The sequence below is a fragment of the Streptomyces cinereoruber genome (assembly GCF_009299385.1).
In the GTDB taxonomy this organism is placed as follows: Bacteria; Actinomycetota; Actinomycetes; order Streptomycetales; family Streptomycetaceae; genus Streptomyces; species Streptomyces bikiniensis.
Genome location: NZ_CP023693.1, coordinates 7,163,299 through 7,386,500 on the forward strand (window position 1 = coordinate 7,163,299; position 223,202 = coordinate 7,386,500).

220 protein-coding genes, 1 tRNA gene, 3 pseudogenes and 2 riboswitches (2 of these 226 only partly in view) are annotated in these 223,202 nt (G+C 74.1%); of the genes and pseudogenes, 112 read left to right on the top strand and 112 right to left on the bottom strand.

Annotation, left to right across the window (positions count from 1 at the left end; translation table 11 throughout):
• Together CP977_RS32150 and CP977_RS32155 are read left to right on the top strand one after the other, a co-directional pair.
• A protein-coding gene (locus CP977_RS32150) for an MMPL family transporter (RefSeq protein WP_167309015.1) crosses the window boundary here: on the top strand, positions 1–555 show its end. 1,668 nt of this gene lie to the left of the window's left edge; the window shows 555 of its 2,223 coding nt (coding positions 1,669–2,223); its start codon lies off the left edge, out of view; it ends in the stop codon at positions 553–555.
• Positions 556–850: 295 nt separating this feature from the next.
• Positions 851–1,819 (top strand): NAD(P)H-quinone oxidoreductase, encoded by a 969-nt coding sequence (locus CP977_RS32155; protein WP_152371337.1) that lies wholly within the window; start codon positions 851–853, stop codon positions 1,817–1,819.
• A gap of 211 nt (positions 1,820–2,030) precedes the next feature.
• On the opposite strand, the gene CP977_RS32160 is transcribed toward CP977_RS32155, so the two are convergent.
• Positions 2,031–2,918 carry a bile acid:sodium symporter family protein gene (locus CP977_RS32160; RefSeq protein ID WP_152371338.1) on the bottom strand — a complete coding sequence of 296 codons (888 nt, stop codon included), beginning with the start codon at positions 2,916–2,918 and terminating at the stop codon, positions 2,031–2,033.
• Positions 2,919–3,229: 311 nt separating this feature from the next.
• Here CP977_RS32160 and CP977_RS32165 point away from each other — a divergent pair, with 311 nt between their 5' ends.
• The 4 genes from CP977_RS32165 to CP977_RS32180 all read left to right on the top strand — a co-directional run bounded on the left by CP977_RS32165 (position 3,230) and on the right by CP977_RS32180 (position 8,706).
• Positions 3,230–4,315, top strand: coding sequence for an NAD-dependent epimerase/dehydratase family protein (locus CP977_RS32165; RefSeq protein WP_062760043.1), 1,086 nt, complete (start codon positions 3,230–3,232; stop codon positions 4,313–4,315).
• 44 nt (positions 4,316–4,359) lie between these two features.
• Positions 4,360–4,647 carry a hypothetical protein gene (locus CP977_RS32170; protein ID WP_062760044.1) on the top strand — a complete coding sequence of 96 codons (288 nt, stop codon included), beginning with the start codon at positions 4,360–4,362 and terminating at the stop codon, positions 4,645–4,647.
• 246 nt (positions 4,648–4,893) lie between these two features.
• Positions 4,894–7,167 carry a catalase gene (locus CP977_RS32175; protein WP_152371339.1) on the top strand — a complete coding sequence of 758 codons (2,274 nt, stop codon included), beginning with the start codon at positions 4,894–4,896 and terminating at the stop codon, positions 7,165–7,167.
• A gap of 327 nt (positions 7,168–7,494) precedes the next feature.
• Positions 7,495–8,706 (top strand): S8 family peptidase, encoded by a 1,212-nt coding sequence (locus tag CP977_RS32180; RefSeq protein ID WP_062760046.1) that lies wholly within the window; start codon positions 7,495–7,497, stop codon positions 8,704–8,706.
• A 72-nt stretch (positions 8,707–8,778) separates the two neighbouring features.
• On the opposite strand, the gene CP977_RS32185 is transcribed toward CP977_RS32180, so the two are convergent.
• Together CP977_RS32185 and CP977_RS34295 are read right to left on the bottom strand one after the other, a co-directional pair.
• Positions 8,779–9,879, bottom strand: coding sequence for an SRPBCC family protein (locus tag CP977_RS32185; RefSeq protein WP_152371340.1), 1,101 nt, complete (start codon positions 9,877–9,879; stop codon positions 8,779–8,781).
• 3 nt (positions 9,880–9,882) lie between these two features.
• A complete protein-coding gene (locus tag CP977_RS34295; protein WP_167309016.1) occupies positions 9,883–10,746 on the bottom strand; it encodes a histone protein in 864 nt (287 codons plus the stop codon).
• 204 nt (positions 10,747–10,950) lie between these two features.
• Between CP977_RS34295 and CP977_RS32200 the strand changes: the two genes are divergently transcribed.
• From CP977_RS32200 to CP977_RS32235, 8 genes are all read left to right on the top strand, one after another.
• Positions 10,951–11,319 (top strand): gas vesicle protein GvpO, encoded by a 369-nt coding sequence (locus CP977_RS32200; protein ID WP_152371341.1) that lies wholly within the window; start codon positions 10,951–10,953, stop codon positions 11,317–11,319.
• Between the two features lie 28 nt (positions 11,320–11,347).
• Entirely contained in the window at positions 11,348–11,815 is a 468-nt protein-coding gene (locus CP977_RS32205; protein WP_062760050.1) for a gas vesicle structural protein GvpA, read from the top strand.
• A gap of 3 nt (positions 11,816–11,818) precedes the next feature.
• Complete coding sequence (locus CP977_RS32210) at positions 11,819–12,535, top strand: GvpL/GvpF family gas vesicle protein (protein WP_062760051.1); 717 nt, start codon at positions 11,819–11,821, stop codon at positions 12,533–12,535.
• A gap of 64 nt (positions 12,536–12,599) precedes the next feature.
• Positions 12,600–12,848: a gas vesicle protein GvpG gene (locus tag CP977_RS32215; RefSeq protein WP_062760052.1), complete on the top strand. Its 249-nt coding sequence runs from the start codon at positions 12,600–12,602 to the stop codon at positions 12,846–12,848.
• A gap of 18 nt (positions 12,849–12,866) precedes the next feature.
• Positions 12,867–13,367: a gas vesicle protein gene (locus CP977_RS34530; protein WP_229991440.1), complete on the top strand. Its 501-nt coding sequence runs from the start codon at positions 12,867–12,869 to the stop codon at positions 13,365–13,367.
• Entirely contained in the window at positions 13,364–14,230 is an 867-nt protein-coding gene (locus CP977_RS32225; protein WP_063915271.1) for a GvpL/GvpF family gas vesicle protein, read from the top strand. Before CP977_RS34530 ends, CP977_RS32225 begins: the two co-directional genes overlap by 4 nt.
• A complete protein-coding gene (locus tag CP977_RS35020) occupies positions 14,227–14,544 on the top strand; it encodes a gas vesicle protein (RefSeq protein WP_229991441.1) in 318 nt (105 codons plus the stop codon). The genes CP977_RS32225 and CP977_RS35020 overlap by 4 nt, the downstream gene beginning before the upstream one ends.
• Entirely contained in the window at positions 14,541–14,975 is a 435-nt protein-coding gene (locus tag CP977_RS32235; protein ID WP_372460763.1) for a gas vesicle protein K, read from the top strand. The genes CP977_RS35020 and CP977_RS32235 overlap by 4 nt, the downstream gene beginning before the upstream one ends.
• A gap of 52 nt (positions 14,976–15,027) precedes the next feature.
• Here the strand turns inward: CP977_RS32235 and CP977_RS32240 are convergent, their stop codons facing one another.
• The 6 genes from CP977_RS32240 to CP977_RS32265 form a co-directional block, all read right to left on the bottom strand.
• A complete protein-coding gene (locus CP977_RS32240; protein ID WP_152371342.1) occupies positions 15,028–15,927 on the bottom strand; it encodes an SAM-dependent methyltransferase in 900 nt (299 codons plus the stop codon).
• Complete coding sequence (locus CP977_RS32245; RefSeq protein ID WP_079131518.1) at positions 15,894–16,553, bottom strand: cysteine hydrolase family protein; 660 nt, start codon at positions 16,551–16,553, stop codon at positions 15,894–15,896. The genes CP977_RS32240 and CP977_RS32245 overlap by 34 nt, the downstream gene beginning before the upstream one ends.
• The gene (locus tag CP977_RS32250; RefSeq protein ID WP_062760055.1) at positions 16,550–17,695 is read right to left on the bottom strand and encodes an isocitrate/isopropylmalate family dehydrogenase; all 1,146 of its coding nucleotides are present in this window, start codon (positions 17,693–17,695) and stop codon (positions 16,550–16,552) included. The genes CP977_RS32245 and CP977_RS32250 overlap by 4 nt, the downstream gene beginning before the upstream one ends.
• A complete protein-coding gene (locus CP977_RS35590) occupies positions 17,692–18,228 on the bottom strand; it encodes an EF-hand domain-containing protein (protein WP_152371343.1) in 537 nt (178 codons plus the stop codon). Before CP977_RS35590 ends, CP977_RS32250 begins: the two co-directional genes overlap by 4 nt.
• Positions 18,229–18,532: 304 nt before the next feature.
• Positions 18,533–19,315, bottom strand: coding sequence for a PepSY domain-containing protein (locus CP977_RS32260; RefSeq protein ID WP_062760057.1), 783 nt, complete (start codon positions 19,313–19,315; stop codon positions 18,533–18,535).
• A 126-nt stretch (positions 19,316–19,441) separates the two neighbouring features.
• Positions 19,442–19,963 (bottom strand): DUF6328 family protein, encoded by a 522-nt coding sequence (locus CP977_RS32265; protein ID WP_062760058.1) that lies wholly within the window; start codon positions 19,961–19,963, stop codon positions 19,442–19,444.
• A gap of 252 nt (positions 19,964–20,215) precedes the next feature.
• Here CP977_RS32265 and CP977_RS32270 point away from each other — a divergent pair, with 252 nt between their 5' ends.
• Entirely contained in the window at positions 20,216–21,466 is a 1,251-nt protein-coding gene (locus CP977_RS32270) for a PP2C family protein-serine/threonine phosphatase (protein WP_229991443.1), read from the top strand.
• 412 nt (positions 21,467–21,878) lie between these two features.
• Here the strand turns inward: CP977_RS32270 and CP977_RS32280 are convergent, their stop codons facing one another.
• Together CP977_RS32280 and CP977_RS32285 are read right to left on the bottom strand one after the other, a co-directional pair.
• Complete coding sequence (locus tag CP977_RS32280; RefSeq protein ID WP_062760487.1) at positions 21,879–22,871, bottom strand: glutathione S-transferase family protein; 993 nt, start codon at positions 22,869–22,871, stop codon at positions 21,879–21,881.
• A 40-nt stretch (positions 22,872–22,911) separates the two neighbouring features.
• Positions 22,912–23,718 carry an alpha/beta fold hydrolase gene (locus tag CP977_RS32285; RefSeq protein WP_152371344.1) on the bottom strand — a complete coding sequence of 269 codons (807 nt, stop codon included), beginning with the start codon at positions 23,716–23,718 and terminating at the stop codon, positions 22,912–22,914.
• A 185-nt stretch (positions 23,719–23,903) separates the two neighbouring features.
• Between CP977_RS32285 and CP977_RS32290 the strand changes: the two genes are divergently transcribed.
• Positions 23,904–24,734, top strand: coding sequence for a DUF1206 domain-containing protein (locus CP977_RS32290; RefSeq protein WP_062760060.1), 831 nt, complete (start codon positions 23,904–23,906; stop codon positions 24,732–24,734).
• Positions 24,735–24,798: 64 nt separating this feature from the next.
• Here the strand turns inward: CP977_RS32290 and CP977_RS32295 are convergent, their stop codons facing one another.
• The gene (locus CP977_RS32295) at positions 24,799–25,737 is read right to left on the bottom strand and encodes a terpene synthase family protein (protein WP_152371345.1); all 939 of its coding nucleotides are present in this window, start codon (positions 25,735–25,737) and stop codon (positions 24,799–24,801) included.
• A gap of 270 nt (positions 25,738–26,007) precedes the next feature.
• Positions 26,008–26,115, top strand: a riboswitch (ZMP/ZTP riboswitch).
• Between the two features lie 29 nt (positions 26,116–26,144).
• Between CP977_RS32295 and CP977_RS32300 the strand changes: the two genes are divergently transcribed.
• Together CP977_RS32300 and CP977_RS32305 are read left to right on the top strand one after the other, a co-directional pair.
• A complete protein-coding gene (locus CP977_RS32300) occupies positions 26,145–26,999 on the top strand; it encodes a bifunctional 5,10-methylenetetrahydrofolate dehydrogenase/5,10-methenyltetrahydrofolate cyclohydrolase (RefSeq protein WP_062760062.1) in 855 nt (284 codons plus the stop codon).
• A 7-nt stretch (positions 27,000–27,006) separates the two neighbouring features.
• Positions 27,007–27,876: a hypothetical protein gene (locus CP977_RS32305; protein ID WP_152371346.1), complete on the top strand. Its 870-nt coding sequence runs from the start codon at positions 27,007–27,009 to the stop codon at positions 27,874–27,876.
• A gap of 106 nt (positions 27,877–27,982) precedes the next feature.
• Here the strand turns inward: CP977_RS32305 and CP977_RS32310 are convergent, their stop codons facing one another.
• The gene (locus tag CP977_RS32310) at positions 27,983–29,293 is read right to left on the bottom strand and encodes an SWIM zinc finger family protein (RefSeq protein ID WP_062760064.1); all 1,311 of its coding nucleotides are present in this window, start codon (positions 29,291–29,293) and stop codon (positions 27,983–27,985) included.
• The gene (locus CP977_RS32315; RefSeq protein WP_167309017.1) at positions 29,290–32,295 is read right to left on the bottom strand and encodes a DEAD/DEAH box helicase; all 3,006 of its coding nucleotides are present in this window, start codon (positions 32,293–32,295) and stop codon (positions 29,290–29,292) included. Before CP977_RS32315 ends, CP977_RS32310 begins: the two co-directional genes overlap by 4 nt.
• Before the next feature lie 268 nt (positions 32,296–32,563).
• Here CP977_RS32315 and CP977_RS32320 point away from each other — a divergent pair, with 268 nt between their 5' ends.
• Positions 32,564–33,706, top strand: coding sequence for a fatty acid desaturase family protein (locus CP977_RS32320; protein ID WP_229991444.1), 1,143 nt, complete (start codon positions 32,564–32,566; stop codon positions 33,704–33,706).
• Here CP977_RS32320 and CP977_RS32325 read toward each other — a convergent pair.
• Positions 33,681–35,057, bottom strand: a complete 1,377-nt coding sequence (locus CP977_RS32325) for a tannase/feruloyl esterase family alpha/beta hydrolase (protein WP_152371348.1) — start codon at positions 35,055–35,057, stop codon at positions 33,681–33,683. The genes CP977_RS32320 and CP977_RS32325 overlap by 26 nt on opposite strands.
• A gap of 184 nt (positions 35,058–35,241) precedes the next feature.
• Here CP977_RS32325 and CP977_RS32330 point away from each other — a divergent pair, with 184 nt between their 5' ends.
• Positions 35,242–35,838, top strand: coding sequence for an HD domain-containing protein (locus CP977_RS32330; protein ID WP_152371349.1), 597 nt, complete (start codon positions 35,242–35,244; stop codon positions 35,836–35,838).
• 30 nt (positions 35,839–35,868) lie between these two features.
• On the opposite strand, the gene CP977_RS32335 is transcribed toward CP977_RS32330, so the two are convergent.
• The 3 genes from CP977_RS32335 to CP977_RS32345 form a co-directional block, all read right to left on the bottom strand.
• Positions 35,869–36,744, bottom strand: a complete 876-nt coding sequence (locus CP977_RS32335) for a hypothetical protein (RefSeq protein ID WP_062760067.1) — start codon at positions 36,742–36,744, stop codon at positions 35,869–35,871.
• Between the two features lie 96 nt (positions 36,745–36,840).
• Positions 36,841–37,152 carry a hypothetical protein gene (locus CP977_RS32340; protein WP_062760068.1) on the bottom strand — a complete coding sequence of 104 codons (312 nt, stop codon included), beginning with the start codon at positions 37,150–37,152 and terminating at the stop codon, positions 36,841–36,843.
• Between the two features lie 144 nt (positions 37,153–37,296).
• Complete coding sequence (locus CP977_RS32345; protein WP_062760069.1) at positions 37,297–37,902, bottom strand: class I SAM-dependent methyltransferase; 606 nt, start codon at positions 37,900–37,902, stop codon at positions 37,297–37,299.
• Between the two features lie 195 nt (positions 37,903–38,097).
• On the opposite strand from CP977_RS32345, the gene CP977_RS32350 reads away from it, so the two are divergent.
• The 5 genes from CP977_RS32350 (at position 38,098) to CP977_RS32370 (ending at position 43,455) form a co-directional block, all read left to right on the top strand.
• On the top strand, positions 38,098–38,937 hold the full coding sequence (locus CP977_RS32350; protein ID WP_062760070.1) for an MHYT domain-containing protein: 840 nt from the start codon (positions 38,098–38,100) through the stop codon (positions 38,935–38,937).
• Positions 38,938–39,028: 91 nt separating this feature from the next.
• Positions 39,029–41,995 carry a sensor histidine kinase gene (locus CP977_RS32355; protein ID WP_152371350.1) on the top strand — a complete coding sequence of 989 codons (2,967 nt, stop codon included), beginning with the start codon at positions 39,029–39,031 and terminating at the stop codon, positions 41,993–41,995.
• The gene (locus CP977_RS32360; protein WP_062760072.1) at positions 41,992–42,426 is read left to right on the top strand and encodes a roadblock/LC7 domain-containing protein; all 435 of its coding nucleotides are present in this window, start codon (positions 41,992–41,994) and stop codon (positions 42,424–42,426) included. The genes CP977_RS32355 and CP977_RS32360 overlap by 4 nt, the downstream gene beginning before the upstream one ends.
• 14 nt (positions 42,427–42,440) lie before the next feature.
• A complete protein-coding gene (locus CP977_RS32365) occupies positions 42,441–42,857 on the top strand; it encodes a DUF742 domain-containing protein (protein ID WP_152371351.1) in 417 nt (138 codons plus the stop codon).
• Positions 42,838–43,455 carry a GTP-binding protein gene (locus CP977_RS32370; RefSeq protein WP_062760074.1) on the top strand — a complete coding sequence of 206 codons (618 nt, stop codon included), beginning with the start codon at positions 42,838–42,840 and terminating at the stop codon, positions 43,453–43,455. Before CP977_RS32365 ends, CP977_RS32370 begins: the two co-directional genes overlap by 20 nt.
• Positions 43,456–43,505: 50 nt before the next feature.
• On the opposite strand, the gene CP977_RS32375 is transcribed toward CP977_RS32370, so the two are convergent.
• Positions 43,506–43,931, bottom strand: a complete 426-nt coding sequence (locus CP977_RS32375; protein ID WP_372460764.1) for a PPOX class F420-dependent oxidoreductase — start codon at positions 43,929–43,931, stop codon at positions 43,506–43,508.
• Between the two features lie 152 nt (positions 43,932–44,083).
• On the opposite strand from CP977_RS32375, the gene CP977_RS32380 reads away from it, so the two are divergent.
• From CP977_RS32380 to CP977_RS32410, 6 genes are all read left to right on the top strand, one after another.
• Positions 44,084–44,497, top strand: coding sequence for a roadblock/LC7 domain-containing protein (locus tag CP977_RS32380; RefSeq protein WP_062760076.1), 414 nt, complete (start codon positions 44,084–44,086; stop codon positions 44,495–44,497).
• A gap of 188 nt (positions 44,498–44,685) precedes the next feature.
• On the top strand, positions 44,686–46,197 hold the full coding sequence (locus CP977_RS34300; RefSeq protein ID WP_221331389.1) for a DUF6397 family protein: 1,512 nt from the start codon (positions 44,686–44,688) through the stop codon (positions 46,195–46,197).
• A 174-nt stretch (positions 46,198–46,371) separates the two neighbouring features.
• Positions 46,372–46,749 (top strand): hypothetical protein, encoded by a 378-nt coding sequence (locus tag CP977_RS32395; RefSeq protein ID WP_062760077.1) that lies wholly within the window; start codon positions 46,372–46,374, stop codon positions 46,747–46,749.
• 381 nt (positions 46,750–47,130) lie between these two features.
• Complete coding sequence (locus CP977_RS32400; RefSeq protein WP_152371354.1) at positions 47,131–47,916, top strand: polysaccharide deacetylase family protein; 786 nt, start codon at positions 47,131–47,133, stop codon at positions 47,914–47,916.
• 445 nt (positions 47,917–48,361) lie between these two features.
• Positions 48,362–49,084, top strand: coding sequence for a hypothetical protein (locus CP977_RS32405; protein ID WP_109184773.1), 723 nt, complete (start codon positions 48,362–48,364; stop codon positions 49,082–49,084).
• Positions 49,081–49,452, top strand: a complete 372-nt coding sequence (locus tag CP977_RS32410) for a peptidase inhibitor family I36 protein (RefSeq protein ID WP_062760080.1) — start codon at positions 49,081–49,083, stop codon at positions 49,450–49,452. The genes CP977_RS32405 and CP977_RS32410 overlap by 4 nt, the downstream gene beginning before the upstream one ends.
• Before the next feature lie 49 nt (positions 49,453–49,501).
• Here the strand turns inward: CP977_RS32410 and CP977_RS32415 are convergent, their stop codons facing one another.
• The 6 genes from CP977_RS32415 to CP977_RS32440 form a co-directional block, all read right to left on the bottom strand.
• Positions 49,502–50,269 (bottom strand): rod shape-determining protein, encoded by a 768-nt coding sequence (locus CP977_RS32415; RefSeq protein WP_062760081.1) that lies wholly within the window; start codon positions 50,267–50,269, stop codon positions 49,502–49,504.
• A gap of 130 nt (positions 50,270–50,399) precedes the next feature.
• On the bottom strand, positions 50,400–51,587 hold the full coding sequence (locus CP977_RS32420; protein WP_062760082.1) for a globin domain-containing protein: 1,188 nt from the start codon (positions 51,585–51,587) through the stop codon (positions 50,400–50,402).
• A 74-nt stretch (positions 51,588–51,661) separates the two neighbouring features.
• The gene (locus CP977_RS32425; protein ID WP_062760083.1) at positions 51,662–52,105 is read right to left on the bottom strand and encodes an RrF2 family transcriptional regulator; all 444 of its coding nucleotides are present in this window, start codon (positions 52,103–52,105) and stop codon (positions 51,662–51,664) included.
• A gap of 141 nt (positions 52,106–52,246) precedes the next feature.
• Positions 52,247–52,645: an SHOCT domain-containing protein gene (locus CP977_RS32430; protein WP_062760084.1), complete on the bottom strand. Its 399-nt coding sequence runs from the start codon at positions 52,643–52,645 to the stop codon at positions 52,247–52,249.
• Between the two features lie 148 nt (positions 52,646–52,793).
• Positions 52,794–53,243, bottom strand: coding sequence for a peroxiredoxin (locus tag CP977_RS32435; protein WP_062760085.1), 450 nt, complete (start codon positions 53,241–53,243; stop codon positions 52,794–52,796).
• A gap of 102 nt (positions 53,244–53,345) precedes the next feature.
• Positions 53,346–53,954, bottom strand: a complete 609-nt coding sequence (locus CP977_RS32440) for a PadR family transcriptional regulator (RefSeq protein ID WP_062760086.1) — start codon at positions 53,952–53,954, stop codon at positions 53,346–53,348.
• 185 nt (positions 53,955–54,139) lie between these two features.
• Here CP977_RS32440 and CP977_RS32445 point away from each other — a divergent pair, with 185 nt between their 5' ends.
• Positions 54,140–54,625 (top strand): SRPBCC family protein, encoded by a 486-nt coding sequence (locus CP977_RS32445; RefSeq protein ID WP_152371355.1) that lies wholly within the window; start codon positions 54,140–54,142, stop codon positions 54,623–54,625.
• Between the two features lie 94 nt (positions 54,626–54,719).
• Here CP977_RS32445 and CP977_RS32450 read toward each other — a convergent pair whose 3' ends face one another.
• The 7 genes from CP977_RS32450 to CP977_RS32480 form a co-directional block, all read right to left on the bottom strand.
• Positions 54,720–56,330 (bottom strand): extracellular catalytic domain type 2 short-chain-length polyhydroxyalkanoate depolymerase, encoded by a 1,611-nt coding sequence (locus CP977_RS32450; RefSeq protein ID WP_152371356.1) that lies wholly within the window; start codon positions 56,328–56,330, stop codon positions 54,720–54,722.
• 226 nt (positions 56,331–56,556) lie between these two features.
• Complete coding sequence (locus CP977_RS32455; protein ID WP_079131522.1) at positions 56,557–56,877, bottom strand: cupin domain-containing protein; 321 nt, start codon at positions 56,875–56,877, stop codon at positions 56,557–56,559.
• Positions 56,878–56,992: 115 nt separating this feature from the next.
• Positions 56,993–58,330: a M20 metallopeptidase family protein gene (locus CP977_RS32460; protein WP_152371357.1), complete on the bottom strand. Its 1,338-nt coding sequence runs from the start codon at positions 58,328–58,330 to the stop codon at positions 56,993–56,995.
• 135 nt (positions 58,331–58,465) lie between these two features.
• Positions 58,466–58,999, bottom strand: coding sequence for a VOC family protein (locus CP977_RS32465; protein WP_062760089.1), 534 nt, complete (start codon positions 58,997–58,999; stop codon positions 58,466–58,468).
• A gap of 138 nt (positions 59,000–59,137) precedes the next feature.
• Positions 59,138–60,787 (bottom strand): acyl-CoA dehydrogenase family protein, encoded by a 1,650-nt coding sequence (locus CP977_RS32470; protein WP_062760090.1) that lies wholly within the window; start codon positions 60,785–60,787, stop codon positions 59,138–59,140.
• On the bottom strand, positions 60,771–61,388 hold the full coding sequence (locus CP977_RS32475; protein ID WP_062760091.1) for a TetR/AcrR family transcriptional regulator: 618 nt from the start codon (positions 61,386–61,388) through the stop codon (positions 60,771–60,773). Before CP977_RS32475 ends, CP977_RS32470 begins: the two co-directional genes overlap by 17 nt.
• A gap of 111 nt (positions 61,389–61,499) precedes the next feature.
• On the bottom strand, positions 61,500–62,084 hold the full coding sequence (locus tag CP977_RS32480; protein WP_062760092.1) for a TMEM165/GDT1 family protein: 585 nt from the start codon (positions 62,082–62,084) through the stop codon (positions 61,500–61,502).
• A 490-nt stretch (positions 62,085–62,574) separates the two neighbouring features.
• On the opposite strand from CP977_RS32480, the gene CP977_RS32485 reads away from it, so the two are divergent.
• The 3 genes from CP977_RS32485 to CP977_RS32495 are packed head-to-tail and all read left to right on the top strand — an operon-like array spanning position 62,575 to position 65,739.
• On the top strand, positions 62,575–63,135 hold the full coding sequence (locus CP977_RS32485) for a TetR/AcrR family transcriptional regulator (RefSeq protein ID WP_109184984.1): 561 nt from the start codon (positions 62,575–62,577) through the stop codon (positions 63,133–63,135).
• A complete protein-coding gene (locus CP977_RS32490) occupies positions 63,132–64,625 on the top strand; it encodes an MFS transporter (RefSeq protein WP_152371358.1) in 1,494 nt (497 codons plus the stop codon). Before CP977_RS32485 ends, CP977_RS32490 begins: the two co-directional genes overlap by 4 nt.
• A 1-nt stretch (position 64,626) precedes the next feature.
• Complete coding sequence (locus CP977_RS32495; protein ID WP_062760093.1) at positions 64,627–65,739, top strand: PP2C family protein-serine/threonine phosphatase; 1,113 nt, start codon at positions 64,627–64,629, stop codon at positions 65,737–65,739.
• Positions 65,740–65,748: 9 nt separating this feature from the next.
• Here the strand turns inward: CP977_RS32495 and CP977_RS32500 are convergent, their stop codons facing one another.
• From CP977_RS32500 to CP977_RS35400, 3 genes are all read right to left on the bottom strand, one after another.
• On the bottom strand, positions 65,749–67,113 hold the full coding sequence (locus CP977_RS32500; protein ID WP_062760094.1) for an NtaA/DmoA family FMN-dependent monooxygenase: 1,365 nt from the start codon (positions 67,111–67,113) through the stop codon (positions 65,749–65,751).
• The gene (locus CP977_RS32505) at positions 67,110–68,231 is read right to left on the bottom strand and encodes an LLM class flavin-dependent oxidoreductase (RefSeq protein ID WP_062760095.1); all 1,122 of its coding nucleotides are present in this window, start codon (positions 68,229–68,231) and stop codon (positions 67,110–67,112) included. Before CP977_RS32505 ends, CP977_RS32500 begins: the two co-directional genes overlap by 4 nt.
• Before the next feature lie 171 nt (positions 68,232–68,402).
• Positions 68,403–68,522, bottom strand: coding sequence for a putative leader peptide (locus CP977_RS35400; RefSeq protein WP_311736902.1), 120 nt, complete (start codon positions 68,520–68,522; stop codon positions 68,403–68,405).
• A 290-nt stretch (positions 68,523–68,812) separates the two neighbouring features.
• Between CP977_RS35400 and CP977_RS32510 the strand changes: the two genes are divergently transcribed.
• A complete protein-coding gene (locus tag CP977_RS32510) occupies positions 68,813–69,994 on the top strand; it encodes an alpha/beta hydrolase family protein (RefSeq protein ID WP_062760096.1) in 1,182 nt (393 codons plus the stop codon).
• Between the two features lie 51 nt (positions 69,995–70,045).
• Here the strand turns inward: CP977_RS32510 and CP977_RS32515 are convergent, their stop codons facing one another.
• Complete coding sequence (locus CP977_RS32515) at positions 70,046–70,630, bottom strand: nucleosidase (RefSeq protein ID WP_183953366.1); 585 nt, start codon at positions 70,628–70,630, stop codon at positions 70,046–70,048.
• Between the two features lie 292 nt (positions 70,631–70,922).
• On the opposite strand from CP977_RS32515, the gene CP977_RS32520 reads away from it, so the two are divergent.
• Positions 70,923–71,255, top strand: a complete 333-nt coding sequence (locus CP977_RS32520) for a luciferase domain-containing protein (RefSeq protein ID WP_062760098.1) — start codon at positions 70,923–70,925, stop codon at positions 71,253–71,255.
• 23 nt (positions 71,256–71,278) lie between these two features.
• Here the strand turns inward: CP977_RS32520 and CP977_RS32525 are convergent, their stop codons facing one another.
• Positions 71,279–71,770 carry a PaaI family thioesterase gene (locus CP977_RS32525; RefSeq protein ID WP_062760493.1) on the bottom strand — a complete coding sequence of 164 codons (492 nt, stop codon included), beginning with the start codon at positions 71,768–71,770 and terminating at the stop codon, positions 71,279–71,281.
• 101 nt (positions 71,771–71,871) lie between these two features.
• Here CP977_RS32525 and CP977_RS32530 point away from each other — a divergent pair, with 101 nt between their 5' ends.
• The 3 genes from CP977_RS32530 (at position 71,872) to CP977_RS32540 (ending at position 73,946) form a co-directional block, all read left to right on the top strand.
• A complete protein-coding gene (locus CP977_RS32530; RefSeq protein WP_152371359.1) occupies positions 71,872–72,345 on the top strand; it encodes a winged helix-turn-helix transcriptional regulator in 474 nt (157 codons plus the stop codon).
• A 111-nt stretch (positions 72,346–72,456) separates the two neighbouring features.
• Complete coding sequence (locus CP977_RS32535; RefSeq protein WP_109184785.1) at positions 72,457–73,359, top strand: YhjD/YihY/BrkB family envelope integrity protein; 903 nt, start codon at positions 72,457–72,459, stop codon at positions 73,357–73,359.
• Between the two features lie 83 nt (positions 73,360–73,442).
• Positions 73,443–73,946 carry an NUDIX domain-containing protein gene (locus tag CP977_RS32540; protein WP_062760100.1) on the top strand — a complete coding sequence of 168 codons (504 nt, stop codon included), beginning with the start codon at positions 73,443–73,445 and terminating at the stop codon, positions 73,944–73,946.
• 45 nt (positions 73,947–73,991) lie between these two features.
• Here CP977_RS32540 and CP977_RS35595 read toward each other — a convergent pair.
• Positions 73,992–74,111, bottom strand: a pseudogene (locus CP977_RS35595) (AMIN-like domain-containing (lipo)protein); the annotation flags it as partial.
• 281 nt (positions 74,112–74,392) lie between these two features.
• On the opposite strand from CP977_RS35595, the gene CP977_RS32545 reads away from it, so the two are divergent.
• The 3 genes from CP977_RS32545 (at position 74,393) to CP977_RS32555 (ending at position 75,916) form a co-directional block, all read left to right on the top strand.
• Positions 74,393–75,034 (top strand): DUF6629 family protein, encoded by a 642-nt coding sequence (locus tag CP977_RS32545; RefSeq protein ID WP_109184786.1) that lies wholly within the window; start codon positions 74,393–74,395, stop codon positions 75,032–75,034.
• A gap of 30 nt (positions 75,035–75,064) precedes the next feature.
• The gene (locus CP977_RS32550; protein ID WP_104860322.1) at positions 75,065–75,286 is read left to right on the top strand and encodes a hypothetical protein; all 222 of its coding nucleotides are present in this window, start codon (positions 75,065–75,067) and stop codon (positions 75,284–75,286) included.
• 129 nt (positions 75,287–75,415) lie between these two features.
• Positions 75,416–75,916 (top strand): peptidylprolyl isomerase, encoded by a 501-nt coding sequence (locus CP977_RS32555; protein WP_062760102.1) that lies wholly within the window; start codon positions 75,416–75,418, stop codon positions 75,914–75,916.
• 122 nt (positions 75,917–76,038) lie between these two features.
• On the opposite strand, the gene CP977_RS32560 is transcribed toward CP977_RS32555, so the two are convergent.
• The 3 genes from CP977_RS32560 to CP977_RS32570 all read right to left on the bottom strand — a co-directional run bounded on the left by CP977_RS32560 (position 76,039) and on the right by CP977_RS32570 (position 80,084).
• Entirely contained in the window at positions 76,039–76,875 is an 837-nt protein-coding gene (locus tag CP977_RS32560; RefSeq protein WP_062760103.1) for an NAD(P)H-binding protein, read from the bottom strand.
• A gap of 156 nt (positions 76,876–77,031) precedes the next feature.
• Positions 77,032–77,292: a type B 50S ribosomal protein L31 gene (locus CP977_RS32565; protein WP_030212502.1), complete on the bottom strand. Its 261-nt coding sequence runs from the start codon at positions 77,290–77,292 to the stop codon at positions 77,032–77,034.
• Positions 77,293–77,564: 272 nt separating this feature from the next.
• On the bottom strand, positions 77,565–80,084 hold the full coding sequence (locus CP977_RS32570) for a SpoIIE family protein phosphatase (protein WP_229991445.1): 2,520 nt from the start codon (positions 80,082–80,084) through the stop codon (positions 77,565–77,567).
• A 182-nt stretch (positions 80,085–80,266) separates the two neighbouring features.
• On the opposite strand from CP977_RS32570, the gene CP977_RS32575 reads away from it, so the two are divergent.
• Entirely contained in the window at positions 80,267–81,577 is a 1,311-nt protein-coding gene (locus tag CP977_RS32575) for a phosphoribosyltransferase family protein (RefSeq protein WP_109184788.1), read from the top strand.
• Here the strand turns inward: CP977_RS32575 and CP977_RS32580 are convergent.
• Complete coding sequence (locus CP977_RS32580) at positions 81,574–82,470, bottom strand: LysM peptidoglycan-binding domain-containing protein (RefSeq protein ID WP_109184789.1); 897 nt, start codon at positions 82,468–82,470, stop codon at positions 81,574–81,576. The two genes, CP977_RS32575 and CP977_RS32580, sit on opposite strands and share 4 nt — an antisense overlap.
• Before the next feature lie 6 nt (positions 82,471–82,476).
• A riboswitch (cyclic di-AMP (ydaO/yuaA leader) is annotated at positions 82,477–82,650 on the bottom strand.
• A gap of 383 nt (positions 82,651–83,033) precedes the next feature.
• Here CP977_RS32580 and CP977_RS32585 point away from each other — a divergent pair.
• Positions 83,034–83,717: a DUF6197 family protein gene (locus tag CP977_RS32585; RefSeq protein WP_062760107.1), complete on the top strand. Its 684-nt coding sequence runs from the start codon at positions 83,034–83,036 to the stop codon at positions 83,715–83,717.
• Between the two features lie 119 nt (positions 83,718–83,836).
• On the opposite strand, the gene CP977_RS32590 is transcribed toward CP977_RS32585, so the two are convergent.
• Positions 83,837–84,646, bottom strand: coding sequence for a DeoR/GlpR family DNA-binding transcription regulator (locus CP977_RS32590; RefSeq protein WP_062760108.1), 810 nt, complete (start codon positions 84,644–84,646; stop codon positions 83,837–83,839).
• 149 nt (positions 84,647–84,795) lie between these two features.
• Between CP977_RS32590 and CP977_RS32595 the strand changes: the two genes are divergently transcribed.
• The 3 genes from CP977_RS32595 to CP977_RS32605 all read left to right on the top strand — a co-directional run bounded on the left by CP977_RS32595 (position 84,796) and on the right by CP977_RS32605 (position 88,045).
• The gene (locus tag CP977_RS32595; protein ID WP_062760109.1) at positions 84,796–85,719 is read left to right on the top strand and encodes an SIS domain-containing protein; all 924 of its coding nucleotides are present in this window, start codon (positions 84,796–84,798) and stop codon (positions 85,717–85,719) included.
• Positions 85,720–85,800: 81 nt separating this feature from the next.
• The gene (locus tag CP977_RS32600; protein ID WP_062760110.1) at positions 85,801–86,637 is read left to right on the top strand and encodes a class II fructose-bisphosphate aldolase; all 837 of its coding nucleotides are present in this window, start codon (positions 85,801–85,803) and stop codon (positions 86,635–86,637) included.
• 298 nt (positions 86,638–86,935) lie between these two features.
• On the top strand, positions 86,936–88,045 hold the full coding sequence (locus CP977_RS32605) for an ABC transporter substrate-binding protein (RefSeq protein ID WP_062760111.1): 1,110 nt from the start codon (positions 86,936–86,938) through the stop codon (positions 88,043–88,045).
• A gap of 61 nt (positions 88,046–88,106) precedes the next feature.
• Here CP977_RS32605 and CP977_RS32610 read toward each other — a convergent pair whose 3' ends face one another.
• A complete protein-coding gene (locus tag CP977_RS32610) occupies positions 88,107–88,544 on the bottom strand; it encodes a nitroreductase family deazaflavin-dependent oxidoreductase (protein WP_062760112.1) in 438 nt (145 codons plus the stop codon).
• 197 nt (positions 88,545–88,741) lie between these two features.
• Between CP977_RS32610 and CP977_RS32615 the strand changes: the two genes are divergently transcribed.
• The gene (locus CP977_RS32615) at positions 88,742–89,506 is read left to right on the top strand and encodes an alpha/beta fold hydrolase (protein WP_152371361.1); all 765 of its coding nucleotides are present in this window, start codon (positions 88,742–88,744) and stop codon (positions 89,504–89,506) included.
• Between the two features lie 115 nt (positions 89,507–89,621).
• The gene (locus tag CP977_RS32620; RefSeq protein ID WP_062760114.1) at positions 89,622–90,146 is read left to right on the top strand and encodes a GNAT family N-acetyltransferase; all 525 of its coding nucleotides are present in this window, start codon (positions 89,622–89,624) and stop codon (positions 90,144–90,146) included.
• Positions 90,147–90,200: 54 nt separating this feature from the next.
• On the opposite strand, the gene CP977_RS32625 is transcribed toward CP977_RS32620, so the two are convergent.
• A complete protein-coding gene (locus tag CP977_RS32625) occupies positions 90,201–91,457 on the bottom strand; it encodes a serine hydrolase domain-containing protein (protein WP_152371362.1) in 1,257 nt (418 codons plus the stop codon).
• 250 nt (positions 91,458–91,707) lie between these two features.
• Between CP977_RS32625 and CP977_RS32630 the strand changes: the two genes are divergently transcribed.
• The 3 genes from CP977_RS32630 to CP977_RS32640 all read left to right on the top strand — a co-directional run bounded on the left by CP977_RS32630 (position 91,708) and on the right by CP977_RS32640 (position 94,472).
• Positions 91,708–92,664 (top strand): GlxA family transcriptional regulator, encoded by a 957-nt coding sequence (locus CP977_RS32630; RefSeq protein ID WP_152371363.1) that lies wholly within the window; start codon positions 91,708–91,710, stop codon positions 92,662–92,664.
• A gap of 110 nt (positions 92,665–92,774) precedes the next feature.
• A complete protein-coding gene (gene gap / locus CP977_RS32635; protein WP_062760117.1) occupies positions 92,775–93,770 on the top strand; it encodes a type I glyceraldehyde-3-phosphate dehydrogenase in 996 nt (331 codons plus the stop codon).
• A 243-nt stretch (positions 93,771–94,013) separates the two neighbouring features.
• Positions 94,014–94,472: a hypothetical protein gene (locus tag CP977_RS32640; protein WP_062760118.1), complete on the top strand. Its 459-nt coding sequence runs from the start codon at positions 94,014–94,016 to the stop codon at positions 94,470–94,472.
• A 58-nt stretch (positions 94,473–94,530) separates the two neighbouring features.
• Here CP977_RS32640 and CP977_RS34305 read toward each other — a convergent pair whose 3' ends face one another.
• Positions 94,531–94,695 (bottom strand): hypothetical protein, encoded by a 165-nt coding sequence (locus tag CP977_RS34305; protein ID WP_167309018.1) that lies wholly within the window; start codon positions 94,693–94,695, stop codon positions 94,531–94,533.
• Positions 94,696–94,843: 148 nt separating this feature from the next.
• Entirely contained in the window at positions 94,844–95,575 is a 732-nt protein-coding gene (locus CP977_RS32645; RefSeq protein WP_167309019.1) for a TetR/AcrR family transcriptional regulator, read from the bottom strand.
• 193 nt (positions 95,576–95,768) lie between these two features.
• Between CP977_RS32645 and CP977_RS32650 the strand changes: the two genes are divergently transcribed.
• The 4 genes from CP977_RS32650 (at position 95,769) to CP977_RS32665 (ending at position 100,631) form a co-directional block, all read left to right on the top strand.
• Positions 95,769–97,283, top strand: coding sequence for a flavin-containing monooxygenase (locus CP977_RS32650; protein WP_062760120.1), 1,515 nt, complete (start codon positions 95,769–95,771; stop codon positions 97,281–97,283).
• A gap of 53 nt (positions 97,284–97,336) precedes the next feature.
• Positions 97,337–98,299: an AurF N-oxygenase family protein gene (locus CP977_RS32655; RefSeq protein WP_062760121.1), complete on the top strand. Its 963-nt coding sequence runs from the start codon at positions 97,337–97,339 to the stop codon at positions 98,297–98,299.
• Between the two features lie 98 nt (positions 98,300–98,397).
• Entirely contained in the window at positions 98,398–100,032 is a 1,635-nt protein-coding gene (locus CP977_RS32660; RefSeq protein ID WP_372460765.1) for an FAD-dependent oxidoreductase, read from the top strand.
• A gap of 98 nt (positions 100,033–100,130) precedes the next feature.
• Entirely contained in the window at positions 100,131–100,631 is a 501-nt protein-coding gene (locus tag CP977_RS32665; protein ID WP_062760123.1) for a hemerythrin domain-containing protein, read from the top strand.
• Between the two features lie 52 nt (positions 100,632–100,683).
• Here CP977_RS32665 and CP977_RS32670 read toward each other — a convergent pair whose 3' ends face one another.
• Positions 100,684–101,706, bottom strand: coding sequence for an NAD-dependent epimerase/dehydratase family protein (locus CP977_RS32670; protein ID WP_152371365.1), 1,023 nt, complete (start codon positions 101,704–101,706; stop codon positions 100,684–100,686).
• A 129-nt stretch (positions 101,707–101,835) separates the two neighbouring features.
• Positions 101,836–102,273, bottom strand: a complete 438-nt coding sequence (locus CP977_RS32675; protein WP_063915290.1) for an ATP-binding protein — start codon at positions 102,271–102,273, stop codon at positions 101,836–101,838.
• A gap of 315 nt (positions 102,274–102,588) precedes the next feature.
• On the opposite strand from CP977_RS32675, the gene CP977_RS35280 reads away from it, so the two are divergent.
• Positions 102,589–103,029: an ATP-binding protein gene (locus CP977_RS35280; RefSeq protein WP_268934025.1), complete on the top strand. Its 441-nt coding sequence runs from the start codon at positions 102,589–102,591 to the stop codon at positions 103,027–103,029.
• On the opposite strand, the gene CP977_RS32685 is transcribed toward CP977_RS35280, so the two are convergent.
• A complete protein-coding gene (locus tag CP977_RS32685; protein WP_062760127.1) occupies positions 103,007–103,999 on the bottom strand; it encodes a SigB/SigF/SigG family RNA polymerase sigma factor in 993 nt (330 codons plus the stop codon). The two genes, CP977_RS35280 and CP977_RS32685, sit on opposite strands and share 23 nt — an antisense overlap.
• A 273-nt stretch (positions 104,000–104,272) precedes the next feature.
• On the opposite strand from CP977_RS32685, the gene CP977_RS32690 reads away from it, so the two are divergent.
• Both CP977_RS32690 and CP977_RS32695 read left to right on the top strand, forming a co-directional pair.
• Positions 104,273–104,836 carry a type 1 glutamine amidotransferase domain-containing protein gene (locus CP977_RS32690; protein WP_062760128.1) on the top strand — a complete coding sequence of 188 codons (564 nt, stop codon included), beginning with the start codon at positions 104,273–104,275 and terminating at the stop codon, positions 104,834–104,836.
• A 140-nt stretch (positions 104,837–104,976) separates the two neighbouring features.
• The gene (locus CP977_RS32695) at positions 104,977–107,703 is read left to right on the top strand and encodes a tetratricopeptide repeat protein (RefSeq protein WP_152371366.1); all 2,727 of its coding nucleotides are present in this window, start codon (positions 104,977–104,979) and stop codon (positions 107,701–107,703) included.
• A 36-nt stretch (positions 107,704–107,739) separates the two neighbouring features.
• Here the strand turns inward: CP977_RS32695 and CP977_RS32700 are convergent, their stop codons facing one another.
• Positions 107,740–108,519 carry a nucleotidyltransferase family protein gene (locus CP977_RS32700; protein ID WP_062760130.1) on the bottom strand — a complete coding sequence of 260 codons (780 nt, stop codon included), beginning with the start codon at positions 108,517–108,519 and terminating at the stop codon, positions 107,740–107,742.
• Positions 108,520–108,721: 202 nt separating this feature from the next.
• Here CP977_RS32700 and CP977_RS32705 point away from each other — a divergent pair, with 202 nt between their 5' ends.
• The 4 genes from CP977_RS32705 to CP977_RS32720 all read left to right on the top strand — a co-directional run bounded on the left by CP977_RS32705 (position 108,722) and on the right by CP977_RS32720 (position 111,233).
• Positions 108,722–108,904 (top strand): hypothetical protein, encoded by a 183-nt coding sequence (locus tag CP977_RS32705; protein ID WP_062760131.1) that lies wholly within the window; start codon positions 108,722–108,724, stop codon positions 108,902–108,904.
• Positions 108,905–109,026: 122 nt separating this feature from the next.
• On the top strand, positions 109,027–109,290 hold the full coding sequence (locus tag CP977_RS32710) for a DUF6480 family protein (RefSeq protein WP_062760496.1): 264 nt from the start codon (positions 109,027–109,029) through the stop codon (positions 109,288–109,290).
• A gap of 213 nt (positions 109,291–109,503) precedes the next feature.
• Positions 109,504–110,034, top strand: coding sequence for a DUF5709 domain-containing protein (locus tag CP977_RS32715; RefSeq protein WP_062760132.1), 531 nt, complete (start codon positions 109,504–109,506; stop codon positions 110,032–110,034).
• Positions 110,035–110,084: 50 nt separating this feature from the next.
• A complete protein-coding gene (locus CP977_RS32720; protein ID WP_152371367.1) occupies positions 110,085–111,233 on the top strand; it encodes a baeRF2 domain-containing protein in 1,149 nt (382 codons plus the stop codon).
• Positions 111,234–111,281: 48 nt separating this feature from the next.
• On the opposite strand, the gene CP977_RS32725 is transcribed toward CP977_RS32720, so the two are convergent.
• Positions 111,282–112,091 carry an SDR family oxidoreductase gene (locus CP977_RS32725; RefSeq protein ID WP_152371368.1) on the bottom strand — a complete coding sequence of 270 codons (810 nt, stop codon included), beginning with the start codon at positions 112,089–112,091 and terminating at the stop codon, positions 111,282–111,284.
• 198 nt (positions 112,092–112,289) lie between these two features.
• On the opposite strand from CP977_RS32725, the gene CP977_RS32730 reads away from it, so the two are divergent.
• A complete protein-coding gene (locus CP977_RS32730) occupies positions 112,290–112,490 on the top strand; it encodes a hypothetical protein (RefSeq protein WP_062760135.1) in 201 nt (66 codons plus the stop codon).
• Positions 112,491–112,724: 234 nt separating this feature from the next.
• Here CP977_RS32730 and CP977_RS32735 read toward each other — a convergent pair whose 3' ends face one another.
• Together CP977_RS32735 and CP977_RS32740 are read right to left on the bottom strand one after the other, a co-directional pair.
• Entirely contained in the window at positions 112,725–113,417 is a 693-nt protein-coding gene (locus CP977_RS32735; RefSeq protein ID WP_109184804.1) for a DUF6766 family protein, read from the bottom strand.
• 82 nt (positions 113,418–113,499) lie between these two features.
• Positions 113,500–113,904, bottom strand: coding sequence for a hypothetical protein (locus tag CP977_RS32740; protein WP_063915274.1), 405 nt, complete (start codon positions 113,902–113,904; stop codon positions 113,500–113,502).
• A gap of 331 nt (positions 113,905–114,235) precedes the next feature.
• Between CP977_RS32740 and CP977_RS32745 the strand changes: the two genes are divergently transcribed.
• The 6 genes from CP977_RS32745 (at position 114,236) to CP977_RS32770 (ending at position 128,777) form a co-directional block, all read left to right on the top strand.
• Positions 114,236–115,093 (top strand): DUF4132 domain-containing protein, encoded by an 858-nt coding sequence (locus CP977_RS32745; protein WP_062760137.1) that lies wholly within the window; start codon positions 114,236–114,238, stop codon positions 115,091–115,093.
• Positions 115,094–115,119: 26 nt separating this feature from the next.
• Positions 115,120–120,039: a DNA-binding protein gene (locus CP977_RS32750; RefSeq protein WP_152371704.1), complete on the top strand. Its 4,920-nt coding sequence runs from the start codon at positions 115,120–115,122 to the stop codon at positions 120,037–120,039.
• 133 nt (positions 120,040–120,172) lie between these two features.
• Positions 120,173–121,327 carry an ATP-binding protein gene (locus CP977_RS32755; RefSeq protein ID WP_062760138.1) on the top strand — a complete coding sequence of 385 codons (1,155 nt, stop codon included), beginning with the start codon at positions 120,173–120,175 and terminating at the stop codon, positions 121,325–121,327.
• Entirely contained in the window at positions 121,324–125,094 is a 3,771-nt protein-coding gene (locus CP977_RS32760) for a vWA domain-containing protein (RefSeq protein ID WP_152371369.1), read from the top strand. The genes CP977_RS32755 and CP977_RS32760 overlap by 4 nt, the downstream gene beginning before the upstream one ends.
• Positions 125,091–126,971 carry a hypothetical protein gene (locus tag CP977_RS32765; RefSeq protein WP_152371370.1) on the top strand — a complete coding sequence of 627 codons (1,881 nt, stop codon included), beginning with the start codon at positions 125,091–125,093 and terminating at the stop codon, positions 126,969–126,971. The genes CP977_RS32760 and CP977_RS32765 overlap by 4 nt, the downstream gene beginning before the upstream one ends.
• A gap of 339 nt (positions 126,972–127,310) precedes the next feature.
• Entirely contained in the window at positions 127,311–128,777 is a 1,467-nt protein-coding gene (locus tag CP977_RS32770) for a threonine/serine exporter family protein (protein ID WP_152371371.1), read from the top strand.
• Here CP977_RS32770 and CP977_RS32775 read toward each other — a convergent pair.
• Entirely contained in the window at positions 128,755–129,210 is a 456-nt protein-coding gene (locus tag CP977_RS32775; RefSeq protein ID WP_229991480.1) for a flavin reductase family protein, read from the bottom strand. The genes CP977_RS32770 and CP977_RS32775 overlap by 23 nt on opposite strands.
• Positions 129,211–129,388: 178 nt before the next feature.
• Here CP977_RS32775 and CP977_RS32780 point away from each other — a divergent pair, with 178 nt between their 5' ends.
• Complete coding sequence (locus CP977_RS32780; protein WP_109184809.1) at positions 129,389–130,003, top strand: flavodoxin family protein; 615 nt, start codon at positions 129,389–129,391, stop codon at positions 130,001–130,003.
• 57 nt (positions 130,004–130,060) lie between these two features.
• Complete coding sequence (locus CP977_RS34310; RefSeq protein WP_159057830.1) at positions 130,061–130,225, top strand: hypothetical protein; 165 nt, start codon at positions 130,061–130,063, stop codon at positions 130,223–130,225.
• A gap of 87 nt (positions 130,226–130,312) precedes the next feature.
• Here the strand turns inward: CP977_RS34310 and CP977_RS32785 are convergent, their stop codons facing one another.
• Entirely contained in the window at positions 130,313–130,606 is a 294-nt protein-coding gene (locus CP977_RS32785) for a hypothetical protein (RefSeq protein ID WP_062760142.1), read from the bottom strand.
• Positions 130,607–131,012: 406 nt separating this feature from the next.
• Here CP977_RS32785 and CP977_RS32790 point away from each other — a divergent pair, with 406 nt between their 5' ends.
• From CP977_RS32790 to CP977_RS34535, 4 genes are all read left to right on the top strand, one after another.
• Positions 131,013–131,666, top strand: a complete 654-nt coding sequence (locus CP977_RS32790; protein ID WP_152371372.1) for an SRPBCC family protein — start codon at positions 131,013–131,015, stop codon at positions 131,664–131,666.
• Positions 131,667–131,904: 238 nt separating this feature from the next.
• The gene (locus tag CP977_RS32795) at positions 131,905–132,441 is read left to right on the top strand and encodes a cysteine hydrolase family protein (RefSeq protein WP_062760143.1); all 537 of its coding nucleotides are present in this window, start codon (positions 131,905–131,907) and stop codon (positions 132,439–132,441) included.
• A 262-nt stretch (positions 132,442–132,703) separates the two neighbouring features.
• Positions 132,704–133,180, top strand: a complete 477-nt coding sequence (locus CP977_RS32800) for a universal stress protein (RefSeq protein ID WP_152371373.1) — start codon at positions 132,704–132,706, stop codon at positions 133,178–133,180.
• A 56-nt stretch (positions 133,181–133,236) separates the two neighbouring features.
• Positions 133,237–133,647 (top strand): DUF6213 family protein, encoded by a 411-nt coding sequence (locus tag CP977_RS34535; protein ID WP_183953389.1) that lies wholly within the window; start codon positions 133,237–133,239, stop codon positions 133,645–133,647.
• Here CP977_RS34535 and ligD read toward each other — a convergent pair.
• Entirely contained in the window at positions 133,595–134,512 is a 918-nt protein-coding gene (gene ligD / locus CP977_RS32810; RefSeq protein WP_152371374.1) for a non-homologous end-joining DNA ligase, read from the bottom strand. The genes CP977_RS34535 and ligD overlap by 53 nt on opposite strands.
• 265 nt (positions 134,513–134,777) lie before the next feature.
• Between ligD and CP977_RS32815 the strand changes: the two genes are divergently transcribed.
• The 4 genes from CP977_RS32815 to CP977_RS32830 all read left to right on the top strand — a co-directional run bounded on the left by CP977_RS32815 (position 134,778) and on the right by CP977_RS32830 (position 138,931).
• Positions 134,778–135,968: a zinc-dependent alcohol dehydrogenase gene (locus tag CP977_RS32815; protein ID WP_062760146.1), complete on the top strand. Its 1,191-nt coding sequence runs from the start codon at positions 134,778–134,780 to the stop codon at positions 135,966–135,968.
• Between the two features lie 99 nt (positions 135,969–136,067).
• On the top strand, positions 136,068–137,339 hold the full coding sequence (locus CP977_RS32820; protein ID WP_104860320.1) for a cytochrome P450: 1,272 nt from the start codon (positions 136,068–136,070) through the stop codon (positions 137,337–137,339).
• 41 nt (positions 137,340–137,380) lie between these two features.
• The gene (locus tag CP977_RS32825; protein WP_062760147.1) at positions 137,381–137,605 is read left to right on the top strand and encodes a hypothetical protein; all 225 of its coding nucleotides are present in this window, start codon (positions 137,381–137,383) and stop codon (positions 137,603–137,605) included.
• Between the two features lie 60 nt (positions 137,606–137,665).
• Positions 137,666–138,931, top strand: coding sequence for a cation:proton antiporter (locus tag CP977_RS32830; protein WP_152371375.1), 1,266 nt, complete (start codon positions 137,666–137,668; stop codon positions 138,929–138,931).
• Between the two features lie 74 nt (positions 138,932–139,005).
• Here the strand turns inward: CP977_RS32830 and CP977_RS34315 are convergent, their stop codons facing one another.
• Positions 139,006–139,152: a hypothetical protein gene (locus CP977_RS34315; protein WP_167309020.1), complete on the bottom strand. Its 147-nt coding sequence runs from the start codon at positions 139,150–139,152 to the stop codon at positions 139,006–139,008.
• 147 nt (positions 139,153–139,299) lie between these two features.
• On the bottom strand, positions 139,300–139,878 hold the full coding sequence (locus CP977_RS32835; protein WP_062760149.1) for a TetR/AcrR family transcriptional regulator: 579 nt from the start codon (positions 139,876–139,878) through the stop codon (positions 139,300–139,302).
• 197 nt (positions 139,879–140,075) lie between these two features.
• On the opposite strand from CP977_RS32835, the gene CP977_RS32840 reads away from it, so the two are divergent.
• From CP977_RS32840 to CP977_RS32860, 5 genes are all read left to right on the top strand, one after another.
• Positions 140,076–140,483 (top strand): VOC family protein, encoded by a 408-nt coding sequence (locus CP977_RS32840; RefSeq protein WP_062760150.1) that lies wholly within the window; start codon positions 140,076–140,078, stop codon positions 140,481–140,483.
• A 52-nt stretch (positions 140,484–140,535) separates the two neighbouring features.
• Positions 140,536–140,814 carry a hypothetical protein gene (locus CP977_RS32845; RefSeq protein ID WP_152371376.1) on the top strand — a complete coding sequence of 93 codons (279 nt, stop codon included), beginning with the start codon at positions 140,536–140,538 and terminating at the stop codon, positions 140,812–140,814.
• Between the two features lie 82 nt (positions 140,815–140,896).
• A complete protein-coding gene (locus tag CP977_RS32850; protein WP_152371377.1) occupies positions 140,897–142,318 on the top strand; it encodes an FAD-dependent oxidoreductase in 1,422 nt (473 codons plus the stop codon).
• 202 nt (positions 142,319–142,520) lie between these two features.
• On the top strand, positions 142,521–142,772 hold the full coding sequence (locus CP977_RS32855) for a BON domain-containing protein (RefSeq protein WP_062760153.1): 252 nt from the start codon (positions 142,521–142,523) through the stop codon (positions 142,770–142,772).
• Entirely contained in the window at positions 142,769–143,596 is an 828-nt protein-coding gene (locus CP977_RS32860) for a metallophosphoesterase family protein (RefSeq protein ID WP_062760154.1), read from the top strand. The genes CP977_RS32855 and CP977_RS32860 overlap by 4 nt, the downstream gene beginning before the upstream one ends.
• A gap of 85 nt (positions 143,597–143,681) precedes the next feature.
• On the opposite strand, the gene CP977_RS32865 is transcribed toward CP977_RS32860, so the two are convergent.
• A complete protein-coding gene (locus CP977_RS32865) occupies positions 143,682–144,557 on the bottom strand; it encodes an SDR family oxidoreductase (RefSeq protein ID WP_062760155.1) in 876 nt (291 codons plus the stop codon).
• Between the two features lie 169 nt (positions 144,558–144,726).
• On the opposite strand from CP977_RS32865, the gene CP977_RS32870 reads away from it, so the two are divergent.
• Positions 144,727–145,095: a PRC-barrel domain-containing protein gene (locus CP977_RS32870; RefSeq protein ID WP_152371378.1), complete on the top strand. Its 369-nt coding sequence runs from the start codon at positions 144,727–144,729 to the stop codon at positions 145,093–145,095.
• 107 nt (positions 145,096–145,202) lie between these two features.
• Here the strand turns inward: CP977_RS32870 and CP977_RS32875 are convergent, their stop codons facing one another.
• From CP977_RS32875 to CP977_RS32950, 16 genes are all read right to left on the bottom strand, one after another.
• Complete coding sequence (locus tag CP977_RS32875; protein WP_062760157.1) at positions 145,203–145,484, bottom strand: WhiB family transcriptional regulator; 282 nt, start codon at positions 145,482–145,484, stop codon at positions 145,203–145,205.
• A 520-nt stretch (positions 145,485–146,004) separates the two neighbouring features.
• The gene (locus tag CP977_RS32880) at positions 146,005–147,108 is read right to left on the bottom strand and encodes an NUDIX domain-containing protein (protein WP_152371379.1); all 1,104 of its coding nucleotides are present in this window, start codon (positions 147,106–147,108) and stop codon (positions 146,005–146,007) included.
• A gap of 257 nt (positions 147,109–147,365) precedes the next feature.
• The gene (locus CP977_RS32885; RefSeq protein WP_229991446.1) at positions 147,366–149,087 is read right to left on the bottom strand and encodes a PP2C family protein-serine/threonine phosphatase; all 1,722 of its coding nucleotides are present in this window, start codon (positions 149,085–149,087) and stop codon (positions 147,366–147,368) included.
• A gap of 213 nt (positions 149,088–149,300) precedes the next feature.
• The gene (locus CP977_RS32890) at positions 149,301–150,455 is read right to left on the bottom strand and encodes an RNA polymerase sigma factor (protein WP_062760160.1); all 1,155 of its coding nucleotides are present in this window, start codon (positions 150,453–150,455) and stop codon (positions 149,301–149,303) included.
• Positions 150,455–150,871 (bottom strand): YciI family protein, encoded by a 417-nt coding sequence (locus tag CP977_RS32895; RefSeq protein ID WP_062760161.1) that lies wholly within the window; start codon positions 150,869–150,871, stop codon positions 150,455–150,457. Before CP977_RS32895 ends, CP977_RS32890 begins: the two co-directional genes overlap by 1 nt.
• 155 nt (positions 150,872–151,026) lie before the next feature.
• Positions 151,027–151,317 (bottom strand): hypothetical protein, encoded by a 291-nt coding sequence (locus CP977_RS32900; protein WP_062760162.1) that lies wholly within the window; start codon positions 151,315–151,317, stop codon positions 151,027–151,029.
• 126 nt (positions 151,318–151,443) lie between these two features.
• Positions 151,444–153,024 carry a phytoene desaturase family protein gene (locus CP977_RS32905; protein WP_062760163.1) on the bottom strand — a complete coding sequence of 527 codons (1,581 nt, stop codon included), beginning with the start codon at positions 153,022–153,024 and terminating at the stop codon, positions 151,444–151,446.
• Positions 153,021–154,550, bottom strand: a complete 1,530-nt coding sequence (locus tag CP977_RS32910) for an SDR family NAD(P)-dependent oxidoreductase (RefSeq protein ID WP_167309021.1) — start codon at positions 154,548–154,550, stop codon at positions 153,021–153,023. Before CP977_RS32910 ends, CP977_RS32905 begins: the two co-directional genes overlap by 4 nt.
• 72 nt (positions 154,551–154,622) lie before the next feature.
• Positions 154,623–155,744, bottom strand: a complete 1,122-nt coding sequence (locus CP977_RS32915) for a YihY/virulence factor BrkB family protein (protein WP_062760166.1) — start codon at positions 155,742–155,744, stop codon at positions 154,623–154,625.
• Positions 155,745–155,787: 43 nt separating this feature from the next.
• A complete protein-coding gene (locus tag CP977_RS32920; RefSeq protein WP_152371381.1) occupies positions 155,788–156,033 on the bottom strand; it encodes a hypothetical protein in 246 nt (81 codons plus the stop codon).
• A 127-nt stretch (positions 156,034–156,160) separates the two neighbouring features.
• On the bottom strand, positions 156,161–156,766 hold the full coding sequence (locus tag CP977_RS32925; protein WP_229991482.1) for a maleylpyruvate isomerase family mycothiol-dependent enzyme: 606 nt from the start codon (positions 156,764–156,766) through the stop codon (positions 156,161–156,163).
• Positions 156,767–156,895: 129 nt separating this feature from the next.
• On the bottom strand, positions 156,896–157,288 hold the full coding sequence (locus CP977_RS32930; RefSeq protein WP_062760167.1) for a hypothetical protein: 393 nt from the start codon (positions 157,286–157,288) through the stop codon (positions 156,896–156,898).
• A gap of 69 nt (positions 157,289–157,357) precedes the next feature.
• The gene (locus tag CP977_RS32935; protein ID WP_062760168.1) at positions 157,358–157,885 is read right to left on the bottom strand and encodes an NUDIX hydrolase family protein; all 528 of its coding nucleotides are present in this window, start codon (positions 157,883–157,885) and stop codon (positions 157,358–157,360) included.
• A gap of 97 nt (positions 157,886–157,982) precedes the next feature.
• Positions 157,983–158,480, bottom strand: coding sequence for a DUF2267 domain-containing protein (locus tag CP977_RS32940; protein ID WP_152371706.1), 498 nt, complete (start codon positions 158,478–158,480; stop codon positions 157,983–157,985).
• A gap of 179 nt (positions 158,481–158,659) precedes the next feature.
• Positions 158,660–159,058 carry a DUF2267 domain-containing protein gene (locus CP977_RS32945; protein ID WP_062760169.1) on the bottom strand — a complete coding sequence of 133 codons (399 nt, stop codon included), beginning with the start codon at positions 159,056–159,058 and terminating at the stop codon, positions 158,660–158,662.
• A gap of 84 nt (positions 159,059–159,142) precedes the next feature.
• Positions 159,143–159,577 (bottom strand): Hsp20/alpha crystallin family protein, encoded by a 435-nt coding sequence (locus tag CP977_RS32950; protein WP_062760170.1) that lies wholly within the window; start codon positions 159,575–159,577, stop codon positions 159,143–159,145.
• Between the two features lie 134 nt (positions 159,578–159,711).
• Here CP977_RS32950 and CP977_RS32955 point away from each other — a divergent pair, with 134 nt between their 5' ends.
• The 3 genes from CP977_RS32955 to CP977_RS32965 all read left to right on the top strand — a co-directional run bounded on the left by CP977_RS32955 (position 159,712) and on the right by CP977_RS32965 (position 162,030).
• Positions 159,712–160,383, top strand: coding sequence for a hypothetical protein (locus CP977_RS32955; RefSeq protein WP_063915278.1), 672 nt, complete (start codon positions 159,712–159,714; stop codon positions 160,381–160,383).
• A 53-nt stretch (positions 160,384–160,436) separates the two neighbouring features.
• Positions 160,437–161,033 carry a helix-turn-helix domain-containing protein gene (locus CP977_RS32960; protein WP_183953390.1) on the top strand — a complete coding sequence of 199 codons (597 nt, stop codon included), beginning with the start codon at positions 160,437–160,439 and terminating at the stop codon, positions 161,031–161,033.
• Positions 161,034–161,142: 109 nt separating this feature from the next.
• Positions 161,143–162,030: a class I SAM-dependent methyltransferase gene (locus CP977_RS32965; protein WP_152371383.1), complete on the top strand. Its 888-nt coding sequence runs from the start codon at positions 161,143–161,145 to the stop codon at positions 162,028–162,030.
• A 51-nt stretch (positions 162,031–162,081) separates the two neighbouring features.
• Here the strand turns inward: CP977_RS32965 and CP977_RS32970 are convergent, their stop codons facing one another.
• From CP977_RS32970 to CP977_RS32980, 3 genes are all read right to left on the bottom strand, one after another.
• Positions 162,082–162,630 carry a hypothetical protein gene (locus tag CP977_RS32970; RefSeq protein ID WP_062760173.1) on the bottom strand — a complete coding sequence of 183 codons (549 nt, stop codon included), beginning with the start codon at positions 162,628–162,630 and terminating at the stop codon, positions 162,082–162,084.
• Positions 162,631–162,774: 144 nt separating this feature from the next.
• Positions 162,775–163,674, bottom strand: coding sequence for an NAD-dependent protein deacetylase (locus tag CP977_RS32975; protein ID WP_152371384.1), 900 nt, complete (start codon positions 163,672–163,674; stop codon positions 162,775–162,777).
• A 140-nt stretch (positions 163,675–163,814) separates the two neighbouring features.
• A complete protein-coding gene (locus tag CP977_RS32980; RefSeq protein ID WP_062760175.1) occupies positions 163,815–164,318 on the bottom strand; it encodes a VOC family protein in 504 nt (167 codons plus the stop codon).
• A 142-nt stretch (positions 164,319–164,460) separates the two neighbouring features.
• On the opposite strand from CP977_RS32980, the gene CP977_RS32985 reads away from it, so the two are divergent.
• Both CP977_RS32985 and CP977_RS32990 read left to right on the top strand, forming a co-directional pair.
• The gene (locus CP977_RS32985) at positions 164,461–165,834 is read left to right on the top strand and encodes a cytochrome P450 (protein WP_109184825.1); all 1,374 of its coding nucleotides are present in this window, start codon (positions 164,461–164,463) and stop codon (positions 165,832–165,834) included.
• Positions 165,835–165,900: 66 nt separating this feature from the next.
• Positions 165,901–166,545, top strand: a complete 645-nt coding sequence (locus CP977_RS32990; RefSeq protein WP_062760177.1) for a TOPRIM nucleotidyl transferase/hydrolase domain-containing protein — start codon at positions 165,901–165,903, stop codon at positions 166,543–166,545.
• 77 nt (positions 166,546–166,622) lie between these two features.
• On the opposite strand, the gene CP977_RS32995 is transcribed toward CP977_RS32990, so the two are convergent.
• The gene (locus tag CP977_RS32995; protein ID WP_079131530.1) at positions 166,623–168,308 is read right to left on the bottom strand and encodes a serine/threonine-protein kinase; all 1,686 of its coding nucleotides are present in this window, start codon (positions 168,306–168,308) and stop codon (positions 166,623–166,625) included.
• A 217-nt stretch (positions 168,309–168,525) separates the two neighbouring features.
• Between CP977_RS32995 and CP977_RS33000 the strand changes: the two genes are divergently transcribed.
• The 4 genes from CP977_RS33000 (at position 168,526) to CP977_RS33015 (ending at position 170,683) form a co-directional block, all read left to right on the top strand.
• Positions 168,526–169,215, top strand: coding sequence for a helix-turn-helix transcriptional regulator (locus tag CP977_RS33000; RefSeq protein WP_062760179.1), 690 nt, complete (start codon positions 168,526–168,528; stop codon positions 169,213–169,215).
• Positions 169,216–169,247: 32 nt separating this feature from the next.
• Positions 169,248–169,775, top strand: coding sequence for a DUF3291 domain-containing protein (locus CP977_RS33005; RefSeq protein WP_152371385.1), 528 nt, complete (start codon positions 169,248–169,250; stop codon positions 169,773–169,775).
• Between the two features lie 11 nt (positions 169,776–169,786).
• Positions 169,787–170,221, top strand: coding sequence for a glutaredoxin domain-containing protein (locus CP977_RS33010; protein WP_152371386.1), 435 nt, complete (start codon positions 169,787–169,789; stop codon positions 170,219–170,221).
• Positions 170,222–170,308: 87 nt separating this feature from the next.
• Entirely contained in the window at positions 170,309–170,683 is a 375-nt protein-coding gene (locus CP977_RS33015; RefSeq protein ID WP_062760182.1) for a PRC-barrel domain-containing protein, read from the top strand.
• A 62-nt stretch (positions 170,684–170,745) separates the two neighbouring features.
• On the opposite strand, the gene CP977_RS33020 is transcribed toward CP977_RS33015, so the two are convergent.
• The 4 genes from CP977_RS33020 to CP977_RS33035 form a co-directional block, all read right to left on the bottom strand.
• Positions 170,746–171,039 carry a YkvA family protein gene (locus CP977_RS33020; RefSeq protein WP_062760183.1) on the bottom strand — a complete coding sequence of 98 codons (294 nt, stop codon included), beginning with the start codon at positions 171,037–171,039 and terminating at the stop codon, positions 170,746–170,748.
• A gap of 105 nt (positions 171,040–171,144) precedes the next feature.
• A complete protein-coding gene (locus CP977_RS33025; RefSeq protein WP_062760184.1) occupies positions 171,145–174,243 on the bottom strand; it encodes a glycoside hydrolase family 3 N-terminal domain-containing protein in 3,099 nt (1,032 codons plus the stop codon).
• A gap of 297 nt (positions 174,244–174,540) precedes the next feature.
• A complete protein-coding gene (locus CP977_RS33030; protein ID WP_152371387.1) occupies positions 174,541–175,806 on the bottom strand; it encodes a DUF6357 family protein in 1,266 nt (421 codons plus the stop codon).
• Between the two features lie 112 nt (positions 175,807–175,918).
• The gene (locus CP977_RS33035) at positions 175,919–176,572 is read right to left on the bottom strand and encodes a hypothetical protein (RefSeq protein ID WP_062760186.1); all 654 of its coding nucleotides are present in this window, start codon (positions 176,570–176,572) and stop codon (positions 175,919–175,921) included.
• A 235-nt stretch (positions 176,573–176,807) separates the two neighbouring features.
• On the opposite strand from CP977_RS33035, the gene CP977_RS33040 reads away from it, so the two are divergent.
• Entirely contained in the window at positions 176,808–177,536 is a 729-nt protein-coding gene (locus CP977_RS33040; protein WP_208421517.1) for an LppU/SCO3897 family protein, read from the top strand.
• A gap of 9 nt (positions 177,537–177,545) precedes the next feature.
• Positions 177,546–177,989, top strand: a complete 444-nt coding sequence (locus CP977_RS33045; RefSeq protein WP_229991447.1) for a hypothetical protein — start codon at positions 177,546–177,548, stop codon at positions 177,987–177,989.
• Between the two features lie 43 nt (positions 177,990–178,032).
• Here the strand turns inward: CP977_RS33045 and CP977_RS33050 are convergent, their stop codons facing one another.
• On the bottom strand, positions 178,033–181,374 hold the full coding sequence (locus tag CP977_RS33050) for a S8 family peptidase (protein WP_208421518.1): 3,342 nt from the start codon (positions 181,372–181,374) through the stop codon (positions 178,033–178,035).
• Between the two features lie 516 nt (positions 181,375–181,890).
• Positions 181,891–182,922, bottom strand: a complete 1,032-nt coding sequence (locus CP977_RS33055) for a DUF5954 family protein (protein ID WP_062760192.1) — start codon at positions 182,920–182,922, stop codon at positions 181,891–181,893.
• A 242-nt stretch (positions 182,923–183,164) separates the two neighbouring features.
• On the opposite strand from CP977_RS33055, the gene CP977_RS33060 reads away from it, so the two are divergent.
• A tRNA-Trp gene (locus tag CP977_RS33060) sits at positions 183,165–183,239 on the top strand.
• Between the two features lie 59 nt (positions 183,240–183,298).
• Here the strand turns inward: CP977_RS33060 and CP977_RS33065 are convergent.
• The 4 genes from CP977_RS33065 to CP977_RS33080 form a co-directional block, all read right to left on the bottom strand.
• Entirely contained in the window at positions 183,299–184,459 is a 1,161-nt protein-coding gene (locus CP977_RS33065; RefSeq protein ID WP_062760194.1) for an AI-2E family transporter, read from the bottom strand.
• Between the two features lie 95 nt (positions 184,460–184,554).
• Positions 184,555–185,547, bottom strand: coding sequence for an NEW3 domain-containing protein (locus CP977_RS33070; protein WP_079131531.1), 993 nt, complete (start codon positions 185,545–185,547; stop codon positions 184,555–184,557).
• Between the two features lie 58 nt (positions 185,548–185,605).
• Positions 185,606–187,039 carry a Gfo/Idh/MocA family protein gene (locus CP977_RS33075; protein WP_152371389.1) on the bottom strand — a complete coding sequence of 478 codons (1,434 nt, stop codon included), beginning with the start codon at positions 187,037–187,039 and terminating at the stop codon, positions 185,606–185,608.
• A 490-nt stretch (positions 187,040–187,529) separates the two neighbouring features.
• A complete protein-coding gene (locus tag CP977_RS33080; RefSeq protein ID WP_229991448.1) occupies positions 187,530–188,090 on the bottom strand; it encodes an NUDIX hydrolase in 561 nt (186 codons plus the stop codon).
• A gap of 357 nt (positions 188,091–188,447) precedes the next feature.
• Between CP977_RS33080 and CP977_RS33090 the strand changes: the two genes are divergently transcribed.
• Positions 188,448–188,837, top strand: a complete 390-nt coding sequence (locus tag CP977_RS33090) for a hypothetical protein (RefSeq protein ID WP_152371390.1) — start codon at positions 188,448–188,450, stop codon at positions 188,835–188,837.
• A 485-nt stretch (positions 188,838–189,322) separates the two neighbouring features.
• Here the strand turns inward: CP977_RS33090 and CP977_RS35050 are convergent.
• Together CP977_RS35050 and CP977_RS33095 are read right to left on the bottom strand one after the other, a co-directional pair.
• Positions 189,323–189,445: pseudogene (locus CP977_RS35050) on the bottom strand (IS701 family transposase); the annotation flags it as partial.
• 152 nt (positions 189,446–189,597) lie between these two features.
• Positions 189,598–190,101 (bottom strand): MarR family winged helix-turn-helix transcriptional regulator, encoded by a 504-nt coding sequence (locus CP977_RS33095; RefSeq protein ID WP_152371391.1) that lies wholly within the window; start codon positions 190,099–190,101, stop codon positions 189,598–189,600.
• A gap of 227 nt (positions 190,102–190,328) precedes the next feature.
• Here CP977_RS33095 and CP977_RS33100 point away from each other — a divergent pair, with 227 nt between their 5' ends.
• Both CP977_RS33100 and CP977_RS33105 read left to right on the top strand, forming a co-directional pair.
• Complete coding sequence (locus tag CP977_RS33100) at positions 190,329–191,045, top strand: S1 RNA-binding domain-containing protein (protein ID WP_208421519.1); 717 nt, start codon at positions 190,329–190,331, stop codon at positions 191,043–191,045.
• A gap of 108 nt (positions 191,046–191,153) precedes the next feature.
• Positions 191,154–193,643, top strand: coding sequence for a polysaccharide lyase 8 family protein (locus CP977_RS33105; protein ID WP_152371392.1), 2,490 nt, complete (start codon positions 191,154–191,156; stop codon positions 193,641–193,643).
• A gap of 29 nt (positions 193,644–193,672) precedes the next feature.
• Here the strand turns inward: CP977_RS33105 and CP977_RS33110 are convergent, their stop codons facing one another.
• Positions 193,673–194,131 carry a VOC family protein gene (locus tag CP977_RS33110; RefSeq protein ID WP_062760203.1) on the bottom strand — a complete coding sequence of 153 codons (459 nt, stop codon included), beginning with the start codon at positions 194,129–194,131 and terminating at the stop codon, positions 193,673–193,675.
• 96 nt (positions 194,132–194,227) lie between these two features.
• Between CP977_RS33110 and CP977_RS33115 the strand changes: the two genes are divergently transcribed.
• Both CP977_RS33115 and CP977_RS33120 read left to right on the top strand, forming a co-directional pair.
• Positions 194,228–194,809, top strand: a complete 582-nt coding sequence (locus CP977_RS33115) for a TetR/AcrR family transcriptional regulator (RefSeq protein ID WP_062760205.1) — start codon at positions 194,228–194,230, stop codon at positions 194,807–194,809.
• A gap of 121 nt (positions 194,810–194,930) precedes the next feature.
• Positions 194,931–195,302, top strand: coding sequence for a hypothetical protein (locus tag CP977_RS33120; RefSeq protein ID WP_152371393.1), 372 nt, complete (start codon positions 194,931–194,933; stop codon positions 195,300–195,302).
• A 59-nt stretch (positions 195,303–195,361) separates the two neighbouring features.
• Here CP977_RS33120 and CP977_RS33125 read toward each other — a convergent pair whose 3' ends face one another.
• Together CP977_RS33125 and CP977_RS33130 are read right to left on the bottom strand one after the other, a co-directional pair.
• Complete coding sequence (locus tag CP977_RS33125; protein ID WP_109184835.1) at positions 195,362–195,967, bottom strand: GOLPH3/VPS74 family protein; 606 nt, start codon at positions 195,965–195,967, stop codon at positions 195,362–195,364.
• A 167-nt stretch (positions 195,968–196,134) separates the two neighbouring features.
• The gene (locus tag CP977_RS33130) at positions 196,135–196,740 is read right to left on the bottom strand and encodes a hypothetical protein (RefSeq protein ID WP_062760208.1); all 606 of its coding nucleotides are present in this window, start codon (positions 196,738–196,740) and stop codon (positions 196,135–196,137) included.
• A 173-nt stretch (positions 196,741–196,913) separates the two neighbouring features.
• On the opposite strand from CP977_RS33130, the gene CP977_RS33135 reads away from it, so the two are divergent.
• On the top strand, positions 196,914–197,438 hold the full coding sequence (locus CP977_RS33135; RefSeq protein ID WP_062760209.1) for an AAA family ATPase: 525 nt from the start codon (positions 196,914–196,916) through the stop codon (positions 197,436–197,438).
• A 27-nt stretch (positions 197,439–197,465) separates the two neighbouring features.
• Here the strand turns inward: CP977_RS33135 and CP977_RS33140 are convergent, their stop codons facing one another.
• The 9 genes from CP977_RS33140 to CP977_RS34320 form a co-directional block, all read right to left on the bottom strand.
• Positions 197,466–198,503 carry an MASE1 domain-containing protein gene (locus CP977_RS33140; RefSeq protein ID WP_104860318.1) on the bottom strand — a complete coding sequence of 346 codons (1,038 nt, stop codon included), beginning with the start codon at positions 198,501–198,503 and terminating at the stop codon, positions 197,466–197,468.
• A 224-nt stretch (positions 198,504–198,727) separates the two neighbouring features.
• A complete protein-coding gene (locus CP977_RS33145) occupies positions 198,728–199,567 on the bottom strand; it encodes a PP2C family protein-serine/threonine phosphatase (RefSeq protein WP_062760210.1) in 840 nt (279 codons plus the stop codon).
• A 702-nt stretch (positions 199,568–200,269) separates the two neighbouring features.
• On the bottom strand, positions 200,270–200,821 hold the full coding sequence (locus tag CP977_RS33150; RefSeq protein ID WP_062760213.1) for a Clp protease N-terminal domain-containing protein: 552 nt from the start codon (positions 200,819–200,821) through the stop codon (positions 200,270–200,272).
• Positions 200,821–201,030, bottom strand: a complete 210-nt coding sequence (locus CP977_RS33155) for a helix-turn-helix domain-containing protein (RefSeq protein WP_062760214.1) — start codon at positions 201,028–201,030, stop codon at positions 200,821–200,823. Before CP977_RS33155 ends, CP977_RS33150 begins: the two co-directional genes overlap by 1 nt.
• Before the next feature lie 131 nt (positions 201,031–201,161).
• Positions 201,162–202,856 carry an alpha-amylase family protein gene (locus CP977_RS33160; protein ID WP_152371394.1) on the bottom strand — a complete coding sequence of 565 codons (1,695 nt, stop codon included), beginning with the start codon at positions 202,854–202,856 and terminating at the stop codon, positions 201,162–201,164.
• Positions 202,853–203,851, bottom strand: a complete 999-nt coding sequence (locus CP977_RS33165; protein WP_152371395.1) for a TIGR03885 family FMN-dependent LLM class oxidoreductase — start codon at positions 203,849–203,851, stop codon at positions 202,853–202,855. The genes CP977_RS33160 and CP977_RS33165 overlap by 4 nt, the downstream gene beginning before the upstream one ends.
• Before the next feature lie 60 nt (positions 203,852–203,911).
• Positions 203,912–205,612 (bottom strand): glycoside hydrolase family 13 protein, encoded by a 1,701-nt coding sequence (locus CP977_RS33170; protein WP_152371396.1) that lies wholly within the window; start codon positions 205,610–205,612, stop codon positions 203,912–203,914.
• Between the two features lie 250 nt (positions 205,613–205,862).
• On the bottom strand, positions 205,863–206,318 hold the full coding sequence (locus CP977_RS33175) for a tetratricopeptide repeat protein (protein WP_167309022.1): 456 nt from the start codon (positions 206,316–206,318) through the stop codon (positions 205,863–205,865).
• Entirely contained in the window at positions 206,315–206,884 is a 570-nt protein-coding gene (locus CP977_RS34320; RefSeq protein ID WP_167309023.1) for a tetratricopeptide repeat protein, read from the bottom strand. Before CP977_RS34320 ends, CP977_RS33175 begins: the two co-directional genes overlap by 4 nt.
• A 156-nt stretch (positions 206,885–207,040) precedes the next feature.
• Here CP977_RS34320 and CP977_RS33185 point away from each other — a divergent pair, with 156 nt between their 5' ends.
• A complete protein-coding gene (locus tag CP977_RS33185) occupies positions 207,041–207,772 on the top strand; it encodes a DUF7873 family protein (protein WP_109184841.1) in 732 nt (243 codons plus the stop codon).
• Positions 207,773–208,218: 446 nt separating this feature from the next.
• Here CP977_RS33185 and CP977_RS33190 read toward each other — a convergent pair whose 3' ends face one another.
• The 3 genes from CP977_RS33190 to CP977_RS33205 all read right to left on the bottom strand — a co-directional run bounded on the left by CP977_RS33190 (position 208,219) and on the right by CP977_RS33205 (position 210,709).
• Positions 208,219–208,908, bottom strand: a complete 690-nt coding sequence (locus CP977_RS33190) for an Lsr2 family DNA-binding protein (RefSeq protein WP_109184842.1) — start codon at positions 208,906–208,908, stop codon at positions 208,219–208,221.
• A 284-nt stretch (positions 208,909–209,192) separates the two neighbouring features.
• Positions 209,193–209,729, bottom strand: a complete 537-nt coding sequence (locus CP977_RS33200; RefSeq protein ID WP_062760232.1) for a DUF7822 domain-containing protein — start codon at positions 209,727–209,729, stop codon at positions 209,193–209,195.
• 80 nt (positions 209,730–209,809) lie between these two features.
• Positions 209,810–210,709 carry a helix-turn-helix transcriptional regulator gene (locus tag CP977_RS33205; RefSeq protein ID WP_109184844.1) on the bottom strand — a complete coding sequence of 300 codons (900 nt, stop codon included), beginning with the start codon at positions 210,707–210,709 and terminating at the stop codon, positions 209,810–209,812.
• A 103-nt stretch (positions 210,710–210,812) separates the two neighbouring features.
• Between CP977_RS33205 and CP977_RS33210 the strand changes: the two genes are divergently transcribed.
• Positions 210,813–212,339 (top strand): MFS transporter, encoded by a 1,527-nt coding sequence (locus CP977_RS33210; RefSeq protein ID WP_152371399.1) that lies wholly within the window; start codon positions 210,813–210,815, stop codon positions 212,337–212,339.
• Between the two features lie 62 nt (positions 212,340–212,401).
• Here CP977_RS33210 and CP977_RS33215 read toward each other — a convergent pair whose 3' ends face one another.
• Positions 212,402–213,001, bottom strand: a complete 600-nt coding sequence (locus CP977_RS33215) for a TetR/AcrR family transcriptional regulator (protein WP_062760238.1) — start codon at positions 212,999–213,001, stop codon at positions 212,402–212,404.
• Between the two features lie 155 nt (positions 213,002–213,156).
• Between CP977_RS33215 and CP977_RS33220 the strand changes: the two genes are divergently transcribed.
• Complete coding sequence (locus CP977_RS33220; protein WP_229991449.1) at positions 213,157–214,605, top strand: FAD-dependent monooxygenase; 1,449 nt, start codon at positions 213,157–213,159, stop codon at positions 214,603–214,605.
• 78 nt (positions 214,606–214,683) lie between these two features.
• Here CP977_RS33220 and CP977_RS33225 read toward each other — a convergent pair whose 3' ends face one another.
• Positions 214,684–215,175: a hypothetical protein gene (locus tag CP977_RS33225; protein ID WP_109184847.1), complete on the bottom strand. Its 492-nt coding sequence runs from the start codon at positions 215,173–215,175 to the stop codon at positions 214,684–214,686.
• 147 nt (positions 215,176–215,322) lie between these two features.
• On the opposite strand from CP977_RS33225, the gene CP977_RS33230 reads away from it, so the two are divergent.
• Positions 215,323–215,652 carry a hypothetical protein gene (locus tag CP977_RS33230; protein ID WP_062760244.1) on the top strand — a complete coding sequence of 110 codons (330 nt, stop codon included), beginning with the start codon at positions 215,323–215,325 and terminating at the stop codon, positions 215,650–215,652.
• Positions 215,653–215,763: 111 nt separating this feature from the next.
• On the opposite strand, the gene CP977_RS33235 is transcribed toward CP977_RS33230, so the two are convergent.
• Both CP977_RS33235 and CP977_RS33240 read right to left on the bottom strand, forming a co-directional pair.
• Positions 215,764–216,300 (bottom strand): hypothetical protein, encoded by a 537-nt coding sequence (locus CP977_RS33235; protein ID WP_183953391.1) that lies wholly within the window; start codon positions 216,298–216,300, stop codon positions 215,764–215,766.
• Between the two features lie 139 nt (positions 216,301–216,439).
• Positions 216,440–216,874, bottom strand: a complete 435-nt coding sequence (locus CP977_RS33240) for a DUF6892 domain-containing protein (RefSeq protein ID WP_062760248.1) — start codon at positions 216,872–216,874, stop codon at positions 216,440–216,442.
• A 341-nt stretch (positions 216,875–217,215) separates the two neighbouring features.
• On the opposite strand from CP977_RS33240, the gene CP977_RS33245 reads away from it, so the two are divergent.
• From CP977_RS33245 to CP977_RS33255, 3 genes and pseudogenes are all read left to right on the top strand, one after another.
• Positions 217,216–221,904: a DUF6531 domain-containing protein gene (locus tag CP977_RS33245; RefSeq protein WP_152371401.1), complete on the top strand. Its 4,689-nt coding sequence runs from the start codon at positions 217,216–217,218 to the stop codon at positions 221,902–221,904.
• 18 nt (positions 221,905–221,922) lie between these two features.
• Positions 221,923–222,411: a hypothetical protein gene (locus CP977_RS33250; RefSeq protein ID WP_062760252.1), complete on the top strand. Its 489-nt coding sequence runs from the start codon at positions 221,923–221,925 to the stop codon at positions 222,409–222,411.
• Positions 222,412–222,533: 122 nt separating this feature from the next.
• Positions 222,534–223,025 (top strand): annotated as a pseudogene (locus CP977_RS33255) (metallophosphoesterase family protein); the annotation flags it as partial.
• Positions 223,026–223,154: 129 nt separating this feature from the next.
• On the opposite strand, the gene CP977_RS33260 reads toward CP977_RS33255, so the two are convergent.
• On the bottom strand, positions 223,155–223,202 hold the 3' end of the coding sequence (locus CP977_RS33260; protein WP_109184849.1) for a class I SAM-dependent methyltransferase. 582 nt of this gene lie beyond the right edge of the window; the window shows 48 of its 630 coding nt (coding positions 583–630); the start codon falls outside the window, past its right edge; it ends in the stop codon at positions 223,155–223,157.

The window sequence follows — 223,202 nt, forward strand, 5'->3', positions numbered from 1 at the left end:
TCGGTCGGCGCGAGCCTGGGAGCCTCGGTCTGGGTCTTCCAGGAGGGGCATCTGAACGGCCTGCTCGACGTGGCGGCGGTCGGCCCCGTCACCAGCTTCCTCCCGATCCTGCTCACCGGCGTGCTGTTCGGCCTGGCCATGGACTACGAGGTCTTCCTCGTCAGCCGCATGCGCGAACACTACGAGCACAGCAAGGATCCGGCCGAGGCGATCGCCCGGGGCGTCTCCAGCAGCGCACGCGTCATCGTGGCCGCCGCGCTGATCATGGTCGCGGTCTTCGGCGGATTCGTCTTCAACGAGGACCCGATCGTCAAGGCCATCGGGTTCTCCCTCGCCTTCGGCGTGTTCATCGACGCCTTCGTGGTCCGCATGACGCTCGTGCCCGCCGCCATGGCCCTGCTCGGACGGCGCGCCTGGAGCATGCCCCGTTGGCTCGACCGGCTCCTCCCGGACGTCGACATCGAGGGCGCGCGCCTGCCCGCCCCCGCCGGGCGCGCCGCGGACCCGGAGGCCGAGGAGGAGGCCCCGCGCCGCGAGCCCGCCGCCCGGGTCTGAACGGCCCGCACCGAACTCCGGGGCCGCCGACGTCCGTGGGGGGCGTCGACGGCCCCGGATCCCGCCCCGCACCTCCCGCGCGCCGCGGGGGGTGCGGAGTCGTTTCGGCGGCGTGACCGCCCCTCGAATGTTGACACTGCATACTCCTGGGCGTAATGTATGTGTTGTAAACATTCGGCTCTCGGATGTATGCGGACGAAGGCGGGCATGGGTCTTCCTGCCCGGTGTCGAGTCCCGGAGAACCCACGAGAGCTTTTCGCACCGGTTGAAACCATCTGTTGGGAACGGAGTTGTCATGAAGGCTGTGTCGATCAAGGAGCACGGCGGTCCCGAGGTCCTGGAGTGGATCGAGGTCGAGGACCCGACGCCCGCCGCCGGCGAGGTGGTCGTGGACGTGGTGGCCAGCGCGCTGAACCGGGCGGACGTCATGCAGCGCTGGGGGCTCTACCCGCTGCAGCCCGGCTGGTCGCCGTACCCGGGCCTCGAGGTCTCCGGCCGCGTCGGCGCCATCGGCGAGGGGGTCACCGGCTGGCAGGTGGGCGACGAGGTCTGCGCCCTGCTGACCGGCGGAGGGTACGCGCAGAAGGTGGCCGTCCCCGCCGGACAGCTCCTGCCGGTCCCGAAGGGGATCGACCTGGTGGAGGCGGCGGGCCTGCCCGAGATCACCGCCACCGTCTGGTCCAACCTCGTCATGACCGCGGGCCTGAAGGCGGGCGAGACGCTCCTGGTGCACGGCGGCGCCGGCGGTGTCGGCACGATGGCGATCCAGGTCGCCAAGGCCCTGGGCGCCCGGGTCGTCACGACGGTCGGCGGCCCGGAGAAGGCCGAGCGCGCCCGGGAGCTGGGGGCCGACACGGCGATCGACTACCGCACCGAGGACTTCACCGAGCACGGCCCCTACGACGTGATCCTCGACGTCGTCGGCGGCGACTACCTGGAGCGCAACGTCCGCTCCCTGGCGGCCGACGGACGGCTGGTCGTCATCGGCCTGCAGAAGGGGCTCGAGGGGCAGCTGAACCTCGCCGAGATCGTCTTCAAGCGGGCCTCCGTGCACGGCACCACCCTGCGGACCCGTTCCAAGGAGTACAAGGCCGAGGTCGTGGCCGAGGTCCGGAAGAACGTCTGGCCCATGATCGAGAGCGGCGCCGTGCAGCTGATCGTCGAACGGACCGTGCCCATGGCCGAGGCCGCCGAGGGCCACCGCCTCATGGAAGCGGGCGGCCACCTCGGCAAGATCCTGCTCGTGAACGACGAGAACGCGTGACGGGACGGGCGTGCGCCCGAAGGGCCGCCCCGCGTCGCTCGACGCGGCACGCGAGCACCCCGTGACGCTCGGCCCGGCGGTACGGGCGCCCGTTGCGGCGCGCGGCATTCCGCCTCTCCCGACGGAGCCGTGCCCGACAGGACGGTCCCACCGGGAGAGGCGGCCGATCGCCGGCCTTCCCGGTGGCGCGCCCCGGCGGGCGGCGGTCCCGTCAGACCGCCGGCGCGGGCTCCTCGGCGGTCCGCGAGCCCCGGGTCATCAGGACCCCCGCGAGCGCCGCGACGGGATACATGAGGACCCCGTAGACGGCGGCGGGCACCGCCAGGCCGACGCTGCCGAGCACGCTGATCGCCAGGGTCATGGCGACGGCGCTGTTGTGCACGCCGATCTCCATCGAGCAGGCGATCGACTGCCGCTTGTCGAGCTTGAGCAGGCGCGGCGCGAAGTACCCGATCGTGAGGCTCGCCACGCAGAAGGCCAGCGCCGCGGGGCCCACGTCCAGGAGGTAGCCGACTATGTTCTCCCGCTCGGCCACCAGCGCGCCGATGATCACGGCGACGAGGACGACGACCGACAGCTGCCGCACCGGGCGGTCCATGCGCCGTGCGAACGCCTCCGAACGGCTCCGCACCGCCAGGCCGATCACCACCGGCACGATCACCAGGGCGAAGACCTGCAGCACCTTGCCGAACTGCAGCCCCATCCCGTCGGGGCCGATGTCCGGCTCGAAGTACCACAGGGCGAAATTGGTGATGATCGGCAGCGTCACGATGGCCAGCACCGCGTTGACCGCGGTGAGCGTGACGTTCAGCGCCACGTCGCCGCCGAAGAGGTGGCTGAAGAGGTTCGCCGTCGTCCCGCCGGGCGAGGCGGCCAGCAGCAGCATGCCGACGGCGAGCACGGGGGAGAGGCCGAAGGCGAGGACCAGCCCCAGGCACACGACGGGCAGCAGCAGGAGTTCGCAGACCATCGCCACGACGACGGCACGGGGGTGGCGTCGTACCCGGCGGAAGTCGTCGAGGGTCAGCGACAGGCCCAGTCCGAACATGATGACGGCGAGGGCGAGGGGGAGGAATACGGTGGCGAGAGGAGTGTCCATGCGCGGCTTCGTCTCCAAGGGCGATGGTGGCGCGAAGGGAGGTCCGGAGTGACAGCTGTACGACACCCGTGTGACACCCGCGTGTCCGGCAGGTCCGAGTGCCCGCTGCACCGCGCACAGTAGGTGCCGACGTGAGCACTGTCAACATTGCTCGGGGTGCCGCTCGGTGACGTGACGCCACCGGCACGCCACCCGCGGACCCTTCGCGTCCGGGACCGGCTTCCGCCGTCCCCGCCCAACCCCTCGCACGCCGCGGCCGACCGGCCGACTCCGCCCCCCCTTCCGCGGCCGCCGCGGAGGAAAGGAAACCCATGGACCTCCAGGTCGACCTCGGTGACCTGCCCGTCGACACGAGCGCGCCGATCCTGGTCACCGGCGCCACCGGATACGTCGCGGGCTGGATCGTGAAGGCCCTGCTCGACGCGGGAGCCACCGTCCACGCGGCCGTCCGCGACCCCGGCGACACCGCCAAGGTGCGGCACCTCGCGGAGGCCGCCGACGCCTCGCCCGGCACCCTGCGCCTGTTCGCCTCGGACCTGATGCGCGAGGGCTCCTACCGGGAAGCCATGCGGGGGTGCCGGATCGTCGTCCACACCGCCTCGCCCTTCACCCGTACCGTACGGGACCCCCGGCGCGACCTCGTCGACCCGGCCGTGCACGGCACCCGCAACGTGCTGCGCACCGCGAACGACGTCGAGACCGTCGAACGCGTGGTGCTCACCAGCTCCGTCGCCGCGATGATCGGGGACGCCTCCGACATCCTCCGCGTCCCCGGCCGGACCCTGACGGAGGAGAGCTGGAACACGACCTCGTCCCTGACCCGCGAGCCGTACAGCTTCTCCAAGACCCTGGCCGAGAAGGAGGCGTGGCGCATCGCGGAGGCGCAGGACCGCTGGCGCCTCGTCACCGTCAACCCGGGCCTCGTGATCGGCCCGGCCCTGAACGCCGACCCGACCAGCGAGAGCTTCACCATCCTGCGGCAGATGATCGGCGGCGAGGCCCGCTTCGGAGCACCCCGCGTCGCCGTCGCGGTCGTCGACGTGCGCGAGGTCGCCTACGCGCACCTGGCGGCCGCGTTCCTCCCGGAGGCCCGGGGGCGCCACCTCGTCGTGGCCGAGAGCACGGACATCGTCGATCTCGCCCGCAGGCTCCTGCCCGCCTACGGAACGCGGTACCCGCTGCCGCGCCGGGCCGTGCCGAAACCCCTCGCCGTCGCCTTCGCGCCGGCGGCCGGACTCGAACGCGGCTACCTGCGACGCAACATCGGCTTCGCGCTGCGGGGCGACACCACCAAGAGCCGGAAGCTCCTCGGCGTGCGCTACCGACCCGCGCAGCACTCCATGGAAGAGATGCTCGACCAGCTCATCCGGGCCGAAGCACCGAAACCGCGCTCCTGAGAAACCGTCCGGTCCGGCCCCGGGCCGCGTGGCACCCTTTCGGCATGCGCCTGACAGCCGACGGAACCACGCCGATCTCCCGGTCGGTCCTGGTGAACGACTTCGAGACCGACGACGGATACGCCTTCGAACCGGCGAGCCCGCTCTTCCTGGCCGCCGGCGACCGCATCGCCCTCGGGAGGGACGGGCTCGTCGTCACGCGGGCCGACGGAGCACGACTGGCGCCGGCTGGCGACTGGTCCACCCGCTGCCGCCCGGGAGTCCGGAAAGACTTCGGACGCGGGGCCGGAAAGCAGGTGTGGGGCGCGGACGAGGGGGCAGGCGGCCGGTGAGCGAGCGGCTCCCGTACGGGTCGTCACCTGCGGTTCCCTTCCCCGCGGGTGACGCCACCGGGGCCTCCGCTCGTACCCGACGGGCCCGTCCGTGCCCGGCCACCGGAGGGGTCGCGTCCGAGCGACCGCCGGTACGCCGGCGCGACCGGCGTTGTTCCGTTGGGCGGAGATCGGCGGCCCGTTCGTTACGGCGCCCCGGTGACCGGTCATGGCTATGGAGTCCCCTGTCCCGACCTCGGAGAGACGATGTCCCACGAGAACCCCCTCAAAGCCGCCGTCGACAAGCTGACCGAGCCGTTCCGGGAGAACGGGCCCGCCGAGGGCGTGCCCGGGGCCCCCTCCTCGGGGCCGGTGACGGTCGAGGAGCCGACCGAGCCGCACGGGCCGCTGCCGCCGAAGCCGGACCAGACCGGTCCGGAGACGGTGAGCCCCACCGGTCAGCCGACCGGAGCGGACCAGGCGCGGGTGGCCCAGAGCGGCGCGTACCTGACCACCGCGCAGGGCACCCGGCTGTACGACACCGACCACTCGCTCAAGGCGGGCCCCCGCGGGCCGGTCCTGCTCCAGGACCACCACCTGCGCGAGAAGATCATGCACTTCGACCACGAGCGCATCCCGGAGCGCGTGGTCCACGCCCGCGGTGCCGGCGCGCACGGCGTCTTCCAGTCGTACGGCACGGCGGCGGGCGTGACGAAGGCGGCCTTCCTCGCCGCCGACGCCGAGACCCCGGTCTTCGTCCGCTTCTCGACCGTGCTCGGCTCGCGCGGCTCGGCCGACACGGTCCGCGACACCCGGGGCTTCGCGACGAAGTTCTACACCGAGGAGGGCGTCTTCGACCTCGTCGGGAACAACATCCCGGTCTTCTTCATCCAGGACGCCATCAAGTTCCCCGACGTCATCCACGCGGGCAAGCCCCACCCGGACCGGGAGATCCCGCAGGCCCAGAGCGCCCACGACACCTTCTGGGACTTCGTGTCGCTCCACACCGAGGCCCAGCACCACGCCATGTGGAACATGTCCGACCGGGGCATCCCCCGCTCCTACCGGACGATGGAGGGCTTCGGCGTCCACACCTTCCGGCTCGTCAACGCCGAGGGCGCCACGACCCTGGTGAAGTTCCACTGGAAGCCCAAGCTGGGCGTGCACTCCCAGGTCTGGGAGGAGGCCCAGATCACGGGCGGAGTGGACCCCGACTTCCACCGCCGGGACCTCGCCGACGCCATCGAGGCGGGTGCCTACCCGCAGTGGGAGCTGGGCATCCAGACCTTCCCCGACACCCCGGAGCAGACCTTCGAGGGCATCGACCTGCTCGACCCGACGAAGATCGTCCCCGAGGAGCTGGCCCCGGTCCGGCCGATCGGCCTGCTCACCCTCAACCGCAACCCGTCCAACTTCTTCGCCGAGACCGAGCAGGTCGCCTTCCACGTCGGCCACCTGGTCCCCGGCATCGACGTCACCGACGACCCGCTTCTCGCCGGGCGCCTCTTCTCCTACCTGGACACCCAGATCACGCGTCTGGCCGGGCCCAACTTCAACCAGATCCCGATCAACCGGCCGCACGCCCCCGTCAACGACATGCTCCGCGACGGCTTCCACCAGCAGGCCGTGCACACCGGCGTCGCGCCCTACAAGCCGAACTCGCTGGACGGCGGCTGCCCGTTCTTCGCGGGAGCGGACACCGGCGCCTTCGTCGAGGTGCCCGTCGAGCTCCCGGCCGCGCGCAAGGTCCGCGAGGCGCCCGCCTCCTTCGCCGACCACTTCAGCCAGGCGCGCCTGTTCTGGCTGAGCATGACCCCGGTCGAGCGCGAGCACATCGTCGCCGCGTACACCTTCGAACTCGGCAAGTGCTACGAGCAGGCCGTCAAGGAGCGCCAGCTCCTCGCCCTGGCCAACATCGACCCCGAGCTGTGCGCCCAGGTCGCCGCGGGACTCGGCCTGCCCGCCCCCGAGGCCACCCAGCCGCTCGCGGACGTGCGGCCCAGCCCCGCGCTCTCCCAGGTCGGCGGGGAATGGCCCGCCGACGGGCGGATCGTCGGCATCGTCACCGACGGCACCGCCGACGCCGACGGCGTCCGCGCCCTGCGCCGGGCGGTGCTCGACGCGGGCATGGTGCCGCTGGTCGTCGCGCCCGCGGGCGGGAAGCTCGGCGACGGCGCCGACGCGATCACCGTCCAGCGCACCTTCGCCACCGCGCGCTCCATCGAGTTCGACGCCCTCGTCCTCGCCGGCACCCCCGCCCCGGGCGCCGACGCCCAGGGGGCCCGCGACGCCAAGGCCGGCGAACCGGGCCAGGGGGGCGCCGCCGTGGACCCGCGCCTCGCGATGCTGGTCTCCGAGGCGTTCCGGCACGCCAAGGCCATCGGCGGCTGGGCGGGCGCGGAGACCGTCCTGGCGGCGGCCTCGGTGCCCACCGGCGCCCCCGGCGTGATCCTCGCCGACAGCGGTGAGGCGGTCCTGTCCGGCCTGACCCCGCTCCTGGCCAAGCACCGGGTCTGGGACCGCTTCCCCGCCGCGCTCTGACCCGCTCCCGTACGCGCCACACGTGTGCCCGCCGTCCCGGACGGCGGGCACACCCGTGTGTACGGGGCGAATTAGCGGCTCCGTACCGCCAACGTCCTTCCCGGAAAGGTCCGTTGCCGCACACCGGCAGGGAAGCGGCGATCCCCGTGGGTGAGTTGCGGTGACTTGTCCCTTCACTTTTTAAGAAACCTTGTTGAGAAAGTCATAGCTCTGTGAAGGCCCGTTGATTTGCACTCGTCAATCGGTCAGGGTTTCGAGCGAGCCGCCGGAGAGTTTCCTTCCGGGGGCCCAACCCCCCACAAATCCTGACGAGGAGAGCCTTCTTTCATGGCAACTCACAAGCGTGTCCGCAAGTTCAGGATCGTCGCCGTCGCGACCGCGATCGCCGCGGCGGCCGGAGTGACCGTCGCCGCCGGCCCGTTCGCCGGCGCGGCCCCCACCCCCGCCGAGGGAACCGTCCACGGCCTCGGCGCGGAGAACGCCGTGGCGGGCAGCTACGTCGTGCTGCTCGACGAGAAGACCGACAAGGCGGGCAAGACCGAGCTGGCGAAGGAGTACGGCGGCACGCTGCGCCGCAGCTACGACTCCCAGGTCAACGGATTCTCCGTCAACGAGCTCACCGAGACCGAGGCCAAGCGCCTCGCCGCCGACCCGGCCGTCGCCAAGGTCGTCCAGAACCGCACCTTCACCATCAACGAGACCCAGGACAACCCGCCCTCCTGGGGCCTGGACCGGGTCGACCAGACGGACACCGCCGGGGACCGGAAGTACACCTACCCCGACGCCGCGGGCGAGGGCGTCACCGCGTACGTCATCGACACCGGCGTCCGCGTCAGCCACAGCGACTTCGGCGGCCGCGCCACCGACGGCTTCGACGCGATCGACAACGACGACACCGCCCAGGACGGCAACGGCCACGGCACCCACGTCGCCGGCACCATCGCCGGAACCGCCCACGGCGTCGCCAAGAAGGCGAAGATCGTGGCCGTCCGCGTCCTCGACGACAACGGCTCCGGCACCACCGAGCAGGTCATCGCCGGCATCGACTGGGTCACCGAGAACCACCAGGGCCCGTCCGTCGCCAACATGAGCCTCGGCGGCAGCGCCGACCCGGCCCTCGACGAGGCCGTCAAGAAGGCCATAGCCGCCGGCGTCACCTTCGGCGTGGCCGCCGGCAACGAGTCCTCCGACGCCGGCCAGGGCTCCCCGTCCCGCGTGCCCGAGGCGATCACCGTCGCCTCCTCCACCAAGGACGACCGGCAGTCCAGCTTCTCCAACTTCGGCTCCGTCGTGGACATCTACGCCCCCGGCTCGGACATCACCTCCGCCTGGAACGACAGCGACACCGGCACCAAGACCATCTCCGGCACGTCCATGGCCACCCCGCACGTCGTCGGCGCCGCCGCCGTCTACCTCGGCGGCCACCCCGACGCCACCCCGGCCCAGGTCGCCGAGGCGCTGGTCGGCGGCGCGACCGCCGACAAGATCGGCAACGCCTCGCCCGGCACCGCCAACAAGCTCCTGAAGATCGTGGAGTAGCCCCACCCGCCCGACGACGGCCCGCCGCGCCCTCTCCCAGGAGGGCGCGGCGGGCCCGTTCGGGTCATGGGGTCAGCGCCCGCGCCGCCCCCGGCCGGCGGGCTCGCGGTCCTCCTCGTCCTCTTCGTCCTCCCCTTCTTCCTCGTCTCCTTCCGCCCCTTCGTCCTCGTAGTCCTCGGCGTACTCCTCGCCGGGATCCGACTCCTCGTCCTCGTCCTCGTACTCCTCCTCGTCCCCTTCCCCGGGTTCCTCGGGGCCGTCCTCCTCGTCCTCCTCGTCCTCCTCGTACCGGTCCTCGGGCTCCCCCTCCTCGTCCCCCTCTTCCTCTTCCTGTTCCTGTTCCTGCTGCTCCTCCTCCAGGGCGTCCTCGTGCGTGCGGACCACCTCGCCGTCACGGATCTCGCCGCGCCAGCCCTCGGGCTCGTCGTCGGTGAGGGCGACGTGCCGGCGGAAGTGCTTCACGTCGAGCCGTAGCCGACGGCCCTGGGCGCGCCAGAGGTTGCCCGTCTTCTCGAAGAAGCCGGAGGGGTAGTACTCGACGGTGATCAGGACCCGGGTGAGCGACGGGCCCAGCTCGTGGAAGCTGACACAGCCCCGGGTCGATCCCTTGGCCCCGTCCGAGGTCCAGACGATGCGCTCGTCCGGCACCTGCTCCTGGACGGTAGCCTTCCAACTGCGGGTGGAGGGGCCCACCTTGACCTTCCAGTCGCTGGAGGTCTCGTCGCCCTGGGAGACGTTGCGCACGCCCTTCATGAAGCCGCTGAAGTCCTCGTACTGGGTCCAGTGGTCATACACCCTCCGGAGCGGGGCGCCCACGTCGACCGTCTCGACGATGCTGGTGATCTTCTGGGTCCCGCTCTTCCGTTTGCCCTTCCCCTTGCCGCCGAACAGGTTCGACGCGGTATCGGTGACCTTGTCCTTCAGGCCGCCGAACGTGTGGCCCACCATCGCCTTGACGGGGGAGTCCCCCTGGAGCATGCGCCCGCCGATGTCCGCGAGGCTGCCGCCGTTGTCGGCCACGTCCTGGAGCCGGTCGGTGACGTCCCCCAGCTTGTCCGTGGCCTTCTCGGCCAGTTGGCCGGTCTGGGCGGAGAGGTAGTCGCCGACTTCGCCGAGCAGCCGGTCCAGTCCGGATCCCGACTCCTTGGCGGAGGTGCGGTTTTCGGGTGCCATGACCTACCTCCGCGCCGACGGCTTGCGCGCGGCCGTCTTCTTCGCGGCGGTCTTCTTCGCCGCCGGCTTGCGTGCCGTGGTCTTCTTGGCCGCGGCCTTCCTGGCGGGAGCGCTCTTCTTCGCCGCCGTGCCCTTCTTCGCGGGAGCGCTCTTCTTCGCTGCCGTCTTCTTGGCCGGCGCCTTCTTCGCGGCCGGTTCCGCGGCCGTCTTCTTCGTCGCGGCCTTCTTGGCGGGTGCGCTCTTCCCGGCAGGAGCGGTCTTCTTCGCCGGAGCCGTACCGCGTGCCCGGGAGGGCTTGCGCGTGCGGGACGACGGACGCGAGGACCGACTCGGTTCCGGCTCCTCCTGCTCCTCCGGCTCGTCCTCCTCGGCCTCTTCGTCCTCCCCGTCCTCCTCCGGTTCCTCGTCCTCCTCCCACACGTCCTCGTCCTCGTCGTACTCCTCGGGCTCCTCGGGTTCCTCCTCGGATTCCTCCTCGTCCTCGTAGCCCTCCTGGTCCTGCCGGTCCTCTTCTTCGTCCTCGTAACGCCCTTCCTCGTCCTCCTCGTCCCCACTGCTGCCGATCGCCAGCGTCCGCTCGTGCAGCGAGTCGGCGAGGTCGGCGAGCTTGCGGTCGGCCGCGGCCTTGAGCGCCTGACGGCCGACGTTCAGGGTCTCGCCCTTCAGCTGGTCGCCCATCTCCGCGACCTGGGGTATGTCCTTGAGCCTGCTCAGGCCCTCCGCGACGAGCTGTCGGGGTTCGAGGCCGAAGCGCCGCCCCGCCAGATAGGTCGCCGCGGTGAACGCGAGGCGCCCCTTCTTCGTCCGTCCCAGCACGTAGCCCCCGGCCACCGCGGCCGCCAGGGCGATCTTGGACGTGTCATCCATGGCCTCTGTCCCTTCACCGGGCGCACACGGCCTCGCCGTCGCCTCGTACGGAACTCTCCGCACCGGGGCGCACCTCCGCGCGCACTCCCGTGAAGGGCGCCCCTGTCGGGCGGTGGGGAACGAGCCTGCTTTCCCGGCATGGCTTTTGTCCCTATATCATGAAATTCTAGCCGTAACTGGCTGCACGTCCTCCGGAAGTGCCACATGGCTTCAGCAGATTCGGAACGCCCCCGGCGGGCCGCCCCCCGCGCCGACGACGAACAGCGGGAGCGCGCCCCCTCCCGGCGCAGACCGGCGCCGCGCCGGGCCAGGGCCGTCGACGCCGGCTCGGCGATGAGCTCGGCCGCCGAGCAACTGGCGAAGCTGCTCGGCAGACCGCCCGAGTCGGTCTCCTCGCTCAAACCCACCGACTCGGGGTGGGAGGCGCAGGTGGAAGTGGTGGAGCTGGAACGCATCCCCGACACGACCAGCGTGCTGGCCAGTTACAAGGTCGCACTCGACGAGGAAGGCGCACTGATCTCCTTCGAACGCACCCGCCGCTACAGCCGCGGGATGATCGATCGGCCGTTCTGAGAACGGTTCGGCCGTGAAGGGAGGCACCATGACGATGGTGCCGCAGGGCGGCGGCAGCGCCGCCGGCAGGGGCGGAGGCTCCTCGGGCACCCTCTACGACGTCCTGGAGCTCATCCTGGACCGGGGCCTGGTGATCGACGTCTTCGTCCGCGTCTCGCTGGTGGGGATCGAGATCCTCAAGATCGACGCCCGGATCGTGGTGGCCAGCGTGGACACCTATCTGCGCTTCGCCGAGGCCTGCAACAGGCTCGACCTCGAATCCGGCCGCAAGGCTCCGGCGCAGCTCCCCGAGGTCGTCGGGGGCATGATGGAGGGCGGGGCCCACGGCAAGTCCAAGGGGGCGCTCAGCGGGGCGGTCGACGCCGTCACCGAGTCCCTGACCGGGAAGTCCCGCGACGACGAGGAGCCGGACGAGGAGGAGGAAGCGGAGGAGGAGCCCGCTCCCCGACGCCGGCGGCCCCCCGCCCGACGCGCGGCGCGCCGGGAGAAGGAGTGACCGATGGCCCTCTACGTCTACGCGATCACGGGGCAGGACCACCCCCTCGCCGTCGGGGACGTGACCGGCGTCGGCGCCGATCCGTCCCCGGTGCGCGCCCTCGCGTGCGGACCGCTGTACGCCGTGGTCAGCGACGTCTCCGAGGAGATCCGGCCCAAGCGGCGCGACCTGCTGATCCACCAGGAGGTGCAGGAGCGACTGATGGAGGGCGGCCCGGTCCTGCCCCTCCAGTTCGGCTACACCGCCGCCGACGAGGCGACGGTCGAACAGGCGCTCCGCAAGGACGCCGACGGCTACCTCGCCAACCTGGAACGGCTCGACGGCTGCGTCGAGTACCACGTGCGGGCCTTCCAGAACGAGGAGGAGCTCCTGCGGCAGATCCTGCGGGAGACCCCCGAGACCCGGGAGCTGAACGATCGGATCCGCGCCGGGGACCCGGACCCCCAGCTCCCGCTGACCCTCGGCCGCGCGGTCGCCGCGCAGGTGCGGGAACGGCAGGACGCGCTCGCGGCCGGACTGACCGACGCCCTCGTCCCGTACGCCAGGGAGCACGACGTACGGCCCGCGACCGGCGACGACCTCCTCAACCTCTCGCTGCTGGTCTCCGACGACCGGAGGGAGGAGTTCCTCTCGGCGCAGGCGGGCCTCGTCCGGCAGCTCGGGGACGGGGTGGAGTTCCGGCTGAGCGGCCCCCTGCCGCCGTACAGCTTCGTCCGGTAGCGGAGGACGGGCGGGGAAGTCCGTCCGGTGGCGGAAGACGAGTGAGGAAGGAGGAGGAACGAGGATGGGACTGCTGACGCAGCTGCTCACGCTTCCCGTCGCCCCGGTGCGCGGCGCCGTCTGGATCGCCGAGAAGGTCCTGGAGACGGCCGAGGAGGAGTACTACGACCCGGCCCCCGTCTGGCGGGAGCTCCGGGAGCTGGAGGCCCGGCTGGTACGGGGAGAGATCGACCAGGAGGCCTTCGACCGGCGCGAGGACGAACTGCTCGACCGGCTGGACGAGATCGACGCGTACCGGCGGGGGCCGCGATGACCCGGAAGCGAGGCCGCCGTGTCTGACCCCCTGCCCGACCGGTTCGGATCCGTCCCCTCCCGGGCGGCGCCGGCGCCGTACGGGCCGAGTTCCTCCGCCAACCTCGCGGACATCCTGGAGCGGGTGCTCGACAAGGGCATCGTCATCGCCGGGGACATCCGCATCAACCTGCTCGACATCGAACTCCTGACGATCAAACTGCGGATCCTGGTCGCCTCCGTGGACAAGGCGAAGGAGATGGGCATCGACTGGTGGGAGCACGACCCCTCCCTCTCCTCGAAGCACACCGGCGGCCCCCTGGCCGAGGAGAACCGCAGGCTCCGCGCGGAGGTGGAGGCGCTGCGCCGCGAGAGGCTCACGACGGGGGAGCGACCGGAAGCGGAGGCCTTCGAGGCCGAGGACGCCGAAGACATCGAGGACGCCGAGGAGGTGGAGGCCGCCGACGGCGCGGAGCCGGACCGCGAAGCGGCCCCCGGCCGGAGGGCGGGGAACAGGGCGCCACGGAAGCGCGGCAGATGAACGCCCGCGAAGACCTCACCTACGTGTACGCCGCGGTCCCGGACACGCGGGAGGTACGCGCGGCCCTCGGGGAACTCCGAGGCGTGTCGGGCGCTCCCGTCTCCCTCCTGGCGGCCGGGACGGCCCCCGTGGCGTTCGTGGTCAGCCGGGTCGCGCCGGACGAGTTCGACGAGCGGACCCTGAAGGCCCGCTTCGAGGACCTGGAGTGGCTGGAGGGCGTCGCCCGCGCCCACCACGAGGTCGTCCAGACCGTCGCCCGCCACGACACCGTCCTCCCGCTGCGCCTGGCGACCGTCTACCAGAACGACGACCGCGCCCGCCGCGCCCTCACCGCCCAGAGCCGGTCCTTCACCGAGCGGATCGCCCTCCTCCGCGGCCGGAGCGAGTTCGGCGTCAAGCTGTACATCAGCCCCACCGGCTCCACCGACCGCACCGGCCCTGCCGGCGCCGCGGAGTCCCGTGAGGGAGCTGAGGGCCCCGGGAGAGCTGCCGACGCCTCCCTCACTCCCGGCAAGGCCTATCTGCGCCGCCGCCGGGCCCAGCACAGCGCCCAGGAGACCCGCTACCGGCACGCCCAGGAGGCCGCCGCCCGCGTCGAGGCCCTGGCCCACCGGTTCAGTACGCACCGGATGCGCCACCCCGCCCAGACCGGGGCCCTGGCGGGCCCGGAGGAGAACGTCCTCAACGACGCCTATCTCGTCCCGCACGACCGCGCCGAGGAGTTCCGCACGGCGCTCACCGGCGCGGTGGAAGGCCTCGACGGCGTACGCGTCGAGGTGACCGGGCCGTGGGCCCCCTACTCCTTCGCCACGCCGTCGCCGCCGCCCGGCGGCGAGACCGCCGGGGAGGGGGCGGCGCCATGACGGTCTCCCGGCCCACCGAATCACTGCCCGGCCGGCAGGTCGCCCTGGTCGACCTGCTCGACAGGCTGCTCAGCGGGGGAGTGGTCCTCTCCGGCGACCTCGTCCTGTCGATCGCGGACATCGACCTCGTCCGCATCTCGCTCCGCGCCCTGATCGTCTCCGTCGACTCGGAGGCGGACCCCCTGGCCTCCGGCACCGCCGGGCCTAGGGCGGACCCCCTGGCTTCCGGTACCACCGGGCCGGGGGCGGGCATGAACGCACCGGTGGACCGGAAAGCGGACGTGACCGCACCACTGGACCGGGGGCGGGCGTGAACGACGAGGCGGACCCGGAGCCGGGGGAGCGGAGGTCTCCTCCGGAGCCGCTCCCGGAGGCCCCACCGCCCCTGCGCAGGGCGGGCACCGCTCTGAACGACGCCTTCCGCCTCCTCCAGGCCCCGCCCACCCCGGCCGACGAACCCCCGCGCCCCGCCCGCAGGCTCCGGACCGACCACGAGTCGGTGGAGGAGGACCTGCTCAAACTCGTCCTCACCGTCGTGGAGCTCCTGCGCCAGCTCATCGAGAGGCAGGCGCTGCGACGCGTCGACGCGGGCGACCTCACCGACGACCAGGAGGAGGAGCTGGGCGCCACCCTGATGGCCCTGCACGACGCCCTGTCCGACCTCTGCGCCGAGCACGGCTACACGCTCCAGGACCTCAACCTCGATCTCGGCCCGCTCGGCCCCCTGCTGCCGCGCGAGGACTGAGCCGCCGCGTGAGGACCGAGCGCCCCGGCTCCGCCGGGCCCGGCCCCACGGGTCAGGAACGGCCGGCCGTGGCGAAGATCCAGCGGTTGGCCGCCAGGGCGTCGTCCGGCTCCGGGAGCGGTCCCCGGCCGTGGAGTGCGGTGAAGTCGTACGGGCGGTGCACGGCCACCCGCCAGCCGCGGTCGGCGAGGGCGCCGGCCGAGTCGGGGCGCGGCCCCGTGGCGAAGAGCCCCGGCAGGTCGATGCCGATCCGCTCGCGCGTCTCCGTGTAGACGGGGCCGCCGCGCACGCGCGGTGACTCGGCCGTCACCTCCTTGATCTCGTACGCCAGCGTGCTGCCGACGACGCTGAGCCGGTCCACGTCGTCGATCAGCCGCCGCTCGGCCTCGGCGGGGAGGTAGAGCAGCAGCCCCTCGGCGAGCCAGGCGGTCGGGGCGGACGGATCGAAGCCGGAACCGACGAGGGCCGCCGTCCAGTCCTGCCGCAGGTCGGCGGCGCACGGGCGGCGCTCGGCGACGGGCTCCGCCCCCGTGCCGTCGAGCACCGACTGCTTGAAGGCCAGCACACCGGCCGAGTCGATCTCGTGGACGACGGTCCCGGCGGGCCAGTCGAGCCGGAAGGCCCGGGAGTCCAGGCCCGCGCCGAGCAGCACCACCTGGCGCACGCCCGCCCGTGCGGACGCCAGCAGGTGGTCGTCCAGGACGCGGGTCCTCAGCCCGAAGTACCGGCCGAGCCTGCCCCACAGCGGGTCCGAGGCCCCGCCGGGGACCTCGTCGGGATGGAGCGGCCAGTCGGCGGTGTCGGGCGCCGCCCGGACGAAGGCGGCGGCGAACGGATCGCGGGCGAGGGCGTCGGGACGGTGGGTCTCGACGGCGCGGGCGGCGGCCACCAGCAGGGCGGTGCGGCCCACGCCCGCCGTCACCCCGGGGACCGGACCGGCTGCGGTACGCATGCCCCCTCCTCCCGTCGTCGCGGCCCCGCCACGGGGACGTCCCACGCGGACGGGTCGTCCGAGGCGGGGGTACGGGCGCCGTAGAGGACGCGCATGAACGCGAGGACCTCCTCGTACGGCAGGTGCAGGGCCGTGGTGCAGTCCGCCAGGACGGTGACGTGGAAGCCCTTCTGGAACGCGGTGCGGGCGGTGGAGTCCACGCACACGTCCGCGAACAGCCCCGCGAACACCAGGTGCTCGACGCCCCGGCCCCGCAGGTGCTCCTCGAAGCCGGCCGCGAGGAAGGCGTCGAAGCAGGCCCGCTTGGTGAAGACGGCCTCGCCGGCGGCGGGCAGGACGCGATGGAACTCCGCGCCCCAGGTTCCCTCCAGGCACTTCGGCGGCCTGCCCCGGCCCAGGTCCCGCAGCCGCCAGCTCGCCCCCTGGTGGACGGGGTCGCCGGTGAACCGCACGAACACCACCTCCACGCCCCGGCGCCGGGCCTCCCCGACCGCCGCGGCGGTCGAGGAGACGACGGCGTCCAGGACCGCGGGATCACCGCGGAACCGGGCCCTGGCCAGAGGGCTCGCGCAGAAGTCGTTCTGCAGGTCCACCACGACCAGGGCCGTGCGCTCTGACGCCGTCACGGGCCGCCCACCAGGGCCGCGTCGCGCCGGACGGTGCCCGGCCCGGAGACGTCGAGCACGTCGAGCAGGGCCTCGACCACCTCGCTCGTGGAGTGCCGGCCGCCGAGGTCGGGGGTGCGCACGCCCCGCTCGGCGAGGACCGCGAGCGCCGCCTCCACGACCGCCACGGCACCGGTGCACCCGGCGTGGTGCTCGGCGACGAGGGCGGCGGCCCGGATCGTGGCGACCGGGTTGACCAGGTTCCGGCCCGCCAGGTCGTCGGCTGAGCCGTGCACGGTCTGGTACTCCACCAGGCCCCGCAGCGCCGGATCGAGACAGACGTTCTCCGTGCAGCGGTTCTCCTGCCGGTCGGAGCCGTACCGGTCGAGGAGCACGACGTGCATGATGTCGGCCCACTCGTTCCCGGCGATCAGCAGGGTGCGGTCGGGCAGCCCGTGGGCGAGCAGGTCGCGGTTGACCGTGTCGGGCTGGAACACCTCGATCCGTACCCCGAACCGCTCCGACAGCTCGGCCACCCACGCGTCGAACGCCCCGTCGAGCAGATGGAACTTGTACGCCATGACGATCCGGCCGATCCGCCCGTCCGGCCAGGCGCGCCGGGCCCGTTCCAGGGCGTGCTCGACGACCGCGCCGGTGATCTCGCGGCTGAAGGACAGGGTGCGGGTGACCTCGCCCGCGGTGTGCGTGTTCTCGCCGGTGTAGAAGCCCTGGGCCTGGTCCCGGACCAGCAGCAGCGACCGCCCGTCGGCCTCCAGCAGATCGACCTTCACGGCGCGCAGCCTGCGCCGGACGAGGTACAGCGACTGGGCGTTGATCGCGGTGCGGAAGACGGCCGTGGTGCCGCGCTCGGCCAGATCCCGGCACCACGCCTCGTAGTGGTCGGCGTCCTCGGCGGTCAGTCGCCGCACGGCGGCGACGTCGTGGTCCCGGCGGAGCGAGACGTAGGAGTGGTACGGGCGCGGCGAGCGGACGACGTCCACGCCCTCGCCGCCCGGCCGCCCGGCGGCGAGGGCGTCCAGGACGCGCTCGAAGACGTCCGCCAGCTCCGGGCCCGTGCCCTGGCCCACGGCCAGGCCGACCACGGGCCGGGCCCCATCTGACGGGGAGGCCCCCGCCGCCTCCCGCCCGGTCCCTCCGATCATCGGGCGGTGCCGGAAACGAGGCGGTCACCGGCGATGCCCGCCTTCTCCGGGCGGTAGTAGTCCCGGATCGCGTCCGCCCACACGGCCACCGGGACGCGGTCGCCGTCGACCGGGCCCAGGACCTCGAACAGCGCCTCGATGTTGGGCCGGTCGAAGCCGATGGCGGTCATGAGGGCGAGGAAGTCGGGGCGGGCGACGAAGCCGTCGCCCCTCACGTCGCCCATCGTGGACAGCGCGTCGGCGAACTCGTCCACGGCGGCGTCGAACCGCCGCGGGTCGAGCACGACGGCGGTGAACTCCTCGGGGCTGACCCGCCCGTCGCCGTCGGCGTCCAGCTCGGACAGGAGCGTGTCCCCGTACCGGCGGAAGGCGTCGAGGAGCCGCGCCGCGGCCTTCTCACCGGCCGCCGGCAGCGCCGCGACGGTCCGCTTCCCCATCAGCTCGAAGTCGGACGGCTCCAGGTAGCCGTTCCCGTCGGCGTCGAAGAGCGAGAACACGAGTCGCACACGGTCGTTGGCCTCGGTGGTGGGCATGAGGAAGCACCCGGCTTTCGGTGAGGATGACGCCGGGAGACGTTCCCGGCCGTTGACCCACTATCGGGGTGCCGGAGGCCTTTCGGTGTACAAAAGCGGGGTGTTGTACACGATCGGAGGCAATTCGCCGGGCGGTGCATGACATGCCGGAAAGCTGGAAACCGGAGGCCGTTTTCTCCCGGCCTTCCTTCTGGCTTTCCTTCCGGTCTTCCGTGCGGCTTTTCTTCCGGCCGCCGACGGCGGAACGCCCGTTCCGGGCGGGCCGGAACGGGCGAAGGAGTGGAGAACGGGCCGGGAGGCGCGGTCAGTCGCGGTCGACTTCCTGGCGGAGGACCCGTCGCTCGGTGGTGGAGACCTCGTACGTCGTCTTGTCCCAGCTGCTGGTGTCGACGACGTCCACCGACCAGGCGTCGTCGTCCAGCTCCACGGCCGTGACGGTGCCCTTGTCGTCCTGGGTGGCCGTCTGGACCGCCTGCTCCGGTGTGACGGTGGTCCGCTTCAGCCGGTCGGCCAGCTCCTGCTTGTCCTCGGCGTCCTGGTCCGCGTCCGGCCGGTCGCTGATGACCTTGCCGCTGACGCCGTCGACCCAGACGTCGTGGAGGGTGCCGTCCGCCGTGGCGACGCTCGTGTGCCACGCCGGCGTCCGGGCCCCCGCGCCCTCCGACGGGCTCGCGGAGGCGGACGCGCCGGGGCTCACGGACGGGGAGGCGGACGCGGTGGCGCTGCCGCTCGCGGTGGCGTTCGGCGGCGCCCAGGCGAGCTCGGTCTCGACCAGCTTGCCCTGGGGGACGGTGGCCACGGCGGTCTGCACGGCCTTGTCCCAGGTGACCTTCGTGGCCGGGACGAGGCGCTGGCGCTCCGCCTGGTCGTCGGTGAGCCGCGGCGAAGCGGACCCGGAGGGAGAGGCGGACGCGGAGCCCGTCGCCGTCGGACCGCCGGTGGCCGTGGTCTGGGCCGGTGCGATACGGGCGGAGGTCGTGGTGGTCTCCTTCTGCTCGGAGCCGCAGGCGGCGAGCAGAAGGGCGCAGGACGCGGCGAGGCAGGCGACGGCCGGGCCGCGCAGTCGATGTCGCAGAGAGGTGCTCATGCGTCCATTCCTGACCGGGCTCCCCCGCTCCGTGACACGCCGGGCCGCGCAACCACCCGATCGCGGCCCTCCGCCGGTCCGGACGGGGGAACCGACCTGGCGCCCCCGTCCGGACCGGACCCCGCTTCACTCGTCGGACGACAGGCCGTCCCCGTTCGTGTAGCGGATCCGCGCCCACAGCGGCAGGCCGAACCAGCAGACCAGGTACCAGGCGACCACCCCGGACACCAGCCACGGCACGTAGCCGTCGTGCGTGGCCACGCGCAGAATCAGGAAGAGCGCCGAGACCAGCGTCGCGAGCAGCAGGATGAGACCGAGGAACGTGAGCCGGGACGCCCAGACGACCGCCTGGGGCTTGATGCGGCGCCCCGACACGATGCGGTGGAAGGCCACGGGCCCGATGAGGGCGCCGGTCGCCAGCGAACCGAGCACGACGGTGACGATGTAGATCGTCTTGTCGGTCTGTTCCAGGCCCTGGAAGTGCGGTGTGAACACCACGGTGAGCAGGAAGCCCAGGAGGATCTGCACACCGGTCTGGGCGACCCTGATCTCCTGTATGAGTTCGGTCCAGCGCCGGTCCGCCCGCTCCTCGGGCGTCTCGCTTCTTCTGGTCCGCCGGTCGCTCTCGGGTATCTCGTCCTCAACCATGGCGTCCTCTTTCCCGCAGGTCCGCATCCCATCCGCCCCGAGTTTCCCTTTTCCCAGGGTGCGCGCCGTCCGCCGTTCCGGCCCGGTGGGGAAGCCGCTTCCGGCACGGCGGACGACGGCGGGCACGCGCGCGTGAAGGCGTGCGATCACCGGAGGGCCTGCGTAGCCTGGGAGCCACCCCGGGGGTGCCCGGGGGAGGACGGGCTGCTCCACGCCGCCGCAAGACGCCGGAGAAAAAGCCGCGGAGATCGTGTGTCGACGTACGAGGATGTCCTGGGCGATCTGCTGGCCCGTTCCCACCTGCGGTCCGGGCGGGAGCTCGCGGGCCTCGTCCAGGACGCGGGCCGCCGCATGGGGTTCCGGGGGACGGCCATGTACGTCACCGACCTCCAGCAGATCCGGCTGATCGCCCTGCCCCAGCCGGACGTCGCCCATCAGCCGACGCTCGACGTGGACACCTCCCTCGCGGGCCTGGCCTACCGCACGCAGCAGGCGCAGCGGTCGAGGGACGGCGCCACCGCCTGGCTTCCGATGATCGACGGGGTCGAGCGCATCGGCGTCCTGATGGTGACGGCGCCCGACCTGGACGACGCCCTGCTCGGACGCGGCGAGACGCTCGCCGGGGTCGCCGCCCTCCTCGTGGTGTCGAAGTCCTCCCACAGCGACCTGTTGGTCGAGACGGAACGCGCGCGTCCGATGACGGTGCAGGCCGAGCTGCTGTGGGCCTTCCTGCCGCCCCGGACCATCGGTACGACGGAGGTCACCTCCTCGGCGGTCCTCGAACCCGCGTACGACATCGGTGGCGACACCTTCGACCACACCCTGGACGACCGCGGCCTGCACCTGACCGTCATCGACTCCATGGGCCACGACCTCGCCTCCGGCGGAGCCAGCGCGGCCGGACTCGCCGCCTGCCGGGCGGCCCGCCGCTCCGGCGGCTCGCTGACCGACATCGTCACCTCGATCGACCGGATCCTCGACACCTGGTTCACCGACCGCCTCATGACCGCCGTCGTCGCCCATCTGGACACCGCCGACGGACGGCTGACCTGGATCAACTGCGGGCATCCGCCGCCCCTGCTGATCCGCCACGGCAGGGTCCTCCCGCTGGTCCTCGACCGGGAGCCCGACCTCCCGCTCGGCTGGGGGTTCCTCAGGGAGACGCCGCCCACCGAGCACACCGCGCGCCTCCAGCCCGGCGACCGGATCCTCCTCTACAGCGACGGCGTCACCGAGGCGCGTTCGCCCGGCGGGGACTTCTACGGAGAGGAGCGGCTGGCCGACACCGTCATCCGCGCCACGGCGGCCGGCGCTCCCGCCCCCGAAGCCCTTCGCCGCCTGGTCCAGGGACTGCGGCAGCACCAGGTCCACAAGCTGCGCGACGACGCCACCATCCTGCTCACCGAGTGGCACCCGAGCGGACGCGGCCGGGGAGCACGCCCGGACGCGGCGGAAGAAAGCGATCGGGCCCCGGGCGCGAGTGATCGCCCGGGACGCGGGTAGGCGCGGCTTCGACAGCGAGACCACGGCGAACCGTCAGGAGGGTTCATGAGCACACCCCCGAACGATCCCGTCCCTCCGAGTCCCACGCCCCCGCCGGGCCCGGGGCCCGCCCCCGGGCCGGGACCGCTGCCGGGCCCGGGCCCCGGGCCCGGCGGACCGGACCCCGTTCCGCCCGCGCCGCCCCAGCCGGAGCCGGACCCACCGGCCCCGACACCGCCCCCGGAGCCCTTCCCGCAGCCCGGCCCGCTGCCCCCGCCGGGCCCCGGCCCGGAACCGGTGACCTGAGCGTCCCGCACACGCGTCGGCCCCCGCCCGTGAGAGAGGGCGGGGGCCGACGCGTGTGCGGGACGGACCCGGCGCACGTACAGGACAGAAGCGACGCGTGTACGGGGCGCGCCGGCGCGCGTCCGGCTCAGCCGGTGCCGAGCGGCGGGACCCGCTCGGACGGCGGAGGCGGCCCGGGCGGCGTCCCGTCGCCGAACGGACGCCCGCCCAGCTCCTCCCGCCCGTGCGCCGAGAGCCAGTTCCGGGGGTCCGGGCCCAGGGGGACGATCCCCGTCGGATTGATGTCGCGGTGGACGACGTAGTAGTGCCTCTTGATCTGTTCGAAGTCGATCGTGTCGCCGAAACCGGGCGTCTGGAACAGGTCCCGCGCGTACCCCCACAGCGCCGGAAGCTCGGTCAGCTTCCGCCGGTTGCACTTGAAGTGGCCGTGGTAGACGGCGTCGAACCGCACGAGGGTCGTGAAGAGGCGGACGTCGGCCTCCGTGATCGTGTCCCCGACCAGATAGCGCCGGTTCCCAAGCCGCTCCTCCAGCCACTCCAGCCGGTCCCACAGCCTCCGGTACGCCTTGTCGTACGCCTCCTGGCTGCTCGCGAAACCGCACTTGTACACACCGTTGTTGACGTCCCGGTACACCTTCTCGGCCACGTCGTCGATCTCGTCCCGCCACTTCTCCGGGTAGAGCTCCGGCGCGCCCTCCCGCTGATGGGCCGTCCACTGACTGCCCAGGTCGAGCGTGATCCGCGCGAAGTCGTTGGTCACCACCGCCCCGGTGGGGACGTCGACGATCGCGGGCACGGTGATCCCGCGCGCGTAGCCGGGGTCCCGCCGGAAGAACGCCTCCTGGAGCCGTTCGATGCCGAGGACCGGGTCCCTGCCGTCCGGGTCCAGGTGGAAGGACCAGCTGCGCTCGTCGTGCACGGGCCCCGCGATGCCCATCGACAGGACGTCCTCCAGGCCCACGAGGCGCCGGACGATCGCGGCCCGGTTCGCCCACGGGCACGCGCGGGCGATGACCAGCCGGTACCGTCCGGGCTCCACGGGAAACCCGTCCCGGCCGTCGGCCGTGATCCGTGTCGTCAGGTAGTTCCGGTCGCGCTCGTACTCACCGTCGCCAGCCATGACCACGAGCGTAACCCGCCCCGTACGACTCCGCCCGCGATCAGCCGCCGCCGCCCGGGGCCCCGGACGCCGCGCGCAGCACCGGCATCATCGTCTCGACCTCGGCGTCCCCCGCCAGGTGGTCGAGGACCATCCGGTTGATCCGCTCCGGCTGTTCCAGCGGCACCAGGTGGGAGGCGCCGGGCACCACGGCCAGCCGCGCCCCCGGGATCGCCCGGTAGAGGGCGGCGGTGTGTTCCAGCGTCATCAGATCGTCGTCGCCGGCCACGACCAGGGTGGGAGCCCGTACGCACCCCAGGTCCTCGGGGGAGAGCGTCGGCTGGGTCCGCCACATGTCGACCACCTTGGCCGCCACCACCGGCCAGTGGTCCGCCCCGTCCGGCGCGACGGCCGCGTACATCTCGCGGAAGAACTCCATGTCCGGGCTGTCGGGCGTCATCGCGTCCAGCATCGCCGGATCGGTGAAGCACTCGGGACCGGGACGGAAGTTCGCCCCGATCACCACCACCCTGCGGACCAGGTCGGGCCGGGCGGCGGCGACGAGCAGCGCGACGACACCGCCGTCGCTCCACCCGACCAGATGCGCCGGGCCCCCGACCACCCGTTCCAGGAACGCCGCCGTGTCGTCCGCCATGTCCCGGTACGACAGCGGTCCGGCCACATCGGGGGTGTGCCCGTGCGCGCGCCGCTCGGGCAGGAAGAGGCGGTACGCGCCGGCGAGGTCGGGACGCTGGGCGCCCCACGTCTCGTTGGTGCAGAAGCCGCCGTGCAGCAGGACCAGCGGGTCGCCGTCGCCCTCGGTCTCGTACCAGGTCCTGACCCCAGGAAGGTCAGCGTATGCGCCCATCGTCCCAGACCCTCTCCAGGTTCGCCCCCTGCCCCCGCCCAGTCTCCGCCGGGCTCCGGAGGGCCGCAAACGGTGATCCGCGCCGGCCGCGCGATGCCCACCGGCCGGCGTTCGAACGCACCGCGGGGGTTCGAACGGAGAAGACGGGGCACCCGGTCATTCCGATCCGAGAGGGGTGAAGGGGCATGAGCACAGGGGGGTCGACCACGGCCGTCGCGAGAAGAGCGGCCCGTGGGGACGTGGTACGAGCGGGCGCCCGGGCGGGCTTCGTCGCGCGCGGAGTCCTGTACCTGCTCATCGGGGTGCTGGCCGTCCGCATCGGGCTGACCGGCACGGGCGAGCAGGCCGACAAGGGCGGTGCCCTCGCGCAGGTCGCCGGGACGCCGTTCGGAGCGGTGATCCTCTGGGCCCTGGGCATCGGGCTCGTCGGGATGGCGCTGTGGCGCCTCTCGGAGGCCCTGTTCGGAGGCGCGGGGCCGAAGGGCGACAAGCCGGCCAAGCGGGCCGTGTCCGCCGCCCGGTTCGTCTTCTACGCCGTCTCGTCCTTCTTCGTCCTGTCCTTCGCGGCGGGGAACCGGGACAGCGGCGCCGGCGCGACCGACCGGCAGAGCCACGACATCACCGGCCGTCTCCTCGACCTGCCGGCGGGGCAGTGGCTGGTCGGCGCGGCGGCCGTGGGCTTCCTGGGCGCGGGCCTGTGGATGGGCGGCCGGGCCGTGATGCGGAAGTACCGCAAGCGCCTGACGTGGGCCACGATGTCCGCGCACCAGCGGCGCTTCATGGACGTGACCGGCATCGCCGGGGGCGTCGGACGCGGACTCGTCTTCGCGGCCATCGGCTTCTTCGGTCTGAAGGCGGCGATCGAGTTCGACCCGGACGAGGCCAAGGGCATGGACGACGCGATCCGCTCGTTCGCGCAGACCCCCGCCGGCCCGTGGCTGCTGGTCGCCGTGGCCGCCGGACTCGTCCTCTTCGGGGTCTTCTCCTTCGGCCAGGCGAAGTGGCGCGACGTCTGATCCGCCGGCCGCGAACCGGACGCCCCGCACGCGCACGCGTGCGGGGCGTTTCCACGGCCGCGGCTCACTTGCCGTAGCGGCCGGTGTCCACCTCCCAGCGGTGGTAGCCGGCGATCCAGGCGGCGAGCCCGTCGACGTACCGGCGGGCGGCCTCGTGCCCGGCCGGGGAGAGGCCGAGGAGGTCGCAGATTTCGGGGACCTCGGCGGAAAGGCCCACGAAGCGGTCGACCATCGCCTGGGCCTCGCGCATCACCCGGGCGGCCGCCTCCTCGGGGGAGCCCCCGGTCTCCTCGCGGACGATCATCACCATGTTGGCGACGTCGCCCCGCGCGAGCTCCTGCGCGTACGAGTGCACGTCATTGGTGAACGACGGTATGTCGGCCGCCAGTTGGCGCATCAGGCGGAGGGTCGGATGGTGCAGCACCTCCTGCGGCACCTCGAACCGGTTCAGCCGCTCGACCATGTCGAAGAGCGTCTCCATGGCGGCCGTGCCCCGGCGGAGCGCCAGATAGCCCTCCCGGTCCGGGAGCCGACCGGAGAGCCGGCCGGCGGCCTCGGCCGGGTGGCAGGCGAAGTACCACTCCCAGTTGTAGGCGCTCCTGGCCCGCCACCGGGCGGACATGCCGTGCGCGCTGCGCTCCCAGAGGTCGGCGAAGGCCCGCTCCACGGGGGTGCGGGCGCCGGGCGCGGGGCCGTCCCCGTGCAGGAGGGCCGTCAACCGGGCGCAGACCTCCGCCACCCGCGCGGGGGCCCGGCCGAGACCGCTGTCGAACCCGTCGTCGAAGAGGAAGTAGAAGCCGAGCAGGTCCGCGGCGAGGGCCAGGTCGCCGGTGGCGCAGTCGGGACTGGTCAACGCGGCGAGCCGCGGTACGTCCCACCGGTCGTAGACCGCCCGGTCGACGGCCCCGGCGAGCCCCTCGTGGCGCCGCAGCCACTCCCGGTGGAGCAGGGCGGCGGCCTCCCGGTCCGGATGACTGTGCGGCGGGAAGGGAAGGTCGAGCACTGCGGCATGGAACACGGGCACCCCCAGAGCATCGGGCCCGGGTGCCCCCAACGCCCCCCGGCGCGATCGAAGATTACTTGAACTGATCACTAACTACCAGGAATAACAAGGGGATCGAATCCGGACCCCCCTGGCCGCGGACCGGTCGGCGGCCGTGGCGACGACCGACCGGGGTGGTCGGCGACGATCCGTTCCGCGCGGCCGGCCGCCGCCCCCGGAGCCCGGCCCGGACCTGTCCGAGACCCGCCCCCGGCCCCTCACGTAGAGTGGGGTCCGGGCCGTGACTGGCGCTTGAGGTGGATCACCACCGGGGAGCGGCCCGGCGGAGCGCGCCCACCGGCGCGATCGTGCCGAATGCCGTGCGCCTGGGCGAACCATTCGGTCAGAGACGACGCCCGGGAGTTGCCATGTCCACCAGCACCGCCGCCCTCATGGACGGTACGGCCCTCGCCCGCCGCACGGTCGAGGAGACCGCCGCCCGCGCCGCCGAGGTCACCCGCCGCACCGGCGTCACCCCCTGTCTCGCGACCGTCCTGGTCGGCGAGGACCCGGCCTCCGTGACGTACGTGAAGATGAAGCGGAACCGCTGCGCGCAGGCCGGGATCCGCTCCCAGCACGTCGAGCTGCCCGCCACCACGACGACCGAGGAACTGGTCGCCGCGATCACCGCCCTCTCCCTGGACCCCGAGGTCCACGGCATCCTCCTCCAGCACCCCGTCGGCCCCCACATCGACGAGCGCGCCGCCTTCGAGGCCATCGCCCCGGAGAAGGACGTCGACGGCGTCACCATGGCCTCCTTCGCCGCCATGGGCTTCGGCCTCCCCGGCTTCGTCTCCTGCACGCCCGGCGGCATCATGCGCCTCCTCGACGCGTACGACGTCGAACTGAGCGGCAAGCGGGCCGTCGTGGTCGGTCGCAGCGCCATCCTCGGCAAGCCGGCCGGTCTGCTCCTCCTCGGCCGCGACGCCACCGTCACCTACTGCCACTCCCGCACCCGGGACCTCTCCTCGGTCGTCCGCGAGGCCGACGTCCTCGTCGCCGCCGTCGGCAGGCCGAACTTCATCAAGGGCGAGGACATCAAGCCCGGTGCCGTCGTCGTCGACGCCGGCTACAACCCGGGCAACGTCGGTGACGTCGACTTCGCGTCGGCCGCCGAGCGCGCCTCCCTCATCACCCCGGTCCCCGGTGGTGTCGGCCCCATGACCATCGCCGTGCTCCTCGCCCAGACGGTCGAGGGCGCCGAGCGCCAGCTGGGCCTGTAGGACGACCGTGACGGAGAGGCGGCAGGGCGCGCGTACGACGGTCCGCACCGTGCTGTCCGGACGGCGCCCGGCCGACGGGGAGAGCCCGCGGCGCGATCGCCGCCCGGCGCCGCGCCGCGCCGGCCGGTTCGGCACGCCGCTCGTCCCGCTGCTCACGGCCGCCCTGGTGGCGACCGCCTTCCTGTCCGTCCGGGACGACGGCGGCAACGACGGGACCCCGACGGACGCGCCGCTCTCCGCCGTCACCGAGGCCGTCGGCCCCGACGCCGCCCCTCCCACGACCGGTGACCCGGCGCCCGGCGCGTCCGGCACGGCCGGAGCCGCCGACATGCCCGCGCCCGGTACGACGGGGGACGGCGCGCCGACCACCGCGGGCACGCGGGGCGGCACGCCGACGCGTACGGAGCCCGGGGAGCGGGCCCCGCGCACGAGCACGTCCCCGACGCCGCCCAGGACCGGGAACACCGCCTCCACCGGAACCGCCCCGGCCCCCTCCGGGAGTCCGAAGGGCGAACGGCGCACCGAGCGGCCCGTCTCCTTCGAGGCGCTGCGCGTGGGCGACTGCTTCGACATCGACCGCGACGCGCCGGGCACCGCCGTCCGCCGCCCCTGCGACACGCCGCACTCCGCCGAACTCGTCGCCCGGCCCCGGCTGACCGGCCGCTACGCCACGGACCGGGCGGTGAAGGAGGCGGCCGCGGAGCTCTGCCGCGAACCGCTGCGCCGCAAGGCGGCCCGGCAGCCGCTCGGCACGCGCTGGACGACCTTCGTCCAGTACCCGTACCGGACGAGCCACCTCCTCGGCTCGGACACCGTCGCCTGCAGCCTGGCCGCCCCCTCCGCCGTCGGAGGGAGGATCAGCCACCGGCTCAGGTGACGTGCCACCGGCTCAGGCGGCACCTCACCGGTGCGGGTGGTACTCCGCCGGTACGGTGACGTCCCTTCGGTCCGGGCGGCGCCCCGGCCTCGTGCGGCCTCCCGGCTCAGGCGGCGCCCGCCGCGAAGGCCGTGGCCAGGGCCGTCGCCGGGTCCCGGTCCGACGGGCCCGCCGGAGCCCAGCGGCCGGCGGACTTGAGGTACGGCCACCAGCGACCGTCCTCGTCGAGCCGCAGCTGCGCCTCCGTGCCCACGGCCGTCCACCGCGCGCCGCCCGCCCGCCGCAGCGCCGGCCGCTCGTCGTCCTCCCAGGCCTCCGCCAGCCGCGCCCCGGCGCGGGCCAGCGCCTCGGCGTCCGGCGTCCACTCCTCCTCCAGTACGGCGAGGGCGGCGGCGCCCCCGAACCGCCACGCGCGCGTGGCGAGGTCCAGGTCCGCCCGCGACCGGCCCGAACCGGCGGCGAGCCGCGCCGCGATCCACGGAACGGGAGCACCCGCGGCGAGCCGCACCGCGTCCTGAGCTTCCGTCAGCCCGGCCTCCGCGCACCCCGGTACGTCCCCGTCCGCCCCCAGCGCCTCGACGAGCAGCCGGTGCGCGCGGCCCGCCGCGTCCGCCGCGAGGAATTCGAGGGCCGCAGGCTCCACCCCCGGCTCCGGCTCGGTGTCCGTGTCCAGGGACGGAACCCGGCCCGGCGCCTCCGGGGCGACCGGAGGCGCGGGCAGCGGCGGCAGCAGGAACGCCGACGCGTACGCCTCCTCGGCCGACACGCCCGGCATCCCCCCGGCGTCCTCGGAAGAACCGCCACCGTCCCCGTCGTGGGCCGCGGGGGCGGCGGCGCGCGAGGCACTGCGCGCCTGGAGCTGGTCGAGCAGGGCGCGCTCGCCGCGCCCGCGCATCAGGAGCAGGACGAAGGGGTCCTCGTCCAGGAGGCGCGCCACCTGGTAGCAGAGCGCCGCCGTGTGCGGGCAGTGGTCCCAGGCCTCGCAGCCGCACTCCGGATCGAGGTCGCCGACACCCGGCAGCAGGTCGATCCCGGCCACCGCCGCGTCCTCCACCAGGTGCGGCGGCATCTCGCGGTCGAGGAGCGCCGCGATGTGGCCCGCGCTGTCCACCGCGAGGTCGAGCAGCCGCTCCCACTCCTCCTCGGAGAACTCCCGCACCAGCACGTCGCTCCGGTGCGCCGTGCCGTCCCGGTCCTTGACCACCGCGGTGATCCGGCCGGGCCGCACCGACACGGCGCCCACCGCCCCCGCGCGCGCGTGGCGGCGCCCGGCCTTGAGCTGCTCGTTGTCGAGCGCCGTGTCCTCCAGGGCCTTGAGCCAGGTCAGGCCCCACCAGGTCCGGGTGAACGCCCCTCCCCGGGCCGGCGGCAGCGCTGCGAACGTCCGCTCGTCGTTCCCGTGCCCGTACTCGCTCATCGTCCGTCCCCTCGCAGTCGCACCAGCTCGGCCAGTTCGGCGTCGGTCAGTTCGGTCAGCTCCGGCGGCATGTCCCCGCCGGTGCCGAGGACGGAGTCCGCCAGCTCCCGCTTGCGGTCGAGCATCGCGGCGATCCGGTCCTCGATCGTGCCCTCGGCGATCAGCCGGTGGACCTGCACCGGCCGGTCCTGCCCGATCCGGTACGCGCGGTCGGTGGCCTGGGCCTCCACCGCCGGGTTCCACCAGCGGTCGTAGTGCACGACGTGCTCCGCGCGGGTGAGGTTGAGCCCCGTGCCGGCGGCCTTCAGGGACAGCAGGAAGACCGGGACCTCGCCGTCCTGGAAGCGGGCGACCATCGCCTCCCGCTCCGCGACCGGCGTGCCCCCGTGCAGGAACTGCGTCCGCACGCCCCGCGCCGCGAGGTGCGCCTCCAGGAGCCGGGCCATCCCCACGTACTGGGTGAAGACCAGGGTGGCGGCGCCCTCGGCGAGGATCGTGTCGAGGAGTTCGTCGAGCAGTTCCAGCTTGCCCGACCGTCCCTCGATCCTCGGGCCCTCCTCCTTGAGGTACTGGGCGGGGTGGTTGCAGATCTGCTTGAGGCCCGTCAGGAGCTTCACGACGAGACCGCGGCGCGCCATGCCGTCGGCAGCGGAGATCGCCGCCAGCGTCTCCCGCACCACCGCCTCGTACAGACCGGTCTGTTCGGGCGTCAGCGACACGGTCCGGTCGGTCTCCGTCTTCGGCGGCAGCTCGGGCGCGATGCCGGGGTCCGACTTGCGGCGGCGCAGCAGGAACGGCCGGACGAGCGCGGCGAGGCGCGCGGCGGCGGCCGGGTCCCCGCCTCCCTCGACGGCGGCGGCGAAGCGGGCGCGGAAGGCGCCCAGGGTGCCGAGGAGCCCCGGCGTGGTCCAGTCGAGGATCGCCCACAGCTCGGAGAGGTTGTTCTCCACCGGGGTGCCGGACAGCGCCACGCGTGCGCGTGCGCCGATGGTCCGCAGTCGGCGGGCCGTCGCCGAGTACGGGTTCTTGACGTGCTGGGCCTCGTCCGCGACGACGAGTCCCCAGTCCCGCCCGGCGAGCCGTTCGGCGTCGAGGCGCATCGTGCCGTACGTGGTGAGGACGAAGCCGCCGTCGGGGAGCCCTTCCAGGTCGCGGGTGGTGCCGTGGAAGCGGCGCACCGGCGTGCCGGGCGCGAACTTCTCGATCTCCCGCTGCCAGTTGCCCATGAGCGAGGTCGGGCAGACGACGAGGGTGGGTCCCGCCGACGCCGGGTCGGTCTGCCGGTGCAGGTGCAGGGCGATGACCGTGATGGTCTTGCCGAGGCCCATGTCGTCGGCGAGGCAGCCGCCGAGGCCGAGCGAGGTCATCCGGTGCAGCCAGTCGAGCCCGCGCAGCTGGTAGTCGCGCAGGGTCGCGGCGAGCGCGGCGGGCTGGGCCACCTCGGGCCGCCCGTCCTCGGGGTGCGCGAGCCGTTCCCGCAACCGCTCCAGCGGGCCGGTTGCCGCCACCTCGACGGTCCGCCCGTCGACCTCGGTCGTCCCGGTGAGGACGGCCGAGAGCGCGTCCACCGGCGTGACCTTGTGGTCCTGGTGGGTCCTGGCGCGGCGCACCTCGGCCGGATCGACGAGGACCCACCGGTCGCGCAGCCGCACGAGGGGCCGCCCGGCCTCGGCGAGCCGGTCGAGCTCGGCACGGGACAGCTCGTGCTCCCCCACGGCGAAACGCCAGTTGAAGGCGAGGAGGGAGTCGGCGGCGAGGAGGGCGGGCAGGGAGGAGGCACCCGCACCGGTACGAGCGCCGACATCGGTGTCGGTGTCTGCGCCGGTGTGGGCGTTGGCGTGGACATCGGTGTGGGCAGCGCCGGTATCTGTGTCGGTACCGGGCGCGTGCGGGCCGATCTCCACCCGGGCCGTCAGCCGGTCGGCGAGTTCGCGCGGCCAGTGGACCTGGACGCCAAGGGTCGCGAGGGCGTCGGCCGCCGGGCCCATGAGCTCCGCGACCTCCTCGTCGGCCAGCTCGACCGTGTCGGGCACGGCCGCCGACAGGAGCGGGGAGAGCGGGGGCCAGGCGCGGGCGGCGCGCCGGAGGGCGAGCAGGGCGTCCATGCGGGCGCGGGGCCCGAACGCCGCCCCGACCGGCCCGGAGCCCGACCACACCTCGGCCGCGTCCGCGACCAGGGCCGGATCGGCGACGCCGTGCAGCTGGAGCACCGCCCGGAAGCCGGGCGCCTCCTCCGACTCGGCGGTGAAGCCGGGCAGTTCGAGGCGGAGCGAGAGGCGGACGCCCGCGTCGTGCACGGCGGCCACGTCGGCCGCCCACGCCCGCTGCTCGGGGAACGTCCCCGGCTCCTCGGCCGCGAAGGCGGCTCCGCCGGCCGCCGACGGGGCCGCCGGGGTGCGCGGCAGGGTGTCCGCGACGGCGTCGGCGAAGGCCCGGAGCAGCGCCTCGGGTTCGGGCAACAGGGGCGGAGCGCCGGGGGAGGCGAGGGGGAGGGGTACGGCATGGGCCGTGGGCGGCATCGACGCGGCGAGCGTACGGAGCCTCTCCAACTCCTCGGGGCCGAGCGGTCCGGCCCGCCACGCGTCGTGGTCGCCGGGCGTGAGGCCGGGCAGGAGCAGACCGCGTGCCACGAGGTCGAGGGCGAGCAGCCCGGCGGCGCCCCAGAACGCGGCGGCGGGGGACGCGCCCTCCGAGAACCGGGCGCGGACGAGCAGCGGCAGGGCGGCCCGTACGGAGAGGACGCGGGCGTGGACGGTCACGGGCCGGAGGGTGTCCTCGTCCACGACCGTGAGTTCGTCCACGGCCATGGGTCCGCCCACGGTCGTGAGTGCGGTGCCGGCCGCGGGGGCTCCGGAGGGGTCCGGCAGCGGTTCGCCGTCCGGCGACCAGAAGGCGATCCGTCCGGCGCGGGGCGGATCGGCGGGGAGGAAGACTGCGGAGTGGCGGAAGAGCTTCCGGGCGGGTTCGCGGGCGGAATCATCGGGTCCGTGCGACAGCGACAACGCATTCCTCAAATTTGACTACTGGGGTCGAGCGGCCGAGGTTACCTCAAAAAATCGCCCGACGCGCCTTCAATTCGAGTGATCCACGCCACAGTACGGCTGTCCCTTACGGGGTGGGGCTCTCCCCACCCCGTCCCCCCGGAGCGCCCCCGGCCCGGGACGGGTGGTGACGCCATGGCTCCGGCCGGTCATGCGTCCGTACGTTCAGTGAGCGTCCACCGACCGCCCCGCCGATCCGCCGACCGCCCCACGGAAACCGGAGCCCGCCATGTCCCAGACCACCGTCCTGCCCCCGGTCGCCGCACCCCCCGCGGCGCCCGCCCGCGCCAGGGGCGGCAGCGAGTTCACCCCGCTCCTGCGGACGATCAGGGAACAGGGACTCCTCGCACACCGCCCCGGCTGGTACGCCCGCGCCATCGTCCTCAACCTCCTCGGCATCGCCGCCGTGGTGGCCGGGCTCGCCCTCGTCGGACCCTCCTGGTGGGCGCTCCCGCTCGCCGTCCCCCTCGCCCTGCTCTCCACCCGCGCCGCCTTCGTCGCCCACGACGCGGGCCACGCCCAGATCACCGCCGACCGCGGAACGAGCCGCGCCGTCCAGCTCGTCCACGCCAACCTCCTCCTCGGCATGAGCCGGGAGTGGTGGAACGACAAGCACAACCGCCACCACGCGAACCCCAACCACCTCGACAAGGATCCGGACGTCGCGGCCGACGTCCTCGTCTTCGCCGAGCACCAGACGGCGGGCCGCACGGGCCTGCGCGGCTTCCTCACCCGCCACCAGGCCGCGCTGTTCTTCCCGCTGACGACCCTGGAGGGCATCGCGCTCAAGGTGTACGGGATCCAGGGCCTGCTCGCGAAGGACGGCCCCTGCCGCACCCGGCGCGAGCGGCTCGTGGAGGGCGGCCTGCTCCTCGCCCACTTCGCCGGGTACGCGACCCTGCTGCTCACCCTCCTCACGCCCGCCCAGGCCCTGGTCTTCGCCCTGCTCCACCAGATGCTCCTCGGCGTCCACCTGGGCATGGCCTTCGCTCCCAACCACAAGGGCATGGACCGGCCGGACCAGCACGAGGACGGCGACAGCTGGGGCCATCTGCGCCGCCAGGTGCTCACCTCGCGCAACATCCGCGGCGGCGCCCTGACCGACTGGTTCCTCGGCGGCCTCAACTACCAGGTCGAGCACCACCTCTTCCCCAGCATGCCGCGCCCCAACCTCCGGCTCGCCCAGCCCGCCGTACGGGCCCACTGCGCCGCCCTCGGCGTGCCGTACACGGAGACCGGCTTCGTGGACTCGTACCGCCAGGCCCTCGGCCACCTGCACGAGGTGGGCGCGCCCCTGCGCTCCGGTGCCGTGCCGCCGGCCGGAGAAGGCACGACACCGGGGGAACTCACCCTGTCAGCGCGCAGGAGTTGACCACGTCACCACCTGCCGGCCGCGCGATCGTGCGGTCCGCGGGCGGCGCCGCGCCCTCCTCGACCCAGCGCGTCAGCGCGTCGAACGCCGAGCGGTAGCAGGGCAGGATCGGCCGCAGCCGGTCCGGGTGCGTGTCGTACAGGCCGTCGGTGTGCGTCCCGCCCTGCACCGTGTAGTACCGGTGCAGCCGGCCCCGCCCCCGGTCGTCGACCATCCGCGCGTACACGTCGGAACCGGTGGTGATGGGCAGCAGGGCGTCCAGGTCGCCGTGGAGCGTGATGAGGGGCTTGCCGATCCGCCCCGTGAGCGCGACCTTCGCGACGGCGCGGTGGACGGACGCGGGCCGGGAGGCGTAGTCGTACGACGCGTCCGAGGCGCAGGGAGCGAAGATCTCCTCCACGGTCCGGCCCGCGGTGGAACCGGGGCAGGCCGGGTCGTACGCGGGGTCGAACTCGGCCCGGAAGATCTTCTGCGTCAGCCCCCAGTAAGCCTGCTCGTGGTACGGCCAGAGGAAGCGCGAGTCCGGCGCGAAACCGGCCCCGACCAGGTCCTCGTCGGTGGCCCGCCCCAGGGAGCGCGCCACGGTGACGGGCAGGCTCGTCAGGAGGTTGGGGCCGTCGGCGGTCCACAGCACACCCTCCCAGTCGACCCCTCCGTCGTACAGCTCGGGCCGGTTCTCCAGCTGCCAGCGCGTCAGGTAGCCGGCGTTGGAGATGCCGGTCATGTACGTGCGCTCCGGCGCCCGCCCGTACCGCTGCCGTACGGCCTTCTTGGCGGCGAGCGTCAGCTCGGTCACCCGGCGGTTCCACTCGGCGACCGCGTCGCCGGGCCTCCGCCCGTCGGTGAAGAAGTCCGGGCCGGTGTTGCCCTTGTCGGTCGAGGCGTAGGCGAAGCCCCGGGTGAGCACCTGGTCCGAGATGAGCGCGTCCGTGGAGTACTGGCGGCGGGTGCCGGGCGCGCCGGTGACGACGAGCCCGCCGTTCCAGCGGTCCGGCAGCCGGACGACGAACTGCGCGTCGTGGGCCCAGCCGTGCGTGGCGTTGAGCCGCGAGTCGTCGGGGAAGTAGCCGTCGATCTGGACGCCCGGCACCCCCGAGGGATTGAGGGTCCCCTTAGCGGCGAGACCGGCCTGGTCCGCCATGTCGGTGTACGGCGTGCCCGCGAGCCCCGCGGTCGTCAGGTCGTCCAGACAGGCGGACCGCTGGTGTGCGGCACCGGGCACGTGGAGCCGGTCCTGACGCGCGCAGTGCGCGGCGGCCCCCGGCTCGGCCCCGGCGGGGGACGCGGGGGCGAGGACGGTGAACCCGGCCAGGAACGCGGCGAACAGGGAGACGCCCGGGAACAGGCGCATGGTGAGCCTCCGGTGGGACGGTGGAAGGAAAGGGGGATCGGCGCCACATCGTGCGGCGTGCCCCTTCCGCCGGACCATGGTCGGAGACCACACCTCGGGCCGCCGTCCTATGGGGCGCGCCCCGGACCGGGCCCCGGGCCGGGGCCTCGGTCCCGCCGCGTTCCCGGCTCATTAGGCTGCGGGGATGGACATTCCCTCGGTCGACGAGATCCGCGCGCTGCACAGAAAACACGCTCCTCATGAGGAGGCGCTCGAACTCGTCCTCACCCACTGCGAGATCGTGTGGCGGATCGCCGAACGCCTGCTTCCGCGCGCGGGCGGGAACCTCGATCCGGAGCTCGTGCGCGCGGGGTGCCTGCTGCACGACATCGGGGTGTACCGCCTGTACGACGCCGAGGGACGCCTCGACGGCCGGAACTACATACGGCACGGAATCCTGGGTCACGAGCTCCTGGCGGCCGAAGGGCTCCCGGAGGCCGTGTGCCGGTTCTGCTCGTGCCACACGGGCGTCGGACTGACCAAGGAGGACGTGCTCGCGCAGGGGCTGCCGCTGCCGCCGGCCGACTACGTCGCGGTCACGCCGGAGGAACGCCTGGTCATGTACGCGGACAAGTTCCACAGCAAGAGCACACCGCCGAGGTTCCTGTCCCCGGAGACCTACGCGGTGTCCGTGGGCCGGTTCGGCCCGGACAAGGTCGAGGCCTTCGGAGCGCTGCGCGCGGCGTACGGCGACCCGGAGCTCGACGGCCTGGCCGCCACGTACGGGCACGCCCTGACCTGAGACCCCGGAGTCACGGGAAACGGGGCCTGCTCAGGCCGGTCGTACGGCCATCGCGTCGAGGCCCTTGAGGAGCGCGGGCAGTCGCTCTCCCCGTGCCACCGGCAGCACCTCGCGCGGCAGCGCGTCGAGCAGGACGAACGCCATGTCGTCGGCCTTCGCCACGAGCGACCAGCCGGGGCCGTCCGCGCGCAGCAGCCGCGCGCCCTCCTCCGTGCCGGGGGCCGAGCGCACCCGCCCCACCGGAGGCGGCTCCTCCAGATAGGCGTGCAGCTCGTCCAGGGCCCTCCTGACGCCGTCGTACGGGTCGTCGCCCCCGGAGGCTCCGGCAGCTCCGGCGGGCGGGGCCGGCAGCGCGCCGCCACCGTCCGCGGCCCCCGGGACCGCGTCCTCCTCCCCGTACGTGCCGTCGTCGCCGATCCGGGACCGCCAGGCGGCCCACTGGAGCGCCACCTGATCGGCGCCCAGACGGCGCTGGACGGGGCCCCACTCGTCGCCCGACGGCGGGGTCAGCGGGGCGGGGTCGCCCTCCTCGGGCTCCGGGTCGTGCGGGGCCGGCACCCCCGGGGCCGCGGTGGCCACGGGGAGCGGCCAGCCCGGCAGCACGGCGACCATGGACCGCTCGTCGGGGGACAGGTCGTAGGCCATGCCGCAGTCCCAGGAGGAGATGGCCACGGCGACCAGGGAGACGTCGTCGACGACCACCGTCCAGCGGGCCCCCAGACCGTCCTGGCCGAAGACGAGGCCGTACCCCTCCGGGTGCGGCGCCAGTCCCAGGGCCGCGCAGGCCGCCGGATAGTCGTCCCCGAGCACGCTCGGGAAGCGCGCGGGCGTCAGCAGCGCGGCGGTCAGCACGAGCAGCGCGTCGGCGTCGCCGGCGCCCTCGGCGATCGGGTCCGTCCCAGCCACAGCGTCCTCCCCATCCGGTCGTCGGCGCACCTTAACCAGTGAGTAACCCGCGCGTCGAGGGCCCCGCCGCGGAAGGATGCGCCCGTCGGCCCGGCGTCACGTCGGTCCGTTCCGCAGGCCGAGCAGCGAGCGGGCCACGGCGAGCGGTGACTCGTTCCGCTGCCGGGCGAGGGCGACGAGGGCCCGGCAGGCCAGCTCGTTCACGCCGAAGGAGAGCGCCCCGGGGGAGACGCGGTTCGCCGCCTCCTCCGCCCGGACCTGGTCGTCCTCGGCGCACGCGGCCACGTACACCGCCGCCGCCTCGAAGAGGTTGTGCCCCTGCCGGGCGGGCCGCGCCGGCGCGGCGGGCCCGGGCGGCCTCCGGGCGAAGGAGAGGAGTCTGCGGAGTCTTTCCGGTACCTGCGTCACGGCCCGCCGCCTTCCCCGGGCACGGCTGCCCGGCAGGTCCACCGTAGACAGTGAAGTACCGGTGCAGAAGGGCGCGTTGGTGCCCGGGGCCCGGCTCACGAGGTCTCACGTGTCTCCGAGCCCGGCAGGAGGAGCGCCGGCGGTTCAACCCTCGCGGACGGCCAGGGCCAGGTAGCGCGCGTCCTCGTCGACGTACCGGACGAGCCGCCAGCCGGCCCCGGCGAGCAGGGGGCTCAGCCGGGGCTCGGCGCGCAGGTCGTCCGGCGACAGGGAGCGGCCGTGCCGTGCCGCCAGGGCGGCCCGCCCGATCGGGTGGAACAGCGCGAGCCGGCCCCCGGGCCGTACGACACGGGCGAGCTCCCGCAGACCGGCGGCGGGGTCCGCGAGGTGCGAGACGAGCCCCGCGCCGAAGACGGCGTCGAACGCGCCCTCGCGGACGGGGAGCCGGCCGACGTCGGCGAGCAGCAGCGCCCCGCCGTCCGCGCCGTCGCGCCCGGCGCGGACGGCCCGTTCGAGCATCTCGGGGGTGAGGTCCACCCCGACGACGGTGCCGGAGGGGCCGACGGCGGCGCGCAGCGGCGGCAGCGCGCGGCCGGTCCCGCAGCCCGCGTCGAGCACCGAGCCGCCCGGACGCAGCCCCAGCTCGGCCACGGCGGCGGCGTACGCGGGACCGTCGTCGGGGAACCGGTCGTCCCAGTCGGCGGCGCGGGCACCGAAGAACTCTCGGACGCGTGTGGGGTCGTCGCTCATGCGCTCATGATCCCGTACCCGGAGGGATGAGGGGGCGTGCGCCCGCCACCCGGAGGGGTGAACGTTCGGCACGGGCTTTCTGCGTGAGCGTTCGAACCCGGCGCGATCGTTCGGGGTCAGCTCTCTGTCATATTCCATCAGCTTTCGAAATGCGCCCCCGGTGCGCCCCCCGATGCGCACTAGCGTCCCTGGGCCATGGGACACCTGGACCACGCCGCCTTCGGCTGGCTTACCCCCGTGCTGTCGTACGCGATGGCCTGCATCGGCGCCGCCCTCGGGCTGCGCTGCACCGTACGGGCGCTCGCCGCGACCGGCCGGTCCCGGCGGAACTGGCTGCTCACCGCCGCTTCCGCGATCGGCAGCGGCATCTGGACGATGCACTTCGTGGCGATGCTCGGATTCGGGGTGAAGGGCACCGACATCCGCTACGACGTTCCGCTCACCGTCCTCAGCCTCGTCGTCGCGATGGGCGTCGTGGGCGTCGGCGTGTTCGCCGTCGGTCATGGACGCGACCGCGTCCGGTCCCTGCTGATCGGCGGACTGACCACCGGCATCGGCGTGGCGAGCATGCACTACCTGGGCATGGCCGCCCTCCGGCTCCACGGCCAGGTCCGGTACGACCCCCTGCTCGTCGGCCTCTCCGTCCTGATCGCCGTCGTCGCCGCCACGGCGGCGCTGTGGGCGGCCCTCCACATCCACGCGCCCGCGGCCGTGGCCGTCGCCTCGCTCGTCATGGGCGCGGCCGTCAGCAGCATGCACTACACCGGCATGCTCGCGGTGAGCGTCGAGGTCGTCCCGTCCGGCGCGGCCCTCCCCGGAGCCACGGTCATGCAGTTCGTCTTCCCGCTCGCCGTCGGCCTCGGCTCGTACCTCTTCATCACCGCCGCCTTCGTCGCCCTCTCCCCGACGGCCGGGGAACGCGCCGCGTACGCCTTCGCGGGGCGCCCCGCCGAACCGGACGGAGGCCCGGTGGACGCCGGTCCTCCCGGCCCCCGCACCGCCGAAGCCGTACGTACGCGCACGCGTACGCACTGACCCGGACGCACTCCCGCCGGTCGAGCCGCCCGCCCCGTCCCCCTACCGCCCCCATCGCACCAGAGACAGCCGCAGCCGGAACGAGGAGGCCATGCGAACTCCCCGCAGGACCAAGGACGCCGGGGTGCCGGCACCGCCGACCGCCGTGCGCGGGCGGCGCGCCCACGCGGGACCGCCCGCCGACGAACCGGAGGAGCACGCCCCCGGAACCTCCCCGGCGGCCGGTCGCACGGCCGCCGGGGCACCGCCCGCGCCTCCGGGCGCCGACGGCCCCTCCGCCCCGGCGGGAGACCGTGCCTCCGAGGGAACCCCGGTCTCCACGCAGGCCACGGTCCTCGCGAGCCCTTCCGCCTCCGGCTCCGGCGAAGACCGTGGCCGGCCCGCCGCGCGCACCGGTCCGCGCCCCCGTACGGTCCGCGCCAAGATCGTCTCGCTCCTGATGGTCCCGGTCGTCTCGCTCCTCGCCCTGTGGGGCTTCGCCACCGTCACCACCGCCCAGGACGTCGCCCGCCTCCACCGGATCCAGCGGCTCGGCGCCGAGGTCCGGGAGCCCGTGTCGGCCGCCCGCACGGCGCTCCAGGCCGAACGGCGCGCCGCCGTACGCCAGGTCGCGGCCCCCGGCGCCGCCCGGGCCACCGAGTTCGAGGACCGGACGCGCCGCACGGACGAAGCCGTCGACCGGCTCCGCCTGGACGAGACCCACACCATCGGCGACACCGGGGACCTGCCCGACGAGGTCGCCGACCGGGTGAGCGCGTTCGTCGGCAAGGTCGAGGGCCTCGCCCTGCTCCGTACCGCCGCGGCCGAAGGACGGGCCGACTGGGACCAGGTGTACACCGAGTACACCGGGGCGATCTCCGCCGCCTTTGCCGTCGACGGCGCCCTCAGTGGCGTCCAGGACGCCGAACGGGGAGCCGAAGCGCGCGTACTCCTGGAATTCGGCCGGGCGGGCGAGATGCTGTCCCGCGAGGACGCCCTCCTCGGCTCCGCCCACCTCACCGGCAAGCTCACCGCCGACCGGCTGCGCGCCTTCTCCGGAGCCGTCGAGACCCGCCGCGCCCTCGCCGCCTCGGCCACCGCCGACCTGCCCGCCGCCGAACGCGCCGCGTGGACCCGGCTCGCCACCGGCGCCGACCACACCCGGCTCACCCGCGCCGAGGACCTGGTCCGGGCCGCGAGCCCCGGTCGCCCCGCCGCCCAGGCGGTCACCTCCGCCGACTGGGACGCCCCCCTCGCCGCCGTACGCGACGGACTCGCCGCGATCGAGGCCGACGCCCATGCCGGAGCGGCCGACCGCACCGACCCCTTCGCCGGGGGCGCCCTCACCACCGGCGGCGCCGCGGTGCTCTTCGGCCTCGTGGCCGTCGTGGCCTCCCTCCTCGTCTCCGTACGGATCGGGCGCGGCCTCGTCGTCGAACTCGTCGGCCTCCGCAACACCGCCCTCGGCATCGCGCGCCGCGAACTCCCCGACGCCATGCGCCGGCTGCGCGCCGGCGAGGAGATCGACATCCGGGCCGAGGCGCCGGCCGGACCCGACTCCCAGGACGAGATCGGCCAGGTCGGCGAGGCCCTCGCCACCGTCCACCGCGCGGCCCTCTCCGCCGCCGTCGAACGCGCCGAACTCGCCGACGGAATCTCCGGCGTCTTCGTCAACCTCGCCCGCCGCAGCCAGGTCCTCGTCCACCGCCAGCTCAACCTCCTGGACGCCATGGAGCGGCGCGCCGACGGCCCCGGCGAGCTCGACGACCTCTTCCGGCTCGACCACCTCACCACCCGCATGCGACGCCACGCGGAGAGCCTGATCATCCTCTCCGGCGCCGCCCCCGGCCGCGCCTGGCGCAGGCCCGTCCCCCTCACCGACGTCGTCCGCGCCGCCGTCTCCGAAATCGAGGACTACGCGCGCGTGGAGGTGCCCCGGCTCCCGGAGACGGCCGTCGTCGGCGGCGCGGTCGCCGACCTCACCCACCTCCTGGCCGAACTCGTCGAGAACGCCACCCAGTTCTCCCCGCCCCACACCAAGGTGCGCGTCAGCGGCGAACCCGTCGGCAACGGCTACGCCCTGGAGATCGAGGACCGGGGACTCGGCATGGGCAAGGAGAGCCTCGCCGAGGCCAACGCCCGCATCGCCCGGGCCGAGGACCTCGACCTCTTCGACAGCGACCGGCTCGGCCTCTTCGTGGTCAGCCGGCTCTCCGCCCGTCACGACATCAAGGTCCACCTGCGGCCCTCCCCCTACGGCGGGACGACGGCCGTCGTGCTGCTGCCCACCGACGTCCTCCAGGGCGCGCTTCCGCCGGGGCGCGGCGCACCGGAGGACGGCCCCGGGGAGACCCGGCCCGCCGGGGAACGGCCCGACCCGGCCCGCTCCGGGGACGCACACCGGGCGGCCCCGCGGCCGCAGGGGAGCGGGCGGCACGGGAACCCGCCGCAGCGTCCCGACGGGGCCCTGACACCGCTGCCCCGGATCCCGTCACCCTCCCGCCCACAGCCCCTGCCGCGCCCGACCGCCGTCCCCGCGCTCACGGCGCATCCGGGGCTCGGGCCGGAACCCGGACCGCACCCGGTGCCGAAACCCGCTCCGAAAACCGGCCCGGACGCCGGGACGGAACCCGGACCGAAACCGGGGTCGGTACCCGCCGGGGTCACCGCCCTGCGCCCCCGCGGTTCCTCCGTACAGCCACCCGGAACACCGGCCGGCGGTCCCGCCGCTCCCGCCGCCTCCGACGGGGGACTGCCCCGCCGCGTACGGCAGGCGAGCCTCGTCCCGCAGCTGCGCGAGGCACCGCCCCAGGAGCCGGTCTCCGTACCGGCCCCGCCCGGCGCGGACGCCCGCACCCCGGAACGGGTCCGGGAGCGGATGACGGCCTACCAGGACGGCTGGCGGCGGGGCGGACACCCGGCCCCGGGCGGCAGACGCCCGCTCGGTACGGGCACAGGCGCGGGCATCGGGCCCGGCACCAGCACCAGCACCGCCGCCGGTATCGGCACGGGCCACGACCGCGGTCGCACCGGACCCGCCCCCCTGTACGCCCCCCACCCCGAAGGAGACGACGCATGATCGACCACGAGAGGGTCTCCCACCACCGCTCCGGCGAACTCGACTGGCTCCTCGACGACCTCGTGGCGAGGGTCCGAGAGGTCCGCCACACCGTGGTGCTCTCCAGCGACGGACTCGCCGTCGGGGCCTCCAGCGACCTCGGCCGCGAGGACGCCGAACACCTCGCCGCCATCGCCTCCGGCTTCCACAGCCTCGCCAAGGGCGCGGGGCGCCAGTTCGGCACCGGCGGGGTCCGCCAGACGATGGTCGAGATGGACGACGGCTTCCTCTTCGTGGTGGCCGCCGGGGACGGCTCCTGCCTCGCCGTCCTCAGCTCGGCGAACGCCGACATCGGCCTCGTCGCCTACGAGATGGCCCGTCTCGTCAAACGCGTCGGCGAGCACCTGCACACCCCGCCGCGCCTCACGGTGACCCCGCCGGCCGTCGGCTGACCCGGAGAAACCCCATGAACGAGCACAGCACCGGCGGCGGCCCGTCCGTGCCGGGCGACCGGTGGTACGACTCCGACGCCGGGCCGCTCGTACGTCCGTACGCGATGACCGGCGGCCGGACGAAGCCGGGACCCGGCAACGTACGGTTCGACCTCATCGCCCTCGTCGTCGTGGACGACGACCCGACCGGACCGGCCGAGGAGTCCCTCCTCGGCCCCGAGCACCGGTCCCTGCTCGCCCTGTGCCGGGCCGAGACCCAGTCGGTGGCCGAACTCGCCGCCGACGCCGACCTGCCCGTCGGAGTCGTCCGGGTGCTCCTCGGCGACCTCCTCGAATCGGGCTTCGTGCGTGTCGGCCGACCCGTGCCGCCCGCGCGGCTCCCCGACGAAAGAATCCTGAGGGAAGTAATCGATGGCCTACGAGCACTCTGAGAGAGCCGGCGCGGACGACGACGCGGACAGCACCGCCCTCGCCCTGAAGATCCTCGTCGCCGGCGGGTTCGGCGTCGGCAAGACCACCCTCGTCGGCGCGGTCAGCGAGATCCGGCCCCTGCGCACCGAGGAACGGCTCAGCCGGGCCGGGGAACTCGTCGACGACACCGGCGGCGTGGACCGGAAGACCACCACGACCGTCGCCATGGACTTCGGCCGCATCACGATCCGCTCCGGACTCTCCCTCTACCTCTTCGGCACCCCCGGCCAGGACCGGTTCTGGTTCCTGTGGGACGAACTGTCGCAGGGCGCCCTCGGGGCGGTCGTCCTCGCCGACACCCGGCGCCTGGAGGACTGCTTCCCGGCGGTCGACTACTTCGAGCACCGGCGCATCCCCTTCGTGGTCGCCGTCAACTGCTTCACGGGCGCGCGTACCTACGGCGCGCACGACGTCTCCCGGGCACTCGACCTGGACCGGGGCACCCCCGTCGTCCTGTGCGACGCGCGCGACCGGGACTCCGGGAAGGAGGTGCTGATCCGCCTGGTCGAGCACGCCGGACGGGTGCACACCGCCCGGCTCCTGGACACCGTCGGCTGAGCCGGGGGAGGGGGCCGGGAACGACAGGACGGCCGGGACCGGCGGGGGCCTCAGTCCGCGAGGCCGGCCTCGGCGGTCACCTTGTCGATCCTGACCCGGACGAGGAGTTCGCCGGGGACGGCGTTGCGAGTGCCGAACTCCTCCGCCCGGTCCTCGCCCATGTAGCGGGCGCCGATGCGGGTCGCCCAGTGGCGCAACGCCTCCGGCTCCTCGCTGAGTTCGGCGCGCCCGAACAGCGAGACGAAGGAGAACGGCGGGTCCTCGTCGTCGACGCACAGGGACACCCGCCCGTCACGGGCGAGGTTGCGGCCCTTCACCGTGTTCTTGCCGGTGTTGAACACGAAGTCGTCGCCGTCGAGCACGAACCAGACCGGCACGACGTGGGGGCTGCCGTCGTCGCGGACGGTCGCCAGCTTGCCGGTGCGGGTCCCCGCGGACACGAAGGTCCGCCACTGGTCCTCGGTCATCTTCGTCATGCCTCCCATCCTGCGGTACACGCGGGCGTGGTGCAGTGCTTGCCCTGTCCACGACAGTGCGTAAGGCTTGCGCCGACACGCGGACCACGGTGGCACGGGGAGCACGGGAATCCGGGTCGACGGGGACGCACCGCACAGGGGGAGGACCACTGATGGCGTTGAACAAGGGACTGGACTGGCTCCTGGACGACCTGACGCAGCGGGTCGGGCACATACGGCACGCGCTGGTGCTGTCGAACGACGGTCTGGTGACGGGCGCGAGCAACGGCCTTGCGCGTGAGGACGCCGAGCACCTGGCCGCCGTCTCCTCCGGTCTGCACAGCCTCGCCCGGGGCTCGGGCCGGCACTTCAAGGCGGGCCGGGCGCGGCAGACGATGGTCGAGTTCGACGAGGCGCTGCTCTTCGTGACCGCCGCGGGCGAGGGCAGCTGCCTGTGCGTCCTGAGCGCGGCGGAGGCCGATGTCGGTCAGGTGGCGTACGAGATGACACTGCTGGTCAACCGAGTCGGCGAACACCTCGGAGTGGAGGCACGGCAGCCCGGCCAACCGGGTGACGGCCTGTTCTGACGCCCGCTCTCCTCCGCCCGACGTTCCACTCCGGTGGTCGGCCCCGAGGGTCGGCCACGAGTTGTCCACAGGCGGTTGTCCACAGACGGTGCGGCGTTCGTCACTCTGCGTTACGTTCTCTTCGGCGGGTCGAACGGATCCGCGCCACGGAGAGTGGAGAGTACGGACGCACGGGGGAGGACCGCGTGATGACGCTGGACGGCCACGACGGGACGGCGGGCAAGGGGACGACAGACGGAAGGGCAACGTACGGAAGGACGGCGGGCGAGGGGGCGGCGGACGAAGGGGCGCGCACGGTGACACCGGCGCGGGCCGCGCAGGAACTGGATCTGAAGCGCGACGAGTTCCGGCTCGCGGTCCAGCTCGGCCTGGTCCGGACGGTGCCGGTCGGAGAGGGCGGACGGCGTCGGGTCGAGCGGCACGAGCTCGACCGCCTCAGCGCCGCGCCGGACTTTCCTGCCGGCCTGCGCGACCGGGTGCGCGCGGTGGGCACCCGGGAGGCGGCCGCGCTCCTCGGGATCACTCCGGAGCGGTTCACCAGGCTGGCCCGGACGGGGCACCTCAGTCCGGTGCGGTTCTCGTTGAACCGCTACCGGGCGGTGGTGTGGACGTACCTGGCGGAGGAGGTCGCCGACTTCGGCCGCGCCTGTCCCGCGCTGCTCACGGGACGGCTGGCGCTGGAGCTCCGCGAGCGCCTGGCCGCGCGCGAGGACCTGCGGCCCAGGAACTGGCGCGCGCGACGGCTCGCCCTGCTGCTCCGCGCCGCCGCCGACCCGTGGGCGCGGGCCTCGGCCATCGCCTCCCTGCTCGACCCGCTCCAGGTCGCCGAGGTCGTGGACGATCCGTACGAGCGCGCCCACCTCGACCGGTTGCGCCCGCCGCCACCGCCCGGCATGCCGGTGCCCGCGGCCGCGCGCGAAATCGCCGAGCGGCTCGCGCGTGCCGACGACCCGGACGAGATCCTCTGGCACCGGCTGAGCCTGGCACTCGCCCTGGACGAGGCACGTGCCGCGTGCCCGGCCCCGTATCCGGGGGAGACGGCCAGGCCCGTGCCGATCGCACCGCCCGTGTGGGCGGCGCCGGCCGCCCCGGCCGCCCGGAAGACCGACACCGAGCCTTCCGTACGGTCCGACGCGGTGCCTTCCGTACGACCCGGGGCGGCGGACCCGTGGGCCGTGCCGGTGACGGTGAGCGGCGGCCCGCGGGCCCTGTCGGCACGGTCGTCGCCGACGGCGCGGTCCTTCCTGGAGGCGCCACCTTTCCCGGAGCCACTGCCTTTCCTGGAGGCGACGCCTCTTCCGGAGACATGGCTTCCCACGGAGCCCGAGCCCCACCCAGAGGTACAGCCCCACCCAGAGGTACAGCCCCACCCAGAGGTACAGCCCCACCCAGAGGTACAGCCCCACCCAGAGGTACAGCCCCACCCAGAGGTGCAGCCTCCCTCGGAGGCGCGACCCCTCCTGGAAGTGCCGCCTCTCCCTGAGGGGGAGCCTTTCCGAGAGGGGCAGCCTCTCCGGGAAGTGCCGCCTCTTCGGGTTGCGCCGTCCTTGCCCGCCGTGTCGCCGCCGGTGTCCTCCCGGCCGGTCTCCCGCAGGGCTTCCCGTCCGGCCCGCACCCGGTTTCTCGACCGGTTCCGGCGGGGCGGAGCGGGTGGCGAGGCGCGCGCCCGGCGGCGGAGGCGCCCGGTGGCGTGGCCCTGAACGCCGGGACCGGTCGGGCGCGGTACGGGACGACAGACCGGCGCGAAGAGCGCCGGGCACCCGCCGGCGGCCCTCGCGGTGCGGCGGCCCCGGGGGGATGCTGGAGGGGAGGCGCGACGAGCGCCCGCCACGAGGAGCCCGGGGTGCCACCGGCGGCCGGGGGACCGTGAGGAGATGAGCGACGTGTACGACTTGCACATCGACACCGACGTCACCGTCCAGTTGAGCGACTGCGACCGGGAGGACGCCCAGGCCGTCTTCGGCGTCCTCGACGCGGTCTACCGGCTCGAGGACATGACGACGTCCGCCCCGCAGGCGGCCACGGGGCCGTCCCCCACCGTCTGGACGGCCACGTTCGACACGGCCGGAGGCGAACACCGGGAGGTGTCTCCCGCCCGGCTGTCCGCCATGGTCGGCGTCACGCTCACCGGCGGCTACCACGCCGTCGACGAGGTCGAGAAGGTCCTGGCCACCGGCTTCGACGTCCAGTCCCGGCACACCGTCTCCGGCGACCAGGAGACGGAGGCGCGCCTGCTGCTCGCCTCCCGCTGAGCGGCGGGCACCGCCGGGCGCCGACGGCGGAAGGCGCCGCTACAAGGACGCCCCGGGAGACGCGGACGGGCGCTCCCGGGGCTCTCACGTGCCCGCGAAGAGGTGATCCGGTCAGGCAGCCCCCCGAGGGGCCGCCCGCCCTTGCCGTCCTCCCGCGAAGGGCTGCCTGACCCCGCCGCCTTCCCCCCGAGGGATTGCCCACCCTCGCCGTCCTCCCGCCAGGATCCGCCCGGCCTCGCCACCCTCCCCGCGAGGGGTCGCCCACCCCGCCACCCTCCCCGCTATACACCCTGTGTAGTGTGCATGTTCGGTCGCACGGCCCGCCCCGACCAGGCGACGGCCGCGGCCTGTCGAACGTCACCGGGGAAAGCGGGTTCCACCATGTTCCGATCCAGGCTGCGCCGACGCGGGGGAACCGCCGTCGCCCTGCTGGCCGCCGCGTCGCTGATGGTGACGCTGAGCGGCTGCGGCGTCGACCCGCTCACTCCGCAGGAGGCGCGGGAGGAGGCCGGGTCGGACGACAAGCCGGGCGGCGAGGGCCGCCGCGTCGACTGCGCCAAGACCAAGTGCATCGCGCTGACCTTCGACGCGGGGCCGGGCAAGGACACGCCCGAGCTCCTCGACATCCTCAAGGAGAAGCAGATCCCCGCCACCTTCTTCCTGCTCGGCAGCAAGCACGTCGACCGCTACCCGAAGGTGGTCAAGCGCATAGCCGACGAGGGCCACGAGGTCGCCAACCACACCTGGACGCACCGGATCCTGACCGACCTCGACGCCGCCGAGGTCCGCGAGGAACTGGAGCGCACCCAGGATGCCGTCGAGCGGATCACGGGCCGCAAGCCCACCCTGATGCGCCCGCCGCAGGGCCGCACCGACGACACCGTGTCCGAGGTCAGCAAGGAACTCGGACTCGCCCAGATCCTGTGGAGCATCACGGCCAAGGACTACTCGACCAACGACTCGGCCCTCATCGAGCAGCGCGTCCTCGACCAGGCGCACGGCGACGGGATCATCCTGCTCCACGACATCTACGACGGCACGGTCCCGGCCGTCCCCCCGATCATCGACGAGCTCAAACGGCGGGGGTTCACCTTCGTGACGGTGCCGGAGCTCCTCGCCCCCGGAAAGGCGGAGCCCGGCACCGTCTACCGCCCGGAGAAGGACTGACGGCCCCGCCGGCCCCGGAGGGCTTCGCCGAAATGGGGTGAGGTGCCTCACATCACCCACTCGGGACCTCTCGGAACATTCGGGAAAGGTTTACCGTTCATATGTATGTGACGGCGGAGGGGTCCGGTCCCCGAGGTGCCCCCCCCAAGAGGTGACCGCCCTTCGCCCGTCACGGCGATCAGCCCCGGTTGGAATCCCCCGTCCAGCCGGGGCTTTGTCGTTCCGCCCCCTTCTCTGCCCTTCGTTCCCTGCCCTGCCCTTCCCTCCGTGGTGCTCCCGCTGCTCGCGGTGCGCCCACGGCGCGCGAGAGGCGCACGCACCGGCGCGTTCGACTCGTTCGAGTGAGCCTCGGAATGGTGGCAGTACCTCCGGGAAACGATCACCCCGAGCCGGCAGGAGGACCACCCGCCGGCCCTCCGACCAGGGACGATCGAAGGGGGGCCCCATGCTCCGCGCCGCCTCGCGCACCCGTCACGCCCTCGCCGCGGCGGCCGCCTCGCTCCTGCTCGCCGGCTGCACCACCGTCGAGGCCGGAGCACCCGCGGCGCCCGGCGTCCCGACCACCGAGGCGGCCCGGGACGCACTCCTCAAGGCCGCCGAGCACCGCCTCGTCACCGACTGCCTGAGCGCCCGGGGCGTCACCCCCACGCCCAGGCCCCGAGCCCCCGACGAGGACCGCGCCTTCCGGGCGGCGCTCTTCGGCACCGGACCCCGTGAACTCTCCGTCACCCTCGCGACGGGCGCCACCGTCACCGCCCACACGGACGGCTGCCTCGCCGCCGCCCGCCACCGGCTCTACGGCGACCAGATGCGCTGGTTCCGCGCCCAGGTCACCGTCGACAACCTCCGTGCCGAGGCCCAGCACCGGATGCGCGCCGACCCCGTCCACCGCGCGGCCCTCGCCCGCTGGACCGCGTGCGTGACCCCACCGGACCGGCCCCGTCCCGACCGCCCCGATCCGGCGGTCGCCACCCGTTGCGCCCGCGAGACCGGACTCGACGCCGTACGCGCGCGCCTGGAGTCCGCCGAACTGGTCACCGTGCGCGCCCTGCGCCACGACGAACTCACCGCATACCGGCAGCTGCGCGACCGCGCGCTGCTGCGGGCGGCCGAACTGCCCGCGCCCCTCCGTACGTCCCACCCGCAGAAAGGCCACACCCTCCCGTGAAGCGCATCCTCGCCACCACCGCCGCGGCCCTGCTCGCCGCCACCACCGGCCTCGCCCTCGCCTCCTCCGCCGGGGCCGCCGAATGCCCCAGCGGCAACTTCTGCGTCTGGCAGGAATCCGGCTTCGGCGGCCAGCGCGCCAACTGGAGCGGGGACGACGGCTGGTGGGAGAGCTGGATCTCCGACACCGACTCCTCCTGGGCCAACCACGGCATCTCCGGTCCCGGAATCAAGGACCACGTCCGCGTCTACGAGAACGCCTGGCAGGGCGGCGGCATGACCATCTGTCTCGCCCCCGGTCAGGAGGTCGGGTACAACGGCGCCGCCAACGACCGCGGCGACTCCCACGTCTGGGCGACCGGCTGCTGACCCGGGTCCGCCCCGCCTCCCCGCCTGCCGGCGCCGGACCCGGCCGGCCTCACCCGCAGACGGGAGAGGCGACCGGGTGGCGGAGGGCGGAGGCGAGCATCAGGCCCGCGCCGCGGACGGCGCTGGTCGACGGGTCGTTGGCCAGGCGGAGGCGGGCCCGGAGGAGGTGTGCCAGCCGGCCGGTCACGTCGAGCCGGAGGGCGCCACCGCCCGTCACCAGGACGCCCCGGCGCAGCGCCCCGCGCACGGCGCCCGTGCGGTCGCGCCGCCACAGGTCGCTCACCAGGTCGGCGGCCGTCCCGGCGACCGAGTCCGGGGCGCTCCCCGACTCGGGGAGGTCGTCGAGGCCGACCTCGGCGAGCCGGGCGTCCACGACGAGGCCGTCCACGACGAGCGTGACCTCGGTCAGCTGCGCGCCGAGGTCCACCACGAGCAGCGGGCCGTCGCCGGCCGGGGCGGCGTAGGCCGCCGCGGCGCGGGCGCTGTCCACGGCGAAGACCCGTACCGCGCCGAGACCGTCCAGCACCCGCTTCGCCGCCTCCCGCTCCTCCCGACCGGCGAGCACCGGGTGGGTCAGCATCACGACGGTGTCGTGTCCGTCGCCGCCCGGTGCCGCGGCCGTCAGCCGCCGCAGCAGCCGGAGCTGGGAGTCGGCGTCGGTCACGCGACCGCGCCGCACCGGGCCGCTCGGCACGTCCGCGAAGACGCCCGCCCCCGGCGCCCAGGCGCGGGTCCGGGAGCTGCCGATGTCGAGGGCGATCCCGCGCACCGGCCGCCCGGCACCCCGACCGCCGTGTGCTGACCCGAACGATCCCATCGTCTCCGTCGCTTCCGTCCGTTCCTCCCGGACCCGCTGAATGCGAGGCCGATATGGCACCTCACTATGCAGTATCCGTAGCGGTAGCGCCATGCTGGTTGGAGATCGAAGGGATTTCGAGCGGAAGGGCTCAACTTTCGGCGCCCAGCCACAGGTCGGGGCCGAACACCTCGTAGTGGATGTCGGCCGCGGCGGTGCCCCGGCCGAGGAGGTCGCCGCGCACGGCGCGCAGGAAGGGCAGCGGTCCGCAGAGGTACGCGGTCGTGCCCGCCGGCAGGTCGAGCGCGGTGACGTCCGCGCGACCCGGCCGGGCACCGGAGTCGCCCGGCTCCTCGTACCAGAGGTGCAGGGTCCCCTGCGGCAGCGCGTCCACGAGGCGCCGCAGTTCGGCGGCGTGCGCGTGGGTCCCGGGAGCGCGGTCGGCGTGCACGACCACGACGGGGCGGGTCGAGCCGATGGTCGCGAGGTGGTCGAGCATGGCCAGCATCGGGGTGCTGCCGATCCCGGCGGAGGCGAGCAGCAGGGGGCCGTCGCCCTCGGGCAGGACCAGGTCGCCGAACGGGGCGGACACCTCCACCACGTCCCCCTCGCGGGCCTGGGCGTGCAGCCAGGACGAGACCTCGCCCGCCGGGTCGCCGTCGACCCGCTTCACCGTGATCCGCCACTGCGGGCGTCCCGGGGCGGAGGAGAGGCTGTACTGGCGGATCTGCCGGGCGCCGTCGGGCAGGGCGACCCGGACGCTCACGTACTGGCCCGGCCGGAACGAGGCCGTGGGGCTCCCGTCGGCGGGGCGCAGGACGAACGAGACCGTGTCGGCCGTCTCCTCCCGCCGCTCGGCGATCTCCATCGACCGCCAGACCTGGCCCTCGGCGACGCCGGCCTCCTGGTAAAGCCGGGCCTCCACGGCTATGAGCGCGTTGGCCATCAGCCAGTACACCTCGTCCCAGGCGCGCGCCACCTCGGGCGTCACCGCCTCGCCGAGGACCTCCACGATCGCGGCGAAGAGGTGCTCGTGCACGACCTTGTACTGCTCGGAGGTGACCCCGAGCGAGGCGTGCTTGTGCGCGATCCGCGCCAGCATCGCGTCCGGACGCCGGTCCGGGTGCTCCAGGAGGGCCGTGGCGAAGGCGGCTATGGAGCCCGCGAGTGCCTGCCGCTGCTCGCCGTTGGCCTGGTTCCCCCGGTTGAACAGGTCGCGCAGGAGCTCGGGGTGGGCGGCGAAGAGACGCCCGTAGAAGCGCTCGGTGATCCGGTCCAGGGCGCCGCCGACGGCGGGCAGGGTGGCGCGGACGACCGGGACGGCCTGCTCGGACAGCATGGAGGACTCCCAATCTGGTAAATGATCTACCTATTTAAGGGCGGAAGGAAGCGCACACCGGTCGGTGCGCGGGATCAGGGGGTGGGGCGGGGGGAGAGCGAGAGGAGGAGCGGACCGGTCGGCGAGGACACGAGCTCCGCCACGGTCAGCGGGTCGAGCACGCGGTAGAACGCCTCCTGTGCCTCGCGGAGCGCCCCCCGGAGCCGGCAGGCGGACCTGAGCGGGCAGGGCGGGTCGCCCTCGCAGGCGACGACCTCCTCCTCGCCTTCCAGAGTGCGGGTCAGCCAGCCCACCGACGAGCGCCGGCCCAGCTCCGTCAGGGCGAGCCCGCCGCCGCGTCCGCGGCGCGCCTCGACCACGCCGAGGTGCTGGAGCCGGGTGACCACCTTCGCCATGTGGGCGTACGGCACGTCCATCGACTCCGCCACCTCCCGCGTGGTGACGGACTCCTCCTGCGTCGTGACCGCCAGGCGCATCACGGCGCGGAGTGCCAGGTCGGTGAACTTCGTCAGCTTCACGGGATGACCGTATCAAAGCGGTATTTTAGATACTTATTTGGGGGGTGTGATGTTCGCCGGTGCCGCGACGACAAGGCCGCCGGTCCACCGGGACGGGTCCCGGTGGACCGGCGGCTGCGGCGTCCGTGCCTTCCCGGCGCCTCAGGACAGCACCTTGGCCTTCGCCTTCTCGAACTCCTCCGGCGTGATGGCGCCCTTGTCCTTCAGGTCCGCCAGCCGGGCCAGCTCGTCCGTGGCACTCGCGCCGCCGCCCTGCGTCCCGGCGGCCTTGCGGATGTAGTCCTGGAACGCGGCCTCGCTGTCCTTCGCCTGCTTGATGTCGCGCCGGCTCATGCCCTTGCCGCGGGCGATGACGTAGACCAGCACCCCGAGGTAGGGGAGCAGGATGCAGAAGACCAGCCAGCCGGCCTTGCCCCAGCCGTGCAGGGTGTGGTCCCGGAAGATGTCGGTGACCACCTTGAACAGCAGGAACAGCCACATGATCCAGAGGAAGAACCACAGCATGGTCCAGAAGAGGTTGAGGAGGGGGTAGTCGTCCATTCCTGCACGCTCCGTTCCGGCGCCGGCCGAGAAGGGGCCAGCCTTGAAGCGAGTCTCACCCGAGCACCGCCTCCCCGCACGTCGTGTCGGCCCGCCGCGCGGACCACCCGCCCCCGCCGCCCGGGACGGAGACGGAGGCCGACGCGCCTCAGGCGCCGCGCAGGACGGCCAGCGCGCGGTCCGCGTGCGCGTTCATCCGCAGCTCGCTGCGCACGACCTCCCGGACCCGCCGGTCCTGGCCGATCACGAACGTGACCCGCTTCGTCGGCGCGAGCGAGAACCCCCGCTTGACGCCGAACCGCTCCCGCACGGCGCCGTCCGCGTCGGACAGCAGGGGGTAGCCGAGGGAGTGCCGCTCGGCGAACTCCTGCTGCCGCTCCACCCCGTCGGAGCTGATCCCGACGGGCAGCGCGCCGACGGCGCGGAACTCGGCCGCGAGGTCGCGGAAGTGGCAGGCCTCGGCGGTACAGCCCGGGGTGAGCGCCGCCGGATAGAAGAAGAGGACGACCGGCCCCTCGGCCAGGAGTCCGGTCAGGGAGCGGGAGGTACCCGTCTCGTCCGGAAGGCTGAAGTCCTCGACGAGGTCACCGACGTTCATGGAGGTCCGTCCCCGATCCGTCCCGATGCGCCGCCGGAGCCTCCGGCGGCCGGCCGGTGACGTTACCGCAGAGTAGGACCCCGGACCACCCTCCGAGGCCCGTCACGCCCCCCGCGCCGCCTCGGCCCCAGTCCTCCCCGCCCCGTCCCGGGCGTCCACGGCGGCGCGCCGGTCGAGCACGGCGAGGACGCGGGTGCCCCAGCGCAGGTTCTCCTCCTCGAAGAACCGGCCGCGCATCAGCGTGAGATACGGCCCGATGCGCTCCGTCTCGTCCAGGTACGCCTCCTCGTCCCGGCCGGCGAGCATCCGCTCCCGCAGCCGGTCGTAGCGGGCGAGCTTGGTCCGGGCCGTCTCCATCCGCCGGGCCACGAACGCGCGGACGGCCGCGGTGTCCCCCTCGTCGCAGGCCTGCACCTGGACCAGCAGCTCGTCCCGGACGGCGCTCGGACGCGGGGGCGCCGACGTGTACACGGTCAGCTCCCGCCTGCCCGCATCGGTGAGGCGGAACATCCGCTTGTTGGGGCGCCGTTCCTGCTCCACCACCCGGGCCGTGATCAGACCGGCCTCCGCCAGCCGGTCGAGCTCGCGGTAGAGCTGCTGCGGGGTCGCGGCCCAGAAGTTGGCGACGGACACGTCGAAGATCTTGGCCAGGTCGTATCCGGAGGCCTCGCCCTCCAGGAGAGTGGCGAGGACGGCGTGCTTGAGGGACATCCGGACACGCTAGCAGTCCGTTGAATAGTTTCTTCCGCACCTATTCAACGGAAGAAGGATCATCGGACCGCCTGAGGTCGCCCGCCCGTGACACCCCCGGCTCCCTTCGCTGGCACGTACGTCCGGCGCCCGCCTAGGCTGGAGGGGAGGGGAAGCCGCGGGGGAGCAGATCCGAGGGCAGTGCGATGGGCAGCGACACGTTCGTCTACACCACCTACATCCGGACCACCCCCGACGTGCTCTGGAGGGCGCTCACCGAGCCGGAGCTCACCCGCCGCTACTGGGGCGTGGCCTTCGAGACGGACTGGACGCCTGGCGCCCCCGTGGTCTGGGAGGAGCGCGGCCGCAGGACCGCCGATCCCGAGCAGGTGGTCCTCGCGTCCGAGCCCGGCCGCCTCCTCTCGTACACCTGGCACACCTTCACCCCGGAGTGGGCGGAGGCCGTCGGCCTCGGGCACGAGGCGTACGCGCGCCTCGTCGCGGAGCCCCGGTCCCGGGTGGCCTTCGCGATCGAACCGGCGGGCGACACGGTCAGGCTGACGGTCACCCACGGCGGCCTGGCCCCCGACGGCTCCATCAAGGAGCAGATCGCCGAGGGCTGGCCCGCGCTGATCTCCAGCCTCAAGTCCCTCCTGGAGACCGGGGAGGAACTTCCGGAACCGCCCCGCTGACCCGTTCGGCGCGGCACCGGACACCATCAGCCTTCCGGACGGACGCACGGACGCACGGACACACGGACGGACGCCGACGGCGACGGTGAACCCTCTACCTGTACTCGACCGTCAGAGTCACCGGCGTGTCCCGGTTCACGAAGAGGTACGCCGTGCCGGCCGGCGCCGATGCGAAGCCCAGGCGGAACTGGGTGGTCCCGCCCCGGTTCAGGGCCGCGACCGCCTCCGCCGACAGGTCCGCCGACACCGCGCTCCCCGACGAGAACGCGTCGATCCGCGCGCCGCCCGCCACCGAGGCAGGCGCCGACCAGTCCGCCGGCTCGACCGCGCACCCGCCGAAGCAGCCGGTCCGCACGTCCACCAGGAGCCGGTTCCCGGCGGGCGAGGCCCAGGGGTCGCCCGAGCCGCTCGACCGCGTGACGGTCAGCCAGGCCCGGGCGATCTCCCTGCCGGCCGGGATCCGCGAGGTGTCGAAGGAGACCACCGTCCGGTTCACCTTCCCGTCCGTGCCCCGGCCCAGCGCCAGCCCGGACAGGTCCTCCAGGGTGCCGACCGCCGCCCCCGAACCGTCCGCCGCCGCCTTCACATAGCCGTCCTCGGCGTCCGTGCTGCTCAGGACCGTCCGGTCGGACGAGGGCGGCGGCGTCCCCGTGCCGCGCAGCGCCCGCACCATGCCCATGACGGCCTCGATCTGCTTCCCGCCGTGCCGGGCGTAGGCCGTGTCACCGAGGTAGCCCCACCAGTTCCAGCACCCGTTCGGGTTCTCCAGCGTCCCCGTGGCCGCCGCCTGCGGATACAGCACGATCATGTCGTTGGTGTCGGCGTACTCGTTGAGGTACGCGCCCTCCACGAACCTGGTGCCGAACCCCTGGTACGTGTACCCCTGCTTGCAGCCGTGCAGCGCCACGAGCAGACGGCAGCGCGCCCCGTCGGAGCAGGACCTCGGCACGTACGCGAAGCCCTCCGCGCCCATCGAGATCGCCGACGCCGAACCGCCGGGCGCGTACGCGTTCTGGTCGAAGCGGATCAGCGAGCCGCCCGTCCCGGAACCGGGTGCCGCGACCGACCCGAGGAGGTGCCCGAGCAGCGCCCCCTCCGCGTCGGTCCCGCACTTGTTCAGGAACGGGGTCTGCGTCGCCCCGCAGGAGTTGGGCCCGAGCGGGGTGATCCAGGCGTGCCCCGCCGCCGTGGACCGGTCGTAGTGGACCCGGGCGCCGAACCGCCCGTAGTAGTCGGAGAGCGCGTCCACCACCGGCCGCTTCACCGTGGTGTCCGCCGACCCGCTGAAGGCGTACACCGGGTCGCCCGCCAGGTTCTCCACCGGATCGATCTGCCCCCGCGCGGACCGGTCGCGGGTGGCCTGCTCCAGGGCGGTGAGCTGGAGGTTCTGGACGGTGTCCATACAGGCGTTGAGCGCCGTGGCGAGCTGCCCCCGGGCGCAGTCGTACGGCCCCGAGGCGAAGACCGCCGAGCCCTCGAACGTCCCCGAGTACGCCACGTGCAGCTGCGTGGCCATGTACCCGCCGGACGAGACGCCCGCGCTGAACACGGAACCGATGTCGTACCCCTGGAGCGTGCCGGGCACGGGCGGGGGAGCGGCGGCCCCGGCGGGGACCGCGGTCGGGAAGAGGGCGGCGGCGGCGCACAGCAGCAGCGCCGCGAGACGACGTGGCCCGCGCAAGCGGGCGGGACGGGGTGGACGCATGGGGGCTCCCGGGCGGCTCGTTCCTGACGGGGGATCGGCCGGGACGCTACGGCCTCCCCGGAGCCGTCCTCCATGGGTGAGGACGCCACAATCCGACCCGCCCGCTATGGCGGCCCGTCACCTGGCAGCCGGCGCGGGCCGCCCGTCGCGAACCGCGCGGCCGTCGAGCACTACGCGGAGGACCTCGACACGACCTGGGTGACCGGGGCCGGTACGGGGGCGCGCGTCAGTCGTTCACGGCGGTCAGGAGGACCACCGCGTCCTCCAGGGCGGTCAGGCCGTGCCGCTCCTTGGGGATCATGCGGAGCGTGCCCGCCCGCAGCTCCTCCGCCCGGTCGGCCGCCGTCAGGTCCACCCGGCCCCGCAGCACCTGGAGGCTCGCGGCGGGCGGCGCGTTGTGCTCGTCCAGGGACGTGCCCGCCGTCAGGGCGATGACGGTCTGCCGGAGCACTCCGTCGTGCATCACCAGATGGGCGCTCCGCCCGTGCGGCGAGGTGCGGGCCGCGGCCAGGTGCTCGTCGGCGAGGGCGGTCAGGTCCAGGATCATGTCTCTCCCTGCGGGGTGCGCGGGCGGATGGCTCCAGCCTCCCGCGTGACGACCGGGACGCAAGTCGGGACCGCCGACCGCGCCCGGACCGCCACCGGGACGGGTCCGCCGGCGCTCACGCGCGCCCCCGCCGCGCCGGGAGCGGACCGCCCGCGTCGGGAGTCTCCTCCGGGACGACGAGGGCGCCCCTCAGATGGTCGTACGCCACGTGCGCGTGCAGCCGGACACCGGTGACGAGGGCGGAGTCGTCGGCGTAGAAGCCGGGGTTGTGGTTGGTCACCAGACCGCGCCCGCCCTCCACCGGGACCGGCCGGCCCGACGCGTCCAGGGCCGCGTCCTGGACCCCGAGCGTCACGTACAGGCCGCCGAACCGCCGCACGAACTCGGAGACGTCGTCGTACCCGAGCGTCCCGCCCGTCTCCACCACGCGCCCCGCGCCGGCCACCCGGCGGAAGGTCGGCAGACCGGCCGCCACCCACGGCCCGCTGTTGTGCACGGGCGGTACGGGCTGGAGGTACTCCGCCGTGGCCGCGGCCCCGTACGCCGCCGCCGAGTGCTCCACGAGCGTCGTCAGGCGCCGCCGCACCTCCGCCATGTCCGACTCGACGGCGGTGCGGATCGTGCCCCACAGCGTCACCGTCTCCCCGACGATGTTGAAGCGGCCGACGTCCTCCACGTGCCCGATGGACACCGTGACCGGGTCGAAGGCCGAGACCTGCCGGTACAGCTGCCCGATGCCCGTCAGGATCGCGCCGGCCGCCGGCATCGGATCGACGCCCTGCCAGGGCGTGGAGCCGTGCGTCTGCCGGCCGGTGACGACGATCCGGACGAGCACGGACGCGCCGTACTGGTTGCCGATCCGGTACCCCACGTACCCCTTCGGGTACGGCGTCACGTGCATCCCGAAGACCATCGTCGGCACCGGACCGGCGAAGGCGCCCGCCTCGACCATCGCCCGCGCCCCGCCCTCCTCGGTCACCGGCGGCCCCTCCTCGGCGGGCTGGAAGACGAACAGGACGGTCCCCGGCAGCCGGTCGCGGACCTCCGAGAGGACCGTCGCCGCGCCCAGCAGCATCGCCGTGTGGCAGTCGTGGCCGCAGGCGTGCGACACCGGGAACGGCCCGCCCGGGTAGTCGGCGTCCACCGCCTCGGAGACGAAGTCCGCCCCGCACAGGTCCCGCACCGGCAGCGCGTCCATGTCCGCCCGCAGCGCCACGACCCGCTCGCCCGCCGTCCCGCCGCGCAGGACCCCCACGACCCCGTGGCCCGCGATGCCCGTACGGACCTCGTCGAGGCCGAGGCCGCGCAGGTGGTCCGCCACCAGACGGGCCGTGTTCACCTCCCGGTTGGACAGCTCCGGATGCCGGTGCAGATGGTGCCGCCAGGCCACCACCCGCTCCGCCGTCCCGGCCGCCCGCGCGTCCAGCTCCTCGTGCATCGCCTCGCTGCCCAACGGGACTCCTCCCTCGCGCTCCGGCGAACACCGCGACCCGGGGGAACCCGCCCCCGGGGAACGTGCCCCTTCAGCCTGCCACCGGAAGGCCGGGGAGGCACGGCAGGGCCCCGGCCCGCCGGGCACGTGCGGGAGTCAGGCGGCCGGCCCGACCGGGGCACTGCTGCGTCCCCGCTCCCGGCCGCTCAGCTCGGCGTCGAGCGTCGCCTGCGCCACCCGCATGCCCTCGGCGTACACCGGGTCCTGGAGCCGCCTCCACATCTCCTCCTCGGAGACGTCCTCGACGTGGCTCGTCACCCACCAGATGGTGCCGAAGGGGTCCCGGACGCGCCCGCCCCGCTGCCCGAACGCGCTGTCGGACAGGGGCGTGACGACGCGGCAGCCCGCCGCGACGGCCCGGGCGAACACGGCGTCCGCGTCGGCGACGAACACGCGCAGCAGACTGGGCAGGACGGGCCAGTCCGGGCGCCGGTCGAAGGCCAGGACGACGGTGTCCCCAATCCGGATCTCGCCGTGGCCGATCGAACCGTCCTCGGTGGGCACGCGCGCCAGCTCCTCGCCCCCGAACACCTCGGCGACGAAGTCGAGGAAGGCTCCGGTGTCGTCGGTGACGACCCAGGGCGCCACGCTGGTGTAGCCCTTCGGCGCCGCGCCGGTCTGCTCGTACATCTCACGGTCCTTCCGTCGGCGCGCCCCGGGGTGGGGCGCTCCGGCGACAGTAGGTGTGAAATAGGACAGATCTTGTCCGCCATGAAGGTGCGGGAGGCTACGTCGTACCGCCGCCGTCCCTTCGGACCAGCCGTCCCCTCAGGCCGCCGCGTCCGGCCCGCTCCGTTCGACGATCGACGCCGTGTCCAGGCCCGCCGGGAGCGTGCCGAAGGCCAGGCCCCGGTCGCCGTCGAGCCGCGAGGCGCAGAACGCGTCCGTCACCGCCGGGTTCCCGTGCCGGACCAGCAGCGAGCCCTGGAACACGAGCGCGAGCCGCTCCACGAGCCGCCGCGCCCCGTACGCCACCGCGTCGGGGTCCCCGAGCCCCGCCAGCTCCTTGCGGAGCCCGGCGACCGCCGCGTCCAGGCGCCGGTCGGCGCCCGCGCCCCGGTCGACCTCCGCGAAGAACGCCTCCACCGCCTGCGGCTGACGGGCCATCGCCCGCAGCACGTCGAGCGCGGCCACGTTCCCCGACCCCTCCCAGATGGAGGGCAGCGGCGCCTCCCGGTAGAGCCTCGGCAGGCCCGAGTCCTCCACGTAGCCGTTGCCGCCCAGGCACTCCAGGGCCTCGGCCGCGTGCGCGGGCGCCCGCTTGCACACCCAGTACTTGGTGACCGCGAGCCCGAGCCGCCGCAGCTGCTCCTCCTCCGCGTCGCCGCGCGCCGCCCGGTCCACCGCCCCGGCGAGCCGCAGCGCCGCGAGCGTGGCCGCCTCCGCCTCCACCGCCAGGTCGGCCAGGACGTTCCGCATCAGCGGCTGGTCGACGAGTCGCGCCCCGAACGCCCGCCGGTGCGTGGCGTGGTGGACCGCGTGCACGAGCCCCAGGCGCATCCCGGACGCCGAGCTGATCGCGCAGTCGAGCCGCGTCATGTTGACCATCCGGATGATGGTCGCCACCCCGCGCCCCTCCTCGCCGACCAGTCGGCCGAGGGCACCCTCGTACTCGATCTCGGAGGAGGCGTTCGAGCGGTTCCCCAGCTTGTCCTTCAGGCGCTGGAGCCGGATCGCGTTGCGGGTGCCGTCCGGCAGGACGCGCGGCACCAGGAAGCAGGAGAGCCCGCCGGGCGCCTGCGCGAGGGTGAGGAAGACGTCGGACATGGGGGCCGAGGTGAACCACTTGTGGCCGGTCAGCGCGTACAGACCGGGCTCGCCCGCCGGGACCGCCCGGGTCGTGTTCGCCCGGACGTCCGAACCGCCCTGCTTCTCGGTCATCGACATCCCGGCGATGATCCCGCGCTTCTCCGTCGGCACCCGCAGCCCGAAGTCGTACGACGGGGAGGTGAGCAGCGGCTCGTACACCTCGGCGAGGTCCGGCTGGGCGCGCAGCGCGGGCACGGCGGCGTACGTCATCGAGACCGGGCACAGGTGCCCGGCGTCGGCCTGCCCCCACACGAACACCTTGGCCGCGCGCGCCACGTGGGCGCCGGGCCGCTCGTCGCGCCAGGGCGCGCCGTGCAGCCCGTGCCGTACGGCCACGTCCATCAGGGAGTGCCAGTACGGGTGGAACTCGACCTCGTCGGTCCGGTGGCCGTACCGGTCGTGGGTGTGCAGGACGGGGGAGTGGCGCTCGGCGAGCCGCCCCCACTCCTGCGCCTCGGCGCCACCGGCCCGTACGCCCAGCTCGCGGACCTCCGCCTCGGCCCAGCCGGCGCCCTCCCGGCGCAGCGCCTCCAGGAGGGCGGGGTCGGCGGAGACGTCGTGGCCGGTCAGCGGGGGGACCTGGTTGGTGACCTCATGCGTGGTCGGCATCGGGGACTCCCAGTGCTCGCAGGGTGAAGGTGACGAGTGCGGGTACGGTGCCGGGTCCGACGGACCCCTCCGCCAGCGGGCCGACGAGCGCCTCGGCGCCCGCCCCGACCAGTGCCGAGGCCGTCAGGACGGGGTCCTGGGGCGGCAGTTCGCCCGAGCGGACGCCCTCCTCGACGCGGGCGGCGAAGACGTCCCGGAACGCGCGCCGGAAGACGAGCCGTTCGGCGTCCACGGCCGGGTCGACGGGCTCGGCGAGCAGCGCGTAGGCGAGGCGCGGCGACTTCAGGGCGCGCAGGGCGAAGGTCTCGACGACGGCGACCACCCGCTCGGCGGCCGTACGGTGCCCGGGGTGCCCGGCCGCCTCGGAGACGGCTGCGACCTCCCGGCCCACCACGGTCCGGAAGAGCTCGACGGCGAGCTCGGACTTGCCGTCGAAGTGGCGGTACACGCTGCCCGTGGCGATCCCGGCCCGCGCGGCGACGGCGGCCACGGTGCACCCCGCGTACCCCTGCTCGGCGAGCAGCCCGAGCGCCGCCTCGACGACGGAGGCGCGCTGGGCGTCGAGCCGGGCCTGAACGGCGGGGGTGCGTCGGTAGGGCATGGAAGGAGTGAAGCAGTGATTCACTGCTTCATCAATAGGTCGGACGAGCGGGAAAAGGACTGCCCCGCCGTCCTGGGGGGACGGCGGGGCAGCAGGTCGGCGGAGGGGGCGTCAGCCGGTGAAGACCTCGGTCAGGGACCAGATCGCGAGGCCCGCCATGCACACGCCGCCGATGCGCTGGACGGTCTTGAGGGGGACGCGCTTCGCGATGAAGCGGCCCGCGACCAGGGCGAGGGCGGAGACGCTCGTCAGGGCGGCGAACGAACCGATCGCCGTGGACCAGGTGCCGTTGGTGGCGGCCAGGTTGGCGGTGGTGATCTGGGTCAGGTCGCCCCACTCGCTGATGAACACGGCCGTGAAGGCGGTCGAGAAGACGGGCCAGAAGCCGGTGACCGTCCGGCCGCCCGTGTCGTCGTCCCCGTCGTCGTCCCCGCCGCGCAGCAGCATGAAGGCGCCGAAGCCGAACAGGAGCGCCGAGACGAGTTTGACGGTCCAGCCCGGCAGCAGCCCGAGCAGGCTGCCGGCGCCCACCGCGATGGCGACGTGTGCCAGGAAGGCGGTGGAGGTGCCGATCCACACGTACAGGGGACGCATGCGCGTGCCCATGGCGAGGGACGCGAACATCGTCTTGTCGGGAAGCTCGGCGAGGAAGATCAGCCCGAAGGCGGTGAGGATCGCCAAGGGGTCGAGGTGCATACCGGGGCTCTCTGCTCGGTCCGGGCCTCCGGGCCCCGCACGGCACCTCGGTGGGCGACGGGAGGACCACTCGGCCCGGCATGACGGACCGCGCCCGCGGATGCGCGGACACGGTTGATGCCTGGCCGAAGGTCTCGCCCGTCCACGTCGTCCGTGGACCCGGTCACCGGGAACCCGGGGGCTCCAGTGTGTCGACGACCGGTTCGCAGGGCTACTCCCCTTCGCTGCCGTCCAGTGTAACGGACCGGGGCGCGAGAGTGGGTAGACAGTGTCTACGGCAACTTGGTAGACAGTGTCCATGCGTAAGGATCACGAGAATGACGAGGAGCGCGGCCGGGAAGACGGCGGACCGCGCGACGGCCGTACGGACGCCGGGTCGCGCGACGGCGACACGAACGCCGGCGACGCGGGCGCCGGCGACGCGAACGGCAGCGATACGTGTGACGGCGACACGGACGCCGGGTCGCGCGGCGACCGCGCGGACGGCGGGCTGCGCGGGCGGCTCGTCCGGGCCGGGGTCGAGCTCGTGGACGCCGAGGGCGCCCAGGCCCTCTCGCTGCGCGAGATCGCCCGCCGTGCCGGCGTCTCCCACGGCGCCCCCCGCCGCCACTTCCCCACCCACCTCGACCTCCTGTCGGCCATCGCCCGGCAGGGCTTCGCCGAACTGGCCGCCCGCGTCGCCGCCGAGGACCGCGAGGACGCCGCGCCGCGCGAGCGGATCGCGCTCCTCGCCCGCGTCTACCTCGATTACGCCGGGTCGCGGCGCGGCATGTACGAGCTGATGTTCCGGCACGACCTGCTGGAGAGCGGGCGGCTCGGGCTGCGCGAGACGAGCCTGCCGCTCTTCGCCCGGCTCGCCGAACTGGTCGCCCGCGTCCGCCCCGACGCCGCCCCCGTCGTCACCGCCGGCGCCCTCTGGGCCAACCTGCACGGCATCGCCCAGCTCTGGCACTGGGGCAGCCTCCCGCTCGCGATCGGCGGCACCGACCCCGCCCCGCTGCTCGCGGCCGCCCTCGACGCCCACCTCGGGCCCGAGGAGCCCGCCCCGTGAACCGGAGCCGTACCCCCGCTCCCGCCCGCGTCCCCGCTCTCGTCCGTCTCGGCTTCCTCGCCCGCGTTCGCGTCTCCGCCCGCGCCTCCGTCCTCGCCTGCAGCGTCGTCGGAGCCGCCGTCGTCGCCCTCGACGGCACGGTCCTGACCGTCGCCCAACCCGCCCTCCAGCGCGACCTGCACGCCGACGTCGGCCAGGTCCAGTGGACCAGCACCGGCTACCTCGTGGCCGTCGCGAGCCTCCTGGTCTTCGCGGGCCGCCTCGGCGACCGCCACGGCCACCGCCGGGTCTTCGCCGTCGGCGCCCTCGGCTTCGCCGCCGCTTCCGCGGGCATCGCCCTGGCCCCCGGCATCGAGGCCGTGATCGCGTTGCGCGTGCTCCAGGGGGTGTGCGGGGCGCTCCTCCAGCCCGCCACCCTCGGCATGCTGCGCACGGCCTTCCCGCCCGACCGGCTGGCGACCCCGATCGCCGTCCGCACCGCCGTCATCGGCCTCGCGGCCGCCGCCGGACCGCTCGTGGGCGGCGCGCTGGTCTCCGCGTACGGCTGGCGTTCCGTCTTCCTCCTGAGCGTGCCGCCGACCCTCGCCATCGGCCTCCTGGCCCTCGCCACCCGGCAACCGGAAGCCGAAGCCCGAAGCCGGGCGGCCCCCGGCCTCGCCGTGCTCGATCCCCTCGGCGCCCTGCTGCTCGCCGCGGCCCTGGGCCTGCTGGTCCACGGGCTCGTCGAGGCCGCCCGGCCCGGCGGCGCCGTCCCCGGCGCGCTCGCCTGCGCCGGGGCCGCCGTCGCCGGGACCGCCCTCGCCCGGCACGAACGCCGCGCCGCACACCCCCTGCTGCCCCCGGAACTGCTCCGGAGCGTGCCCGTCGTCGCCGGGGTCGCCGCGCTCCTCGCCGCCTCGGCGGCCCTCTTCGGCGCGCTGTTCGTGACGACGTACTTCCTCCAGGACGTCCAGCGGCTCGACCCCCTCACCTGCGCGCTGCGCTTCCTGCCGCTCGCCCTCCTCATGGTGCTCGGCGCGCCGCTCTGCCCGCCCCTCCAGCGCCGTCACGGTCCCCGCCGCACGGCGACGGCCGGCGCCGCCCTCCTCACCCTCGGCGCCCTGCTCCTCTCCCGCCTGGACGCCACGGCCGGCGCCCTCCCCGTCGGCGGCTGCGCCGCCCTCCTCGGCGCCGGCTTCGTCACGCTCATGGTCACCGCCACCTCCGTCGTCGTGCACCGCGCCCCCGAGGCCCATGCCGGGGTCGCCGGAGGCCTCCAGCAGACCGCGATGAACGTCGGCCCGGCGCTCGGCGTCGCCATCGTGACCCTCCTGCTCGCCCTCGTACCGGACGGGGGGTTCGTACCGGCGGAGGGCGCCGCGCTCCCCGCCCTGGCGGCGATCGCCGCCCTCACGCTGCCCGCCGCCCTCGCCCTGCCCGGCGGCACCCGGGGGACACGCCCGGAGCAGGCGCCGCCCCGCCCCGGCCGACGGCCCTGCGTACGATCATGAGATGCCCACAGCCGGTTCCCGAGCCCGCGCAGGCACGGCGGCACGCGTCCAGTTGGTCATCAGCAGGTCCCTGCCCTTCCTGGTCGTGCTCCTGACGGCCCTCGCCGATCTGCTCACCCCCGAAGAGGAGCGCTTCGACCGCCTCCTGGTCGCCGCGCCCCCGCTCGCCGCCGTCACCTGGGGCGTGCGCGGGACGATCGGCATCGGGCTGCTCGCGATGGCGGTCCGCGTGCTGCTCGGCTTCGACCGGGGCGACAGCCCCCTGACGGGGTCCTTCGAGGGCGAGACCGTCCTCGCCGTCGTGACCGCCGCCTCGGCCTGGGCCAGCAGGATCCGCACCCGCCGCGAACAGGACCTGCGCGAACTCACCGCCGTCGCCGAGGTCGTCCAGCGGGTCGTGCTGCGTCCCCTGCCCCACCGTCTCGGCCGGTTCGAACTCCACCTGTTGTACGTCGCGGCCGCGGCCAAGGCCAGGATCGGCGGCGACTTCTACGAGGCCGCCAGGATCCCCGGTGCCGTCCGCGTCATGCTCGGCGACGTCCAGGGCAAGGGGCTCGGCGCCGTCGAGACCGCCTCCGTCCTCCTCGGCGCCTTCCGCGCCTCCGTGCACGACGCCCCGGACCTGGCCGCCCTCGCGGACCGGCTCGACGAGGGCCTCGCCCGCCACGACCCCCGAGACCCCGGCTCCGACGCCACGGAACGCTTCGCCACCGTCGTCCTCGTGGAACTTCCCGACGACCGGGACGTCGCACGGTTCCTCAGCCTCGGCCACCCCACCCCGCTCCTCCAGCACGGGAGCGAGGTGAGGGACGTCCGCTTCGCCGCTCCGTCGCTGCCCGTCAACCTCACGGGCCTCGCCGACAGCCGCCACCGGACCGAGGAGGTCCCCTTCGGCCCCGGGGACCGGATGCTCCTCTACACCGACGGCGTCAGCGAGACCCGCGATCGCGGCGGCGCCTTCTACCCGCTGGAGGCGCGGATGCGGGAGTGGAGCGGCGAGCCCGCCCCGGAGTTCCTGGCCCGTCTCCACCGCGACCTCGCCGCCCACGGCGCCGGAGGCCTCGACGACGACGTGGCCGCCCTCCTGGTGGTCCGCCCGCCAGACGCCTCCTGACCGCCGGGGTCACACCGCGGGGGCGAGTCCCAGGTGCTCCCGGAGCGTCGTCCCCGTGTACGCCGTCCGGTACACGCCCCGCTCCTGGAGCTCCGGCACGAGCAGCTCCACGATGTCGTCCAGGCCGTCCGGCACCAGATACGGCGAGACGTTGAAACCGTCCAGGGCCCCGTGCCGCACGAACCGCGCGAACTTCTCCGCGAGCCCGGCCGCGGTGCCGACGTGCCCGCGCCGCGTGCCCAGTTCGATCACCGTCTCGCGCAGCGACCAGCCGTTCGCACCGGCCTTCGCGCGCCACTCGGCCACCACCGGCCGGGGGTCGCCCACCCGGCGCGTGCCGAACTTCCCCTCGTACGCGGCGACCACCGGGTCCTCGGCCGGCAGCGGCCCGTCGGCGTCCCGCCCGGACAGGTCGAAGCCCCACAGCCGGCTCGCGATGCCGAGCGCCACCGCGGGCGTCACCTGTTCCAGGCGCACCCAGCGGGCCTTCTCCTCCGCCTCCTTCTCGGTCGCCCCGATGACGATCTCCGTGCCCGGCAGGATCCGCAGCGCGTCCTCGGCCCGGCCCGCCGCCCGCAGCCGTCGCCGGACGTCCTCGGCGAAGGCGAGCGCGTCGTCGAAGTCCGTGCCGTGCGCGGAGAAGACGACGTCCGCGTTGCGGGCCGCGAAGTCCCGGCCCTCCCCGGAGTCGCCCGCCTGGAAGATCACCGGATGCCCCTGGGAGCTGCGCGGCAGGGTCGGCGCCAGGTCCACGTCGAAGTGGGCGCCCTCCACCCGTACGCGCCCCACCGCCCCCGGCACCGACCAGGAGCGGGCCTCGACCGAGTCCGCCACCGCGCCCTGCGCCCAGCCGTTCCACACGGCGCGCGCGACGGACAGGAACTCCTCGGCGCGCCGGTACCGGTCGGCGTGGTCGAGGAACCCGCCGCGCCGGAAGTTCTCGCCGGTCCAGGCGTTGTGCGTGGTCACCACGTTCCAGCCGGCCCGGCCGCCGGAGAGCAGGTCGAGGCCGGCGAGCCGCCGGGCGAGGTCGCCCGGCTCGTTGAAGGTGGTGTTGGAGGTGGAGACGAGCCCGATCCGCCCGGTCGTGGCGGCGAGCGCCGACAGCTGGGTGATCGAGTCGGGCCGGCCCGCCACGTCCAGCTCGTGGACACCGCCCTCCGACTCGCGCAGCCGCAGCCCGTCACCGAGGAAGAAGGCGTCGAAGAGGCCGCGTTCGGCGGTCCTGGCCACCCGCAGGAAGGAGGCCGGGTCGATCTGGGAGCCGCTGGACGGGTCCGACCAGATCGTCCAGTGGTTGACCCCCTGGAAGAACACCCCGAGGTGCAGCCGCGCGTCCGGGCGCGGGACGTCGTGCGGGTCGGTGCGGGTCATCGGGTCTCCTCCGGAGCGGGCACGGCGGTGCCGGCGGTCGTGAAGCGGCTGAGGGGCCGGGGGAGGCCCAGGGAGGCGCGGAGGGTGGTGCCCGGCAGGGGCCGGGCCGCGAGCCGCCGCACGAACAGCTCGGGCAGGACGAGCCGGGAGAGCGCGGAGAGGTCCTCGTCGAGGACGAGCGGCCGCAGCCGCACCCCGTCGACGTGCCCGCCGAGCTCCGCGAGCAGCTCCACCAGACCGGCGGCCGGACCGGTGTACCGCAGCCGGTCGGGGCGGCCCTCCCACGGCGCGTACCGCTCCAGGTCCGCGATCCGCTCCCGCGCCGTCTCGCGCGGGGTGTCGAGGGCCACCTCGACCTCGGCGAAGGCGAGCGGCGCACCGGCGGCCGCGCCCGCCGCGCCGACCTCGGCCGGGGTCGCCCCGCCGACCAGGGCCACGTCCGTCAGCTCCGCCGGGACGAGACCGGCGGGGGCCAGGACCACGGGCCGGCCCTGCGGCGGACGCGGCACGATCGACGGCCCCTTCACCGAGTACGTCTCGCCCTCGAAGTCCACGTAGTGCAGCCGCGACCGGTCCAGGTAGCGGCTGGTGGCCACCGACCGGATCACCGCGTCGTCCTCCCACGAGTCCCACAGGTCCCGTACGACCCGGAGGCCGTCGCGGGCCTCGCGGGCGATCGCGTCGGCGCCCCCGACGACCGGCCGGCCCCAGGCGCGCGCGGCGGCCGGGTCCTCCTCGGCCCCCACCACCCAGCCGGCCCGGCCGGCCGAGACGTGGTCGAGCGAGGCGAGCTGCGAGGAGACGTGGAACGGCTCGGCGTACGTGGTCGCGAGCACGGGGGCGACGCCGAGGACGCTGGTCGAAGCGGCCGCGAACGCGGCCCGTTCCACCGCGCCGATCCGGCCCACCGGGCCGGTGCCGTCGGCCGAACCGGGCGGCAGGATCGAGTCCTCCAGGGTGACCAGGGCGAACCCGGCGTTCTCGGCGGCGGCCGCGGTCCGGGCGAGCCGACGAGGGCTCAGCAGCTCTCCGGGGGCGTGCGCGGCACGGCGCCACGCGGCGGGATGGGCGCCGTCGCCGTCGATCTCGACGGCCAGGTGCAGGGCGGGGCGGGGCATGGGAGTCCTTCCGAACGGCGGGGGCGCGCGGCGGTACGGCAGCGGTGCGGGGCACGGCTGCGCGGGGCCGGGCGACGGGACGTCACGGGACGCGCGGACCCGGGCGCGGCGGGATCGCCGGGCGTCCGGCCCGGGGGTGGGCGCGGGGACGCGCGGGCCCGCGGGGCGGGGTCAGGCGCGAGGGGAAGGACAGATGGCCGAGGAGGTGCGGCAGAGGTCGACGTGCCGGCGGCAGACGAGCCGGGCGTCCGCCCGGACCGGGGCGTGCGGCGCCGTGGTCGCTGTGCGCACGTACGCCTCCCCCCCCCGGATCTCTCGGCCCCGTCCGGACGCGGACGGAGACTCCTCACCATAGGCAGGCGGCCTTCCGCGCTGTCAAGGTCGTCCCGCCGCACGGACCCGTCCGGCCGGTCGGCACGTCAGAACCGGTGCGGGTGAGGGAAGTTGAGGGTGAGGCGGACACCGGAGCCCGTGGGTGTACCCGTGGGTGACGGGCAAGGCCCCTTCTCCGACCCGAGGTTGATCGAAAGTGAGCCCACGGGCGGACGCGCCGGACCGCTCCCCGCGCCTACCGTGCCCGCATGACTCGACTCACCAGAGCCGTCGCGGCCACCGTCCTCTCCTGTTCCCTCGCCTTGACGGCAGGAGTCGCCACCGCGGCCGCTCCCGACACCCCCGCCCCCGGCGCGAGCACGGCGGTCGCACAGCCGGCGCGGCCCGCCGTCCTCCCCGCGCCCACCGGGCCGCACGCCGTCGGCAGCACGGTCCTGCCGCTGGTCGACCGGTCCCGCACCGACCCCTGGGTGCCCACCGCCGACGGACGGGCGCTCATGGTCACGCTCCACTACCCGGCCGCGCGCTCCGGCGGCGGCAGCCCCGCCCCGTACGCCACCCGGGAGGAGGCGCGGCTGCTCGCCGAGCAGCTCGGACCCGGCGTCTCCGGCGACGTGCTCGCCCGGACGCGCACCCACAGCAGGACCGACGTCCGGCCCGCGCCGGGCCACCGCCCCCTGGTGCTGCTCTCCCCGGGCTTCAGCGTCTCCCGCTGGACGCTCACCTCCCTCGCCGAGGACCTCGCCTCGCGCGGCTACGTCGTCGCCTCCGTCGACCACGCCTACGAGTCGTACGGAATCAGCCTCCCCGGCGGCCGCACCCTCACCTGCGTCGCCTGCACGGCCCTGGACGAGGGCGGGGCGCACGAGAGCGTGGTCACCACGACCCGCGCCGCCGACATGCGGTACGTCCTGGACCGGCTCGTCGGCCCCCGGTCCGTCTGGCGGTACGCCGACGTGATCGACGCGCGCCGGATCGGCATGGCGGGCCACTCCATCGGAGGGGCGAGCGCGGCCACCGCGATGGTCGCCGACCGGCGCATCGACGCCGGGATCAACATGGACGGCGCCTTCTGGGAGGACCTTCCGGCGGAGGGCCTGCGGGGCCGCCCGTTCATGATGCTCGGCACCCACGACGAGACGCACCTGCCCGGTGGGATCGACACCAGCTGGGACCGGACGTGGTCCGCGCTCGACGGCTGGAAGCGCTGGATCACGCTGGCCGGATCCGACCACTTCTCCTTCTCGGACGGCCCCGTGATCTCGCGTCACTTCGGCCTGCCCGAGCCGGGGCTGCCCGCCGACCGGGCCGTCGCCCTCACCCGGACGTACGTCTCCGCCTTCTTCGACCGGCACCTGCGCGGACTGCCGCGCCCGGTCCTGAACGGCCCGACCGCGGCCGACCCGGAGGCTCACTTCCAGAACCCCTGACCGGGGCGGAACCCCCGCCCGGGGCCGGAACACCTGCCTGGGACGGAACCCTCAGGGGCGGTACGGGACGTTCTCCGCCGCCCAGTCGGCCAGGATCCGCGCGCACCCGGCGACCGATTCGCGCCAGGTGCGCGCGGCGCCCTCGCCGGCCTCGTCGCTGACGTGCTTCACGACGCGCAGCGGCACCCCGGCGACCGAGGCGACGTGCGCGAGGGCGTACCCCTCCATGTCCACCAGGGACGCCTGCTCCGCGAGCCGGGCGCGGGCGACCTCGTCCGAGATGAAGGTGTCGCCGGTGGCCAGGACCACGTCCCCGCCGTCCGGCAGCGTCAGCGGCGCCCCGTACGACTCGCCCGTCAGCATCGCGAGCAGCCGCCCGTCGAAGTCGTGCTGCACCACCGTGCCGACGACGTGCGTCCCGGTCAGGCCGGGCCGCAGCGCCCCGGCCGTCCCCAGGTTCACGATCCCGGACGGCCGGGGCCCCCGGCCGAGCACGGTCGCCAGGGCGGTCGCGGCGTTCACCTTGCCCATGCCGGTGAGCAGCACCGGCAGCCCCGTGTCGAGGAACTGCGCCTCCTCCTTGACGGCGAGTACCAGCAGGGGGCGGTCGCCCGTGATCTCTCCCAAGAGTTCCATGGGTGCCACGCTAGTTCGACGACCCGCCCGCCGTACAACCGGGAGGGCGCACCACCGGGGCCCGTAACCGCCGGCGGGAGAAGCGCCGCCCGGCGGGGGCGTCCCCACCCCGCTCCGTCGTGACGCAGAGTCACTTCCGCCCCACGCGCCGCCGTGACGCACGGTCGCGAGAGCCCTCCCGACGGCCTGTTTCGCGCGTCGGCCGGATTCTTGCCGCAGGACGCTTGTGCGGGGCCCCGGCGCCCGGCACGCTCCTCGTATGAACACGGCCAGGCATGCCAGTGAACGTCTGATGAGCTGGCCCTCGCTGACCCCCGGCCGCGCCCACTGCGGCGCCGAGGTCGGACTGGGCACCGCGACGCAGGAGATCGTGCACTTCCACGGCGAGCACGAGGCCGACGTCCACCTCACCCGCGCCATGATCGCCAAGCTGCGCCCGGCCCTCCTCGGGTCGAGCGCCGTCCGCCTGCGCGCCGGGTCCGGGTGGGTGACGGTCCGTCTGGACATGAACTCCGACATCGACCTGCTCGCCACCCTGGTGAGCGCGGCCCTCCAGGCCAGCGGCGCCCCCGACGCCGTCCCGGACGGCTGCACCCGCACCCGCCCGGTCCCCGGCCTCCGCTGACCCCGTCCCCGCCTCCTGCCGTACTACGCCGGGACCGGGAACAGCATGCACGTGCTGGTCGCGTGACCGAGCAGCCGGTCCTCCGCGTCGTACAGCCCCGCCTCCGCGAGCGAGGTGCGGCGCCCCCGGCTCAGCACCGTGCCGACCGCCCTGACCTTGCCGGTGGCGACCGTGATCGGGCGGAGGAAACGGGTCGACAGGTCGAGCGAGGTGTACGCCGTGCCCCGGGGGAGCGTGGAGTGCACCGCGCACCCGGCCGCCGAGTCGAGCAGCGTCGCGTACACGCCGCCGTGCACGCTCCCGATCGGGTTGTAGTGCTCCTCGGCCGGCTCGAACGAGAACACCACCCGGCCGTCCTCCACCTCTTCGAGGGCGAAGCCGAGGAGCGCGGCGATCGGCGGCCCGGGCAGCCGCCCGGCGGCGATCTCCCGCAGGAAGTCCAGTCCCGCCGTCGTCCCCGCGGCCCGCGCGGAGGCCGCCGGGTCCTCCCACTCGACCGTACGCGTCCGTTCCACGACCACTCTCCGCCCGACTCGACCAGCTGACTTTGCACGGCGAAGCTAGCCTTCCCGAAAGCTGACTGTCAACGACGCAGCCAGGTGGCTAGAGTGTGACGATGAAGTGGCTGGAGACGGACACGGAGAACTGCTCGGTCCGGCGCACCCTGGACCTGGTCGGCGAGAAGTGGACCCTGCTGATCCTGAGGGACGCGTTCAACGGCATACGCCGGTACGACGAGTTCCGCCGGCACCTCGGGCTCTCCGAGGCCGTCCTCGCCGACCGCCTCCGCAAGCTGGTCGCGGCCGACGTCCTGCGCGCCGAGCCCTACCGCGAACCCGGCGCCCGGACCCGGTACGAGTACCGGCTCACCCCCAAGGGCGTCGACCTCTGGCCCGTGCTCCTCGCGCTCAAGCAGTGGGGAGACACCCACGCGGAGGGCCCCGAGGGCCCCGTCCTCGACATCCGCCACACCGACTGCGGAGCCCCCGTCCGCGTGGTCGTCCGGTGCGAGGGCGAGGAGCGGGCCGCCCTCTCCGTCCGCGACGTCACCGTCCGCCCCGGCCCCGGCGCCCGCCCCCTCCCCACCTGACCCGCTCCGGGGGGGGGGCGACGTCCGGCCCGGCCTTTCTCGCCCTCCGGCGCCCACCCGTTCGGCGGCACCCCGCGATGCCGTGCCGCCGGGCCGGGTACCTCACGAGGCATGCCCTCCACACCCGGTCCGCCGCACGACGGTGCCCCCACCGAACACGGCCACTGGTTCCGACGGGTCCACGACCGCGTCGCCGCCTCCCCCGTCGGCCTCGCGTGGAACCGCGGCCGCGCCATGGAACTCATGCACCGCGCCATGAGCTTCGCCGCGCTCAGCCTCCTCACCCTCGTGCCCCTCCTCATCGTCGTCGCGGCGGCCGACCTCGCCCGGGGGCAGGGCTTCGCCCGCTGGCTCGTCCAGGGCCTCGGCGTCACCGAGGTCTCCCAGGAGGAGGTCGAGGAGCTCTTCGGCCGGCCGGGACAGGCCCTCCAGCGCACCACCGCCTTCGGCCTCGCCGCCCTCGCCGCCTTCGGCGTCACCTTCGGATCCGCCGTACAGACCGGGTACGAGCGGGTCTGGGACCTCCCCACGGCCCGCTGGCACACCATGTGGCGGCACGTCGTCTGGCTCGCCGTCCTCGTCGCGGCCCTCCTCGTCTTCGTCGCCTTCCCCGCCCCCGAGAACGCCCCGGCCCTCACCACCGCCGCCGTCGCCCTCGGCGACCTCCTCGGCACCTTCCTCTTCTTCTGGTGGTCCCAGCGCTTCCTGCTCTGCGGACGCATCCGCTGGCGCGCCCTCCTCCCCGGAGCCGTCCTCACCGCGCTCGGCCTCCTCGGACTGCGGATCTTCTCCCAGCTCGTCTTCTCCCCCCTCATCGCCTCGAACGCGGTGACGTACGGCCAGTTCGGCACCGTCCTCGTCCTCCAGTCCTGGCTCGTCGGCGTCGGCTTCGTCGTCTACGGCGGCGCCCTCGTCGGCCGCCTCGTCCACGAAGACCTCGTCCGGCGCCGCCTGCGCCGCCTCGCGTACCGCCCCGGGGGCACGCGGGAAGGGCGTGATCACACGATCCGGTGATCCACCGGTGAGCGGCCGGTCCGCGCTTCCGCGACCGCTTGGATGGAGGCGATCCCGCCGGCCCGTCGAGAGAGAGCCGCCCCATGGCGAACACCTGGCTGCCGCCCGTCGAGTACGTGGCGACCCTCCCGAGAGCGACCGCCTACGCCTGCCTCTACTTCACCGACACCGGGGGCCGCCCCTTCCAGCTGCGCGCCACCTACCACTCCGGGACGTGGCAGTGGCCCGGCGGCAACATGGACCCGGGGGAGACGCCCTGGGAGACGGCGGTGCGCGAGTGCCGCGAGGAGACCGGGATCGTCTTCACCGGCGAGCCCCGGCTGCTCGGCACCCACTTCACGACCGACCGGGGCGACGCCTGGCCCGCCAACCACATCGGCTTCGTCTTCGACGGCGGCGAGCTGACGGACGAGCAGATCGCCGCCGTCGTCCTCGACCCCGAGGAGCACGACGCGTACGACCTGCGCACGCTGGAGGAGTGGGAGCGGGAGATGGACCCGGCCGAGTTCGCCTGCCTCGCCGCGATCGACCGCGCCCGCCGGACCGGCACCCCCGTGTACCTGGAGGCCGGTCCCGGCGAGCGCTGAACGCGCCGGCGGGACCGCCCGCCCGGACGGTCCCGCCGGCGGGGAGAGCCTGATCTCCAGGAAGTACTTCCCCGCCGGCGGGACCTTCCGGCCCGAGCCGTCCTGGTGCAGCGCGGAGACCCGGCGCACGGTGACCGAGGGCACGGCACCCCGCACGTCGATCACGAGCCGGTCGAAGGTCGCGTGGTCTCTCCGGCGGGCGCCGACGACCAGGGCCGTGGCCGGAGCCGATCCGCTCCGGGACGGAGCGCCGGCCGCGCCCGCCGGGACCGTGGCGCCGATCCCGGCGGCCGGCAGGACCCCGCGGCGCCGGCGGCGGCAGCGGTGAACAGATGACGGTGACGCACGACGTCCCCCGTTTCCTCGTGCTCGGGGACAGTGGTGTCACCGATGAAGACACCCACCAGAGCCATACGGTTCCACCCGATATGGGGTAGAAGTGCGCTATGTGCTGGAGTGCGACGGCCGACCTCTGGGCGGGCCTCGGGATCGGGGCCGTGGGCGTGGCCTCCCTCGCCTCCGTGCGCCGCCCCGGGGACGCGCCGCTCGCCGCCCTGCCCCTGCTCCTGGGCGCCCACCAGGTCGTGGAGGCCGCCGTCTGGCACGCCGGCGGCGGAGCCGGACCCGCCACCCTCGCCTGGGCCGTCATCGCCCTTCCCCTGCTGCCCCTCTGGCTCCCCGTCGGCGTCCTGACCGCTGCCCGCCCCGCCGACCGGCCGCGCCTGCTCGTCCCGCTCGCCGCCGGTCTCACGACCGCCGGCGTCCTCGCACACCGGCTCGCCACCCGCCCCGTCACCGCCGAAGTGCGCGGCCGCACCCTCGGCTACGTCGTCGACCTGCCGCACGCGCCGCTGCTCCTCGCCGCCTACCTCCTCGCCACCGTCGGCGCCCTGCTCCTCGCCCGCGACCGGCTGCTGCGGCTCCTCGGCCTCCTGACCGGGGCCGGGGCCGTCGTCTGCGCCCTCCTGTGGACCACCGAGTTCGTCTCCACCTGGTGCGCCCTCGCCGCCGTCGCCTCGCTGCTGCTGCTCGTCTGGGTACGCGGCCGGACCGGGCCCGATCCGCGTCCGATCCGGGGAAGCCCGTAACCCCTCGGCCGTTCAGCAGTTGACCCGGGCATGAAGAAGCGCAGCATGCTCGCCATCGCCTCCCTCGCCGCAGGTGTCGTCACCGCCCTCGTCACGCCCCCGCCGCAGGCGAACGCCGTGGTCGGGGACAACCCCGTCGGCACCCCCCTCGGCCTCCTCCAGGAGGACCAGGGCGCCGAGGCCGTCCTCCAGGACACCGTCCAGGGCGCCGGGAGTGCCCTCCAGTCCCCGGAGACCGGCGGACTGCTCTGACCCCCTCCCCGTGTCCGACGACGCGAACGGTGCCCCGCGCCCCCACGGGCGGCGGGGCACCGGCGTGCCGTGACACGGCCGGAGGCAGCCCGTGCGCACCCGGTGCGCGAGTAATGACAGGATGTCCCCATGAGCGACAACGTCTACTTCGACATCACCATCAACGACGAGCCCGCGGGCCGCATCGTCTTCAAGCTGTTCGACGACGTCGTGCCGAAGACCGCGCAGAACTTCCGCGAGCTCGCCACCGGCCAGCACGGCTTCGGTTACGCCGGCTCCCCGTTCCACCGCGTCATCCCGAACTTCATGCTCCAGGGCGGCGACTTCACCCAGGGCAACGGCACCGGCGGCAAGAGCATCTACGGCGAGAAGTTCGCGGACGAGAACTTCAAGCTGAAGCACGACCGCCCGTTCCTGCTGTCGATGGCCAACGCCGGCCGCAACACCAACGGCTCGCAGTTCTTCATCACCACGGTCGTCACCGACTGGCTCGACGGCAAGCACGTCGTCTTCGGCGAGGTCGTCGAGGGCCAGGACCTGGTCAAGAAGATCGAGTCCTACGGTTCCTCCCCCGCCGGCACCACCAGCGCCTCCATCAAGGTCGCCGAGTCCGGCGTCGTGAAGGCCTGATCGCCTTCCGGAGCTGAGCGGAGGGCCCCGCGCCCCCGCTCGCAGACCCCCGGCCGGGGCGGGAACGCGGTCCGACGGACCCGCGTCCCCGCCCCGCCGCGCGCCCGGCCCCGACCCGGGGCTCAGGCGAACGCGTCCGCGTGGCGTTCCGCCCACGCCGAGAACGGCCGCGGCGCCCGCCCGAGGACCCGTTCCACGTCCGGACTCACCCGCCGCTCCTCCTCGCGGGGATCGCCCATCACCGACAGCATCCCGTCGACGGCCTCCTCCGGCAGGAACCGCACCAGCCGCTCCCGCGCCTCGTCCGCGCCCAGCGCCGCGAACCCCACCGGGACGCCCATCGCCTCCGAGAGGGCCCGCACCTGCTCGCGCGGCGTCACCGCGACCGGGCCCGTGAGCACGTACGTGCGCCCCGCGTGCCCCGGACCGCGCAGCGCGGCGGCCGCGACCTCCGCGATGTCCGCCGGATCCACGAGGGGCAGGGCCACATCGGCGAAGGGGGCCGCCACCGTACGGGTCGCCCGCACCTGATCGGTCCAGAAGAAGGCGTTGGAGGCGAAGCCGCCCGGACGCAGCACCGTCCACTCCAGGCCCGACTCCCGCACCGCCGCCTCGAACGCGCGCAGCGGCCCGTGCGACACCGACTCGGGCCGCGTCCCCGCCAGTTGCGAGGACTGGAGCACGATCCGCCGCACTCCGCGGGCCACCGCCGCCGCCACGATCTCGCGCGGACGCAGCTCGTCCCCGAGGCCCGGGACGAGCAGGTACACCGACTCGGCCCCCTCGAACAGCCCCTTGAGGCCGTCGGTGTCGGCCAGGTCGCCCCGCCGGTGCGTCACCCCGGCGGGCAGCTCCCCGGCCTCTCGGCGGCTCACCGCCACGACCTCCTCGCCGGCCGCGGCCAGCGCCTCCACCAGCGGTCGTCCGACGTTTCCGGTCGCTCCGGTCACCACGATCACAACTGCTCCCCTCCAGGAAGTCCGCGGCGGAGCGCGAGCGCCCCGCCGTCCTCGTGACCTCATCCTGGAAGGCGAACCGGTCATCTCCTGGCCGGTTTCACGGGCCGGTTTCACGAGCCGGTTCCGGCCGCGGGAGGGCTCGGCCCGTGGGAGGACTCAGCCCTCCGAGGAGCCCTGCTCGCCGAAACGGCGCTCGAACCGGGCGATCCGGCCCTCGGTGTCCACGGTCCGCGCCTTGCCCGTGTAGAACGGGTGGCTCTCGGAGGAGATCTCGACGTCGATCACGGGATACGTGTTGCCGTCGTCCCACTCGATGGTCCGGTCGCTGGTCGCGGTGGAACGGGTCAGAAACGCGTACCCGGCCGAGCGGTCGCGGAAGACCACGGGGCCGTACTCGGGCTGCTTGTCCTGCTGCACGTGTCCTCCTCGGGCTGCCGCCCTGACTCGCCGTGCCGATCGGCACGGCACCCTCCAGCCTCCCCGGGGGCACGGCCGCCGACCAGCGCCACGGGCCCGACCGGGTGACGGCTCCACGCGCGCGTACCCCTCGACGCGGGCACGGAACCGACGCGGGCACGGAACTGGCGCGGGTACGGAACCGGCGTGGGTCCGGAACCGGCGTCGACGGGCCACGCGCGCGTACCCCCGTGGCCGGCCGTCGCGGTCCGGCGCGGACCCCCCCGTACGGCTCAGCCGCCCTCCGGCCACCGCGCCGCGAGCAGCAGGGCGATGTCGTCCGGCCGGGACGTGGCCTGCCGGGCCTCCCGGGTCAGCCGGTCGGCCGTCTCCGAGAGCGGCAGGGAGGCCGTCGCGGCGAGCGCCCGGCGCAACCGCTCGATCCCCTCGTCGATGTCCCTGCCCGGCCGCTCCACGAGCCCGTCCGTGAACAGCGCGAGGACCGCCCCGGGGGCCAGCCGCAGCCGGGTCACCGGGTACGAGGCGCCGTCGTCGATCCCGAGGACCATCCCGCCCGCCAGGTCCACCTGGTCCGCCGTCCCGTCCGGCCGCAGCAGCAGCGGCTGCGGATGCCCCGCCCGAACTGCCCGCGCCTCGCCCGTCTCCGGATCGAGCAGGACGTAGCAGCAGCTCGCGAACTGGCCCGGATCCAGGTCGATCAGCAGCCGGTTGGTGCCCTTCATGACGTCCTGCGGCCGGTGGCCCCCGAGCGCGAACGCCCGCACCGCGCTGCGCAGCTGGCCCATGGTGGCCGCGGCCGCCACCCCGTGGCCCTGCACGTCGCCGATCACCAGGGCGAGCCGCCCCTGACCCGTCTCGATCACGTCGTACCAGTCTCCGCCCACGTCCATGCCCTGCGTGCCCGGCAGGTAGCGGCCCACCGTGTCCACCCCGACCCGGACCGGCAGTCGGTGCGGCAGCAGCGCGTCCTGGAGCCCCCGCGCGACCGCCGACTCCGTGTCGTACCGCTGCGCCCGCTCCAGGGCCTGCGCGATCAGCCCCGCGAGCGCCGTGAGCACGGTCCGCTCCTCCGGGCTGAACCCGCGCGGCCGGTCGAAGCCGAGGATGCAGGAGCCCACCGGCCGGCCCGAGGCGATCAGCGGCAGGAACGCCCGCGCCCCCTGGTCCGCGTCCAGCGGAAGCCCCGGGTACGCCCGGCCCAGCTGCTCCATCGACTCGAAGAACAGCGGCCTGCCCGTCGTCAGCGTCACCACCCCCGGCACCCGCGCGTCGAGCCCCACCCCGTCGAAGGGCTCCAGGAAGCCCTGCGGGAAGCCCGTCTCCCACGCCAGGTAGAGGCGCCGGTCGCTCAGCAGGTAGATCGCCAGCTGCCGCCCGCCGAACGCCGGCAGCAACTCCTCCGTCACCACCGCCGACACCTGGCGCGCCGTCACCGCCTCGGTCAGCGCGATCGCGAGCGCCACCGGCCGGTACAGGTCCGCCGCCCGGTCTCCGGGCGAGGCGAGGTCGTCCGTGACGCGCCGGCCCGTCCCGGGCCTGTCCGCGAGGCCCGCGGAGCCCTCCTCGGCCTGGAGCACCATCGTCACCCCGTCCCGCCCCGGATGCAGCGAGACCGACAGCCAGCGGCCCCCCTCCGGGCGGGCCAGGAAGCGCACCGGCTCCCCGGAGAGCAGGGCGGCGCGCAGCTGCTCCTGGTGGAAGGCGTGCCCGAACCAGGGCAGCGCCTCCCACAGCGGCCGCCCGGCCAGATCCCTGCGCGGCCGGCCGAGCAGCTGCTCCGTGCGCTCGTTGACGTACGTGACGCGGCCGAGCCGGTCGACGGCCAGGAGGGCCCTCGGCAGCCGGTCGGTGGCGTCCGAGCCGATCAGACCGGTGCCGAGGTCGACGAGGGTCCCCACCAGCCGGGAGCCCTTCTCGGGACCGGACCGCCGCGCGCGTGCGGACACCTCCAGGAGGTGCAGCCCGCCGTCCGGGCCCTTCAGCCGGAGCCTGCGCACCAGGGGGCGCCCGCCGGCGCCCGTCGCGTGCCGGGCCGCCGCCCACAGCGCGTACCCGTCCTCCGGCTCCAGGAGGGACGTGAGGTCCTCGATCGTGCAGGGCGAGGTCACGCCCGCCCCGAGGATCCTCAGGAGCCCGTCGTCCATCGTCACGGTGCCCGAGAGCAGGTCCCAGTCGAAGGAGCCGAACCGCACCGGCAGCCCTGACCCGGTCGGCAGCTGCACGCACACCGGGTCGCCGGTCCACTCGACCTCCGTCCCCCGCCGGGACAGCCCGGCGAGGGCCTCGCCGAGCCGGAGCGCGCCCCGCGTCATCCGCCCCCGGTCCCGCGCGTCCACCGGCACGCCCGGGGTGGGCGCGCGCAGCGCCACCAGCACGCCGAACCGCTCGCGGCCCGTCGTCACCGGCGCGTACAGCGAGGCGAAGGGGAACGGCAGGCTCGCCACCAGCTGGGGGAAGCGGCGCATCGCGTCCTCGGCGTCGGCGAGGTGGACGGCCTGGCCCGAACGGTGGACCTCGGCCACCGGGAACGGACGGTTGGTGTGCATCCGCCACCACGGGCGGAACAGCGGCCCCGGCAGCCCCACGAGGACCGCGAGCCGCAGTAGGCCGGGCGTCTCGGAGCGCAGGTACACCCCGCCCGCGTATCCGCCGACCTCCTCCACCGCCCCGAGCGCCGCCTCGGCGAGCGCCCACGTCAGGGCGACGGGGGCGGGCCCGCCGCCGGCTCCGCTCCCGGACGGACGCCCGGTACCGCCCGCCGGGCCGGGGCCGGAAGCGCCGTGCGCGGTCACACAGCCAGGATGCCCCCGGGGTCGAAGCCCCCGCATCCCGGAAGGCCCCCCGCCGGCCGGCGTCCCGCCCGCCGGGCGGGACGGGCCGACGCGTCTACCCTGGGAGGAACGGGCAGGGGACGGACACCGCGTCCCTCCCCGGGCCCGCCCGGACGGCCGCACAGGCGGAAGGGCGTCGGACCATGTTCTTCAGCGATCGCAGCGACGCGGGGCGGCAGCTCGCCGCCCGGCTCGACCACCTCAAGGGCCAGGACGTCGTGGTCCTCGGCCTCCCGCGCGGCGGCGTGCCGGTGGCCGTCGAGGTCGCCGACGCCCTCGACGCCCCGCTCGACATCTGCCTCGTCCGGAAGCTGGGCGTGCCCCACCGGCCGGAGGTCGCGATGGGCGCGGTCGGCGAGGGCGGCGTGCGGGTGCTCAACGAGCAGGTGATCCACGAGGCCGGGGTGGACGACCGCGCGCTGGCCGCGGTGGAGGAGCGCGAGCTGGCCGAGCTGGAGCAGCGGGCCCGCCGCTACCGGGGCAGCAGGACGCCCGTGCCCCTCGAAGGGCGGACCGTCCTCGTCGTCGACGACGGGCTCGCCACCGGCGCCACGGCCCTGGCGGCCTGCCGGGTGGTCCGCGCCCGGGGCGCGGCGCGGATCGTCCTCGCGGTGCCGGTCGCACCGCCCGGCTGGACGGCCCGGCTCGGCGGCGAGGCGGACGAGACCGTCGCCGTCCGGACCCCCGAGGGGTTCTACGCCGTCGGCCAGTTCTACCGGGACTTCCCGCAGACGCCGGACGACGAGGTGATCGCCCGCCTGGACCGGAGCAGGGCCGGGCGCGACCCCGTCGTCCGGGAGACGGACGTACGGATCCCGGTCGACGGCGCCGTGCTCGCCGGGAGGCTCGCCGTGCCCGAGGGGGCCGCCGGGCTCGTCCTGTTCGCCCACGGCAGCGGCAGCAGCCGCCACAGCCCCCGGAACCGGGCGGTCGCCGCGGAGCTGAACAGGGCCGGTCTCGGGACCCTGCTGTTCGACCTGCTGAGCGAGGCCGAGGCGGCGGACCGGGCGCACGTCTTCGACACCCCGCTCCTCGCGGGCCGGCTCGCCGGGGCCACGCAGTGGGCGGCCGGGCGGCCCGGCGTCGAGGAGCTCCCGCTCGGCTACTTCGGCGCGAGCACGGGAGCGGCGGCCGCGCTGTGGGCGGCGGGCGACCCGGCGTCCCCGGTCGCCGCCGTCGTCTCGCGCGGCGGGCGGCCGGACCTCGCGGCCGACCGCCTGGCCGGGGTGCGGGCCCCGACCCTCCTGGTGGTGGGAGGCGAGGACCCGCTGGTCCTGGACCTCAACCGGCGGGCCGGGGCGCTGCTGCGCTGCGAGAACCGGCTGGCCGTGGTGGAGGGCGCCACTCACCTCTTCGAGGAGCCCGGCGCCCTGGAGGAGGTGGCGGAACTCGCCACCTCCTGGTTCACCGGGCACTTCCGGCGCCGGGACGCCCCGGCGGTCGGCGCGGACTAGTAGGCGCCGTAGACGTTGTCGATGGAGCCGTAGCGGTCGGCCGCGTAGTTGCAGGCGGCGGTGATGTTGGCGACCGGGTCGTACAGGTCGGTCGACGTGCCGGGCACGTGGTACCGGTCGAAGGTCGGCTGGATGACCTGGAGGAGGCCCTTCGAGGGGGTGCCGTTGACGGCGTTGATGTCCCAGTTGTTGATGGCCAGCGGGTTGCCGGAGGACTCGCGCATGATGTTGCGGTGGATGCCCTCGTAGGAGCCGGGGATGCCGTGCTGGGCCATGATGTCCAGCGACTGCCGGATCCAGCCGTCGAGGTTGTCGGCGTACTGCGCGACGGCGGCAGGGGCGGCAGCGGCGGCGGCCGGGGCGGCGGCGGAGGCCCCCGTCGGGGCGCCGGAGGCCGGGGCGGTCGCGCGGCGCTCGGAGCGGCTCGCCCGGTCGTCCGTGGCGGACTTCTTCGCCTTCGCGGTGGTCTTCCGCTCCGTCTTCTCCTGCTTCTTCGTCGGCGCGGGGGCGGCCTCGGCCGAACCCCGATGAATCGTCAGCTCCAGACCGGGGTGAATGAGTGACGGGTTGTCACCCACGGCGCTCTGGTTGGCACGGTAAAGGCTCTTCCAGCCTCCCTGAATTCCCTTCTTGTGGGCGATCAGGGAAAGCGAGTCACCGCTCACGACGGTGTACGTGCGCGCGGCCGCCGGGGCCTTGGCGGCGACCGGGGCCGCGGCGGGCGCGGTGAAGGTCTTGGCAGCGATCTCCGGGGCCGCGGCGGGGGTCGCGGCGCCGGCCGTGGCGGGGGCGATCAGGGGCAGGGACAGCGCGGCTCCACCCGCGCCGACCAGGGCGAGGCCACGGGAGACGTGGTTGCGGCGGGGGCGACGGTGCTTACCGTGTGCAGGCATGACGGGATTCCTCTCCGGCGCCTACGAGGTGAGCTGTCGGGTTCGGACGGGAGGTGTCCGGCCGCGCGCACGCGGCTGCACCCCGAGCCGTTCCGGATCACCGGACCGGCGTATTCGTGGGTCCCCCGCTCCTGCCGTCGGGTGAAAAGGGAGGTTTCCGAGCGGTGGCAGGATTAGGCGTTCCGCTCGAATGGGGGTGACCGTAGGCCAGCAATGCGGCGAATAACAAGAGGATCAGATCGGCGGCACCCGTAAAAGGATCAACGAATTCGGGGAATTCAAGATCGGCCGGGCCCGGAAGGGGTCGAACTTCCTTGTGGGGTACGGGGCCGGAGGGGTCCGCACCGTGTGGAGGGCCGTGCGGAGTGAGTCGCGTCACCCGGTGAATTATGTCCGAATATGCGGCGTAATTCCATTGATGGGGGAATGAGGCGAAAATCGGTGAGGTGGTGTTTTCGGGGGTGATGGGTGGCTTTTGGTGGCATCGGGTGTCACTCAAGGGCAAAGCTCGCAAAGCCGACATTCCTCTCGAAGGATGGAGCGACCGACCCAGGAGCCGCCCGATGCCCCCCATCGCCCCCCAGCTCACCCCCGACGCCCTCGACCGCGAGGCCGCCGCCCTCTACGAGAGCGCCGTCTGGCAGCGGATCGTCACCGACTGGACCGCGCCGGCGCCCGAACGGCCGGCACCCGCACCCGTACCGCTCGCGCCCGCACCCGTATCGCCCGCGCCCGGGACCGTCCCGCTCGCACCCCCGCCGCCGGGGGAGGGGCGGAGCTGGCGGGACCTGCTCAGCGTGCCCGTGGACCGGCTCGTGGCCGAAGCCCTCGACGCGCTCCCGGCCCCGGGCCCCGCCGAGCGCCGCCTGCCCGGCCGGATCGGAGCCGTACTGCCGGACCGCCTCCACGCCTGGCGCCGCATCGGGCAGGCCGAGCTGCGCCCCTCGGTCCACCTCGGGTACGCGCGCCTCGTCCTGACCGAGTGGGGCTGGCAGAACGCCCCGTACAGACTCCGCGACAGACGCGGGGCCCGCTGTGTCTGCGGGGCGCTCCTCGCCGCCCACCGCCTCGGCTACGGCGGCGCGGACACCATGAACGAGGCGGCCGCCTGGATCATGACCGAACTGCGGTCGCGCGGCTGGGGCGACCTCATCGGTCCGTGGAACCGGGCCCCCGGGCGCACGGCCGACGACGCGCTCGCCCTCCTCGACGCCACGATCCGCCGCGCCGCGCACGCCGGCCGCTGACGGCGCCGCCCGGGCACGGGACCTCAGCGCCCGGGCGGTGGTCACCGGGGCGGCAGCCGTACGTCCCGGCCTTCTTGGGGTGCGACCGGTCCGGCCGCGCGCCCGTGGCGGCGGACGGGTCAGACGGTGAGGACCTTCACCCCGGCCTCGGTGAGCCGGGCGACCGTCTCCGGGGCGATGTCCGTGTCGGTCACCAGGGTGTCGATCCGGTCCAGGCCGCAGATCCGCGCGAACGCCCGGCGGCCCATCTTCGAGGAGTCGGTCACCACGACGACCCGGCTCGCCCGCTCCGCGAAGAGCCGGCTGATGCTCGCCTCGTCCTCGTGGTGCGCCATCACGCCCAGTTCGGCGTCGACCCCGTCGACCCCCAACACCACCACGTCGAGCGCCACTTCACTGAGCACCCCCACCGTCAGCGGGCCGACCAGCTCGTAGGTCTGGGGCCGGGCGACGCCGCCCGTCGTGACGATCTTGATCTGCGGGCGCACCGCCAACTCGCCCGCGATGTTGAGCGCGTTGGTGACCACGGTCAGCGCCGGACCCGCGGGCGCCGTCGCCGGCACCGGGACCTCGGCGCGCCCGCTCGCGAACCGCAGCGCGAGCGCCCGCGCCACCTCCGTCGTCGTCGTGCCGCCGTTGAGCCCGACGACCTCGCCGGGCGCGACCAGGTCGGCCGCGGCCTCCGCGATCCGCTTCTTCTCCGGCGCGTGCCGCGTCGACTTGTACCGCAGGGGGAGTTCGTACGACACGCCGTGCGCGACCGCGCCGCCCCGCGTCCTCACGAGGAGCTGCTGCTCGGCGAGCTCGTCGAGGTCCCGGCGGATCGTGGCCGCGGAGACGTCGAGCGCGGTCGCCGCCTCCTCCACCTCGACCTTTCCCGAGGCCGCCAACAGTTCGAGGAGCGTGTTCCACCGCTCGTGCTTGGACATGGGTCCCTCCCTCCCGGTCGTGCGAGCGTCCGATTCTAGCCGCCGGCGGGTGAGGGATCTGGAAACAGTGTGCATGTTTCTGCTTGAATAGCTTCTACTTCAAGCATGTTCGTTCAATATCGCGCAGTCTTTCTTGCAAGGAGATCGGCATGAGCACCACCCGCACCGCCGTGGAGATCGCCTCCCAGCCGGCGACCTGGCGCCAGGCGGCCCGCACCCTGCCCCGGCACGTCGCCGCCCTGCCCCGGCGGGGCGAGCGGGTCGCGGTCGTCGGCTGCGGCACCTCCTGGTTCATGGCCCTGGCCTACGCCGAGCTGCGCGAGTCCGGCGGCCACGGCGAGACCGACGCCTTCGCCGCCTCCGAGTTCCCCCACGGACGCCGCTACGACCGGGTCGTGGCCCTCACCCGCTCCGGCACCACCAGCGAGGTCCTCGCCGTCCTCTCCCGGCTGCGCGGCACCGTCCCCACGGGCGCGGTCACGGCCGACCCCGCCACCCCGGTGGCGGACCTCGCCGACGAACTCGCCGTCCTCGACTTCGCGGACGAGGAGTCGGTCGTCCAGACCCGCTTCGCCACCACGGCGCTCGCCCTCTTCCGCGCGCACCTGGAGGCCGAAGGCGCCCTCCCCGAGGGCGTGGCCACCGTCGAGGACGCCGCGCGGGACGCCGAGCAGGCCCTCACCGCCCCGCTGGACGAGGACGTCCTCACGGCCGAGCAGTTCACCTTCCTCGGCAGCGGCTGGACCTACGGACTCGCCCTGGAGGCCGGCCTCAAGATGCGCGAGGCGGCGGGCGCGTGGACCGAGGCGTACCCCGCGATGGAGTACCGCCACGGCCCGATCAGCATCACCGGCCCCGGCCGGGTCGCCTGGGGCCTCGGCGCCCTGCCCGCCGGACTCGCGGACGACGTGCGGAAGGTCGGCGGCATCCTCTCCGAGAGCGGCCTCGACCCCCTCGCGGACCTGATCCGCGCCCAGCGTCTCGCCGTCGCCGTCGCCGAGGCCCGGGGCCTGAACCCCGACACCCCCCGCAACCTGACCCGCTCCGTGGTCCTCTCCGACGTCCATGCCTGACGGCCCGGCGTCCGCACCCGACCGCCGCCCCGCCGGCCGCCTCCCACAAGCACCCGACCGCACCCCGGAAGAAGACGCGCCATGCCGCTGACGCCGACCGACGAGATCGCCCGCCGCGCCCGCGCGGCGGGCACCGGAGTGGGGGCCTTCAACGTCCTCCAGCTCGAACACGCCCAGGCCATCGTGGCCGGAGCCGAGAGCGCCGACCGGCCGGTCGTCCTCCAGATCAGCGAGAACACCGTCCGCTACCACGGCGCCCTGGAGCCGGTCGCCCTCGCCTCCCTGGCGGTCGCCCGCGCCGCCAAGGTCCCCGTCGCCGTCCACCTCGACCACGCCGAGAACCCCGACCTCGTCCGCGAGGCCGTCGGACTCGGCCTGGGCTCCGTCATGTTCGACGCCTCGAAGCTCCCCTACGACGAGAACGTCGCGGCGACCCGCGAGGTCGTGGAGGAGTGCCACCGCCACGGCGTCTGGGTCGAGGCCGAACTCGGCGAGGTCGGCGGCAAGGGAGGCGCCCACACCCCGGGCGTCCGCACGGACCCGGAGGAGGCCCGCGCCTTCGTCGCCGCCACCGGTGTCGACGCCCTCGCCGTCGCCGTCGGCAGCTCCCACCAGATGCTGACCCGGGACGCGGTCCTCGACTTCGACCTGATCACCCGGCTGCGCGCCGCGGTGGACGTCCCCCTGGTCCTGCACGGCTCCTCCGGCGTCCCGAACGCGGACCTCGCCCTCGCCGTCACGTCCGGCATGACCAAGGTGAACGTCTCCACCCATCTGAACAAGGCCTTCACCCGGGCGGTCCGGGACCACCTCGCCGACCACCCCGAGGCCGTCGACCCGCGCCGGTACCTGGCCCCGGCCCGCGCGGCCGTGGCCCGGGAGGTCGCCCACCTCCTGACGGTCCTGGCACCGGCCTGACCGGGGACGGTGCGGCGTATGGGGCCGTACGGACATGACGTACGGATAACCGGTTGCCCACCGACGGCGGCGGCGGATCCAATGACGGCGTGATCATCCGGGTGCGTCCGCCGGGGCGGGACGTGGGCAGTACGGGCGGCCCACCCCGGCCGGCGCGCGATCCGGACGGACCGCGACCGCATCGTCCCAGGGGAGGCGCCACCCGATGAACACGTCACCGTCACCGAACACGCCACCGCCGCCGTCACCGGGCAGGTCGGCGTCACCGAACACGTCACCGTCGCCGTCACCGGGCAGGTTGCCGTCACCATCGCCGTCCGGCGCGGAGCGCGCGGACGGGCCGCCCGTCCGCCTGGGCGCCCTCGTCCCGCTGACCCGCCCCGGCTGGGCCGAGGCGGGTCGGCACCTGCTCGCGGGGCTCGACCTGGCCGTCCGGGAGGTCAACGACACGGGCGGGATCGACGGCCGACCGCTGGAACTCCTCGTCCGGGACACCGCGGCCGACCCGGAGCGGGCCGCGGCGGCCGTGGACGAACTGGCCGCCCTGGGCGTGACCGCCGTGGCGGGCGAGTACCACAGCGTCGTCGCCCGCGCGGCCGCCGCCCGCGCCGCAGCCCTCGGCGTGCCCTTCCTCTGCTCGTCCGCCGTGCTCGACGCGCTCACCGAGGAGCCGACGGAGTGGGTCGCGCGCCTGGCCCCGGCCCAGTCCCACGGCTGGCGGCTCTACGCGGACTTCCTCCTCGCCGCAGGCCGGCACCGGATCGCCGTGGCGACCCAGCCGAGCGTCTACTGGGCGTCCGGCACCCGCCTCCTGCGGGACCGCCTCGCCCCCCACGGCGGCACCGTCATCGAACTCGACGCGAACGCGCTCACCCCCGGCGCCCTGTGCGACGCGCTCGCCGAGCACGGCGCGACGGCCCTCCTGCTCCTCGTCGGCCACCCCGAGCCGGCGGTGCCGATCGTGAAGGCGGTCCGGGGCGACCGGCGGCTCGCGGACGTCCTGATCGGCGCCCCGGCCGGACAGCCGGAGTTCGCGGAGTGGGCCGGGGCGCTGGGCGGGGACGGCGCCGGAATCCCGTTCCTGCGCTATCTGCCCGAGCGGTTCGGCCCGCTCGGCGAGCGCGTCGGGCAGGAACTCCGCGAACGCCTGGGCGAGGCGCCCTCCTTCGTCGCCTTCGAGGGCTGGGACACCGTCACCGTCCTCGCCTCGGCGCTGCGTTCCCACGGTACGGACCGGGCGTCCGTCGCCGCGTCGTGGCCGCACCTGGAGGTCGAGGGGACCCGCGGGCCGATCCGGTTCTCCCGCGCGCCGGGCATCGGCGTCCGGCAGTGGACCTGGGCACCGGTCCAGATCGTCGACCGGGACCCGGCGGAGCCCGACCGCCTGCGGGTCCTCCGTACCGGCTGAGGGACGGCGCCGGAGCGGCCCCGGGCCACGACCGGCCCGGGGTCCTCCGCCGGCCGGACGGTCAGCCGACCCGCTCCACCACGAACACGGGGATCTCCCGGTCCGTCTTCCGCTGGTAGTCGGCGTAGTCCGGGAAGGCGGCGACGGCCCGGTCCCACCACTCCCGGCGCTCCTCGCCGGTGACGACGCGGGCCCGCATGTCCCACGCCTCGGGGCCGTCGCGCAGCTCGACCTCCGGCGAGGAGACGAGGTTGTGGTACCAGAAGGGGTGCTTCACGGCGCCGCCGTTCGACGCCACGAGCGCGTACGCCCCGTCGTGCTCGACCCGCATCAACGGGGTCTTGCGGAGTTTGCCGCTCTTCGCGCCCCGGTTGGTCACCAGGACCACGGGCAGACCGCGCATGGTCGTGCCCTCCGTACCTCCGGACGACTCGTAGAGCTCGACCTGCTCCCGTACCCACGCCTCCGGACTGGGTTCGTACTCACCTTCGAGGGGCATGCGTGTCCTTTCGGCTCGCGTCCGGCGTCGCCGGCTCGGCTCGGGCCGACGCTATCCGACCACCCGCGCGCGGGACGGCAGGCCGCTCCGGCGGGCGTTGTCGGTACCGGCCCCTAGGGTGTCACCCGGCGGAACGACAACGGCACGACCACGCCACGACGACGACACGACAGCGGTACGGCACGGGGGAGAGCGGCATGAGGGAGTTGTTCCTGGCGGAGGAGCGGGCGTACATCCGGTGGATCGACCTGCCGGGCGAAGGGCCCGTACGGGTCTTCGTCCACGGCCTCGGGTGCACGGCCGCCTCGGACTTCGCCCACATCGCCACCCACCCCGCGCTCCGCGGCGGCCGGGCGCTCCTGGTGGACCTCCTCGGCCACGGACTGAGCGACCGGCCCGCGGACTTCGACTACCGCATGGAGTCCCAGGCGGCGGCGGTGGCCGCCGTCCTCGACCACCTGGGCGTGGCGGGGACGGACCTCGTCGGGCACTCGATGGGCGGCGCCGTGGCGATCCATCTGGCGGCGGCGCGCCCCGACCTGGTCGCCCGGCTCGTGGTGGCGGAGCCCAACCTGTCCGCGGGCGGCGGCGCCTTCAGCTCACCGGTGGCCGCCCAGAGCGAGGAGGCGTTCGTGACGAGGGGGTTCTCCCGCATGCTCGCCCTCGCCGGCCGCGTCGACTACGCCGCCCGGCTGCGCCTCGCCGACCCGCTGGCCGTCCACCGCAGCGCGGTGGCGCTGGTCAAGGGGAGCACGCCCGCCACGGGGGAGCTGCTGGCCGGGCTCGCGGCGCCCCGTACCTTCCTCGTCGGGGAGCTCAGCCTGCCGGACGCCGATGCGGAGAAGGCCGCCGCGCTCGGCATCCCGGTGATCGAGGTCCCCGGCGCGGGACACAACCTGATGCTGGACAACCCGGACGGCTTCGCCACGGCCCTCGCCCGCTCCCTCGCGCAAGCCCCGTGAACCCTTGCGCAAACCCCTGAACCCTTGCGCAAACCCCGTGAACCAGTCGGACCCGATGAACCCGGCGGGCCGCCCGGTGGCGCGGGCGGTCCGCCGCGTGCGCCAGGATGGGGCCATGACCGAGATCCGCACCCCCCGCCTCGTCCTCCGCCGCTGGAGCGACGACGACCTCGTCCCGCTGTCCGAGATCAACGCCGACCCCGAGGTCATGCGCCGGGTCGGCGACGGCTCGGTCCGCGACCTGGAGGGGACCGCCGAGGACATCGAGCGGTACGAGGAGGAGTGGGACGAGGAGGGCTTCGGCCTCTTCGCGGTGGAGCTCCTCGCCTCCGGCGAGCTGATCGGCCTCGTGGGGCTCTCCGTACCGGACGAGACGGCGGCGGACATCGAGATCTCCTGGCGCCTCGGACGCCCGTTCTGGGGCCAGGGCTACGCCTCCGAGGCCGCCCACGCGGTCCTGGAGTGGGCCCTCCAGGACCGGGGGCTCGACCGAGTCGTCGCCGTCACGCACCTCGGCGACCGCGCGTCCGAGAACGTCGCCGCCAAGCTCGGCATGGAGGCCGAACGCGACCTGGACCACCCGGTCCTCGGCGTCCCCCTGCGCGTCCACGCCATCGACCTCACCGAGTACCAGGCGTGAACCCGAGGGGGCGTCCGGCCGGGTGAAGACCACGGACGCCCCCTCGGGGGCCGGTCAGCGGCGCTCGGGCAGGTCCCGCTCCGCAGGCAGCGACGAGAAGTCGCGGTCCGCGCGCGAGGCCGTCGCCGCGGCCGGCTTCTTGCCGCAGAACGCCGCCTCCAGCGTTCCGCCGAGCGCCGTGTTGACCGCGCCGCGGTTCGAGGAGTTGGCCATGGCCGAGAGGCTGCGCTTGCCGTCGCGCGTCGAGAAGGCGTACGTGTAGAAGCCCTGCACGGTGCCGGTGTGGCCGTACACCTGCGCACCGCACGACAGGTCGTAGCGGCGCAGGCCGAGCCCGTAGAACCGGGTGTTGGTGGCGTCCGTCGGCGTCACCGTCGTCATCGCGTCCATCATCGCCGGGGACAGCAGACGGCCGCGCATGAGGGCCTTGGTGAAGGTGTTCAGATCGGCGGGGCTGGAGATGACGGCCCCGGCGGACTGCGCCCAGGACACGGTCTGCTCCGTGGAGTCCACCAGCGGGTCGCCGGCCGCGTCCGGGTACAGGTACCCGCGGACGTGCCGGCCCGCGATGCGGGTCTCGGGGTGGACGTACGAGGTGTCGCGCAGCTTCAGCGGCTTGAAGATGCGGCGCTGGTACGCGTCCGCCACCGGTCGGCCCGTCAGCTTCTCGATGAGCATCCCGACCACCACGAAGTTGGCGTTCGAGTATTTGTACGACACGCCGGGCTCGGTGGTCCGGGGCAGCGCCAGGGAGAGGTCCACGAGCTCCTGGTAGCCGAACACCCTGTTCCGCACGGACTCGAAGCCCGGCACCGTGTTCGCGAACATCGGGTCGGTGTAGTCGGCGAGCCCGCTGCGATGGGTGAGCAGGTGACGGACCGTGATGCGGTCGTCGGGGAGCAGGCCGGGCAGGTACGTGTTGACCGGAGAGTCGAGCGTCAGCCGCCCCTCCTGCACCAGCTGGAGGAGCACGACCGTGGAGAACGTCTTGCTGACGCTGCCGATCCGGAACCGCGACCGGACGTCCATGGGCGTGCCGTTCACCCGGTCCCGGACGCCGACCGCACGGCTCTGGACGCCGCCGGGGCCGGAGAACCGGGCCATCGCGCCCGGTGCGCCGTTGGCCATGGCGGCGTTCAGCGCGGCGACCACGCCCTCCATGTCGGGAGCGGGAGCGGTGTCCGCCGTCTTCGGGACGGCGGGGGCCTGCGGGGCGGCGGCGGACGCACTGGTGGCGGGGGCGACGCCCGCGGCGAGTGCGGCGATCAGGGTGGCGCTCACGACCAGGCGTCGGTGCGACGTCAGGGGCACGGTGGTTTCCTCGACTTCATCGGGATCGTCCGGAACGGCGCGCGACGGCGGCGCGCCGCGGGGCGCGGAGTACACCGCCGTCACGGCGCGGCCCCGGGCCCCTTGATCATGAGTGCCAACGCCCGGGAAAGGTTCCTGACACGGGCCACGGGATGCGAAGGGATCGATTCCGGTTCCCGCGCCCCGCCTCCCGCGGTCGCGTCCGGACGCCCCCGCCCCGCCCCCGACACGCCCCGCGTACCCTCGTGACGTGCCCGTTTCCCGTCTGCATCGCGTCGCCGTCCTCGTCCTCGAAGGGGCGAAGCCCCTCGACGTCGGCATCCCCGCACAGGTGTTCACGACCCGCGCGAGCATGCCGTACGAGGTACGGGTCTGCGGCGCCGAACCCGGTGTCGTCGCCGGCGGCGACGGCCTGGCCTACCAGGTCGCCCACGGCCTGGACGCGCTCGCGTGGGCCGACATCGTCTTCGTCCCCGGCTACCGCTTCCCCGACCGCGAGGACCCGCCGGAGGCCGTCGTCGACGCGCTGATCACCGCCCACGAGCGGGGCGCGCGGCTCGCCGCGATCTCGACGGGTGCCTTCGCGCTGGCCGCCACCGGACTCCTCGACGGCAAGCGCGCCACCACGCACTGGCACTACGCGCGGGCGCTCGCCGCGAAGCGCCCCCTGATCCGCGTGGACGAGAACGTCCTCTTCGTGGACGAGGGCAGCGTCCTGACGTCCGCCGGCGCCGCCTCGGGCATCGACCTGTGCCTCCACATCCTGCGCGGGGACCTCGGGGTGGCCGCGTCGAACCACGCGGCCCGGCGCCTGGTCGCCGCCCCCTACCGCAGCGGCGGCCAGGCGCAGTACGTGCCGCGCAGCGTGCCCGAACCGCTCGGCGAGCGGTTCGCCGCCACCCGCGAATGGGCGCTGCACCGGCTCGGCGAACCCCTCACCCTCGACGTCCTCGCCCGGCACGCGGCGGTGTCGGCGCGCACCTTCTCGCGCCGGTTCGTGGAGGACACCGGCTACACCCCCATGCAGTGGGTCATGCGGGCCCGCGTCGACCGGGCCCGCGAATTCCTCGAACGCTCCGAGCGGGGCGTCGAGCAGATCGCCGCCGACGTGGGGCTCGGCACCGGGGCCAACCTGCGGCTGCACTTCCAGCGGATCCTGGGCACCACGCCGACCGAGTACCGGCGCACCTTCGCCCGGGGCGAGTGACCCGGACCCGGCGGCGCTCTGGCGTGATACTTGCGGACCGTGGCGATCACGCCGCTGTCACGGGCGCCCGCCGCGCACGAGCATGGGTGGCGAACCGAAGGGACATCGCCATGACTCGCATCGCCATCAACGGATTCGGCCGCATCGGACGCAACGTGCTGCGCGCGCTCCTGGAGCGTGACAGCAGCCTCGAGATCGTCGCCGTCAACGACCTCACCGAGCCCACCGCGCTCGCGCGGCTCCTCGCCTTCGACTCGACCTCCGGCCGCCTCGGCCGCCCGGTGAGCGTGGACGGCGACACCCTGGTCGTCGACGGGCAGCGCATCAAGGTGCTCGCCGAGCGCGAGCCGGCGCAGCTGCCCTGGGCCGAGCTCGGCGTCGACATCGTCCTGGAGGCGACCGGCCGCTTCACGTCGGCCAAGGCGGCCCGCGCCCACATCGACGCGGGTGCCAAGAAGGTGCTCGTCAGCGCGCCCGCCGACGGCGCCGACGTCACCCTCGCGTACGGCGTCAACACCGACGCGTACGACGCGGAGCTGCACACGATCGTCTCGAACGCCTCGTGCACGACGAACGCGCTCGCGCCCCTGGCCAAGGTCCTCGACGACCTCGCCGGCATCGAGCACGGCTTCATGACGACGGTCCACGCCTACACGCAGGAGCAGAACCTGCAGGACGGCCCGCACCGCGACCCCCGCCGCGCCCGCGCCGCCGGCGTCAACATCGTCCCGACCTCGACGGGCGCCGCCAAGGCCATCGGCCTCGTGCTGCCCAACCTGGACGGCAAGCTGTCCGGCGACTCGATCCGCGTCCCGGTCCCGGTCGGTTCGATCGTCGAGCTGAACACGACCGTCTCCCGCGACGTGACCCGCGAGGACGTCCTGGAGGCCTACCGCGCCGCCGCCGAGGGCCCGCTCAAGGGCGTCCTGGAGTACTCGGAGGACGCGCTCGTCTCCTCCGACATCACGGGCAACCCGGCCTCCTCGATCTTCGACTCGGAGCTCACCCGCGTCGAGGGCCGCCACGTCAAGGTCGTCGCCTGGTACGACAACGAGTGGGGCTTCTCGAACCGCGTCATCGACACGCTCGAACTCCTCGCCGGCTGACGAGGACCCGACTCGTCGGCCGACGAGGACCCCACGGTCCACACGGCCGCCGTCCCCGGCAAGCGGACCACACCGCGCCGGCCCCGCAACCGCGGGGTCGGCGCGTCGCCGTTTCCGGTGCCGGCCGGCAGGCAACCGAACGCCCTCCGGACTGCCGGAGTCCGGCATGACGGCCGTCCGCGTTCCCCGTCTACCGTGCGTGGAGGAACGGAACACCGGACACACCGAACACGGGGAGGGGCCATGGCTCTGGGGCCGCTGGAGAGGGGAAGCGACGGTTTCTGGGGGCTCGGCGACCGGGAGCGGAATCCCTCCGGCCGCCATGTCGTCCTCCTGCCCGAGGGACTCGAACAGCGGCACGACGGCGTCCGGCAGGTCATGGTCCCCTGGTCGCGGTTCATGACGATCCACGCGGTGGGACCGAGGTTCGAGGGGCGCCACCGGATCGGGCCCGTCGTCAGGGCGACGCTCCGGGACCCCTACGAGGTGTGGGAGGCGCGGTTCACCCGGCACGCGCACCGCTACCGCACGGCCCACGTCCTCCTGCTGGACGAACTGTTCGTGCAGACGGCCGAGGCGAAGGAGACCGCGCGCCTCGGAGACCCGGACTGGCTGGCGGCCGTGGTCGAACGGCTCGCCCCGCAGAGCCCGTGGACCAGGAAGGCGCTGCGCTCGGCCGTGGCGGAGGCGCGGGAGGCCTGACCGCCCGAGCCTCCTTCCGGCGCGGGGGCGGGCGGCCCGTCGGCCGGCCCGCCCTGTCCTACCGGTCCTTGTCGTCCGGCTCCGGCGGCCGGCCCGCTTCCTCGCGGTCCTCTTCGAGGCGCGCGTCGAGCTTCTCCTCGTCGGGGCGCCGGGGCAGGCCGCGGCCGTGCCCGGTGTCCGGGTCGCCCTCGACTTCCTTGTTCGACTTGTGGTGAGGTGCCATCGGTCTCTCCTCGCCCTGCGACTGCGGGACCGCGCGGCCGGGCGGACGCCCGCTCCACGGGCCAGGGCTCCGGCGGCGCGAGGGGTCCCTCACACTCAAACCCGGCACCCACCGCTCCGCAAACGGAACCGGGACGCCGGGCGCCGGATCACGGCCCGGGCCGCGCCGGCAGCTCCGGAGCCGTGCCGATCGGCTGGTCCGGGTCGAGGACGAGCCCCAGCCGCAGGGTGGACTGCGAGAGGACGCCCCACAGGGCGTCGCTCAGGAAATGCGTCAGGTCGTCGAGGGAGCTCCTCGACCCGGGGTGGGCGGCCCACTGGTTGACCACCCCGTCCACCAGACCGACCATGCCGAACGCCAGGTTGAGGGTGAAGCCCGCTGGCGCCTTCCCGCCGTCGACCAGCTGCTCGGCGTACGCGTCGAGCAGCTGCGCCAGGTGGAGGGCGATGGCCGTGCGGGTGCCCGCCACCACCCGGGAGCCGGCGGGGTGCCGCTCGGGCGAGCCGGCGCCGAGGAACTGGTGGAGCAGGGGGTGTTCCGCGACCCAGCCGACGTAGGTGGCGGCGGCGAGTTCGACGGCCTCCCGGACGGTGCCCTTCGGGTCGAGCGCCGGGTACAGCGCGGCCAGCAGGTCGTCGGCGATCCGCTCGCGGATCTGCTCGTCCAGGTCCTCGCGGCTGCGGAAGATCCGGTAGACCACGGAGCGGGGCATCCCGGCCTCGGCGCCGATCGCCGCCACGCTGACCGAGGGGCCCTCACGGCCGATGACGGCGAGGGCCGCCGCGAGGACCTGGTCGCGGCGCTCGGCCCGGTGGCCGGACCAGCGCGTGTCCCGGCCGTCGGGGCGTCCGTCACCGCGTACGTCTCTGTCCTCCGCCACGGCGTGGATCGTACCCGGCCCGATCAAGAGGCCGCGCGCGGTCCGTTCCCGGGGGTGGCGCATTGTGTGTTACCGCCGGTACCTTGGACGCAGTGACACAGGTAAATTCCCGTACCGGGCGACGGCGTTCGGGTCTGGTGCATCCGATGCACCGGTGCGGAAGCACGCGGGGCGGCGACAGAGGGGTAACGACATGGAGCACCAGCACGTCGACGTGCTGATCATCGGCGCGGGGCTGTCCGGCATCAGCGCCGCCTGCCACCTGGCCGACGGCAACCCCGGCACCACGTACGCCGTCATCGAGCGGCGCGCACGGGTCGGCGGCACCTGGGACCTGTTCCGCTACCCGGGCATCCGCTCGGACTCGGACATGTACACCTTCGGCTACGGCTTCCGCGCCTGGCACGGCACCAGGATCCTCGCCGAGGGCACGGACATCCGCCGCTACGTCCAGGAGACCGCCGAGGAGCGCGGCGTCACCGAGCACATCCGCTTCGGCCGCAAGGCCGTCCGCGCCGACTGGTCGAGCGACGAGGGGCGGTGGACCGTCGAGACCCTGGACGAGGCCACCGGCACGACCGAACTCTGGAAGGCCCGCTTCCTCGTGGGCGCCACCGGCTACTACGACTACGACGCCGGCCACCGCCCGGAGTTCCCCGGCGAGGAGCGCTTCACCGGCACCCTCGTGCACCCGCAGCACTGGCCCGAGGACCTCGACCACACCGGCAAGCGCGTGGTCGTCATCGGCAGCGGCGCCACCGCCATCACCCTGGTCCCCTCGATGGCCGACACCGCCGCGCACGTCACCATGCTCCAGCGCTCGCCCACGTACATCCTGGCGCTGCCCGCCGACGACCCCGTCTCCACCGTCCTGCGCAGGCTCCGCGTCCCCGCCGGGCTCGTCCACCGGGTGGGCCGCGCCCGCAACATCGCGCTCCAGCGCGGCCTGTACGCCCTGTGCCGCAAGGCGCCGTGGCTCATGCGCAAGGTGCTGCTCGGCGCCGTACGCGCCCGGCTCGGCAAGGGCGTCGACATGCGCCACTTCACCCCGTCGTACAAGCCCTGGGACCAGCGGCTCTGCGTCGTCCCCGGCGGCGACCTCTTCAAGACCCTCAGGAGCGGCAAGGCCTCCGTGGTCACCGACCGGATCGAGACCTTCACCGAGAACGGCATCAGGGTGAAGTCCGGCGAGGAGATCCCGGCCGACATCGTCATCACGGCCACCGGCCTGAAGCTCCAGCTCGCCGGCGGCATGGAGATCGCGGTCGACGGCAAGCCCCTCGTCACCCGCGACCACCTCCTCTACAAGGGCGTGATGCTCGACGGCGTCCCCAACCTGGCGATGATCATCGGCTACACCAACGCCTCCTGGACGCTCAAGGCCGACCTGGCCTGCGCCTACCTCAGCCGGCTGATCGCCCACATGGACCGGCACGGCCTCACCAGCGCCACCCCCGTCGCCGCCGCGTCCGACCGCTCCGACGTGTCCGTCATGGGGGAGTCGCTGACCTCCGGCTACATCGCGCGCGGCGACGCGATCATGCCCCGCCAGGGCGTCCGCGACCCCTGGCGGATCTGGAACGACTACTACCGCGACCGCCGGGCCCTGCGGGTCTCCCCCGTCGAGGACCCCGCCCTCCGCTTCGAGCGGACCGCCCCCGGCGCGCGCCCCGCCACCGACCGCCAGGACCACGCCCCGGCGGTCTGACCCCGGACCCGCCCACCCCTTCGGAGACCGCACGCGAGAGATCGAGGACGACGATGACCATCAGCCAGGAGAGCTACCACGAAAGGCTCCGGACGCTGTCCGAGGCGTCGGTGCACATCCACTTCGACGCCTTCACCGACATCGACTGGGACAACCCCGAGTTCGCCATCGACCCGAAGGACCCCCGCTGGGTGCTCCCCGCGGCCGACCCGCTCGGCGGCCACCCGTGGTACCAGGCGCAGCCGCTGGAGGTCCGGACGAAGATCGGCCTGTGGCGGTACGCCAACATCGTCAAGGTCGGCATGCAGTTCGAGAACGTCCTCATCCGCGGGGTGATGGACTACCTCTTCTCGCTGCCGAACCAGAACCCGGAGTTCCGCTACCTCACCCACGAAGCCACGGAGGAGTGCCACCACACCCAGATGTTCCAGGAGTTCGTCAACCGCGCGGGCGCCGACGTGCCCGGCGGCCGGCGCTCCTTCCGGGTGGTCAGCCGCTTCCTGCCGCTGGCCGGCTCCCTCATCCCCGAGTCGTTCTTCACCGGCGTCCTCGCCGGCGAGGAGCCCATCGACCACCTCCAGAAGGCGATCCTGCGCGGCGGCGAGAACATCCACCCCCTGATGCGGCGGCTCATGCAGATCCACGTCGCCGAGGAGGCCCGCCACATCTCCTTCGCCCACGAGTTCCTGCGCGTCAAGGTCCCCGGCTACGGCAGGTTCCGCCGGGGCGCCCTCTCGGTGGCCTTCCCGGTCATCATGCGCGTCCTCGGCGACGTCATCGTGGTCCCCGACCGGAAGACCGCCGAGAAGATCGGCGTCCCCCACTGGGTCATCAAGGACATCTTCTGGAAGTCGCCCGACGGCGAGAAGATGCTCCGCGACCTCTTCTCCGACGTGCGGATGCTCGCCGAGGACATCGGCCTGATGAACCGCGCCTCCCGGAAGGTGTGGCGCGCCCTGCGCATCGACGGACGCCCGTCCCGCTTCCGGGGCGAGCCCGCCCCGCACGCCGCCTGACGCGTCGGCTCCTCGTCCGGCGGGCGTACGCCGTCCGGGCAGCACACCCGCCCGCCCGCCGGGCGGGACCGCCGACCGGGAGCCGTCCCGTCGGCCCCGTGAACGTGAACGGAGAACAGCTCCCCATGCCCTACGTCGTCACCCGGTCGTGCTGCGCCGACGCGTCGTGTGTGCTGGCCTGCCCGGTCAACTGCATCCACCCCGCCCCCGGCGAACCGGGCTTCGGACAGGCCGAGATGCTGTACGTCGATCCCCGCACCTGCGTGGACTGCGGGGCATGCACGACGGCCTGCCCGGTGGACGCCCTCAAACCGCACACCAAACTCACCGAGGGCGAGCTGCCGTTCCTCGAACTCAACCGCGCCTACTACGACACCTCCCCGCACGCCGACCGCACCCCCATGGCCCTCGTGCCCCCGCAGCGCCGGGCGGAGACCGACGGGCTGCGGGTGGCCGTGGTCGGCGCGGGACCGGCCGGACTCTTCGCCGCCGACGAACTGCTCCGGCACCCCGGCGTGAGCGTCACCGTCTACGACCGGCTGCCCACCCCGTACGGCCTCGCGCGGGCCGGAGTGGCCCCCGACCACCAGGACACCAAGCAGGTCACCGAGCTCTTCCGGGCCATCGAGGGCCAGCCGGGCTTCTCGTACCGTCTCAACACCCGGATCGGCCACGACCTGCACCACGCCGACCTGGTCCGCGACCACCACGCCGTCGTCTACGCCGTGGGCGCGGCCACCGACCGGCGCCTCGGCATCGAGGGCGAGGACCTGCCCGGCAGCGCCTCCGCCACCGACTTCGTCGCCTGGTACAACGGCCACCCCGACCACGACGGCGCCGCCCACCCGCTGGACGCCGAACGGGCCGTCGTCGTCGGCAACGGCAACGTGGCCCTGGACGTGGCCCGGATCCTGACCGCCGACCCCGACGCCCTCGCCCGTACCGACATCTCCGACCGGGCCCTGGCCGCACTGCGCGCGAGCCGGGTCCGCGAGGTCGTCGTCCTCGGACGCCGAGGACCGGCCGAAGCCGCGTTCACCCTGCCCGAACTGATCGCGCTCGCCGCCCTCGACGGCGTCGACGTCCTCGTGGAGGGCTGGCCCGAGGACCTGCCGGCGGACGCCACGCCCAAGACGGCGGTCCTCGCCGAACTCGTCGCCCGCACCCCCGTCCCCGGCCGCCGCCGGATCGTGCTGCGCTTCCTGACCGGCCCGGCGCGGATCGAGGGCGACGACCGGGTCACCGGTCTGACCGTCGTACGGACCGAGCTGCGTCGCGCCGACGACGGCACCGTACGGGCCGTCCCCACCGACGAGACCGAGACCATCGAGACCTCCCTCGTCCTGCGCGCCGTCGGCTACCGCGCCGAACCGGTCCCCGACCTGCCGTTCGACGCGGAGACCGGCACGGTGCCGCACGAGCGGGGCCGGGTCGAACCCGGCGTCTACGTCACCGGCTGGATCAAACGCGGCCCCACCGGCTTCATCGGCACCAACAAGTCCTGCGCCCAGGAGACCGTCACCGCCCTCCTGGACGACCTCGAAACCGGCCGTCTGACCGCCCCCGCCGGCCCGCCGGTCACCACGGCCCGCCCCGACGCCGTGGACCTCGACGGCTGGCGGGCGATCGACGCCGCCGAACGGGCCGAGGGCCGCGCCCAGGGCCGCCCCCGCGTCAAGCTCCTGGACCGCGAGGACCTGCTCGCCGCCGCCCGCCGCCCCGCCTCCGTCTGACCCCCGGACGGGCGCGATTGGTTCTCCCCGGCAGGGGTACCCGCCGAAGGCGTCGGAGCGCCGCACGACGGAAGACGAGCCGAGGAGGAGACAGCACGATGGCCGGTAGCAAGGAGAACGAGGACGTGGTCGCGGCCATTCTGGAGGACCACCGCACGATGGAGGACCTCTTCCGCCGGATGCGGAGCGTCGAGGCGGACCGGGCCGCGGCCCTCAAGGAGTTCTCGGCCCTGCTCATCGCGCACGGCGAGGCCGAGGAGGCCGAGGTCTACGGGGCGCTCAAGCGCTTCAAGAACGTCGACGACGAGGAAGTGGACCACGGCACGGAGGAGCACCAGGAGGGGAACGAGGCCCTCCTCGCCCTCCTGGAGGTGGACGAGGTCGGCTCCGAGGAGTGGGACGAGCGCCTGGAGAAGCTGGTCGAGGCGGTCACCCACCACCTCGACGAGGAGGAGCGCACCATCCTCAACGACGCCCGGGAGAACGTCCCCGACGAGCGCAGGGCCGAGCTGGGCGCCGCCTTCCTGAAGGAGCGCGCCCGACAGCTCGCCTCGGACTGCGGCCGCGTGGAGAACGTGCGCGAGGTCGTACGCAGCTGAGAACCCGCCCGTGTCCGCGGGCGGCCGCCACGGGCCGCCCGCGGACACGTCCTCACGCTTCCGCCGGTGCCGCGTCGGCCGCCAGGGGCGGGGTGCCGAGCCCGGCTCCCCGGCCGAGGCCCTCGAGGAACTCGCCGATGGCCTCCTCCGAGGTCCACGACGGCGCCCAGTCCAGCTCCTCGCGGGCCCGCGAGGAGTCGAGCAGGGGCAGCCGCAGGACCGCGTCGAACAGCCCCGGCGCGGCGGGCACGAGCCGCAGCCGCCACGCGGCGGCGAGCACGGTACGGGCCGCGCCCGCCGGAACCGGGACGGCGCGGGCCCTCAGGAGGCGGGCCAGGACGTCGGTGTCGAGCACCGGATCGGCCGCCAGGTTGAACGGCCCCCTGACCGGTCGCACCACGGCCGCCCGGTAGGCCTCGGCGGCGTCGTCGGTGTGCAGCGCCTGGAAGCGCAGGCCCTTGACGGAGGGCAAGACGGGCAGCAGACCCGGCCGTACGACGCGCCACGGCAGGAGCGGGCCCGCGAAGATGCGGCGCTGCTCGCTCGCCGCCTCCTCCTTGAACAGGAACGACGGCCTCATCCGTACGACCCGCAGGTCCGGATGGGCCGGCTGGAACCCGTCCAGGTAGCGCTCCAGATAGGCCTTCTCCCGGGTGTAGGCCGCGCCGGGCCAGCCGTGGGTGGGCCACGACTCGTCCACGGGCCGCCCGTCGGACGGGCCGGGGGAGTAGGCGCCGACCGAGGAGGCGTGCACCAGGCAGTGCACCCCCGCCCGGGCGCACGCCTCGAAGACCCTGACGCTGCCCAGGACGTTGGTGCGCCAGGTCTCGACCGGGTCGTGCGTGGGCTGGAACTTCCAGGCGAGGTGGACGACGGCGTCGGCCCCCGCGAACAGTCCGGCCAGATCGGGACCACCGGGATCGACGTCCGCCGCCGCCCAGCGGACCCCGCCGATCCGGAGGTCGGGGACACGGCGGGCGACGCCGAGCACGTCCGTGACCGCGCGGTCACGGACGAGGGCCCGGACCACGCTGGTTCCGACGTTTCCGGTGGCTCCTGTGACGACGACCCTCATGGTGCTTGTCCAATCGCGGGGAACGGGGGACGGAGGCGGTGAGGACGCGCTCACCGTCGGCTCCCGGCCGGGGAACCGGCCACGCCCTGCGAGTGACCGCGCGGCGCGCCCCGTAAACGCCGGGGCCGCTCACCCCTCCGGCCACGGGTGGTCGGGATCCACGGGCACGGGCGGCACCTCCACCTCGAACCAGACGGCCTTGCCGCCGTCCCTCGGGACGCAGCCCCAGGCGGCCGACAGGCGCTCCAGGAGGTACAGGCCGTGCCCGGAGGCGCGGCTCGGACGGTGCGGGCCGTGGGGCCGGGGGCGTACCGGGCTCGTGTCGCTGACCTGCACCCACAGTCGGCCCCCGGTGCGGTCCAGCCGCAGCTCGTACGGGACGCCCCCGTGGGTGAAGGCGTTGGTGACGACCTCGGAGACCAGCAGCAGGGCGTCCTCGGCGGCGACCTGCCCGGGAGCGCCGGCGGGCCCGAACCACTCGCTCAGCGCCCGCCGGGTCAGGTCCCGGCACGCGCCCACCACCTCGGGAACCTCCGTCAGCTCGTACCGGCGGGTCCCGGAGGCCATGAGCCGCACGTGATGTGCGTGGCGACCGTTCATACGCTGCGGGTTCCCAGGGCGCCCGCCCTGAACCGTCCCGTACGGACACCCGGCCGGCGAGCGCGGCGACGCTTTCGCGGGAAGGTGCGGCGGCCGCGTTTTCCCCGAACCCCCTTCTGTAATCCCTTATATCTCAGGAATGTGCCCACAGTTCTCGGAAAGAGGTAAAAGGAGCAAAAGGTGTGAGAGGAACGGTGAAACCCATGGAACCCACGATGCTCGTACGGAAATTCGTACGGAAGGAAGAGCCGGGAGGCGAGAGTTCCGAGCCCCGACAGGGCCATGGCTGACGGCGGGGGAGACGGGGTCCAGGTGCGGAGGCTGATGGTGCGCGGGGTGCGGCGGGTGGTGTCGCGGTGTCGGGACTTCACGGCGGAGGCGTTGGCGGACTGGGGGTGGATTCCGGCGGGGAGCGAGGCGGGGGAGGAGCGGGTGGAGGACGTCCTGCTGCTGGTGTCCGAGGTGGTGACCAATGCCTGTCTGCACGCCGGGGGACCCGAGGAGTTCGTCCTGCGGCGCGGGCGGGAGGGCGTACGGGTGGAGGTGGCCGACGCCAGTTCCGAGCCGCCCCGGCCGCACGCGCCCCGTTCGCCGGCGCTGCCCGGTGGGCACGGGCTGATGGTCCTGGACAGGTTGGCGGGGGCCTGGGGCTACGAGGTCAGGGGGCCGGGAGCGGCGGGGAAGGTGGTGTGGCTGGAGGTCAGCCTGCCGTCCCGTCCGTAGTCCTGCCGGCGGTTCCGCCGGTGGTTTCCTCGGCGGCTCCGTCCGGGGTTCCGTCCACGGGAGGGCTGTCGTCGTCGAGGCTCGCCCTGAGGTCGCCGAGGATGCGGGTGAGCAGCCGGGAGACGTGCATCTGCGAAAGGCCGATCCGCCGGCCGATCTCGGCCTGGGTGAGTTCCTCGCCGAAGCGGAGTTCGAGGATGTGCCGGTCGCGCTCGTCGAGCCGGTCGAGCAGCGGCCGGAGCGCGATGAGGGACTCGATCAGCTCGTAGGCGGGCTCGGAGGTCGCCAGGTGGCGGGGCATCGCGCCGGGCGCGTTGCCGTCGTCTCCCGTGGGGGTGTCGAGGGAGCGGGTGGCGTAGCCGTGGGCGGCGAGTTGTCCTTCGGCGACTTCTTCTTCGGTGAGGTGGAGGTGGTGGGCGAGTTCGGTGCGGGTGGGGCGGCGGCCGAGGTGTTGTTCGAGGTGGTCGGCGGTTTTGGCGAGGTCGATGCGGAGTTCTTGGAGGCGTCGGGGGACGCGGACGGCCCAGCTGGTGTCGCGGAAGAAGCGTTTCATTTCGCCGACGATGGTGGGCAGGGCGAAGGCGGAGAAGTCGACGGCGCGGTGGGGGTCGAAGCGGTTGATGGCTTTGATGAGGCCGATGGTGCCGACCTGGATGATGTCTTCGGTGGGTTCGGCGCGGTTGCGGAAGCGGCGGGCGGCGAATTTGACGAGGCTGAGGTTGAGTTCGACCAGGGTGTTGCGGACGTAGGCGTGTTCGGGGGTGCCTTCGTCGAGTTCGGCCAGGCGGGTGAGCAGGGCGGCGGAGAGGTGTTGGGCGTCGTCGGTGGAGACGGTGGTGGGCCGGGTCAGCTCGGGCAGTCCGTCCAGTGCGGCCCGGCGCATCGAAGCCCCCGGATTCCCGGCGACCTCCGGCTCGGGAACCGGGTCGGCGGCCCGGGTGCGGATGGAACGGTTTCCGACGGTGGACATGAGGCTCCTTCGACGGGGCGATGGGCCTGCCCTGCTGCCGTGCAAAGGTGGCGGAGGGGGTCCGTCTGGCGAGCTTCCTCTCAAGATGATGCCCGTTTCGAGTGATTTGACACGATTATCGGGGTAGTCGCGCACGACGGCGTGCGCCCCCGTCCGGTGGCAGGCGTCGAGGGGGATGTCGGACCGCCTTTTTGCGGATTATGTGAGGTTTGAGGCTTACAGGTGAGGGTGAGGCGCAGAAACGAGGGGGTCCACAGCAGAGAGGAACGCACAGTGTCGCTCGACGGAAAGAACGTTCTCGTCCTCACGACGAACTACGGCACGGAGCAGGACGAACTGGAGCAGCCGGTGGCCGTCCTCCGCGAGGCGGGAGCCCGCGTCACGGTCGCCGCACAGACGGACGAGGGCGTCCAGACCCTCGTCTCGGACAAGGACCCTGGCTCCGTGGTCCAGCCGGACACGACGCTCGCCGAGGCCTCCGCGGATGGATTCGACGCCGTGGTCGTCCCGGGTGGCACCGTGAACGCCGACCAGATCCGCACGGACGACGACGCCCGCCGCCTCGTCTCCGCCTTCGCCGGGACGGGCAGGCCGGTCGCCGCCATCTGTCACGGACCGTGGCTCCTCGTGGACAGCGAGCTGGCCAAGGGCCGCCGGCTGACCTCGTACCCCTCGCTCCGCCCCGACCTGGAGAACGCGGGGGCCACCTGGGTGGACGAGGAGGTCGTCGTCGACACCTCCGGAGGCCACCCCCTGATCACCTCCCGCAACCCGGGCGACCTCGACGCCTTCTCGGCGGCGATCGTCCGCACCCTGAGCGGCGAGGCGGCGGCCTAGGGCCTGTCCGGCGGATCAGGGTCGGACAGGCCCTAGGCGCCGATCAGCCGGACAGGCCCCGGGCCCCGGGGACCGTCCACTGACCAGCGCCCTGCGAAAAAGCGAAAGAGCGAGCAGGCGGCAGGACTTACCATCCAGCCATGGGGGGACCGGAACCGGCACCGTACGGAAGCGGAGCGGGAGCGGCGGCGCGTGGTGATCGCGCCCGGACGGCCGCGGCGCATGCCGCGGCCTCCTGGCTGAGCATGCTCCGGTGGGCGGCAGGGCTCCTGCCGCCGCCCGCAAGGGCGCGCGCCGTCGCCGAGCTCGACGCCACCGGTCTGTCCGTGGCGGCGGCCCCCTTCTACCCCGTCAGGCACGGCATGCGCGCCGCACACCACGACACCCGGCCCGTGGACGAGCGGCAGGGCCCGTCCGGCCGGGAGCTGGTGGCCGCCCTGCGATCCGTGGAGACCGCGGTGGACGGCGACCGACTGCTCGACGCGGCGCGCGTGGACTGGGACGTACTGGCCGCCGCCCACGCGAGGGACCCGTTTCCCTCCGTGCCGTCACGCGCCCTGATCGCCCGCCGCGACTGCCCCGACCCGTTCACCGTCGCCCTCCTCACCCCGTGGCGCGTCGAGGTCGCCAACCGCATCGCCGCCCGGCAGAAGAACCGGACGGGCCCCGCCGAACGGAGGTCGGCCTACCGGGCTCACACGGCACCCCTGGTCCACTGCCACGACCTGTCCGACGAGATCAGGAAGGTGCTCCTGCCGCACGTGTCCCACCTGCGGACGCCGCTGCTGCGTCTGCTGCTCGCCCCCGGCAAGGCCCGCGAGGTGGTACGGGCGACGGCCCGGCTGGACCGTCTGCTGGCGGCCGTGGACCACGGCGACCACGGCCACCTGCCGAGGATCCAGGCGTTCTGGGACGCCGTCGGGGCCGAACTCCGCGACACCCTGGGCGAGGACCGGACGGCGTGGACGGCCGTCGCGCGACGCCTCACCCGCCACAAGGGCAGCCTGCGTGAACTCCTCGACACGCTCGGTGATCCGGTACCGGGCTCCCGCAAGCACGGCCCGGACCTGCGCGTTCTGATCCAGGCACCGCCGAGCGTCCTGACCGCGATCGTCGCCGACCTCGACGACGCCGCACTCGAACGGGCGGCCGAGCGGTACGTCGGGGACGACCGTGTCCGCACGGCCGACGGGCTGCTCGTCACCGCCCTGGCACAGCTGGAACGAGCGGGCGTGGCTCCGCGACGCCCGCTCGCCCGCTGGGCGCACGGCGCTCTGGCCCACCGTCCCGGGGAACTCGCCGAGGTCGCCTGGCTGTACGGAGGGTCCCCGGACCTGGACGACTCCCTGATCCGGCTCGCCCGCCTCCGTCCGGACCTGCGCCGACGGCTCGCCGCCGCCCACGCCCAGCCGCCGCCGGCCGTGGACCCGGTGGCGGAGCTGCGCGAGCAGCACGACGCCGTGCGGGCACAGCTCGTCCTGGACAGCAGTTGCCCGGACGACACGCCGTGGCCGCGGCTCCTCGAAGCGCACGCCGCCGAGCCGTTGCCCGAGCCCGTGCTGTGGGTACTGGCGAGCCGCCCCGGCTTCCCCGCAGTCCTGGCCCGCGCCCTGCCCGGCGCCCGGACCGAGGACCTGGCGGCCCAGGGCGCCGACGCCGCCCGCCACGCCCTGGCACACCTCGCGGGCCGGAGCCCCGGCGACGTCCTCGACCACCTCCACGCCAGTACGGCCGGAGCCACGATCCACTCGATACGCGCGAGGGGCACGCTCGACGACCGCACCGTGCTCGACACGGCACGCCCCGCCGCCGTGCCCCTGCTCTACGGGCGCGGTCTCCTCCCGGGAGACCGGAGCCGCGACGCCTGGAACAGCGCCTGCGCCGAACTGTTCACCGACGCCGCACGACGCTTCGGCCCCGGGTTCTGGCACTGCCTCGCCCACCGGCTGCCCATCTTCGAGGGGACCCTGCCCGAGCTCCTCGCCCCGAGGCCGGGCGACGCCCTCGCCTCCCGGCTCCACCGACTCGCCGAGAACCCGAACGGACTCACCGAGAATCCGGGCGAGCCCGCGGGGACGAGCCCCGTACACGCGCTCCTCGAACGCTACGAGGAGCGGGTGCGAGCCGCCACCGCCCTCCTCCACCCGGACGCCGACCTTCCGGGCGCGTACGGGCCTCCGGACGTACGCCGATCCCCGGACGCACACGGGTCCCCGGGCATACACGCGTTTCCGGACCGCGAGGCCGCGCTGCGCCTGCTGGACGCCGAAGGGGAGAACCTGCCGCTCGTCGCCCGCGTGGCGAGCACCGTACGTCCCGGCCTCGCGATCGCGCTGCCCCGGCTCGTCGCCCCCTACCTGCGTGAGCGGGGCCGCATCGCGGAACTGGTCCCCCTGGCCGAGTCGGCCCGGCGGACCGCCGCCCGTGTCGCCGACCGCCGCGGCGAAGCCGACGCCGAGGCAGCCCTCGGCAGAGCCCTCTTCCTGCTGGGTCGCTACGAGGAGGGCGTCCCCGCCTGCGAACGGGCCCTCACCCTTTTCCACGACATCGGCGACCCCCACGGGGCAGCTCGCACCAGCCGCGACCTGGGCCGCGTCCTGCTGTTCCTGCACCGCTTCCCGGAGGCCGCCACCGTCCTCGAACGCTCCCGCCCGCTGTGCCGGGAGGCCGGCCTCCCCCTCCTCGAAGGAAACGTCTGCCTCCTCCTCGGCCACGCCTTGCGCCACCTGGGCCGTACGGCCGAAGCCGCCACCGCCTACCGTGACGCCGTCGCACTCCTCGACGGGAACGGGGACGGGAGCGGGCGGGGGCGCGCGCTCGACGCCGCGAAGCGCGAGTTGGACCGGCTCACGGCGGATCCCACGTGACGACCGTGAGCCCGCCGCGTCCGACGGTGCGGTGACCTACGAGCGATCGGCTCCGCCCGGGCCGGAAGAATCGGCGGGGCCGGCGGGGCCGTGGGTCGGCAGGACGTGGAGCAGTTCCAGCAGGTAGAGGAAGGCGACGGCCATCGGGGCGTCCTCCGTCTCCCGGCGGACGCGTGCCCAGTCGACCCGTTCGCGCAGGCCCCGTGCCACCGGCAGCAGGGTGCCGAAGTCGCAGTGGTGCTCCGAGAACGCCAGCAGCCGGGAGATCAGGAGGTCGGTCGGCGCGATCACCGGCATGTGGACCGAGTCCACCGGCAGCGTCTGGGCCCGTTCGAGCAGCTCGGTCGTGACCGGCTGCCCCGCCAGGGAGAAGATCAGATCGATCTCCTCACCGCCGGAACGCGCCTTGACCAGCCAGTCCTCGGGCGGTTCGACGATCCGGACGCCGTTCTCCCGCAGGGCGTTCGTGACGGCCTCGGCGTCCTCCCGCCGTACCGCGAAGTCCGTGTCGTGCTGGAGCCGGACCGGAATGCCGTGCGCGTAGGCCGCGACGCCGCCGACCAGGGCGAACGGGCACCCCGACGCCTTCAGTACCGCCCCGACCTGCTTCGTCGTCTCCAGGATCGCCTGGGTGTGGTCGGGAGGCAGCACGGTCGCGTCGCCCTCGTGCGCTCCTCGTGCTCCGTGGTCCTCCCGCGGAGCCTTCCGGGGCTCGGGAGATCCGGAACCCGCGAGCACATGGTCGTGAGCGGCGTACGAGGGGTACGCCTCTCCGTTCGCCGACCGGCGCGCGGCCGGGTCTTCCGTGAGGTTCATCGCCTACTCCTGTCCTCGCCACTGGTCCGACGGTCCCCTCGAAGGGGTGGAACCGCGTCTACCCAGTGCGGGCCCGGCCATCCGTCCCGATGATCGGCCGCGACCGGGGGAATCGGCTGTCCGGAAACTGTCTGTCCGGCCCCGCACCGGGTAGTCGCCGGGAGGAGGAGACAGGACGAGAACGATCGTGAGGAGGCCCGCAGTGCGGACCACGGAGCGGCAGACGGAAAGCGGACGGAGCCGGCTCACGGACGAGGAGTTCCGCACCCTGATGAGGGAGGCGTCCGCCGAGGCGCGGCGCCTGTCGCTCGGCGAGCCACCCGGGGCGGAGCCCGACTTCGCCCTGCGCACCCAGCACGCCGAGTTCGGAGCCGCCGCCCACTGACCGACGGGCCGGCGCACCGGCCCGTCGCGCGGTCGGCCCGCCGTACGCCGGATGGGACCGGTACGGACGGGTAGTCGCGTACCGGCCGCTTCACATCCGGCATCCGGAGGGAGATGGACGCCATGACCGCACCGAGCAACCCCGACCCTGAGCCCCGGGACACACCCGGCGCCGGAGGGGGGACCGATGTGCCCCGCCCCGGAGTCGGAGGCGGGATCGCACCCGGGGAGACACCACCGGCGGAGTCCGGTACGGGGACCGGGACCGGCCCCTACCGGCCGCTCCGGCGGGGATGGGCCACCGGCCCGCTCCTCGCCCTGTGGGTCATCGCCGTCGTGTTCGCGCTGTTCTTCCTCGTGTACGCGATCGTCCTGGCCACCGACTGAGGTCCCCGCCGGAGGCCGAGCGGGCACCCGTCGGCCCCGGACCGTCCCGGGCCCCCGGCCCCGCCCGCACATGCGCGAACGTACGGGCCCGCGAGCCCGCCGAGGCGAACGATTCCGAGCACCGGCCATCGGCCCCGTAAGTCGGCCCCGCCCAGACCCCGGCCCCGGCCTCGACCTCAACCCCGACCCGACCCGACCCGAAAGGAAACCCTCATGGACCGCAACGAGCCCGACACGGACGAGGCCCGCGGCGACGACGTCTACCAGCCCACCCACTCCGACGTGGACAACCGTCCCACCGACGCGCTCGATCCGGACAACGCGATCCTGACCGACCCCCTGGAGGACATGGCCAGCCCCGGTTACTCGCCTCCCGAGCGGCCGCGAGGGGTGACCCGGTACGGCACCACCCAGCGCGAGCAGCGCGAGGGCGAGTCGCTGGACGACCGGCTCGCCCAGGAGGTCCCCGAGGCGCAGCCGCCGGAGGGCGACAGCATCGGCGACCTGCCGGGCGGCGCGGGCGAACCCGTCGACGAGCAGGCCGGCACCACCCGGGCGGGCCGTCTCGCCCAGGTCGACACCCCGAGGGAGACGGGAAACCGCACGGTCGCCCGGGACGTCGGCCCGGACGACTGGGCCGCGCCGGCCGAGGAGGCCGCGATGCACGTGGACACCGGCGCGGACGCCACGGTGGACGAATCAGGACCGTCCGGATGGCGCGAGGAGCCCGGTACGGAGCGCTGACCGCCTCCACCACCCCCGCACGCTGCACGTTCCGACCCCATGGGGACACCATGAACCTCGACTTCCTCAAGCCGCTCCTGGAACGCCCCGGCCCCTGGGCCTCCGTCTACGTCGAGACCGACCGGTCCACCGAGGACGCGGCGCAGATCCAGCGGCTGCGCAACCGCGCCGCGGCCGCGCAGCTCGTCGACGAGGGCGCCGACCCGGCCACGATCCGCGCGGTCGCCGAACGGCTCGGCGCCGAACCCGTCTCCGGCCCGCCGCCCGGACGCGCCCTCTTCGCGACGGAGGGCGAGGTCGTGCTCGACCTCCCCCTCACGGCGGCCCCGCCGTCCGCGGAGGCCACGTGGACGACCCTCCCGCACATCGCGCCCCTGGTGCTCCTGCGGAGCGACGAACCCGCCTGCCAGGTCGCCCTCATCGACCGGGAGGGGGCCGACCTCGAACTGCGGGACTCCCGCGGCAGGCGGAACCTGGGCGAGGCGCGCGGGAAGCAGTGGCAGGGCCGCGGACACCGCTCCATCCCCCAGGACCGGTACGAATGGCACTACAGCAACAAGGTCGAGGACGCCTGGGAGGAGACGGCCGACATCATCGCCGGCGAACTCGCCCGGCGCTGCCCGCAGGACGGCGGCACCCTCCTGGTCCTGGCCGGGGACGCGCGCGAGCGCAAGGCCGTACGGGAACGGCTGCCGCAGCGGCTCCGGAGCGTCGCCGTCGAAGTGGACCACGGCGGCCGCGCGCCCGGCGCCTCCACCGAACTCCTGGACCGGCAGATCGAGGAGGCCCGCTCCCGCTACGCCCAGGAACGGGTGCGGAGCGCGCTCGACGACTTCCGCAGGGCGCGGGGCCGCCCCGGCGAGCACCGCGAGGTGACCGTCGACACCGGCCGAGGCCCGGCCGCCGAAGGGATCCCGGCCGTGGCGGCGGCCGCCCGGGAACACCAGGTCGCCACCCTCCTCCTCGGCCGGGGCGCTCCCGACGCGAGCCGCCCCGTGTGGGTCGGCTCCGGCCCCGACGAGATAGCCGTGGGCCGCGCCGAGGCCAGGGGATGGGGGATCGGCCGGCCGGAGGAGGCACGCGCCGACGACGCGCTGCTGCGCGCCTGCGTGGCCGCGGGCTCCGAGGTGCTGGTGGTCCCGGAGGAGATGGCGGGGCCCGCGGGCGGCCTCGGCGCCGTCCTGCGCTGGAGCGACTGACCGGCCCCGCCGCCCGCCCACGGGTTCGCGGGCGGGCGGCGGGACCCCTCAGGGCCGGCGCCAGTCGTCGGACGTCAGGTGCGAGCCCGCCATCGGGCCCATGCGGAGCATCCCGCCGTCCACCGCCCAGGACGCCCCGGTCACGTACGACGCGTCGGGGCCCGCGAGGAAGGCGACGACGGCGGCGACCTCGCGCGCGTCCCCCGGCCGCCCGAGCGGAACACCCGGCCGGGACGTGCCCCGGACGTCCTCGTCCTCCTGGCCGGTCATCGGGGTGGCGATCTCGCCCGGCGCGACGGAGTTCACGGTGATGCCGTACTCGCCCAGCTCCAGGGCCATGACCTGGGTGAGGAGCCCGAGTCCGCCCTTGGCGGCGCAGTACGGCCCCGCGCCCACCCGGGGCTGGTGCTCGTGCACCGAGGTGATCTGCACGATGCGACCCCCGCGCCCCCGGTCGATCATCCGGCGGGCGGCGCGCTGGGCGCACAGGAACGGCCCCGTCAGATCGACGTCGAGCACCTCCCTGACCTTCTCCAGACTCAGGTCGAGGAAGGACTCGGCCGTGCCAGTACCGGCGTTGTTGACCAGGACGTCGACCCCGCCCAGCTCCTCCGCCAGCCGGTCGACCACGTCGGCCGCCGCCGGCAGCTCCGTCAGGTCCAGACGGGCGACGGCCGCCCGTCGCCCGTGGGCGCGGACCTCCTCCGCCGTGGCCTCGGCACCCGCCTCGTCGGTGTGCCACGTGACGCCCACGTCGAGACCCGCCTCCGCGAGCCGTACCGCCACGGCGCGCCCGATCCCGGAGTCCGAACCGGTGACGATCGCCGTGCGCGGGTCGAAGCCCTGGATGTCGGCCATGGCTCCGCCTCCTCTCGTACTCCTGCTCCTGCGTGTGCCGCGCGCACCCGGCGCGCAGTGCGTCCCGGGTGCCTCGCGCGCGTGATGCCTCTGCCGCTACCCCCGCCGGGGCATGGCATCCGCGGGATCGGGGAGACGCGCCAGGAGAAGGACACCGGCCCGAGAAGGACACCGGTCCATCCGACGTGAGGAGACGCCATGAGCGGCCCGCAGAGTCGTGAACAGCGAAGGAGCGGAAAGGGCGCGGCCACCCCGCAGGACCTCGCCGAACTCAAGGCCCGTCAGGCCCACCGGTCCGACGAGAGAGGCCGGGGCGCGGCACACGGTACGGACAAGGGGGAGAAGGGCGGCGGCGAGGGCGGCGGAACCCCTCCCGACCAGCGCCCCGAGGGATCCTGATCCCGACAGGTCCGGACCCGGGCGGGCCCTGACCCCGGTCGAGCGGCCCCGCCGCCGGCCCGGGAACGAAGGGCCACGCCCCCCGGTACCCACCGGTGCCCCGGCGGTCCGAACCGCCGGGGCACCGGCACGAGTGGGACCCGTCCCACCGGGCAGGGGCCGGGTGCCGCTGTCCGGGCTCTTCCCCTCCTGCCCGGGCAGCGGTCCGGCGCCCTCGGGGCGCCGCGCCGCCCGTCACCCCTCCACGCCCGTGGCGCCGTGCGTGGCGCCGACGGGCTTCGACTCCGGTGAGCCGCGCTGACGCAGGTACACGGAGAGGACCGCCATCGCGGCCACGGCCAGCAGCTCCGACTGCCAGTTCTGCAGGGACCGGTTCCAGAAGTCGGACGAGGCGAGGTACGAACGCCAGGGAATCGGCGCCTGGAGCTGGCGCAGCCGCAGCTCGTTGTAGGCGGCGGCGCCCGAGATCGACTGCGCCAGCCAGGACAGCAGGAAGAAGACGGCCATGACGAGCCCGAGCGACCGGGAGTAGAGGGCCTGCCGCCAGTCCTTGGTGCCCGCCCACCGGGGCGAGTCCGCCCGCGCGTGGTCGCCCATGCGCTGGTCGCGCTCGCTCTCGGTGCCCGCCCTGTCCAGGGGCTTGGACTCGGGCGAGCCGCGCTGGAGCAGATAGACCGTGCCGAAGATGTACAGGAAGAACTGGAGGAACTCCGACTGCCAGTTCTCGGTGACGTCGACGGCGAAGTCCGAGGACATCAGATAGTCGCCGAAGCCGATCTGCTGCAGCCCCTCGACGGCCAGCTGCTCGTTGAACTCCGCGCGCCCTGCGACGGCCTGCGCGCCGAGGACCACCAGGAAGGCGGCCCCGAAACAGAGGGTGAGGCTGTTCGACCGCCAGAAGCCCCCGCGGTCCCGGCCGGCCGTCACCGCTGCATCATCCCGATCGCGGTGAAGTACCCGAGGCCTCCCACGACGGTCAGCACGCACAAGACGAACATCGCCCGCACGGTCACGCTCCCTTCAGTACGCAGCGGTACGGTTCGTCGCCGCCCTCCGGCACGCATCCGGCGGCGGTCACCCGCCATCCGCCGTCGAACTGAGACAGGAACAACGTCTCGCCCTCCAGCCGGAGCAGCGCCTGCCGGCCGTGGACGTCCACGCTCGACGTCCCCTCGCCCCGCGGCAGGTCCTGCGAGGCCAGCGCCCTCGCGCACGGCTGCTTCTCGTCCTCCTCCAGCTGTTCGCGGCTCTCCGGCGCGAGCAGGGCGCACGCCGCGCCGTAGGCGTCGGCGGCGAGGGCCTCCTCGAAGGCGCGGCCCGCCCGGGTCGCCCCGTCCCGGCGCGCCTGCGGCGCACCGCACGCGCACAGCACCGCCACGGCCGTCAAAGCTCCGACGAGCGCGGGGATCCTCACCCGTCTCCTCCGTCCGGTCCGCACGGCCACGGCGCCAGATCTTGTACGCCGCCCCACAGCTACGCCCTTCCGGACCGCGACGGCAAGGACGGCGAGGCCGAACGCTCCCGGACCTCACCTGTTCGGGTGTGCCCCCGATCCGCCGGAAGAAGCCCCGGCGGCGGAGAGCCGTGAGAAGGCCGGCCGGGGACCGCCCGTCCGGGCCCCGAACACGCGTTGTCAGTGGCCCTGGTTAGTCTCCCCTCATCTTGCGGTTCAGGGGCTTTCGACCCCTTGGTTCGAGCTGCGCGATTTCTGACGGACTGATGGACAGGCGGAGGGGGCACGGCCGATGGCGTGGCTGACGGCGGACGAGGGGTACGAGATCACCCTCGATGAGGGGCGCGTGGTCGCACGGCGCGCCGGGGGACGGCAGTTGAAGACGCTGCCGAAGGCACTGCGGGACCACCCCGAGGTCGACCGGCTCCGGCGCCTCACCGAATGGCTGGACCGGCACGCGGCCGCGTGCGTGGCCCAGGTGGACGCCTGGATGGTGTCCTCGCTCCCCGTGCCCACCGGGCTCGTCGCCCGCGTGTGGCCGGACGAGGCCTGGCAGTCCGCCCTCCGCGACATGGCCGTGGTGGGCGACGACCCGGACGAGGTCGGCTTCCTGCGGGACGTCACCGCCGACGGGGAGCTGAAGGTGGTCGACCTCGACGGCGAGACCGTACGGCTCTCCCCGCGCACCGTCACCCTCCCGCACCCCGTGCTCCTCCCCGACCTGGACGACGTGCGGGACTTCGCGGCCGAACTCGGCATCACCCAGCGGGTGGAGCAGATCCACCGGGCCACCTGGACCAGGCCGGCCGCCGCCCACCCGGAGACCGCCACGGAGGTGCGGGACTACGCGGGCGGGAAGTTCGCCTCCCGCTTCGGCCTCGCGGCCCGCGCGACCTCGCTCGGCCACCGCGTCTCCGGCGGCTACGCCACCTGCAAGGTCCGCGACGGCGGCCGCGCCACGGAGGCGTCCGTCTGGATCGGTGAGCCGTACTGGGACGGCGAGTCGGAGACCGGCGCGCTCGGCTGGCACGACGACGAGGGCCGCGCCGTGCGGCTGAACGAGGTCGGACCGGTGGCCTGGTCCGAGGGAATGCGCATGGCCGCGGCGCTCTACGCCGGCCGCACGATCGAAGAGGGTGGGGACGCGTGACCGGCACGACCGCTTCCGACAGGACCATGGACGACGCCCCCGGCGGGGCCCGCGACCACGCGGAGCTGCTCGCGGCCGGGGCCGTGCTCCCGGCCGGCACCGAGGACGCGGGGGCCTCGGCGGTCGAACTGACCGCCCGGACCTACCGCCACCCCGTCCTCGGCGAGGACCGGGTCGTCGTCCGCCTCGCCGCGGCCGAACTCGGCCCCGCCGAGGACCTCGCCGCCGGCTTCCTCGGCCTCGAACCCCACGGGGAACCGGCCGTCGTCGGCCTCGGCCGCCGCCAGGAGCTGGGCTTCCCCGAATGGGTCCTGGTGCACCACCCCGAGGACGGCCACCACGCCCTCGCGGTCGTCCCGGAGCTCGACCGCCTCGCCCGACAGGCCAGGACCAAGCCCAAGGCCGCCCTGGACGCCTGCCTCGAACTCGCCGGCCGGCTCGCCTCCTCGGTCCCGCACTTCCTGCCCGTCTTCTACGAGCAGGCCGCCCGGATCTTCCTCGGCGTCGAGAACGCCACGTACGCGGGACAGCTCTTCGCCCGCGCCCGCACCAGCGAGGCCCAGCACGGCCTCGCCGTCGACGAGGACCGGCTCGACGCCGTCTTCCTCGAATTCGCCCTGGTCGGCGCGCTGCCGGTGAAGGTCCTGACCGGATACGGCAAGGATCTCGCCGCCCGGCTCGCGCCCACCGAGGCGTACGAGCGCTTCCGGCGCCTGTGCGTGCGCCGGACCGCCGGCGGACTCGCCCCCTCCTCCCAGGCCACCACGGAACTGCGCCGCCTGGCCCGCGCCGCCGGCCTGTCCGCCGCCGAGGCGGAGCAGGACCACCTCGCCGAACTCCTGCCGCTGCCCGCCACGCTGCGGGCCGCCGACGGCTGGTGGAAGACGCACCGGTCCGCCCTCGTCGCCCTGGCCCGCCGCGTCCCGGCCGTACGGGGCACGCTCCTGGGCATGATGCCGCCCTCCGACGGCGACGAGTTCAGCGGCATGTGGCTCGGGATCCTCACGGAGTCCGGGGCGGACGCCGGACTGACCGGCGCCGACGTACCGCCGGAGGAGCGCTGCGCCGACGGCGCGGCCGGCTGGCTGGAGCGCTTCCACACCGCCCGGCACCGGGGCTGGGGCAGCCGCCGCACCCTGCCGGCCCTCCTCGACCTGGTGGAACGGGCTGCCGACCGGCTGCGCGCCGACCTCGCGGCCCGCCCCGACGGCCAGGGCGCCCTGCGGATCGGCGTCGAGGACCTCGACCTGCTCGACCTGCTGCTCTCCCTGGACATCCCGGTCGCCGACCCGCCCGTCGACGGCCCCAGGACGAGGACCGCCTCCCTCAACCTGTCGGACTGGGCACGCGGTGACAACCCCCGCGACCTGGCCGCGATCGCCGCCGACCCCCGCTTCCGCCCCGCCTTCCGGCACGCCGCGAACTCCTACCACGACGCCTCCTCCGGAGCGGACGTGATGCGCCGGCTCGCCGCCTCGGCCGGCGGCCGCCCCATGCTCACCGAGTGGATGCGCGACGTCGCCCGCGACTCGGTCGCGGCCGGACTGCCCGGAGTGCCCCAGGCGATCGCCCGCCTGTCGTGGCTGCCCGCCGAAGCCCTCGCGCTCGCCCCGGAGGAGGTCGCGGCCGCCGCAGGCGCCGACCTCGGCGAGACCCTGGCGCGCACCCTGCGCGGCGGCCTGTGGGAGGAGTTCCACTGGCCGGCGTGGGAGGAGGCCGTCGCGGACCTCGCCCCCGGGCGCGACAAGCTCGACGGCCTCTCCGTCTTCGAGGCCTGGCCGTACCTGATCGTCGCCAACTCCACCCGGGTGCGCGTCATCGACGCCGACTCCACCGTCCTCACCCACGACCTGCGCGTGCCCACCGGACGCTCCTCCCACCGGTACGGCTTCCACTACGTCGACGGCGCCCTCCTCGTGTTCTGGACCGGCTACGGCAGCAGCCCGGCCGAGGGCTACTGGCACACCGCGCCCGACCACGTGGTCACCCTGGACGGCGACGTCAACTACTGGTCCCTCCGCTCCGACCGCCCCAGCCTGCCCCTGCCCGACGGCGGCCGCACCACCGGCGCCGGAGTCCTGCACGCCGGCGACACGGCGCTCCCCCGGGAGCGGACGGTGATCTCCGACGGCACCTCGTACTGGGTGTGGGAGAACGCCGAGCGGTACGAGAACGGCGAACGGCACGACGACAACGGCTGGGCCGAGTACGACCCCGCCGAGAACGCCCGGGGCCGGCGTTCCCTGCCCGGCTTCCTCGCCGACGCCACCCGCTCCCACGCCCCCGGCGCCGAACTGGCCGCGCACTCCTCGTGGCTGCGCCCCGCCCCCGCGGTGGAGGGCTCGGCCCTGGGCACCCCCGCCGACGGCCTGCTCGGCTGGCGGGTCCTGCGGATCCCCGGCGACGGCTGGCGCGCCGACGACACCGCCGGCCGCCGCGTCTCCCTGCCCGAGGGCTCCGACATGCCCGTCGCCGCCCTGACGTTCCCCGGCGACGACCGGCCCAGGGCCCTGACCCGCCAGTGGCGTGAACTGCTGCTCACCGACCCGGACGGCGTGATCACGACGACGTCCGACAGCGACCGGAACGACATCTACGGCACCGCCGCCACACCCCTGCCGCCGCTGTCCCACTTCCACGCGCTGCGCCCGCGCGACCCGCGGGGCTCGGACGTGCTGCGCGCCGCCGACACGGAGACGGCCGGCACCCTCCTGAAGGCGGCCCTCCTGGCCGAGCGGGCCACGGACCTCCCGGACCTCGTGACCGCCGCGCTGCCCGGGATCACCGCGCCCGAACTGGTCGCGGGCGTGGTGAAGGCACTGCGCTTCGCCGTGACGCAGCAGAAGGCCCTGGACTCCGTGGCCGCCCGGCTCGACCCGGCGGCCGACCCCGGGGAGGCACGCGCCGAGGGCCCCCACGACAGCCTGCTCGCCGAGGCGCTCGACGGCCTCACCGGCTCCGGCCACTACAACCGGGGCGCCGCCTCGGACGTGGCCCACCGCCTCCTGGGGGAACTGGCGGCGGCACGGGCCGGCGCCTCCGCCCCGGTCTCCCCGGGGACGCTCCACCACGACCTGCCCTCCCTGCCGTACTCCCCGTTCTCCTTCGTCCCCCTCCTGAACGAACCGGCGGCGATCGCCTACCGGGCCGTCGCACCCGGCAGCGGTGAGGAGCACCGGGCCGCACTGCTCGACGTGCTCGGCCGGGTCGACGCCCTGGGCCTCGCTTCGACGGAGGACTCGACCGACCACTGGCGCCGGGTGATCCTCCACCTCGCCACCCCCCACCTGCACACCCCCGACGGCCTGGAACGCCCCACCTCCCACGGCACCGTCCTCCCGCTCGGCGGGGGAGCGGCCCTCGGGATCACCGGGAACGACTGGTCCGCCGATGGCGGACGGGAGTTCGAGGCGCTCCTCCACGCCCCCGACGGCCGGTTCGAGGCACCCGCCCCGTACACCCTGCGCACCGCGACGCCGATCGGCGACCGCACGCGCGGCGCCGACTGGCTGACCGCCTTCCTGCGGGAGGCGGAGAACCGGGGGGAGGCCCCCTTCCTCCCGGAGGCGGCCGAGGAGTTCAGCAGGCTCACCGGCGTCCCCGGAGCAGTGGCCCGGCTCGTCCTCGCCGGCATGCCGAACGTGGACGACTGGGGGAACGGCTTCCTGCCGACGCAGCTGCGCACCTTCCTCGGCCTGAAGGTGGCCGAGGCGGCCCACGCGCGCGACGAACTGCGCCCGCTCTCCGTCGAGGTGCGGCGCGCCGTGGTGGCGGCGCTCCTGCCCGAGGACCCGGAGCGCCTGTGGACCGAGGGCCCCGACGTGGCGTCGGCGGCCGCCGCCTGGAACGCGTACGTGGGACGGCGCACCCGGGTCCCCGACTGGCTGATCGCGGAGGCCACCCGCGGGGTCCGCACCGGCTGGCCCGTCCACCGGGCCCTCCCGGCGCTCCTCGACCCCGCCGCCTCGCCCGAGCTCTCCACCGACGTGGCGTGGCACATCGCGGGGGACCGGCCGGCTCCCGTGACCCCGACCGCCCACCCGTTCACCGAATCGGTACTGACCGCCTCGATGGGCCTGACGGCCTGGCTGGCCCACCGGCTCCCCGCGGGCGCCCCCGCGCGGTCGGCACTGCCCAGCGCCCTCACCGCCGTACGGCAGCGCCTGGCCTCGCCCGAACTCCTCGTCTCCGCCGGGTACTACACCAGCCTCCCGGACTTCCGGAAGGTGGCGGGCACGCCGACCGAGACGGCACCGGACCACGAGCGGTACGGCGCGGTCCTCATGGCCACGCACGACGACCGGCCCCAGCCGGCCCTGCGGACCGCCCTGCTCGACTCCACCGGCTCCGACCCGTACCTGGCGGTCCTGCGCGGCGCCGACCAGCAGCCGATGGGGATCGAGACGGCCCTGCGGCGGGCCCACGACCCGGCGTTCGCACGGCTCCTCGCCGACCCGGGCGCGCCCGCCGCCGGGGAGCCGGACAAGGACGGCACCTGGTGGCCGCAGGACCCCTCGCGCTCCGTGCCCGACCTGGTCGCGGAGGCCGCCGGGGCCCACGGTCTGGGGGCCGACGCGGCGGCGCTGTACCTGATGCTCCTCGCCCTGCCCGACCCCACCGACCGCAACACCGCCCGGTGGACGGGCTGGAAGCCGGCCCGCCTCAAGGCGGCCCGCGCCGAACTGGCCGCCACCGACCTGGTGGTCTCGGCCGTACGGGCCCGGGCGGGACGCTCGCTGTTCCTGCCCGGCGCCTGGTCCGAACAGAAGGGCCTCGGGCTGCCGGTCGAGCAGTGGAAGCTGCCGATGTACGGGCCGTTCCTGTGCGCCCTGGTGCCGGTCGAACCGGCCGCCGAACTGTTCGCCCGGGCGTGGCGGCGGACCCTCGACGGCGACGTCCCCCGCTTCGAGGAGCTGAAGGTCCGACGCACCAGGCGCCGCCGCTGACGGACCCGCCGCCGGTCGGCCGACCGGCCACGGCCCGGCGCACCGCCCCCCGCCGCACGCGGCGACGGCGCGGCGCACCCCGTCCCGGGTGCGCCGCGCCGCCCCACCCGTACCCCTTCCGGAGGAACCCCGCATGACCGTCACCGAACAGCCCGCCCCCGCCCGGCAGGTCCGGCCCGCCGAGGAGCGCCACGCCGTCGAACTCGCCTTCCTCGCCGCCCAGGACCCCGGCCCGCGCCCGCCCGGCTGGGCCCTGACCCCCCGCGCGGTCGTCACCTTCGTCTGCGGCAGCGACGGCACGGAACTGGCCCTGCCGAAGCGCCGCGCGGGCCTGCCGTCCAAGCTGGGGATCACCCCGAAGTTCGTCGGCGAACGCGCCCTGGTGGAACGCTGCGTGGTCACCCTCGCCGGAGAGCGCGGACTGCTCCTCACCGGCGAGCCCGGCACCGCCAAGTCGATGCTGTCGGAACTGCTCGCGGCCGCCGTCAGCGGCACCAGCTCCCTCACCGTGCAGGGCACCGCCGGCACCACCGAGGACGCCTTCCGCTACGGCTGGAACTACGCCCTGCTGCTCGCCCAGGGCCCCACCCCGCAGGCCCTCGTCGACTCCCCGGTCCTCGCCGCCATGCGCACCGGCCGGGTGGTGCGGGTCGAGGAGATCACCCGCTGCCTGCCCGAGGTGCAGGACGCCCTGGTCTCCATCCTGTCCGACCGCCGGATCACCGTCCCCGAACTGACCGCCACCGAGGACGCGGTGGTCGCCGCCGCACCCGGCTTCACCGTCATCGCCACCGCCAACCTGCGCGACCGGGGCGTCTCCGAGATGTCCGCCGCGCTCAAGCGCCGCTTCAACTTCGAGACCGTGGACCCGATCGCCGACGCCGACGCCGAGGCCGTCCTGATCCGCCGCCAGGCCGTCGCGGCGGTCCAGCGCGCGGGCGCGTCCTTCGGCGTGGACGACGCCGTCCTCGACGCCCTCGTCACCGTCTTCCGGGACCTGCGCTCCGGCCGCTCCACCGAGGGCTGGGACGTGGAGCGGCCCGGCACGGTCATGTCCACCGCCGAGGCCGTCCAGGTCGCGGCCTCCCTCGGCGTCGCGGCCGCCTACCTCCCGGGCGGGGACGTCCTCGACCTCCTGCCCGGCCACCTCCTCGGCGTCGTCCGCAAGGACGACCCGGCCGACCACGCGCGCCTCCTCGGCTACTGGGACGGCCCGGTCCGCCGCCGGGCCGAGAACGGCTCGGCGATGTGGCGCCGCCTCTGGGACCTGCGCGGGAGCCTGCGGTGACGACCCTCGACCCCCTCGAACCACTTGATCCGCTCGACCCACGGGCGGCCGTGGACGCGCTCGCCGCGTCCCGCACCCCGTACCTCCTCGGGGTGCGTCACCACAGCCCGGCCCTGGCCGCCGTGGTGCCCGCCCTCCTCGACGAGGCGGGCGCCGAGGTGGTCTGCGTGGAGCTCCCGGCCGACTTCCGGCCCTGGCTGGAGCACCTGGCGGACCCGGAGACCGTCGCCCCCGTCGCCCTGGCCGGGGCGGGCGAGGGCGGACGCCTGTCGTTCTACCCCTTCGCGGACTTCTCCCCGGAACTCGCGGCGGTGCGGTGGGCCCGCGACCACGGCGCGGAGGTCGTCTGCTGCGACCTCCCGCTGTCCGACCCCGGCTGGTCCCTGACCGGCCCGGGCGACTTCCCCGGTGTCGAAGCCGTCGACGGTACGGACGAGGGCGCCGGCCCCGGGGGGACGCGGGGACGCGGCTCCTTCGCCGGGGCGCTCGCCGCGGCCGGCACCGGCCGGGACGGCGAGGACATGTGGGACCGCGCCGTGGAGGTCCTGGCCCCCGGCTGCTCCCCGGAGGCGGTGCGCCGCGCCGCCCTGGGCGTGGGCTGGGCCCTGCGGAACGACGCAGCCGTGCCCGCCGGCGACCTCGCCCGCGAGGCCCGGATGCGGCAGGTGATCGCCGGGGCCTCGGCCGGAGGCCGCCGCGTCGCCGCCGTGATCGGCGCCTTCCACGCGCCCGCGCTGCTCGTACCGGGGGAGGGGAAGCGGGCGACCGGTACGGGCCGGACCGCCTCGGACGGCCGCGCCCCGGCAGGCACCGGCATCGACACCGGTACCGGCTCCGGCTCCGGCACGGACGGGCCCGGCAAGGCCGGCCACGGCCGCGCCCCGGCGCCCTCGGCCACGGACCCGGCCGCCGCGGTGACCTCGTTCGTCCCGTACTCCTTCGACCTGCTCGACTCCCGGTCCGGCTACCCCGCCGGGATCCGCGACCCGCTGTGGCAGCAGGCCGTGCTCACCGCCGCCGGGGACCCCGAGCGGATCCGGGAGGCGGCCGCCGCCGCGGTGACCGGCCTGTGCCGGGAGATGCGCCGCGCCGGACACACCGCCGGCACCGGCGAGGCCGCCGAGACGCTGCGACTTGCCTGCGACCTGGCCGCGCTGCGCGGACTCCCCGCCCCCGGACGCGGAGAACTTCTGGAGGCCGTCACCACCGTCCTCGGACAGGGCGAACCCCTCGGCCGGGGCCGGGCGCTGGCCCGTGCCCTGGAGGCCGTGTTCGTCGGCACGGCACGCGGCCGGATCAGCCCGCGCGCGCCCCGCTCCGGCCTGGGCCCCTCGGTCGAGGAGGAGCTCGCCCGGCTGCGGCTGCCCCGCCCGGAGGAGCCCGAACCCCGCGAAGTACGCCTCGATCCCCTCCGTTCGCCCCTCGACGGGCGCCGCGAGGTGCTGCTGCAACGACTCCTCGTGATCGGCGCCTCCTACGGCGAACCCCTCGCCGTGGCGGCCACCGGCGACGGCACCGCCCTCGGCACCAAGTGGCGCCTGACCTGGAACCCGTCCGTGCCCGCCCGGCTCGACCTCGCCGGAGTCCGGGGAGTCACCGCCGCCCAGGCCGCCGCCGGCACCCTGGCCGAGACCGCGCGCCGCGCGGCCGCCGAGGGCGGCCCCACCCCGGCCCAGATCCTGACCGGGCTCGCCGCCGCCGCCCGCTGCGACCTCCCCGACCTGGTCGACGCCCGGCTGCGCGAGGCCTCCGCCGTCCTGCCCGACACCGCGGACCTGCCCGAACTCCTCGAAGCACTGGACCTCCTGGAGGGCATACGACGCGGCCACCACCCCGGCACCACCGAGGACGCCCGAGCCGCGGCCGGCGCGCTCACCGGCGAACTCCTGGAGGCCGCCGTGCGGTCGCTGCCCGGCCTGGCCGGGAGCGACGCCCCCGCGGACGCCGGAGCCCTCGTGGCGCTCGCGGACCGGTCGGCCGCCCGCCACCTGGGCCTCCGGATGGAGCAGGCCCTCGCCGCACTCGCCTCCGACGGATCGCCGCTGATCCAGGGCGCCGCCCTGGCCGTACGGGTCCTGCTCGACCTGGACCCGGCCGGGGACCTCGGCGAACGGGCGGCCGGCTGGATCGACGGCGCGACCTCTCCCGACACGCGCCGGGCCCTGACGAAGCGCCTCGCGGGACTGCTCACGGCCGCCGGACCGCTGCTCCAGGCGTCCCCGGAAGCGCTCACCCCCCTCCTCGACCGGATCGACACCCTGGCCGACCAGGACTTCCTCGACCGGCTCCCGGCCCTGCGCGGCGGCTTCGACGCCCTCGCCCCGGCCGCCCGCGACCGGCTCCTGACCACGGTCACCGAACGGCTCGGCGACCGGCTCGACCTCTCCCTCGACGCCCCGCCCGAGCTGCTCGCCCTGTGGGCGGCGGCCGACGCGGCCGGACTCGCCGCCCTGAAGTCCCTGGCCCTGGCCGCCCCGGAGGCTCCGGTCGGCCCGGCCCCCGCACCCGGCACCGAGACCGCCGCCGGAAGCGGCACCCACCCCGTACCGGATACGGACGGACCGGATACGGACGCGCCCGGCACCGTCGCACCCGTGTCGTCCGGTGCCGACGCTCCGGCGGACACGCCCCCGACCGGGGCGCCGGACCGCCGGCTCGCCCCGGCCGACCGCTGGCGGCTCCTCCTCGGCCGCCACCGGGACCGCCTCTCCGCCGACGCGCGCCGCTACGCCCGCGCCCTGGACGAGCTCTACGGCGGCGGACGAGGCGAGGGCGCCGACGACCTGGACGCCGGATCCGGCGGCGGGGGACAGGAGGCCTCCTTCCCCACCGCACGCGAGTGGTCCCAGGAGCTGGAGGCCCTCTTCGGCGCCGACGTGCGCGAAGAGGTCCTGGCCGAGGCCGCCGACGCGGGCCGCGTCGACGTGCTTGCCCAACTGGACCCGGCGTCGGTCCGCCCCTCGGTGGAACTCCTCGGCTCGGTGCTCTCCCTGGTCGGCGGCATGCCCGAGGCCCAACTCGCCCGGCTGCGGCCCCTGGTGAAACGGCTCGTCGACGAGCTGGCCCGGGAGCTGGCCACCCGCCTGCGCCCGACGCTCTCCGGACTCGCCACCCCGCGCCCCACCCGCCGTCCCGGCGGCCGCCTCGACCTCGCCCGCACCCTGCGCGCCAACCTCGCCCACACCCGGCGCACGGACGACGGCCGGGTCGTGGTCGTGCCGGAGCGACCGGTGTTCAGCACCCGGGCGAGCAAGGAGTCGGACTGGCGCCTGGTCCTCGTCGTCGACGTCTCCGGCTCGATGGAGGCCTCGGTCATCTGGTCGGCGCTCACCGCCGCCGTGCTCGGCGGCGTACCGACCCTGTCCACGCACTTCCTGGCCTTCTCCACGCAGGTCGTGGACCTGACCGACCGGGTCGAGGACCCCCTCTCCCTGCTCCTGGAGGTACGGGTCGGCGGCGGCACGCACATCGCGGCGGGGCTCGCGCACGCCCGCTCCCTGATCACCGTGCCGAGCCGCACCCTCGTCGTCGTGGTCAGCGACTTCGAGGAGGGCGCGCCGCTCGCAGGCCTCCTCGGCGAGGTCCGCGCCCTGGCCGCCTCCGGCGCGCACCTCCTCGGCTGCGCGGCGCTCGACGACGCGGGGGCGCCCCGCTACTCGGTGCCGGTGGCGCGCCAACTCGTCGCCGCCGGGATGCCGGTGGCCGCCCTCAGCCCGCTCGCCCTCGCCCGCTGGGTGGGCGACCGCCTCCGTGGAGAACCCCGTTGAGCCCCGAACCCCTGCCGCCCGTCGCCCCCGACGTCCTCGCCGAGGCCGTGGAGCAGCTCAGCGCCCGGCTGCGCAAGAAGCTCGACGCCGCGATCGAGGGCTGCGCCGAGCGGGCCGCCCGGGCCGCCGACGGCTCCCTCGACGTGCGCTTCGGCGAGGACGCCCTGGTCACCCTGCGCCCCGGCCCGTCGGGCGCGGTCACCGAAGCCGGTCAGGCCGTCTGCACCTGTCTGCTGGCCCCGCGCTGCCTGCACCGCGCGGCGGTCCTGGGCGCGGCACCGCTCGCGGACGCGGAAGGGGAAGCGGAGACAGGGGCGGAAACGGGCGCGAAGGGAGAAGGCGCGGCGGACACGGACGCGGTGCCGGAGTCCCCGGAGCCGACCACGGGCCGCCCCGCCCCGCCCCGGTCCGACGCCAACACCGTCACCCCCGGCCCCGCCCCCGAACCCTCCGAGGCGACCCCGCCCACCCCCGCCCAGGTCCGGGCCGCCACCGCCCTGTGGGAGGCGGCCGCCGAAGCCCTGGCTGCGGGGGTCACGGCCGGCGGGGCGGTGGTCCAGGCCGAACTGCTGCGCGCCGCCCACACCGCGCGCCTGGCCGGACTGCCCCGCGCCGAGGCGGCCGCGCTGCGCGTCGTACGAGGACTGCGCGCCGCCCGGGAGCGCGGCCGGGGCCAGCGCCTCGGCGACCTCGCGGGAGCCTTCCGGGACCTCCTGTCCGGCGCCGCCCCGCTCGCCTCGGGGACGGCGGGGCCCGGCCTCGCCCCCGCGCGGCGCACCTACGGGCAGGGCGGCAGCCTCAGGGTGTACGGCCTGTGCCGGGAGCCGGTCCTCTCCGCCACCGGGTACGGGGGCGTCGCCACGCACCTGGTGGGACCGGACGGTTCCCGCTACACGATCTCCGACGTGCGCCCCGGCGGACTCTCCCGCGCCAGGGGAGCGGGGTCCGCGTCCGTGGCGCTCGGCGGGGCCGTCCTCGACCACGCGGGCCTCGCGCGCGGGGGCCTGCGGATCGTCGGCGCCACCGTCTCGCCGGACGGGCGGCTCGGGGCGGGCCGGGGCGTGAACGCGACCCCGCTGCGCGGCCTGGACTGGTCGGAGGAGCCCGCGGCGGCGCTGTTCGCCGGGCCGGTGGGCGAGGCGGTGGCCGCCGCGCTCGACGCCGGCGCGCGGGAGGGCGACGCCCCCGAGGCCGCCTTCCTCGGCTGCGACGTGGAGGTGGTCGGCGCGGCGGGGGAGTACCTCGTGGCCCGTGTCGCCGGGGGCGGGCCGCTGCTGCGGCTGCGCCCCGCCCACCCCCATCCGGAACTGCCGCACGCCGCCAACCTGCGCAGGATCGCCGAGCACCCCGGGCTCGTCCTGCGCGTCCTCGGGCGTCCGGACCTGGACCGGGCGGCGACGCTCCGGCCCCTGGCGGTCGGCCCGGTGCCGGGCGAGTCGTACACGCTGCGGCTGCCGGAGGAGTGGCTCGGCCGGGCCGACCTGGGGTACGACCGCCTCCAGGGAAGCCACTTCCCGCGCGCGGCGGGTGCCGGGCCGCTCGCCCCGGTGGACGCCGTGCCGGATCCGCTGGCGGACGCGCCGCTGTGGCGGGTGCGGCGGCTCCTCGAAACGGGGGTCGCGGGCGGGCGGCGCGCCGTGGCCGAGGCCGGCCGGGGGGCGGACGCGACCGCCCTCCTCGCCCCGCTGCGCCGGGCGGGCCTCGGCGGGGCGGCGCAGCTCGCGGAGGCCCTGACGGCGGAGGCGGACCGCCGCCCCCGCGACGCCTTCGGCCGCCTCACCGACGCCTCGGCCGACGGCTACGCCCGGGCCTGGCTCGCCTCGGCGGTCCATCTGGCGGCGGCGGAGAGGTCGTTGGTGGCGGCGTCCTGGTCCTGACGCGTCCCTGAGGCCCGGACCGCGACCGGGCCCGTCCGGTCGCGGCCCGACCCGGTACCGCCACCGGGTCACGGGGAAGGCGCGTCGCGGCCGGTCCGCCCGGGCCATGACGGACCGCGACACGGCCCCCTTCCCGAGGCCGGGCGCGACGCCCGACAGCGCCCCCGCCCCGGGCACCACACCGCACTGCCGGGCGCCGCACTGCACCGCCAGGCACCGAGTCCCCGCGCACCGCGCCCCCGTCCGCGTCACCCGTCCGGCAGGCGGAGAGCCCGGCGAAGGGCGGGAACGGTAGGTCCCAGACCGGGCGACGGGCGGACACGAGGGCGGGACGAGGGCATGCGACATGTGTTGCGGAAGCGGCGGGAGGCCGCCCGGGCGCGGCAGGAGCGGCTCCAGCGGCTCCGCCGGGACGACCGGACGCTCCTGGACCGCCTCTACGGGACCCCGTACGAGGACATCGCCTTCCCGCCGCCCCGTTCCCTGGACGACACCGAGGCGGTGGAGATCCTGGGCTTCGCGCTACGCCTCGGCCGCGCGCTCTTCCTCGCCGGGGCGGAGACCCGACGGATCGAGTCGTCCGTCGTGGCGGTCACCGCCGCCTGGGGAATGGGCAGCCAGGAGGTCGACATCAACGCCCGGTCGATACAGGTGCAGTACGCCCCCGAGGGCCGGCGGCCCGTCGTCATGCTGAAGGTGATGGGCTCGGAGGACACCCGGGACCTGGACCGGCTCGCCGCCCTCGAACGCCTCACCACTCACGCCGCCTCCGGCCGGCTGAGCCGGGAGGCCGCCGCCGGGACCCTGGACCGGATCGAGACGGGGACCTCCCGCTGGCCCTGGTGGTTCGGCCTGGGCGGCGGCGCGGTCCTGGCGGCGATGCTGTGCGTCCTGGCCTCCGGGACCATGCGCGCGGCCCTGGTGTCGCCCCTCGTGTTCCTGCTCGCCGACCGTGGCGCCTGGGTGCTGTCCCGGGGCGGGCTGCCGTCGTTCTTCGTCACCGCCGCGCAGACCGCCCTGCTGCTCGTCGCGGTCACGGGGCTCACGGCGGCCGGGGGCCTGAGCCACGCGGAAGCGGCCAGCGTGATCGCGGCGAACGTGATCCTGCTGCTCCCGATCTTCACGATCATCTCGCTCACCGAGGACGCGATCGACGGCTTCCGCTCCATGGCGGCGGGCCGTGCGGTGAGCCTCCTCGCCTTCTTCACCGCGCTGGCCTGCGGCTTCCTCGCGGTCGGCTTTCTGCTGCGGGGCGCCGACGCGGAGGCCCGCTCCACCGCCCTGATCCCCCTGCCGGTCGTCCTCTCACTGCTCACCAGCGCGATCGGCGCCCTCGGGAACACCGTGTTCATGGGCGGGGGGCTGCGGATCATCCCGCCCGCGGTCGCCACCGCCGTCCTGGGCGCGGGCGTCAAACTGGCCTGCGTGGGCGCGTTCGGCTGGTCCGCGCCCCTGGCGACCGGCCTCGCGACGGTGGCGATGGGCCTCGCCGCCGCGGTGCTGTCGCCGCGCACGGGCATCCCGGTCCGCGCGTTCGTGATCCCCGGCATCGCCGGCGGCGTGCTGCCGGGCCCGGACCTGTACCGGAGCCTGCTGCAATGGCTGCTGCACGTGGAGGGCGCGGGGGCCTATCTGGCGTCCACCATGGCGTCGGTGGCCGCCATCGGCATCGGCGTGGTCTTCGGAACCCTGCTCGGCACCGCCGCCGAACGCCGGTGGCACTACCGCGGGGGCGGGCCCTCCCGTACGGGCGGGGCACCGGGGCCCGCCGAACCGTCGGCCCTCAGGCCGGGTGCCCCGGCGTGAGGTCCGTGACGTCGCCGAGACGGAGGAGCGGGGCCCCGGACGGGTCGGACGGACCGGGCGGACTCTGCTCGACGGGGGCGAGCAGGAAGCCGACGTGGTCCCCGCCCCCGACGCGCTCCCGGATCTCGCCGACGAGCCAGGCGCGGCAGTCGGCGAGCACCGGCGCCCCGCCCTCGCCCGGCCGCCAGTCCACCCGGGCGAACTTGTCGGTGTCGTCGCCCGTCCGCCCGCCGAACAGCGCCGCCGTCTCCTTCTGGTCGTCCCGCAGGACGTGGACCGCCAGGTGGGAGGCGCGGCACGCGACGCGATAGGTGTGGTTGGCGGTGGAGAGCCACGCCATGAAACGGGGCGGGTGGATCGAGCACGGGGAGGCGAACCCCACCAGGCAGCCCGCCCGCTCCCCGTCCGCCGTCGCCGCCGTGACGACGTACATCGGGTAGTCGAGCGCTTCGGTGAAACCGTCGGCCACGGTCGGCTCCTGGGGGTTCGGGCGGCTCCCGGAGCGCTTCTCCGGGGGAGGGGAACGCTTTGCCCCGATGGCCGCCCGGCAAACGCGCGATATGGGCCGCTTGTGCGACATAAGGTCCCCTCGGCGGGGTAGCGGCACACCCATGGACACGACACCCCTGCGCGCCGTCGCCCTCGTCTGCACCCTGTCCCCGTCACCCGCCCGTTCCAGCTCCCAGCTCCTGGCGGAGCAGGTCATGGCGGCACTGGGCGAGCACGGCGTCACCGGCAAGACCATCAGGATCGCCGACCGCAACGTCCTGCCCGGCGTGGAGACCGACATGGGGGAGGGGGACGACTGGCCGGAGATCCGCGACACGATCCTGGGCGCGGACATCCTCGTCCTGTCCACCCCCATCTGGCTCGGCCACCCCTCCAGCATCGCCCAGCGCGTCCTGGAACGCCTCGACGCCGAACTCTCCGAGACCGACGACGAGGGTCGGATGCTGACCTACGGCAAGGTGGCGGCCGTCTGCGTGGTCGGGAACGAGGACGGCGCGCACAAGGTGAGCGCGGACCTCTTCCAGGGCCTCAACGACGTCGGCTTCTCCCTCGCCCCCAACGCCGTCACCTACTGGGTGGGAGAGGCCATGCAGGGCACCGACTACCAGGACCTCGACAAGACCCCCGAGGCCACGGCCGGCACCACCGCGACCCTCGCCGCCAACACGGCCCACCTGGCCCGCCGCCTCAAGTCCGCCCCGTACCCGCCGTCCTGACCCCACCCCCGTTCCCGCCCCTACTTCCACCCCGAACGAGACCGAGGAGCGACCCGCATGACCCAGCACCGGAACGAGCCCGACCCGCGCACCACCCCTCCCTCCGAGGCCCCGGGGGAGAGCGGTGACGAGGAGGCGCGGAAGGAGGCGGCCGACGCGGTCGTCGGCGAGGCGGGGGACGACGAGGACGAGGACGACGGGAACGACGAGGCCCCCGCGTAGGGGAACGTCCGCGCGGTGACGCCGGGGAGGGCCGTGAGAACGTCACGGCCCTCCCCGGCGTACGCGCCCCGAAGGGCCCGGAGGCCCTCAGGCGGTTCTGGCGGGAGGCGCGCTCCCCGGCGCCTGGAGCGGTACGGAGCCCGGTCCGCTCGCCGTCAGGGCGATCCCGAGGCTCGCGCACATCCTGCGGGCCCGGGCGAGCGCGCTGAAGGAGGCCGGGGACGGGCAGGGCGTCGGGAACTCGAGGAGCACCCGGCCGGGACGGTAGGCGGAGACGATCGCCTCGATCTCCAGGGCCGCCGCGGCACGGCTGGTGACGTCGAGCTCGCGAAGGAGCCTCAGGTGCAGGACGCCGTCCTTCAGGGCATGGCTCACGAGCATGGTCTACCTCCCGGACCGGGTGGGCGCCGCAAACGCGGCACGAGGCGGTGATCAGGCACGAGGCCGGTGATCGGACGATCGGTGGGAGGGACCGGCGAGCGGTCCCGGTGCGGCGCACGGTGAGCGGTTCGTGGAGCTCGACGGGAACACCGCGAGCGCCGCATCCTCGGCGCGAGCCGGCCGCGGGGCCGTTCTCCGTCGCAGGACGCTCCGTGTCCAGCCTGAAGCAGCTCGACAGGTCGTTGCCACCCTCCATTATGCAAGGAACCCGCCTGCCTGCACCTTTCCCGTTCCGGTGCCGCGCACCGGAGTTCGGGATCCGATCAGGGCCCGGACGAAGCCTGATTGAGGCGGGGGCGGCCGGGTACGCGGGCAGCGACCACAACGGAACGAAGGAGGCAAACCGGTGAGTACGGTCGAGAAGACCATCGATGTGGACGTCCCGGTACGGAGCGCCTACGACCAGTGGACGCAGTTCGAGGAGTTCCCCCACTTCATGGAAGGTGTGGAGGAGGTACGGCAGGTCGACGACCGCCACTGCCACTGGCGGACCAAGGTGGCAGGAGTGCGGCGCGAGTTCGACACCGAGATCGTCGACCAGCTGCCGGACGAGCGCGTCGCGTGGCGCACCGTGGGCGGAGAGGTCCGGCAGAGGGGCGTCGTGACCTTCCAGCCGCTCGACGAGGGCCACACCAGGGTCCGCCTCGCGATGGAGGTGGAGCCGGAGGGCGTGGTGGAGAAGACCGGCGACGCCCTCGGGATCCTCGACCTGCGGGTCAAGGGCGACCTGAAGCGGTTCAAGGGGTTCATCGAGGAGCGCGGTCGGGCGACCGGCGGCTGGCGCGGCCGCGTCCGCCCCTCGGACGCCGCGGGCCCGGCCCCGACCGGCGGCACCCCGGGCAGCGTCCCCGGCACGAACGCCGGCACCCCGCGTCCGACGGGCGGCGTCCCCGGCACGACGGGCCGGACGGGTCCGACCGGTGACGTCCCCACCGTCCCGGGCCAGACCGACAGGTCCTCGCACGACGCGGGCGCCTGGCCGCCCGCCGACCGGCCCTGACGACGGCGGGCGGTACCGAAACACCGGACCGGGGCCGGTCGCGCGGACGGACGACGTCCGCGCGACCGGCCCCGCGGCCTTCCCGTGACCTTTGACCTTCCACGACAGGCCCCGCCTCCGCCCCTGCGGCCCACCGTGACCGACCGACCGACCGCCCCCGGCCACGGACGGCCACCCCGCCCACCCCCGCCGGAGGCCGAACGCGCGCCCGGACCGACGATCTGGAAGCCTGGGAAACATGAGCAAGACCGCCCTCGTCGTCATCGACATGCTCAACCGCTACGACCACCCGGACGCGGAACTCCTCGTCCCCTCCGTCACCCGGGCGCTCCCCGCCGTGGTGCGCCTCCTGGAACGGGCCCGCGAGCGGGGCCTGCCGGTCGTCTACGCCAACGACAACTTCGGCAAATGGCGCTCCCACCACGGGGAGATCCTGGAGGCGGCCCTCGGCGGCCCCCACGCCGACCTGGTCGACCCGGTGCGCCCGGACGAGACGTCGTACTTCGTCGTCAAGGCGCGCCACTCCGTCTTCTACGAGACCCCGCTCGCCTATCTCCTGGGCACGCTCGACGTGGACCACCTGGTGCTCTGCGGGCAGGTCACGGAGCAGTGCGTGCTCTACTCCGCCCTCGACGCCCACATCCGGCACCTCTCCGTCACGGTCGCCCGGGACGCCGTCGCCCACATCCACGAGGACCTGGCCGACGCCGCCCTGCGCATGATGGAGACCAACATGGACGCGCGCATCCGCCTCGCCGACGAGGCCCTGGACTGACCCCGCCCCCGGACCCCCGCAGACCCCCGGGACGGACGCGCACGGAGGCGGCTGCCGGGCGGGCCCGGCCCACCCGGGGCACATTGGTACGGAGGGGCGACCGCCCCCACGCCGGGCCGCCCGCGCGTACGGCACGTGCTGCCGGGTAGTCGGTCGGCAGGAGACCCGTCCCACCGGCGGGTGGCGAAGAACGGGAGACGGGGCCGAACCCGCCGCCCGGGCCCTGACCGTCTTTCCCGGCGTGAGCGAGAAGGGGCACGACATGAGCACCGATGACGGCACTTCCCGCGTGGTCGTGGGCGTGGACGGCTCGCCGGCCTCGCAGGCGGCCCTGCGCTGGGCGCTCCGGTACGCACGGCGCACCGGCACGACCGTGCACGCGGTGGGGGTCTACGACCTTCCCGGCACGGAGGGGTGGTCCGCGCCGGCCGTGGACGTGCTGTTCGACGAGGAACAGGCCCGGCGCTCGCTCTCCGAGGAGCTCGGCGCGGTCCTCACCCCGGGCGACGACGACGTCCCCCTGGTCCACCACGTGGTGCGCGGGAACCCGGCCCAGGTGCTGATCGACCAGTCGGACGGCGCCGAACTGCTCGTCGTGGGAAGCCGGGGCCGGGGCGGGTTCGCGAGCCTGCTCCTCGGTTCCGTGAGCCAGCAGTGCGCCGCGCACGCGTCCTGCCCCGTCGTCATCGTCCGCCCGGAGACGGCCGACGGCACCCCGCCCGCGGGCGACACCCCCTGAAGACGCGCCCGAACGCGCGTCGGCGACACGGAGGTCGGATCATCATGAACGCATCCATGTCCTTGGTGCTTCTGCCGGACGGCCATCTCGTGCTCCCCGCCGACGAGGTGACCGGCCTGCTCCGGCACCTCGCGGCCGGGTGGCTGGAGTCGACCGGCGAAGATGACCTCGACCTCGCACCGGAGACGGTGGTGGCCCTGGCGGGAGCGCTGACGGAGGTCGCCGACCGGATCGACGTGGAGTGCATCGCGCTCGCGCCGCGCGGCGACGAGGACCCGTTCGACCAGGAGCGGCCCTTCGTCGACGGGAGCGGCGAGGAGGACCCGCCCGGGGAGGGCGGCCCGTTCGACGACGGAAGCGCCTTCGACGACGGCGGCCCGTTCGAGGAGGGGCGACCCGACGACGGGAACCCCCTCAGGGACGAGCACGGAGACCCGTACGACGGAGGCGGTCCGCCGCAGCCCTGAGGGAGCGCCCGCGCGGAGCCGGCCCCCACGGGTCCTCCTTCAGGAGCAGGTCCACGTCGGTGAGGCGCCGGGCGCGCGCGTCGAACTCCGGATCGTCCAGGTCGCCCCAGCCGACCGGGGCCGCGACGGGCGCGCCGGCCCTGGCCCGCACCGTGTACGGGGCCACGGCGGTCTGCCCGTACGCGTTGCGCTGGACGTCGAGGTAGAGCCGCCCCTCCCGTGCCTTCTTCCGCACCTCGGTGGTGAGCCGGTCGGGGTGCCGGGCGGCGAGCACCCCGGCGACGTCGGAGGCGAAGGCCCGCACGTCGTCGTAGGGCGCCTTCCGGTCCAGCGGCACCAGGACGTGCAGCCCCCGCGAGCCGGTGGTCATGAGCAGCGACGGCAGCTCCAGCTCCTCAAGGAGGTCGCGCAGCCACCGGGCGGCGTCCCGTACCGCCCCGAACCCCTCCTCGGACGGGTCGAGGTCGAAGACCAGCCGGTCCGGGTGGTGGGGGCGGTCTGCCTTCGACAGCCACCGGTGCAGGGTGACGGAGCCCTGGTCGGCGAGGAGGACCAGGGTGGCCGCGTCCTCCGCCAGGACGTACGTGACGGTGCCGCCCTCCTTCGGCATCTCGGCGCGCCCCACCCAGTCCGGGAAGTGGTCCGGCACGTCCTTCTGGAAGAAGCCCCGGTCGCCGACGCCGCCCGGATGGCGCTCCAGGGTCAGCGGGCGGCCGCGCAGGTGCGGCAGCATCCGCGGGGCCACGGCGCGGTAGTACTCCGCGAGGTCGGCCTTGGTGAGGCCGTCCTCGGGGAAGAGCACCTTCTCCGGCCGGCTGACCGTGACGGCGCGCCTGCCCGCCCGTACCTTCAGGGTCTCCGTCATCGCGTCCTCCCTCTCCGTGCTCGCTGTCCGTCTTCGTGGTCCGTCTTGGTCGTTCGCGCACGCCGTCCGTACGTGTCGCCCGCGCGCTCGCCCGGGCTCCGGCTCCGGGCCCGTCCCGGGGGCGTCCCCTACGGAGCCGCTACCCGCGAAGGCGCGCGGCTACCGTGCGTCCCCGCCGGGCGGCGGGCCGCCGGGAGGCGCATACGACCGGCCGTCCGGGGCACTCGCGCCGTGACCCCGCAAGCCGCACGTGAGGAGCTCGACCATGAGGGCGTTGACCTGGCACGGACACCGGGACGTACGCGTGGACACCGTGCCCGACCCCCGGATCGTCGACCCGACGGATGTGATCGTCCGCGTCACCTCCAGCGGCATCTGCGGCTCCGACCTGCACCTTTACGAAGTGTTCGGGCCCTTCCTGGACCCCGGAGACATCCTCGGACACGAGCCCATGGGGATCGTGGAGGAGGTCGGCCCCGAGGTGCGGAACCTCAAGGTCGGCGACCGGGTCGTGGTGCCGTTCAACGTCTCCTGCGGCACCTGCTGGACGTGCGGCCAGGGCCTGCAGTCCCAGTGCGAGACCACCCAGGTCAGGGAGTACGGGACGGGCGCCTCCCTCTTCGGCTACACCAAGCTCTACGGGCAGGTCCCCGGCGGCCAGGCCGAGTTCCTGCGCGTCCCCTTCGGCGACACCCTGCCCATCAAGGTCGGCCAGGACGCCCCCGACCAGCGCTACCTCTACCTCTCGGACGTGCTGCCGACCGCCTGGCAGGCCGTGGCGTACGCCGACGTCCCGCCCGGCGGCACCGTGACCGTCCTCGGGCTCGGCCCCATCGGCGACATGGCCGCCCGCATCGCGCTCCACAAGGGCGCGAGCAAGGTCATCGGCGTGGACCTCGTCCCCGAACGGCTCGACCGCGCCCGCGGCCGCGGCGTCGAGGTCCTGAACCTCAAGGAGCACGGCAAGGAACTCGGCGACCGGGTGCGGGACCTCACGGACGGCCGGGGCACGGACGCGGTCATCGACGCCGTCGGCATGGAGGCCCACGGCGCCCCGCTCACCAAGGCCGCGCAGAAGATCCCGGGCTTCCTCCCCGACGCCGTCGGCCAGAAGATGATGACCAAGGCCGGCATGGACAGCATGGCCGCCTTCGACACGGCGGTCGACGTGGTCCGTCGCGGCGGCACCATCAGCCTGTCCGGCGTCTACGGCGGCGCCGTCGATCCCGTCCCGATGTTCAGCCTCTTCGACAAGCAGATCCAGCTCCGCATGGGCCAGGCCAACGTCTGGCGGTGGGTCGAGGACATCCTCCCGCTCCTGGACGACGCCGACCCGCTCGGCGTCGACGACTTCGCCACCCACACCCTGCCCCTGGAGGACGCCCCCGAGGCGTACAAGACGTTCCAGGACAAGAAGGACGGCATGATCAAGGCGGTGCTGACCCCCGGCCGCTGAACGGGCGCGTGCCGCCCCGCCCCCCGGCCGGGCGACACGGAACGGTGTGAAATCACGACTTCGTGGAACCCGTCTCTCATGAAAGCGACACCACAGGAAATGTCCGGCCCCACCCGCCCCCCGCTGCTCGACGGCACCGCGTCCCTCCTGATGAAGGGGTACGGGTGGCTCCCCGACGTGCGCCGGCGGGCCGGGAACGCCCCGGCCGTTCCCGTGCGGATCCTCGGCCGGCGCGGAGTCGCGCTGCACGGCAAGGAGGCGGTGGACTTCTTCTACGACGAACGGCACGTCCGCCGGCACGACGCCCTGCCCGGCCCCCTCCTGGACACCCTGTTCGGCCGCGGAGCCGTCCACACCCTCGACGGCGGGCCGCACCGCGGCCGGAAGGCGCTGTTCCTGACGCTGCTCAAGGACCCGGAGCGGATCGCCGCCCTGGTGGAGCACGCCCGGGACGCCTGGGACCGCGCCGAGGCCGGCTGGCAGGACCGGGAGCGGGTGGTCCTCTTCGACGAGGCCGCCCGCGTCCTGACCCGGGCCGTGCACGACTGGGCCGGCGTCCCGCTGTCCGACGACGAGGAGGAGACCGCCGCGCGGGACCTCGTGGCCATGGTGGACGGCTTCGCCGCCGTCGGCCCCCGGCACCTGCGCGCGCGGCGCGCGAGGACGCGGCAGGAGCAGCGGCTCGCCCCGCTGATCGAGGAGCTGCGGTACGCGGGCGCCCCGTCCGGGCAGGCGACGATCGCGCAGGCGGTGGCCGCGCACACCGACGCGAACGGCCGGCAGCTCGACCCGCACACCGCGGCGGTCGAACTCCTGAACGTCCTGCGCCCCACGGTCGCGGTCACCTGGTTCCTCGTCTTCGCCGCCCACGCCCTGCACCGCTGGCCGGAGCACCGCGAGCTCCTGGCGACGGACGAGCGGTACGCCTGGGGCTTCGCCCAGGAGGTCCGCCGCTTCTACCCCTTCGCCCCGTTCACCGGCGGCCTCGCGGCGGCCGACACCCGATGGGGCGGCGTCCCGATCGAGAAGGGCAGCCTGGTCCTCCTCGACCTGTACGGACACGACCACGACCCCGACCTGTGGCCGGAGCCGTACGCCTTCGACCCGACCCGCTTCACCCGTCCGGGCGCGACGATCGGCCGCGACGACCTCGTGCCGCAGGGCGGCGGCGACCCGGCCGAGGGCCACCGGTGCCCCGGCGAGGACATCACCCTCGCCCTCCTGGCCTCCCTGGTCCCGCGCCTCGCCCGGCTGCCGCACGACGTGCCCGACCAGGACCTGTCGATCCCCCTGCACCGCGTGCCGACGCTCCCGCGCAGCGGCTACGTCATGGAACGCGTCCGCCTGGCAACGCCGGCGACGGCGGGCTGACCGCCGCGCCGCACCACCCGACACCGGAGAAGGAGACACCCATGAGCGACGCGTACACCCCGGGGAACTCGGAGGACCCGATACCCCGCGACCGCGAGGACGAGCAGGCCGCCGAGGGCGAGGACCCGCTGGCCATCCCCGTCGTACGGGACCCGGGCGAGGAGGACCTGCCGGACACCGACGTGTCCGGCACGGGGCCCCGGGAACACCCCGAGAGCGGGACCGTCAACCCCGAGCACCCCGCCCCCGACGAGCCCGCCGACTGACCGGGACGCCGCCGCCCGCACCGCCCTCACCTTCACCTCTATGGGAACGGAGTCCTGCCCGTGAGCCCCGCCGACCTCGTGTTCACGGCCCTGGGACTGGGAGCGCTGGCGGCGGCGGTCCTGCCCAGGCTCGTGCGGCGCATGCCGTTCTCGATGCCCATGGTGTTCCTGGCCGTCGGAGCCCTGACCGGCCTGCTGCCCCTCCCGATGCCCGAACTCGACCCCGTGGCGGACCGGGCCTGGGTCGAGCACGTCACCGAGATCTGCGTGATCGTCTCCCTCATGGGCGCCGGACTCGCCCTGAACCGGCCCTTCGGGCTGCGCTCCTGGGCCGGGCCGTGGCGGCTCCTCGGCATCACCCTGCCCCTGACCGTCGCCGCGACCACCGCGCTCACCTGGTGGCTCTTCGACTGGCCGGTGGCCACCGCGCTCCTGGTGGGAGCCCTGCTCGCGCCGACCGACCCGGTGCTGGCCGCGGAGGTGCGGGTGGGGGAGCCGACCGACGAGGACGACGACGAGGACGAGGTCCGCTTCACGCTCACCGCCGAGGCCGGCCTCAACGACGGCCTCGCCTTCCCCTTCGTCCTCGCCGCCGTCGCGCTCGCCGGAGCCGGCGGCGTCTGGACGGCGGCCGACTGGGGGCGCTGGTTCGGCATGGACCTCGTGGGCAAGACGGTGATCGCCGTCGTGATCGGGATCGTCCTCGGACGGCTGCTCGGCTGGATGTTCTTCCGGGCCGGGGCCGAGTCGCTCAGGCTGTCCGAGCACATGGAGGGCTTCGTCGCGCTCGCCGCGACCTTCCTCTCGTACGGCCTCACCGAACTCGCCCACGGCTACGGCTTCGTCGCCGTCTTCGTCACCGCCTGCGCCGTCCGGGCCGCCGAGCGCGGCCACGGCTACCACAAGGTGCTGCACGGCTTCACCGAGCAGATCGAACGCCTCCTGACGGCGGCCCTCCTCTTCCTCCTGGGCCACTACCTCGCCGCCACCGGCCTCGCGTCGCTGACCTGGCCGATGGTCCTGTTCGCCCTGGCCCTGATCGTGGTCGTCCGCCCGGTGACGGGGTGGGTCGCCCAGCTCGGCTTCGTCACCGGCCCCCGGGAGCGCGTCGTCACCGCCGTCTTCGGACTGCGCGGCATCGGCTCCCTCTTCTACCTCGCCTACGCGCTCGGCCACCACGGGTTCGAGGACCGGGCCCACGAACTGTGGGTGCTGACCGCCACCACGGTGGCGTTCTCCGTACTCCTCCACGGAGCGAGCGCCACTCCGGCCATCCGCCGGCTCGACCGGCTGCGCGAGGCCCGGCCGTCCGACGCACCGCCGTGAGCCCCCACGCGCCCGGCCTCGCGGTCCGGCCGGTGCCGGGCCGCGAGGCCGGGGAACTGGTGGGGGACGATCCGTCAGCGGCGTCCCCGCAGCCTGCCGAGGGCGCGGCGCGCCCGGGCCCGGGTCCGGGGGTCGGCGGCGGCGCGCCGTACCGACGCGATCGCCCGCCGCCCCTGGGGGCTGCGACCGAACCGCTTGATGCGGGTCAACAGTGCGGACATGGAGCCTCCTGTGCTCGTACGCCATCCGCGGATGTCCGGTGGGGGAGCGCCGCTCCCCGGGGCCCCCGGACACGGCGGCCGTCGCTTCCGCGTACCCCCGATGCGGCCGGGCACGCGACGGAACGTCACGAGCCCCCGGGGCGCCGCCTATCCGGTCGTCACGATCCGCTCGACCGCCGCCGCCACCAGCTGCTCGCGCTCCGCCTCGGTGAAGACGTCCGGCAGGGTGAGCTGTTCGACGATCAGCCAGTTCAGGGCCAGGATGAGGAGTTTGACGGCAGTGGCGTCGCCGGGGAGGCCGGAGGCCTCGTGGTAGGCGACGTTGGCCTCGACGTCGGCCCGGACCCGTTCGGTGAGGACCTTGCGCAGCTCGGGGCGGCGGGTGGCCTCCAGACGGAGTTCGAGCAGCGCGAGGTAGCCGGTGCGGAAGGAGGCGATCCGGCCGACGAGCTCGCGCATCAGCTCCGCGTAGGTCTCCCGGTCCCGGCCGGCCGACTGCTGCCGGGCGATCGTGGCCTCGTCGGGCTGGAGGCGCTCGTAGACCCGGGCGCCGGCCTGGGTGAGGAGGTCGTCGCGGTTGGCGAAGTAGTTGGAGGCGGTCCCGGCGGGAACGGCCGCCTCGGTGTCCACCGCCCGGAACGTCAGGCCCCGGGCGCCCTGCGCGGCCAGCACCTCGATCGCGGCGTCGACGAGGGCCGCGCGCCGCTGGTCGTTCCGTCTCACCATGCACACCACTCCATCCGTAGTACCGGCTTCACACCACTCCGGCAAGAGTACTGCGGGTGGAGTACCGAGAGACGCGCAAGCCCGCGCGCTGCGCGGCCACCACCCCCCCGCCCGCCTCGCCCGCACCACCCGGAAGAGGAGCCGTCGAACGCCGACTCCCCTGGCCTGAAAGGCCTTTGGCGGGGCACACGCATCCCATGACCGTTTCCAAGACCGGCGTCCTCGTCCTCGACAGCACCGACCCCGAACCCCTCGCCCGCTTCTACGCCGCCCTGCTCGACGCCACCGTCGAACCCAGCGCCGGCGACCCCGACCTGCTCCTCGTCTCCGGCTCCGCGGGCGTCGTCCTGGGCATCCGCCGCGACCCCGGCCAGGCACCGTCGAGCTGGCCCCGGCCGGACGACTCCCAGCAGGCCCACCTGCTCATCCTCGTGGCGCCCGACGCGCTCGACGAGGCCGAGCGGGAGGCCGTCTCCCTGGGCGCGCGGCCCGTCTCCGCCGACCGGAACGGCACCCGGCTCGACCGGCGCACCGACACGCGCCGCTACACGGACCCGGCCGGCCACGCCTTCGTGCTCGCCCCCACCGGCGGTGTTTCCGCGTGACGCCCGGGGGCAGCCGCCCCCGTGCCCGCCCGCACGACCGAGGAGGACCACCATGACCCGTCACGAGCGCCGCCGCACCTTGCCCGCGGACGGCCCGCCGCGGACCACGCCCTCGGAGGCCGTCGGTGAGAGCGGCGACGTCGCGGCACGCCGGGAGGCCGAGAAGGCGACCCGGGGCCGTACCCCCGACGACGAGGGCGGCATGACCGCCAAGCGCCAGTCCCCGGGCCTGGGCCGCGAGGAGCAGCGCCGCCCGCTCGGCCGGAGGGGCGAGGCCGAGACCGAGGAGGACCAGGGCCTGTCCGGCGGATCAGGGTCGGACAGGCCCTAGGGGGTGTCTCCCCCCTCGGCGACTGCGCCCGCCCGCCCCGGGTAGACGCCGGGCGGACGCCCGACCGCCCGGAGGAGGGATCATGCCCGGACCCGGAAGCTCGTACTGGATGGAGTCGGCGCCGCCCGGCCGCGCGCACCCGCCGCTCGAAGGCGACCTCACCGCGGACACGGTCGTCGTGGGCGCCGGGATCGCCGGCCTCTGCACCGCCCGCGCGCTCCACCGCGCCGGACGCGACGTCGTGGTCCTGGAGGCCGGCCGGATCGCGGCCGGGGTCACCGGGCACACCACCGGGAAACTGACCTCCCTCCACGGCCTGCGCTACGAGCCCCTGCGCCACGACCAGGGGGAGGAGGCGGCCGCCAGGTATGCCGCGGCCCAGGAGGACGCCCTGCGGGAGGTGGTGCGGCTGTGCGGGGAACTCGGCGTCGACGCGGAGATCGAACACCGCCCGGCCTACACGTACACCTCCGACGAGGAGCGGACCGGGGAGATCCGCGCGGAGGCGGCGGCCGCGGCCGGAGCCGGCCTGCGGGCCACCGAGGTGACCGGGGAGCCCGGAGAGGCCGGCACGGGGCTCCCGTACCCCGTCGCGGCGGCGGTCCGCGTGGAGGACCAGCTGCAGTTCCACCCGCGCCGCTTCCTGCTCGCCCTGGCCGACGACCTGGTCGCGCACGGGGGCCGGATCCACGAGGGCACCCGCGTCACCGGTCTCAAGGAGGGCGCCGAGTGCCGCCTCGCCCTGGAGGGCGGGGGCACGGTCCACGCCCGTGACGTCGTCCTCGCCACCCACTTCCCGCTCCGCTGCCACCCCGCCCTCCTGATGCGCCTCTCGCTGCGCCGGGAGCTCGTCGTCGCCGCCCCCGTCGAGGAGAGCCGGGCCCCCCACGGCATGTACTGGAGCGACGAGCACGACGTCCGCTCGGTGCGCACCGCCCCGCTGGACGGGGGCCGGCGCCTCCTGATCGTCTCGGGCGAGTCCTTCGAACCGGGGAGCGGAGGCGTCCGCGCCCGGTACGAACGCCTGGAGGCCTGGGCGCGCGACCGGCTGCCCGGTTTCGCCCGGGCGCCCGTCGTCCACCGGTGGGCCGCCCAGGACGTCGACACGGTCGACGGGGTGCCATACGTCGGACACGAGCACCCCGACACCGAGCACGTGTACGTGGCCACCGGCTTCGGCGGATGGGGGCTCAGCAACGGGGTCGCCGCGGGCCGGCTGCTCACCGCGCACCTGACGGGCGCGCCCCGCCCGGACTGGACGGAGCTCTTCGACCCGCGCCGCCGGCTCCCCCTCCGCGAGACGCCCGGGGCCGTCCGGCACCAGGCCACCGTCGCCCGCCACTTCCTCGCCGGCCTGCGGACCGGCCGCCGCTGCACCCACATGGGATGCGAGCTGGGCTTCAACGAGGCCGAGCAGACGTGGGAGTGTCCCTGCCACGGCTCCCGCTTCGCGGCCGACGGCAGCGTCCTCCAGGGCCCGGCCACCCGCCCCCTGGAGGACTGAGCGCCCGGGGAGCCCCGACCGTCCGCGCGTCCCGCGCAAGAGGAGGAATGGTACGTACGGGACGGGGGAGACGCGACGGTGAAGAGCGGCCGCCCCGTACAGGAGGCACCCGCGCGGAGCGTGCCCCGCACCGGACGCGCCCGCCCGCAGGGCCGTGCGGCGGCAGGGCCGCAGGACGAGGACGACAGGACGGAGGACCGCGATGGACAGCGGCGAGAACGAGTACCGGATCGCCAGGTTCAGGGAACGCCTCGCACGCGACGACACGGCCGAACTCGGAGTACGCGTCGAGGCGCGCGGCGAGGCCGTGCTCCTGACGGGCACCGTACCGACGGCCGGCGAACGGGAGGAGATCCTCCGGCTTGCCGAGACGGAACTGGCCGGCCTCCTCGTCCGCGCGGACCTGACGGTCGCCTGCATCGATCCCCCCGAGCGACCGGAGGAGCTGCTGTGACGGCCCCGGAGCGGCGGGAGGACGGGGCCGTCGTCCGGGTGGCGGCCGTCGGCGACATCCATCTGAGCCCGGACTGCCGGGGCCTGCTGCGCCCCTCCTTCGAGACGCTGCCGCTCTGCGCGGACGTCCTCCTCCTCGCCGGGGACCTCACCCGCCACGGAACGGTCCCCGAGGCGGAGGTGGTCGCGGACGAGGTCCGGGACCTCGGCGTTCCCGTGGTCGCCGTCCTCGGCAACCACGACTACCACTCCGACCGGGAGGCGGACATCGCGCGCGTCCTCACCGACGCGGGGGTCTCCGTCCTGGAGGGCGACCGGACGGTCCTGCCGGTGGACGGCGGCCGGCTCGGCATCGCCGGCACGAAGGGCTTCTGCGGCGGCTTCGCGGGCCGCAGCGCCGGGGAGTTCGGCGAACGCGAGATGAAGGACTTCGTCCGCACCACGCGCCGGGCCGCCGAGGGACTCCACGAGGCCCTGTCCGAGCTGGCCGACTGCGAGGCGCGGATCGCCCTCACCCACTTCTCGCCGGTCCCCGACACGCTCGCGGGCGAGCCGGTCGAGATCTACCCCTTCCTGGGCAGCTACCTCCTGGCCGAGGCCATCGACGGGGCGGGCGCCGACCTCGCGGTGCACGGCCACGCCCACCTGGGCACCGAGCACGGCATGACGGCGGGCGGGGTGCGCGTCCGCAACGTCGCCCAGCCCGTCATCGGCAAGGCCTTCGCCCTCTACCACCTGCCCCTCACCCGGACGCCGGAGCACTCCGGGGCCGGGGAGGCGCCCGGCAGGGCCGGACGGCCCCCGGCGGCCGACGCCCCCATGTGACAACGCCGGCCACCACCCCGTACGCACGAGGGAGCCGCACGACCTCCGGGTCGTGCGGCTCCCTCGTCGCGGTCTCGGGGCGGCCTCACGGCAGGGGAGTGCCGCCGGTGGCATTGACGATCTCGCCGGTGATGTAGCTCGCCCCGGGCGAGGCGAGGAAGACGTACGCGGGCGCCATCTCCGCCGGCTGGGCGGGGCGCCCCAGGGGCGACTGCTCGCCGAAGTCCTTCACGTCCGGCATCGTCGCGGGGATCAGCGGGGTCCACACGGGGCCGGGGGCGACCCCGTTGACACGGATGCCGCGCTCGGCCAGGAGCTGCGCCATGCTGTGGGTGAAGGAGACGATCGCGGCCTTCGTCATCGCGTAGTCGAGGAGGTGCGGGCTCGGCTGGTAGCCCTGCACCGAGGTGGTGTTGATGATGGACCCGCCGCGCGGCATGTGGGGGAGGACCGCGCGGGAGAGCCAGAACATCCCGTACAGATTGGTCTTCATCACCCGGTCGAACTGTTCCGTGCTGATGGCCTCGATCCCGTCGGGCTGCGCCATCTGGTACGCGGCGTTGTTGACGAGCACGTCGACGCGCCCGAACTCGTCCACCGCCCGGTCGATCAGGGCCGCGCACTGCTCCTCGTCGCGGACGTCGCACTCGACGGGGACGGCCTTGCGGCCCGCCTCGCGGACCAGGCGCGCCGTCTCGGCCGCCTCGTCCTTCTCCTCGGGCAGGTGGGTGAGGACGACGTCCGCGCCCTCGCGGGCGAACGCCAGGCACACGGCCCTGCCGATCCCGGAGTCGCCGCCGGTGACGACCGCCGCCCGGCCGGGGAGCAGGTCGTGGCCCCGGTAGGACTCCTCTCCGTGGTCGGGCCGCGGATCCATCCGCTCGGTCGAGCCGGGATGTTCCTGCTGCTGGTCGGGGAACGGGGGGACGGGGTGGTGCGGGGGGTTCTCGCTGGTGTTCATGAGGTGCGGGTACCCGGCGGCCCGGCCCGTATCCCGCCCTCCGGCCGGACAGGAGCCGTCCGGCCGTCCCCCGGCGGCACGGGAATGAGCCGGGGGGACCGGGGCAGGCGGATTCCGGACGGCGGCGGACCGCCGGCCGTCCTTCCCCCACCGGAGGAGTTGTCGGGACATGACCGAGCACACGTGGAGCTACCGTTCGACCGCCGGGCACCTGGCGGGCACCGATCTGACCGGCTACAAGGTCGAGGCGACCGACGGCGGCATCGGGAAGGTGGACAAGCACTCCGACGAGGTCGACGACTCCTACCTGGTCGTGGACACCGGCGTCTGGATCTTCGGCAAGGAGGTCCTGCTGCCCGCGAGCACCGTGACCCGCATCGACCCGGAGGAGCGGACGATCTTCGTGGACCGCACCAAGGACCAGATCAAGGACGCCCCGGAGTTCCACCGCGACACGCACCTGGACGACAAGGTCTACCGCGAGCAGCTGGTCACGTACTACGGACTGGGCGGACCCTTCGGCGGCCGTCTCGTCTGACGGGCCGGACGGGAGCGAGGGGCGGGGCCGAACTCGATGAGTTCGGCCCCGCCCCTCGCTCCCGCTGTTCCCCTCGTCAGCCCCGCCGAAAGGGTGCCGGGCGGACCCTAGGCCGCCGCCGTCCGCAGGGCCAGCTCGCGTTCCTGTTCCGTCAGCCCGCCCCAGACCCCGTAGGGTTCCCCCACGCTGAGCGCGTGCTCCAGGCAGCGGGCGCGCACGGGGCACGTCGCGCAGACGGCCTTGGCGGCCTCCTCGCGCGCCGTCCGCTCCGGCCCCCGCTCGCCCTCGGGGTGGAAGAACACCTCGGTGCCCACACCTCGGCACGCCGCCGACATCTGCCAGTTCCACTGGTGCTCCGCCCGCCCGGGCAGATGCGACACCTTGGCCATCCCGGTCGTCCTCCTCGCATCGGTTCGTGAATGCCTCCAATGTCGCGTCTGGCCGCAAAGGACACCTCGAAACGCCCGTACGGCGGAAAACGCGCCGCCGGAGCCGACCCGGACGGCCGTCGGCCGGCCGTGTCCTCCTGGGCGAGGCAGTGCACGCCGCCCCGCTCCAGGTGCGTCTTCACGTGTGCGTCCGAGGCGCCGCTGCCGATGAACCTATCGACGGCCTCGTCGCCGAGGAACCCGCGGTAAGAGGTGTCGATCGTGCGACGCGCGAGAGCCTGGAGATCGCCGAGATCTCGCCGGTCGCGGGACGGACGGTGGGACGGTGCTGTCCGGTCGACGTGGTGGTTGCAAGCTTCGGCGGCGAGGGCGGGCTCCCGACTCCAGCCGCTCGTCCGCCGCTCGACCGAGTCGTCGCGACCGGCGCCGGAGAGCCACGGCCGCGCCCTCCCGCGACAGGACGGACGTCGCCCGCCACGGCCCCGGCCGCATGGACCGCGAGCGTTGTGGACGCTCGCGGTCAGCACCCCTGGAAGGTGACGGGACCGGCGAGTTCGGTGACGGCCCGGCGGTCGGCCCGGGGCACGCCGAGGAGGGTACGGGCCCGGTGCACGGCCGCGAGCTGCGCGGCCCCGTGCGGGCCCCAGTCGAAGAGCTCCAGGGCCTGCTCCGGGGTGGCCAGGACCCGGACCGGCGCGCGGCCCGCGGCCGGGCCGGCGGGCGGCGGGCCGACCCGCGTGAGGACGGCGGCGTGGCGGACGAGCGCGTACGCCCCGTCCGGGCCGAGGAGGTGCCCCAGGTACAGGGGGCGGGCCGCCGCGACCGCCGCCTCCTCGCCGGCCCCGCGCACCAGGGCGGCCCAGGGGTCGCCGTGGTCCACCGGTCCGGGCGCGCCGCCGGGCAGCCGGGCCGCGCCGGTGCCGGGGTCGAGGAGGACGAGGACCCGCCCGTCCGGGGCGAACAGCCAGCCTCCCGAGCGGCGCACCGGAAGGCCCTCCGGGACCGGGGCGGGACGGAAGGGGAAGTGCTCGCGGGACCGCGCGGTGCGCAGGGCGCCGACCCGGTCGAGGACACCGGGGGCGATCGGCACGCCGTCCTCCAGGAGCGCGGGGCCGGCGCCGTCGATGCGGGCGCGCAGCGCGGACAGGACCCGGCGGGCGTCGCCCGGGATCATCAGACCGGGCAGCTCGGCGGGCTCGACGAACTCCACGGCCTCGACCTCGTGCCCGGGGAGCCGGATCGCGGCGATCCGCTCCTCGTCCCAGACGCCCCCGTCGTAGACGTGCAGGATCTCGCCCGGGAACCGCATGACCCCGGGCGCGCCGAAGGCCCCGGCGGAGACCCAGTCGACGGCGAGGCCCCGGTCGACGACCGCCGCGACGCCGAGCTCCTCCCGCAGCTCCCGGGCGGCGGCGCGCGCGGGCGACTCGCCCTTGTCGACGGCCCCGCCCGGCAGCAGGCACGAGGGGCGGTAGTCGACGCGCTGGACCAGGATCCGCCCGTACCCATCGGTGATCAGCACCGACGTCCCGGCCCACAGGGCGGCGGAGGCGCGCAGTGCCCCGTACTCCTCGTCGGTGATCGACGTGCCGGGAGACTCGTCGGGGGCGGAAGGCGTCGTCATCTCTCTCCGATCGGTGCGGCGCCCCGGCGGGGCGGCGAGGAAGGGGGACGTGGCGCGGACGGCGGGCCGGTACGGGCGCCGGCGCCGCGGACACCGTCTCGTTCCCCGGCGGTCCGGCGGCCACACGCCCGTCCCGGTCCGCTCAACGGACGGGGGAGCGGGGCGACACGCCCCCTGCGGAGGAGCGGACCGCACGGCCGTTCACCCCCACCCGCGCAGCCGCCCCGTCCCACGGCGGGGCACGACGCCGTACGCGCTCAGTCCACCCGGATCCCCAGGACGCACGCGTCGTCCTCGTGGCCCGCGATCTCGGGATCGGCCAGCAGCGCGTCGATCAGCTCCCGCGGCTCCAGGTGGGACGAGGCCGCCAACGCCTCCGCGAGCCGACCGATCCCCACGGTCACGTCCTCGCCCCGGTGCTCGACCATGCCGTCCGTGTAGAGGACCAGCAGGTCGCCCGGGAGCAGCGGCGTCGACGAGGTCTCGTACGCGTACCCCGGCAGCGCGCCGAGGAGCGGGCCGCGCTGCCCGGCCTCCAGCGGCTCGGCGCGGCCGTCGCGCAGCAGCAGCGGCGCGGGGTGGCCGGCGTCGGCCCAGTGCAGGACCCTGCCCTCGTCGAGGTGGCCGACCACCACCGTCGCCGTCTTCCCCGCCGGATCGCTGCACACCAGCTCGTTCAGCCAGGTCGTGATCTCCCCGGCGGACGCGCCCGTCTGCGCCAGGCCCGCCAGGGCGTGCCGCTGCTGCGCCATCCGCGCCACGGCCTCCAGGCCGTGCCCCGACGCGTCGCCGATGGCCACGAGCACCCGGCCGTCCGGCAGCAGCCGGCACTTGTACCAGTCGCCGCCCACCGCCGCGTCGGGCTCGGCCGGCCGGTAGGAGGCCGCCACCGTGAGCCCGACCGCCGCGAGCGCCTCCGAATGGGTGGGCAGGATCGCCTCGCGCAGCGTGTCCGCGATCCTCCGCTCCGCCTCCGTCTGCCGCCGCAGCAGGTCCGTCTCCCGCTCCGTCTCGGCCAGCCGCCGCCGGCTGCGGATCTGCGGCGTGAGGTCGCGGGCCACCAGGTTGAGGGCCCACGCCCGGCCGTCCGTCCCGGTGGCCGGCCGGCCGAGCAGGTCGAGCGTGCGGACCTCGCCGAGCACCACGAAGCGGATCCGGGTCCAGGCGGGCTCCTCGCCCGCGAGCACCGACGTGAGGAACTCGGCGAACGCCGTCAGGTCGTCCGGAAGCAGCGCGTCGCACAGCTGCTCGAGCGACCACGGCATGCGCACGTCGGCGTGGAGGATCCGGCTGAGCCCCTCCGACCAGGTCACCTTCCCGGAGAGCAGGTCCCAGTTCCCCCACCCCATCGAGGCGATGAACTGCGCGTCGATCGTCATCATCTCGGCCGGGCTCTGCAGGGGCCGCCACGTCACGAGCACCTGCTCGCCGCACCGGGCGGCGGTGTACAGCAGCGGGGTCCGGTGGATCCGCCCGAGCCGCTGCTCCGTGTAGTCCACCACCTGCCCGTTCAGGGGCTTGCCGGTGCCCACCACGTCCGTCAGGGCGGCGAGCAGGCCCGCGTCCGCCGCGCCCGGCCGCGCCTCCAGGAAACGCTGCCCGACCTGGTGGTCCGGCTCCTCCAGCCAGTCCGCCGACCGGATGCGGTTGCCGGCCACGATCCGGAAGTCCGGGATGCCGCCCGACTCGTTCCACAGCGGCTCCAGCAGGACGGCCGAGGCCGGGATCGCGGCGAGTATCGAACAGGTCCCCCGGGCGCCGGGCTCGTGACTGCCGCACATGCACGGCGAGGCCTCACCCGTCTCCACGGAGGACGGCAGCACGGCCAAGGACCGCACCGGGGAAGCCCGCTCGGTGCCGGACGGCGCGCCCAGCGGGCGCTCCGCGGTCCGGCGCACCGCCGCGCGCAGGGACGTGACCTCACGGCCGATCATGTCCTTGAGGGCATCGACGCTGTCGGGCAGGGGAAAACTCATCATCTGCCTCCGCGCACCACACGACGTGCCGCTCGCCCCGAGCAGCGGCGGCGCCCCGTTCGGCTCCACCGGCCGCTCGCCCGGCGGCGACCCGCACGGCCGCCAGGGTCCCGGCCGCCACGAGGCGGCTGCCCATCACCGACCGATTCATGCGCGGCCCGCCCCGCGCGAAGCGACCGCGCCCGGGGAAACGACCACGCGACGGCCTCGGCTCCCTCAGCGCCTCCGTTCGCTCCGGTCGGCGTTGAGCCGGGCGGCCCGCCGCGTCAGGTGGTCCCGCTCGGCCAGGTTGGGCGCCCTGCGGGCCGCCTCCGCGTACAGCCGCGCCGCCGTCGCCGTGTCACCGGCACGCTCGTGGAGGTACGCCGCCACCGCCGTGTACCGGGGCAGCGAACCGTCCAGTGCCGCGAGCGCCGCGAGACCGGCCCGCGGCCCGTCCGCCTCGCCGACCGCCACCGCGCGGTTGAGCCGTACGACCGGACTGTCCGTCAGGCGCGCCAGCTCGTCGTACCACTCGACGATCTGCACCCAGTCCGTCTCCTCCGCGGTGGGCGCGTCGGCGTGCAGCGCCGCGACGGCGGCCTGGGCCTGGAACTCGCCCAGCCGGTCGCGCGCCAGGGCCGCCCGGAGGATCCCGACGCCCTCGGCGATCATCCCCGTGTCCCACCGGCCCCGGTCCTGCTCGGCGAGCGGCACCAGGGCGCCGTCGGGCGCGGTCCGGGCCGCGCGCCGGGCGTGGTGGAGCAGCATGAGGGCGAGCAGCCCCGCCACCTCCGGGTGGTCGATCACGGCCGCCAGCTGCCGGGTGAGCCGGATCGCCTCGGCGGCGAGGTCGACGTCACCCGAGTACCCCTCGTTGAAGACCAGGTAGAGGACCCGCAGCACGGTGGCCACGTCGCCGGGCCGGTCGAGGCGCACGCCGGAGACCGTCCGCTTGGCCCGGCTGATGCGCTGCGCCATGGTCGCCTCGGGCACCAGGTAGGCCTCGGCGATCTGGCGCGTGGTCAGCCCGCCCACGGCGCGCAGCGTGAGCGCGACCGCCGACGACGGCGTCAACGACGGGTGGGCGCACAGGAAGTGGAGCCGGAGCGTGTCGTCCACGGCGGGCACGGGTCCGGGCGCCGGCTCCTCCTCGACGCGGTCCTCGCGCCGGCGCCGGGCGGCGTCCGCCCGGGTCGCGTCGAGGAACCGGCGCCAGGCCACGGTGACCAGCCAGCCCTTCGGGTCCCGCGGCGGATCCGCCGGCCAGACGCGGACCGCCTCGACCAGCGCGTCCTGCACGGCGTCCTCGGCCGCCGCGAAGTCGGCCCCGCGGCGGACGAGGATCCCGAGGACGCCCGGCACGAGGCCCCTGAGCAGGGCCTCGTCCATCAGTGGCACCACTCCGTGGCGGTGGGCGGCGCGCTCAGGAACGGGCGCACCTCCAGCCACTCGTGGATCGGCTTCCCGCCGGCCCCGGGGGCCGCCGACAGCTCGCCCGCCAGCTCGACGGCGCGCTCGCGGGTGTCGACGTCGATCACCATCCAGCCAGCGATCAGGTCCTTGGTCTCGGCGAACGGCCCGTCGGTGACCGGCGGGCGGCCCTCGCCGTCGTAGCGGACCCACGTCCCCTCGGGTGCCAGCGCCTGGCCGTCGACGAACTCCCCGCTCTCCCGCAGCCGGTCCGCGAAGTCGTTCATGTACCGCATGTGCGCCGAGATCTCCTCCGGCGTCCACCGGTCCATCGGCACGTCGTTGACCGGGTCCGGGGCGCCCCGGTAGTGCTTCAGCAGCAGGTACTTGGCCATCGTGATCTCTCCTCGGAGGGGGTGCGGCCCATTGTGGTCGCGTTCACCCCGGGGACGGAGCGGGGCACGGTTTCTCGACATCGCCGCCCGAACTTTTTCTCGCGGTACGCGTGCGAGGGGGCGGCCCCGGCCCGGAGCCGCCCCGAAGACGGAGGTCAGCCGGCCGCGCCGGGGACCCAGTGGTTGTGGACGCGCATGATGCGCGGGGCGACGCCGGTCTCGGGCCAGCCGTGCTCGGTGGCGACGGGCATCATCTTCTCGACGAACGCGTTCATCTGCTGCTCGGTCTCCCACATGTCGAAGACCTCGAGCCCGTCGTCGGTCGACACGCACGCGTGGGCCAGGCAGCCGTCGAAGATCTCGGGCATCTGCTGGAGAGCGGCGTTGAGCTTGTCGTACTGCTCCGTGGTGACCCCCGGGACGACGGCGTGGACGAAGAACGCCATGGCGGTCCCTCCTCGTGAGGCGGGGCGGAGGGCCCCGGTCCGCCCCTGTGGCGGCGGTCCGCCCCTCTCTCCTGCCCAGCACATCACCTACTGCCCCGTACGGCATCCGAGCGGCCCGGCACCGCCTCAGCGGCGCCGCCGGGGGAGGTGCGGGCCCCTGAGGGCGGCGCGGGCCGCGTTGGCGCCCGGAGCCCCGTGGACCCCGCCGCCCGGATGCGCCGTGGCGGAGGCGAGGTAGAGGCCCTTGATCGGGGTGCGCGGCCGTCCGGTGCCCGGCACGGGACGGAAGACCAGCTGCTGGTGCAGATTGGTGGTGCCCTGGTTGACGGCCCCGCCCACCAGGGCCGGGTTGAGCCGTTCCAGGTCGGGCGGCGCCAGGACCCGCCGGGCGCGGACGGTGGCGCGGAACCCGGGCGCAAGGCGCTCGATGCCCGCCTCCACGCGGTCGGCGATCGCCTCCTTCTCGCGCTCGTCCCAGCGCCCCCGGATGCCGTCCGGCCCGGCGTCGGACCGGATGTGCTGCGGGACGTGCGTGTAGCCCCACGCCGATTCCGTACCGGCGGGGGAGCGGGTCGGGTCCGCCGTGGTCATCTGCCCGAGCACGGTGAACGGCACCTCCGGCACCTGCCGCATGGCGATCTGCCCGGCGAAGCGGGTGAGCGCGTCCATGCCCTCGGCGACGTGCACGGTCCCGGCTTGGCGCGCGCCCTCCGAGGTCCAGGGGATCGGGCGGTCGAGCGCCCAGTCCACCTTCACCGTGGAGAAGTCCCACTGGAAGCGGCGCAGATCGGCGCGGAGCCGTGGCGGCAGGTGCTCCTCGCCGACGAGGCGCCCGTACAGCAGGGGCGCCGGGACGTCGGCGAGGACCGCCCGCCGTACCGGGACCTCGGTGCCGTCCTCGGTGCGGACGGCGACCGCCCGGCCGCCCCGGACCACCACCCGGGCCACGGGGTGGCCGCAGCGCAGTTCGCCGCCCCGGGCGAGCAGCCGCGCCACGAGCGCGTCGGTGAGCCTGCCCGCCCCGCCGACGGGCACGGGGAAGCCGTGGTCCTGCCCGAGCATGCTCATGAGCCAGCCGAAACCGCCGCCGAGGGCCGACTCGGGGCCCAGGTCGGCGTGGAGCGCGTTCCCGGCGATCAGCAGTTTCCCGCCCTCGCCCGCGAAGTTCTCCTCGCCGAAGCGCCGCGCGGGCAGGAGCATCGTGCGCAGCAGCCGCAGCGCGTCGCCCGGCCCGGTGCGGGCGAGGAGCCGCGCCCCCGCCCGTACCGGCGGGAACGGGGTGAACAGGCACCCGATCAGGTCGTCGGCGACACCGCGCCAGAGCCGGTGCAGCCGCTCCCAGGCCGCGCCGTCGCCGGCGGCGAAACCGGCCGCCGACGCGGCGGTCTTCCGGACGTCGCGGTCGAGGACCGCGCAGCGCCCGTCGGCGAGCGGATGGGCCACGACGGCGGGGGCGTGGCTCCAGCGCAGCCCGTACCGGTCGAGCCCGAGGTCCCGGATCACCGGCGACGCGGCGGCGAGCGGGTAGAAGGCGCTGAAGGTGTCGTGGACGTAGTCGGGGTGGACGCCCCGGTCGCTGCGCACGGCCCCGCCCGGCTCGTCCATGGCCTCCAGGACGACGACGTGCCATCCGGCGTCGGCGAGGAGGTTGGCCGCCACCAGGCCGTTGGGTCCGGCGCCGACGACCACGGCGTCGGGCGCCGTCACGTCCGCGCTCCCCGCTCCCGGCCCTCCCGGGAGGTGGCGACCTCCTCCAGGCGCGCCAGCATGCTGCGGTGCCGCCAGCGCGTCAGCACGTCGACGGCCGTGTTGTGCCAGCGGGCCGCCGGGCCCCGCAGGGGGTGCTCGTCGACGACGACGAGGGTGCCGTCGCCCCACGGTTCGAGTCGGAAGGCGATGCGGGCGGTGCCCAGGTCGGTCTTCGCCTCCAGTTCGAGGCGGCGGCCCGGTTCGCAGATCCGGGAGGTGGTGCGGCCCCGGTACGACTTCGGCCCGAGCTTCAGCACGTACCCCAGCTCCGCGCCCGGGGCGGGCCACTCCCCGTCCTCCTCCCACGTGTCGTGGGTGCCGGTCACGAACCGCGAGTACAGCCGGCCGTCGCTCAGGACCGACCAGACGTCCTCGGGCGGGGCCTCGACGAGACGGTTCCACTGTGCCATGGCTGCGATCTCCTCAGGAGGGAAGACGGGGGAGTCAGGGGGAGGGGCAGGAGGGGAGCGGGGAAGGACGTCGGGAGCGGACCCGGAGGACGCCGGCCACCGCGCCGGCCCCGACGGCCAGGGCGGCGGCCCGGCGGCCCGCCGGCCCGCCGTACGGAGCCGCCCGTGCCGCCCGCCGGACACCGCCGCCGTGTCCCCGGACGGTTCGTGGAGGATGCCGGCGGTGTCCGGGGCCGTGCCCGGGGCGCCGAAGTACGCGCTCTCGGTACGCCGCCGGATCACGCGCCGCACCAGGTCGGGCGCCAGGGCGTGGGCGGCCGGAAGGAGCCGCGCGCCCGGCCCGACGGCCACGCGCCGCCGGGGGCGGACCGCCGCGCGCACGACGGCCGTCGCCACCCGCTCGGGAGTGGCGACGGCCGGCAGGGACCGGACGCGGCGGCCGGTGCGGTTGGCCGCGTGCTGGAAGAACGGGGTGTCGACACCGGTCGGCAGGAGGGTGCACACGGCGATCCCGTGGTCTCCGGAGAGCGCCAGCTCCTGGCGCAGCACCTCGTCCAGGGTGATCAGGGCGGCCTTCGAAGCCGCGTAGGGGCCCTGGTAGGGCGCCTCGACGGCGCCCCCGAGCAGGGACGAGACGTTGACGACCACGCCCCGGCCCCGGCGGCGCATCGCGGGGAGCGCGGCCTGCACCCCGTGGAACACGCCCAGGACGTTGACCTCCCACAGGCGCCGCACGTCGTCCGGCGGGACCTGGTCGAGGCGGCCCAGGACGCCGACCCCCGCCGCGTTCACCCAGACGTCGATCCGGCCGTACCGGGCGAGGGCCGCCTCCGCGACCCGGGCCGTCGCGGCCGCGTCCGTGACGTCGGCGGGGACGGCCACCGCCTCGGCCCGGTCATGGGCGGCCGCGCACTCCCGCACCACCTCGTCCAGGGCGTCCGCGCTGCGGGCGGTGACGGCCAGGCGCGCGCCGCGCGCGGCGAACGCCCGCGCCACGGCGCGCCCGATCCCGCTCGACGCGCCCGTGACCACGACGACGGTGCCGGGCGCGGGCCCGCGCTCTCGTGTTCTCATGCGTGGCATCTGACCTGTTCCGGAGGGTTCATGCACCCGGGGTGGTCCATCGGAGCGGGACCGGGCCCGCTTCTACGCCCGCTTTCCCGGCGCGTCACCGGACGGCCCCCGCCGCTCCCCGGCGTCCCGCTCCCGATCGGTCCCCTCGAACCGCCGCACGTCCTCCTCGTCCCACGCGCGCGTGTCCCGCGGCTCCGTGTACGGCTCGCGGTCCGGCGGCATCCCGCCGAGCACGGCCCGCTGCCGCACCGCCTCCGCGTCGAACTCCAGGCCCAGGAGCAGGGCCAGGTTGCTGATCCACAGCCAGACCAGGAAGACGATGACGCCGGCCATCGTGCCGTACGTCTTGTTGTACGAGGCGAACTGGCCGACGTACAGCGCGAACCCGGCGGAGGCGAGCATCCAGATCAGCAGGGCCAGGAAACTGCCCGGGGTGATCCACTTCCACCCCTTGACCTTGGCGTTGGGGCTGGCCCCGTACAGCAGCGCGATCATGGCGGACACCAGCAGGACCAGGACCGGCCACTTGGCGATCGACCACACCGTCAGCGCGGTGTCGCCGACACCGAGCGCGGTCCCGGCCTGGCGCGCCAGGGTGCCGGTGAACACGACGATCAGGGCGCTGACCACCGCGAGGACCATCAGGACGGCCGTCATCCCGACCCGTACGGGAAGGAGCTTCCACACCGGGCGGCCCTCGGGGATGTCGTACACCTGGTTGGCCGCCCTGATGAACGCCCCGACGTAGCCCGATGCCGACCAGAGGGCGAGCACCACGCCGACGATCGCCATGACGGAACCCGTGCCCGCCTGGCCCTGGAGCTGCTCCACGGCGTTGTTCAGGATGTCGCGGGCCGGACCGGGGGTGAGCTGCCGCAGGTTCTCCATCACCCGGTCGGTGGTCGACTTGCCGCTGATGCCGAGCAGCGACAGGAGCACCAGGATCGCGGGGAAGAGGGCGAGGATGCCGTAGTACGTGAGGGCCGCCGCCCGGTCCGTCAGCTCGTCGTCCTTGAACTCCCGCACCGAGCCCTTGAGGATCCCCAGCCAGGACCGGCCCTTCAGGTCGGTCGGGGCGTCCGGCGCGCGCCGCTCCACCTCGGGCCCCGGCCCGACCTCCTCGGGCGTCGGCGCCTCCCGCGCCCCGGTCTCGCCGCCGCGCTCTTCGTCTCCTGCATGGTGAGATGTGGCCATGCCCCTGCGGGTGCCCCCGCTCGGGACGTATAAGCCCACGTCGTCAGGCGGCGTCGGCGCGCCCGGCGTCCGTGCCCGGCCCGTCCTCGCGCGCGTGCCCGCCCCGGGCCGACCGGTGCCGTGCCGGACGGCGGTCCGAGGACGTCCGGCCGGGGTCCGTCACCAGCCGGAGATGGCGCCGGCCCGCGTGGCGCGAGGCCTTCGGCGGACTCGTCACCCGGTCCTCGACCCGGTCCATGAGGAACAGGAGCAGTCCCAGCAGGGGCAGCAGGAGAACGGCGATCGTCACCACGGCACATTTCCTCCTCGTCGAACGCGTCGGCCTCGCCGAACCGCGTTTCCTCGCTCCCCGTGCGGGTGCCCGGATCCGCGTCCGACGCGCGACGGTTCGTGTGAAGGTTCTGCGACCGCCGGAGTCAGGGGGCCGCCCGCAGCACGGCGACGCCCGGTCCGGCCAGGTCGTCGAGCGCCGCCTCCCGCCCGCAGGCGGCCAGGAGCAGGGAGAGAGCGGGCCCGGCGGCCTCCGGCCCCGCGCCGAGGCCCACGTCGGCGTCGGTCGCGGAGAACCGGACACGGGCCAGCAGCCCCCTGGCCCCGCCGAACGACGCCGGTGTCCGCGCCTGCAGGCGCAGCGCCCGGACGACGGCCGGAAGCGGACAGGGGCGGGTGAGCCCCAAGGGGCGGCGGATGTCCTCGCCGTGGACGACCTCCTCGACGAGCCGGCTGTCGAGGGGTGCCGGCGGCGTCGACCGGCGTGACGCCACCCGGCGCAGCCGCTCCAGCGTCTCCCCGGGCGTGGCGCCGCGCTCCCGGGCCACTCCCGCGGCGTTCTGGCGGTCGAAGTCGAACCGCGCCCGGGCGAGACCGACCACGAACCCCGGGCGCGTCGTACGGGCCGTGTCGACCAGGTGGGCGACCACGTCGTGCACGTTCCATCCGGCGCAGAGCGACGGCGCGTCCCACTGCTCCCCGTCGATCCGCGCGAGGTCCCCGGCGAGCGCGGCCCGTTCCGCGTGCACCATCGCCCAGACGTCGTCCACCACGGCTCCTCCTCGGTCGGTCACGACGATCCGACAGTGGAGACCGTGGGAACGGCGGGAACTCATCGCCCGGCGCCTACGGGACCGGTCCGCGGGGTACCGGATCCGGGGCTAACCGGCGGCCATGTCGGGGCCGGGCAGGAGCGTCTCGTCGAGGTGGTGGCCGAGTTCTCGCAGGCCGCGGGTGACGGCGATCGCCCGCGCGCGGAGTTCGGTGACTTCCGCCGGCTCCCGGGCGCCCCGTGCGGGAGCCGGGTCGGTGCCGGGGTCGGGCGGGGGCGGTGTGGCCGCGAGGACCGCGTCCCAGGCCTCGCGGGCGATGCGCTCCGCCGTCGCGTCGTCGATGCGACGGCCGCCCCGCTCCTCCCGGGAGGCGGAGGAGCCGGCGGCGTGCGGCTCCCGCTCCGGGGCCGGGGCCGTACGGTTCAGATGGGCCTCGATGGCGGCGCGGGCCGCACGGACGTCGGCCGATTCGGCCCTGTCCCCTTCGGGTTCTGTCGTCATGCGGGCACCGTAAGCACGCGGGACCGCCGCCGGGACGGCGCCACGCAGGGCGCCCGCCCCGGCGCGGTCTCAGTAGGTGTGGCCGACGTGCGCGAGGGCCTGCTTCAGGAGCGCTCCCCGACCGCCCGGCATCTCGTTCTGCACGGCGGGGGAGGCCGCCTCCTGGGGGCTGAACCAGACGAGGTCGAGGGCGTCCTGACGGGGCCGGCAGTCGCCGGTCACCGGCACGATGTAGGCGAGGGACACCGCGTGCTGACGGGGGTCGTGGTACGGGGTGATGCCCGCCGTGGGGAAGTACTCGGCGACGGTGAAGGGCTGCAGGGACGCGGGGACCCGGGGCAGGGCCACGGGGCCGAGGTCCTTCTCCAGGTGGCGCAGCAGTGCGTCCCGGACCCGCTCGTGGTGCATGACACGGCCGGACACCAGGGTGCGGCTGATCGTCCCGTCCGCGCCGATGCGCAGGAGCAGCCCGACGCTGGTGACTTCGCCGCTGTCGTCCACGCGCACGGGCACGGCCTCGACGTACAGGATGGGCATGTGGCCCCTGGCCATCTCCAGTTCGTCCGTGGACAGCCAGCCGGGCGTGGTCTCGGTCATATCAGACATCGCTTGATCATACTTACCCGGTCGGCTCCAGCGGAACGGGGCAGGAAGGCCACACCCCTCGTTCGGGTGACGTTCCCGGCGGAAACCCCTACGCGGCTTCCCGGTCCGCGAAGGGCCGGGCGGTGCGCCGCGGCGCAACGAGTTCGGCCCGGCCGAAGAGGAGGGCGTAGCCGGAGGGGAGTTGGCCGACGACGCGGTCGACGAGCTCGGGTCCGGCCAGCCGGGCGACGGGGGCGAGGACGGCGCCGACGTCCCAGCGGGTGGTGGCGGGGCTGCCGCCGGTGCGCCGGGCGAGGTCCTTGACGAACTCCCAGCCGGTGAGCGGCGTGGTGGCGGGCACCTGGGCGGTGAAGACCAGGGCCGCCTCGACGGGGAGGCGGGCGGCGAGGTCGACCCGCTCGTCACCGACGAGCTGCCGCCCCAGGGCCGCGAGCACGGAGCGTACGGACTCCTCGGCCCGCTCGCGGGTGGGGTAGGCACCTTCGTAGCGGACCTGTTCGAGCAGGCCGGAGTAGGACGCGCCGCCGCGAGCCGGTACGGACTCGGTCGCGGAGGTCGCGGAGGTCGCGGAGGTCGCGGGGGCCATGGGGGTCGCCGGGGCGGTGGCGGGGGTGGTCGTCTCGGTCCGGAGGGTCATGGTCGTGCGTATCGCCGTTTCTCTTCGGGCCCGGCCGGTCGGGCCGGGCGCGGTGGACGGGTTTCGACGGGTGGGAGGGGTCGGGCACACCGGGAAGGGTGCCGGGGCCTGCGGGGCGGGTCCCGGGGTCACCGGGAGAGGTCGGGCCGGCCGAAGAGGAGGTCGTAGCCGGGCGGGAGCTGCAGGAGCATCCGGCCGGTGAGGTCCTCCCCGGCGGCGTCGGCGACGACGCTGAGGACGGCGCTGACGTCCCAGGCCGCGGTCCGCTCGGTGGCGCCCTCGATCCAGGCGGCCGTCGCACGCACGAAGCGTTCCGGTGTGAGCGGTTCGGCGGCCTGGAGGGGGTTGAGCAGGACGACGGCGAAGGTCTCCGGGAGGCGGGCGGCGAGCGCGGTCCGCACGTCGCCGACCAGATGGGCGCCGAGCAGCGCCAGGACGACGCGAGCGGCCCGTTCGGCCTCCTGGGGCGTGTCGTAGTCGCCGCGCTCCGCGACCCGGTCGAGGAACGCGTGCCATCGCGGTCTCATCACGGCCCCTTCCTTCGGTGGGGAGGCTGGGTGACGGTGAGCGGGGGAGGGGGTGGGGCGGGCTTCCGCCCCACCCCGTGGCGGCTAGCCGCTGATCTGCCTGCGGCCGTCGCCGCGACCGATCGCGATCTTGCGGGGCTTCGCGCGCTCGGCGATCGGGATCCGCAGGGTGAGGACGCCCGCCTCGTAGTCGGCCGTGATCTTCTCCGTGTCCAGGGTGTCGGCCAGCATCAGCTGCCGGGAGAAGACGCCGAGGGGCCGCTCGGACAGTTCCATCTGGACGTCGTCGGCCTTGGCGACGGGCCGCCGCTCGGCCTTGACCGTCAACATGTTCCGCTCGACGTCGATGTCGATCGCGTCGGTCGACACCCCGGGCAGATCCATGACGATCACATACGCATCGCCCTCGCGGTAGGCGTCCATCGGGACCGCGGAAGGACGGGACCACGTGCCGGTCGTGCCCAGCATCTGCTGCGTGAGGCGGTCGAGCTCGCGGAACGGGTCGGTGCGCATCAACATCGCGAAACACCTCCATCGGATCGGGCAGTGACTGCCAATGCGCTTCACCTGACACCGTTGTAACATGTCAACGGATGGACGACAACTCTACCGTCAACGGACGGATGACAAGCGGAGAGAGAGGATGTGATCCCATGGCGGAAGCCGACCTTCCCGTCAGCTTCCACGCGGCCTTCACGGCCCTCGCCGCGATGGGCGAGACCGTGCGGAAGGCCCGGTCCGCGACCCCCTCGGACCCCCCAGGCGCCCCGGCCGCTCCGAGCGTCCCTGCGGGCACCTCCTCCGAGGAGGCGCTCGCCGCCCTCCTCCTCCTGCGCGAACTCCGCGAGCAGCTCGCCGGCTGGGAGCCCGGCCTCATCGAGGCCGCGCGGGACGCGGGCGCCAGCTGGGCCGACCTGGCCCACCCTCTCGGCGTCACCAGCCGGCAGGCTGCCGAGCGCCGCTATCTACGCGTGCGTCCCGGCCGTCCCGGCAGCACCGGGGAGCAGCGCGTCCAGGCCACCCGCGACCGCCGGGCCGCCGACCGCAGCGTCACCACCTGGGCCCGGGGCAACGCGGCCGACCTGCGCCGCCTCGCCGGCCAGATCACCGCCCTCGACACCCTCCCCGCCGCCCTCCGGCACGACCTCGGCGCGGCCCTCGCGGACGACGACCCGGCCCTGCTCCTGGAGCCCCTCGCCCGCACCCACCGCCACCTGGCCCCCTTCCACCCGGACCTGGCCGAACGCGTCGGCACCCTCGCCCACCGCACCGCGGCCCTCCGCGAGGAGAGCGACCAGCGCCGCTCCGGCACCCCGGAGCCGTGACGGACGGACGGAGTACCGGCCGCACTTTGCGATGAACGCATAAAGTGCTGCTCATGCAGCAAGAGGACGAGGATCTGGACGGTCTGGTACGCAAGCGGATCCGCGCCCTGCGGGTGGCGCAGGGCTGGTCCCTGGAGGAGCTGGCCACGCGCGCCCGGATCAGCCAGTCCTCCCTCAGTCGCATCGAGAACGGCCGGCGCCGCCTGGCCCTCGACCAACTGGTCGTCCTCGCCCGCGCCCTGGACACCACGCTCGACCAGCTCGTGGAGACCGCCGCCGACGACGTCGTCGTCAGCCCGATGATCGACGGCGCGCACGGGGCGATGCGCTGGCCGATCAAGGGCGACCCGGGCATGACCGTCGTGCGCCGGCGCATGACCGAGCCGCCGCCGGACCACCCCTCCGGCATGCGCGCCCACCCGGGACGGGAATGGCTCGTCGTCCTGTCCGGCACCGCGACCCTCGTGCTGGGGCACCGCCGCTTCCGCGTCGAGACCAACCAGGCCGCGGAGTTCCCGACGATGATGCCGCACGCGATCGGAGCGGAAGGGGGGCCGTGCAAGATCCTGGGCGTCTTCGACCGCGACGCCCGTCGCGGTCACCAGCGCGACGACGGCGACCGCGACGCGCAGGCGCCGCCCGGCCGGTGAGGTGCGGCGGGAGGGTGCTTCTTGCGCCTCGGGCAGCGGACGGGGTGACCTTCTTGCGTAACCGGCATGAAGCCGTGCCGTAGAAGCATGGGCGCCCTAGCGTGAAGACATGACCCACGCACACGGACACGCACACGCGCATGCCCCTTCCCCCGCCCACACCCCTTCCTCCGCGCACTCCCACGAGGTGAACGACCAGGCGGACCTCCTCGACCTGGACGCGGAGATCCTCGCCGAGCACTTCGCCGCCCTCGTCTCCCGGCTGCCCGTCCGGACGCCCCCGCGCGAGATCGTGGACCTGGGCTGCGGCACGGGAGCGGGCACCTTCCTCCTCCTCGACCACTTCCCCGAAGCCCGCGTCACCGCGGTCGACTCCTCGGCCGGGCACCTCCAGCGGCTGCGGGAGAAGGCGTGCGCCCGGGGCCTGGAGGGGCGCGTACGGACCGTGCAGGCCGACCTCGACCGGGCCGACTGGCCCGACCTCGGCACCCCGGACCTGGTGTGGGCCTCGGCCTCCCTGCACCACATGCTCCACCCCGACCGCGCCCTGCGTCAGGTCCACGACCTCCTCGCCCCCGACGGGCTGCTCACGGTGGTCGAGCAGGCCGGCTTCCCCCGCTTCCTCCCCGAGGACGCCCCGGAGGACCGGCCCGGCCTGGAGGAGCGCTGCCACGCCGCGAGCGACCACCGCCACGCCGGACGCGTGCCCCACCGCGGCGCCGACTGGGGGCCGATGCTGACCGGCGCCGGGTTCGTCCTCGCCGACGAACGCACGATCACCGCGACCGTCGAGGCCTCCCGTGACGACCGGGTCGGCGCGTACGCCCTCGGCGGTCTGCGGCGCATCCGCCACGGCGTCGCCGACGCGCTCCCGCCCGAGGACCTCGCCGCCCTCGACCGGCTGCTCGACACCGACGGGCCCCACAGCATCCTGCGCCGCGACGACCTCGCCGTACGCACCGAGCGCACCGTCTGGGCCGCCCGCCGCGTGAACTGACCCGCCGCGTGAACTGACCTGCCGCGCCAACCGACCCGGGGCGCGGCCCGGTCACTTCCAGACGGCGATGTCCTTCTCCTCGCGGCGGTCGCCCTCGACCCACTTCACCTCGGAGGGCGCCGCGCCGTCGCCCTCGTCGGTGAGGTAGATGGAGCAGGCCTCGTAACTCGCCCCCTTGGCGGCCTTCTCGAACTCCTCGGAGGAGTCGTCGTCGGTGCACTTGTCGAACTTCGGCGGGTCGGCGTAGGTGAACTCGCCGTCCGGGCCGACGGTGGGGGTGGGGAAGCCGGGCATGATGTTCAGGCGGGTGAGCCGCTTCTTGCCGTCGCCGACGTCGAAGCCGGGGCTCTTCACGGCGCCGTCCTTGTTCTTGGTGACGCGGTAGTGGAGGTAGTACGGCGTCCGCCCGGCGTACCGGGAGGCGTCCTCCAGCGCGGCCAGGTCCTCGGGGGTCCCCGCCTCCACGCGCAGCACCGTCACGTCGATGTCCTCGCCGGTGGCCTTCTCCCCGTACCCGAGCTCCCGCGCGGACTCGGAGCAGGCGGTGAGGAGGACGGCGGAGACGGCGAGCGGGACGGCGTACTGCGGACGGATCTTCACGGCTGGTTCTCCCCCGGACGACGATCGGACTACTCGCGAGTATTGAGCACCGTCGTCGACGGGGAGGGGGACCGGAGCTGAACTCCTTGTGAGCATCCGTACGCCGGACCGGCCGCTCTCCGCGCCCCGTACGCGCCGCGCCCCTCAGCTCCCGGCCCGGTCGCCGACGGGGATGCCCAGGTGCGCGGCCACGGTGGTGAGGGTGGCTCCCAGGGGTAGCGCGACGCGGGTGACGGCGTGTCGGTCGCCCCGGGTCGGGTCCCGGTTGACGATCAGCACCGGCTTTCCGGCCTGGGCCGCCTGGCGGACGAACCGGAGCCCGGACATCACCGTCAGGGAGGAGCCCAGGACCAGCAGCGAGGTCGCCCCGCGGACCAGCTCGCGGCAGTGCTCCACCCGCGCCGGCGGGACGGCCTCGCCGAAGAACACCACGTCCGGTTTGAGGACGCCGCCGCAGACCGCGCAGGGCACCACGCGGAAGTCCCCGACCTGTTCGTCGGTGAGGTCGGCGTCGCCGTCCGGATTGATCCCGGCCGCCACCGGCGCGAAGCCGGGATTGGCCTCCTCCAGCCGCCGGGCGAGGTCGCGGCGCGCGCTGAAGGTGCCGCAGGAGAGGCAGACGACCCGGTCCAGGCTCCCGTGGAGCTCCACGACGCCCTCGCTGCCGCCGGCCTGGTGCAGACCGTCGACGTTCTGGGTGATCACCCCCGAGAGCAGGCCGTGCCGCCCGAAGGCGGCCACGGACCGGTGCCCGGCGTTGGGGCGGGCGCGGCCGAAGGTGCGCCAGCCCAGGTGGCTGCGCGCCCAGTAGCGGCGCCGGGCCCGGGCGCTCGAGGTGAAGTCCTGGTAGGTCATCGGGGTGTGCCGGCTCAGGCTTCCGCCCTCGCCCCGGTAGTCGGGGATCCCCGACTCGGTGGAGAGGCCCGCCCCGCTGAGCACCAGCACACCGCCGGCGCCCAGCGCGTCGACGACCGGCCCCGGGTCCGTGGTACCCGGCGGCAGGCCCTCGACGGGGGTCCAGCTCAGAGTGGGGCGCATACGCATGCCGCCAGGGTACGAAACGGCCCGCGCTCCCGCTCCGAGCCTGCGCTCCCGGCCCTGGCCCGCGCTCCCGCCACTGGCCCGCGCTCCCGCCCCGGACCCGCTCCCGCCCCGGACCCGGCGCGAGGGCCGCCCCGGTCCGGTCAGACGAGGCAGAACTCGTTGCCCTCCGGGTCCTGGAGGACCACCGCGTAGTACTCCATGCCGTTCGGCCGGTCCATCGTGTACAGGACGGTCGCGCCGATCGCCGTCAGGCGTGCCACCTCGCCGTCCACCCGCTCGCGGCGCAGCGCGAGCGGGACGTCGCGGCCGCCGCCGACCTTGAGGTCGAGGTGGACGCGGTTCTTGACCGTCTTCGGCTCCGGGACGCGCTGGAACCAGACCCGGGGGCCCGTGCCCTCCGGGTCCACGATGGACTCCGGGAGCTCCCCCGCGTCCCCGTCCAGCTCCTCCTCGGGCACGCCGACGGCCTCCCAGTACGCCCGCCAGGTGGCGTGTCCGGCGGGCGGCGGATCGGGGACGTACCGCAGGGCCTCCAGCCAGAAGGGCACGAGCCGCTGGGGGTCCGCGCAGTCGATGGTCAGCTGCAGGGTCATCTCGGGGCGCCCGGAACGCCCGGGGCGCTCCGACGGCGTGGTTCGGTCCATGGGACGAGCTTCCCAGCCGCCACTGACAGACGGTCCTTTCGCGCCGACGGGCCAGACCCGAACCGCTGTTCGCCCGGACCTACCCGTGAGTCACTTCCTGGGGGAGAATCACCGGCAATCCACGATCGAGGGGGAGCCGTCCATGGCCGTCACCGCCGGTACCGAAGCGCCCGAGCTCGCGGGACTCCCGCTGCTCGGCTCCATGTTCGACCTCAAGAACGACTCCCTGGCGACCTTCCTGCGCGCCCGGCGCGAACACGGGGACGTCGTGCGGATCATCGCGGGACCGCCCGGCATCCGCGCCACCGTCTACGGCGTCTTCTCCGCCGAGGGCGCGCAGCAGGTGCTCGCCGGGGAGTCGGCCAACTTCCGCAAGGACAACGCCTTCTACCAGGAGGTCCGCGAGTCCTTCGGCAACGGCCTCCTCACCAGCCAGGACGAGGACTACCTCCGCCAGCGGCGGCTCGTCCAGCCCCTCTTCACCCGCCGCCGCGTCGACGGCTACGCCGCCGCCATCGCCGCCGAGGTCGCCACCCTCACCGGGGAGTGGCGGGACGCCGGCGCCGAATCCGTCGACGTCCTCCAGGAGATGGCCCGGCTCGCCCTGCGCGCCGTCGCCCGCATCCTCTTCGGCACGGACGTCGACGCCGCCGTGCGGATCGTCGAACGCAGCTTCCCCGAACTCGGCGCCTACGTCCTGCGCCGAGGCTTCTCGCCCCTCAACGTCCCCCGCCACTGGCCCACCCCCGGCAACCGCAGGGCCGCGACCGTCCACCGGGCGCTGTACGAGGTCTGCGACCGCATCATCGCCGAACGCCGCTCCTCGGGCCGGGCGTCGGACGAGGGGGACGACCTCCTCACCCTCCTCATCGGGGCCGAGAGCGCCGAGGACGGCAGCTTCGACGCCACCGAACTGCGCGAGCAGGTCCTCGTCTTCCTGCTCGCCGGGCACGAGACCACCGCCACCTCCCTCGGCTTCGCCCTCCACCTCCTCGCCCTCCACCCGGAGGAGCGGAAGCGGGCCCAGGAGGAGGTCGACCGGGTCCTCGCCGGCCGCACCCCCGGCGCCGCCGACCTCGACGCGCTGCCCTACGTCACCCGGGTCCTCAAGGAGGCCATGCGCCTCTTCCCGGCCGCCCCGGCCATCGGCCGCCGTGCCGTCGCCGCCACCGAGATCGGGGGCGTCGCCATTCCGGCGGGCGCGGACGTCGTCGTGGTCCCCTGGGTCACCCACCGCCACCCGGACTACTGGGAGGACGCGGAGCGCTTCGACCCCGACCGCTTCACCCCCGAGGCGGAGGCCGCCCGCCCCCGGTACGCCTGGTTCCCCTTCGGCGGCGGCCCGCGCGCCTGCATCGGCCAGCACTTCTCGATGCTGGAGTCGGTGATCGCCCTGGCGATGATCCTCCAGCGGTACGACTTCGAGGCCGTCGACACCGAGGTCCCCCTCACCTCCGCGATCACCCTCCAGGCGGCGGGCCCGGCCCGCTGCCGCCTGATCCCCAGGGAGGCGTAGCCACTGCCCGGGCCCGCCCCGGGATATTCCGTACCGCACCGTCCGGCGGACGTGCAGACTCGCCCCATGGCGGACATGAAGGCGTTCCGGGACGAGATCGACCGCTGGGCGGCCGGCGGCCCCAACGGTCCCGGCGGCCGCGGCGATTCCGGCGGTACGGCGAGGGGACTGGCCGCGGCCCTGGGGCTGCGGACGGCGGTGCTCCTGGAGGGGCCGAGCGACGTCGCGGCCGTGGAGGCGCTGGCCGCGCGGCACGGCCGGGACCTCGCCGCCGAAGGCGTGTGCGTGGTGTCGATGGGCGGGGCGATGAACGTCGCCCGCTACGCCGGGCTGCTCGGGCCGCCCGGCCTCGGCCTGCGCCTGACCGGGCTGTGCGACGAGGGCGAGCGCGGCTTCTACGCCCGGGGCCTGGAGCGGGCCGGGGCGCCGTCCGGGGGCTTCTTCGTCTGCGCGGCGGACCTGGAGGACGAACTCGTCCGCGCGCTGGGCCCGGAGCGGGCCGAGGAGGTCGTCCGGGCGGAGGGAGACCTGCGGGCCTGGCAGACCTTCCTGAACCAGCCCGCACAGCACGGCCGTTCCCGGCAGCGGCAGCTGCGGCGCTTCCTCGGCACGAAGAAGGGCCGCAAGATCCGCTACGGCCGCCTGCTGGTGGAGGCCCTCGACACCGAGCGGGTGCCGAGGCCCCTCGCCGACCTCCTGAGGAGCCTGTGACCGCCGTACGACGCCACGCGGCCCCGCCCCCGTACGACGGCACGGCGGCGCACCGCGGGAGGGGCGCCGCCCGGCCGCTACGGGTTGCGGATCTCGAAGGCGGAGCGGGCCTTCTCCAGCAGGTCGTCGGCGGTCTTCGCCGCGCCCTTCCCGTCGGGCACGTCCACTCCCAGGGTCACGCGCTCCTGCCGGGAGGTGACGACGATGAGGGTCCTGTACAGCCGCCGCGTGACCTCGTCCTCCTGCCGGCTGTAGGCCTCGGTGATGATCGCCGCGTCACGGCCCTGGTGGGTGGTGGACTCGACGGTGGCGACGCTGGCGGCACCGCCGACCGGCGGGGAGGCCGACTCGTGCTCCCTCTTCCACCGCTCGGCGATCGCCCGCGGGGTCTCGGTGGCCTTCTCCATCCGGTCCACGGAGAGCCACACGTCCCCCTTGGGCGCGGTGTAACGCGTGCCGCGGTAGGCCCCGTCGTCGTTGTCCAGCTCGTCCTCGACGGTGATCGTCCAGTCGGCCGGGGCCGCGACGGACAGCCCCATCCGGTACTCGTCGTACTCCTTCCAGCCCTCCGGCGGCCCGTCGCCCGTGAACCGGAGCACCAGGGTGACGACCAGGGCCAGGACGACCGCCGCGGCGGCCCCGACGCCGTAACGGCTCCGGAGCAGCCGCACCGGCAGCGGGGCGGGCGGCTCGTCCGGCGGCGCGTCCACCACCACGGTGGGGGTGCGCTCCGGCACGGGCCGGGCCGGGGGAGCGACGAGGGCGCTCAGCAGGGGCCGCGCGGCCTGGACGGTGAGACGGTTCTCGGGCTCCTTCCGCAGCAGGCCCGTGATCAGCGCCGTCATCTCCCGCGAGCGCTGGGGCGGGGGGAGTTCGGCGAGGAGGATCGCCTGGAGCGTGGAGGGGGTGGTCCGGCGGCGGAAGGGCGAGACGCCCTCGACCGCCTGGTAGAGCGTGATCCCGAGGGACCACAGGTCGGACTCCGGGCCCGGCCGCCGCCCCAGGACGCGCTCGGGGGCGATGTACTCGGGGGAGCCGATGAAGGCCCCGGTCTCGGTGAGCTTCTGCTCGCCCTCGACCTGGGCGATGCCGAAGTCGGTCAGGACGACCCGGTCGTGGCGGCAGACCATCACGTTGCCCGGTTTGACGTCCCGGTGCAGGACACCGGCCTCGTGGGCCGCGTGGAGCGCGCCCAGGACGGCCTGTCCGATCCGCGCCGCCTCCCGGGGCTCCAGGGTGCCCTCGTCCAGGATCTCGGCCAGGGACCTGCCCCGCAGGAGCTCCATCACGATCCACGGCCGGTCGTCTTCCACCACGACGTCGTGGAGGGTGACCACGGAGGGGTGGTCGATCCGGGCCGCCGCCCGTGCCTCGCGCCGCATGCGCTGGTGGGCGGTGCTCCGCTCGGCGGCGGAGAAGTGCTCCGGGACGCGGGGCTCCTTGACGGCCACGTCGCGGTCCACGACCTCGTCGCGGGCCCGCCACACCGTGCCCATGCCGCCCGCGCCCAGGCGTTCGAGCAGCCGGTAGCGACCGCCCAGCAGCCGTCCGGCACCGGCCTCCGGGGACGGCGGCGCACCGGACGACCCGGCACCGTCCGCCGCCCGCTCGCGCCGTTCATGTCGCTCGCCCCGCTCCTCCCCTTCCCCCGGACCCCCGGAAACCCCCGGACTCGGGGCGGCGGCCCCGGCCCGCGGAGGCGGCACCGGCGGCCGCAATCCGTAGCTGGTGGGTTCCTCCCCGGCTCTTCCGCTGGTCGTCATCTCTCGCCCTCCTCGTCCCCCGCGAACACCCCTGAGGGAAAGGGGAGTTCCATCGGCCACCTGCTGTGACCCGACCTCGGAAACATACTGGGCAGGCGGTCGTCCCGTCCCGGAACGATCCGTTCTTCCACCCGGCGCGGCAGGACCCGCGCGCCTGCGACGCACGCGGTACGCCCGCCCTTCTATCTCCCATCCGCGTTGTTTCTAGAATGGGCGCGTGGAGGACATCGAAGCGATCGCGGCGCTGCAGGACCCGGTACGCCGCCGTCTGTACGAGTACGTGGCGGCCCAGGGGCGCGAGGTCGGCCGCAACGAGGCCGCAGAGGCGACCGGGGTGGCGCGCACGCTCGCCGCGCACCATCTGGACAGGCTGACCGAGGCGGGGCTCCTCGACAGCGGCAGCCGCCGTCTGACGGGGCGTTCGGGGCCGGGGGCGGGGCGCCCCGCCAAGGTGTACACGCGGGCGCGTGCCGAGCGGTCGGTGTCGCTGCCCGCGCGCGACTACCGCACCGCCGCCGAACTGCTCGCCGAGGCCGCCGAACAGGCCGGCCTCGACGCCGGTCTCCGCGCGGCCGCGCACCGCCGGGGCGAGGCCCTGCGCGGCCCGACGGCCCCCTGCGGAGGGCTGGAGGAGGCCATGGAGGTACTGGCCGCCCGCGGCTACGAACCGCACCTGGAAGCCGTCGGGGGCGCCGAAGAGGAGACGGGGACGGGCGAGCGCGTCGTCCGCATGCGCAACTGCCCCTTCCACGCCGTCGCCGAGCGCTTCCCGCCGCTCGTCTGCGGCATGAACCTCGCCCTCCTCGAAGGGCTGCTCGGCGCGGACGGCCCGGTGCGCGCCCGGATGGACGCCCGGCCGGGGGAGTGCTGCGTGGTGGTCGAAGACTCTAAAAACAATGATCGTTGACATAGAAAAGCGGGGCGTGCTGAGATGAGGCCATGACCTCCTCCCCGCACGCCGTCCACCTCGCCCAGCTCAACGTCGCCACCCTCCTCCACCCCCTCGACGACCCGCGCGTCAAGCCCTTCGTCGACCTGCTCGACCCGGTCAACGCCGCCGCCGACGAGGCCCCCGGCTTCGTGTGGCGGCTCGTGGGGGAGGGGGCGGCCGACGCCACCGGCCTGCGCCCGGCGGGCGAGAACGTCATCGTCAACCTGTCGGTCTGGGAGTCCCAGGAGGCCCTGTGGGACTTCTCCTACCGCAGCGGGCACCTGGAGGTGATGCGACGGCGCCGCGAGTGGTTCGCCCGGCACGTCGAGGCGCACCTGGCGCTCTGGTGGATCCCCGCCGGCCACCTCCCGACCGTCGCCGAGGCCCTGGAACGCCTGGCGGACCTGCGCGCCCACGGCCCCTCTCCCCGCGCCTTCACCTTCGCCTCCTCCCACACCGCCGCCGAAGCCGCCGAGCACCTCCGGGACGCGCGGCCGACAGCCATCACCGGCGAGCCGCCGGGCGCTTTGCGCTAGCCTGCGGCACCATGACGCGCGCCCGGACCCTCCCGCTGCTGTTCCTGCTCTGCGGCTCCGTCCTCGCCTGGGCGGTGTTCGGGGAGAGCCCCGGCCGGGCCGCGGTGATCCTCCTGGTGTTCCTGCTCCTCGCGGCGGCGCACTCGCCCCTGGTCTTCCCCCGGTCGATCGGCGCGGAGGAGGCGCGACGCCTCAGCGCGCTCGACGGCTGGCCGATCGTCTTCTGGCGGCCGGGCTGCAAGTACTGCCTGCGTCTGCGCGTCCGACTGGGCCGCGATGCCCGCCGACTGCACTGGGTCGACATCTGGCGCGACCCCGCCGGCGCGGCCGCGGTGAGGGCCGTCAACGACGGCGACGAGACCGTGCCGACCGTCTTCGTCGCGGGCCGGCCGCACGTCAACCCCGAGCCCGCGTGGGTGCGGTCGCAGCTCCTCCCTTCCGCGTGACCCGGCGGTCGCACGGGTGTGAGGTCCGGTCCGCGGGGCAGGCGGTGGTCCTGAAGCCGGAACGTCCGAGACGGAGGAGTGAGCGATATGGCGGAGAACGTGTGGAACTACGGGCAGGCGTTCGGGCACCTGGTGGGCACGGACCTGACCGGGTGGCGGGTCGAGGCGACCGACGGGCACATCGGGAAGGTCGACAAGCACTCCGCCGAGGTCGGCGACGCCTACCTGGTGGTCGACACCGGGGTGTGGATCTTCGGCAAGGAGGTCCTGATCCCGGCGAGCGCGGTCACCCGGATCGACCTGGAGGAGGAGGCGGTGCACCTCGACCTGACCAAGGAGCGGATCAAGGACGCGCCGGAGTTCCACTCCGACAAGCACCTCGCCGACCGGCAGTACCGGGAGGAGATCGCCGTGCACTACCGGACGGGCGGTCCCTTCGGAGGCGGGCCGAACCCCGCCTGACCCACGGCAGGACACGACGAGGCGGCCCCCGCACCTGATCGCGGGGGCCGCCTCGTACCGCGTCAGCCCTTCAGCTCCTCGCGGTCCGCCGCGCTCCTGGCGGCCGCCGAGTGCAGCGCCCGCAGGGCCAGCAGGAGGACGCCGACGTCGTCCAGGTAGACCGGGTCCGGGATCAGGTCGACCGGCGACACCGTGTACACCACGGCCGCCCAGAACAGGGCCTTGGACTGCAGCGGCACACCGGCGTCCAGCAGCAGCCTGCGGGCCCGGAAGACGCGCACGAGCAGAACGGCCGCGTACCCCGCCACCACCAGCGCGAGGACCACGGCCACCACGATCCAGAAAGAGCTGTCCATGCCGCCCTTCTACCCCGGTTTCCCGGACCGTCCCCGCCGGCGCCCCCACCGACGGGGAGAGGGGTCCTCCCCGTACACGGGGAGGACCCCTCTCGCACACCGGCCTCAGGCCGCCCGGTACGCCGCCGTCAGCCGCGCGACCGCACCCGTCAGGTCACCCGAGAGCAGCAGCCGGTCCGCCTCCGCGAACGGCTTGGCCGTCGCCGGGGTGATGTCCTGGCCGATCCTCTTCTGGACCACGTCCCGCGCCCGGGACAGCAGCTCCCGGCCCTCCGGCGACGTCCCCCGGCCGGCCGCCTGGAGCACCTTGGCCGCGACCCCGATCGCCTTCAGCGTCAGCTCGCCCCCGGCCTGCGGCACCGGCCGGGTCGTCAGCCCCCAGCCGAACGGGAACTGCGGGTCGTACGAGGCGTCGCCGACGTTGATCGGCAGCTGCGCCTCCGACTTCGGCCAGGTGACCGGGAGCTGGCCGGTGAACGGCCGCGCCCCGTACAGCACGTCCGCCACGCCGTCGCCCTCGGTGCCGGGCAACCAGGACGCCACCAGGGCGTCGATCGCCCCGAGCCGGTCCCCGATCAGCTGCGGCCGTCCGGAGACGACCAGGACCGCGCACGGCATCGCCGCGCACACCTTGTCCACCGCGGCCTTGTCCGCCGCCGTCAGCTCCAGGTCGTGCCCGTTGCCCACGTCGCCGATGCCCTCGGCGTACGGCGTCTCGCCGACCACCACGACCCCGACGTCGTACCCCTCGGTCGCGGCCGAGGCGTCCTTCGAGTAGTCGACCGTCGCGTCCGGGGCCGCCTTGCGCATGCCTTCGAGGATCGTCGTCCCGGTCGTGTTCCGGCCGGACGAACCCTGCCAGCTGATGGTCCAGCCACCGGCCTGGTTGCCCAGGTCGTCGGCGTTGGAACCGGCCACGTACACCTTCTGCGACTTCTTCAGCGGCAGCACGCCGCCGTCGTTCTTCAGCAGCACCTGCGACTTGGCCACCGCCTCCCGCGCCACGGCCCGGTGCGCGGCCGAGCCGACCGAGTCGAGGTGGGTGGTGTCGGCGTACGGCTTCTCGAACAGGCCGAGCCGGAACTTCTGGGTCAGGATCCGCGCGACCGCGTCGTCCACGCGCGCCCGGGAGACCCGCCCGGCCGTCACCTCCTCCGCCAGGATCCGGGTGAAGTCCTGGTAGTTGGTCGGCACCATGATCATGTCGAGGCCGGCGTTGACCGACGTCCGCACGTCGCTCGCGTAGTCGCCGGGGATCTGGTCGATCGCCTGCCAGTCGCTGATCACGAACCCCTCGAAGCCCATGCGGTCCTTGAGGACGCCGTTGATCATCTCGGCGTTGGCGTGCATCTTCACCGGGCCCTTGTCGTCCCCGATGATGTCGAGCGAGGAGTACGAGGGCATCACCGTGCCCGCCCCGCGCTTCACCGCCTCGGCGAACGGCGCCAGGTGCACCGCCTCCAGCTCCTGCCGGGTCACCCTGGTGACGCCCTGGTCGATCGTGTACGAACCCGTCGTGGACGACCCGAACTCCGTACCGCCGTCGCCGACGAAGTGCTTGGCGCTGGTGAGCACCTTGTCGTTGCGGTCCAGGTCCGATCCGTCGCGCGCGCCCTGCATGCCGTCGATGACCGTCTCCATCGCCTTCACGAGGGCCGGGTCCTCGCCGAACGCCTCGTACGAACGGCCCCAGCGCTCGTCCCGGGTGACGCACACGCAGGGGGCGAAGTCCCACGGGATGCCGGTGGCCCGGACCTCCTTGGCGGTGACCGCCCCGGTCCGTTCGGCGACCTTCGGGTCCCGCCCGGCGCCGATGCCTATGTTGTGCGGCATGATCGTCGCGCCGATGACGTTGTTGTGCCCGTGCACCGCGTCCACGCCGTAGATCAGCGGGATCTGGAAGCGGGTGGCCCGCGCCCGGAGCTGGTAGGCGTCGATCATCTTCGCCCACGCCTCGGGCGTGTTGGGCGTCGGCACCGAGCCGCCGCCGGAGAGCAGCGAGCCGAGCCGGTACGAGGCGATGTCGCCCTGCGACCGCAGCGCGTTGCGCTCGGCCTGCGTCATCTGCCCGGCCTTCTCCTCCAGGGTCATCCGCCCGAGGAGGTCCGCGACCCGCTTCTTCACCGGGAGCCGCTTGTCCAGGTACGGGAGGCCGTGGGCGTCCACGACGACCTGCGGCACCTCGGCGGGCGCCTTTGCGCCGGTGACCTCCAGCGTGAGCGGGATCGTCTCGGCCTCCTCGGCCGAACGGTCCTTCTTCGTCGCCACGGTGACGGTGTGGGAAGTGCCGGACGGGGTCCCGGCCGGGAAGGTCACGGTGCCGCTGACCGGCGCGTAGTCCCCGCCGGCCTCGGCGCTCCCCTTCCCGGTCGTGTACGCGACGGTGACGGGCTCGCCGATGGGGCCGGAACCGGTGGTGGCCACCGTCACCTTCACCCGCGCGCTGCCGCCCTCGGCCACCGGGTACACGGCGGCGTCGGTGATCACCTTGGTGTTCAGCGCGGGCTCGGCCTTGCCGTACAGCTCCACGCCGTCGAGCGCGAACTTGCCGGGGGAGCCGGGCGGCAGGGTCAGGGCGTAGCCCCACATCTCGTTGAGCCCGAGGACCTGGTCGATGCCACCGACGGGCTGGTAGTCGGCCCGGTACTGGAACTCGGAGAACGGGATCTCTACGAGGTGCCAGCCCTCCCAGTCGTCGGTGAAGGACGTGGTCCACAGCTCCGAGGCCTCGCCGTTGGCGCCGCCGTCCTTGAGCTCGAAGTTGATCCGCTTGCCCGAACCGGGCGGCAGGGGCGCGGTGTTCTGGCCGTACCACCAGAAGCGGATGCCCTTGAACGCGGTCCAGTCGTGGGCCGGTCGGTCGAAGGCGAAGTCGTGGGTGAACCCGCCCCAGCCGCTGATGTCGAACGTGCCCTCCAGGACCTTGGAGCCCTCGGGCGCGTCGGCGCGCTCGGCGAGCCGCAGCGTCGGGTGGTCGTCGGCGTCGCCGCCCCAGGTGAAGATGCCCTCCGCCGGCGGGTTGCCGAAGGGGACCTCCCCCTCGAACCGGTCGATCGCCACCGGCGCGGGCTCGTCGGCGGCGGCCGCGCTCGGCAGCGCCCCGGCGAGCAGCCCGCCGAGCACGGCGCCGGCGGCGACCACCGCCGTCGCGGTTCTGCCCCGGACGCGGTTCCCGAAGCGGCTGTGATGTCTGGTGCGTGGCATTGCGGCTCCTTCGTACGGGGTGCGGTGGTACGGGCGGGGCCGGGCGGGATCCCCCGATCACTTCACGGACGCGGTCCGCGACCGGGGAGCCCGCCCCGGTGCCGGTAGGAATCGTTTTGGGAGCGCTCTCAGAGCGGTGCGGCGAGTCAACCGTCACCCCGTCACGTCGTCAAGAGTTAACACCGACAACGACTGAAATCCGCGTCGCTCCGGGCTGCGACCCCTACAGGGTTCTTCATGCGTTCAGAGCCTGAACGCATGAAGGACCTTGACGAGTCGTTCCCTCCGACACATGCCCTAGCGGGCGTGGCGCCGTTCCCGGCGTGCGCGTTCGAATTCGGCGACGTCCGGCATCCAGGGACCGTACGGGTCGAGTGCGGCGCAGCCGCCGCGGACGAAGGCGCTCACCAGGGCCCGGTACGCGTCGAGCCCGTCGACCAGGGCGTACTCGACCCGGTACTCCGGATCCGACCCGCCCTTCCCCTCCCGCACGGTCGTGACGCGGGCGACGGAGTCCGCGTAGAAGTGGAGCTGGATCCCCTCGCCCCTCTCCTCGTCCTCGACGGTGAACACCTCGTCGTCCGCGGCGGAGCGATCGCCGACGAACTCCCAGAACTCCGCGGAGGCGCCGCGACGGCCGCCCCTCCGCCACTTCTTCTCGGCGCCCTTGTCGTCGGTGAACGTAAGGGCCGCCTTGTGCGCGCCCCCGCCGGGGCCGGTGCGGCCGTCGGCGGCCTCCGCGTCGTCGTCCACGGGTGTGCTCCTGGAGCGGTCCGCGGTCTCCGAGCACATCAGGAAGCCCACCGTGCGCACCGCGTCGTCGGCGAGTCCGGGGTGTGCGCGGAGGACGGCCGAGTCGACGGCCGTCGCCACCCGTTCCCAGGCGCGCTTGTCCACGGCACGGTTCCCCCGCCGCGGATCGAGGCCGATCCGCATCCCGGCGCAGGCCCGCTCCGCGGTGGCGATCACCCGCATCACCTCCGGAAGCAGCGCGGCGTCGACCGCGCCGGGCAGCCGCCGGGGAACCGTCGCGCCGTGCGCGTACTGGCCCGTGTACCGCAGGATCGCGGCGTCGAGCGGACCGAGGACCACTCCGCGTTCGGCGCGACGGCGGTCCGCGCGATGCTCCTGGGCACGCTTCTCGTCCGGCGTCCCGGTCGCCGAGCGCATCGCCGCGCAGACCCGTCCGCGCCGGAGCAGATCGACGTCGGCCCCGTGGGCGACGAGCCGGTCCCCGTCCCACCGGATGCGGCGGAAGAGCGCGTCGACGTCCTCGGGCGGGGAGAGGAGGATCGGGTCCAGGAGCGCGACGGCGGCGTCCTCGTCGAGCCGACCCGCGGTTCCGGCCGCTTCGCACAGCGGGAGGACCGCGCTCCACAACAGCAGGTGTCTGGGCAGGTCCTCCCGGATCACCGCGAGATGGGCCTCCCCGATGGGGAACGTGAAGGTGCGGGGCTCGTGGTTGGCGTCGGCCCCGGCGCCGAGCATCAGCCTCAGCTCGCCGTCCTCGCTGATCACGTTCGGGATCCATCCGCTGCCGCGGGTGAACACGACGTCCCTCATGAGCCCGACGCCTCTCCGGAACCACGGCGGCCGGACGCGGTCACGCCGGATGCGGTCACGTTGGGCGCGGGGCGAGCACCGCGGTGATGCCGCGGCCCCGCTCCGCACCCGTTCACGACCACCGCGCGCATGCGGCGGCGAGGCGCGCGTCCGTACGCACCCAGACCTCGCCGGCGGCGGCCCCGGCCGGGGCGTCGACCCGTTCGATCCCGAGGAACTCGATCAGCGCGAGCAGTTCGGCCCGTTCGGCCCGGTCGTCGCCGGCGTCGTGCGAGTCGAAGAAGACGTAGTACCGGTCGCTCGGGTCCACGATGCCCGAATCCGCCCAGATCCGGGCGACTTCTCGGAGCGCGGCCGCTTCCGTCGTGAACGCGGCGGCGCGGACGGCGCCGCGGGTCTCCGGTGGCGCGTCGAGGTCGGCGGGGTCGGAGAACCACTGGCCGAAGTGGTCGAGGCCGGCATGTCCGTTCTCGAAGAACAGCATCGCGCCCGGAAGGTGGCGATTGCCCCGGTCGACCCGGAGGTATTCCGATCGGGGCCTGTCCGCGCCCTCGACCCGGACGATCACGCCCCGACCGGGCATGAGGACCAGACTCTGCCCCGCAGGCTCGTCACCGATGGTGTAGACGTCGGAGTCCCGGTCCCGGAAGAACGCGGAGAACGCCACGTAGGCCGCTTGGGCGTCACCCACGGAGACCTTCTGGTCGTTGCCGTCACCGACGGAGAAGACGAACTGCTTGGGTCCGGGGGCGTAGGGGCGGGCCATGATCGTCCTTCGTTCACGTGGTGGCCCCGGCAGCCTAGGGGATGCCCGGTCGATCACCGCCGTCGGGTCCGGGGCCGCCCGGGCCCGCGTGAGCCGGGACCACCGTGACGACCACCGACCACGGCCCCCTGCCCGTCGGGCCGTTCCGAAGGCGGGCCGTTCCGAAGGCGGGCCGTCGTGATCGGCCGGACAGACCTTAGGGTGCTGTCTCGACCACGAAGGGGGAACCGGCACCGTGACGTTTCCGCATCCGCACGCGCAACCGCACCCGCCACCACATCCGCAGCAGTATCCGCACCCGTCCGCCCCTCCGCCTCCGTACCCGCAGCGGTACGCCCCCGGGCCCCCGCCGGTGCCCGGCTGCGAGGCCTGCGGGGCGCAGCCCGCGACCGCCGTGACCGTCCGCGCCCACCAGGGCATGGTCATCATCATGCGTACGGTCACCCGGCGCGGAGTCCTCTGCCGCACGTGCGGACTCGCCGTCTACCGGCAGATGACCTCCGACACCCTGCTGACCGGCTGGTGGGGCCTCTTCTCCTTCTTCGTCACGCCCTTCGTGGTCCTGGGGAACGCCTTCGGCGCCCGGGCCGCCCTGCACCGCCTGCCCGAGCCGTACGGCGCCGTGCGGCCGCCGCTCCATCCCGGCAGGCGGGTCCTGCGCCGGGCCCCCGCGATGCTGATCCTCACCCCGATCGCCCTCGTCGCCCTGGCGATCCCGACCCTGGTGGTCGTGGGCCTGTTCTCGGGCGGCGGCGAAGGGTCCGTCGCGCTGTCGGCGGGCGATTGCGTGCGCAACGAAGCCGACTGGCCCGAGCAGCAGTTGCGGAAGGTGGGCTGCGGCTCCCCGCTGGCGGAGTACCGGGTGCTGGAGGAGGCGTCCTGCGGCCCCCGCGACTACCTGCTGCGCGCCGAGTACACGATCGGCGCACCCGGCAGGCCGGGCTCCTGCGTCACGCCCCTCTGACGGGCCGCCGTGGACGACGTGGAGGAGGACCTCGTGGAGCGGGCTTCGTACGTCCGGTTCCAGGGAGTGGTGAGGCATCCGCGAGGACACTTCCCCGGTGTCTTCGTGCTCGCCAACGAGCTGGCGGCGCAAGGCAGGCTGACCGAGGACCAGTACCGGTTCTGGAGGGCGGGCAACGACTGGTACGACGCCCACTACACCAACCCGTCCCACGTGGATCCCGCCGTGTACGACCCCCGGCTGCATCCGGGCGCCGTCGCCTGGTTCAAGACGTCCGCCCGGGACCTCATCGAGCGCGTCGACGGCTATCTGGAACTCCTCGCCGCCCACGGCGTCGAGTGCCGCCGCCTGGAGTCCCCGAACCCCGGCAGGATCCTCTACGAGGACGAGTACCAGGTCGTGGTGGCGGGGGAGGCGGACCCGGACGCGCCGCTGCCCGGTGCCACCGCCTGAAGCGGGGGCACCGGGCAGGGGGTGAACGGTCAGGCGGCCGCCGTCACCTGCCGTACCACGCGTTGCGGATCGTCAGGGTCGACGCGTTGCCCCGCCTGTCCACGACCTCGGCGGAGAGGGAGACGCCGCCGCCCTTCGCCGGGCTCTTCACGGAGATCCGTCCGTTCCGGACCTCCACGGCCTTCCAGGTCCTCCCGTCGTCGTAACTCACCGACACGGCGAGCGACTTGAGGTTCTTCCCGGCCGCCGCGCCCTGCACGGTCACCGGGACCGTGACCGGCGTGTTCGCGGGAGCGCGCGAGGCGAGGTCGACGGGGGGCGCGAAGCGGACCGTGGACACCGGCAGGGCGGTGGTGGCCGCGACCTGCTTCGAGCGGAACGTGAAGCCGACGTCGACCCGGGTGGAGGCCGCGGCGACCTCCGCCGGGCGCTCCACGGAGGCCGTCAGCCGGTACTCGGCGTCGGCGGCCTCGACCGCGAACGGCTCCGAGCCGCTCAACGGGTCGCCGTTCGCACCGACCTCGACCCCGTCGCGGTACAGCTTCGACGTGGCCGAGGCGTACTCCGTACTCCCCGCGTGCCCCTCGCCGTCGGCGAGCAGCGGCAGCGCGCCGACGATCCGCTGCTCGCCCGTGACCGGGTCGGGGGCGGTGCGGAAGACGCCCGTGCCCTCGCCCAGGAGCGGACCGAGGACACCCGTGTTGAACGTCTCCCGGTACGTCCGGCCGGCCTCGTAGCGCTTCGGCCGGACCATCTCGTAGGCGCCCTCGAAGGCCGGATGGCCCCACTCGTCGGGCGCGCCCAGCTGGTTGAACCGGGTCAGCCACGTGACCCCGTCACCGGTGGAGACGTGGAAGGTGCGCGTGCCCGGCGCCGCCTGCGGCGCGGAGAACGCGTTGCCCTGCGGCGCGCCCGGCAGATGGGGGTACGGGGAGGCGAGGGCCGACTTCCCGGGGGCGGAGGCGCCGAGACCGACCGTGAGCGTGGCCAGCTCGTTCGCCTTCACGTGCCGGGTGTAGCCGGTCGCGAGCCTGCTCGTCCCGCCGCCGAAGGCCACCGCGTACTGGCTGGTGGCGTCCTTCACGAAGTGCGCGTCCCAGGTCTGCAGGAGGGAACCGTCGGTGACGGCCGGGCCCGCGTGGGCGGTGCGGAAGCCGGTGAAGCCCCGGAGCACCCAGCCGTTGCCGACGCGCCCGATGCCGGTGTCGCGCTCGTAGTACGTCCCGCCGTAGTCCGCCCGGTCGATGCCCGGCACGGTGAGGGACACCGGCTTCGTGGTGCGCGCGTCGACCACGACGGTGGTGTCGCGGGTGACGTCCAGCCTCGGCCGCGCGATCCAGTCGGTGCCCCGGGTGAAGTCCGAAGGATCCTGGTAGACGGCCGTGTTGAACGTGTACGAGCCCTTGGGCACGCGGAGCGTGTGGACGCCCGGCTCGTCGGTGACGAGGGCCTGGAAGCCCGCGGCGGGCCCGGCGACGCCCAGCAGGGTGCTGGCGAAGTTCCGGGCGTCGGCGCCGTCGCGGCCGACGGTCCGGAACGTGAGGTCGTACGACTCCGCCTCCCGTACGGCCACCGCGGCCGTACGGACGGACCGGCCCGCGCCGGTGGCGGTGACGTAGCCCGAGTAGACGCCGTCGGCGTCACCGATCCCGGTGTCGGCGACGAGGTCCACCCCGGCCGTGCCGCCGGCGGGCACGGTCACCCTCGGGGCGCCGAGCGCGAAGAACCCGGCCGGGGCCGGCCCGCCCGCCGGGTCCAGGCCGGACACCGACAGGTCGAGGGTGACGTCCTCCGCCCCGAGGTTGCGGTAGACGACCTTCCGGGTGACGGGCAGGTCGTCGCCGTGCGGCCACCGGGCCGTGCCGAAGTTCAGCGAGACCGGCTCGGCGATCACGTTCTGGTCCAGCGCCCTGTCGGCCCGGATGCGGCCCGAGCCCTGCTGGAAGGCGGTGTGGGCGCCGCCCTCGGCGGACGAGGTCAGCGCGCCCTTCAGCTCGGCGTGCTTCCAGTCGGGGTGCCGCTGCTTCAGGAGCGCGGCCGCGCCCGCGACGTACGGGGTCGCCATGGAAGTGCCGTCGAGCCGCAGGTACCCCGGGGCGGGGTGCGGGGTGCCGGGACGGGTGTCCAGGGCGCTGCCCGGGGCGGCGGCCGCGGTGACGGCGACGCCGGGCGCGGTCACGTCCGGCTTGACCGCCCCGTCGCCGACGCGCGGCCCGGTGCTGGAGAAGGGCGCCGGGCGATCGTCCTTGTCGACCGCGCCGACGGTCAGGGCGGCGTCCGCGCTGCCCGGCGAGCCCACCGTCGAACCCCCGCTCTCGCCCTCGTTGCCCGCCGCGACGGCGAACAGGATCCCCTTCTCGGCGGACAGCCGGTCGATCGTCTCCTCCAGCGGGTCGACGCCGGGGCTGTCGGGGCCGCCGAGGCTGAGGTTGACCACGTCCGCGCCCTCGGCGGCGGCCCACTCCATGCCCGCGATGACGGCGGAGTCGTCCCCGTGGCCCTCGTCGTCGAGGACCTTCCCGCTGATCAGCTCGGCGCCGGGGGCGACGCCCTTGTACCGGCCGCCGGACTTGGCGCCGGTGCCGGCGGCGATCGACGCGACGTGCGTGCCGTGCCCGACGCGGTCCACGGCGTCGGGGGAGGAGGAGAAGTTCCTCTCGCCCACGACCCGCGTCCGCAGGTCGTCGTGGGTCTTGTCGACACCGGTGTCGAGGACGGCGATCCGGACGCCCGTGCCGTCGTAACCGGCTTCCCACGCCCGGTCGGCGCCGATCTGCCGGACGCCGTGGTCCAGGCTCGCGGCGCGCACGCCGTCCAGCCACACCCTTTCGATGCCGGAGGCGGTGGCGCGCACGCCGTCCTTCCGCCGGTCGGTCAGCGCCTCCCACACCTCGGCCAGGTCGTCCCGGGAGGCGCGGACGGCGTCGGCGCCGAGGGTCGGGAACGTGCGCCGGAGCTCGGTGCCGCCGGCCGCACGCACCTCGGCCCGCGCGGCGCGGGCGTCCTCTTCGTGCCGCGCGCCTTCGTATCGCGTGCCTTCGTGCCGCGCGCCTTCGTACTGCACGATCAGCTTGAGTCCGTCGCGATGGCTCTCGCGCAGCCGCGGGTCGGTGAGCACGCCGAGGTCGAAGAGCCGCTGGTCCAGCCGGCCCGTGGCGATCAGCCGCTGCGCGTCGGCGGGTATCACCAGGGTGCGGTCCCCGGTGCGCCGTATCTGCACGGGGACGCGCTCGCGGCCCTCGGCGGGCTCGAAGCCCACCATCCGGCCCTCGGCGTCCACCACCACGCGGTCGCCCGTGACGAGCGGGATCCGCTCGTCACCGCCGACGCGGGTGATCTCGGGTGCGGCGGCCGCCGTCGCGGGGCCGGCCGTGCCCGTGGTCATGCCTGTGGTCAGGGCCACCGACGTGGCCGCTGCGACGGTGAAGGCGCCTGCTCTCTTCACATGTGCGCGCAAGTCTCCCCCAGGAGCTAGGGATGGGGTGGGGTCGGTCGTTTCCGGCCGGGGGACGCGGGGCGTCCGCCGTCGGCCAGCGCAGTATGTGAGGTGGGAAAGGCGTGATCAACGCCGGTGCGGGGGAGGGGAGTCGAGCCGTATGGTTTCAAGCCGTTCCGGGGTCGGCACGTGCGAGGGGACGACGACGGCCGTGTGACCGCACCGTGACGGCCGGACGATGGTTCCGCGACACCGGCGGGCGCCGACCCCTCCGGACCCGGCTCCGGAACAGGCCCCACGGGCTTTTCGAGGGGGAGGACCGCCGGGGGCGGAGGGCCTCCCTCCGAATGGCCGTATCCGCACCCGGACGGAACGGCTCTCCGTCCGGGTGCGAACACGAATACGAGCACGGGTGCGGATCGGATATGGGAACGGGGCGAGGGGCGGCCGCGGACCCCTTCCGGTCTACTCCTCCGCGTCCTCCCCGTGGTACACGGTGCCGTCCTCGTCCATGCGCGGGTGCATCTTCGTCGGCCCGTACTCGTCGATGTCCGAGGGGCGCGGCCCCTCGGGGCCGTCGGGCCCGAACCGGACCATTCGCTCGACGCGGCAGATCCGGAACTCCCGGCCGTCCACCCGCACCTCGTCGGCGCGTTGGGAGGCCCGGAACAGCTCACCGGCCCGCCGGTATCGCTCCCGCTGCGCGTCGTCCCACTCGTACAGCCGGCCCCACAGGTCGGTGAGGCAGGTGTACAGGCCCCGCCGCGCCTCGTGCGGGGTCGGCGACAGGGAGCCCTGCGGCTGCCAGACGTCGCCGGAGCGCTCCACGACGCCGAAGCCGACGGGCAGCATGGCGATGTCCGGATGGGTGGTGACCGCCTTCCGGGAGTCGGCCCGGACGGCGGCGGGGTAGCGCTTCCCGACGTAGTGGAACTCCCGCAGCCCGATCCGCAGGGCCTCGGCCATCAGCCCGCGCACCTTCTCCGGATCGAGCACGGCGCCGGTGTCGAGGCAGCCGCGGTCACCGGTCTGCCGCTCCCAGACCCGGAAGACCGGCTCCGGATCGGTGGGGCGCGGCGGCTCCAGGCCGTCGTCGCCCATGCGCGCGACCTCGTCGCCGCGCACGATCCGGTACGTCGTCCCCAGCACGACGAGCTCGTCGACCGGTTTCCGTTCTAGGACGTGCACGGCCGCGAGGAGTTCGCGCCGCACCTTCCGGTCGTCGGTGTCGTCCTTGGCCCAGAAGAAGAACTTCGAGTGCAGGCTGTCCCGGGCCTCCTGCGGCATCCCGGACTGCACCGGCAGCACCACCCGCCACGGGGAGCCCTCCTCGGCGTCCCGCGCCACCACCCCGAACAGCGAACCGCGCACGGCGAGCCGCGGATACCGTACGACGGCCTCGGCGGCGTCGGTCTCGGTCACCCAGGCGACGGGATCGCCCTCCCGCACCAGCCCCGCACGCACCTCGTCCAGACGTCGCTTCCAGTGTTCGTCCATGCGCGCATTGTGGTGCCGGACCCGGCGGGCGGTCCGGTGATCGGCCCATCACCTCAACTTACGGGTGACAAACGGGTGCCGAGGGAACCGTTTCGGGACAGCGCCGACGCCTTTCGGCCGGGTGCGGGTGCGGGTGCGGGTGCGGGTGCGGGTGCGGGTGCGGGTGCGGGGCCGCGTCCGCCGTCCTCGATCCGCCGTCCTTGACCGCGCGAGCCGTTGAACCCGTAGGATCGCCGCCGGGCGGGGCCGTAGCGCAGAGGTCGACGCGCGCGGTCTCCAAAATCGCGAGGACGCCGGTTCGAATCCGGCCGGCCCCGCCCGCCCCGCTCCGTCCGCGGTTTCCCGCGCGGCCCGAACGCCCGGAAGCGAGACGGGCCTACGACGGTACGACGGCGGCGGTACGCGGCTCGCCGGTGTCCGGCCCATCGGAACTCGGCCCCTCCGCGCCCGGCTCCTCGGCGTCGGGCTCGCGCGGGGGACCGGCGAGCTGTTCGCGGAGGTAGTTCCAGACCACCGCGATCAGCGCGGCCGCGGGCACCGCGAGGAGGCTGCCGACGATGCCGGCCAGGCTGCCGCCCAGGGTCACCGCGAGGAGGACGACCGCCGCGTGCAGACCGAGGCCGCGGCTCTGGATCATGGGCTGGAACACGTTGCCCTCCAGTTGCTGCACCACGACGATGATCGCGAGCACGAGCAGCGCGTCCGTCAGGCCGTTCGACACCAGGGCGATGAGGACCGCGACCAGCCCCGCGAACAGGGCGCCCACGATCGGCACGAACGCGGAGACGAAGGTCAGCACGGCCAGGGGCAGCACCAGCGGCACGTCGAGGAACCACAGGCCCAGGCCGATGAACACGGCGTCGAGCAGGCCGACGAACGCCTGCGAGCGCACGAACGCGCCCAGGGTGTCCCAGCCGCGCTCCATCACGACGGGGACGTCGGTGGCCAGGCGGCCGGGGAGTTGACGGGTGAGCCACGGCAGGAAGCGCGGACCGTCCTTGAGGAAGAAGAACATCAGGAAGAGCGCCAGGACGGCCGTGACGAGACCGTTGAACACGGTGCTCACCCCCGTGACGACGGTGGTCACCATGCTGCCGACGCTGTCCTGGATCCGCGCGACCGCGGCGTCGAAGCCCTTGGAGATCTGGTCGTCCCCGATGTTCAGCGGCGGCCCGGCGGCCCATTCGCGCAGTTTCTGGATGCCCTCGACCACCCCGTCGGCCAACTCCCCGGACTGGGAGGCGACCGGTACCGCGATCAGGGCGACGATGCCCGCGACGACCACGAGGAAGAGGACGGTGACCACGGCCGAGGCCAGGGCGGGGGCCCATCCGTGCCTCCGCAGGAAGCGGGCGAGGGGCCAGGTCATGGTGGTCAGGAACAGGGCCACTATGAGCGGCCAGACGACCGACCACATGCGGCCCAGGATCCACAGGGCCACCGCTGCCATCAGCAGGACCAGCAGCGACTCGGCGGAGACGCGTGCCGCCGTGCGCAGCGCGGAGGCGGTCTTCGTTGAACTCAGTGGGGCAGGCATGCGCCTCACCCTAATGAACCGCTGTCCCTCCCCCACCACCGTCACCGCTCCCGCCCCGGACGCCGAGCGCGTCCGAGGCGGCAGCGGGCCCGTGATCAGGGGGCGACGGCCAGGTCGAAGAGGTGGATGTTGCCGTTGCCCGGCAGCACCACGAACGCCACCTGCTTCGCGGGATCGAGGGGGATCGAGTGGGCGAACACGCGGTACGCGATGCCGGCGTTGCCGTACCCGTCGGGCCGGTTGCGCCCGTCGCTCGACGCCACCAGGGTCGCCCCGTGGGCGTTCGCCGGATCGAACGACCAGTTCGGGAACCCGAACGAGCCGCTGCCGCTCGTTCCGTCCGCGTAGTACACGGTCGCGGTGCCCGAGGCCCCGCTCGTGACGCCAGAGCCGAGGAAGACGAGCCTGCTGCCCCTGCCGTCCAGGGCGACGGCCTGGCCGGCGGCGGAGACGTTGTCCGGGGTCCCGCTCGGCACGTCCGGCCAGCGCAGTTCGGCGCCCAGGGCGTTGACGGTCCCGCCGGGGCGAAGGCCGGCGGCGGCGAGCTTCTGCGCGGAGAAGCTGTTGCCCTCGCCGTCGTAGTTCCCGGGCTTCGTGTCGCTCTCGTCGGTCACCCCCACGTTGTTGTACGCGGCGGCCAGGTTCGCCAGGGGGGTGCCGCTGTGCTGCGTCCTGGTGCCGGTGGCGGACCCGGCCCCGTCGCCGCCCCGGTAGGTCGCGGTCGCGGTGAACGTACGGACGGTGAAGCCGGGGCGCCGCTCCGGCACCTGGATCCGGAAGGTGGCCTCGGCGGAGGCGCCCTTGGCCAGGGAGCCGTCCATCTGGAGGACCGAGGGCTGGACGGCCCAGCCGACCGGCCCCCCGAAGGACACCTTCAGCGAACGCATCCGTTCCGGGCCCGCGTTGGTGACGGTCACCTTCACCGTGGAGATGGTCGGGCCGTCCAGGTCGACGGGGGAGATCGACACCGCCGTGGCCGTGGCCGTGGCCGTTGACGGGGTCGCGGCCGAAGCCGTGGCCGGGAGGAGCGCGAGTGCGCCCGCCGCGACGACGGCCCCGAGCGATCGGATCAATCCTGCTGGTCTCACGTGCTGCTCCTTCACGGCAGGGGCGGAGGCAGAGGCGGAGGTGGTGACGGAGGCGGTCTCAGACGACCGGAGGCATCTCGGTGGCGCGCGAGTCGAGGCCCGTGCGGAGGTTGACCCAGGCGCCCCGGGTGAAGTCCGGGATCTGCACGGGACGCCCCTTCGCCGCCAGGGACATGACACTCAGGGGAACGGGCGCGCACCAGGCCGCCGAGTCGTAGACGTCGATGTCGGGCACCAGGCCCGCCCGCATGAGCTGAACCGTCCGCCACTGCAGGACGTAGTCCATGCCGCCGTGACCGCCGTTGTTCGCCGCGTCGTCGCCGATCTTCTTCCACAGCCAGTGGTCGAACTCCTTGCGGTAGGAGCCGAAGTCCCGCCAGGAGTGCCCGCTGTGGTCCGGCTCGACGTAGACGCGGCCGCCCCCGGACGACAGCACGCCCGCGTAGTCCTCGAAGATCCCCCGGCTGCCCGCGAGGGAGTTGATCCGGCTGTACGGCCGCGGGGAGCTGACGTCGTGCTCGGCGCGGATGACCCGGCCCTTGGCCGTCTCGATCAGACAGGTGACCAGGTCGCCGTTGACGTACGTCTCCTTCCACGAGGGGTGGTTCCTGGGCACGAACCGCTCCCGGTAGTCGGCCAGGCCCTTCGGCTCGGTCGCCGTGGCGCGCAGCGTGGTCATGCGGTCGCCCCGGTTGACGTCCATGGCCGCGGCGATCGGCGCGAGGCCGTGCATGGCGTAGAAGGAGGCGGTGCTGCGGGTGTGCCACCGCCGCCGCCACGCGTCGGTGTAGTACGTGTCGGAGAACAGCAGCTCGCGCAGGTCGTGCAGATAGCCGCCGTGCCCGTTCGTGATGTCGCCGAACAGGCCTTCGTGCGCCATCTTCAGCATGGCCAGCTCGTTGCGGCCGTAGCTGCAGTTCTCCGAGAGCATGAGGTGCCTGCGGGTGCGCTCGGAGGTGTCGACGAGGTCCCACAGCTCGTCGAGCTCCGTGGCGATGGGCAGCTCGACGACGACGTGCTTGCCGGCGAGGAGCGCGGCCTTGCCCTGGGCGTAGTGGAACTCCCAGGGCGTGGCGATGTAGACGAGGTCGATGTCGTCGCGCCGCAGCATCTGCGTGTACGACTCGGCCGAGCCGCCGTACTCGGCGGGGCGGGGCTTTCCGGCGGCGGCCAGGCCGTCGGCGACCCGCTTGGCCCGGTCGGCGCGCACGTCGCAGACGGCGGTGACCGTACAGCCGGGGACGACGGACCAGCCCGTGGTCATGCCGGCGCCGCGGTTGCCCAGGCCGATCACACCGACGCGCACCGTCCGGTGGACGGCGTAGGGCACGTCGACCATGGACTTCTGGCCCGGCCTCCGGCGCGGCGCGGGCGCCGCCGCCACCGCCGCGGCCGCGTCGGGGGCGGATCCCACCCCGGCCGCCAGGGCCCCGGTGGTGGCCAGGGCCCCTCCCAGGAGCAGGCGGCGCGAGACTGCGGGGAGTTTTGACATGGGTTCATCGCTCCTCAGTGCATACGGCGTCGGACGCGTCACGACTCTGGCGGGGCCATCAGGTGTGTGTCAATAGGTGTTCGTTTGGAGCTGGTTGTGAGCATGATTGAGCATCATGGGCGGAGTTTCACGCATGTGGTCGCACGGGGGCGCGGTGGCGGCCCCCGGTCCCGTCGCTGCCTCGGGGTGGCGTCAGCGGGCGTCCGGGGGCCCGGCGCGTCGGGTGCGACGGGAGAGGAGGGCGGGGCGCCGTACGGCTGCGGACGGCGAGGGGCGCCGAGCCGGCCGGCGGTCGTGGACGCGGACCGGCATCGGGTTGTTCACCCTGGCCCGGGTAGGGGCCGGGGCCCGTGCACGACACTCCTTCCGGGCTTGGTGCCGGCGGGCGCGGGCGGAGTGATCACCTTCCCGCCGCCCGGCGGCTGCCCGGGGACGGCCGAGGCCGCCTGAGGACGCCCCGGGGCGTCCTGGGGGCTCTGGAGGCCCCGCCTCACACCCGGGGCGCCCCCTCGGAGGCCGTACCGGCGGAACCCGGCGCGGGGACGAGGCGGAGCCGGTCGGCTCCCGGGTCGTGGCCGATCGGATCGCCCGGCTCCTGGAAGTGCAGCGCGACCCCCGCGTCCGCCCGGTACGCGTCCAGTCCGGCACGGCAGTAGCCGACCATCGGCTCCGGCAGGGCGGCGAACGGGAACCACCCCATGCCGTCGCACAGTTGAGGTTCCATGATCCTCGGCATACCGGTCCAGCGGCGGACCTCGAAGAAGAACCCGACCCGTGCGCTCCCGCCCGGCGCACGGTGGTGCACGACGACCGCGGCGCGCACGTCGTCCGGGTCCACGACCAGGCCCGTCTCCTCCCGCGCCTCGCGGACGAGCGCGGTGACGACGTCCTCACCGGGCCCGTCGACGTGACCGGAGGGGAAGTGCCAGTGCCCCGCCGCGTAGACGTCACCGGCCCGCCTCGACAGCAGGACCTCCCGCCCCTCCTCCCCGTCGCGCACGGCGATCAGGTGCACGTCCACCGGCACCATGTGCCGCCCGCCGCCGCTCACCGGGCATCTCCCGGGCGACGGGTGCTCCGGGCAAGGGGCAGAGAGCGCATCATGACCTCCGGAAAGGGTGGTTGAGGATAACGCCGTACCCGACGAACGCGCCCGACCACTCCACGCGCACCGCTTCCTGCCTGCGGGTCGCGACGCTCCGGGACATCCGGTTCTGTCGGTGCGGGGAACCGACATCATCCGCGCGGGTGCCACGGCGCCGGCTCGGGATGCTCCTCCAGGACGTCGCCGGTTGCCGCATAGAGTGCTGTCGCGAGGGGGCCACATCGTTCGTCGCAAAACGATCCTGGATGCCCTCGGTCTCGTTACCGCAGGCACCCCCTTGGGCCACACCGCCAGGAGGAACCAGTGTCACACCCGCAACCGCTCACCCCCGAGGCGAAGCTCGCCGACGCGAAGAAGCGGCTCGGCCTCCCGCGTATCGTCGTGATCTGTGGTTCCACCCGCTTCATGGCCGAGATGGCCGAGGCCGATCTGCGGGAGACCGGAGCCGGAAGGATCGTCGTCAAGCCGGGCTGTGACATGAAGTCGTCGCACGCACTCTGGTCCGACCCCGTCGAGGCCCAGGCGCTGAAGGTTCGACTCGACGATCTGCACCGGGCGAAGATCCGGCTCGCCGACGAGGTGCTCGTGGTCGGCGACTACATCGGAGACAGCACCCGGGCCGAAATCGCCTACGCCCGGTCGCTGGGCAAGCCCGTGCGGTTCACGCACCCCGAAGTCGACCCCGACGCCTGACCGCCCGCTGCCGCCTCGACCACCAGGGTCGGCGGCCCGGCACCCGACCGCCTCGCGACGGCTCCGGCCACCGCCCGCCCCGCACCCCCTCCAGACATCCCTCGGAATCGATCACCTAGTGCTCCAGTGCGGTTTCGTGATCTATCCAGCAGGTTCGTCGGCGGATCGTTGGACCGCTTCGGTGCCGCGTCCGCGGCGACGGCGGCAAAGAAGACCAGGCAAAGCACGGCGAGCGTCATGTGCCGGCGCCGATGTGGATCCGGGCCCAGTCGTAGTGGCGCGGGCCCTTCGCACCAGGGCCTGCACTCTGCCGCTGCCGGACGGTGGCGGCAGGCATTCGGCGACGGTGTCCGCGAGGACGAGGGTGCGGCCCTGGTCGACCCACACCCGCGTCGAGCAGGCGACGGTCAACGCATAGCCGGTCCCGTGCGCCTCCAGACCGGCCCGAAGCTGCGGGTCCTGCCCGTAGGCTCCGCCGCCGGTCACCCGCTCTCGTCCACGATCAGCACGCCGTCGTCGTCACCGAGGCGTTCGATGGCGTAGACACGGATGTCGTCGCGGACGGCGTCGGCCTCCCAGCGGGCACAGCGCAGCAGCCGCTGCGGGCCGGTCGTGACCAGCCTGTTCGGTCGACTGCCAGCGGGCAGGGTCTACGTTGTGGACCGCAGCCACCGCGCGATCTTCGTCTGTCCGCACACCAACCGATGATCACGCGGTGGCCGCCCCGGTTCCCAGCCGGATCCGTCACGAGATCGCGAAATCAGGACCGGTTGCCCGGAGCCCCGTCGCCCTCGACATTGGCCACCATCCTGCGCAGCACCTTGAGCGCGGCCACGTACTCCTCGTCGCTGATGCCCTGGTGGACCACGGCGCGTACCTCGGTCGCCAGCTCACGGAGCCGTACTCGGGCGGCCTCGCCGGCGTCCGTGAGGTGCAGGCGCTGCTCGTCGTCGATCCGGAGCCATTCGCGATGGAGCAACTGGTCGACGACCCTGCCGATCTCGTGTGGCCCGTCGGCAAGGTGCGTCAGCTGTGCGACGACCTCCTCGCGGCTCGGCGCCGCGGGACCGCCGTTCACGCGGTTGAGCACCCAGTACTGCGGCTGCGTGACGTCGACCCTGGCCATGGCGTCCCGCAGATGCCGGGTGACGGCCGCCTGGGTCAGCCCGCACCAGTAGCCGACCGGCTGTGTGGCCAGCATGTCGTCGGTCGCGGCCGGGTCCGCCGGCGCCTGGTCGGTGATGGTTCCGATCGGCGATTCCATGATCGCGACGCTACATTCCTCCCAGCGCACTGAACCATCGGAATGAGCCATTCACTGCAACTCGTCCCGAACGCGCATCGGAACCGCCGGCCATCGTCATTCTCGGGGCCGCCGCAACCACGCGTGCTGCCGTGCCACGACCCGAAGCAGCGACTGCCGACGACCGCTCGTCCGCGCAGCCGGCGGTAGATCACGAAACCACATGCGGGAGCACTAGGCTCCCCTTCATGTCCGAGCCGACCCGTGACCCCCGCATGCAGGCCTTGATCGACGGGCTGCTGCCGGGAGCCGTGAGGAGGGTCAGGATCACCGGCTTCGACGGGGAGGACGTCCTGGTCCGGGTCCTGGACGCCGAAGGGGAGGAGGGCGAGACCGCCCGGATCCCCGGACACGAGGCGTCGATGCGCCCGACGGAGCGTCCGGCCGAGCTGTTCGCGGTCGGCCAGGAGATCGAGGCCGAAGAGATCGGGCGTTGGGGCGAGGATCAGCTCTTCCTCTCCGCCAGGGCGTGCGAGAACCCGGCCCTGCGGTCCTTCCTCCGCGCGCTCGCACCGGGCGACGTCGTCACCGGGACGGTCGCCGGGGTGCACGACTTCGGGGTCTTCGTCCATCTCGACGGCGAACCGGACGGCCTCCGCACCGGCTTCATCCGGGTGCCGGACCTGACGTGGGACCGGTTCGGCCATCCCTCCGAGGTGATCGAGCCCGGCCGGCGGGTGACCGCCGAGGTGATCGTCGCCGAGACGCGCTCCGGACAGGTCGCGCTCTCCTTGAAGGCCCTGCGGGAGGGTCCGCTCGCCCGGTTCGAGGACCAGGCCGGCCGGACCCTCACCGGACCGGTCGTCAAGATCGTGCCTCAAGGATCCCGTCGGGAGCAGCGGCAGCCCCACCGGCCGCGCAGGCCCGCTCCCGGTGGAACGGAACTCCCCCCTCCCACAGGGTAGTAATCGCTTTCTATCCCGGGCATGCTGTCCGCCACAGGGCCGTCGCCGGGCGCCCGCCCGGGCGTTCCCCCTCACCTCCCCCTGCGCCCCCGAGAGGTCTGCCCCGCCATGTCCTCCACGCCCTCCGTACCCTCTGTGCCTCCCGTCCCCCCGTCGCCCGCCGTCCCCGCCTCCCTCCTCTCCCGTCGAGGCCTGCTGCGCGCGGCCCTCGGCACCACCGCTCTCGGGGCCGCCGCCCTCGCCCTCCCTCTCGCCGCGCCGTCCCCCGCGCACGCCGCCGACGCCTACGACGCCCTCCGTCTGACCTGGCGCGGACTGCTCCTCGGTACCGGATTCGACCCGGGCGCCGAGCCCTTCGCCGCCAAGCTGGCCGCGCTCGGCGCCACCGCCCGCGACCTGCGCGCCGCCATGGCGCCGGCGGACGGCTCCCTCTGGCCGGACCTCCCCTACGCGGACCCCGAGCCGGACACGGACGCCGAGTCGTACACGTACTCCGGAAACATCCAGAACAGCTACACGCGGCTGCGCACCCTCGCCGAGGCGTACGCCCAGCCCGGCACCGGCCTCACCGGCGACACCGGGCTGCGCGACGAGATACTCGCCGGCCTCGACCACCTGCACGACCAGGCGTACCACGCGGGCCGGGCCCGGTACGGCAACTGGTACAGCTGGCAGATCGGCGCCCCGCAGGCGCTGCTCGACATCGACGTCCTCCTGTACGACCACCTCGGCGCCGCCCGCGTCGCCGAACACTGCGCCGCCGTCGACCACTTCGTCCCCGACAGCGCGGTCGCGAGCTACACCGGCACCTCCACCGGCGCCAACCGCGTCGACCTCTGCCGGGTGCTCGCCCTGCGCGGCGTCCTCGGGAGGTCCCCGGCGAAACTCGCCCTGGCCCGCGACGCGCTCTCGCCCGTCTTCCCGTACGTCACCTCCGGCGACGGCCTCTACGCCGACGGCAGCTTCGTCCAGCACACCTACGTCCCCTACGCCGGTTCGTACGGAGCCGTCATGCTCGGCGGCCTCTCCCACCTCTTCGCCCTGCTCGAGGGCTCCGCCTGGGAGGTCACCGACGGCGGCCGGCAGGTCGTGCTCGACTCGGTCGAGAAGGCGTACGCGCCCTTCCTCTTCAACGGCCTCGCCATGGACGCCGTCTCCGGCCGGGCGGTCAGCCGGGGCGTGCAGAAGACCGACACCCGGGCCGTCCGGCAGGACGACCACCTGCGCGGCCACGGGATCATCGCCTGCGTCGCCCTGCTCGCGCGGAGCGCCTCGGCGGCCGAGAGGACCCGCTGGGACGGCATGGTCAAGGGCTGGATCGCCCGGGACCACTACCGCCCGCTCCTGACGAGCCCCGCCCTCGGCGTCGCCGCACTCGCCCGCCTCAAGGGGATCGCCGACGGCCCGGCCGCGCCGAGCCCCGAGCCGACCGGACACCGGCTCTTCCCCGGCATGGACCGGGCCGTGCACCGGCGGCCGGGCTGGGCGGCCTCGCTCTCCATGGCCTCGAAGCGCATCACGTACTACGAGAACGGCAACGGCGAGAACCTGCGCGCCTGGCACAGCGGTTCGGGGATGCTCTACTGGTGGGGCGACACCTTCGCCAACGGGCAGTACAGCGACGACTTCTGGCCCACCGTCGACCCCTACCGGCTGCCCGGCACCACCGCCTCGCGCAAGCCGCTCGCCGACGGCGCGGGCGGCACCTGGGGCGCCGCGCGGCCCGACGTCCGGTGGGTCGGCGGGACGACGGACGGCACGTACGCGGCGGTCGGACAGTACCTGAAGGGGCTGTCCTCCACGCTCCTCGCCAAGAAGTCCTGGTTCTTCCTGGACGACGCGATCGTCTGCCTGGGCGCCGGGATCCACGGCCGGGACGGCACCGGCGTCGAGTCGATCGTGGAGAACCGCAACCTCGGCGAGCACGGCGTCCACGCCCTCACCGTCGACGGCACCGCGCAGCCCACGGCGCTCGGCTGGAACGCCACGCTCACCGGAGCCCGCTGGGCACACCTCGCGGGGCACGCCGGCTACGTCTTCCCGGGCGGCGCGCCCTCCTCCCTGAAGGCCCTGCGCCAGGCGCGCACGGGCAGGTGGTCGGAGATCAACCAGGGCGCCGTCACCGACCCGGTCACGCGCCGGTACCTGACGCTCTGGTTCGACCACGGCACCGACCCGACTCGGGCCACGTACGCGTACGTCCTCATGCCGGGCGCGAGCCGGGAGCGGACGGCGGCCCGCGCGGCCGACCGGGGCTGGCTCACCGTCCTCGCCAACACCGACGACCAGCAGGGCGTACGCGTCCCCTCCCTCGGCTTCACCGGCGTCAACCTCTGGTTCGCCGGCACGGTCGGCGAGATCACGACCGGCGCCCCCGCGTCGGTCCTGATCCGCGAGTCCGGCACCACGGCCACGGTCTGCGTCTCCGGCCCGCTCCGGGACGGCGCGACGATCGACCTGACGTGGCACCGGCCCGTCTCCGCCGTCCTCTCCCACGACCCGGCGGTCCAGGTCCTCGGCACCGGCGCCGCGCTCCGGCTCCGCGTCACCCCGGGGACCCTGGGGGCCACCCACGAGGCGGTCGTACGGCTGGAATGAGGGGGACTCGCCGTGTCCCGCCCCGGGCGTCAGGCGCCGGTGTACAGGTCGGCGTACTCCTCGCCGGGCGGGACGACGGTGATGACGTCGACCAGCACCCCGTCGGGGGCGGCGACGATGAAGTGCCGCTGGCCGAACTCCTCGGTGCGCAGGGCCAGTACCTCGGACAGGCCGGCCTCCGTCACGAGCCGCCGGTGCTCCGCGTCCACGTCGTCCACCTCGAAGTTCAGCAGCAGCCCGCCCCGGAGGGCGGCCCGGTGGCCCTCGGGGAAGGTCGGGTGGGCGTGGTCGAGGAGCGCGAGCTCGTACTGAGGGGCGTCGGGGCGCCGCAGGCTGACGTACCAGTCGGCCTCGAAGGTCGTCTCGAACCCGAAGTGGCGGGTGTAGAAGTCCCGGGAGGCCGCCACGTCCCGGGTGGCGAGCACCGGGTAGAAGCCGCCGAGCCGGGCCGCGGGCGCGGTGGGCGTGGTGGTGGGTCCGTTCGTCATGATCGGGTTCCTTCCTCTCCCTTTCGCATACCCAGGGTACGCGAATTTCGGCGTTAGCATACCCTCGGTACGCGAAACGGGAAGGACGTGCGGACGATGGCGGTCAACCGGGCGGAGCAGCGGGCGGCCACGCGGCGGGCGCTGCTGGCCGAGGGGAGGCGGCGGTTCGCCGCCGACGGCTACCACCACGTGGTGCTGGCCGACGTGGCGCGGGCCGCCGGGGTCACCAAGGGGGCCGCCTACCACCACTTCGACAGCAAGGCGGGGCTCTTCCGGGCCGTCGTCTCCGAGGTCCAGCACGAGCTGGGCGAGCGGGTCGCGGCCGAGGCCGAGCGGCACGAGGACCTCTGGGAGCAGCTCCGGGCCGGCTGCCGGGCCTTCCTGGCCGCCGGGACCGATCCGGCGGTACGGCGGATCCTGCTGGTCGACGCGCCGACCGTACTGGGCTGGGACGAGTGGCGGACCCTGGACGAGGAGTCCTCCGCCCGGCACCTCGCGGAGGCCCTGGACGCGCTCGTCGCGGCCGGGACCCTCGCCGACCAGCCGGTGGAGCCCCTGGCCCGGCTGCTTTCGGGGGCGATGAACGAGGCCGCGCTCTGGATCGCGCGGGGCGGGGACCCACGGGCCGCGGAGCAGGCGCTCGACCGGCTCCTGGCGGGCCTGCGCGCCCCGACCTGACGCCTGCCCGACGGGACGACGGGGCATCGGAGCAACGGGATAGCGGGCCAGCGGGTCGTGAGATCATCACACCCGCAGCCCCGGGGCACCGCCGCCGGGCCGCGGCACCGGGGGAGCGGACATGGAACACGGCCGGGCAGTGGACGTACGCGAGGGGCGCACGCGCGCCGAACGGCTGACCGAGGGACTGGTCGTCGCGGCGGCCTCGGTCCTCGCGCTCGGCCTCCTCGCCGGCCCCGTGACGGTCTTCGGCACGACCGCCTGGCACCTGGCCACCGACACCGGGACCACCGCGTTCAGCCGGTTCCTGGCACCGGTGCTCCTCCTCGCCCTCCTGGTGCTGCCGTTCCTCCCGGCCCGCGCGGTGTTCCGCTCGGGCCGGCGCAAGGGACGGGCACGGCTGACGGCGGCGGCCCCGGCGGTGCTGGCCCTGCTCGCCGGATCCGTGGTGCCGTTCGCGGCCCTGTGCCTGCTCCTGGCGTACGGGAACTGACCCCCCTCCGGCGCGGCCGGAAGGGATCCGGCGTCACCGATTCCGGCCGGGGGACCGGCTCACGGCCCGCGCCAGATGTTGGCGAACGCCGTGTTCTCGATGGTCCGCCGCTGGCGCACGGCCTCCAGCTCCATCACCGCGTCGTGGACGGCGGCCACCACGCCCGTCACCGCCTCGTCGGCGAAACCGGGCTCCTCGTCGGGCCGCCCCTCGCCGATGCCCACCGCCGAGGCGAGGGCGGCCAGGACGGGCTCTCCCTCCTCCCGGCGGCCGACCGCCCGGCGCCGGGCGGGCGTGTCGACCGGCTCCACGCGCTCCGGGCCGAAGGGCAGCCGGCCGCTTCGCCTCCGCCTCAGCTCGCCGTCCCCCTCAAGCGCGGTCCGGTACGCGGACGCGAGGTCCCGGCCCCGGCGCCACAGCCAGTCCTCGACCCGCTCGTAGGGCGGCTGCCGGACGAGCCCCGCCTCGGCCTCGGCCAGGAGCCGGTCGTCCGGCCCCGACGGCCCGCCCGGCACGATGCGGTCGTCATCCACGGCGACGGCCCCCGCGCCGACGAGGTCGATCAGCTCGGCCCCCGCGAGAGCCAGCGACAGGTCGCCCTGCCCCACGTCGGGCCCCGGCCCCGGATCCACGGAGATGAGGAACAGGTCTTTCGCCGTGCTCATGAACGGCTCCCCTCGATGACATCGACAGGGCGAACCCCACCGGCCGGTCCCGCGACCGGCGCGACGGCGGGGCGCCCACCCCGATCAGTATCGCCGCCACCGGGGCGGCGGAACGAGGCCGCCGCACTTTCCCCGGGCCGACCGCCGACCGTCGACCACCAACCGCTTCAGGGCCGGAGCCCGACGTGTTCGAGCGCGACCGTACTGAGGTCGGTGATGGCCTGCGGATCCCCCCGGCGCCAGGCGTCGGCCCACCCGCCGGACGGCACCGGCAGCCCGTCGAGTACGCCCGGAGGCCCGGTGAGGGCGCGCAGGGCGAGCAGATCGGCGCCCCCGGGGGCTCCGGCGAGACGGCGCAGGGCGTTGCTGCGCCGGATCCAGAGCAGGCGCGGCGGGAGCCACAGCAGCAGGACGAAGAGCACCGGGACGACGATGAGGGCGGCCGTGACGACATCGGCGACCTGGCCGACGGTCTCCTGGAACGACGCGCCCGCGTCGGCGAACCCGGAGCCGGCGTCGGCCGCGGACCGCAGCGGCTTCTCCAGGACGCCACCGACGAACGGCACGTCCGCCGCCGCGTCCCCCGCCTGGTCGAGCTCCCTGGCGAGACTGTCGCCGGAACTCTCCACCTTCTGCCCCGGTTCGGCCAGCAGCATGATCGTCCCGCGGACGGCGAGGGCCACCCACACCGCCACGGCGATCACGGCCACGGCGATCAGGTCCACGAGCACCTGGCGGTTCCGGCGTGCGGGCGTCTGGGCGTAGAGGCGCAACGGAGGGCTCCGTTCGAGTCATGGCGGCGAGGAGGCCCGGCCGCCCCGACCGCGACCCGGCCGACCGGTCGTCGGAATCAACTCTTCCACCGCTCCCCACGGGCAAACGTACGAAACACGAGGCACACCGCGAGCCCGGCGCGACCGACGGGACACCCTTTAGTGTCGAACCCATGATCGTATGGCTCAACGGCACCCACGGTGCGGGCAAGACGACGACCGCCGCGCTCGTGCGGCGACTGCTCCCGGATTCACGGGTGTTCGACGCCGAGAAGGTCGGCGAGACGCTCATGGACATCACGCCGGGGCTGCCCCGGACGGACAACTTCCAGCACTGGCCGCCGTGGAGACCGCTCGTGGTCGAGACCGCCCGACACGTACTCGACTACACCGGCGGCACCCTGGTGATCCCCATGACCGTCCTGGTGGAGCGGTACTGGCGCGAGATCGCCGAGGGCCTCGCCCGGCACGCCGTTCCCGTACGCCACTTCGTCCTCCACGCCGACCGGGAGACCCTCCGCGGGCGCATCGCGAACGACACGGTCGTCGGCCCCGACTCCCCGTTCCGCCTCCGGTACCTCGAACCCTACGAGGAGGCGGCCCGCACGTGGCTGCACGCCGAGGCCGAGGTCGTGGACACCACGCACCTCGCACCCGGCCTGGTCGCCCTGCGGATCGCCGAGGCCGTCAAGGGCTGAACGGCCCCGGGGGCGCCGGAGGCCGGTTCACGGGTCCCGGCGCTCACCCGGCGAGACCACCCGGTCCCCGGAGGTGCCGGGCGTGCGGTCGGCGGCGGGGGGCCCCGGCGAGGGCTCGCCCGCCGCGAGGTGTTCCAGGACCTCCGCCAGCTCCTCGCAGGCGCGGCGCACGGACCGGCGCGTCGCACGCTGCTCGGTGATGACGGAGGAGAGCAGCAGGGCCGTCAGGGCGGCGGAGCCGTTGAACGCCTGGAGCTTGACCATGATCTCGACGTCCGACAGGTGGAGGAACGCGCCCTTCCCGGCGGTCGCCTCGAACGTGGTGAGCACGGACGCGAAGAGCGCGCACAGCACGCTCCCGGCGAGCTGGAAGCGGAGCGCCGCCCAGATCAGCAGGGGGAAGACGAGGAAGAGCAGGCTCATCGGACTGAGCACGGCCGACGGCACGATGACCAGGGCCGCGACGCCCAGACAGACCGCCTCCGACCAGCGCCGCGTACGGAACCGCCCGATCGCCCCCGCGAACGCGAGCAGGAGCGGGGTGACGAGCAGCACGCCCATCGTGTCGCCCGCCCACCAGGCCAGCCAGACGGGCCAGAACTCGCTCCTCTCCAGGGAGCCGGTCGCCACGTGCAGCCCGACCCCCGCCGTCGAGCTGATCAGCATGGCGCCGAACCCGCCGAGGAAGACCAGGCAGAGCCCGTCCCGCAGCCGCGCCATGTCGAGCCGGAAGCCGACCCGCCTCAGCAGCAGGAAGGCGCACAGCGGCGCGGCGGTGTTGCTCACGACGGTGACCACCGTGGTGAGCCCCGGGGTGGTGAGCGAGGCGATGACGAGGAAGCAGCCGAGGGCGATGCCGGGCCAGACCCGCACGCCGAGCAGCAGCAGGGCGGCGACGGCCACACCCGTGGGCGGCCAGATGGGGGTGACCACCACCCCTTCGACGACGAGACGGCCCAGCAGGCCGAGCCGTCCGACCGCGTAGTAGCAAGCGGCCACGGCCAGCGAGGCCAGGACCGTCTCCGTCGGGGGCCGGAACTGCCGAGTAACCAACACACCAGCCATCAGACACCGGCCGGACCGTCCCGGCCGGGCAAGAGCCCCCTGCGTGTCGGGCACCGTCGCACGGAACGGGCCCGGCCCGGCGCGAAGTCCGGTCGGGGCCGGTCCGCTCCGACCCGGTCCGCTCCCGGCCCCGGCCGCCGGCCGTCACCCGTTCGGCGGTGAGCCGGACGGCGCAACGGCCGCCGGAGGGCGAAACGGTGATCCTCCGGCCGCTGTCCCGCCCCTCACCTCCTCTTCGGCCACGCCGTACCGCCGTCGTGCCCGACGACCAGCACGGCGGCGTCGTCCTCGTGCCCCACCGTACCGGCCAGCTTCATGACGGCGGTGGCGAGCGCGTCGACGTCCAGCCCGGCGACGGCCGTGATCCCGGCGAGCCGCATCACCTGGTCCAGGCCGTCGTCGAGGTGGAGCGAGGGCCCCTCCACCACCCCGTCGGTCAACAGGACGAAGACGCCGCCGGTGGTGAGCCGGTGGCGCGTGACGGGATACTCGACCCCGCGGAGCACACCGAGCGGGGGCCCGCCCTCGCCGTCGTCGATCCCGGAGCGCCCGTCGGCGGTGGCCCAGATGTGGGGGATGTGCCCGGCCCGGGCGCACTCCAGGGTGCCGGCGGCGGGGTCGAGCCGCAGGAAGGTGCAGGTGGCGAAGAGATCGGCGCCCAGGGTGACCAGCAGGTCGTTGGTGCGGCCGAGCAGCTCCCCCGGGTCCCCGGTGACGGAGGCCAGCGCGCGCAGCCCCACGCGGACCTGCCCCATGAAGGCGGCGGCCTCGATGTTGTGCCCCTGTACGTCGCCGATGGACATGCCGATGTGGCCGTCGGGCAGGGTGAAGGCGTCGTACCAGTCGCCGCCGACGTTGAGCCCGTGGTTGGCGGGCATGTAGCCGACGGCCAGCCGGACGCCCGGAGGGCTGGGCAGGTCCGGGGGCAGCATGCCGCGCTGCAGGGCCACGGCGAGCTCGACGCGGGAGCGCTGCGTCTCGGCCAGCTCCCTCGCCCGGGCGGTCAGCGACCCGAGTCTGCCCAGCAGCTCGTCGCTGCTGTCGGCCGGCCATCTGCGGAACATCGATCACTCCGGCGTCGCGAGAATCCCTCGCATCAGTTCGTTCCGTTCTCAGCGCGTAAGACCACGGGGGCACCTCGGTGGGTACAGGACCTTCCCTACTCTGCCCGGAGGAGGCGCCGCCCGCACCTCATCCGGCGCCGGGGCGGAGCGCGGCACGGGAGGTCGGGGCGCGGCGGGCGGCGGCCTTCAACGCCACCGACACCGCGTGGATCCAGCTGATGATCCCCATGAACGAACGGGCCCGCCTCCTGACCGGCCTGGCGCCCTCCCGTACGGCTGACCCCGCCCCTGCGGACCTCGCCGCCCGGACCGGAACGCGCCTGGAACGGGAACTGGCGGACCTGCGCGCACCCCTGGACCTCTCGGGCACCCCCGACACCCGTCCCCACGAAGGGCACGACATGCCGGGCATGGTCGGCCTCGACACCCTCCGGAAGGCGGAGAAGGCGAAGGGGGGAGCAGTTCGAGAGGATCCTCACCGAGGGCCTCCGCGCCCACCTCGCACAGACCGGAAAACTCTGCGCGAGCGAACGGACCTCCGGCGGGTCCGAGGAGGCGAAGGCCCTGGCCGCGACCATCGCCGGGAGCGCCGTCCGGGAACTCGGCCGGCTCACCACGACGAACCGGCCGTGACCGGCGGGGGAGAGCAGACCTAGGGCCTGTCCGGCGGATCAGGGCCGGACAGACCCTGACCGGACGCCGTCAGGCCCGGGGCCGATCGAGCGCCCGCTCCACCGCCGTGTAGGTGACGCCGTGGTCCGCCAGGGCCTCGGAGACGACCCCGGGGCGGGCCGTCAGGGCCAGGAGCAGGTGCTCGTCGCCGATCTCCTTCTCCCGTCGGCCGAGGCAGACGCGCAGCGACTGCTCGAGGACCTTCTTGCTCTCCCGGGTGAAGGGCCGCCGCTTCGAGCCCCGGGGCCGGCCGTCGGACCCGGCGGTGAGCGCGCCCGGGCCGTGGGTCTCCTCGACCCGGGCGACGATCCGTGCCACGTCGATGCCGAGATCCGCCAGCGCGTCCACCTCGACCGTCGAGAGGCCGCCCCGGCGCCGGGCCGCCGCGAGTGCGGCCTCCAGCGACGCGCGCCGCTCCGTCGCTCCCAGCGCCCGCAGCGCGAGGGCCGCCCGGGTGTCCTCCGCGTCGAGCAGCGCCAGCAGCAGGTGCTCCTCCGTGACCGCGGGCGCGCCCTCGCGCTCGGCCACCGCCACGGCCCCGGTCACCACCGCCCGGGCCCCCTTCGTGAACCTCTCGAACATCAATGCCTCCCGTGCTTCTTGTGGACGGCCTGGCGGCTCACGCCCAGTTCGGCCGCGATCTCCTGCCACGACCAGCCCTGGGCGCGCGCGCTGCGCACCTGGACGGCTTCCAGCTGTTCGAGAAGGCGTCGCAGCGCGGAGACGGCACGCAGTCCCACCCGTGGATCGCGGTCGCCGGCCTGCGCGGCGAGATCGGTTGCGTCGGTCATGATGTCAACTTACGTTGACACCCCGCTCATGTCAATCAAAGTTGACATGAGCGGGGTGGGGGACCGTGCGGGGAGCCGTGGGCGGTCCTTCCCCCCACGCGCCCGACGGGGCGACGCCGCCCGTGCCCCGGTCAGACGCCGCCCGTGCGTTCCGGATCGTCCAGCGGGGTGTCCACCCGCAGCCAGCGGTAGCCGTACGGCGCCAGCCCGACCCCGACACGACCGCCGGCCGCCGCCTCGACGGTGTCGCCGGTGAACAGGTCGGTGAGCGTGCGGCCGCCCTCCAGACCCGGCACGATCGTGGTCGCGTCGACCCGCCGGGACGAGAAGTTGTGCAGCGCCAGCACCGCTCCCTCCGGGAGCGAGGCGAGGTGGGCCAGGACGCCGGGGTCGTCCGCGCCGAGCACCTCGGTCCGGCCCCAGGCGAGCTCGGGGGCCTCGCGGTACCGCTCGATCAGCGTCCGCACGCGGCTGAGGAGCGAATCCGCGTCGCGCGCCTGGTCGCGCACGTTCACCCGCCCCGGCCCGTACGCCCCCTCGGGCATCGGATGGGGGAAGTCGCCGCTCGGCGCGGTGGAGAACCCGGCGCCGCCGTCCGCCGTCCACTGCATGGGGGTGCGGACGGCCTGCCGGCCCTCGACGGCCAGGTTCTCGCCCATCCCGATCTCCTCGCCGTAGAAGAGCACGGGCGTGCCGGGCAGGGTGAACAGCAGGCTGTAGGCCAGTTCCACACGGCGCCGGTCGCCGCCGACCATCGGCGGCAGCCTGCGGCGCAGCCCCCGGCCGTACAGCTGCATGTCCTTCTCCGGGCCGAAGGCCGCGAACACCTCGGCGCGCTCGTCGTCGTCCAGCTTGTCGAGCGTCAGCTCGTCGTGGTTGCGGACGAAGGTCGCCCAGTGCCCGTCGCGCGGGGCCTCCGGGCGCTCGCGCAGCGCCGCCGCCAGCGGCCCGGCCTCCTCCCGGGCGAAGGACAGGTACATCTTCTGCATGCCGATGAAGTCGAAGCACATGGTCAGCTCGTCGCCCCGCTCGGACTCCGGGCCGCCGAAGAACTCCATGGTGTCGGGGTAGGGCAGGTTGACCTCGCCGAGCAGGACCGCCTCCCCGTTGCGGCGCCCGAGGAAGGCCCTCAGATCGGCCAGGTAGTCGTGCGGGTCGGGCAGTCGGCCCGCGTCCTCCTGGCCGTCGGTCTCCAGGAGGAAGGGGACCGCGTCGACGCGGAAGCCGGAGAGCCCGAGCTGCGTCCAGAAGCCCATGATGCGGGCTATCTCGTCCCGTACGGCGGGGTTGGCCACGTTGAGGTCGGGCTGCTGCCGGTAGAAGCGGTGCAGGTAGTACTGCCCGGTCCGCTCGTCGTACTCCCACGGGCTCTTCTCGGCGTCGGGGAAGACGACGTCCTTCGGCCCGTCCTCGGGCGGCTCGTCGCACCAGACGTACCAGTCGCGGCGGGGGGACGTACGGCTGGAGCGGGACTCCCGGAACCACGGGTGCCGGTCGGAGGTGTGGTTGACCACCAGGTCGGCGATGACCCGGATGCCCCGGTCGCGGGCGGTCCGCACGAACTCGGTGAAGTCCCCGAGGGTGCCCAGGCGCGGGTCGACGCCGTAGAAGTCGGTGACGTCGTAGCCGTCGTCCCGTTCCGCGGTCGGGTAGAACGGCATCAGCCACACGCAGGTGACGCCGAGCCGGACGAGGTGGTCGATCCGCTGGGTCAGCCCCGCGAAGTCGCCGATGCCGTCCCCGTCGCCGTCCTGGTACGTCTCCACGTCCAGGCAGTACACGACCGCGTTCTTCCACCACAGGTCGGAGGTTCGGGTCAGCCTCATCGGACGTCCTCCGCGCGCACGGGTCCGGCCGGGGTCGCGTCGAGCCGGGGCAGCACCTTGTCGCCGAACGCGTCGATGAACGCGCTCTGTTCGCGGCCGACGTGGTGCAGCATGACCGTGTCGAAGCCGAGGTCGGCGTACTCCTGGAGCCAGGCCGCGTGCTGTCCGAGGTCCGCCGACACGTTGACCGCCTCCGCGACCCGCTCGGGCGTGACGTGCTCGCTGACCCCGTCGAACAGTTCGGCGGTGTCCAGGTCCCAACTCGCCGGCGGCCCGTGCACGTTGGTGCGCCACTGGTCGTGCGCGACGGCGAGGGCGGTGTCCGGGTCCGGATCCCAGCTGAGGTGCACCTGGAGGCGCAGCGGGCCGGAGCCGCCGGCGGAGCGGTAGGCGTCCACGATCCGGCGCAGCCGCTCGTGCGGGGCGTTGACGGTGATGAGCCCGTCGGCCCAGTCGGCGCACCAGGCGGCGGTGGCCTCGCTGCACGCGGCGCCGATCAGCGGCGGCACGGTCTCGGGGAGCGTCCAGAGGCGCGCCCGGTCCACGGTCACCAGGCCGTCGTGGCTCACCTCCTCGCCGCGCAGCAGCGCCCGGACGACGTCGACGCACTCGCGCAGCCGCGCGTTGCGCACGTCCTTGCGGGGCCAGCGGTCGCCGGTGATGTGCTCGTTGGACGCCTCGCCGCTGCCCAGGGCCGCCCAGAAGCGGCCCGGGTACATGGCGGCGAGGGTGCCGACGGCCTGGGCGACGATCGCGGGGTGGTAGCGCTGTCCGGGCGCGTTGACGACGCCGAAGGGGATGCGGTCGGTGGCCTGGAGGGCGGCGCCGAGCCAGGACCACGCGAAGCCGGACTCGCCCTGCCGGACGCTCCAGGGCGAGAAGTGGTCCGAGCACATGGCGGCGCCGAAACCGGCCTCCTCCGCGCGGACGGCCGCGGCCAGGAGGTCCGCGGGCGGCACCTGTTCGTGCGAGGCGTGGAATCCGTAGACGGTCATGGAGCGCGCGTACCCCGGGACGCGGGGATCAGGCGGCGCGGCCCGCGAGGTGTCGTCCCCTCACTCGATCCGTCGGTGCACCCTCGCCTCCCAGGGCGCGAGGACCGTGCGCCCGTCCTCCGCCGGGACGGACGGCCCGTTGCCCAGCAGGAGCTCGGCGTCCTCCCACCCACCGGGGAGGTCCACGGTCACCGTGTCGCCCGTGAAGTTGCCGACGACCAGCAGCGTGGTCCCCTCGTGGTGGCGGGTGAAGGCGTACACGCGCTCGTCGTCGGGCAGCAGCATGGTGAAGTCGCCGTGCACGACGGCCGGTTCGGAATGCCGCAGGGCGATGAGCCGCCGGTAGTGGTGGAAGACGGAACCCGGATCCGCGTACGCGGCGGCCGCGTTGACCTCGATGTGGTCCGGGTTGACCGGGAGCCAGGGGATGCCCGTGGTGAACCCGGCCTGCGGGGAGGCGTCCCACTGCATGGGCGTACGGGCGTTGTCCCGGCCCATCGCGCGAAGGCCGGGCAGGACGTCCTCGGGCGCGGCCCCCGCGCCCAGCGCCTGCGCGTAGTGGTTCAGGGACTCGATGTCCCGGAAGTCCTCGATGGTGCGCAGGGGAGCGTTGGCCATGCCCAGTTCCTCCCCCTGGTAGACGTACGGGGTGCCCCGGTGCAGGTGCAGCACCGTGGCCAGCATGGTCGCGGACCGCGTGCGGTGCCGGGGGCCGTCGTCGCCGAACCGGGAGACCACGCGGGGCTGGTCGTGGTTGTTCCAGTACAGGCTGTTCCACCCGACGTCCGCGAGACCGGTCTGCCAGCGGCCCAGGGACGCCTTCAGCTCGGTCAGCCGCAGCGGCCGCGGATCGAACTTGTGGGCGCCGTGGTCGAGCCCGACGTGCTCGAACTGGAACACCATGTCGAGCTCGGCGTGGTCCGGGTCGGTGAACAGCCGGGCCTGTTCGACGGTCACGCCGGGCATCTCCCCGACGGTCAGCAGCCGGCCGGGGTACCGGGCCATGACCTCCCGGTGCATCTCCCGGAGGTACTCGTGGATGCGCGGCCCGCAGACGTAGGAGGGCGACCCGTCACCGTACGGGCCGTCCCCGCGCAGTACCCCGTCGGGCAGCGCCGGGTCCTTGGAGACGAGGTTGATCACGTCCATCCGGAAGCCGTCCACGCCCCGATCCAGCCACCACCGCATCATCGCGTACACGGCCTCGCGGACCTCCGGGTTCTCCCAGTTGAGGTCGGGCTGCTTCGGCGAGAACAGGTGCAGGTAGTACGCGCCGCTCGCGGGGTCGCGCGTCCAGGCCGGCCCGGAGAAGAACGAACCCCAGTTGTTGGGCTCCCGGCCGTCGCGCGGCGGCCGCCACCAGTACCAGTCCCGCTTGGGGCTCCCGGGGTCGCGCGACTCCCGGAACCAGGGGTGCTCGTCGGAGGTGTGGTTGACGACCAGGTCCATGATCAGCCTCATGCCGCGCCCGTGCACCGCCGCGAGGAGCCGGTCGAAGGCCGTCAGGTCACCGAAGACGGGATCGATGTCCTGGTAGTCGCTGATGTCGTAGCCGTTGTCGTCCTGCGGCGACGGGTAGACGGGCGAGAGCCACAGCACGTCCACGCCGAGCTCCGCGAGGTGGTCCAGACGGCCGGTGATGCCGTCCAGGTCACCGATGCCGTCGCCGTCGGAGTCGGCGAAACTGCGGGGATAGATCTGGTAGACGACCGCGGACCTCCACCACGCGTCGTCCTTCCCTGTCACGGTGCCGGGCGTCATCGGCGATCTCCTCCGGGCGTCGGGGCTACGGGCCACGAGTTCCCCCTTTCCCCCGTACGGCGACCGAACCGCCCAGGGGCCGGGGGCAGCCGTCATGACCGATCAGCCGAGGGGCCGGGGGCGACCGTCACGACCGATTCCAGCGCTTCCTCGGCCGAGACGGCACGGGCCGGCCCACACGGACTACGACCGACCGCCCCCGGCCACAGCCGACCGGCCCCGGACATGATCCGCCGGACAGAGCCCCTGCCTAGAAGTGCGGACAGTCGCCGTGACCTGCCGGCCCCGGCCCCGGTTCCGGTTCCGGCGGCGGTGTGGTGGAGCGCGGCGCCCGGGGCAGGGGCACGGCCTCCTCGGCCCTTCCCCTCTCGATCAGCAGCAGGCCGAGGGTCCGCCGGTGCTCCGGACGGTCCGAGTCCAGGAAGGCGATGGCCTCCTCCGGACGCCCGGCATCGGCGAGGAGCCGAGCCATCTCCTCCGCGGCGTACGGGCCCCCGCTCCCGGAGGAGGCCCGGGCCTCCTCCACGGCCTCGTCCAACCGTCCGCAGGCGGCCAGGAGCCGGGCGCGCAGCCGGAACAGCTCCCACGGTTCCCAGGTCCCCCGGGCTTCCAGGGCGTCCAGATGGGCGAGGCCTTCCCCGGCACGCCCCTCGGCGGCGAGGAGTTCGCACAGCAGGTCGACGATCCGGTCCTCGGCGCTGTTCATGGCGCGCACCACCTCGACGGCCTCCGCACCCCGCCCGTGCCGGGCGAGCAGCCGCGCCAGCAGGGCCGGCGCGTGCCAGGAGTCGTACTCCGCCTGCCACCGGTAGACCTCGATCGCGCCCTCCACGTCACCGCGGCCTCCAGCAGCTCCGCCAGGTGACGGGCGGCCTCCTCCCGGTCTTCCCCCGCCGCGTGGGCGCGCAGCTCGTCGACGCGGTCGTGCCGTATCAGCAGTTCGGCCAGCGGATCACGGTTGTCGACCACGAGCGAGCCGTAGGTCCGCAGGGCTTCGAGCGCCTCGTCCGTGCGCCCCTGCCTCTCACGGACCGCCGCCAGCAGGGCGACCGCGTTGAACGGTTCCGGATCGCGCCCCGCGCACTCGGAACTGCCGCACCGTACGCAGGGGCGCCCCGCCACGATCCGGGCCTCCAGCAGCGTCGCGATCTCCTCGTCCCGGCCCAGCCCGGCACTCGTCTCGACCAGGGCCTCGGCGAGGAGCCAGTCCGCGACGTGCGGGAGGAGCAGCGCGTGGGCTTCCTCGCCCCGCCCGCACCGGGCGAGCGACAACGCCAGGTGACGGAGCGCGAGCCGCTCTCCTCCCCGGGCGAACGGACGGACGAGACCAAGGGCCTCTTCGCCCCGCCCTCCCGCCCGGCCGGAAGGGAGAGAGGGGCCGGCGTTTAATCGGATGTGCGTACGGCGCGGGGTTGCTAGGTTCGCCGTGTGCCGAAGCTGAATCAGATCATCGCAGTCGAAAAGGGCGTCAAGTCCAAGGCCCTCCAGGAGCTCACCCAGGCTCACCAGGACGTGCAGAAGCCCGCCCTCCTGGCCGGCATCTCCCGGACCTACCAGCCCAAGGACGAGGAGGGCGAGCAGCTGCCGCCCGAGTCCACCCGGGTGCAGATCAAGGCCGAGGACATCCTGCGGGCGACCGCCGGGACGCTGACGCGGCTCTTCGACGTGACCGCGACGAAGGACTGGGCGAACCGGTCCGCGGTCGCGGACGTGGTGGTCGACGGCACGGTGCTGCTGCCCCAGGTACCCGTCCCGTACCTGCTGTTCCTGGAGAAGCAGCTCACCGATCTGCACACCTTCGTGCGCAAGCTGCCGGTGCTCGACGCCTCCGAGTCGTGGAACCTGGACCCCTCGACGGACTCGTGGAAGACGGATCCGGTGCGGACCATCCGCACGAAGAAGGTCCCGCGCAACCACGTGAAGGCCGAGGCCACGGAGAAGCACCCGGCGCAGGTCGAGGTGTACTACGAGGACGTCCCGGTCGGTTACTGGACCACGGTGAAGTTCTCCGGTGCGCTGCCCGCCCGGCGGGTCAACGAGCTCCTCGACCGCGTCGAGAAGCTCCAGCAGGCCGTCAAGTTCGCCCGTGAGGAGGCGAACAACACCGAGGTCACCGACCAGCGGATCGGCGACGCGGTATTCGGCTACCTCTTCCGGTAGCCCCCACAGACGCCCTCCGTCGCGAGCGGAGGGTGCGCGATGAGCGCAAGCTGAAACTGATGTTGAAGCTGATGAAGGGGTGTCAGTTGGGGGTTCGAATCCCTCCCCCCGCACCACGTGCGGGGGTGGCCCAAGCCTGGCAGAGGCGGCCCCGTGAAACTCAGATTCTCGCTCCAGTCTCAGTATTCGCCGCCGAACACCGGATCGACCGAGCGTGGGCGAACATCGACGGATGGGGGTTCAAGTCCCCTCGGCGCCTCTCTCGTGGCGCTGTAGTTCAAAGGCAGAACACGTCGATCTCAACATGACCCGCGGCTCTTAAACGCCGCCGGTGTGCGCAAATGGGTGGCAAGCTGGAGCCCGGGAGCTGGACATGCTCCCGGGCTCCGTCACGTTCCGGCCCGGAGCCGACGACGCCGTACCGGCGAGGAGGGAGACCGGGGCCCTCACCGGGTGGTGCTCCGATTCCCTCGCTTCCACGCCTCGACGACCTCGATCGGGACACGTCCGCGTTCGGGCAGGTCGTATCCGTTGGCGTTGGCCCAGTCGCGGACGGCCCGTGTACTGACCGGTGCCTCGGAGACCACAACCGGCGCACGGCTTCGGGAAGTCGAAGGGACGAAGGCGGGCCCGTGCTCAAGGAGGTCTCGGGGAAACAGGGGAACGTCCACGCTCCCGCCGAGAACACCGACGAGGAACGCGGTCAAGGTTCCGTCGTGGACGAACCAGGGCGCGCCCAGGGACTCGCTGACGGCGATGGTCCACTCGTCCGGGGCACCGGCGGGCCGGGTGACCCAGAAGAGGTGGTCCCCGTTGTCGGTGACCCCCACGGCGAGAAGGTCCTCGGAGGAGCAGGGCAGTGGCCGGGGAGTCCGGGCGGCCTGCCGGACCTCCTCGATCCCTCCACGCAGCCGCGTCGGCACGGGACCGGTCAGGTCGGTCCACCGATTGGGCGCGTGAGGCCGGTACAGGGTGACGAACTCGCAGAACCGACCCGGCCCGTACGCCGCGACGAGCTCCTTGTAGTCCCGGGGCAGTCCCGTACCCAGCGCCTCTTCGACCTCGGACCAGTCGGGAGCCGGGGGAACGGCGGTGGGCGGCGGGCACAGCGCGGTCAGCGCGGCGAGATCGGTCATCGGTTTCCTCGGCGGTCAGGAACGGTCTCGGGACCGAAGGCCAGGCCACCGCACCCGGACGTCGTCCAGGCCGGAGCACTTCCAGGCCGGTGTGGCCCGCCGGCGTTCGCCGGCACCGAGGACGGCTGCCGCCTCGGTGCCGGCGAGCGGAGGTTCCGGCCATGCTTCGGCCTGGACGACGTCCGGGTGCGATCACCGACAACGGCGTCGTCCCGGACCCGGGCCACTGGGCAGCAACTCTTCGGGGCGGGCCGGAACCGCCCGGCACCGCACCCCACGTTCCGTCAGTTGTCGGGGAAGGAGAAGTAGAGCGCGTCGCTGTAGAAGGACGCGAAGTGGCTCCGCCAGTCGGCCCGGACCGCGGCCAGCCAGTCGTCGTCCCGGCCGGCGATCGCCGCCTCGGCCCGGGCGACGGCGTCGGGGACGCCCTCGGACGCCAGGTGACGCACGCTCGCCACCGGATCGTCGTCCGTCATCGAGACGATCTCCCCTGTCTCCAGGACGAAGTACTTCGCCCGCTGCTTCTCCAGGTGGGCCGTGGTCCCGGCGACGCACTCGGCGAACTCGGCGTCGCCCTCCAGGCCCTTGCCGACCGCGTCCAGGAGGTCCAGGAGCAGGGCGGCCCCGCCGGCGTAGTCCGCGGCGATGCCGATCGGAGGGTTCCAGATCATGGACGGGACGATCGTGGTCCCGCGCCCCACCATGAGCTTGTGCGCGAGCGGAATGTCCCAGTTGTGTTCGGATATGCAACGGATCCCCCGGGGGATCTCCGTCTCGTCCGGCATCGAGTCCGCGGAATAGAGGTAAGAACGGTTCGCCATGACGACGACGCTAACAGTGGGGACCGACAACGCCCGTGCCGCCGGGTCGGGCCGGGCCGCGTAGCCCCCTCCACCTGCTCCTACCATCCCGATCCGACGGGGTGTCGGAAGCTCCTGCCGTCGTGCGGGGGATCGGCGCAGCGGCGGCCCTGACGGGCCAGCACCCGCAAGGCGTCGGCGGAGCCCGGGTCGTTCGGGGTGTAGACCTCGAGGCGGTGGTCGGGGCTGTCGGGCTGCAGCCAGACCTGGTAGTCGACACTGAGCGCGCCCACGGTCGCGTGCCGCATGCGCATGGTTCCCGTGGTGCAGTCCGCGACGTCCCGATGCGCCCACAGCGCCGAGAAGTCGTCGCTGCGCATGGTGAGTTCGCCGATCAGCCCCGCCAGACGCGCGTCGGTGGGATAGCGGCCGGCGGTCAGCCGGAGGTACGCCACGTGAACGCGGGCGAGCGCGTGCCAGTTGCCGTACAGGTCGCGCGTCACCGGATCGAGGAAGAACATCCGGGGGACCGACGGACGCCGTTCCGGATCGTCCGGCGCCTCGAAGGCGATGTGCCCGGCGAGAAGGGCGTGCCCGCTGCGGTTCCACGCGAGCACGTCCCCGCGACGCCCCAGGACGACCGCCGGCGTCGCCTCGCCCAGGGACTCCAGGAGCGCGAGGACCCGCCTGTGGGGTTCCTCCGCCGGGGGCTCGGCGAGCCGTGGCGTCGGCGAGTGCCTGGCGAGGTCGTGCAGGTGAGCGGTCTCGGCCGCGTCGAGCCGCAGCACCCTGGCGAGCGCGCCGAGCACCTGCTCCGAGGCCGTCTCCGCCCGCCCCTGCTCCAGCCGCGTGTAGTAGCCGGCGCTCACTCCGGCGAGCTGGGCGAGCTCCTCCCGCCGCAGCCCGGGAACACGGCGCCCGTTCCCCAGGGCGCGCAGCCCGATCGCGTCCGGCGTGACCCGGTCACGACGGCTCTTCAAGAACGCTCCGAGGTTCTCCACGACCGCAAGCGTAAGTCGACCGCCTCCGCCGCCGGGTACACCTGTCGGGTGTACCCACAGCAGGGGGGTGGCTGCCGGCCGGGCGACGGCCGACGGTCGGGACATGTCGGAACAGCGCACACACAACTCCCCGGGCCCGCGCGCGTGGCTGGGTCTCCTCGTCGTACTCGGCCCCGTCCTGCTGGTCTCCATGGACGGCTCCATCCTGTACCTGGCGATGCCCCGGGTCAGCCAGGACCTCACCCCCACGGCCGACCAGGCCCTGTGGACCCTGGACGTCTACGGCTTCGCGGTCGGCTCGCTGCTGATCGCGTTCGGCACCATCGGCGACCGGTACGGCCGCCTGAAACTCCTGATGACCGGGGCGACCGTCTTCGGCCTCGCGTCCGCGGCGTCCGCCTTCGCGCCCGGCCCGGAGCTCCTCATCGCGTCCCGCGCGCTGATGGGCGTGGCCGGCGCGACCCTCCTGCCGTCGGCCCTGGCGGTGCTGAGCGAGCTGTTCACCGACCCGCGACGCCGGGCGCAGGCCATCGGCGTCTTCGCGGCGGCCTTCGCGGCGGGGTTCGCCATCGGCCCGGTCGCGGGCGGCTTCCTCCTCGAACGCTTCTGGTGGGGCTCGGTCTTCCTGATCAACCTGCCCGTCATCGCCCTGTTCCTCGTCCTCGCGCCCGTCCTGCTGCGCGAGGTCGGCACGACCCGCCCCGGCCGCGTGGACGTCTTCAGCGTCGTGGCCTCCGCGGCCGGCCTCCTGGCCTTCGTGTACGGCCTCAAGCACGCCGCCGCCGAAGGACCCTCGCTGCCCTCCGGCCTCGTGGGACTGGGCGGCCTGGCGCTCCTCGCCCTGTTCGTGCGCCGGCAGCGGCACCTGGAGCACCCGTTGATGGACTTCTCCCTCTTCCGCGACCGGGTCTTCACCGTCGCGATCATCACGGGCCTGCTGCCCCTGGCGGCCTGGTCGGCGACCGCCTACCTGTCGGGCGTCTACCTCCAGTCCGTCCTCGGCCTGCCCGTCCTGCGGGCGGCGCTCCTGGCCCTGCCCGGCGCGGTGGTCCTCATCGTGTCCTGCGTCGTCACGCCCCTGGTGGTCGACCGCGTCGGCAAGCGGGCGATCCTCCTCGTCTGCCACTTCTCCATCGCGGCGGGACTGCTGTTCCTGCTCCCCACCACCGTCATCGGCGGGGTCGGCTGGTACGTCGCCTCCACGTCCGTCGCGGGCCTGGGCTACGGCATCTCCTTCAGCGTCGTCGCCGACACCGCGGTCGGCGCCGTCCCGGCCGAGCGGGCCGGCTCGGCCGGTGCGATCGCCGAGACCGGCAACGAGATCGGCAACGCCCTCGGCATCGCGCTCATCGGCTCCCTCGCCGCGCTCCTCTTCCGGCTCCAGGGCCCCGACCTGGCGCCCACGCTCGACGAGACCCTGCGGCTCCCCGGTCTCACGACCGCGGTGATCACGGACGCGAAGTCGGCCTTCGTCACCGGCCTGCACGCGGCTGCGGCGGTGGCCGGCCTCCTGCACGTCGTACTCGGACTCCTGGCCCTCCGCTCGCTGCCCGGAACCGGGAAGGAGGAGCGGGCCCGGGCCGTGTTTCCCGGGGAGGAGACGGAGTACGCGAGGAGCACACCCCGCTGACGGTACGGGCGCAGGCGTCCGGCGCCCTTGGCCCCCGGGCACCTCCTTCGGGAAGAAGGAGCTCAGGGCCCCGGCGCGGTCAGATAACGCTGGATCGTCGGTGCCAGCCACGCCACGATCTCCGCCCGCGTCAGCTCCACCGCCGGCGGCATGCGCAGCACGTACCGTGTGAGCGCCAACCCCAGGAGCTGCGACGCCATGAGCGCCGCCCGCGCCGGGACCTGCTCGGGGTCGGGGCACACCTGCCGGGCGACCGGCAGCAGTTGGTCCCGCAGGACGCCCTGCATGCGCTCCGCCCCCGCCCGGTTGGTCGCGCCGACCCGCAGCAGGGCGGTGAGGACCTCGTTGTCCTCCCACATGTCGAGGAAGTGCTCGACGAGGATCCGCCCCGCCTCCCGCCGGCGGTCCGCCCCGCTCATGTCCGGCAGCCGGAGGTCGACGGCGACGGCCGCCGCGAAGAGGCCCTCCTTGTTGCCGTAGTACCGCATCACCATCGACGGGTCGATGCTCGCGTCCTTGGCGATGGCGCGGATGGTGGCGCGCTCGTAGCCGTCGGTCGCGAAGCGCTCGCGGGCCGCCGCGAGGATCGCGCCGCGAGTGGCGTCGGAGCGGCGGGGAGCGCCGGAACCGGGGACCGTAAGGGTGCTGTCGCCGCCGTTCATGACGACAAGCGTAGGCCGACAGACGGAGGCCCACAACTGTTGGCCCACACCCGTTGACGCCTTTCCGGCCTTTCGATACGTTGGTCAACGAGCGTTGGCAAACATTCGTTGGCACATGGGTGATGACAAGCAGGCACCGGCAACAGGAGGCCACCATGGACGGCACCCCCACCCACCGCACCGCGATCGTCGTCGTGGGCTCCGGTCCGACCGGCCTCCTCCTCGCCGGTGACCTCGCCGCGGCCGGCGTCGCCGTGACCCTCGTGGAGAAGCGGCCGCGCGGGATCGGCAATCTCTCCCGCGCCTTCGGCGTACACGCCCGCACCCTGGAGCAGCTCGACGCACGCGGCCTCGCCGACGAACTCCTCACCACCGGCGACACCATCACCGGCCTGCGGCTCTTCCGTCGTCTCTCCCTCGACCTGAGCACACTGCCCTCACGCTTCCCGTTCCTGCTCATCACTCCGCAGTACGAGGTCGAGCGGCTCCTGGAGCGGCGGGCCCGGGAGGCCGGGGTCGAGTTCGCGTACGAGAGCGAGGTCGTGGGGCTGCGGCAGGACGAAGAGGGGGTCGACCTCGACGTACGCGGCGCGGACGGGACGGTCGTCACCCGCCGGGCGGACTACGTCGTGGGCGCCGACGGCCACCGGAGCGCCGTGCGGGAGGCGATCGGCCTGGACTTCCCCGGTTCCTCCGTCATCAGGTCGCTGATCCTCGCCGACGTCCGGCTGACCGAGAAGCCCGAGGGCGTCCTCACCGTCGACGGACGCGGCGACGCCTTCGCGATGATCGCCTCCTTCGGCGACGGCTGGTACCGGATCATGGGCTGGAACCGCCGGAACGAGGTCCCCGACGACACCCCGCTCGCCCTCGACGAGGTCAGGGACACCACCCGCCGTGCCCTGGGCACCGACTACGGCATGCACGACGCCCGCTGGCTCTCCCGCTTCCACAGCGACGAGCGCCAGGCACCGCACTACCGGGTCGGGCGGGTCTTCCTCGCGGGGGACGCCGCGCACATCCACTCCCCGGCCGGCGGACAGGGCATGAACACCGGCCTCCAGGACGCCGCCAACCTGAGCTGGAAACTGGCCCTGGCCGTCCGGGGCCGGGCGCCCGAAGGGCTCCTCGACAGCTACGAGACCGAGCGCCACCCGGTCGGCAGGTCGGTACTGCGCAGCAGCGGCGGACTGGTCCGGCTGGCCCGCACGCGGAACCCGCTCCTGCGCGCCGCCCGCGCCCTGACCTCGGCGTTCGTCACCATGGCCCCGCCCGTCCAGCGCAAGGCCCTGGGCCGGATCACCGGAATCGGCTACGCCTACCCCGCTCCCCGCGGCGCCCACCGCCTCACCGGCACCCGCGTCCCCGACGTCGCCCTGAAGGACGGCCGGCTCCATGAGGCGCTGCGCGGCGGCCGGTTCGTGCTGATCACGCCTGGGACGTACGAGGGCTCCGTCGTCCGCGAGGGGCGGCTGACCGTGGAGCGCTGGGCGGGCGACCGCCGGACGACCGTCCTGGTACGACCCGACGGATACGTGGCCTGGGCGGCGGAGGACACGGACGCGGCCGCGATCGAGGAGGCGGTGTCCCGACACCTGCGCTGAGCCGTTCCCTTCGAACGGGGCGCCGGGGTCGACCCCACCCTCGCCCGAGCCCGCCAGGGCACCCCCGGGGCGACGAAGTCACGCGTCGCGCTTGTGGAGCACACCCAGACAGTGCTGCTCCGGACCGGACACGTGGTCGCCCCGGCGCGGCGGGAAGAACACCGCGCAGACGCCGGCAGGCCGGGTGAGGACGCTGGACTGCTCCCCGAACGTGAGGAGATCGTCGACGTCGTGACGGCAGCCGACCGCGTCGAGGCCGGCGATCAGCTCCTCACGGAGCACCGTGGACGGGTACGACTCGGAATCCGGCAGGACCAGGGGCGGCAACCTGACCGCTGCGCCCGGCGAGAGCCTGATCCACGGTCCGCTCACGCTGTGCCGGGTGACGACCAGCTCCAGACCGCCCCAGGCGTAGGGGTAGCCGTCGACGTCGGGCCCCAGGAGACGGATGGCGGGATGCGGACGCCCCGGGCCGAGGAGGCCTTCGGCCTCGGACAGCGGCATGCCGCAGTGAAGGGGACCGATCCGGCCGGTCCGGGCGAAGTCGACAAGCAGACTCATCAAGGTCACGACGGTGACTGTGTCACCTCCGGGCGCCCGCCCTCACCCGAATACCGGTCGCGGAGTACCGACCGACCTCGTGCCGCCCCTTCGGTCTTGTCGAACCCCACGAAAAAATGGTCGAGTTCACCCCGGCCGGGCCGTACTCTGACCGGCATGGCCCACGCGAAGACCTCCTACGTCTGCCTGCCCTGCCGGGCCTCCTACAAGCAGCCCTACCACGGTGACCACGACCGGCTCTGCCCGCGCTGCGCCGAGCCGCTGATCCACGTGGGTTCCGCCTTCGCACCGCCGCGGCGACGCGACACCGCCGCCTGGCGGACCCTGTCGGTACTTCTGAACGCCGGTGTCCGCTTCCACAAGAGCTGCTGCGGCGGCCCCGGCTATCGCCCGCGCACACTCGGCGAGGTCCGCGAGCGGATGGCCTACGCGCGAAGGACCGGTGAGCCGTTCGCGCGTGCGTTGGTGCGCCAGGAGCTGCCGTAACCCCGGGCACCGTGACCTCGGCGAGCACGCGGGTGACAAGGACCGTGTCCCTCCTGACCGCGCTCACCGGGTGCGAGCGGTCCTCACCAGCCGTCGGGAAGACGCGTGCGGTTATGGACGGGTCGTCCCCGGGAGGCAGGTGACCGTCGGGTTGTACGTGGTGAACTGGCCCTCGGGGTTCTTCTTCCACAGCCAGAGATGCAGGGCGTAGTGGACGGGCTGCCCGGGGAAGTTGCCGCGGTTGGGGCCCTTGAAGGGCACCCCGAACATGCTCGGCCGGTCGTCGTCCGTCGTCAGGTTCTGGTCGCGGTCGTGGACCAGCCACTCCACGCCGACGAGCCGCTTGCCGCCCCTGCCGTCGTCCTCGTAGAAGAGGGCGGTGGGCTTCGCCGGGTCCGTCGAGTTGTCGTAGGCGTGGTTGAAGTGCGGGTATCCGAGCGCGCCCGTGCCACCCGCCCGGTCGAGGACGCAGTACCGATCGGGCTTGTAGCCGGCCCGTACACCGTTCGCATGGTGCTGGTACGGAGCGGTCGCCCGATAGGCGACCGCCTTGTCCGCGGCCGCCCTGCCGGGCTCGGATCCGGCGGCGGCCGGCCCCACGGCGAGCGCGGCGGCGCCGACCAGGGCCAGGGCGAGCGTACGGGCCATGTGCGAACTCCTCGACGACGGTGGGCGCGCGGATGCCCCACCAGCCCTTCCCCCGTCGGCCCCGCCTCTCCCACGAACAGTCCGGACGGAGGACGCCCGACCGGGCGACCCCCGGCCCGCCGAGCGGGTGCGCCGGGGCTCAGTCGGTCTCGATGCCGCGCGAGGCGAAGACCTCCGCCGCGTCCGGTACGGCCAGGACGCCGTCCTCCACGAAGGTGACCTCCCGCAGGTTGGGCAGCAGGGCGAGGTCGTCGAGCGAGCGGACGTCGAACAGGTCGTCCTCGCCGTCCCAGGCGGGGGCACAGTGCCGGAAGACGTCCGCCCCCGCGTCGAAGCACAGCTCCTCGACGCGGGCGAGCAACTCGGCCGGGATCTCCAAGGCCTCGAAATGGGCCCGGGACTCCGGCAGCACTTCCGCGTGGAGGCCGTTCTCCAGGACGTAGGACGCGGGATCGCCGATCCCCCGTTCGGCCAGCCGTGCGGGCAGGTCGTAGACCGGGAGGAGCGGCTCGGGGCCGTACATGAGCTCCTCGATGACGAGCAGCTTGAGGTTGAAGTCGCGGAACTGGCTCATGGCACATGAGTACCACGGAGGTACGACACGGGTTCTCCCGGTGCGAACGGCGTCCGGCACCGCACACCACCACAGGCCGGGGCACGGGACGGTACGACTCGCGGGGCAGGCCCCCTCCCTTCTCCCGCGGAGACGACACGCCTGCGCGTCGGGATCGCGCAGAAGGCCGACGATCATGGACGAGACCGGTCGGAGTCCCGGCCGAGGCGTGGTGGGAACGTGCGAGGAGCATCCGCTGCGGGCGGCCGGGAACCGCCCGGGCCCTGTCGGTCGTCCCATGACATGGTGGATGATCTTGTGCTGTTCGAGCCGCTGTGCCGGGATCCGGAGGTTGTTGCGTCGTGGGTTACACGATTCCTGAGGGCGTCGACACGATGCTCGACGTCGTGGGTGTGGGCTGGCCGAACGTCGACGAGGACGCGTACCGCGACATGGCGGACTCGCTGCGCGAGTTCGCCGACGACGCGGACGACGACGCGGGGGTCGCCTACCAGCACATACAGACGCTGCTCTCCTCCGGGCAGAGCGAATCGCTGACGGCCCTGGACAAGCACTGGTCGAAGGTGCAGGGCAAGCACAAGGATCTGGCGAAGGCCGCCCGGACGGTCGCCGGCGCGCTCGACCGGGTCGCGGACATCATCGTCGCCCGAAAGATCGCCGCGGTGGGCGAACTGGCCGACCTGTGCGCGACGGTGGGCATCACGCTGGCGTTCGCGCCGGTGACAGCCGGCCTCTCGACGCTGCTGGCCGGCGCGAAGATCGCCGCCACCCGCATCGCGTTCAAGCGGATCCTGAAGGAGATGGCGGAGGCGGCCGTCGCGGAGATCGTCGCCACGCTCACCGAGCCCGCCGTCGCCGCGATCGAGAACATCGTCGCCGACCTGGCGATCCAGACCGCGCTGAACGTGGCAGGCGTGCAGGACGGCTACGACGCCGACCGGACCGCGCAGGCCGGCAAGGACGGGCTGCGGATCAATTCCGCCGGCGGCCCCGCCGGCCCCGGACCCGGCGGCGGCCCGGAGATCGACCACCACGCGCACAGCAAGACCGGCACGCACCTGGCCAACGTGCAGATCTCCATGCAGACCCGGGCGGGCAGCAAGCTCGGCAGGGCCAGGAGCCACCACGGCCGCGCCAAGGGCAAGGACTCTCTGACCGCCGTTCTCGACACCACCATCGAAGGCGTCACCGAGAAGCTCACCAAGGCGCTCAAGGACCTGGGCGACCACGTCGGCACGAAGGTGCCGGACGCGCTGGGGAAGAGTTCCAGGACGCACAAGGACACCGACGGCGACGTCCGCGACCGCGTCAGGGCCATCGCGACGAAGGACGGCAAGGACACGAGCGGCCTCGACGGACTCAAAGGGAGGTCCGAGGAGACACGTCGCCGCCCGAAGTCCCTGCGGGAAGCGGGGGAGCGGACCCGCGAACTCGCGGCTTCGCTGTTCAAGCGGCGGTGCAAGACCGACCCCGTGGACGTCGCGTCCGGAGAGATGGTCCTCACCCAGACCGACGTCTCGCTCCCGGGGGTCCTGCCTCTGGTGCTCCAGCGCACCCACATCTCGAGCTACCGCTTCGGGCACTGCTTCGGCGCAAGCTGGGCCTCCACCCTGGACGAGCGCCTGGAGCCGACCGGCACGGGCGCGGCCTGGGCCCGCGAGGACGGCTCGGTCCTCTTCTACCCCCACCTGCCGGCGGAGGGGGAGGAGGTCCTCCCCCTGGAGGGGGACCGGGTGCCGCTCGTCTTCGTCGAACGCACGGCGCTGGGCAACGTCACGTACGAAACCCTGGACCGGCATTCGGGCCTCGCGCGACGGTTCACCGGCAACCCGTACAAGGGCGGCGGCCTGTACTGGCTGTCCGAGGTGGAGGACCGCAACGGCAACGCCTTCCGAATATCGCGCGGCGAGAACGGGCTGCCCTCGTCGGTGGCGCACGCGGGCGGGTACCGGCTCGCCGTCTCGTCGGACACCTCACTGGGACGGATCACCGGCCTGTCCCTGCACACGCCGGACGGACCGGTCGAGGTCACCGCGTTCGGCTACGACGACCAGGGACGACTGGAAGCCGTACGGAACTTCTCCGGGGACCCGCTGCTGTTCACGTACGACGACGAGCAGCGCGTGACGTCGTGGACCGACCGCAACGGGCACACCTACCGGTACCTCTACGACGCGGCCGGCCGTGTCGTGCGGACCGTCGGCCCCAGCGGCGCGCTGTCCTCCCGCTTCTCCTATGACGACGCCGAGCGCACGACCCGCTTCACCGACTCCACCGGCGCGGTCACCGTCTCCCGGCTCAACGTGGCCGGCCAGGTCGTCTCGGAGACCGACCCCTTGGGGAACACCGTCCTCCGCGAGTGGGACCAGTACGACAACCTGCTCTCCCGGACCGACGAACTCGGCAACACCGCAGAGTTCACCTGGGACCAGTACGGGAACCTGACGTCGATCCGACGCCCCGACGGCACCGTCGTCACCACCGCCTACAACGACTTCGACCTGCCCGAGGAGATCACCCGCCCCAACGGCGCGGTGTGGCGGCAGCGGTTCGACGACCGCGGCAACCGCGTCTCCCTCACCGCCCCCGACGGCACGTCCTCCTCCTACCGTCTCGACGTCCGCGGTGCCGTCGTCGAGGAGACGGACCCCACCGGGGCGGTCCGGCGGATCGAACACGACAGCGCCGGCGTCGCCCTCGCGGTCACCGACCCGCTCGGACAGCGTTCGACGGTCGTACGGGACGCCTTCGGCCGTCCGCTGCGCACGACCGACCCGAACGGAGCCGTCACCGTCATGGAATGGCGGGCGGAGGGCTGGCTCTCCCGCCGCGTCCACCCCGACGGCACGGAGGAGTCCTGGACCTGGGACGCCGAGGGCAACTGCCTCTCGCACACCGACCCCCGGGGCGACACGACGAGGTTCGAGTACACCCACTTCGACCGCCTCTCCGCCCGCACCGGAGCGGACGGAGCGCGCTACGAGTTCGCCTACGACACCGAGCTGCGGCTCACCGAGGTGCGCAACCCGCAGGGCCTCACCTGGACGTACGTCTACGACGCGGCCGGCAACACCGTCTCCGAAACCGACTTCGACGGCCGGACCACCACCTACGCGTACGACGCGGCCGGCCGCCTCGTGCTGCACACGACACCGCAGGGCGACGAGATCCGCACCGCGTACGACGCGTGCGGCCGGGTCGTGTCCAAGGACGTGGCCGGCCGGATCACGCGCTACACCTACGACGCCGACGGCGAACTCCTGAGCGCGGCCTCGCCCACCTCGACGGTGACATGGGAACGGGACGCGCTGGGCCGCGTCGCGGCGGAAACCGTCGACGGACGGACCATACGGTTCCGGTTCGACGCCGCAGGGCGAACCGTGCGACGGACGACCCCCTCGGGAGCGGTCTCGGAATCCGTCTACGACGCCGTGGGCAATCGCACAGCCCTGCGCGGCGGCAGCCACACCCTGGCGTTCACGCACGACCCCTGCGGTCGGGAACTGACCCGCACCATCGGCAGGCACGCCCCCGCGCTGACGCTCACATCGGCCCGGGACGCGGCCGGACGGCTCACCTCGCACGTGCTCTCCACGCCCGAGGAGACGGTACGCGCGCGTTCCTTCGCGTATCGCGCGGACGGCTTCCTCGAGCGGACGACCGACGAACTCCGGCACACCAGTACGCACTTCGCACTCGACACGGTGGGACGCCCGGTCCGGGTGACGGCGGACGACTGGACCGAGACCTACACGTACGACGCGGCGGGCAACCAGACCGAGGGCACGTGGCCCGACGCCGCCCGCCGGACCGGAGCCCGGGGCCCGCGCACCTTCGAGGGCACGCGGCTGCTGGCCGCCGGCGACGTGCGCTGCGAGTACGACGCCGCGGGCCGTACCGTGCTGCGGCAGCGGACCCGCCTGTCGCGCAAGCCGGACACCTGGCACTACACCTGGGACGCGGAGAGCCGGCTGGTCGCCTGCCGCACCCCCGACGGAGCGCTGTGGCGGTACACCTACGATCCGCTCGGCAGGCGCACCGCCAAGCACCGCATGTCCGAGGACGGCGCCACCGTGCTCCACTCCGTGCTCTTCACCTGGGACGGCACCCGGCTCGTCGAACAGACCGACACCGCGAACGACATCACGCTCACCTGGGACTACGACGGGCGCGTGCCGCTGACCCAGCGGGAGAGCCGAACCCGTCGGCACGGCGCCACCGGCGAAGACGCCGAGACGGACTCCCGCTTCTTCGCGATCGTCACCGACCTGATCGGCGCCCCGACCGAACTCGTCGACGAGCACGGCCACGTCGGATGGCACGCCCGGTCCACCGTGTGGGGCAGCACGCTGTGGAACCGGGACGCGGCGGCGTACACGCCGTTGCGGCTGCCGGGCCAGTACGACGACCCGGAGACCGGGCTCTACTACAACTGCTTCCGCCACTACGACCCCACCACCGCGCGTTACGTCAGCCCCGACCCGCTCGGACTCGCGGCCGCGCCGAACCCGGTCGCCTACGTGTCCAACCCGCACGCCTGGATGGACCCCGAGGGCCTGAAGATCGCCAAGGGCTGCACCGAGTCGGGCGGCTGGTACAGCGGGATGACACCCGCCAACCTCAAGGACGACGACGGGAACCGGCGCACGGACGTCGACATGGAGATCAACCACATCCCGGCGAAGAACGCCTACGCCCATCTCGACGAGCCGGGCTTCCGGACGAACGCGGACGGCGGCGGCGCGGGAATGGGACCGGCCATCAGAATGGAGTACGACGATCACCGTAAGATGACCAGCACCGGATCGAGTCACAAGTCGATCAAGTGGCGCGCCGATCAGAGAGCGCTGATCGACGCGGGGCGGTGGGACCTGGCGATGAAGATGGACATCGACGAATGCCGCCGCAAGTTCGGCACCAAGTACGACACGCACATCGCCGACATGATCGCCAGTCTCGAGAAGAACCGAAAGTTCCAGAAGATGCTCACGAAGCGCGGCTGGACGATCGACTACGACATTCTCAAGTAGAGCACTCAAGGAGCACCTGTGGACATCGTTCTGGACCCGCCTCGCGCCGCCGGCCCCGTACGACTGGGAATGTCCCTCGACGAAGCGGTCGCGGCGGTGGCCCCGTGGGGACCCCACGAGATCGAGCAGGACGACGACGAGAAGACGATCTACACCTCCTGCGGCAACGTGCGCGTCAACATCCTGCTGGAGGAGTCGGGCGAGTCGGTCACCGCGGTCGAACTGTGGTGGCCGGGCGAGGGCCGGGAGGCCGACGCGCGGGTCCTGCTCGACGGCGACGACGTCTTCGCCACCCCCGCCGAGGACCTCTTCCGGCGGGCGGCCGAGCGCGGCTGGACCGTCGACACGTCCGACCCCGAGTACCCCTTCGTCCCCGGCGTCTCCCTCGGCTTCACCCGCCGGACCAGCCAAGAGGTCCCCCGCACCGCACAAGGACTCCCGGTCCACGCCACCTCTGTCCTGGTCGCGGGCGAGCACTACTACGACTTCCGCCTGACCGATCACTGACCGCCCACGCCGAGAAGGCTCGGCACCGCAGATCTTCGTGAGCCACCGCCGGGAAGGAGACACCCCAAAGGGGTATTCATCATGAAATCCGCCTGCGGTGCCGGCCTTCGTGGTTACGGTGTGTGCGCACGAGGATCCTGCACACATCCGACTGGCACCTGGGCCGTCAACTTCACCGCGTGCCACTCATCGACGAGCAGCACTGCTTCCTCCGGTTCCTCGTGGACACCCTCCGGGAACGCCATGTGGATGCCGTGACAGTGGCGGGCGGACGTGTTCGACCGGGCCATCCCGCCGACCTGCGCGTGCCGCTGGTGATGATCAGCGGCAACCACGACTCCCCGCGCCGGCTCGGCGTCAACGCCCGCCTGATCGAGCGCGCCGGAATCCACCTCCGTACCGCAGTGGACGACTGCGCCCGCCCGGCCGTCCTGCACGATGACCACGGACCGGTGGCCTTCTACGGTCTTCCCTACCTCGAACCCGGACTGTTCCAGGCTCATCTCGCAGCGGACAAGCCCAGTCACCAGGCCGTCCTCGGAGCGGCGATGGACCAGGTACGCGCCGACCTCGCCACCCGCCCCGGCACCCGGTCGGTCGTCCTCGCCCACGCCTCAGGACCTGTCCGGCCATGATCCGCCGGACAGGCCCTAGGGCCTGTCTGACAATCTCCGTCGGATCAGCGAGCGCCCGCCTGGCCGGCAGCCCGGAGTGACCACCCGGCGGGCATTGCCGGGCAGGACCTACGAACGGCGGGCCAGCAGGTGGGAGTCGAGGAAACCCCGTTCAGA

Coding starts and splice junctions, on each gene's coding strand:
- CP977_RS32155 (WP_152371337.1), top strand. CDS start 851: ATGAAGGCTGTGTCGATCAAGGAGCACGGCGGTCCCGAGGTCCTGGAG.
- CP977_RS32160 (WP_152371338.1), bottom strand. CDS start 2,918: ATGGACACTCCTCTCGCCACCGTATTCCTCCCCCTCGCCCTCGCCGTC.
- CP977_RS32165 (WP_062760043.1), top strand. CDS start 3,230: ATGGACCTCCAGGTCGACCTCGGTGACCTGCCCGTCGACACGAGCGCG.
- CP977_RS32170 (WP_062760044.1), top strand. CDS start 4,360: ATGCGCCTGACAGCCGACGGAACCACGCCGATCTCCCGGTCGGTCCTG.
- CP977_RS32175 (WP_152371339.1), top strand. CDS start 4,894: ATGTCCCACGAGAACCCCCTCAAAGCCGCCGTCGACAAGCTGACCGAG.
- CP977_RS32180 (WP_062760046.1), top strand. CDS start 7,495: ATGGCAACTCACAAGCGTGTCCGCAAGTTCAGGATCGTCGCCGTCGCG.
- CP977_RS32185 (WP_152371340.1), bottom strand. CDS start 9,879: ATGGCACCCGAAAACCGCACCTCCGCCAAGGAGTCGGGATCCGGACTG.
- CP977_RS34295 (WP_167309016.1), bottom strand. CDS start 10,746: ATGGATGACACGTCCAAGATCGCCCTGGCGGCCGCGGTGGCCGGGGGC.
- CP977_RS32200 (WP_152371341.1), top strand. CDS start 10,951: ATGGCTTCAGCAGATTCGGAACGCCCCCGGCGGGCCGCCCCCCGCGCC.
- CP977_RS32205 (WP_062760050.1), top strand. CDS start 11,348: ATGACGATGGTGCCGCAGGGCGGCGGCAGCGCCGCCGGCAGGGGCGGA.
- CP977_RS32210 (WP_062760051.1), top strand. CDS start 11,819: ATGGCCCTCTACGTCTACGCGATCACGGGGCAGGACCACCCCCTCGCC.
- CP977_RS32215 (WP_062760052.1), top strand. CDS start 12,600: ATGGGACTGCTGACGCAGCTGCTCACGCTTCCCGTCGCCCCGGTGCGC.
- CP977_RS32225 (WP_063915271.1), top strand. CDS start 13,364: ATGAACGCCCGCGAAGACCTCACCTACGTGTACGCCGCGGTCCCGGAC.
- CP977_RS35020 (WP_229991441.1), top strand. CDS start 14,227: ATGACGGTCTCCCGGCCCACCGAATCACTGCCCGGCCGGCAGGTCGCC.
- CP977_RS32240 (WP_152371342.1), bottom strand. CDS start 15,927: ATGCGTACCGCAGCCGGTCCGGTCCCCGGGGTGACGGCGGGCGTGGGC.
- CP977_RS32250 (WP_062760055.1), bottom strand. CDS start 17,695: ATGATCGGAGGGACCGGGCGGGAGGCGGCGGGGGCCTCCCCGTCAGAT.
- CP977_RS35590 (WP_152371343.1), bottom strand. CDS start 18,228: ATGCCCACCACCGAGGCCAACGACCGTGTGCGACTCGTGTTCTCGCTC.
- CP977_RS32260 (WP_062760057.1), bottom strand. CDS start 19,315: ATGAGCACCTCTCTGCGACATCGACTGCGCGGCCCGGCCGTCGCCTGC.
- CP977_RS32265 (WP_062760058.1), bottom strand. CDS start 19,963: ATGGTTGAGGACGAGATACCCGAGAGCGACCGGCGGACCAGAAGAAGC.
- CP977_RS32280 (WP_062760487.1), bottom strand. CDS start 22,871: ATGGCTGGCGACGGTGAGTACGAGCGCGACCGGAACTACCTGACGACA.
- CP977_RS32285 (WP_152371344.1), bottom strand. CDS start 23,718: ATGGGCGCATACGCTGACCTTCCTGGGGTCAGGACCTGGTACGAGACC.
- CP977_RS32290 (WP_062760060.1), top strand. CDS start 23,904: ATGAGCACAGGGGGGTCGACCACGGCCGTCGCGAGAAGAGCGGCCCGT.
- CP977_RS32300 (WP_062760062.1), top strand. CDS start 26,145: ATGTCCACCAGCACCGCCGCCCTCATGGACGGTACGGCCCTCGCCCGC.
- CP977_RS32310 (WP_062760064.1), bottom strand. CDS start 29,293: ATGAGCGAGTACGGGCACGGGAACGACGAGCGGACGTTCGCAGCGCTG.
- CP977_RS32320 (WP_229991444.1), top strand. CDS start 32,564: ATGTCCCAGACCACCGTCCTGCCCCCGGTCGCCGCACCCCCCGCGGCG.
- CP977_RS32325 (WP_152371348.1), bottom strand. CDS start 35,057: ATGCGCCTGTTCCCGGGCGTCTCCCTGTTCGCCGCGTTCCTGGCCGGG.
- CP977_RS32330 (WP_152371349.1), top strand. CDS start 35,242: ATGGACATTCCCTCGGTCGACGAGATCCGCGCGCTGCACAGAAAACAC.
- CP977_RS32345 (WP_062760069.1), bottom strand. CDS start 37,902: ATGAGCGACGACCCCACACGCGTCCGAGAGTTCTTCGGTGCCCGCGCC.
- CP977_RS32350 (WP_062760070.1), top strand. CDS start 38,098: ATGGGACACCTGGACCACGCCGCCTTCGGCTGGCTTACCCCCGTGCTG.
- CP977_RS32355 (WP_152371350.1), top strand. CDS start 39,029: ATGCGAACTCCCCGCAGGACCAAGGACGCCGGGGTGCCGGCACCGCCG.
- CP977_RS32360 (WP_062760072.1), top strand. CDS start 41,992: ATGATCGACCACGAGAGGGTCTCCCACCACCGCTCCGGCGAACTCGAC.
- CP977_RS32365 (WP_152371351.1), top strand. CDS start 42,441: ATGAACGAGCACAGCACCGGCGGCGGCCCGTCCGTGCCGGGCGACCGG.
- CP977_RS32370 (WP_062760074.1), top strand. CDS start 42,838: ATGGCCTACGAGCACTCTGAGAGAGCCGGCGCGGACGACGACGCGGAC.
- CP977_RS32375 (WP_372460764.1), bottom strand. CDS start 43,931: ATGACGAAGATGACCGAGGACCAGTGGCGGACCTTCGTGTCCGCGGGG.
- CP977_RS32380 (WP_062760076.1), top strand. CDS start 44,084: ATGGCGTTGAACAAGGGACTGGACTGGCTCCTGGACGACCTGACGCAG.
- CP977_RS34300 (WP_221331389.1), top strand. CDS start 44,686: ATGACGCTGGACGGCCACGACGGGACGGCGGGCAAGGGGACGACAGAC.
- CP977_RS32395 (WP_062760077.1), top strand. CDS start 46,372: ATGAGCGACGTGTACGACTTGCACATCGACACCGACGTCACCGTCCAG.
- CP977_RS32400 (WP_152371354.1), top strand. CDS start 47,131: ATGTTCCGATCCAGGCTGCGCCGACGCGGGGGAACCGCCGTCGCCCTG.
- CP977_RS32405 (WP_109184773.1), top strand. CDS start 48,362: ATGCTCCGCGCCGCCTCGCGCACCCGTCACGCCCTCGCCGCGGCGGCC.
- CP977_RS32415 (WP_062760081.1), bottom strand. CDS start 50,269: ATGGGATCGTTCGGGTCAGCACACGGCGGTCGGGGTGCCGGGCGGCCG.
- CP977_RS32420 (WP_062760082.1), bottom strand. CDS start 51,587: ATGCTGTCCGAGCAGGCCGTCCCGGTCGTCCGCGCCACCCTGCCCGCC.
- CP977_RS32430 (WP_062760084.1), bottom strand. CDS start 52,645: ATGGACGACTACCCCCTCCTCAACCTCTTCTGGACCATGCTGTGGTTC.
- CP977_RS32435 (WP_062760085.1), bottom strand. CDS start 53,243: ATGAACGTCGGTGACCTCGTCGAGGACTTCAGCCTTCCGGACGAGACG.
- CP977_RS32440 (WP_062760086.1), bottom strand. CDS start 53,954: ATGTCCCTCAAGCACGCCGTCCTCGCCACTCTCCTGGAGGGCGAGGCC.
- CP977_RS32445 (WP_152371355.1), top strand. CDS start 54,140: ATGGGCAGCGACACGTTCGTCTACACCACCTACATCCGGACCACCCCC.
- CP977_RS32450 (WP_152371356.1), bottom strand. CDS start 56,330: ATGCGTCCACCCCGTCCCGCCCGCTTGCGCGGGCCACGTCGTCTCGCG.
- CP977_RS32455 (WP_079131522.1), bottom strand. CDS start 56,877: ATGATCCTGGACCTGACCGCCCTCGCCGACGAGCACCTGGCCGCGGCC.
- CP977_RS32465 (WP_062760089.1), bottom strand. CDS start 58,999: ATGTACGAGCAGACCGGCGCGGCGCCGAAGGGCTACACCAGCGTGGCG.
- CP977_RS32470 (WP_062760090.1), bottom strand. CDS start 60,787: ATGCCGACCACGCATGAGGTCACCAACCAGGTCCCCCCGCTGACCGGC.
- CP977_RS32475 (WP_062760091.1), bottom strand. CDS start 61,388: ATGCCCTACCGACGCACCCCCGCCGTTCAGGCCCGGCTCGACGCCCAG.
- CP977_RS32480 (WP_062760092.1), bottom strand. CDS start 62,084: ATGCACCTCGACCCCTTGGCGATCCTCACCGCCTTCGGGCTGATCTTC.
- CP977_RS32495 (WP_062760093.1), top strand. CDS start 64,627: ATGCCCACAGCCGGTTCCCGAGCCCGCGCAGGCACGGCGGCACGCGTC.
- CP977_RS32500 (WP_062760094.1), bottom strand. CDS start 67,113: ATGACCCGCACCGACCCGCACGACGTCCCGCGCCCGGACGCGCGGCTG.
- CP977_RS32505 (WP_062760095.1), bottom strand. CDS start 68,231: ATGCCCCGCCCCGCCCTGCACCTGGCCGTCGAGATCGACGGCGACGGC.
- CP977_RS32510 (WP_062760096.1), top strand. CDS start 68,813: ATGACTCGACTCACCAGAGCCGTCGCGGCCACCGTCCTCTCCTGTTCC.
- CP977_RS32515 (WP_183953366.1), bottom strand. CDS start 70,630: ATGGAACTCTTGGGAGAGATCACGGGCGACCGCCCCCTGCTGGTACTC.
- CP977_RS32520 (WP_062760098.1), top strand. CDS start 70,923: ATGAGCTGGCCCTCGCTGACCCCCGGCCGCGCCCACTGCGGCGCCGAG.
- CP977_RS32530 (WP_152371359.1), top strand. CDS start 71,872: ATGAAGTGGCTGGAGACGGACACGGAGAACTGCTCGGTCCGGCGCACC.
- CP977_RS32535 (WP_109184785.1), top strand. CDS start 72,457: ATGCCCTCCACACCCGGTCCGCCGCACGACGGTGCCCCCACCGAACAC.
- CP977_RS32540 (WP_062760100.1), top strand. CDS start 73,443: ATGGCGAACACCTGGCTGCCGCCCGTCGAGTACGTGGCGACCCTCCCG.
- CP977_RS32545 (WP_109184786.1), top strand. CDS start 74,393: ATGTGCTGGAGTGCGACGGCCGACCTCTGGGCGGGCCTCGGGATCGGG.
- CP977_RS32550 (WP_104860322.1), top strand. CDS start 75,065: ATGAAGAAGCGCAGCATGCTCGCCATCGCCTCCCTCGCCGCAGGTGTC.
- CP977_RS32555 (WP_062760102.1), top strand. CDS start 75,416: ATGAGCGACAACGTCTACTTCGACATCACCATCAACGACGAGCCCGCG.
- CP977_RS32575 (WP_109184788.1), top strand. CDS start 80,267: ATGTTCTTCAGCGATCGCAGCGACGCGGGGCGGCAGCTCGCCGCCCGG.
- CP977_RS32580 (WP_109184789.1), bottom strand. CDS start 82,470: ATGCCTGCACACGGTAAGCACCGTCGCCCCCGCCGCAACCACGTCTCC.
- CP977_RS32585 (WP_062760107.1), top strand. CDS start 83,034: ATGCCCCCCATCGCCCCCCAGCTCACCCCCGACGCCCTCGACCGCGAG.
- CP977_RS32590 (WP_062760108.1), bottom strand. CDS start 84,646: ATGTCCAAGCACGAGCGGTGGAACACGCTCCTCGAACTGTTGGCGGCC.
- CP977_RS32595 (WP_062760109.1), top strand. CDS start 84,796: ATGAGCACCACCCGCACCGCCGTGGAGATCGCCTCCCAGCCGGCGACC.
- CP977_RS32600 (WP_062760110.1), top strand. CDS start 85,801: ATGCCGCTGACGCCGACCGACGAGATCGCCCGCCGCGCCCGCGCGGCG.
- CP977_RS32610 (WP_062760112.1), bottom strand. CDS start 88,544: ATGCCCCTCGAAGGTGAGTACGAACCCAGTCCGGAGGCGTGGGTACGG.
- CP977_RS32615 (WP_152371361.1), top strand. CDS start 88,742: ATGAGGGAGTTGTTCCTGGCGGAGGAGCGGGCGTACATCCGGTGGATC.
- CP977_RS32620 (WP_062760114.1), top strand. CDS start 89,622: ATGACCGAGATCCGCACCCCCCGCCTCGTCCTCCGCCGCTGGAGCGAC.
- gap (WP_062760117.1), top strand. CDS start 92,775: ATGACTCGCATCGCCATCAACGGATTCGGCCGCATCGGACGCAACGTG.
- CP977_RS32640 (WP_062760118.1), top strand. CDS start 94,014: ATGGCTCTGGGGCCGCTGGAGAGGGGAAGCGACGGTTTCTGGGGGCTC.
- CP977_RS34305 (WP_167309018.1), bottom strand. CDS start 94,695: ATGGCACCTCACCACAAGTCGAACAAGGAAGTCGAGGGCGACCCGGAC.
- CP977_RS32650 (WP_062760120.1), top strand. CDS start 95,769: ATGGAGCACCAGCACGTCGACGTGCTGATCATCGGCGCGGGGCTGTCC.
- CP977_RS32655 (WP_062760121.1), top strand. CDS start 97,337: ATGACCATCAGCCAGGAGAGCTACCACGAAAGGCTCCGGACGCTGTCC.
- CP977_RS32665 (WP_062760123.1), top strand. CDS start 100,131: ATGGCCGGTAGCAAGGAGAACGAGGACGTGGTCGCGGCCATTCTGGAG.
- CP977_RS32670 (WP_152371365.1), bottom strand. CDS start 101,706: ATGAGGGTCGTCGTCACAGGAGCCACCGGAAACGTCGGAACCAGCGTG.
- CP977_RS32675 (WP_063915290.1), bottom strand. CDS start 102,273: ATGGCCTCCGGGACCCGCCGGTACGAGCTGACGGAGGTTCCCGAGGTG.
- CP977_RS35280 (WP_268934025.1), top strand. CDS start 102,589: ATGGCTGACGGCGGGGGAGACGGGGTCCAGGTGCGGAGGCTGATGGTG.
- CP977_RS32685 (WP_062760127.1), bottom strand. CDS start 103,999: ATGTCCACCGTCGGAAACCGTTCCATCCGCACCCGGGCCGCCGACCCG.
- CP977_RS32695 (WP_152371366.1), top strand. CDS start 104,977: ATGGGGGGACCGGAACCGGCACCGTACGGAAGCGGAGCGGGAGCGGCG.
- CP977_RS32700 (WP_062760130.1), bottom strand. CDS start 108,519: ATGAACCTCACGGAAGACCCGGCCGCGCGCCGGTCGGCGAACGGAGAG.
- CP977_RS32710 (WP_062760496.1), top strand. CDS start 109,027: ATGACCGCACCGAGCAACCCCGACCCTGAGCCCCGGGACACACCCGGC.
- CP977_RS32715 (WP_062760132.1), top strand. CDS start 109,504: ATGGACCGCAACGAGCCCGACACGGACGAGGCCCGCGGCGACGACGTC.
- CP977_RS32720 (WP_152371367.1), top strand. CDS start 110,085: ATGAACCTCGACTTCCTCAAGCCGCTCCTGGAACGCCCCGGCCCCTGG.
- CP977_RS32725 (WP_152371368.1), bottom strand. CDS start 112,091: ATGGCCGACATCCAGGGCTTCGACCCGCGCACGGCGATCGTCACCGGT.
- CP977_RS32730 (WP_062760135.1), top strand. CDS start 112,290: ATGAGCGGCCCGCAGAGTCGTGAACAGCGAAGGAGCGGAAAGGGCGCG.
- CP977_RS32745 (WP_062760137.1), top strand. CDS start 114,236: ATGGCGTGGCTGACGGCGGACGAGGGGTACGAGATCACCCTCGATGAG.
- CP977_RS32750 (WP_152371704.1), top strand. CDS start 115,120: ATGGACGACGCCCCCGGCGGGGCCCGCGACCACGCGGAGCTGCTCGCG.
- CP977_RS32755 (WP_062760138.1), top strand. CDS start 120,173: ATGACCGTCACCGAACAGCCCGCCCCCGCCCGGCAGGTCCGGCCCGCC.
- CP977_RS32770 (WP_152371371.1), top strand. CDS start 127,311: ATGCGACATGTGTTGCGGAAGCGGCGGGAGGCCGCCCGGGCGCGGCAG.
- CP977_RS32775 (WP_229991480.1), bottom strand. CDS start 129,210: ATGTACGTCGTCACGGCGGCGACGGCGGACGGGGAGCGGGCGGGCTGC.
- CP977_RS32780 (WP_109184809.1), top strand. CDS start 129,389: ATGGACACGACACCCCTGCGCGCCGTCGCCCTCGTCTGCACCCTGTCC.
- CP977_RS34310 (WP_159057830.1), top strand. CDS start 130,061: ATGACCCAGCACCGGAACGAGCCCGACCCGCGCACCACCCCTCCCTCC.
- CP977_RS32785 (WP_062760142.1), bottom strand. CDS start 130,606: ATGCTCGTGAGCCATGCCCTGAAGGACGGCGTCCTGCACCTGAGGCTC.
- CP977_RS32795 (WP_062760143.1), top strand. CDS start 131,905: ATGAGCAAGACCGCCCTCGTCGTCATCGACATGCTCAACCGCTACGAC.
- CP977_RS32800 (WP_152371373.1), top strand. CDS start 132,704: ATGAGCACCGATGACGGCACTTCCCGCGTGGTCGTGGGCGTGGACGGC.
- CP977_RS34535 (WP_183953389.1), top strand. CDS start 133,237: ATGTCCTTGGTGCTTCTGCCGGACGGCCATCTCGTGCTCCCCGCCGAC.
- ligD (WP_152371374.1), bottom strand. CDS start 134,512: ATGACGGAGACCCTGAAGGTACGGGCGGGCAGGCGCGCCGTCACGGTC.
- CP977_RS32815 (WP_062760146.1), top strand. CDS start 134,778: ATGAGGGCGTTGACCTGGCACGGACACCGGGACGTACGCGTGGACACC.
- CP977_RS32820 (WP_104860320.1), top strand. CDS start 136,068: ATGTCCGGCCCCACCCGCCCCCCGCTGCTCGACGGCACCGCGTCCCTC.
- CP977_RS32825 (WP_062760147.1), top strand. CDS start 137,381: ATGAGCGACGCGTACACCCCGGGGAACTCGGAGGACCCGATACCCCGC.
- CP977_RS34315 (WP_167309020.1), bottom strand. CDS start 139,152: ATGTCCGCACTGTTGACCCGCATCAAGCGGTTCGGTCGCAGCCCCCAG.
- CP977_RS32835 (WP_062760149.1), bottom strand. CDS start 139,878: ATGGTGAGACGGAACGACCAGCGGCGCGCGGCCCTCGTCGACGCCGCG.
- CP977_RS32840 (WP_062760150.1), top strand. CDS start 140,076: ATGACCGTTTCCAAGACCGGCGTCCTCGTCCTCGACAGCACCGACCCC.
- CP977_RS32845 (WP_152371376.1), top strand. CDS start 140,536: ATGACCCGTCACGAGCGCCGCCGCACCTTGCCCGCGGACGGCCCGCCG.
- CP977_RS32850 (WP_152371377.1), top strand. CDS start 140,897: ATGCCCGGACCCGGAAGCTCGTACTGGATGGAGTCGGCGCCGCCCGGC.
- CP977_RS32855 (WP_062760153.1), top strand. CDS start 142,521: ATGGACAGCGGCGAGAACGAGTACCGGATCGCCAGGTTCAGGGAACGC.
- CP977_RS32865 (WP_062760155.1), bottom strand. CDS start 144,557: ATGAACACCAGCGAGAACCCCCCGCACCACCCCGTCCCCCCGTTCCCC.
- CP977_RS32870 (WP_152371378.1), top strand. CDS start 144,727: ATGACCGAGCACACGTGGAGCTACCGTTCGACCGCCGGGCACCTGGCG.
- CP977_RS32875 (WP_062760157.1), bottom strand. CDS start 145,484: ATGGCCAAGGTGTCGCATCTGCCCGGGCGGGCGGAGCACCAGTGGAAC.
- CP977_RS32880 (WP_152371379.1), bottom strand. CDS start 147,108: ATGACGACGCCTTCCGCCCCCGACGAGTCTCCCGGCACGTCGATCACC.
- CP977_RS32885 (WP_229991446.1), bottom strand. CDS start 149,087: ATGATGAGTTTTCCCCTGCCCGACAGCGTCGATGCCCTCAAGGACATG.
- CP977_RS32890 (WP_062760160.1), bottom strand. CDS start 150,455: ATGGACGAGGCCCTGCTCAGGGGCCTCGTGCCGGGCGTCCTCGGGATC.
- CP977_RS32895 (WP_062760161.1), bottom strand. CDS start 150,871: ATGGCCAAGTACCTGCTGCTGAAGCACTACCGGGGCGCCCCGGACCCG.
- CP977_RS32900 (WP_062760162.1), bottom strand. CDS start 151,317: ATGGCGTTCTTCGTCCACGCCGTCGTCCCGGGGGTCACCACGGAGCAG.
- CP977_RS32910 (WP_167309021.1), bottom strand. CDS start 154,550: ATGAGAACACGAGAGCGCGGGCCCGCGCCCGGCACCGTCGTCGTGGTC.
- CP977_RS32915 (WP_062760166.1), bottom strand. CDS start 155,744: ATGGCCACATCTCACCATGCAGGAGACGAAGAGCGCGGCGGCGAGACC.
- CP977_RS32925 (WP_229991482.1), bottom strand. CDS start 156,766: ATGGTGCACGCGGAACGGGCCGCGCTCGCCGGGGACCTCGCGCGGATC.
- CP977_RS32930 (WP_062760167.1), bottom strand. CDS start 157,288: ATGACGACAGAACCCGAAGGGGACAGGGCCGAATCGGCCGACGTCCGT.
- CP977_RS32935 (WP_062760168.1), bottom strand. CDS start 157,885: ATGACCGAGACCACGCCCGGCTGGCTGTCCACGGACGAACTGGAGATG.
- CP977_RS32940 (WP_152371706.1), bottom strand. CDS start 158,480: ATGGCCCCCGCGACCTCCGCGACCTCCGCGACCTCCGCGACCGAGTCC.
- CP977_RS32945 (WP_062760169.1), bottom strand. CDS start 159,058: ATGAGACCGCGATGGCACGCGTTCCTCGACCGGGTCGCGGAGCGCGGC.
- CP977_RS32950 (WP_062760170.1), bottom strand. CDS start 159,577: ATGTTGATGCGCACCGACCCGTTCCGCGAGCTCGACCGCCTCACGCAG.
- CP977_RS32955 (WP_063915278.1), top strand. CDS start 159,712: ATGGCGGAAGCCGACCTTCCCGTCAGCTTCCACGCGGCCTTCACGGCC.
- CP977_RS32960 (WP_183953390.1), top strand. CDS start 160,437: ATGCAGCAAGAGGACGAGGATCTGGACGGTCTGGTACGCAAGCGGATC.
- CP977_RS32965 (WP_152371383.1), top strand. CDS start 161,143: ATGACCCACGCACACGGACACGCACACGCGCATGCCCCTTCCCCCGCC.
- CP977_RS32975 (WP_152371384.1), bottom strand. CDS start 163,674: ATGCGTATGCGCCCCACTCTGAGCTGGACCCCCGTCGAGGGCCTGCCG.
- CP977_RS32980 (WP_062760175.1), bottom strand. CDS start 164,318: ATGGACCGAACCACGCCGTCGGAGCGCCCCGGGCGTTCCGGGCGCCCC.
- CP977_RS32985 (WP_109184825.1), top strand. CDS start 164,461: ATGGCCGTCACCGCCGGTACCGAAGCGCCCGAGCTCGCGGGACTCCCG.
- CP977_RS32990 (WP_062760177.1), top strand. CDS start 165,901: ATGGCGGACATGAAGGCGTTCCGGGACGAGATCGACCGCTGGGCGGCC.
- CP977_RS32995 (WP_079131530.1), bottom strand. CDS start 168,308: ATGACGACCAGCGGAAGAGCCGGGGAGGAACCCACCAGCTACGGATTG.
- CP977_RS33005 (WP_152371385.1), top strand. CDS start 169,248: ATGACCTCCTCCCCGCACGCCGTCCACCTCGCCCAGCTCAACGTCGCC.
- CP977_RS33010 (WP_152371386.1), top strand. CDS start 169,787: ATGACGCGCGCCCGGACCCTCCCGCTGCTGTTCCTGCTCTGCGGCTCC.
- CP977_RS33015 (WP_062760182.1), top strand. CDS start 170,309: ATGGCGGAGAACGTGTGGAACTACGGGCAGGCGTTCGGGCACCTGGTG.
- CP977_RS33020 (WP_062760183.1), bottom strand. CDS start 171,039: ATGGACAGCTCTTTCTGGATCGTGGTGGCCGTGGTCCTCGCGCTGGTG.
- CP977_RS33025 (WP_062760184.1), bottom strand. CDS start 174,243: ATGCCACGCACCAGACATCACAGCCGCTTCGGGAACCGCGTCCGGGGC.
- CP977_RS33030 (WP_152371387.1), bottom strand. CDS start 175,806: ATGAGGGACGTCGTGTTCACCCGCGGCAGCGGATGGATCCCGAACGTG.
- CP977_RS33035 (WP_062760186.1), bottom strand. CDS start 176,572: ATGGCCCGCCCCTACGCCCCCGGACCCAAGCAGTTCGTCTTCTCCGTC.
- CP977_RS33050 (WP_208421518.1), bottom strand. CDS start 181,374: ATGACCACGGGCACGGCCGGCCCCGCGACGGCGGCCGCCGCACCCGAG.
- CP977_RS33055 (WP_062760192.1), bottom strand. CDS start 182,922: ATGGACGAACACTGGAAGCGACGTCTGGACGAGGTGCGTGCGGGGCTG.
- CP977_RS33065 (WP_062760194.1), bottom strand. CDS start 184,459: ATGCCTGCCCCACTGAGTTCAACGAAGACCGCCTCCGCGCTGCGCACG.
- CP977_RS33075 (WP_152371389.1), bottom strand. CDS start 187,039: ATGTCAAAACTCCCCGCAGTCTCGCGCCGCCTGCTCCTGGGAGGGGCC.
- CP977_RS33095 (WP_152371391.1), bottom strand. CDS start 190,101: ATGGAATCGCCGATCGGAACCATCACCGACCAGGCGCCGGCGGACCCG.
- CP977_RS33100 (WP_208421519.1), top strand. CDS start 190,329: ATGTCCGAGCCGACCCGTGACCCCCGCATGCAGGCCTTGATCGACGGG.
- CP977_RS33105 (WP_152371392.1), top strand. CDS start 191,154: ATGTCCTCCACGCCCTCCGTACCCTCTGTGCCTCCCGTCCCCCCGTCG.
- CP977_RS33110 (WP_062760203.1), bottom strand. CDS start 194,131: ATGACGAACGGACCCACCACCACGCCCACCGCGCCCGCGGCCCGGCTC.
- CP977_RS33115 (WP_062760205.1), top strand. CDS start 194,228: ATGGCGGTCAACCGGGCGGAGCAGCGGGCGGCCACGCGGCGGGCGCTG.
- CP977_RS33120 (WP_152371393.1), top strand. CDS start 194,931: ATGGAACACGGCCGGGCAGTGGACGTACGCGAGGGGCGCACGCGCGCC.
- CP977_RS33125 (WP_109184835.1), bottom strand. CDS start 195,967: ATGAGCACGGCGAAAGACCTGTTCCTCATCTCCGTGGATCCGGGGCCG.
- CP977_RS33135 (WP_062760209.1), top strand. CDS start 196,914: ATGATCGTATGGCTCAACGGCACCCACGGTGCGGGCAAGACGACGACC.
- CP977_RS33140 (WP_104860318.1), bottom strand. CDS start 198,503: ATGGCTGGTGTGTTGGTTACTCGGCAGTTCCGGCCCCCGACGGAGACG.
- CP977_RS33145 (WP_062760210.1), bottom strand. CDS start 199,567: ATGTTCCGCAGATGGCCGGCCGACAGCAGCGACGAGCTGCTGGGCAGA.
- CP977_RS33150 (WP_062760213.1), bottom strand. CDS start 200,821: ATGTTCGAGAGGTTCACGAAGGGGGCCCGGGCGGTGGTGACCGGGGCC.
- CP977_RS33155 (WP_062760214.1), bottom strand. CDS start 201,030: ATGACCGACGCAACCGATCTCGCCGCGCAGGCCGGCGACCGCGATCCA.
- CP977_RS33160 (WP_152371394.1), bottom strand. CDS start 202,856: ATGAGGCTGACCCGAACCTCCGACCTGTGGTGGAAGAACGCGGTCGTG.
- CP977_RS33165 (WP_152371395.1), bottom strand. CDS start 203,851: ATGACCGTCTACGGATTCCACGCCTCGCACGAACAGGTGCCGCCCGCG.
- CP977_RS33170 (WP_152371396.1), bottom strand. CDS start 205,612: ATGACGCCCGGCACCGTGACAGGGAAGGACGACGCGTGGTGGAGGTCC.
- CP977_RS33175 (WP_167309022.1), bottom strand. CDS start 206,318: ATGAACAGCGCCGAGGACCGGATCGTCGACCTGCTGTGCGAACTCCTC.
- CP977_RS33190 (WP_109184842.1), bottom strand. CDS start 208,908: ATGACCGATCTCGCCGCGCTGACCGCGCTGTGCCCGCCGCCCACCGCC.
- CP977_RS33200 (WP_062760232.1), bottom strand. CDS start 209,729: ATGGCGAACCGTTCTTACCTCTATTCCGCGGACTCGATGCCGGACGAG.
- CP977_RS33210 (WP_152371399.1), top strand. CDS start 210,813: ATGTCGGAACAGCGCACACACAACTCCCCGGGCCCGCGCGCGTGGCTG.
- CP977_RS33215 (WP_062760238.1), bottom strand. CDS start 213,001: ATGAACGGCGGCGACAGCACCCTTACGGTCCCCGGTTCCGGCGCTCCC.
- CP977_RS33220 (WP_229991449.1), top strand. CDS start 213,157: ATGGACGGCACCCCCACCCACCGCACCGCGATCGTCGTCGTGGGCTCC.
- CP977_RS33230 (WP_062760244.1), top strand. CDS start 215,323: ATGGCCCACGCGAAGACCTCCTACGTCTGCCTGCCCTGCCGGGCCTCC.
- CP977_RS33235 (WP_183953391.1), bottom strand. CDS start 216,300: ATGGCCCGTACGCTCGCCCTGGCCCTGGTCGGCGCCGCCGCGCTCGCC.
- CP977_RS33240 (WP_062760248.1), bottom strand. CDS start 216,874: ATGAGCCAGTTCCGCGACTTCAACCTCAAGCTGCTCGTCATCGAGGAG.